The organism is Bacillus sp. FSL R5-0820, from assembly GCF_038593385.1.
Taxonomy (GTDB): domain Bacteria; phylum Bacillota; class Bacilli; order Bacillales; family Bacillaceae; genus Bacillus; species Bacillus altitudinis.
The window spans coordinates 935,674-1,166,359 of the sequence record NZ_CP151991.1 but is presented as its reverse complement, the minus strand read 5'-3'; the positions used below and the strand labels follow the sequence as shown (position 1 = coordinate 1,166,359).

The window sequence follows — 230,686 nt, the reverse complement described above, 5'->3', positions numbered from 1 at the left end:
GTGTGTGATCTGTATGGAAAAGGGATTTTTTGATTCTAAAAATACTGAGAAACAATTTAATGGATAAAGTTCGTTCCCAATTCGTCCCCAATCAAAAGAAACAGAACAAACATTTGTTACCGACAATCAAAAAACCCTTGCTAGGCAAGGGTTTCAACGATGATTCCGACTGGGCTCGAACTAGCGATCTCTACCCTGTCAAGGTAGATATGGAGAATCCTGTAATTATCACCGATATCCTCTATTCACTTATAAACCTTGATACATAAGCTTTCCTTATCCTTCTGTATCCTCTGGTGTTCCTTCGTATTTTTTAAGAACCGAAAAAAATGTTACCTTTTTTGTTACCTTTTTATACACCTGTTTTAAGCTTTATCACCATTAATATATTTCACCAACATAGCTGCTGCGTACATAAAGAATGCAGCGATTAAACCATTCACCATACTTCCAAAAACTACAATCAAAATCTGTCCTGCGTAATCTGTCCATGTCTTATCTGGAAATACAGCAATGTTCCATATACTCACCAGCATATAGAATCCAGTCACAACGATAAACGTCCAAACAACTAACTTTGATTTGAGCATTTATTGACAATCCCCCAGTATCCATTTTCTTCTATGATAACATGGGTTCTTTTCAAATTCTCAATCAGTACAAAGATTATTTCATCTAGATTGATGATTAATCCATTCCAACAAAAATTTCTTCGTCTGCGCTGCTGGATAATACCACTTGTTCCCTATCTTCCTTTTAGGAAAGTTCTCATCAAAGAAAAACTCTTTTTGCATTGTGTTCATACACATGCTCGTTTGACGTTCAAGTTCTTTCGTATTCCAAAATAGCAACTCATTGTCTAATTTTTTTAAATGTTTTTCTTACTCCTCTAAATAAATCTTTCTAACTTCTTCTTTGTCAATTTTAACCTCAATCACTGTCTTCTTTCCTTTCGATTTCAAATAATTCATCAAAAAGTATACGACAGAGATATTGAGGTTTCTATAGCCGTGATTAGCTTGGATTAAATTACAGTAACTTGGTTACATTTATCAAAAATTAATACTCTTCAGCTACTTGCTTGTATGAATTTATCTCTACTGTAATGATGTTTTCTTGTTATCCTTTCAAAACGTATATGAGCAATACACAGAATTGGTTTCTTCAAATAGCTTTAAATTCTCTATTTTTAAACAATCGAAAGTACCTATAGCAATTTTGAGTATAGCTTTACTTTTCATTACCATGTCATACTGAATAACCCGATCGTCCAAGCTTAAAATATCTTTCATAAACATTGCATGTAATTCGAATCTATTATCCTCATATCTAAAGCTAAGTATTTTCATTTTTAATCCCCCTAATTTTATTTCCTTAATTATACAGAGGATTTAGATAGAATGAAAAAAATACCGTAGCTTTAAGTTACACCCATCCTTCGTTCAGCACTTAATGGCAGCTTTCGCCTTTCAGATACATGTACAAATAGGAAAGCATAGTGGTATCCTATCCTCATTTACCATCGACTGAGTCACTACCCTTTTAAGTTTAACGTGTGTTAGCGCATTCCACGACAGTCTTATCCTTAAAAATGGCATCACTAAAGACAACACATTGATCCAGGAGTATAGACTGATTCTATTTAGTTAGGTGAGGTAAACTTTACTTGCCTCGTAAAATGCACGACCTATTGAATACAAACTAAATTAAGTTAGAATGGGCTGGTATCACAGAGCATACCAACCCATCAGATTAGATAGTGCGCCAACACTTTTCTAATCAGCTAGAAATGACGATCATGAGCAGTAGGAATAGCCCTAATGTGCTCATGATTGTTACAAATAGTAACTCATCTATTAACCTTACATCTAAAAAGAAATTGAATACAATATTATTGAATTCATTGATGATGTAAAGAATGAATTCAATCAAATAAATAAAAAATTAGATAGACAATAGCCACTCACATTGATGTGTAGATGGTTTTTTCATGCGTAAATATGCCCTTTTCAAGATGTAAGAAATTAGTAACACATCGAATTAAACAAAGACAAACAGCATGTGATTTAAAGCCCATTTATTCTAATTTATGTAAAATTAATTCCTTTCTGTGATATCCTCACTATTGAAAAATGATTAGAAAGGAAGTATTCCAATGAAAAAGTTTTTTGTTAAGATGTTGCTAGTTCTCATATCAGCAGCAGTTTTCATTCCCACAACAGCTACGTATGCAGCAGAAAAGATCGAACAGAAAGAAGATTTGGCAGTAACTTTCAATCCTACTGAGCTACAAAAACAACTTGCTTTAAGAGATTTACCATTAGAAAAACAAGAAGCCTTGCTTCAAGCATTTAAAGCTATTGAGAATGCTAACAATGATCCACTTGCTACTACAAATGGCCCTAAGGGTGCGGCTATTAAGGCAGCAATCAAAGTAATTAAAGGCTTAGTGAATAACGACTGGGCAAAATGGGTTTTACAGCAACGTTTTGGAAAGGAAGCTGTAAATGGTACTGTCAAAAATGCAAACAAGATCATTAAAGAATTAGAAAAAATTATTGATACTCCAAAAAATGCAGCTGGTAGGGCTCGAAAGGTTGTTTCTGCAGAGCTTAAAAAACATATAGACTCAGGTGTAGCTGATACAATCGGACTTGTTGTTGAATACATCGTTCTCACTGCTGATTTACTTATACTTTAGATAAAAGGATGGTGACTATATATGTCACAAAATCAATTCATTCAGTTCCAAAAAGCCAATGGTTTAGACGATGAAGACGTTCAATTCCTCATCACTCTCTCAGGAGCATTTTGCACCTGTGAAGAAGAAAACAAAAAGGCATATGATATAACAAGGACAGCGTTCATTAGACACTTCGGTGAAGAATTAAACCTTTCAGATATTGAAGGAAACACTAGAGAAGAATATGAAAAGATCATTGATCAATTTCTAAGCAAGAAGGATAAAAAAATCAATGTAGATGAACTTTTACAATCTTTTTATGCTGCGGATATGATGGATGGATTAAAAAAGAAATTCAATTAGAGGCCTTCATTTGAAGGTCTTTTTTATTGCCATCAATTACATATAGGCACCTCTCTTTAGAAATACTTGAACATAAAGGTGTTTATAGTGAATGAAAGAAAAAAGAAATTGGAACAGATTGAAGATTACAAAGTAGTTATTGATGATATTGGCCAAAAAGACAAATTAATTAATCTTGTTAATGAGGAAGATAAAAATTTCAACGAATACATTATAAAGTATAGATTATTATAGGCGATTCAAATGATTATTTTAGAAGGTAAGCAAAAGTTAGACGAAGCTGAGATCGTGAGATGTTGTTGTTAAGGGTAATACTACTGGAAAAAAGATCGCTCGATTTAAGACTGGTGGATCAGTTGGTAAAGTCCCAGCTCAAGGAGCATTAGCTGTAGTAGATACAAAAGCCACTCTCGATTATCTCAAGAATGGCTCTGTATCAACGTCTTTTTATATGATTCCGACTGGGCTCGAACCAGCGACCTCTACCCTGTCAAGGTAGCGCTCTCCCAGCTGAGCTACGGAATCGGGTTATGTATCAGTTCTGGGCTTTCTGTTACTGACAGTCTCTATTATATAACCATCATGATCAGTCGTCAATGGTTTTGTTCAAAAAAGGCAAAAAGCCGGTATCTGCACCGGCTTTTCACTAACTTTTATGATTGGTTCACAAGGACGGGCTTTAGTTGATCTAGTGCTTGTTTGAAGTCCCTTTTGAGATCTTCTCCGTTTTCTACGCCCACACTTAATCGAAGTAAACCATCCGTAATGCCTCTTTTTTCTCTTTCTTCTTTTGGCATAGCGGCATGGGACATTTTGGCCGGATAGGAAAGAATGGATTCGACTGCTCCGAGGCTGACGGCGAATACAGGTAATGTGACGCCATCGACCAATTCTTTGACAGCCGCTTGGTTTTCTAGTTCAAATGAAAGAACAGCACCTGCACCGCTCGCCTGTTTCCGCTGAATGTCTGCCCCTGGGTGATCATCTAATCCCGGGTAATATACTTTTTTGACCGCAGGATGTTCTTTGAGGAATGAAGCCAGTTCTAATGCGGTTTGACTGGCTTTTTCTAATCTGACTTGAAGGGTCTTTAATCCTCTCAGCACAAGCCAGCAATCCTGTACGCCAAGTACCGCCCCGAAGGAGTTTTGCAGCGAATAAAGTTCGTCTCCTAGCTTCTCATCTTTCACCACGGCTAAGCCTGACAGTACATCACTGTGGCCGCTTAAAAATTTCGTTGCGCTGTGCAGCACAACGTCAACACCTAGGTCCAGCGGACGCTGAAGCGCAGGCGTTAAAAACGTATTATCTAAGAAAGTCAGACAGTCATGTTCTTTCGCAATCTGTACGACACCTTCAATATCTGTAATACCGAGTGTAGGATTTGACGGTGTTTCCATGTAAATGACTTTTGTATTTGATTGAATGCCTTGTTTCACTTCATTCAAATTGGTCATGTCCACAAAGGTATGCTCAATCCCAAATCTTGAAAGAACTTGGGTGATCATTCGGAAAGTCCCGCCGTACACATCTCTTGTGACAAGGACATGATCTCCTTTTGATAATAGAAGAAAAGCGGTTGAAATGGCTGCCATACCTGACGCAAAGGCAAGCCCTCTCGTTCCTCCTTCTAGCGCTGCAATGGTATCCTCTAATGCCTGACGTGTAGGGGTGCCTGATCGGGAGTAGTCATATTGACCAAAGTCATCGAAGCTGCTTTGGTGAAACGTCGATGCATGTTGAATCGGCACACTGACTGCACCTGTGGAACGGTCTGTTTTAAACGCATTATGAACGAGTTGTGTTTCTAGTGTCCAATCATGTGTGGTCATTTCGTGTGTACCTCCTCTTTCACATTTGATAGTGCCTGTTTTAAGTCTGCTTTTAGGTCCTCCACATGCTCAATCCCAACAGAGAAACGGAGAAGCTTATTACACACACCGTTTGCGATGCGAATCTCTTCTGGAATATCCATGTGCGTTTGCGTTGCAGGATACGTAATGAAGCTTTCGACTCCGCCAAGGCTTTCAGCAAAACAAATCGTTTTCAGCTGCTTCAAAAATGGATTGACCCAGTCCTCTTTGGCTACTCGGAATGACAGCATGCCTCCCTTTCCTGGGTAAAGGACATCTTGAATTTCCGGCTGCTGCTTTAGAAAGTCAGCTAATTCCTTCGCATTTGCTTCGTGCTGGCGCATTCTCAGCGCCAATGTTTTCATTCCTCTCATTAAAAGCCATGAGTCAAATGGAGATAAAACCGCCCCAATGGCGTTTTGATGCTGGAACATGTCTTCCGATAGCTTCTCTCCTTTTGTGACGACAAGTCCAGCAAGAACATCGTTATGTCCGCCTAAATATTTGGTTGCACTATGAATGACAATGTCCGCTCCGAGTGTAATCGGTTTTTGCAAGACGGGCGTATAAAAGGTGTTATCCACAATGACCAATGCACCATACTCTTTAGCGATTTTCGCAACCTTTTGAATATCCGCTTCCTGCATGAGTGGATTTGTTGGCGTTTCAATAAAAACGGCTTTTGTATTTGGCGTCATTTTAGAGCGTAAACAGTCTTCATCTGAAAAATCATCATAAACAAAGCGCAGTCCGTACTTTTTCCATTCGTTTTCAAATAGACGGTATGTACCGCCATATAAATCTGATGAAACAATGAGTTCATCCCCGCTCTCAAACAACGCCATGATCGTTTGGATGGCAGCCATTCCCGAACTGAAGGCAAAACCGGCCGTTCCTTCTTCGAGTGAAGCAATCGCATCTTCTACAAGCTGCCTTGTTGGGTTTTTCGTCCGAATATAATCAAATCCTGTTGATTCCCCAATACCTCTATGTCTGTAAGCTGTTGAAAGATAAACGGGAGGACTGACAGTACCAGTCACCTCTTCGCTGCGGTTTCCAATTTGCGCTAACTTCGTTTCCACATGTTCTGTCATTTGACACCATCCTAAGTAAAAATCTAATTTCAAAACAGAAAAACCCCTTCTTCATAAGAAGAAGGGGTTTAATCGCTTCCTCTTATCTTCCAAGCAAAAAAGCTGCTTGCTGGATTTAGCACCTTGGTACATCACATGAAGTGATGCATACCGGTTGCTGAGGTTTCAAAGGGCCAGTCCCTCCACCTCTCACGATAAGAATGTGTTGTCTGTCTGTTCTAATTCTTAATACTGTAACGCATTAAACCTCATTTTTCAAGGGGAAATGTAACGATTAATTAAAATTTTCTGTATTTTGCAGCAGATTGGATGTCAGCCAATTTGATTGCATGTTAGCATATAGGAACAACGCTGTTTTTCATGTTACAATGAATGGAAACGTTTCACTTATGATGAATTTGGTTAGCTGGAGGAATGGATTATGGTGAAGAAAACAGGCATCATTCAAGAAGAAACCTTACAGTCAAAAGAACTTGGGGCAGATATGACCATTTTGATTTATTTGCCAGTCAATTACTCCCCCCTTTATACATATCATGTCATCATTGCACAAGATGGTCATGATTATTTCCGCTTAGGTAAAATAGGCAGACAAGCGGAAGAATTAATGCAAAACAAAGAAATGGAACGCTCGATTATCATTGGTGTCCCATATGAAAATGTGACTGAAAGGCGAAATACGTATCATCCAGACGGACCAAAGTTCGAGGCGTATAAACGCTTTTTGGCAAATGAACTCGTTCCGTATATTGATGAACACTATCCAACGTATCAAGTTGGATCAGGTCGTACATTTATTGGTGATTCATTAGGTGCTACGATCTCACTTATGACAGCCATTGATTATCCTTCGTTATTTGGCGGACTGATTTTGCAGTCTCCTTACGTGGATGAGTCGGTTCTGCAAGCAGTCAAACAGTCATCATCCCTTGCTCATTATGCCATTATCCATCAAATCGGGTTAGAAGAAACAGCTGTGAAAACGACAGATGGGCAAGTGCTAGACTTTATTCAGCCGAACGAAGAATTAAAGGTCCTTTTGGAGAAGTCCGGTGCGGATTATTTATTTGAGACATTCGAAGGCGATCATAAATGGACGTTTTGGCAACCGCTCATTTCACCTTCGTTAAAAAGAATGCTCCCATATTCGTTAATCAACTGAATTTTGTTATAATAAAAAATAATAAATACTTTCTTAATCAGGAGGGAACATGATGAAATACGGAGTTGTTTTATTTCCATCAAAAAAATTGCAAGACATTGCGAACTCTTATCGGAAACGTTATGATCCGAACTATGCACTCATACCACCTCATTTAACATTAAGAACACCTTTTGAATTAACGGATCTAGAAGCAGCTGAGGTCGTCTCCACCTTGCGAGAGTACGCAAAAAATGCTTCTCCTATTACGTTACGTATTAAAAAATTCAGTTCATTCGCTCCTGTAAACAACGTGATTTATATGAAAGTAGAACCGAACGAAGAATTAATGGCTCTCAATGAGAAGTTGTACACTGATCCGCTTGCTGGTACACCTGAATATGCGTTTGTTCCGCATGTGACAGTGGCTCAAAAGTTATCAGACGATGAGCATTCAGACGTTCTAGGCACATTGAAGCTGAGAAAAATTGACCACGAGGAAACGGTTGACCGCTTCCACCTTTTATATCAATTAGAGAACGGTTCTTGGACCGTTTATGAAACATTTATCTTAGGAGAAGAGGGTTAAAGACATTTGAATACAGTCATCGTAAAAGAACAAACACAACGAGAAGATGCTTATTATGTTCGAAAAGAAGTTTTCGTAAAAGAACAAGAAGTCCCGTTAGAGATCGAAATTGATGAACTTGAGGACGAAGCCATTCACTTTGTCATTTATAATGATGACAACAAACCACAAGCTGCTGCTAGACTGCGCATAATTGAAGGTCATAAGGCAAAGCTTGAACGAATTTGTGTATTAAAAGAGGCGCGCTCTTTCGGTCTTGGCCACCAGCTTTTAGAAGCACTTGAGTCTGAAGCGATGGCAAACGGGGCGAAAGAAGCTGTCATGCATGCACAAGTCCAAGCTCTTCCCTTCTACGAAAAGAAAGGCTACAAAGCCGTTTCAGAACCGTTTGAAGAAGCAGGGATTACACATGTCAAAATGACAAAAACACTATCCGTTTAACGAAAATAAAAAGCCAGGGCATCATGGATGCTCTGGCTTTTTATTGATTCCATCTCGTTCGCTCAGGAAGAAAGCGCAGTCATTTAGACGTAAGTATTGATATGAACGCCCTTGCCTTCTTCCATAAACATATCTCGTACAAAGCGTTCCCGCTTTTTTTGCTGTACTTTCGTTTCCGCTTCTGTCACTAAGTCCTCTTTTTTCTCCAGCTCTCTGTATACCTTGTCATGAAAGGTGCGGGTGACCTTCGTCACTTTCGCATAGTCTTCTTTATCCTGAGGAGCAGGACGATTGATATATTGAAAATACAGATCCGGCTGAATCGGGGCTATATATCCCATCAAGAACGCCTCCTTTGCTTCTCTTCTACTCTACTATTCCCTAATTATGACTGTTTGAAACACGCCTCATTTGATATGATTAGATGTGTTTCTTTTTAACATTGATTGACTATTGGAGGACTAGCTTTGAAATGCGCACGACGACATGATCGAACGATCTCACTACATACATATTCGAGAGAACACTATCAATTCCTCCATGATGAGGGGAAAAAAGGGCATTTATCTTGCCCATATTGCGGACAACCCGTCTTTTTTAGATTAAATATACATGAAGAACCTGCCTTTATCCATAAGCAAATATCTCAGCAAGAGATTTGCGAAAAAAGAGAACAACAAGAGGAAAAGAAACCGGCTGAACGAGAGGTACATGCATCCTACAAAGAACTTGGCGGCTTTCGCTTTCCAACCGGCAAACAGATCATCTCACAAACAGAAGAATCGGATGACTGGCAGGAACCACGGTCCATTCAATTTGGCGAAACCTTTCATTTAGAAAAGAATGAAGAAGTGCATACCATTGACCTCTTTCCACACATCACCTTTAGCGCACCGCAGCTTCAAGCTGTCACACACAAAGACGGTCCGATGCTTGTGCTGGCTGGCGCCGGCAGCGGTAAAACAAGGGTACTGACAGCAAGAGCTGCTTATCTGATGTCGCACCATCAAATCCCTGCTCACCATATCCTGCTCGTGACCTTCACCACAAAAGCAAGCAGTGAAATGAAAGAAAGATTGCGTATGCAGTATCAGCTTCATCCATCACAGGCGAGCCAAGTTGTGACAGGCACATTCCACAGTCTATTTTATAAAATGCTGCTTCACGATGATCGGGGCAAATGGAACGGACAGCATTTGATTAAATTCGACTGGCAAAAAGAGCAGTATATTCGAAAAGCAATCATGCATGAAGGACTTGATGAAAAAGACTATCCAACCGATCAAGTGCTGCAATCAATCGGCTATTGGAAAAATGCTTTTTTGCCAGACGAACTTCCTGAGCTGAAAGATGAAAAAGAAAAGCAAATGTGGACAATCTATCAGTCATACGAACAGCAAAAGCGTGAAAATCAACAATTTGACTTTGATGACATGGCGATTGCCTGCTTACACATGCTGACTAAGCAGCCTGAATTGCTCAAACAATATCAAGAACGATTCAAGTATATTTTAGTAGATGAATTTCAAGATATTAATCCCGTACAATATCAATTAATCCAGCTTTTAGCTGGAGAATCCGAGCAGCTATTTTGTGTAGGCGATGATGATCAAGCCATCTATGCATTTAGAGGAAGCAATCCTGCTTTTATTCTTGACTTCAAACAGGACTATCCTTCGGCCGAGATCGTCCATTTACATGCAAATTACCGCTCTCATCATACGATTGTCGCAAGTGCAGACGCCATTATTAAGAAGAACCAGCATCGTTACGAGAAAACGTTAAAAGCCGTTCGCGTGGAGAAAATTCCGCCGACTCTTTTTTATCCATATGACGAGGAAGAGGAAGCGACCATGATCGTAGCAGATATTCAGGAGAAAATTAAAAACGGTGCAAAACCGAATGACTTTTGCGTGCTGTTTAGAACGAATACAGGAGGCCGTGCGATTTATGAACGTCTTCATCAATCGGCGATTCCGTATCAAACCGATGCTGGCGTAAAAGCCTTTTATAGCAGAAGAATTGTTCGGGTGCTGCTCGCTTTTCTTTCGCTCAGTCAGGATGCAGATGATGTCGCCGCAATGAAGCTGCTGCTGCCCGTTTTCTTTTTAAAGCAGCAAACACTGAATACCCTGAAGGCACTGACCATTACGGAAGATTGTTCTATGGTAGAGGCACTTGGAAAGCTAACAGACATTCAGCCGTTTCAGCGCAAAAAACTGCAATCGATCGTTCCCCTGTTTCGAACGTTAAAATCGTTAAAGCCATCTGAAGCTGTAGCGTTTATTGAACAAAGGATGGGACTTGGTGATTATTTAAAAAAACGTGTGAATGATACGAATGTGCTTGAAAAAGGAACAGATGATGTACGAGATGTGAAAACAGCGGCGAAACGTTTTGAAACAATTGAAGCCTTCCTCGCTCATGCCGAACATATGAAATCTGCTGAAAAGGAAAAATCAGATGAACCAGGCGTTCAGCTCATGACGATCCACCGTGCGAAGGGACTAGAATTCCAAACAGTGTACATCACGAGCGTGGTTGATGGGGCGCTCCCTCATGACTTTGCACTTGATGAGCTGAGAAGCGGTGATGAAGAAGCCATCGAAGAGGAGCGGCGCTTATTATACGTTGCCATGACGAGAGCAGAACAATCCCTTTATCTATCCGTTCCATCATATAGAAGAGGAAAAACGGCTCACCGCTCCCGCTTTTTGTACCCTCTTTTAAAGAAAAATCGTGAATTATTCACACAAAAACAACAGGCCCCCCTTTAAATGGAGAGCCTGTTGTTTATTTTTTGTTGTTCATCATTTTAGCGATTGTATTAAAATCAAGCTTTTCTTTTCCACTTGTAATCGATTGAACGATTTTGTCTTCCATTTCTTTAGGTACACGTTTGTTTGCAAGCTGCGCCACTTTTTTAATGACACCTCGAACGGTATTCTCATCTTTAAAGTTCGCGTTTTGCAAAGAACCTGCAAGCTTAAAGACATCATTCATATTTACACCTGTTTTATTTTCCACACTTTTAAAGAACTTATTATCCATTCCTTTGCCTCCTCTTTGTGGAGTAATCACCTTACTATATGAAAATAGGCGAGATATGTGCCTATCCTGCTGCCTTGTTAGCAAAGAGAAAGGAAAGCAAAAGGCTTCCCTATTGCTTCCCTCACCTTCTTACTGTTTAGTTAAAGAAAGAAGCACCAACGATGATTAGAAGGATGAAAAGCACGACGACAAGAACAAAAGTTGAACCATAACCGCCGCCGTAGCCGCCACCATAACCTCCGCAATAACCGCCACCGTAACCGTAACAACTCATATTTAAGCACCTCCTCTTCTCCCTTACAAAATATGAAAAATACATGAAATGGTTTGGACGATCACATAAAAAAGTGCGGAATTTTTATTTCTGCTGTTTAAAGACGTAATCTGCCTCTCCATGACGGATCATGAATGCTTCTGTTTCTTTCGCAAAAGTATCCATTTTCTCGCCAAATGCTTTTAAGTGCTCTTCAAGATCCTTCGCTTTATTCGCTAGATCCATTTCAGCTTTTTCGTGCGCTTGCTCTTTCCCATCATGGGGTTTAGTGAACAAGGAACCGATTAATTGTTCGAATGCATCCATTCTGGTCACCCCTTCTCTCTTACATATGCATCACCCAAAAAAAGGGCAACAAAAAACCGGATAAATCCGGCTTTTGTTTTTCCCTATTGAGGTTTCTTTTTCTTCCCGCAGCCGCAGCCAGTCTTCTTGATTTTCTTCGTATATACAGATTGTTGATTTGACTGCGCTGGATACCCTTGAAGCATATGTGACGGTGTTTCAGTTGGTTTCATCGCAACCCTTCCTTTCCTATTCCATGTTAGTATATGCATTTTCTTTAAGCGTGTCTGATCAGAATGCCTGTTTATTTCACAAGCTTTGACACGACTGCTTCAATCAAGCCTGCTGCGGCGGCAATCGCTAATAGTAAATTAAGCCACATGCTGATGACAGGAAAAAATATGTATATCGCAAGTAAAGCAGCAGTGCACCACATACCCGTACACCAATAACAGCTTAACAGCTCTCCTATCCAAGATCGCAGTCCCTTCCCCTTAATGACGATATAGGTCTCGACTTCACCTTGTTCGTTTACCTCTTCTTGCTCTTCATGAAATAGACGGCGAAAGGGGGCTGTAATCGTATCAAACACGATCAATCTCGTCAGCCTAAAGGATGCGAGGGCAAATATAGCAAATGACAAAGCGCCGCTCATGGAACCTCCACCTCCTTCATTCTTCTTTTTCCGTCCTTTCTTTATATATGCAAAAAGAAAGACCGCCATGATGAATCGGGTGTAAATAAAATTGGGTTGTACTTTTTCATGCTTTCCGATTCCACCTTGAGCCTCTGCTGCATTAAATAATGTATAGATAAGAAAGGAGTGAAAGTATTGTCTATTGAAGAAAGTGCTGATTTATTATACACACAACTGTTAAACGAATTAATCAGCAATTATGATGATTTCATCGAGATCAAGGATTCCGAAAATGTCACGATTCATAAAACAGATGTAACAGCCGCACTCTCCCTTCAAGCGACCGTAACGACAATCATTACTCTTTTAATTCAAATTCTTGTACCAGATGATGAATTGGCTGCAGACATCACAGAACAGCTTTTAGCTGCACAACAAGTGACAGTTCAAAAGAAAACAGTGATTCAAATCATCAATTGTTATAACGTCACGATTACATTATCTGATGCATCCATTATGAACTCCGTCCAAATTCTCACTCAAACACTGAATGTACTTTTAGTTGAAGCCGGCATTCTTTGACCCTTTCTTTTTCTAACATCACGTATGAAAGAGGTGAAATAATCGTGGCTGAAGAGAACGAAAAAAAGGAGTTTCAAATCAACACTGATGTTGATCCATTAACAAGCCTTCTTGTGAGTGATATTTTAAACAAAAATAATGTCACAGATGATCAGAAAGCAAACCTTTCAGAAGATCAAAGAAGAATGATTTTGAAGCTGGTTCAGGATTTACAAAAGAAAGCAGATGATTTCGTACAGCAGCAGCAAGAGAAAAAGCGTCAGGCAGAGGCAGCAAAACATGCAGAAGAGGTCGAGCCTGAACCACAAGTGCGCCCTAAACGAAATTCACTTCGAGAACGTATCCAGCAGCGCCGTCAAGCGCAGCAAAATAACGATTAAATAAAAATGGGTTGCCTGCTAGGATAAATGCCCGAGACAAAACCAATCATTCCAGCATTTAATAAAGTAAACGGAAGGAGGAAAAGAAATGGATTCTAAACCATACTCTTGGGTCGCTCTAGATCGCAACTGTACACACCACGGCGATTACCATCATAACTACGAAAGAAAAGCAGTTTGTGACGGCCACTATTATGATGATGAAGATGTTTTACAAGACTTTGATCAAGTGAGTGTCACAAAGCAGACATCTGAGGAAGTCATTATCGTTAGAGATTCTTGTGACATTAACGTCTCTTCTGTTGATGCACAGGTTGCAGCATCTATCCAAGCAGCTGTTCAAACAGCGATCATCACCATTACAAACATCTCAATCGCTGATGGTGACCTAGCTGACCGCGTCACGCAAGATCTATTGCAAGCAGCTAGCCACAAACAAACAAATCGCCAGAAACTTGTCATCGAAAACTCTAGAAACGTTACAGTCTCTACAATCGATGCGGACATCTCTATTGCCATCCAAACGCTTACACAGACACTTGTTGCGACGATCGTTGCAATTGGTATCCTCTAATGTACAAAAGCAGAGCGAAAAGCTCTGCTTTTCCTTTTTCTAAAAATACAACAAAGATAAATAGTCATTTACCCACACCAACTAGAGGGCGCATACATATGTTGTTAAGGACTAAAGTCAAATACCTTGTTAAAGGAGCTGAAATCCATGAGCTGCGGAAAACACCATGGCCGACATGATGAAAACTGTGTATGCGATGCGGTTGATAAGATTTTAGCAGAGCAGGAAGCTGTAGAAGATAAATGTCCTACGAGCTGCTACAGTAATTTATTAAGCCCGACAGTTTCTGGAAAAGATACGATTCCGTTTTTACTTTTTGATAAAAAGGGCGGATTGTTCTCTACTTTCGGAAACATTGGAGGATTTGTTGACGATTGCCAATGCTTCGAATCCATTTTCTTCCGGGTTGAAAAATTGCATGACTGCTGTGCCACATTATCTGTATTAAGACCTGTTGATGTACACGGACATACGCTAAGCGTTTGTCACCCTTGCGATCCTGACTTCTTTGGTTTAGAAAAAGCGGACTTTTGTATCGAAGTTGATTTGAACTGTTTCTGCGCGATCCAATGTTTAAATCCAGAACTTGTCGACAGAGTCATGCCGGCAAAAGATAAAAAGCATCATCACCACGGCTAAACCAATCGCCCGCTCATCTATCTTGTCATAAGTCAAAGCATCCCCTTCCTCACGAATGACAACCAATCATGCGGAGCAGTCAGCAAAAGGCGGCCGCTTCCGCATTGATTGACATTAGATGCATCAACCGGCGAGACACGTAATAAAGCTTATAGATGATGATGACAGTGCTCAAACACTCAAACAAATTTCCTTGTATAGGAGGGTTGAATATGAGCCGCAAACATTCATGGAACTGTGTAGCAGAGGCTGTTGAAAACATAAACGACTTACAAAATGCCGTCGAAGAGGATTGCCCGACCAGCTGTTACAGCAATCTCCTTTCTCCATCACATTCATTAGGTGACACTGTCCCGTTTGTTCTATTTACCTCAAAATCAAAACCATTCGTCGCATTCGGAAACGTCGGAGAAGTAGATGCTGGCCCTTGCTTCAGCACTGCATTTTTCAGAGTCGAACACATCTCTGATCACTGCGCAACACTCAGCTTGCTTATTGCATTTGACAAAGATCGTCATATTTTAGATTTTACAGATAAAGATTCCGTATGTGATGTGTTCCGTTTAGAAAAATCAAAATATTGCATTGAAGTAGACCTTGACTGCTTCTGCGCAATCGAGTGCTTAAATCCAAGACTCATCAACCGTAGCTGCTAACAAAAAAAGTCCCGTTATGGGACTTTTTTTATGTTCATTAAAAACCAAGTGGATGAATAGAAGAAATATCATCAATCGCTAATTCCACTGGATTACCGCCGCCTGCTGTGCGGATGACGACCATATTGTCTTTTCTCTCCATGATGATCCCTCTATATGTTTTTCCATCGGCTTCAATGAGGCAAAGCGCTCTTGGCATATTATGCGGCAGACTTGTAAGAAAATCGACTTTCTCCTCGATATTCATTTGGCTTAACGGCTTCTTCACTCGTTTTCTTCTTGGTTCTTCTTTTGTTTCATGAAATACGCCTTCTGGTTGTTTTTCTTGTTCTTGTACTGGCTCTCGATTTTGTGAATCATCTTTTTCTTGATTGATCTCCTGCTCTTGCTGTAGCGCAGGCGGCTCTTCTTTTTTCTGCTTTACTTCCTGTGATACAGGTTCTTGCACGCTCTCTTCGATTGCATCCTCTTTGGCGCTTTTTTTGGTTTCTGAAGGTTTTTCTGACTTCTTGCGCTTTCTCACAATATTTTGCATGGCCGGCGCTGATTCATCATAGCTCGGCTGAACAATATACATAAGCGGCTTTTGATTCTCATCACCTTTATTTGACATACTAATCCCTCCCGAATGATTCATTCCTTATATATATGAGAGGACACCCCAAATCAGAAGAAAAATAAAAAACAGCATACCAGTGATTGGTATGCTGCAAATCAATTATTCGTTTAGCGGGCAATGATATGGAAGCCAGAATCAACATGAAGATTCTCACCTGTCATGCCGCGGGATAAATCACTGAATAAGAATAGTGCTGTATCGCCAACTTCTTCAGGAGTCGTTGTACGGCGAAGCGGTGCACGCTCTTCAATATCCTTCAAGATTGTATTAAAGCCGCTGATTCCTTTTGCAGATAACGTACGAATTGGACCAGCAGAAATGCTGTTCACACGGATGCCTTCCGCTCCAAGATCAGCTGCTAAGTATTTCACACTTGCTTCAAGGGCTGCTTTTGCTACACCCATGACATTGTAGTTAGAGACAACGCGCTCTCCGCCTAGGTAAGTAAGTGTGACAATGCTTCCGCCTTCTGTCATGAGCGGACGTGCTGCTTTTGCTACAGCTGTTAGTGAATAGGCACTAATGTTGTGCGCTAAAAGGAAACCTTCACGGTTCGTGTTCAAATATTCACCGACCAGCTCTTCTTTGTTCGCAAATGCAATCGCATGTGCAACACCATGGATGACTTGTACTTTTTCTTTAATCGTTGCAAAACATTTTTCGATTTCTTCATCACTTGTCACATCACAAGGAAGAATAATGGAATCATCACGCTCTAGCGTGCTTGCTAGCTCTTTCACTGATTCTGCCAGACGATCTCCAACATAAGTAAAAATCAAACGAGCTCCTGCTTCGTGAAGTGAACGAGCGATTCCCCAAGCGATGCTTCGTTTATTGGCAACACCCATCACCACAATATTACGGCCTTCTAAAGAAAAGTTCATATGTATTAAAGCCTCCTATTTTTTCAAGACATAGTATTAGTACCTGATCATAATCTTATCACAAATCATGAGATATTGACAATTTCCGTTGAAAGAAAGTTTTTATTTCAGAAAAAAGACTGCCCTCACAAGTGAAGACAGTCTTCTTTTTATGCTTTGACTCTGTTTTGCTGATAAGCAAAGTGGTTAGTCGGTCCGTGCCCAGCACCAATATTCAGAGGAAATTTGATCGCCTCATGGACAAAGGTTTCTGCCGTTTCAAAGGCTTCCTTCATGGAACGACCTTTTGCTATTTCTGCCGTTAATGCCGCTGCAAATGTACAGCCTGTTCCGTGTGTATGTGGTGTATCAATATGTTCGTTCGTGAGTTCAAAAAAGCTTTTTCCATCGTACAAAAGGTCTGTAATGAGGCCGTCTGAAGGACTATGACCTCCTTTGATCACAACATAGGACGTGCCAAGCTCATAAAGTCGTTCTGCTGCTCTATGGCGATCGTCTTTTGTCTGAATGCGCATGCCTATCAGCACTTCTGCCTCAGGGAGATTCGGTGTGACTGCATAACTGACAGGCAGTAACTGTGTTTTCATAGCAGAGACCGCATCTTCATTTAATAAAGAAGCGCCGCCTTTGGCAATCATGACTGGATCGACAATTAGTTTCAAGTCATATTGCTTCGTCTTTTCAGCAACGACACTGATCATGTCGGCACTCCACAGCATCCCTGTTTTAGCGGCATCTGGCAACAAGTCTTCTGCTACTGCATCAATTTGACTTTCGAGCGCCTCGATAGACAGAGGATAAATACCGTGAACGCCAAGTGTGTTTTGCGCTGTAATGGCCGTAATGGCGGACATTCCGTACACACCAAGCTCCTGAAAGGTTTTCAAGTCTGCTTGAATACCTGCTCCACCACCAGAATCAGTACCTGCGATGGTTAATGCTTTTTTAATCGTCATGTCATCTCACCCTCTCATTAGCCAATCCATTGATGATAAATCGTTCTCGCTTTCGCAATATCATTTGTCCCATGTACAAGCGCTCTGCCATCTTTGAATAAAACAAGCTTGTACTCATCCTTCTGACACGAAAGCAAATAAGGATTTTCCAACACATCCATTCCTGCTTTCTTTAGCTGACGGGCTACTTCATGCAGCGCAGGGGGTGCCCCTAGTGCACTGCGAATTTGTACGGTATTTCGTCCACATAATACATCTGCTTTTGCTCTTTGATCATATGAGAGAAATGGATATGTCTTAAGACCGCAGCTTGGACATTTTTTCTTTTTTAAAGACGTAACGGATCGAATATCAGATCGCTCGTTTGTCCATAAATCAAACGATCTTAATACCGGTGTGATGTGGTGTCCTGTTAAAAGCTTCAGTGCATCCGCCACTTGATAGGCCGCAACCTGCTGCACTACTGGACTAATAATTCCTGCTGTATCACATGTCATGCCTTGTGCAGGCAAATGCTCAAGCAGGCAGTGTAAACATGGTGTTTCACCAGGAATCACTGTGAATTGAATACCATAGCTTGCTACACAGGCCCCGTAAAGGAACGGAATTTGATGTTTGACGGCCGCATCGTTCGCAATCATTCTCACCTCAAAATTATCCGCTGCATCCACGATGATGGATGCCCCGCTGACGTACTCATCAATATTTTGAGCGGTCACGTCAATGACGATGCCTCTCACATGAACGTCACTGTTCACCTGCTTGAGTCTTTTCTCAGCAGCCACAGCCTTTGGCAGCCGATCAAGAACATCTTGTTCTGTGTAAAGCTGCTGACGCTGCAGGTTGCTCCATTCAATATAATCTCTATCCAAAATGGTGACAGATCCTACGCCGGCACGGACGAGCATTTCAGCACTCGCTGTTCCAAGTGCCCCAGCCCCAATAATGACGGCATTTGAGGCATTTAGCCGTTTTTGTCCTTCTGTACCGATCGGCCTAAAAAGCTCTTGGCGTGAATAACGTGTGCTCAAAATGCTGGCATTCCTTCTTGCGGACTGCTGGCTGTTCCATAGTTTTTGAGTGGAATACGGCCTGCCTCGAAACCGAGTCTTCCAGATTCAATCGCCAGCTTCATCGCTTTAGCCATTTTCACAGGGTCCTTTGCGCCAGACACGGCTGTATTCAGTAATACAGCATCAGCGCCCAATTCCATCGCATAAGCAGCATCCTTCGGCGAACCTACACCCGCATCAATAATAACTGGCACCTTTGCCTGTTCGATAATAAACGATAGATTCAGAGGGTTTAAAAGCCCTTGACCTGAACCGATTGGAGAAGCACCTGGCATAATGGCATGAACACCAAGTTCTTCTAATTTCCTTGCCAGCACCACATCATCTGACGTATATGGCAACACGATAAAGCCTTCTTCTAATAGCATTTCAGATGCTTTTAACGTTTCGACTGGATCTGGCAGAAGAGATCTTAAACAGCCAATGACTTCTACTTTGATCATGTCACACAGTCCAGAAGCTTTCGCTAAACGAGCAATCCGCACCGCTTCTTCCGCTGTACTTGCCCCTGCAGTATTTGGCAGCAATGTATAGGCTGATAAATCAAGCTGCTCTAAAAAATTGGGCTGTGATGGTTCAAATATGTTCATTCTTCGCACAGCAAAGGTCAAAATTTCAGCTTCTGATACGTTGACCGCCTCTTTTTGAACTTCAAATGATGGATACTTTCCTGTCCCTAGTAATAGTCTTGATGTAAATGTTTTTCCGCCAATGCGCAGCATGGTGTCATCCTCCTCCTACAAAGTGAACGATTTCAATCGTGTCATTTGGTTGAATTTTTACCTGTTGAAAGGCTTCTTTATCTATAATTTCTTGATTTTTTTCAACGATCACCACTCGGTTTTCAAGTTGATAGGCTGACAGCAGATCAAAAATCGTGCCATTTTCCTTATCGAAATCAACCATTCTTCCATTCAATTGAATTTTCATACGAACAATGCCTCCTTTCGCCCAATACGAAACGCATGAAGCCATTCCTTGTGAACAGACTCGCCTACTATCAAGCCGCGAATGATTTCCCCCGTAATTGGCGCAAGTAAGATGCCATTTCGGTAATGTCCCGTTGCAAAAAGAATACGCTCGTCTTCTGGATGTTTTCCGATATAGGGGTGCCGGTCGCTTGTCGCTGGCCGAAGACCTGCCCAGCATTGATCAATCGGCATCTCTCGAATAGAAGGCATGAGCTGAGATGCTTTGTGAATAACTGCTTCAATACCGCCAAGTGTCGGAATGGCCTGCCAGTCATTCGGCTTCATCGTTGCACCAATCACTAGCTTACCGCTATCCCTTTGAACGATATAACAATGATCATGATAGATGGTGTGTGCAAGCGCTGGACCGTTATTCCAAACAGACACGCATTCTCCTTTTACGGGATAGAGAGAATGTGATAAACCCAGTTCTTCTAAAAAACGGCCTGACCATACACCACTTGCTACAGTCAGATGATCACATGTGAAGATGCCTTTAGCTGTACTGACTGTCAATGTTTCTTTTCCCCTCTTCACATCGATAACGGGGGTAAACTCCTTCACATCCGCTCCGTGCCGAACAGCCGCCTGCCAAAAAGCCCTGCATACCGCATATGGCTCGACATGTACATCATCTGCTATCAAGCCTGCTCCTAAGATGTCATCTGCAATTTGAGGCAAACGTTCTTTTACGCTGCTTGCTTCAAGCCATTCAAATGTGGGCAAATGCTGCATCCGGCAAAGCGCACGCTTTTCTTGTTCTGTAAAAGCCACCTTCATAATCCCACCCACTGATGTCCGAATATCAACGCCCGATTCATGCTGAAGGTCGACCGTTAATTTTTCATATAAAGCCTGACTTTGTCTGCCTACTTGAAAGAAAATATCTTCATCACCTTCTCCTTCAGCATGTGCACCCAGCATGCCAGCAGCCGCACTCGTCGTTTGCTTCCCGATCTCATTTGCCTCAAATAAGACAATCTGCTTTCCTGCTTTTGCAAGGTGATAAGCGATCGACATCCCTATGATTCCACCACCAATGATTGCCACATCATAATGCTTGTTCATAAGGATTCTCCTTTCGCTTTTTAGAAAATGTTTGCGCCATTTTGCGCGGCTGAGGATGAGCAAAAATCCCCGACATGATGGCTATTCCCTTTAAATCAACATGCATCAATTCTGGCAATCGTTCTGGTGTGATTCCACCAATGACAACGACTGGAATGGACAGCTCAGAAGTCATTTCCTCCACAACCTTTATGCCTCTCGCCTGTAATCCGGGTTTGCATGCGGTATCATACACGTGCCCAAACATGACATACTCTGCCCCGTTCTTCTCTGCTGCTTTGGCTTCTTCTATCGAATGAACCGATACCCCCGCATGGAGGTGAGGAAATTTTTGTCTTAATTCCTTTGGCGAAAAGCTGTGTCCTGGAAGATGAACCCGGTGAATATTGGTCAGCAGCGCAACGTCAACTCGGTCATTGATAATCAGCTTTTCTTTCGGAACACCTTCTGCTAGGAGTTGTTTCACGAGGTGAACCAGCTCACCTGCTGCCTTCGATCGTTCACGAATATGAATAAAGTCTACTTCAGACGCAATGTCTTTTATTTGCTTGATGAGCTCCCTGACAGGAAGCGTATCATTTGTCACTGCATGGAGTTCCATTTGCACCAACCCCATCTAAGCATGCTGTCTGCCACATTTCTTTTTCATACGCCATCTCCCAGAAATGGTATTCGTAATAGCTCGAAATCACGAAATTTTCTTTCATATTAGCCCGCACATGTTCTGGCGCTTTTTCTGCAAGTTCATTAAAACGGTTCACCTGTTCAAAAACAAGCTCTTTAAACCAATCTCCGCCATATGTCAAAATCCATTCTTGATAAATCGGATGGTCAGGTGTTGTTTGTTTCAGTTTTTCTCCTACCTCATAATAAAGCCAGTAGCACGGCAATAATGCGGCTAAAATTTCTTCAAAACGACCGCTTTTCACAGATCGGTACATATGCGAGGTATATGCATATGCAGTTGGAGAAGGTTTAAAGTTTGCCAGCGCTTCATCAGAGATCTGGAGCAGTTCTGTGAACTTTCTATGCAGTGATAGCTCTGCTTCATACGTACCCTGCGCATGATATGCCATTCTGCCTGTCGTATGTAAGTCCTCACTAATGGCAGCTCCATACGACTGTACTTTTGCAAAATGAGTTAAATAGTACGAATCCTGCATCACATAATAAGTGAAACGATCGAGTGAAAGTGTGCCATCACCAATCCCTTTCACAAAAGGGTGTGTAAAGCTCCCATTCCACCATCTAGCTGCTGCTTCTTTACATTCGTTCGAAAATGTCATGTTCCTCTCCTCCTGTTTTTCCATATAAAAAAACCACTTTCCGCGTGGAAAGTGGTTTGGAATTTGTAAAAAGCATAGTCAAACACCGCACCACTTCCCTACGCAGGTATGAACCTGTTCAGGTAATGAGGGTCTAAAAGTCTATACTTTTATCTCAGCCCTTTTAAAGGACTCCCCTAGTGGATCAAACATATATTGTTGTACCTCTATCTTAATCAGGATTTGTTCATCGGTCAAGGGTTCATTGCAACTCTAATTGGGCTCTTAGTCCTGCCACATACTCCCGGGAGCCAGACACAAGCACGCGGTCACCGCTTCTAAGCGTCGTATCCCCATGCGGTACTAAGCTGTCAATTCCTCTAAAAATACGGACAAACACCAAATCGCCGGTAAAAGGAAATTCCCTCAGCATGACGTTATGATACCGATGATTGTTCATTTGAATTTGATACAAAGAAGAATCCTCATTTGTTAACAAGCGAATCGCATCAGGTGCTTCAATCAATGCCCTCAGCACCGTTTTAGATGATAAGAAGTTAGAAAAGGTATCGATCCCTGCTTCCTTTAAAGTCAGCTCGGCTTCCGCTTTGTTGACACTTGCAATGACTTGTTTAGACCCTTCTTCTTTTGCAAATAAAGCAATTTCCTTATTTTTCGTTTCACTGCCTGTAGCCACAACGAGCACATCCTCTTGCCCGATGCCAGCCTGCCTGAGCGTATCATCGTCATATTGTTCAATCGCTTCAACTTCAAAGATGGAGTCAGCAAGCAAGGCTTCTTTATTTTCCTGAAAGACGTGTAAAATACGGATGTCATATTCATCCTGATGCAAATCAAGCGTCACAGGTAACGTCAGCTGATTCGCTCCAATAAACGTCACACGCTTTTTATGATTGGTTTCACGTTCTTGTTTAAATAATGCCTTAAACCAAACAGGCGTTAAAACACTCGTGAGCACAGCGACTAGAATAAGGGCTCCTGACATTTTATGATCAATGACACCAAGCCGCTCACCAATCGTTGCAGCAGCAATGACAAGGGATAACGTCGAGGTTAATAAAAAACCCGAACCGATGACTTTTTTCATGTCATACCATTTTTTTAAATAAAGAATCGGAACGAGTTTACTAAGCAATAATGCAATAAACAGTAGCGGAATCATGATCATGATGGTTGGATCTTTAAAGAGTGACCATATATTCAGGTCCACACCGACCATCACAAAAAAGATCGGAATTAAAAATCCATAGCCAAATGAGTCCAGCTGCTGTACGAGCTCTTTATTAGGCGAGAGAAGAGACACAAGCACACCTGCTAAAAAAGCCCCAAGAATATTTTCAGCACCGAGTGATTCAGATAAGGCAACTAAGACTATAATGAGAGTAAAGATGGCTCTTGTCCCAATTTGCACCGTTCCTTTTGACATGGACTGAAAAATGGACTTTGTCTTAAATACCCGGCCAAATAAATAAAGAAGAATACCTGCCGCAAATAATAATAAGAGCAACCACATGTTCCCTGTTCCATCGCCATAAATGGAGGAAAACACAGCAAGTAAAATCATTGTCACCAAATCAGCAATAACGGCTACAAGCAAAATGATTTGACCAATATTCGTTTGCATCAACTTTTCCTCTTTTAAGGTAGGAACTACCACACCCAATGAGATGGTGGAAATAATAAGCGTCATTAAAAAGGCATTTTGAATAAACCCTGCAAGAACAAACGCATAAGACAGGATAAAGGACATACAAAATACGCCAACAAAAATAATGGTCGCTGTTTTAAATGTATTCGGTTCTTTTAAACCATTTGGCAGTTCTCGCGCTTTCTTCTTTGATTCAAAAGAAGAAAAATCTATTTCAAGTCCACTTAAAAACATAAGAAAAATAAAACCTAGCATGGATAACGTATCTAGCCATGCGTCGTGTTCAACAACTAGTTGAAGACCGCTTTTTCCAATGATGAGCCCCATGATGATTTCAGCGACAACGACCGGGATGGTCAGCTTAAATCGGTGCAATAAAATGGGGGTGAAAAAGGCTACAATAATAACGACAACGAGTGATGAAACAGATGTATGCTCCATTGGCTAAAGCCTCCTAACATTCATGTTTAATTTTTAAGTTTTACGTTAAAGCATTGATTCTAACAATTGCCCAAATGAAATGAAAGCCATTCGTTATATTTTCTAAAATTCAAACTTCTTTATATCCGATAAATGGAGGAAAAAATCAGGAGGAACCTTTATGAAATTCGATATCATCGGCGATATCCACGGCTGCTACGAAGAGCTGCTTACCCTCATACACAAACTAGGATACGAACTCAAACACGGACTACCTGTCCACCCTGATAAGAGAACACTGGCCCTTGTTGGTGATTTAACAGACCGCGGCCCTCGATCAGTTGCCGTGATGCAATTTGTCATACACGCCTATTCTAAGGGTGCCATCCGCTATGTGCCTGGCAACCATTGTTTTAAGCTGTATCGCTATTTGAAAGGAAATCCCGTAAAATTACTGCACGGTATTGAAACAACGGTGAACGAAATCAAAAACCTGCCGCATGATGAACAAACCATTTTATCACGTGAATTTAAACATTTATTTGAAAAGGCACCGCTTTATGATGTACTGATTCCGAATGAACTGATCATTGCACACGCAGCAATGAAGGAAAAGGATATTGGCAAAAAACCGAACAAACAGATGAGGTCTTATCTATTATTTGGAGCAGTCACCGGAGAAACATGGCCAGACGGTCGACCTGTCAGGAAGGACTGGGCAAAGGAATATCACGGAAAACCATGGATTGTGTACGGGCATACACCCGTAAAAGAACCAAGATTTATCGGTAGAACGGTTAACATTGATACAGGCTGCGTCTTTGGCCACAAGCTCTCTGCCCTTAGATATCCAGAGCTTGAGACAGTATCTGTTCCTTCATCTATGCCATATGATGATTCAAGATTTCAGCATTTCACGCAATAAAAAACCCGGTCCACCATGACAGGTGACCGGGTTTACTTGTTTACTGAAGCAATAATGTCATATCATCCGGCAAAGGAGCCGAAAAGGTCATGGACTCCCCTGTTATCGGATGCGGAAAAACAAGGGTTTCACTATGAAGTGCCTGCCTGCCTATTCTCTCGCTTGTTCCACCATATAGCGTATCTCCAACAAGCGGATGACCAAGGAATTGCATGTGAACACGAATTTGATGAGTTCTTCCCGTTTCAAGGATAAGGGACACATCAGACATATCTAAATGAGTATGTACCGCCCGCACCGTATAATGTGTTACGGCTTCCTGACCAGATTCATTCACCATTCGTTCAATAATGCTGTCCCCTTTTCGAGCAATTTTTGCTCTAATTGTTCCTTCCTTTTGCGTGATCATGCCATGTGTCATGGCTCTATACGTTCGCTTGACTTCCCCTTTTTTCTGCGCCTTTGATAAAAGGCTGTGTGCAAAGCGATGTTTAGCGACTAACATGACACCAGAAGTATCACGATCAAGACGGTTCACCAAGTGGACAGTCAGTCGAACGGACTGCTTAGCATAATGGTGAAGCAACCCATTTGCAATACTATGCTCAGGGTGCTCTCGAGAAGGAATCGATGGGATATATGGCTTTTTATTCAGCACAAGCACGTGCTCGTCCTCAAATAAAATATCAAGCGGAATGGCCGCAGGTTTTAGCCCTTCACTCACTTTTTCCTCGGGAAATAAAATGGTGAGCCTGTCTCCCTCGCGCAGCTCATATCTCACGGTCACATGCTCTCCATTAATCAGAAGGTCACCGCCATCAAATTTAATATCTGTCAGCATTCGTTTTGAAATGCCAAGATCGATTAAGTAGTCCTTCAGCAGCCTGCCTTCTTCTTTGGCTGATATGGTTTTGTTTATCTTAAAGTATTCCAGCGAGAACAACCTCTTTCTTATTCTCCTTTGCCGATAAAGGAATCTTGCACCCTTTTCCAAAACGGAAATGGTCTAAATCGGGCAAACCGGACATTCTCGTCTGCCACTCGGCATTGAATGGATTTCACATCTTTATGCAGCAGCGACAAATGATCTATCGTCACCTGAAAATCCACATCATTAATCGGTTTGATCACACACGTATGGTGGTCCGGCAAAATGAGCGGCGAACCGACCGTTCTAAACACTCTGTTGTTGATTGAAGCCATTTCTGCCAGCTGGATCGCCCTAATGGATGGGTGAATAATAGCCCCGCCAAGTGCCTTATTATAGGCTGTACTGCCAGATGGTGTAGACAAACAAAGACCATCTCCTCTGAATGTTTCAAAAAGCTGACCCCTAATCTCAACATCTGCCACAAGTGTACCTTCCATACTTTTAATCGTACATTCATTCATTGCTAAATATTTTTCTTCCCGGCCGCCATCGTTGTACCTGACGATGACTTCAAGAATCGGATATTCCACAATATGATAAGGCGTTTTGGCAATGGCTAACACAAGCTTTTCAATTTCACTCGGGACCCAGTCCGCATAAAAACCAAGATGGCCTGTATGTACGCCGACAAAAGCGGTTTCGTTCAGACGGTTGCTATACCGGTGAAAAGCGTATAAAAGGGTTCCGTCTCCGCCAACGGTAATGACGAGATCGGGTTCCTCTTCATTTAATTCCATTCCAAAATCCAATAAGTAGGTCTGTATTTTATTTTTAAGTGTGTCAGATACAGAATTCCCTTTCGAAGAAACTGCAAATTTCATGAATTCTTCTCCTTTTCCACCTTGCTGCGACGAGAAAGCAGCATCATATTTGATCAAGCTTAGGCTCAGCTATCGTTTTTCTTTTTCCGGGAAAATGCCACTTGCGCTTCTTGAATTTCCCCTCTGATTTCAGACATCTCATCATCAAGAAGAGATGCTGCCTCAGAAGCTCTTTGAAGGCGCTGCTTGACCTTCTCCGGGATATTCCCGCTATATTTATAATTCAGAGAATGCTCAATGGTCGCCCAAAAATTCATAGCTAATGTACGGATTTGGATTTCGACGAGGAGCTGCTTCTCTCCATTGATCGTTTGCAGCGGATATAACACAACAAGGTGGTACGAGCGGTATCCGCTTTCTTTATGTTCTGCAATATAGTCGCGTTTATCTACAACCACGAAATCTTTTCGTGACTGAAGCATTTTCTTGACGACTTGTATATCTTCTACAAATTGGCACATAATGCGAAGCCCTGCAATATCCTGCATCGTTTCAATCTCATGCATCGGGATGTTTTTACGCTTTGCCTTTTCCAATATGCTGGCAACGGGTTTCACTCGGCCAGTGACAAATTCTACTGGTGAATGGTCATCCTCAAATTCATACAGTTTTCGGATGCCTTTTAGTTTCACTTTTAATTCTTCGACTGCTTGCTTATATGGTGCGAGGAATTGATCCCATTGTTTTTTGTCCATGAAACTTCCCCCAATTCCAAATACCTAATTATTTCAGAGGAATGTGCTCTTCACTTTCTCTTCCATATCTCCGTAATTGGCATTGTCTTTAATATTGTCGATTAAATAGTTTAATTCCTGATGAAGTTGAATGAGTTCTAGCGTTTGCTCTTCCGCCGCCAAATAGACAGGGATTTCACGATTCATTGCTTCTTTTAATGGAGCCCATGTATGTTCTCCTAAAATAAGATACGTAAAAGACTCCTCAGTCTCAAGTATGTAAACGAACGCAAAGTGATCAGAATCAACAAGCATTTGTCCTGATGCTTTTGCTTTTTGAATTTGCTCATCTGACTGGACCGTCAAGATCAGCCTGTCTTCTTTTAAAGTTGCTTCTGTGATTTCAATTCTGTTTTGCATCATGATCTCCTTTACAACAAAGTACAGCTTTATTTTATCATATCAAGTTCAATATTGATAAACCGAACTTTTTGAGAAAATTTGATTTCTCCATTTCGTTGTTCATTTTGCCTCATTTAGCATCTATATACGTTTCTTTTTAAGGAATAAATAAGAAAAAAAGAAGCTTTTCATGTACAATAATCATATTTCCTCTAAATGAAAGGTTGATGTCAAAATGGCACAGGAAATTGAGATAGAACTAAAACAATTATTAATGAAAAAAGAATTTGAACAGCTAAAAGAATATTTTCAATTAAAGGACGAGGACTTCCTCACTCAAACCAACTATTATTTTGATACACCTCAATTTGATATAAAATCCAAATTTGCTGCATTACGAATGAGAGAAAAAGGTGGGCAGTGGGTCCTCACATTAAAGGAACCTCATGAGATCGGCCTTCTGGAAACCCACCAAACGATCGATCCTCCCGCTAGTCTTGAACATTTCCAACTGCCAGAAGGTGAAGTGGCAGACAGATTAGTACACCTTCACATTCAAAAGGATCAAATCGTGTATTTTGGTTCACTGGAAACGTCAAGAGCAGAAAAAATGATCAAAGAAGGCTTAATTGTTTTGGATCACAGCCGATATTTAACAGTAGAGGACTATGAACTTGAATTTGAAGTGAGTGATTTAGACATTGGACAAGCTGCTTTCACAGCATTGCTTCAGCAATTTCAGATCCCACCAAGACACACGAAAAACAAAGTCGTACGTTTTTATGAAGAAAAAATGAAAACAAAAGAATAGATGAATTCCTTGAAGGAGGAACATGATGAACGTCAATCAACTTCAATCCTTTATGCAGCTTCAAGCACTCAAAACGTTACAATCTGATAATGGACAAACACAACTCACAGCTGGACAAGAATCAAGCGCTGAGACTTCATTCCAGTCGCTGTTGCAAGATTTTTTAGGCGGATCAGAATTATCTCGTCTCCCGCTTTCCATTTCTGCGTTCATGGGATCGGACCCATCAACGTCTCCGAACACGCAATATGCACGCATGAATCCATATTTATCTGCGATAGCGGGCAGTGAACAGCTTCAATCTCAGTCTCTTTATGCAAATGACAGCCAATTGAATACCGCAAATGGTATTGGAAACGTCTTAAATAACAGCTACACACCGCCTCTTCAAAAAGCTGTTTCAGGCTCTTCATCAAAAGAGATTAATCAAATCGTCTCACAAATGGCTCAAAAGCACGGAGTTCCAGAAAAGCTGATCCACGCAGTGATCAAGCAAGAATCCGGTTATCGCACGAATGCTGTCAGCCATGCAGGTGCACTTGGACTGATGCAGCTAATGCCGTCTACTGCTAAATCACTTGGCGTGAACAATGCCTTTGATGCAGCCCAAAACATTGAAGGCGGAACGAAGTATTTAAAACAAATGCTTCAAAAATATAATGGAAATGTCTCACTCGCCTTAGCCGCTTATAACGCAGGCTCAGGGAATGTAGATAAGTACGGAGGCATTCCTCCATTTAAAGAAACACAAAATTATGTAAAGAAAATCACAGCTCAATATTTCGCCTAAACCGAAGAGAATAACCTCTTCGGTTTTTTGTATGTCGCTTTTCACCCTTTTTTGACTGAATGTGTTATGATATGGTCAATTGAACACGGAACCTGTCTCCCTCACTTTTCCCAAAGGGCCAAAGCGGTTTGTTTGTGGAATTGAGTAGAGGTTGTTAAAATAAGTATACAATAATAGAAACAACAAAATAGAACAAACTGAATATCACTTTTGAAATACATGAAATTCGCAATAGGGTGAGCCATCCTATTAGCTACGAGTTAAAGGAGTAGTCAACATGGTACAATCGTTTAACGCACCTTACGAAGCGGTTGGAGAGGAACTTCTATCGCAACTTGTTGATACTTTTTATGAAAATGTAAAGTGTCATCCTTTGCTTCATCCTATTTTCCCGGATGACTTAAAAGAAACAGCAAGAAAACAAAAACAGTTCTTAACTCAATATTTAGGCGGACCGCCGCTTTATACTGAGGAGCATGGTCACCCAATGCTACGGGCGAGACATCTCCCTTTTCCGATTACTGAGGAGCGAGCGGACGCATGGCTTGAATGCATGGAGGATGCAATGGATCAAGTAGGACTAACCGGCGATATTCGTGACTTTTTATTTGAGCGACTGTCTTTGACGGCTCGTCACATGGTCAACCAAATACCTGAAAAGGACGGACAATCTTGAGCTGCAATCCGCATGAGCAATATTTCTCACATTGTCACGGACATCCTCAAAAGCCGATTGAAATCTATGTATTCATTGATCCTCTCAGCCCGGACTGCTGGTTATTAGAGCCATCAATTAAAAAGTTGAAAATGAAATATGGCCGTTTCTTCACTTTACGAACGGTTACAAGTTCTAGTATTAATGCTTTGAACCGGAAACGAAAAAAACATTTACTAACCGAAGCGTGGGGGAAATTTGCCACGAAAACTCAGACCAAAAAAGAACAAATGCTGTCTGAACAAATTGTGACATCACCTTATCTCGCCTCTCTTGCATTAAAAGCAGCTGAACTTCAGGGCAGAAAATGCGGAATGAAATTTTTACGACTCATTCAAGAATCGCTTTTTTGCCATCAGCAGGACGTCACCAGTGAACAAGTCTTGCTAGAAAATGCAAAAACGGCTGGACTGGACATTGAAGAGTTCCAGCGAGATATCCATTCTCAAAGTGCTGTCAAAGCGCTCCAATGTGATATGAAAATCGCAGCTGAAATGGATGTGTCTGAGCTTCCCACTTTCGCCTTTTTTAATACGATAAATGGTGAAGAAGGATTAAAGATTTCAGGTGCATATTCTTACGATATTTACGAGGAAATTCTCTTTGAAATGATTGGCGAAAAACCAACACCTTCAGAACGACCGCCAATTGAATGGTTTATCGCTTACTTTCAATTTGCATCAGCAAAAGAAATTGCCGTTGTATATGACCTGACACTTGAAGAAGTTGAACGCGAGATGAAAAAGCTCGCATTCGCTAAAAAGGTAGAACGTGTACAAGTACATCAAGAAATGTTTTGGCGTTATACAGAAGGAGACAATCATTCAGATCTTGACGTTTACCGCTGTGAGAATGAACATGGGTGCTGACCCATGTTTTTTCTTTACTCCCAAAAAGAACACTTGTTCTATTTGGGAGTACGAAGAAACCGCGCCGGGATAAGCGCGGTTTCACTATGTCTTAACGACAACAAAGGGGATGGGAGAAATTTTTCACGGTCAAACAAAGGGGTAATGTTTGTATGTGATTAATTTCACATCTGTAGTATATCAAATTTTGTCGACTTATGACAACCGATATACTATATGTTCATATTTTTGTCACAAAACATAAGAGGACTGTCACTTTCATATAGTGAAAGTAACAAAAAAATGGGGGGATCTGCATGCGCAGCACAACCATTGGACTTGTTGCCATTGGCTTATGTTTCTGTTTAAATATATTAGGTTTAATGAAGATGCTGCCTCTTTACCTGACTTCTCCACTCCTATTCGCTTCCATTCTCTTTACACTCTATCGAATGAATCACCGGAAAACCTTCAAAGGTTTTAAAGCGTAATCATTGAATGTACAAACCTCGTTCATATAGACGAGGTCTAGTGTGTAGGCAACCCTCGCATTCGGTGTCAGTCCTGCGTGCTAGTGCTCACGAATGTCAAATTCGCTCCGCGCGAGTAACTCGGCCTTCCTAGCCTGCAAAGGTTTTCTATCACGCTAAAAAGAAGTCAAAGGGCTTAAATCAAGTTCATTTTAGCCCTTTGTCAACAATCTGGTCTTTTTTATTTCAAGAAAAAACTCCTGCCAAAAGGTGAGTTTGCACTCACACATCTGACAGAAGTCTTCTCGTTACTCACCAGTCTTTGAGATGAGCTCTTCCATTTCCTTTAATTTTTCTTCAAACAATTGACATGCTGCCTCAATTGGTTCTTTCGATGCCATATCTACACCAGCTTTTTTCAGCACGTTGATTGGATAGTCAGAGCTTCCTGCTTTAAGGAAGTCTGTATAGCGCTCCACCGCAGGTTTCCCTTCTTCTAAAATTTGTTTACTTAATGCCTGAGCCGCACTATAGCCTGTTGCATATTGATACACATAATAGTTGTAATAGAAATGCGGAATTCGCGTCCATTCTAATCCGATTTCCTTATCCACAACCATACCGTCGCCAAAATACTTCTTATTCAGGTCGTAATACAGGTTCGTCATAAACTCTGGCGTTAATGCCTCCCCTTCTTGCGCTTTCACATGAATGAGATGCTCGAACTCTGCAAACATCGTTTGTCTGAATACCGTCCCTCTAAATCCTTCTAACAAGTGATTGAGCACATACAAGCGCTGCTTTTTGTCCTCTAAATGATTGAGTAAGTATTCACCTAGTAATGCTTCGTTTGTTGTAGAAGCTACTTCCGCTACAAAAATGCTGTAGTTTCCGTAAGGATATGGCTGATGCTTTCTTGTATAGTAGCTATGAACAGAGTGACCAAATTCATGAGCCAGCGTAAATAAATTATCAATATTATTTTGCCAGTTCATTAAGATATAAGGATTCGTGCCATAGCTTCCAGAAGAATATGCGCCGCTTCGTTTCCCTTTATTCTCATAAACGTCTACCCAGCGATTTTCGAGTCCCTCTTTTAATACCGAAACATATTCTTCTCCTAATGGCGCTAACCCTTTCAGCATATAATCCTTTGCTTCATCATAGGTCAGCTTCATGCCAGCATCTTTTACTAATGGTGTATACAAGTCATAATTGTGCACTTCATCAAGCTTTAATACCTTTTTACGCAATTCAATGTAGCGATGTAATAACGGTAAATATTGATGAACTGTATCAATTAGATTGTCATACACTTCTTCAGGAATACTATTTCGTGATAACGCTGCTTCTCTTGCCGATTTGTAATGACGTACTTTCGCATAAAAATTATCCTTTTTAATCGAGCCGCTGAGTGTAGACGCCAAAGTATTCTTATACTGATCATACGTTTTATAAACGGCTTTAAAAGCATTCTTTCTCACTTCACGATCATCACTGTTTAAAAAGGTAATGAAGTTGCCATGAGTAATTTTCTTTTCTTCTCCATTTTCATCCTTAACAGAAGGAAACGAAATATCTGCATTATTAAACATACTAAACGTAGTGGATGATGTTGATAAAGGTTCAGAGGCTTCAGCTAATAAAGCTTCTTGCTCCTCACTTAAAATATGCGGACGCTCTTTGTTAATTTCTTCGAGAGCGTGAGAATAAAGTTTTAATTCTTCTTTTTCCAAAATAAATTGCTGCAGCTTATCTTCTTGAATAGATAAAATTTCCGGAACAATATAGGCAGATGTACTAGACAGCTGTGTAAATAAATTGGATGCTTTATCATTTAAAGCCTGAAATGATGAATTTGTTGTATCTTCATCGTATTTCATGTGCGCATATGTATAAAGCTTGCCAAGCTTTTCAGAAAGTAGATCCTGAAATGTTAGGGCTTCATACAAGACATCAGCAGAATGGGCCAGCTTGCCTTTAAATTGGGCGAGCTTCGGAATTTCTTTTTTTACAGCTTCGAATTCCTTATTCCATGAATCGACACTTTCAAAAATATCTTCAAGGCGCCATTTGTTTTCTTCTTTTACTTCGCTTCTGTCTGGTAAATGATTGTTGCTATTTTGTGAAGTCATATGAATCCCCCTTGCATGAGTTGTGTTGAACCAACCTTTCGGAAAGTGAAAGAAATTGGTGTTGTATTTATCTTCTTTGTTTTGAACTATATTTGTCAAATCATATGCAGAAATAAATACCAAACAAACTAAAAAAATCAGAAAAAAGCGTTTCTTTCTATTCAATAGCAGCACCACCTTTTTCTTATCATGATCAAAGTGGGCATGAAACATGCTAATGAAATAAGAAAGCATCTCGTTTTATCGCTTCATCTGCTGTTCGTATAGGCTTTTGATTCGACGTTACTTGATAATTACCCTCTTTCGTCATGTATAAAAACCCTAGATTCACAAGCGCCCGTACATATGAAATGATCACCTCTTTGATTTCTTCTATTGTGACATCGGCATATCGGAGCTTCACTTCTTTATGCTGGACACATCGCTCAATTTCTTTTAAAAGAAGATGAATGGTCACTTGTTCTTTTCCCTTTCGAACCATCCAATCATAAAGACATCCTTGCCACACATAAACAGGGCTTGAAAAGATATATGCTTCTGTCAGGGGGATAAATAATTCTGTCGGTAGAAATGGCCATGCTGTTTGATGATGCTCATAAAAAATGGTTCTTAAACGCTTGCTTTCATTTGCTAAAATGCGGGGTGGCCGCTCCCTAAATTGCCGAATACACTTGAGCCACTCTTTATACAATTGATGATTGCTCGAGGAAACAGATAAGAGTGCTGGTAGTTGGCGATAAGCTGAAGGCGGTCTAACGGTCATTGAGGCACATATTTTCGTTGGCTGAAACACGAGAAGTTGATCCAGGTGGATGAATCTATTTTGGATCGGACAATAAAAAATGAGTTTCCTATTCTTTGACTGCCTTAAAATTCCCCAATGAATGGAGGAGAATGAAAAGAGCTGGCCACCCATTCGTTTTAAACGATTCGCCCCTATGACCCATATAGGATAGAGCCCCGCAGCACGGAGACCTTCCGTTCGTTTATGCAGCTCTTTCCACGAAATATTTGCGCATTGAAATTCGATGGCATAGCTTTTATTTTCTATAGCAACGGTCACATCAGGGCGCTGCTGAATGTTTGAAACATATTTCTCTAGTAACGGCTCATATCCAAGCTGCGTGAGCCAATCCTTAAGAGCCATTTTCCCTGCCTGATGATAAGCTGTTTCACCGGTGGACGCTAATGGACATGCCGAGAGCTGTTTATGTGCAAAATGATGGACACGATGCTCACCTAGCTTTAATAGAACCTCCTGCCTACATTCAGGACAGTAAAATTTGCACGTAGCTCTTACATGCTCTAGCCGCCTTTTAGTCAGATGTTGTGTGATGCGAATCAGCTTGCCATTCTCCATGATCGCTGCATTCATATATTTCGCCCCTTGCTCTTTGATGACCGTATTATAGCTTTTTCTCTCATCAGGAAGCGAATATCGATAATGAACTTTTATCGTATCAAAACGCGATTTTAAACTACTTTCCCTTAGTAAAATAAAAAATCCCCCTTTTAGAAAAGGGGGAAAATACAATTTTTATAAAAGAGGTGATAATAATCTTGCTGTTGATTCAAACAGCCTCACCCTCAAAGGTCTCTTCGCAAATTCTTCTGGAACAATTTCATGTGACTGCTCTAAATCACCTAAGAAGTCGTTGACCAGCTTCTCTGTGCTTTTTGTTTTATAGAGGAAAGCATTCACTTCAAAGTTCAGATGAAAACTTCTCATATCCATATTTGCTGTACCAATTGATGCTAGCTCACTATCCACAATGATAAACTTACTATGCATAAAGCCTTGATCATATTCGTATACCTTCGCACCTGCTTCTAAAAGTTCGGGGAAGTATGAACGGGACGCATGAAATACGATGCGTTTATCTGGATTTTTCGGCGCAATGATTCGAACATCGACTCCGCTCAAAGCAGCAATTTTCAGTGCGGACAAAATATCATCATCTGGTACAAAATAAGGTGAAGCAATCCAAATTGATTTTTTGGCGGAGATAATCATGGAGAAAAAGAGATTTTTAATGACTTCCCACTGTTTATCAGGACCACCCGCAATCATTTGTACGCCTTCTGCTCTACTCTCCATATGGCTGAAATCTTTAAAATAATCCACACCCGAGCATCTTTCATTGGTCATGTAATACCAATCCTGCATAAAAATCTGCTGCAAATCACGAACGGCCTCACCTTTAATCATCAGGTGGGTATCACGCCAAAATCCATATTGTCTGCTTCTGCCCATATATTCGTCCCCAATGTTAAGTCCGCCGACAAATCCTACTTCTCCATCAATCACCACGATTTTCCGGTGATTTCGGAAATTGATTTTATTATTTAATAAGGGCAGTCTCACTGGTAAAAACGGAACGATCTGCACGCCAGCCTTTTCTAAGTCAGCAATATATTGACGGGAGAGTTTTAGGCTGCCTACATCATCATATAAAAAGCGGACAATCACACCACTTTTTGCTTTCTCGATTAAAATGTCCTTTAATTCTTGTCCCAGATCATCATGACGGAGAATATAATATTCTAGGTGAATGTGATGTGTTGCTTTTTTGATTTCTTCAAAAATATGAGAGAACGTTTCTTCTCCATTGGTCAGAACTTTAGAGGATGTGCGATACGTAATAGGGGTATGTCCAAGTCTGTGGGCCAGCTTAAATAAGAGCTGCTGATGGTCACCCATATGAGTCATTTTTTCAATCGCTTCTCTGTGGATACGTTCATCTTCCTGGACAAGCTGTTCGTCTAGTACCGCTTTCTTTTCAAAAAGTCTGCGCTTTTTAATATTGCGTCCAAAGAAAATATAAAACAAAAACCCGAAAAGCGGAAAGCTCCCAAGCAGCACAAGCCACGTAATCGTTTGAGAGGGATTTCTGTTTTCTAAGAAAATGACAAACCCGATGAAGATAATCGATAAAGTGAATAGAACACTGACGGAACTTAATACACTTACCGCTAGATCACCGGCAAAAATTTGGATAATCAAATAAGCACCTATCGTAATGATAAGAAAAAATAGAACTTTGACTACATTTCTCATTTCATTTTCTCCTTGCCGATCACTTTATTTACTTTTTCATTCAGATAAAAAAGTCGATTCCTCTATAGAAATCGACTTTTGGTTGTTACGAGAAGTGCTGTTGAATCGTTTCAAGCGCATTCTCTTTGACAATCAGCTGACCGTATTCTTGCAGTCTGTAGATGCTGACCACTGATTCATGAGCATATTCAAGCAGAATACTAAGCTTATTCTCCACCTGCTCATCTGACAAATCCTCGTGGAAGTCAACATATAGATAATAACGGTTTTCAAACGAATATAAACTTGTCGTAAAATCCTGCATATTTAATTGAGAAAGTGCAATCAAATCTTCAAAGTCATCCATTTTCAATACGAACTGAAGTTGAAGTTTTTTGTCCTTCTCATTATGATCTTCTTGATCTTGCTCTTCTTTATGAAAATCATCAAGCAGAGCATCTAAACTTTCTTCATCTGTTTGATCTTTTTTATCTTCTGGAATCGGCAATTCGAGCTTTTGTCCATCTTTAGAAAGTTGGGCTTTTGTCACGACAATTTCAAGACCTTTATCAAGTGCCTGTACTTGAATCCAAAGTGGTCCCTCTACTGCAAATTCTTCTTCTTCGTGCACTTCGTCCATCACTTCCCAGAACAGCTCTTCACTGCGCTCACGATTATACCAAATCTCTTCACGGTCAAAACCGCGATCTTCAATATCACCGTAGGAAATATAAAATTTGACTGTATGTTCATTTATTCTTTCGATTTCCATTTTGCCAACCTTCCCTTCTATATAAGATGTTGAAGGGACATACAAGCTCCCAATTAATAGTACTTTACTACACTTTACCCGTTCCGTCTACATGTTAACCATTTAAAGAAATGAGGTATTGCTGTGTACTGTCTATTTTATGATAAAAGATGAATAAAAGAAATAAAAACGCATTTTTTGCAGAGAAAACTTGCAGAAACATATATTTGAATCGTCTTCATATATTGGTTGTACGAGCTATTTTAGTGAAATGAGGTGAACTGGATGGAAACAGAGTGGATCGTATCCTTACTGATGATTATTGGCATAGACCTCATATTAGGCGGAGATAATGCATTAATCATTGCGATGGCCAGTCGAAGCTTATCAAATGAAAAACGAAACAAAGCCATATGGATCGGCACACTTTTGGCAGTGCTGATGAGAATTACCATGACTGGTGCTGCCGTTTATTTATTGACCATCCCCTATTTGCAATTTATCGGCGGTCTCTTTCTCCTTTATATCGGATACAATTTGCTAATTGAACAAAAGAAAGAATCCATTCGGATTAAAAGCAGCGGCTCGCTTTGGCGTGCTGTTCAGACCATCGTGATTGCAGATCTTTTTATGTCACTTGATAATGTGATCGCTGTTGCAGGGGCAGCTAAAGGGAACATGGTGCTCACTGCCTTTGGCTTAATGATTTCAGTTCCGATTATTATTTGGGGGAGTAAGCTGATTCATGCAGCACTAACCAAGTTTCCGATTCTTTTATACGGAGGGAGTGCCCTTTTAGCTTTTACTGGCGGAGAAATGATTGTCCGTGATGTAAAACTGAATGAATTTATGGCGCAGCATACAACACTTGAATTGTTGCTTCCTTTTTTAACCGTCGCAACCGTTATTTTGGCCAGTCTCTTTTACGAACAAACGGCTGAAAATAAATAAAAAAAGCTGCCAAATGATCGGCAGCTTTTCGTGTTGTCTATTAGTTAGCAAGTCGCTGAGCTTCTCGAAGTTGGAATGTACGAACCGTTCTAGGAAGGAAACGTCTAATTTCATCTTCGTTGTACCCAACTTGCAGTCTTTTTTCATCCAAAATAATTGGACGTCTTAGAAGACCAGGATGCTCATTGATTAGTTTATACAATTGTTGAAGCGGCATTGTCTCAACATTTACATTTAGTTTTTGGAATACTTTAGAACGTGTTGAGATAATTTCATCTGTACCATCTTCCGTCATACGAAGAATCTCTTTGATTTCATCGATTGAAAGAGGCTCAGAAAAGATATTTCTCTCTTGGTATGGAATATTGTGCTCTTCTAACCACGCTCTTGCTTTTCTACATGATGTACAGCTTGGTGATGTGTATAATGTTACCATAAATCTTCACTCCTCAATTTGTAGAATGAATATTGATCTGTATTCTTAAATTAAAATTGTTCTAAATAAGTAATCTTTATAGTGATTATACTATAAAAAAGTAAGTGTGAACAGATTTTCTTGCAATTTTTGTGACAAAAACTAGACAATTTCATTCTTTTTGTGCTGATGTTTGAAGTCTGAACATTCTCATTTAGTCGAAGTGATCGAAAATATTTTTTTGTTTTTTATTTTCAATGACCTTCAGCACATCGTCAACATCCTCATACGATTGTCCATACCATTCTTCGTCTTTATACGTATGGATTCTTTCGTACGTCTTTCTCATGGCCTCCATCATTTCTTCCTCATTATCTGTACGAGGCGACCAATAAAGAATTTCCATGCGGTTCACTTCATTTGTTGCAAGTGACCTGCGTTTATAACCAATTGATTCAGCATGCTTGAAGTGCTCTCTCTGATAAAACTTTAGGCGTTTTGCAGTATCTGCATCATCTTCATCTACAGGCTCGACCTCAAGCAAGATCGGTTTTCTTTTTTCCTTCAGCTTATGAATGAGCTTTGAGCCGAGGCCTTCACCTCTTGCATCCTTGGAAACAAATAAATAATCAATAAAGATGAAAGAATCAAATTCAGCGTACATCATCACATGATGAGGCCCTTCTTCTTTATGATAAATATCACTTCTTTCCTTTAATAAAGCTTCCATATGCTCTTTTGACTTCATTTCTTCTATCGGGAAGTATTCACTGAGCTTTTCATACCAATTCATGGATCCGCTCCTTATGATGTAGTTAAGAACCACTTCCTTATCTATTCCCGATTTCCTGCTATTTAAACGCCTGTACTAGTAAGACGCAGCAATGCCATTGGTGGTTTCACTTTTTTTCAAGAGAAAGCAAAAAAGTTTTATATCGAACGATTCATGAGCATTTGAAAGCAAGCAAACAAAAGAAGTGTCATGGCGATCTGAAACATGATGAAATAAAGGTACTTCATACGCCGGACTTCTTCCTTCTGTTTATTCGTGCGCCGATACACAGCAAATTCAACCGAAAACGAAATGATGCAAATGAGCACTAAAAATGCGATCATCCACTTTCCTCCGTTTGGTTCCGTTAAAAAAGATATTGAAAAAAGCATCGTGACGATAAAAAAGTGAAGACATGAATAGCGAAACGTCTTCCATAACAACATTTGATTTCCTCCTGGTTTACTCATTTTACATAAAAATTACCATCAACTTGTTTTTTTGTAAAATAAAAAAAGAAGCACTGATATCGCAGTGCTTCTTCTCTGTTCTTATTGTTTTGCTTTGATCTCTTTGAATTCTTCCTCAGTACAGCTGACAAAGTGACCTGGCTTAACTTCACGAAATTCCGTATTTGTTCCTTTATGAACAGATGGATCGTATTTAATCCGTTTGCGGTTACGCTCATAATCAGGATCTGGAAGCGGAATCGCAGATAGTAATGATTTTGTATATGGATGAAGCGGGTTTTCATATAATTCATTCGCTGGTGCCAGCTCAACCAATTTCCCAAAATACATCACGCCGATACGATCGCTGATATATTTCACCATGGAAAGGTCATGGGCAATGAATAAATACGTTAAGCCCTTTTCTTCTTGCAGCTCTTTCATTAAGTTGACGACCTGCGCTTGGATCGACACATCTAGTGCAGAGATTGGCTCATCGGCAATGATGAAATCCGGCTCAACAGCTAACGCACGAGCAATCCCAATACGCTGCCTTTGACCGCCTGAAAATTCATGCGGGTATCTATTCGCATGCTCTTTATTCAAACCAACCGTTTCAAGCAATTGATATACTCGCTCTTTACGTGCTTGCTTTGTTTTCGCAAGGCCATGAATGTCAATACCTTCTGCAATGATATCAAGAACTGTCATTCTAGGGTTAAGTGAAGCATATGGATCTTGGAAAATCATCTGCATTTGGCGGTTAAATTCAAGCATTTTTTGTCTTGATTTCTTTCCGTGAACGCTTTCTCCCTTATAGAGAACTTCGCCATCTGTCGCATCATAAAGTCTTATGATCGAACGGCCAGTTGTCGACTTTCCACATCCAGATTCACCTACAAGTCCAAGTGTTTCACCTTTATAAATATCAAATGAGACACCATCAACTGCTTTTACAGTCCCTCTTGCTGTATGGAAATGCTGTTTTAAATTTTTAATTTCTAACAGTTTTTCTGCCATGCTATTCACCCTCTTTTACTAATACAGGTTTTTCGTAGCTACCTTCTAGTTCACGCATTCTCGCCTTTACGGAAGCAGGCGGTTCAACTTTAGGGGCATTCGGATGAAGTAGCCATGATTTCACATAATGCGTATCTGATACTTTGAACATTGGTGGTTCTTGTTCAAAGTCAATTTTCATTGCATAATCGCTCCGGAGTGCAAATGCATCTCCTTTCGGCGGGTTTGTTAAATCTGGTGGTGTTCCTGGAATCGCCGTTAGTTTCCCTTCAGCTCCTCCATCTGTGTCTAGGCTTGGCATAGATGCTAAAAGTCCCCATGTATATGGATGTTTCGGATTGTAGAAAATTTCATCAACAGTCCCTGTCTCCACAATCTGTCCAGCATACATAACGGCTACACGATCAGCAACATTGGCTACAACACCTAGATCATGGGTAATAAAGATAATAGATGTTTCGACTTTTTGCTGAATTTCTTTCATTAATTCTAAAATTTGCGCCTGAATGGTTACATCAAGTGCAGTCGTTGGCTCATCAGCAATCAATAGCTTTGGATCAGCTGCAAGTGCCATCGCGATGACAACCCTTTGTCTCATCCCGCCACTAAATTCATGCGGATATTGTTTGATTCTTTTTTCAGGCATTGGAATCCCAACAAGCTCTAAAAGTTCAATGGCTCTTTTTTCAGCCGCTTCTTTTGAGATTTGTTCGTGCTTGAAAAGTACTTCTGTAATTTGTTTCCCGACCTTCATGGTTGGGTTCAAAGAAGTCATCGGATCTTGGAAGATCATCGAAATGTCTTTTCCTCGAATGGTTTGCATTTGCTTTTCCGTTTTCTTGACAATATCTTGCCCATCAAATAAAATCTCTCCGCGCTTGAAATAACCTGGCGGCATCGGGATTAATCGCATGATGGCCTGTGATGTTACACTTTTACCAGAACCAGATTCACCTACAATAGCAAGTGTCTCGCCTTTATTTAAGTGGAAGTTCACACCACGAATGGCTTGAACCTCTCCACCATATGTTTTAAATGAGATTGCAAGGTCTTTCACCTCTAGAATACGTTCACGTTCCATCCTAATCACTCCTTATTTACGCAACTTCGGATCTAAAGCGTCTCTTAGTCCGTCTCCAACCACGTTAAAACCAAACATTGTAATACAGATAAATGCGGCTGGGAACCATAATCTCCATGGATAATACGTCATGGCCGGAATTCCGTCAGAAGCCATTGTTCCCCAGCTAGCTAATGGAGCCGGTACACCAAGCCCTAGATAGCTTAAGAATGCTTCTGTGAAAATAGCAGAAGGAATCGTTAATGTCATTGTGACAAGAATCGGTCCCATTGAGTTTGGAATCAAGTGTTTAAATAAAAGTCTAGATGTTTTTGCACCTAATGTTTGTGCTGCAAGAACGTATTCTTGGCTCTTCAATTGTAAAACTTGCCCTCGAACGATACGTGCCATGTTAATCCAGCCTACGACTGTCATAGCAAGGATAATCGTTAATAATCCTTTTGGCAGAACAACCATCATTAAAATAACCATTAATAGTGTTGGAATTGCCCATAAAACGTCTGCGATACGCATCATGACTTCATCTGTACGGCCGCCTTTGAACGCAGCAATACTTCCCCAGATGATCCCAATGATCACGTCAAGAACTGCTGCAGCAAGACCGATGAAGATCGAAATTCTTGCCCCTACCCATGTACGAACAAACATGTCTCGGCCTAAATCATCTGTACCAAACCAATGCTCTTTTGATGGCGGCTGATCTGCATTAAGCAAATCTGTCGTTGAATAATCATATTTCGAGAACACTGGAACGAAAATGGCCAGAATCACAATAATGAAAATGATTGCAAGTCCAACCATTGCAAGTTTATTTGCACGGAAGCGAAGCATGGCATCCTTCCATAAAGATAGACTAGGTTTAGAAATTTTTTCAGATTCTGCTGCGTCAGCTGTCGCAGGCACAAATAAATCTTTTCTCATCTCTTCCATGTGTTAGACCCCTTTCTTCGCCTTCGTCAGTTTAATTCTAGGATCAATAATTCCGTAGAGGACGTCAACAACTAGAATACTGACTAATAGAATAATACTGTAGAAGACTGTGACACCCATGATGACGGTGTAATCACGGTTTGTAATGCTTGTAACAAAGTGAGAGCCTAGACCAGGGATACCAAAAATCTTCTCCACGACAAAACTACCTGTCAACACTGAAGCTGCCATTGGTCCCATGTAAGTGATAACAGGTAACAATGCGTTTCGAATGGCGTGTTTGATCGTCACAGCTGATTTTGTTAATCCTTTTGCTCTAGCCGTTCTAATGTAGTCACTATTTAATACTTCAAGCATACTTGACCGTGCAAGTCTAGCGATAAATGCCATTGGCATGAAGGAAAGTGCAATAGAAGGTAGTACGGTGCTTGCCCAAGACTCCCATCCTGCAACTGGGAAGATCGCTAAAAAGCTTGCCTCAGATGCAAATACATATTGTAATAGCGCCGCTAAGATGAAACTTGGAACTGAGATTCCAAAGATCGTTAAAATGGCAATCGTATAGTCTTGCCACTTGTTATGATAGAGCGCTGCAAGGACCCCAAACAATACACCAAATGCTAATGCGAGGAGAATTGCCTCAATTCCGAGGGTAAAGGAAACGGGGAATCCAGAACTGATTAAATCATTAACAGTTTGTCCTTTATATTTAAATGAGGGACCAAAATCTAATTTCGCAACGGAACCTAGGTAGCTCACGTATTGAACAAATAAGGGTTTGTCCAACCCGTAGTGCTCGTTTAGGTTTGCTTCAATTTCAGCAGGAAGTTTCTTCTCTCCAGAGAATGGACCACCAGGTGCTGCCTGCATGAGAAAGAAAGTTGCAGTTACAATAACAAACAGTGTGATTAAAATATATATTAATCGCTTACCGATATATTTAAGCAACGGAATTGCACCTCCATGATTTTACAACAATTTCTCTAATCAGCAAGAAAGGTATATGGAGAGACATCCTCCATATACCTTAAGATCCTTGCCGTAGATCTCTTACACTATAACTCTTACTTTTCGAAATGTGCCCATTTGTATTGAACATCACCAAGTCCAGATACAACCACACCTTTAAGTTTTGGATCTTGTACCCAAAGTTGAGTGTAGAAGTAAATAGGCGCTACAGGCATATCGTCGATGATGATTTTTTCTGCTTTTTTCAGCATTTCTTCACGCTTTGTTTTGTCTGTTTCTTTTGCAGAATCATTCAATAATTGTTTGTACTCTTTGCTTTCCCATCCAGTGTCATTGTTTCCACCGTCTTTATCTTTGTAAAGCTCAAGGAAGTTCACTGGATCGTTGAAGTCACCTAACCAGCCCATACGTCCGATTTGGTAGTCTCCACTGTGGATTTTATCGATGTATACGTTCCACTCAGAGTTATCAAGTTCAACGTTAACACCTAAATCTTTTTTCCACATTTCTTGAATTGCTTGTGCAATCTTTTGGTGGCCTTCATCTGTGTTGTAAGACAATTTCAATGTTGGAAGATCAGAAACTGACTTATAACCTAATTCTTTCGCACCTTTTTCAAGAAGTTCTTTAGCAGTCGCTACATCATGATCTTTGAAGTAACCAGTTTTGTTATCCGTGAATCCTTCCATTGTTGGAGGAACGATTGCCATCGCTGGAACTTGTTCACCTTGCGTAATTTTGTCAACGATCGCTTGACGGTTGATTGAGTATGCAAGGGCTTTACGGATGTTCGCATTGTTTAAAGGTTTTACTTTTGTATTGAATTTGTAGTTATAGATACCAGCGATCGTTTGAATTTCAAGACCGCCTTCTTTTTTCAACGTTTTTAAAGACTCAGTTGGAAGGCTTCCAGTTGGAGAACCAGCCCAGTCAAGTTCGCCTTTTTTGAACATGCTAAGTTCAGTGTTTGTATCTTTGATCATAGACATGTTAATCTTTTTCAATTTCACAGTGTCTTTATCCCAGTATTCATTGTTCTTTTCAAGTGTGATAGAACCGCCATGCTTCCATTTAGAAAGAACGAATGGTCCGTTAGATACATAGTTTTCACCAGCATTTGTGTACCAGTTTTTATTCTTTTCAGCCACTTTTTTGTTGACTGGCATATACGTATAGAATGCAGTTAGTTCAGTAAAGAACGGTGTTGGGTTCTCTAGCTCAACTACAAGCGTTTTGTCGTCTTTTGCTTTAATGCCAACATCAGAAACTTTTGCTTCCCCTTTGTTAGCAGCTTCAGCACCTTTAATATAATAAAGCTGGTAAGCATATTGAGATTCATTTTTAGGATCTAATGCCCATTTCCAAGCATATTCGAAGTCTTGTGCTGTGACAGGGTCACCATTAGACCATTTTGCATCACGAAGTGTGAATGTATAAGTTTTACCATCATCACTTGTTTTGATATCAGAAGCCATTGCGTTTTCTGGCTTACCTTCAGCGTTAATTCTTGTTAATCCCTCAAAAGTCTGACGGATGACACTTCCTGAAGTTGAATCATTTGCCAATCCCGGATGTAGAGAAAAAGGCTCAGTGGAGATATTCACATTTAATGTTGTTTTAGCCTCTCCAGAACTGCTCGTGCTGTCGCCTGATTTGTTTCCGCTGAAACCACAAGCGCTTAATACAAGTGTGAAAATAAGCATTAAAGTAACAACAGACCAACGCTTTTTCAACTGTATTCCCCCTTATAATATGTTTTTAGTTCAAAGGTCTCGATAGAAGATGAGATTCAGATTTAAGAAATAGCGTAAAAAAGTCCCTGAATAGCTTACTTTCTATTTCTTTTGTTTTTTCTGAATTTTCACTATGTAAAGAGCCTAGCACAAACGTGTGAACAAATTCATTATAATGAATAGAATAATTTATTGCAATATCAATTTCACATATTTTTAAAAAACGTAAATGGGGATAAAGATTGATTTTTATAAACTAAAGTCTCAATCACTTCAACAAATTAAAGCGTAAATTGATTAAAATAATTTAACAAATTCAGCAGGAATAATGTTTTATACATATAATTAATCATCCTTTTTTAAAAAATTCTGACAGATAGTTACTATTTTATCTAAAATTTTAAGTGTCAAACGACATGATGAGAAGGTCACAAATAGGCTTCGTGACATTTTCATGGTCATCCTTTATAATAGATAGACATACTGTTGCAATGAAAAAGAAGAGTACATATATTCACCATTTACAGAGAGTCTGCGGTTGGTGCAAGCAGATAATGGCATGTATGGAATGGGCTTTGGAGCAGCTAACCGAACACTTGACAGAGTTAGTAGGCTTAGACGGAGCAGTCTCCGATATCAACGTCTTGAGTGATTTCGTATTGAAATAACAAGGGTGGTACCACGGTTCATTCGTCCCTTTTCTGTTGAAAAGTGACGGGTGGGCCTTTTTATATTGAAGAAAAGAGGTTTTAGTATGACAAAAAAGACGATTTTCTCAGGCATTCAGCCTAGCGGTTCTGTGACATTGGGGAACTACATTGGAGCGATGAAGCAATTTGTCGATCTTCAGCATGATTACAACGGCTACTTTTGTGTGGTCGATCAGCATGCCATTACGGTGAGTCAGGATCGTATAGCCCTTCGACAAAATATTAGAAGCTTAGCCGCTCTTTATTTGGCAGTGGGACTTGATCCAGAGAAGGCAACATTGTTTATCCAATCAGAGGTACCTGCCCACGCCCAGGCAGGATGGATGCTACAATGTGTCGCTTATATTGGGGAATTAGAAAGAATGACTCAATTTAAGGACAAATCTGCTGGTAAGGAAGCGGTCGTTTCAGGACTATTAACGTATCCGCCATTAATGGCTGGCGATATTTTGTTATACGGTACGGACTTAGTTCCTGTAGGAGAAGATCAAAAGCAGCATCTTGAATTAACGAGAACGCTTGCTGAACGCTTTAACCGAAAGTACAATGACATCTTCACTGTACCTGAAGTCAAAATTCCAAAAGAAGGCGCTCGGATTATGTCTTTAACTGACCCAACGAAAAAGATGAGCAAATCTGACCCGAACCAAAAATCCTTCATTACCTTATTAGATGAGCCAAAACAGCTTGAAAAGAAAATCAAAAGTGCTGTGACTGATTCAGAAGGCATCGTCAAATATGACAAAGAAAACAAACCTGGAATTGCCAACTTGCTGACGATTTATTCTGTATTAGGGAACGTATCGATTGCAGAGCTTGAACAAAAATACGAAGGCAAAGGTTATGGTGAATTTAAGGGAGATCTTGCGAACGTTGCCGTGGATGCTTTAAAACCGATTCAAGATCGCTATTATGAACTCATTGAGTCAGATGAGCTTGACCGCATTTTAGATGAAGGTGCTGAAAAGGCTAACCGTGCGGCAAACAAAATGCTGAAAAAAATGGAGAATGCGATGGGTCTTGGCCGGAAACGCAAATAAAACAAGCTTGCAGCATATTCAGCTGCAAGCTTTTTCTAATTGACTTTCGATTCGTTTTCCATTTCCCAAAGTTTTTCAAAAAATGGCTGTCCTTTAATCATTTTTTCACAAAAGGCTAAATGGTTTTCTGACCATCCATCAATGGTTTCGTTATAAAGCATGTTCCAAATTTCCTCGAAAGACATTCGTTTGATCTGGTTGTACATGCGCGGATTCCATTCTGTATACCAATAGGCAATTTCTGCCCGATTTTGAAGCCCCTTTAGTTGATCTAGCGCCATAAACATCAGCTGCTTCAGCTGTCTTTCTTTTCTCGTTAATCCGCTGATATGCTGCGGTGGTAATGATAGGATGTGATATTCTTTCGTCGATTCAAGGCTATCTGTTGTGAATTCATACTCCTCTGCCTTCACATCTTTCACCATTTCATACACCAATTGCTCCTGTCTTGGAATCAATCGGCTCTTTCTCACAGGGATGGAATAACCAATCGTATCCACAGCAATGATTCTAATCCCGTCCGTGACCACAAAGCAATACTCTAATTTACGGCGTTCATGATTTTTTCGAATATATGATTTCTCAAATACAGACTCTAGCAGCGTCTTCGGCAGCTCTGATAGATCATTCTCTATGTAATCAAACAAAGGACTCTGCACCTTGAGTAAAGGTACTTGATCTAACAGCTCCACGCTGTCCTCCTTGCGCCACTCATGAAAATGGCACACATTATAGCCATTCTCTTCCCCTTCAAACCAATTCACCCATACGTCATGAAGAAATAACATAACCAATCCCTCACTTTTTAAAAACTGTTGTCCACAGTATGGGCAAGGGATAGAGAAATTATTCCAACTTTATTAAAACTTCTCCCTGACGGAAGGACGGCTTTATTTCCTGGGAAAAGGAGAACGTCTCGCAGAGTCCTTTCACGATTTTCTATAAGAAGAACCTTATTTTAGCTTTTTAGGATCAAGGGCATCTCTCAGTCCATCACCTAAGAAGTTAAAGCATAAAACGGTAAGTAGAATCAGTAAACCTGGGAACAGTGGATACCACCATGCTTGCACCATAATGGAGAAATTTTGTGCATCTTGAAGCATGTTTCCCCAGCTCGCCGTTGGAGGCTGGATGCCGAACCCTAGATAGCTAAGTGTCGACTCAGCTAAAATAACAGAACCGACTTTTAATGTAGCAGACACAATAATAGGGCCGATACAGTTCGGTAAAATATGCGAAAAGATGATGACATGGTTTTTCGTTCCGATCGTTCTTGCTGCGAGTACGAATTCTCTTGTGCGAAGTGACAAGAATTCACTGCGGATCAGCCTGGCGGTTGTTGTCCAGCCAGTCAGCGCAAAGATTAAAATCAATTTATCAATACCCGGTTTAAAAATTGTCACTAGCGTGATCAAGAGAAAAATATCTGGAATAGACAATACCACATCCACCATTCTCATGAGCACAGAATCGACAAAGCCTTTAAAGTATCCCGCTACCGCCCCAATGACGGTACCAATGGTGATGGCTCCGACTACTGAGACAAAGCCAACTAATAGAGACACCCTCGCTCCGTATAGCACCCTTGAAAAAATATCTCGGCCAAACTTGTCGGTTCCCATAAAATGCTCTGCACTTGGAGGCTGTAGCCGTTTCAATAAGTCTTGCTGTTCCGGTGCGTAAGGTGCGATCACCGGGGCGAAAATAGCAGAAAAGATAATGACCAATAAAATAGCGGAGCCGGCAACCGCCAATTTATTTTTGAAAAATTTCTCGCAAAATAAACGAAGCATCGTCTCTGGTTTTGGCGGAAGGCCTTCTTTTAATTTGAGATCAACAGGAGGTGTTCCCATATTAGGTTGTGCCAATTGTGCTTCAGCTCCCTTCTAATATTCAATACGCGGATCAACGATCGCATAGAGAATATCCGCTATTAAGTTTCCAACGACCACGAGCACAGCAGAAATAACAGTCATCGCCATAATGACGGGATAATCTCTTGAAAAAGCAGAATCGATAAACAGCTTCCCAAGCCCTGGCCATGTGAAGATTTGTTCCACCACGACTGCGCCGCCAATAAAGGATGGAATCATGAGTCCAAAGATCGTAATAACAGGCATCAGACCGTTTCTCAATCCATGTTTGAAGATGACTTTGTTCTCTCTAAAACCTTTCGCTCGCGCCGTACGAATGTAATCCTGCCGCATCACATCGAGCATACTTGACCTTGTATAACGTGTAAGGCCGGCCATATCAGCCGTTGCTAAAACAAAGGCAGGTAAAATAATATGATGAAGCCGGTCAAATAGATTAAAATCTGCATTTAAGGTAGAGACACCCCCGGTCGGAAACCATCCTAAATTCACTGATAACACCATTATAAGGATCAAGCCAAACCAGAAATTCGGAATAGCCAGTCCGATAAATGATGTAACCGTAATACCATAGTCAAGTTTTGTATACGGACGTTTTGCTGAAAGAACACCAAATGGGATGGCAATGATCAGGGCAACTAATGTAGAAAAGATCATGAGGATGAGGGTATTTGGCAGCCGGGCAAAAATCAAATCAGCCACGGGCGTTCCTTTTTTTACAATGGATGTGCCAAAGTCACCTTGAAGCATATTACCGAGCCATTTCATATATTGCACATATTCAGGATCGTTCAAGCCGTACTTATCAATAAAGGCTTCCCGGTCTGCGGCACTAATGGTCGGGTCCATCATGAGTGACATCGGATCGCCTGGTGCTGCTTTCATAATCGCAAAGGACAAAATCGTAATACCAAACAAAATCGGGATGGAAAGCAATGTCCTTCTAATGATATATGTAACCATGTGCACAACTCCTTTTTCATCGGATGGCCATACTATGATGAAAAAAGGGGAGACACCTCCCCTTCTTCACTTGCAGACTACTGTTCAATCCACCATTTTTCGATTTTGTAATATTCATCTTTCGGGTGGTAAGAGTAGCCTTGTAGATTAGATGGCATCGCGCGATGTGAGTTGGCATAATAAAGGAACGTATACGGCTGGTCTTCTGCAATCAGCTCATAAATTTTTTCATACGCCTTTGAATACTCTTTTCGATCACTCAAGTTTTTGGCATCAACTAGCAGTTTATCGACTTCTTCATTTTTATACCAAATGTTATTTAAGCCTTTTTCAGACTGACTTGAATGGAAAATGCTGTATTGGTCAGGGAATGTCGCTAAGCTCCAGCCGAGTAATAACGCATCATAATCCCATTTTGGCGGAGTTGTTTGTTCGATTAATGCACTGAACTCCACAATTTGCGGTTTTGCTTCAATGCCAATTTCTTTGAGCTGCTGCTGGACAACGACAGCAATATCTTCACGGACTTTGTTTCCTTGGTTCGTCTTCAAAACGAAGGAGAACTTCTTACCGTCTTTATCAAGATAACCGTCTCCATCTGTATCCTCCCAGCCCTCTTCTTTCAGCATCTTTTTCGCTTTTTCTTGATCAAATTCAAATATTGGGACATTTTCATTTTTAGGGTAGTTCCATGACAGCGGGCTTTCTGGGATGTTGGCTACTTTCCCGTCTCCATTTAACACTTGATCGACAATCGTTTGACGATCAATAGCATGGGTAAGAGCTTGACGGACTTTTTTGCTTTTGAACAGTTCGTTTTTCTGATTCCAGCCAATATATGAATAATTAAGCCCTAGATCAGATTCGATTTTGATGTTACTTACTTTTTCAGCTGTTTGCAGTTCTGCTCCAGGCACTGCAAAGAAATCAATATCACCTGCGGATAGCTGAGCCATGGCTGCATTTTGATCAGGAATCGTTTTAATGGTGACTGTATCAAGGTATGGCCGTCCATCCCAATAGTCATCAAATGCTTCGAGTTTGACATAGTCTCCTTCTTTCCACTCGGCAAATTTAAATGGGCCAGAGCCGATTGGATTTTTTCGGTTAAATTCATTTTCGCCAAGATCCTTTATAGGGACATCACCTAAAATATGCTTTGGTAAAATGCCATAGCTTCCTAGCGTGACGTTATAAAAATATGGATCTTTTTTATTCAGCTTAAATTCGACCGAATAGTCCCCTGTTTTTTTGACAGACTCTAATACTTCAAAGCCTGATCCACGCTCACCATTGTAATCCTTATTGATCGGAATGCTGTATGTAAACACAACATCATCAGCAGTCAGTTCTTCTCCATCATGAAACTTCACGCCTTTTCTAATGGTCACATCAAACTGTTTGCCGTCATCGGATTCTTTAATATCTTCTGCCAACGCCAGCTGTGGGTTAAGCTTTCCATCTGTTTGCAGTAAAAAGCTATAGATTCTCTCTTCAATATCAGAACTTGCCACGTCTGTTGAGTAAAGTGAGTTAAATAATGTAGGCTCTGCAATCGAACCAATGACAAGATCGCCACCTTGTACAGGTTTACCTGTGGATTTCTTTTCACTGTCTCCAGACGTTTTATTTCCACCAGAACAAGCAGCAAGGATCAATGTAAAGATCAGCAGCAAACTGACCAAAATGGACTTTCTCTTTCTATCTTTCATAGACAATTCCCCCTATCTTTTTTAAAAAATGATGACAGAAGCCCGTTTCATCCCCCCTCTCAAAGATGAGATCATACAAGCGTAATCAAGCGTCGTAGAGGTGGCAGGCCACAAAGTGGTTCGTTTTTAATTCTTGAAATTCTGGTACTTTTTCTTTACAGACTTCTTTCGCGTGTGGGCATCTTGTATGAAACACACAGCCTTTTGGCGGATTTGCAGGGCTTGGTAAATCCCCTTGCAGCATAATCCGTTCCCTTTTCACCTGACCTTTTTTACGGGTGACTGGAACGGAAGATAAAAGCGCCTGTGTATACGGATGAAGCGGATCATCGTACAGGCTGTGCTTATCCGCAAGTTCCATCATTTTGCCAAGATACATGACGCCCACTCGATCACTAATGTGGCGGACCACACTGAGATCGTGAGAGATAAATAGATAGGTGAGGTCAAACTCTTCTTGAAGCTCTTCCATCAAATTGATGACCTGCGCCTGAATGGAGACGTCAAGCGCTGAAACAGGTTCATCTGCTATGATCATTTCAGGATTCATGGCAAGTGCACGAGCGATACCGATCCGCTGCCTTTGTCCGCCAGAGAATTCGTGCGGGTATCGATTCGCAAAACTTGGGTGAAGGCCGACTTTGGATAAAAGCTGTTCTACTTTTTCATTTCTTTCTTTTAAGGAATATAAGTGATGTGTTTTGTAGGGTTCTTTGATGATACTTCGAAGTGTTTTTCTAGGGTTGAGTGATGCAAAGGGATCTTGAAAAACCATTTGGATGTTTTTCCTTGTTGATTGTCTTAGTTTTGATTCAGATACATGAGAGATATCTTGCCCTTTAAATAGAATTTGTCCTTCTGTTGGTTCATATAAACGAATCATCGTCCGTCCTAATGTGGATTTACCGCATCCAGACTCTCCAACGATGCCTAACGTTTCGCCTTTATAAATGTTTAAGTCGATGCCGTCAACCGCTTTGACTGCTCCTACTTTCTTTTGCAGCACGCCAGCTTTAATCGGAAAGTGTTTTCGTATATTTTTTAATTCCAGTATGGTTTCTTTCTCAGATCGATCTGTCATGTATGGTTGATTTTCAGCAAGTGTCATGTTTGGCTTGCCTCCTCATATAAGAAACACCTGACGCTTCTACCATTTTCAAAGGTTGTCAGTTTGGGCAATTCACCTATGCATCGTTCCATGGCTTTCGGGCATCTAGGCGCAAAACGGCATCCTGCGGGAAGCTGATCTGGCGCAGGGACATTTCCTTTTATCGCTGTTAATGGCTGAATGTCTCCGTCAATGACCGGAATGGATTCAAGCAGTCCTTCTGTGTATGGGTGAAGCGGCTGATCAAACAACTCTTCAACGGTTCCATTTTCAACAACCTGTCCGCAGTACATGACAATGACGCGGTCTGCTACTTCCGACACAACACCTAAATCGTGCGTAATGAGAAGTATAGATGTACCAAAGGTCGAACATAAATCTTTCATTAAGGTCAGCACCTGGGCTTGTATGGTCACATCGAGAGCAGTAGTCGGCTCATCCGCAATGAGGAGCTTCGGATCACAGCTTAGCGCAATGGCAATCATGACTCGTTGACGCATACCGCCGGATAAACGGTGCGGGTAATCTTTGATGATTTGTTCTGGCCTAGAAAAGCCTACAAGCTTTAGCAAGTCAATCGCTTTTTTGGTCGCTTCTTTTTTTGAAAGTTTTTTGTGGTAAATGAGGATTTCTGTTATTTGTTCCCCGATGGTTAAGACGGGATTAAGTGAGGTCATGGGTTCCTGAAAGATCATGGATACATCATTACCGCGAATACTGCACAATTCCTTTTCACTATATGTAACAAGGTCTTTTCCATCAAGCATAATGGAACCATCCATAATCTTCCCACCAGTCCCATTAATCAGACCCATGATGGATAAAGACGTAATACTTTTACCAGACCCAGACTCACCGACTAATGCGACTGTTTCCCCTTTTTTGATACTAAAATCAACGCCATCAACAGCAGGTATTGGTTCCTTTTTTCGAAAAAAATAGGTTTTTAAGTTTTGCACTTCAAGCAATGTGCTCATGCATTCGCCCCTTTCTCCATAGATCAAATGAACCGAATCAAAAAAATTCCGTCTTTTTAGAATAAAAAGAATTATCAAAATTTATATTTGTATATTATTACATCAGCATGACGAAATCAAGAAGTATTTAGTAAAATTGTAATATGTCACTTTTTTTGTGAATGATTGTCTTTATGATTCTATCGCCTTTAAAAACGTTTCCGCTGGCTCCGCAATCATAGACTCCTCGCTGATTCGGTGCTCATCGAAATACTTTTTCACGATATAAAATCCAGTGGCATAGCCAAGCATTTTGGGGTAGTTCCCTTTTCCATAAAGGAGATTCTGTATCAGCCTTTCGTCGTCCTGCACTTTCTGATAAAGGTGACTGGATACCCATTTCTTGTACATGCGCTGCAGCTGCGATTCGTCATATAAAGTCGTCCACTTTGCTGTATAGCTTTCTCCATATCTATGATACACAGCATATTCAGCGAGCCCCTCCATCATGATTGTATCAAGGAATGTAAAATCTTTTTCTTCTTTCGTGAGAAAATGCAACCTGCATACATGGTGATATTCATGCGTCAGCAACGTACCGATTCGCTCCTTCGGTGTATGCGGGGATAAAAAAAGAAAGATTTTGTCATCAAATGCCATGCCGGATTGAAAGTAAAATTGTTCTCTGATCTCTTTGCTGCTCTCATTAACAGGCAAAATAAAGACAGGGACATCAGGACCTCCCCACTTTTTTTGCAGCGCTTTGTATTCTTTCATCACAAGCTTGAAATACCCTTTTTCTTTGAGCTTGTCGATCATTTCCTGGCAGGCGTTCCATGATCGAACCATTCCGTGATGTTGTAAATGGGCGAGAATAGATGATCCTTCTTTTTTCTCCGCTCCTTTAAAATAAGGGACAAAACGTGCCGCCAGCTCCTGAAATGATGATGATTGCTCAATGAGATATTGTGTATTGATCAGACCCATACCGCTGAACACCTCCATTTTCATCATATGCAAAAAGGCGGCGATCTGTTTATAGATCGCCGCCTTCTTAAGACATATTACGCTTCGTATTTTTTGAAGATAATTGTCGCATTGTGCCCGCCAAAACCAAGTGAGTTGCTCAAAGCAACTTGTACTTCTTTTGAACGTGCTTCATTTGCTACATAATCAAGATCACATTCTTCATCTGGTGTTTCAAGGTTAATCGTTGGCGGAATGACGCTGTCTTTAATCGCCAGAACAGAGAAAATCGCTTCTACTCCGCCTGCTGCGCCAAGTAAATGACCTGTCATTGATTTTGTCGAGCTGATCGCAAGCTGATTCGCATGCTCTCCAAACACTTCTTTAATCGCCATTGTTTCAAACTTATCATTATACGGTGTGCTTGTTCCGTGGGCATTGATATAATCAATTTCTTCCACTGTTAAACCTGCATCACGAATGGCTTCTTTCATTGCACGTACGCCGCCTTCTCCGTTTGGAGCAGGTGCTGTGATATGGTATGCATCTCCAGTTGAACCGTAGCCAACGATTTCTGCATAAATGGTCGCACCACGTTTTAACGCATGCTCTAATTCTTCAAGAACAACAATTCCCGCTCCCTCACCCATAACAAATCCGTCACGGTTTTTATCAAATGGACGACTTGCTGTATCTGGATCAGGATTTGTCGAAAGGGCTTTGTTTGCACAGAAACCAGCAAACGACATTTTCGTTAATGGTGCTTCTGTACCACCTGTAATCATCGCATCTGCATCTCCGCGCTGAATGACTTTAAAGGCATCACCAATGGAGTTTGTTCCTGTCGCACATGCTGTTACAGTACAAGAGTTAACCCCTTTTGCGCCAAGTGCAATTGAAATTTGGCCTGTTGCCATGTCTGGAATCATCATTGGAACGAAGAACGGGCTTACGCGTCTTGCTCCTTTATTCGAATACACTTCGAATTGCTCTTCGAATGTTTCAAGTCCGCCAATACCAGATCCAACCCATACCCCAACACGAGGTGCGTTTTCATCTGTAATTTCGAGGCGTGAATCTTCTAAAGCCTTTTGAGCAGCAACGACTGCATATTGTGTGAAGCGTGCCATCTTTCTCGCTTCTTTTTTCTCCATGTAATCTTCGATGTTAAAATCTTTTAGTTCTGCTGCTACTTTTGCTGTATATTCACTTGAATCAACACGTGTGATCGGGCCAACACCTGATACACCTGCTACAGCATTTTTCCATGTTGTCTCTACATCGTTGCCAAGAGGTGTCAAAGCACCTAATCCTGTAACAACTACTCGTTTCTTATCCATTAATTTGTGCACCCCACTCTTTTATCGGCCCCATCGCATAGCGATTGCGCCCCACGTTAATCCGCCACCAAAACCAACCATTACAATCACATCGCCGTCATGAATTTTTCCGGCTTCGATTTCTTCACATAGTGAAATTGGAATGGATGCTGCTGATGTGTTTCCATATTTATGGACTGTTTTCGACATTTTTTCAACTGGCAGCTCTAAGCGTTCGCGTGCTGCTTCCATAATGCGAATGTTTGCTTGATGCGGAATCAAAAAGTCTACGTCTTCTTTTGATAGTCCAGCTTTTTCTATCACGTTTACGCTTGACTCGCCCATTTGTCTCACAGCAAATTTAAATACTTCTCTTCCATTCATGATTGTATGATCTTTTTCATCTAAGTACAAGTGCTTCCCGCCGCTTCCATCGGCTCCAAGCTCAAATGATAGAATTCCCTTGCCTTCGCTGACTGTTCCTAGTACAGCAGCCCCTGCTCCATCTCCAAACAAAACAGCTGTGTTGCGGTCATCCCAGTCGGTAATGCGAGAAAGCTTTTCTACACCAACGACAAGCACGTGTTTGTAAGTGCCTGATTCGATAAATTGTTTTCCAGTAACAAGCCCATACATAAAGCCAGCGCAGGCAGCGCTAATATCCATTGCACATGCTTTATGTGCACCGAGCTGCTCTTGAATCATACAAGCGACTGTCGGAAATGCTTGATCTGGCGTAACTGTCGCTACAAGAATCATATCAATATCTTCTGCAGCCACATCTGCGTCAGCTAATGCTTTTTTTGCAGCAGCAAGCGCCATATGAGATGTATTGACATCATCAGATGCAATTCTTCTTTCTTCTATACCTGTTCTAGTACGAATCCACTCGTCAGAAGTTTCAACCATTTTTTCTAAATCACGATTTGTTAATACTTTTTCAGGTATATAGCGGCCAAGGCCAATAATTCCAGCATTCATTGAATAAGACTCCTTTTACTCATACGAGCATGTGATATTGTGATCTTATATTAGTATCTGGTACTAATTTTACCTTATTTTTTTCTCCTTGGCAATACAAACGTCTAACCTTTCCTCTCACTTTTTTCATAGATTAATGATATACCAATAGTAGAAAGGAACATGTGATATGGCGCAAAAGGATATTTTCTCAGCAATGATGTTTGGTCAGCCGCTTGAAAAGGAGAAAAGCAAGACAGAAAAAAAGGAGGAGCGTGCAGAGACTTCTTCAAGTGATGACTCCATTGACTACATGCATGTCATGAATCAAATTGGAAACATTATGAACTCCATCGATGAGCTGAAGCCTGTGTTTAAAGATGTCGGCCCTATGATCAGTGCCTTTAAGAAAAAATTATCATAAAAAAAAGCCACTATTCTGTGGCTTTTTCTGATGCTGCATCTGCTTTTCCAAGCTCATATGCCTCTTGCATGACAGATGTAAACAAAGAGAGAAGCGGCTGAAGTGCTTGTGGATCAAGCTGAATCCCTGCTTTATCTAATTCTTCTTTTGCTTGTGGAAAATACTTCATCGCAATTTGTAAAAACTCCATCGATTTTTCGTGCTGCATGTTCAACGTCCTCACTTTTCATTTGGCAGTTTGCCTGTTTTTTTGTAATTCGCAATATCCTTCTCAATGTCTTTCACAAAAGCGCGGTCTATGGTTGAGCTAAATTTCCCCATTTCGATCACTCCTTCTTTAAAGTCAAAGGAGTACTCACCTTGTTCGTTTAGCTTGCCTTCATTAAACTTCTTCGCAATGATACTGTACGCTTTATCGACATGCTGGACTGTGCTAGTTAACACCGTATGGCTTCCAAGGTTGGATTGATCAGTGACATATCCGATCGCAGATAAATTGTCGTTTTTGATTTGTTCAATGACAGGGATATTATAACCATCACCTGCTGGATACACAACATCTACACCTTGTTTTTTCAATTTTTGATAGAGGTTCACCGCTTTGTCAGCATCATCCCAGTTTTCGACAAATTCCGCTAGGACTTGCACATGTTCGTCCTGATATTTTGCACCTTTGATAAAACCGTCTACTTCACTTTGCCAATCATATGTAGCCAGAATACCAATCTTTTTTGTTTTGGACATATGTGCTGCTGTCATGCCTCCGAAAAAGCCCATTGCTTCTCCTTTAAACGTGACATTTGTGACATTATCAGCTTGAGGCTTGCCTCCATTGACCGTGATAAATTGTGTTTTCGGATAATCTTCACTGATCAAGTTGAAAATTTCGCTGTATTCATTGCCATGGCCAATAATCAAATTGACTCCTTTTTTATGAAATTCTTCAATGGCATCAACGATTTTCTCCTTGTCGACCATCCCTTCCTTATAATAAACATCTACACCAAATGTTGATTGGATATTTAATAAGCCTTTATAACCTTTCGTTCCCCAAACTTGATCATTAATCGTATCGGGGACGAGTAAACCCACCTTCTCAATATGTCCTTTTAACGGCGCCTGCGAGCAGGCAGATAGCATAAGAAGAAGGAACGAAAAGATCATGACAAGCCGCTGGTACTTCATGCCATGTTCAACTCCCTTTGCAACACGCAGGCATGAACCTGTATGTTAAATATAGGTTTATTTTATACTGAAAAAAGATAAGATGGAAGATCATTCTTGCTTTTTGTCGAAAAATGTTGAGTTTTGTCTTTTCCATTCTGCTATGATTTCTTCTGCTTGTTTGTCACCTGTTTGTCTTTCTACCTTTAATTGATGGATCATTTCCTGCCTTTGATCGGTGCGTGCCCACTTTAAAAGCTCCTTTGCGACATCTTCTACAAAAAATGTGTGATCATCCTTTATTCGTCTCTCTTCATGGAGTGTCCACGGACCAAACATGCGTGGAAGGATAACAGCCGGAACGCTTCGTTCATGCGAATGGCTTTCGGGTTCTTCGTAAAACAAGTGGTATATGCCATGCTTCGCTTCGAGATCTGTCTCTCTGTTCATTGAATCATCTGATTGAAAAAAGACTAGGTCATATGCCTCTTTCCTATCTTGACCATCAATAAAGCGGACAAGATCATTGCGGCCGAGCCACATCATCCGCTCTTCTAATAACATTTTTTGCTCCTCTGACTGCTCCTTAGGATATGTGATATCCACTTGTATGCCCTCTTTCATCATATATTCACAAAGTGTCAGGCCAAAAAATTCATCTGCACCTATGATCAGTCCTGTTTCCATGTTCATGTCCCCTTTTTTAGCATATCGAATAAAAAGAAGAGCCCTTTCCATGAAGGGCTGTTATCATCCTATTCATTACAATTCTCTTTCATGCGATTTATAAAACTTGTGAATGGACTGAAAGATTCTTCTTGGATGATCAAACATATGCAAGGTAAGGTCCATCTGACAATGGTCTGGATTCATCATATGCTGATCAATAAAAGGCTTTGCGTGTAGTTCATAGGCATACGGTGCGCCGTTTAGTCTCTGCCATATATGAATCGGTACATGAGCTGAATGAACGGGGCAAGAAGGAAGTGGATACGTTTCAGCTTCCTTTGCAGAGCACCCATAGCTCTGTGCGAGTTCTTTCATGAACTGTTTGTAGAAGAATTTGTGTTCCTTTTCTCTTTCTCTTTGTGCTTGCAGGTGTAAACATGGATTCATCATGGCTATAGACCTTAGCACTTCTGGCATTTCTTCGGCAAGACTCATGGCGACAAGTGCTCCCATTCCCTCTGCCAGCACATGAATTTCCCGGTTTAATATTTCTTGTTTTAATGTGTGATGAACAAGCTGTTTCGCACTAAAAACAGCATCTTCACATCCCCAGTGATTCCCATGAAGATGACTATTAAACAATGTATATCCTTCATCCTTTAAAGCAGTTAAAAGCTGGTTTCTTCCGTAATGCTGAAGCCAGAATGATGTATTTTCCTGCACAAAGTGATTTCGGTCACCGAGGATTAGAATGCCAAAGCCATTTGGTTTTTGAGGAAGGTGAATGACGTTCCACTGGGAACCAAGCTGGAAAAAACGTTCGCTTACACCCATATGGCCAGCCTCCTTTCAGTGATTCTGCTTTCTATGATATGAACAACAACTCTTGTAGGAATAAGGAAATACCCTAAAGACAGAAGAATTCTTTTTATTTTTATAGTAGAAGGTCTCAAAATGGTCACATAAAGGCGGAAAACAGTCTTTTCTCTGAACTCGTATCTATGGTATGATAGTCAATAGATTGTTACATAAAGGACGGTGGAATAATGCATTACATTATCACCCTCATTTGGACTTTTCTGCTGACACATATGGCTGGTTACATCGTTGCATCTATGAATGGAGCTGCTTATGATTTTACGTTAACTTCCATTCTTGCCATAGTGTTTACGGTTATTTTATTCATCTTTGCTGAAGTAAGTCCAATGAAAGAAACAGAAAGTTCAACAGAACATTCTTAATATTGCTGAAAAAGAGCTAATGATTTGAGGTTAGCTCTTTTTCTTTTTTTCAGAATGATGACCAGAAGTTGAGAGCGCACGCTAAAACCCCCTGCCGTCAATTACAGGGGGTTTTTGAGTTACACCTCAACCGTTTCGGACTTCTGTTTGTCTGCTGACAAATGGCTTTTCGCAAGCCCTGTGAACAGGAAGATCGCAATGCCCGATAAAATTTCAAGCACACCACCCCCCGCAATGACAGGTCCTGCTCCAAAGCGTTCTGCCAGGACGCCCGATATGACGGCTGCAAGCGGGAGAAAGACATTTGATGACGCATTGATCACGGCATATACTTGCGGCTGATCTTCTTGGTCAACAGACGTTTGAATAATGACCATCTCTGGGACATTGATTGCACTGACGGCTGCACCAAAAATAAAGGAAGCTAGAAGAACGACTGGAAGCCATGTACTCATTCCAGTGATAAAGAATGCAGCTCCTTCAATCATGCCTGCGACAATAAAGAACAAGCCAAACCTTTTGATTTTCACCTTCGCCAGTGCAAAGCCCATCATAAACGCACCGACTGCGGCGACACCTCTTAAAATGGAATACACCATTGAATCACTTTGCAGCGCTTCTGCTACATATACAGCGGATAATGCCTGCCACGGAGCTGCGGCGACATTCATTAAAATACAATAAAGGGTCAGTGCAAATAAAATATGATGATTTTTAACGACTAGAAAGCCTCTTTTTAAGTTATACAGATATGTATTCTTTGCTTGTTTAATGCCTGCTGCTCTTTCTTCGTCAGACTTCTTCAGTTTAACGCCAATAATAAACATGCCCGATATGATGAATAAAGCAGTGGTGATCAGGAGCGTATCTGCAGGTCCAATTAATTTGACCAAAAGACCAGCGACCATCACCGCAGCAAGTGCGACAATTTCAAAAGATGATTGCAGGATCGCATTTGCTTTTTGAATGAGATGCTTTGGAACAATCTGCGGCAGGATGGCCACAGAAGCCGGGTTATATGCTGCACCTGTTGCCGATTGAATAACCATTAATGAGATCAATAACCATAGAGGCAATATGTGCGAAAAATGCAGTAGTGGAATAATGAGTACAATGGTTGCTCGAATGACATCTGAAGCAAACATCCATTTAGATAAATGATGTCTTTTCATAAGAGGTCCTAGTATTGGGGCCAACAATGATGAAGGAAGAACTGTCACTGCTAGAAGAAGTCCGGTACCGAGCGCTCCATCCCCTCTTAAAATCAATAACCAAAGAACGGATGTAAAAGCAAAACTTTCTCCTGTATTTTTTATGAGTCTTGATATGAACAATGAGGTGAAGCGTTTATTCCAAACACTTTCACTGAGATTCATCTTTTCCATCACACAAATCCTTTCAACCTTATACTATTTTTACATATTTTACCTTAATCTTTCTTTTTTTCATACTATTTATTTGAAAATTGGAACTTAATTGTTTTTTATTATAAAGAAAAAAGAGGCATGACACATGCCTCTAAAGACTTATTCATATGGACTCTTAGTCAATTGCTTACGGCTTTCTTTGATAAGTCCAAACGCGGTTATGGTTCGAGTTATCCGGAAAGACGTCTCCTGCTTTAAGCTTTATCTTTAAAGGATCTTTCACCATACTACCGGTCTCACCGATTTCGATATAAACACCATTATTAGGTGCCTTATTACCAGATTTAAACTGATGCTGTTGACCCATTTTCATCCTCCTTTCTCGATTGATGTTATTATGTCCCGTCCATTGCCTCTCCAATCCAATATGTAAAAAGTCCCTGATCAGTCGAGACAGGGACACTTGTGATTTATTTAGGTTGTTGATACATGAGCTCTTTGATTAACGCTTTTTGCACATGCAGGCGATTTTCTGCCTGCTGGAATACTTTAGAGTGTGGTCCATCAATGATATCAGCCGTCACTTCTTCTCCGCGGTGTGCCGGCAGACAATGAAGGAAGATATAATCTGCTGCTGCATGTTGCATGAGTTCCTCATTGACTTGATATTCTTTAAATTCAGCTAGACGTTTCTCTGTTTCAGCTTCCTGCCCCATGCTTGTAAATACGTCTGAATAAATGACATCTGCATCCTGAACAGCAGCTACTGCATCTGTTGTGACGATGACTTCTGCGCCTGATTGTTTTGCAAACTCCCGGGCAGTGTCTGTCACCTCTTGAAGAGGTTCATAGCCTTTTGGTGATGCAACGGCAATGTCACAGCCTAACTGCGCGCAGCCGACCATTAAGGAATGAGCCACATTATTCCCATCACCGATGTACGCCACTTTCACACCTTTTAGTGTGCCTTTTGCTTCTTTAATCGTCAGTAAATCAGCCAGTGCCTGACATGGATGAGAGTAGTCCGTTAGTCCGTTGATCACTGGAATAGTGGCGTATTTTGCAAGTTCTTCTACCTTCTCATGTTCAAAGGTTCGAATCATAATGCCATCTACATACCCAGACAGCACCTGCGCTGTATCACCAATCGTTTCTCCTCTGCCAATTTGCAGATCATTTGAGCTGAGGAAGAGCGCATGTCCGCCTAGCTGCGTCATGCCCGCTTCAAACGAGACACGGGTTCTAGTTGAAGATTTTTCAAAGATCATCGCTAATGTTTTTCCTTTGAATAAATCTTGATATGGATGTTGTTTCATTTCTTCTGCTTTTTCAATTAAGTACGCAATGTCATTGATCGAAAAGTCTTTTAACGATAAAAAGTCTTTTCCGTATAATGCCGGTTGCACGTCGACTTGGCTCATGCCGTCACTTCCTTTTTATATAATTCATGGAGAGATACTGGTGATACATCTCCATCTTTTCCTTGCAGGAACGCTTGCGCTGTTTCATATTCGGTTAGAACTTGAACACCATGTGTGAGTGCTTTTACACGCTGTTCTTTTGCCTCTTCATCATCACCTAAATGAATGTGAAGCGATTTATCGTCTTGTTGCAGCCACGATTCAAAGCTGCCAGTCCAGACGTTAAAGCCTGCTCGTGTAGCTTCATCTATGAGTAATTCACTGCCATGAATATAGAGGCTCCCTTTTTGTTGCCAGATCGGCGCAAACACTTTTTTCAAGGCGCTTTCGACGTTCTTTCCAACACACATTCCTTCACCCGTCGCTTTCATTTCAGGTGTCAGCTTTAAATCGATATCTTGAATGGCATGTGAGGAGAAGACTGGGAATTTAACAGCTGTGCCCCCCTTATTCTTCGTTACAGGATTCAATTCTTCAAGCGTTGCACCAGCTAACAGCTGAGTCGCCATTGGGATCATGTCAACACCCATGACTTTACTTACAACTGGAACAGTCCGGCTTGCCCGAGGATTCACCTCTAATACGAGCGCCTGGTTCCCTTTCATCACAAATTGAATATTCATGATGCCTTTAAAAGCTAATTTCTTTGCGATTTGTTCAGAAGCGTTATACACCTGCTCTTTGATGTCTTCACTAATAGAGACACTTGGCAAGATGGCAAAGCTGTCACCTGAGTGTACGCCCGCTTTTTCAATATGCTCAACGATTGTTGGAATGAATGTCGTTTGTCCGTCTGAAATGAGATCCACTTCCACTTCTTTTCCAGTGACGTACTCATCAATTAAGATCGGATAAGGTAAATGATCTGGCTGATCAAGTATTGCTGCCAATTGAGCTTCTGTATGGACAACGATCATGCCCATTCCCCCAATGACATATGATGGACGAATAAGAACAGGGTACCCAATGCTTGCAGCATGCCCCAGTGCTTCTTCTTTTGAATGAGCTGTATCTCCTTTTGCATGAGGAAGATTCAGTTCATCAAGAAGCTGATAGAATAAATCGCGATCTTCTAATGCATCTAGTGTGTCAAAGGACGTGCCTAACAAGGTAACGCCGGCTTTTTCTAAACCTTCCGCCACATTGATTGCCGTCTGCCCGCCAAATTGAACGATGACAAAATCAATTTGCTCCGCTTCAACTACGTTTAAAATATGTTCTAACGTGATCGGCTCAAAGTATAAACGATCTGCAATCTCATAATCGGTACTAACCGTTTCTGGATTGTTGTTCATCATGATGGTTTCAAATCCAAGCTTTTGTAGAGTAAGAACGCCGTGAACGGCACTATAATCAAACTCGACTCCCTGCCCAATTCGAATCGGACCGGAGCCAATGATGAGTGCACGCTGCTTTGTTTTCTCTTGATGCTCTCCATCACTTTTGCCAAAGTACGTAGAATAGAAGTAATTCGTTTTTGCATCGAATTCAGCCGCACATGTATCGACAATTTTAAATGAAGCGGAAATGCCATACTCTTGGCGAAGCTGTCTGATATCTTGTTCACTGCGATCCGTCAGAGAAGCGATTGTTTCATCAAGGAAACCTTTTTCTTTTACCTTTCTTAAGGTGTCTTTGGATAGCGTCCCCTGATGGTTCTTCAATTCTTGTTCGAGTGTGATCATATTCTTGAAAACATGTAAGAAAAACAGATCAATCTTCGTCGTTTCATGAATCGTTTCAACGGTTTCTTGTCTGAAAAGAAGCTCCATGACTGCGAAGAAACGGCGATCGTCCGGTGTTTTGATTAATTCAAATAACTGTTCAGTCGTATGTTCTTTCAGTTCAGGCAAGTGGAAGCCCTTTGTTTTGATTTCAAGTGATGCGACGGCTTTTTGTATGGCAGATTCTAAATTACGGTCAATCGCCATGACTTCACCAGTCGCCTTCATTTTTGTGCCTAATTTCCGGTCTGCCTGTTTAAATTTATCGAACGGCCAGCGCGGGAATTTCACCACGACATAATCGAGTGCCGGCTCAAAGCTAGCATACGTTGTTCCTGTAAGCGGATTTTTCAATTCATCTAGTGTATAACCGACCGCAAGTTTTGCCGCCATTTTGGCAATCGGATAGCCTGTTGCTTTCGATGCAAGAGCAGAAGACCGGCTGACCCGAGGGTTGACCTCAATGACAAAGTATTCTTTGCTAAGTGGATCAAGAGCGAACTGGATATTACAGCCGCCAACGACATCAAGCGCTGAAATAATTTTTAAGCTTGCTGAGCGGAGCATTTGATAATCCTGATCCGTTAATGTCTGTGACGGTGCAACGACAATCGAGTCACCTGTATGCACACCAACTGGATCGATATTTTCCATGTTACATACAGTGATACACGTATTTTGACGATCTCTCATGACCTCATACTCGACTTCTTTAAAGCCAGCAATGCTTTTTTCAACTAAGCACTGATGAATCGGACTCGCTAGAAGAGCACCTTCAATCAGCGGTTTAAAAGCCTCTTCAGTTAAAGCGATGCCTCCCCCTTTACCACCAAGTGTGTAGGCTGGTCGAAGAATGACGGGAAAGCCCACTTCTTTTGCAAATTGAAGGGCGTCTTTCGCATTATCCACAATTTCACTTTCTGGTACAGGTTCATTCAAATGCTTCATGAGAGCACGGAATTTCTCACGATCTTCACCGTTTTCAATTGTTTCAACTGACGTTCCGAGCAGTTTTACCCCATGCTTTTTCAGCACACCGGCTTTTTCCAGCTCGACAGCAAGGTTTAAAGCCGTCTGTCCGCCAAGATTGGCTAAAAGACCATCTGGTTTCTCTTTTTCAATGATTCTTGTCACTGAATCAACTGAAAGCGGTTCAAAATAAATTTCATCAGCAAATGACTCGTCTGTCATAATGGTTGCTGGGTTGTTATTCACTAAGATGACGTTGTAGCCTTCTTCTTTTAAGGCCATACAACCTTGTGTTCCTGAGTAATCAAATTCTGCTGCCTGACCAATGATGATTGGACCAGACCCGATGACTAGAATGGTTTGTATGCTTTGATCTTTAGGCATGTGCGACTTCTCTCCTTGCTTGTTTCACTTTCTCAATAAAATCATCGAATACCCATTCACTTTCTGCAGGGCCTGGATGTGCTTCTGGATGAAATTGAACGGACATAATCAGCTTCTCTTTATGAATGAATCCTTCAACAGATCCGTCATTCACGTGGAGGAATTTGACGTCCACTTCTTTGTCATTCATGCTTTTTTCATTGACCACATAGCTATGATTTTGGCTTGTCATAAAGACACGTTTTGATTCTGTATCTTGTACAGGATGATTCGCCCCGCGGTGGCCAAAAGGAAGCTTATACGTATCCCCGCCAAGCGCAAGAGCAATTAATTGATGACCTAAGCAAATGCCTAGTGTCGGGAAGGTCATCATGATGTCATGAATGGTTTTTAAATATGGCTTCATTGTTTTTGGATCTCCAGGTCCATTTGACAAAAGGATCGCATCTGGCTTGATATCAAATACCTTTTCCATTTGTTTGTACGGAATCACTGTGACTTTACAGCCGCGCGCTTCGAGTGAGTCCGCAATTGATTTTTTAAAGCCAAAATCAATGAGCGCTACATGATCCTCGCCGCTGCCTTGTGTGTATACTTCATCTTCTGTGACCTGCTCAACCACATTGTCTTGCTTCATTGCAGGTGGCGTTTCATTTTCGTCTAAACTAAGCACTGCATTCATCGTCCCATTTGCTCGAATGTTCTGCACGACTGCGCGAGTATCTGTATGTGTAAGAAGCGGAATGTTCCACTTCTGTAAATAATCTTTTAAGCTTACGGCTGCAAGGTGATGAGAAAAATGCTCAGCTGCCTCATAGACAACGACCGCTTTTACTTGTGGTTTTTTGCTCTCAAAGTCTTCATGATTGATCCCGTAGTTTCCGATGAGTGGATATGTGAAAACAATGATTTGTCCTTTATAAGAAGGATCTGTGAGCACCTCTTGATAACCTGTCATCCCTGTAAAAAAGACCACTTCACCTGTTATGCCAGCTTCTCCTGTCAGATCTCCTTCAAAAGAGGCTCCATCTTCTAAATTTAAATAACCTTTCATGCTTGTGTCACCCCGTATTGAATAATTAATAATATAAATGCATGTTTATACGTTTTGATGCAAAAAAATTTAGACCGTTACTGTTTCATTTGCTAACACTTGAATGACCACTTCTATTGCTTGATCCAATTCAACTTTTTTGACATTCAGTGGAGGTAATAAACGAATGACATTCGGACCAGCTGGAAGCACCAGCAAACCTTGCTCTCGAAGGGCTGTGATGTAATCACCTACTGGCTGGTGACACTCAATCCCTGCCATTAATCCTTTGCCCCGTACTTCTTTCACGATATTCAGCTGTTTGACTTCTTGCAGTCTCTTTAAGAGATACGCACCCTTTTCTTTCACTTCTGAAAGAAAGTCCTCTTTGAATATTACATCAAGGGTTGCGTTCACAGCTGACATAGCGAGCATATTGCCACCAAATGTTGTGCCATGAGAGCCTGGAGAAAATGCATCCCCTAAAGCTTTTTTCCCTATCACTGCACCGACTGGAAACCCATTTCCTAAACCTTTTGCGGCTGAAATAATATCAGGATCAAGTCCCGATTGCTCATAGGCAAATGCTGTCCCTGTGCGCCCAATACCCGTTTGGATTTCATCTACAATCAGCAGCGCTTGATGTTTTTTGCAAAACGTTTGAACGGCTTCTAGAAATTCAGCTGTAGCTGGATTCACTCCACCTTCACCTTGCACCACTTCCAGCATGACCGCTGCGACATCATCGATTTCACACGCTGTGATCGCTTCAGGGTCATTAAACGGTACATAATGAAAGCCTTCCAGCATCGGTCCAAAACCAGTTTTGATTTTATCTTGACCTGTGGCAGCCATACCAGCATACGTGCGCCCATGGAAAGAGTGCAAAAACGTCACAATATTTGTTTTCCCTGTTGCTTTTCGGGCCAATTTGATAGCCCCTTCATTCGCTTCAGCCCCGCTGTTGCAGAAAAATACGAGATCTCCTGAACTGTTTGCTGCCAGCTTTTCCGCTGCTTTTTCTTGCAGTCCATTTTCAAATAGATTTGATACGTGCCAGACCTCATCAAGCTGCTTCTTGATGGCTTGATTGACCTTTGGATGATTGTGACCTAAATTCGTGACCGCAATGCCTTGTATAAAGTCTAAATATTTTTTCCCAGTTGTATCAACTGCCCAAGAACCTTCTGCCTCTTTAATTTCAACATTCCACCGTCCGTATGTTTGAAAAAGATGACTCACAGGACCGCCTCCTTTTGTTTTACAATTCGAGTTCCTTTAAAGGTATCTCCTGTAAAAATACTGCCTTTTCCATTCACAATCATGACTTCATCCACATCTCCTGATAAAGCACTGAGCGCGGATTGTACTTTTGGAATCATTCCCCCGGAAATAATGCCTTCATCGATGAGCTTGAGAGCTTCTTGTTCGGTGACAACGTCTAACAGCTCTCCATTTTTTAAAATTCCTTCCACATCTGTGACAAACATGAGCTTATCAGCTTTCATAGCTCCTGCGACTGCTGATGCTGCAAGATCAGCATTTACATTTAACGTTTGGCATTCTTCGGTCATAGATAGCGGCGCAATGACGGGAATGAATTGTTTCTCCATTAGTGCTTCTGCCATCTCTGGATTGACTTCTTTGATTTCGCCAACGTACCCATATACATCTTGATCGAGAAAATCGGCGACAAGCATCTGTCCATCTTTACCAGATACACCGACAGATGATATATCATGCTTTGCCAGCTCTGAAACAAAGTATTTATTCACCGTTCCTGAAAGGACCATTTCGGCTACCTCTAACACCGGCTTTGTTGTTTTGCGCTGTCCATCTACAAATTCCGTTTTCACTTCTAATTTTTGCAGCATGCTCGTGATTTCAGGACCCCCGCCATGTACGATAGCCAGTTTAAATCCAGCAGCTTGAAGTGAGCGGACATTTTCATAAAAGGTATCGGAAAGTTCTCGAATGACACTGCCTCCACACTTGAACACGATCGTTTTATCCATGTCTATCTCCTTCATTATGTGCGATAGCTCGCGTTAATTTTCACATAATCATAGGTAAGGTCACAGCCCCATGCGGCCGCTTCACCATTTCCTTCATTCATTTGAATGAAAATCGTAATCTCATCCTGCTCTAGATACGCTTTTGCTTCCTCTTCTGAGAAAGACTGAGGTTCATTATGTTTAAACAGACATTGCCCGCCTAAGTAAACTTCAACCTCTTCTGGCGTGACAGAAGCTGCGCTATGACCGATTGCTCCGACAATCCGTCCCCAGTTGGCGTCCGTACCGTATACGGCTGTTTTCACAAGACTTGAACCTACGATTTTTTTTGCAATAATACCAGCTTCTAAGTTGTTTTTTGCACCAACAACTTTCGCTTCGATTAATTTAGTTGCGCCTTCTCCGTCTCTTGCAATCTCTTTTGCTAGGTCTTCACAGGCTAGTTTTAATCCTTCTTTAAACAATGGCCATTCTGGATGTTCTTCATTCAGTGCCTGGTTTTCTGCCATTCCATTTGCCATCACAAGCACCATATCGTTAGTTGATGTTTCTCCATCGACGGTAATTTGATTAAACGTCACATCTGTGATGTCACGAAGAGCATTTTGCAAAGCTTCTTGTTCGACATTTGCATCGGTTGTGACAAACCCGAGCATTGTTGCCATGTTCGGATGAATCATACCAGAGCCTTTTGCTGCACCAGAAATGAGAATCTCTTTCCCGTCTATCGTCAAGGAGTATGTCGTATTTTTAATGACTGTATCTGTTGTTAGAATCGCTTCTTCAAAGTGGCCATTTCCTGCTTTTGCTTCTTTTAGCTGAGCGATGCCTGTTTTGATTTTATCCATATCCAGACACTCTCCAATGACACCAGTAGAAGAAACAGCAATGTAATCAGGCTCTGTCCCTAACATGTCTGCACAGGCTGCCTGCATGTCGTATGCATCTTTTAATCCCTGCTCACCTGTACATGCGTTGGCGATCGCACTATTGACAATGACACCTTTTAGTTTGCCCGTCTTTTTCAAGCTTTTTTGTGTGACTTGAAGAGGCGCAGCTTGAAAGTGACTTTGAGTGTATACCGCTGCACTCGCTGCTGGTACTTCACTGATGATCAAGCCAAGGTCTTTTTTTGAATAGCGTAATCCTATATGAATCCCCTTTGCTTCAAAACCTTTTGGTGATGATACGTCCCCGTCTATTTTGACAATACTTTTTTCATTCAATTCGATCATGTTTGTTGTCTCCCCTGTTCTTATGGATAGAGAGGTGTCATTGTGAGGCCCGCCTCTTCATGTAAGCCTTTGATGATATTGAAGTTTTGAACCGCTTGGCCGGCTGCGCCTTTCATGAGATTATCTATGACAGATACAATCGTCAGTCTGCCTGTTCGCTCATCTAAATGAAAACCAATGTCACAGAAGTTACTGCCGTATACTTCTTTTGTTTGCGGATATATCCCATGATCTCTCACTCTTACAAAATAGGAATCTTCATAAAAGTCCTTCATCCGTTTCATTAATTCTACTTTTGTGACATCTGCTTTCAATTGTGTATACATCGTCGCCATAATCCCTCTTGTCATCGGGACAAGATGTGTTGAAAATGTGATGTTCGCCGTTTGCGGGTTCCATTCTCTAAGTACTTGTTCTATTTCAGGTGTGTGCTGATGTTCATTCACCTTATAAATTTTAAAGTTATCGTTCAGCTCTGAAAAATGTGTGCCAAGTGAGGCTGATCGTCCTGCACCGGACACCCCGGTTTTTGCATCTATTATGATCATAGATTCATCGATTAAATTCTGTTTCATCAGCGGTGCTAATCCTAGAAGAACTGCAGTAGGAAAGCAGCCTGGGTTTGCAATGACTTCCGCTTGCTTAATGGTTTCACGATTCAATTCAGATAATCCGTATACAGCTTGTTGAACCGATGCTTCATCCGCTGCCCTTCGTTTATACCACGCTTCATAAACAGTTCCATCTTGAATGCGCAAGTCACCTGATAAATCAATAATTGGCACCCCTTGATTCATGAGCTTCGGTGTGAGTTCACTTGAAACGCCTGCTGGTGTCGCTAAAAACACAGCATCTGTTTCTTGCACAATGGTAGCCGGATCAATGGCTTTTAATGTTTGGTCAGTAATCGTTGTCAGATGCGGATAAGATTGACTGTATAATTGCCCATCACCACTTGATGAATACAATATACATTCCTCCACATGTGGATGCTGCTTAAAGATACGAACTAATTCCGCACCACCGTACCCTGTAGCACCTATAATACCTATTTTCAACGTCAATACACCCTCTTGATCTTTGTGAAATTATTTAACATTATAACATGTATAAAAATTAATTCAATTGTATATTTAATATTTGTTTTCATTTTTTTTCATAAAAAAATCCACATATCTTCGTGAGACATGCGGATTTTATCTATTGTTCTTCATATTGAGAACCAAAAGCGCACTGCATAAATATAATAGGGAACTTGCATAAAAAATCAAATGAATGGTGAAAAAATCAGCAAACAGGCCGCCAAGCATAATGGCGATAGATGAAAAAAGCGCTGTCCAAAAATGATAGTGCCCAACTTCTTTCATTCGCTTCTTCTCATTTGTGAGTTCGGTGACGAGCAGTTTCTCTCCGTGCTTCTGAACACCACCTAGCACACCTAAGGCAATCTGAATCATATAAACTTGCTCTACTTCTGTGATATGTGGAAAAAGGAGAAGAAGAAACGCCATACCAAACGAATGAATGATTAAAAAGAGACGCCTGTCGGTCGTTTCAGGAAGTTTTCCTAATAATAAATGAATGAACGCACCGCTCAAACCAAACAGACCATAAGCAAGACCAAATTGAGAATAGCTCGACCCAACATTTTTAATAAAAAGAATATAAAAAGGGAAAATGAGACTACTGGCGAAAAACAGTAGACTTTGTGAATAGACGAACCATTTCATTGCTTTAGCATTCATTGTGTATTGTACCTTTCATAAAAGTAGTTGATAAATCTGCCATCTGGATCTGCTTGCTTTTTCTTTTGAAAGAATAGATCGGTTTTTGGATACGCTTGTTTCATTTGTGCTTTCGTTTGATAAGGCATGTATGGTAAGTAATAGCTTCCATGGTGCCGCAAGGTGATATCTGTCATTTGCCGGATGACCCGCTCTGCTTCTGCCTTCTCTTCTTTCTCAAAACCATAATTCACTAACAAAACAAGTGCAAACATATCTTCTTTCGCATATGAGAGATCCGCTTTTTCATTTTTTTGTACGTAGCGGATCGTGATGTTCATTAAATTCAATTCTTCCTGTTGTAAAAAGCTTCTCATGTCATCGATATACGCACGAAAACGATCAACTGGAACAAAGTATTCTTGAAGCACATCGGTATCTGACTCATTTTCATATTCTAAAAAAGCAGAATCAGACCGCATCACGTTATTTCTTGTGATCAGCTGGTCATTTTGACTTTGAAAATACTTCTTTTGCAAGTTCCATAGCAAATCTTTCCCCATATCAAATCTTCTCGAAAGGCCGAGCATAAATTTTAAAGGGATGACGAGCTGATCTTCTTTGAGCTCGCGGTATGGATCGATCTGTTGATCAGAAGTAAGTGAATAATTCGTCACATACATCTCTTTCAAAAAATTTGTTTTCGCTGTAGAGATTCTTGCGAGATGCATGCGCACTTCTTTATTGTTCTTTACATGCTTTTGAAAATAATCAGTGTATTCATCGAAGTGTAGAGAGGTTGTCTCCATTTTATATAATTCATCCTTTGTTAAGGAAAGCTCAACATCTAAAATGACACCGAATAAGCCGTATCCTCCAATCACGGCAGTAAATAAATCATCGCTAGGCTTTACTGTGATGATCTCTCCATCTGCTTTTAACAGTGTGAAAGAGCGCACAGTGTCAATAAGTGAGCCGTAGCGAATGTCACGTCCATGTGCATTTGCACTTAACGAGCCACCAATCGTAAAGATGTTTTGAGATTGCATCACCTTTACTGCAAGACCATATGGGTTCACATATGTTTGAATATCATCCCATGTGGCGCCGCTCTGGACCCGAATGGTCTTCTTTTTTTCATTAAATGATACGATTCGGCGAAATTTCGTCATGTCTAGTACAATGCCATTTTCATAATACGTGTGGCCGCCCATACTATGCTGCTTTCCGGCGATTGAAATGGGCAGATTCTTCTCTTTTGCTTCTTCTAATACTTCTTTTAAAGATTCTATTTCTTTTCCTTGCACGACTTTTTTTATTTTGACCGGCATGAGGTGACTCACATCTGTAAACGCCTCAAGTCCTTGTCTTTTGTGTGCTTGATCTTCACGTATAGAGACTGATGCAAAAAAGGCAGCACCATATCCCATCAAAAGGACGATCCATATCCACTTTCGTTTCATTATAGGTACTCCGTTCTATAAAATTACATCCATTATATCAAGCCATACTCCTCCTCTACCTTAATTTTTCATAAAAAAACCTGGTACGAGTTCTACTCATACCAGGTCGTATTTACTTATTGAATACCAAGCGCAATTTTAGCGTATCTTGACATTTTGTCACGTGTCCAAGGTGGATTCCATACGATGTGAACTTCAGTTTCCTTCACTTCAGGCAAGTCGCTCAATGCTTTTTTCACTTCATCAACGATAACTGGTGCAAGGGGACACCCCATTGATGTTAAAGTCATCGTGATATCCGCTTTTCCATTCTCATCAAGATCGACATCATAGACAAGTCCAAGGTTGACGATGTCTACGTTTAACTCAGGGTCAATCACCTGTTCTAGGGCGCCTAAAATATTTTCTTTCAATGCTTCATCCATGATATCCACTCCTTTTTCAACTAGTATAACGTACTTTTCCTTTTGGCTAAACGTTTGTGCTTTTCAGATGTGTCACAAACCAGTCAATGGTTTCAAACATCGCTTGTCTTGTGACTTTGTGACCCGCCTGCTTATCTGTAATAAACCGAAGGAGGTCCTGATCTTGCTTATATTGGGTTGCCGCTAGCTCGTCATATAACGCTTTTGCATGGCGATATGGGACAACTGGATCGTTTTCTGCATGCCAGAATAACAGCGGTCTTTTGTTTAATCGATCTGTTTGTAGCGTTAAATCATAAGGACGCAGCGCGTCTAATTGCTGATGAACCTCTTCATCTGTAATCTCTTTCATCAACCCTTTGTGCCGCATGTCCATAATTTGTGCTTGTAGGAATGTCGTATATTTCGGACTGCCCATCAAGCTGACTGCCGCTTTAATCCAATCATGTTTTGCGAGTGCACCAAAGGTCGTGATGCCTCCCATGGAAGTACCTGCAACGCCTATTAGGTCGGCTTCAATCAATTGTTTTTCTTGAAAATGTGTCTTAAGTATATCGATTTCACGGATTTCGTTCAGGACGATTTCCCAAAACTTTGATGCCAGTTCCTCTAAGCTGAGGTTTTCTGATCTTACACCATGATAAGCACAGTCAGGCAAAATGACTCTCATGCCTTTTTCCGCCAAATGAAAGGCGAAGTGTAAGTTGTGCTCGCGTGCACTTGTAAATCCATGTATAAAAAATACAAGTGGCAGTGGTTTATCTTTATTTTCAGCTTTTACGATATGTAAAAATGGAATATCGTGCGTCATTTGCTCATCAATGGTGATCACAGCCTATGAATCCTCCTTTATCATTCCCGTCTTTGTTTATTTTAACATGTAGACAACGAAGATGTGATAAAGATACACTATAGGTGGAGGCACCCGCACCAGCTGCCTCCTATTACTTACAGATCAAAGGAGATTTTATGGAGACTAAACCTTATCTAATCGCACTTGACCTGGATGGCACGTTATTAAAAGACGATAAAACGATTTCAGCACACACACTTGATGTCATTCAAAAAGTGAAAGACAGCGGGCATCATGTCTGTATTTCAACTGGCCGGCCATTTCGTTCCAGCTCTCCTTATTATCAGCAATTGCAGCTCGATTCTCCGATTGTGAACTTTAATGGAGCGTTTGTCCATCATCCTCTTGATGAAAAATGGGGCAGATTTCACACATCACTTGATCTTCAAGTCGTAAAACAGCTTGTGGATATTAGTGAGGAATATAAAGTACACAATGTGTTAGCTGAAGTGCTAGACGATTTGTATTTCCATTATCATGATGAAAAGCTCATTGATATATTTAATATGAATGCAAACAAAGTGACCGTTGGAGATCTTCGGAACAATCTTGGAGAGAATGTCACAAGCGTCTTAATTCACGCAAAAGAAGAAGACGTCGGAGCGATTCGGAGCTATTTGACAGATGTTCATGCAGAAGTGATTGACCACAGACGCTGGGCTGCTCCGTGGCATGTCATTGAAATCATTAAAACAGGTATGAACAAAGCCGTTGGACTGCAAAAGATCAGTGATTATTACGGGGTACCTCAGGAGCGGATTGTGGCATTCGGAGATGAAGACAATGATTTAGAGATGCTTGAATTTGCTGGATGCGGGGTTGCAATGGGCAACGGGATTGATGCAGTGAAACGCGTCTCTAATGAAGTGACAGATACGAATGAACAAGATGGGATTGCAAAATTCCTAACGAATTACTTCTCGCTTTAATTTTTCCATTCATACATAGCAGGTCGAAGCGGGCATACTACCGTTAGACAGGTTGTCCTGTCAGCTTGTGTAAAGGGGCGGATTCCGAATGGGTAAAAGAAGCAAATCGAAACGCTTTATACAACAAGGTAAAGATTCAGTCAGTCTGCATGACGCACGTTTTCCGTATCGTTCCACACTTGAAGAAGCTGCGGAGGACAGGGGAAATATGAAGACTGATGCTTCTGGAGGTTCATTGTGAGAAACGAACTTTTTGATCAAGCCAAATCATTTACTGAAGAAGCCCTTACTTCTTCATTTCCATCTGGTTTAGAGCGTCAACAAGCAGTTCAGCGAGCTAAAAACGCCGTATCATCTGCATTTGCTAATTCGACAGATGCAGAAAGAAACCAGCTGCATACGTTCCAAGACCTGCTTGATGATCTTTAACGAAAAAAGCTGTCCGCTTTGTGGACAGCTTTTCTTATGCTTATTTCACTTGGAACGTTTTCTTCTCAGTGATTTGCTTTAGCCCTTCTGCTTTTCCTTTAAATGTGACGACCGCTTCATACGTTCCCGGCTCCACACCGTTTGACCACGTATCTTGGAAGTCATATGTTTCATCTGCTTTCAGCACAAAGGATTGGATGGCTTGTGTGAACATACGGTCTTTCGAGTAACGGTATTTTTCATTTCCGTCTTCATCGTACACACTCAATTCGAATTTTTGGCTTGTGTTAAACGTGAATTCAATATCTCGATCTGATTCATTTTTGAGTGACATATGAAATTGAACCGAAGAACCTTTTTGGACGGGGTCTACTGTGAGTACAACGGTTTTTTCTCCCATTTGACCGGATACCTCCTTGTCTGGTTCATCCTTTTTTTGTTGTCCACAAGCTGTTAAAACCAATAGAACGAGAAAAAGCACTAACCCTTTTTTCATCTTCTACCCACCTTTTAATCTCGTCTGAAAAATCCAAGAATATTGGTTGTTTGAACAATATTTGTAAAGGCTTTTGGATCGACTTCCTTTATAATTTGTTCAAGTTCATACAGCTCATACCTTGTAATGACAATGACCATCATTTCTTTTTGTTCATTGGTAAATGCCCCTTTTGCCGGAACAGTCGTAATCCCTCTGACCATTTTTCCATAAATGGCTTCTTTGATTTCATCTGCTTTCTTTGTCACAATCATGGCAGTCAGCTTTTCATGTCTCGTATGGATAGCATCAATTACCCTAGTCGTCACATATAATGTGACAAGGGTATATAAAGCTTTCTCCCAACCTTGTAACAATCCTGCTGTAAAAATGATAATTCCGTTTAAAATGAAGAAATACGTGCCCACTGGTTTGTCTTTCCATTTCGCTAAAATCATCGCAATAATGTCAAGGCCGCCTGTAGATGCCCCATATTTCAGTGTAATCCCAATGCCAAGTGCAGAAATGACTCCGCCAAATACAGCATTTAATAAAATATCTTCAGAAACACTTGTCTCTGGTAAAATGCCGAGGAAAATCGTTGTCAGTGCCACACTAATAATGCTATACAAAGTAAAGGAACGACCAACCTTCATCCAGCCTAAAATGCCGACCGGAATGTTTAAAATAAATAATAGGATTCCTGTTGATAAATAAAACGGTGCATATTGATCGATTAAACTAGATAATAGCTGGGCAACCCCTGTAAAACCACTTGCATATACGTCAGCAGGGATTAAAAATAAATTCAGCCCAATCGCATTGAGTAAGGCACCAATGACGACGACGATGAATTTTTTTGCTTCTCCAATGAACATGTTGTCATTCCTCCACTTACCATTCTCTCTATGGTTTTCCCTAAAATTTAGAATTTGAACACGAAAAAATGATTTTCTATGATATAGTTAGGCTAAAAAGATGTAAAATATGGTTGATTTTTTTAGAAAGAAGGGATTTTGATGACTGTTCATATCATAGCAGACAGTGCTGCTGATCTGCCTCTTTCTTATTATGATGAACAAAACATGACACTCATTCCGCTTCGTGTATTACTCGGCGAGCAGGAATTTGAGGATTTGATCACCATTGAACCAAAACAAGTATTTGATGCGATGAGACAAGGCGCAAGTCCAAAAACATCACAAGCTTCACCGAACCGGATCAAAGAAGCCTTTGTTTCTGCAGCCCAAACCCATACATCCGCTATCTATGTTGCCTTTTCATCAGAGCTTTCAGGTACATACCAAACCGCTGTGATGATGGCAAACGAAGTGAAGGAAGAATACCCTGATTTCGATTTACGAATCATTGATTCTAAATGTGCTTCACTTGGTTATGGACTAGCTGTCAAACACGCTCAATCACTTGCCATTGACGGAAATACAATACAAGAAATTGAAACGTCTGTAAAGCATTTTTGTGAATCTTTACAACATATTTTTACTGTAGACGATTTATCGTATTTAGCAAGAGGCGGAAGAATCAGCAAAGCGTCCGCATTTGTTGGCGGATTGTTAAGTATTAAACCCATTTTACACGTTGAGGATGGTAAACTGATACCCCTTGAAAAAATTCGTGGCCGTAAAAAATTGTTGAAACGCATTATCGAGCTGATGAAAGAACGCGGATCTGACTGGTCTAGTCAAACTGTTGGCATTAGTCATGGAGATGACCCTGCACTTGCAGAAGAAATGAGACAATTAATCGAAGCCGAATTTCATCCAAAAGAAATCGACATCCAGGTCATCGGCGCGGCTGTTGGGTCCCACTCAGGCCCTAGCACACTTGCCATCTTCTTTACAGGCAGCCCATCATAAAAAGCACCCTTCCCTGAAACATCACGGGAAGGGTGCTTTTCTTATGATAGCTTAAATCGGTGAACGGTTTCGTTTAACCTTGCTGTCATACTCATCAGTTCTTCTACTTGTTTGTTCATTTGATGGAAAGATTGCAGTTGTTCGTTTGCCGAGGCAGAAATTTCTTCGCTGCCCGCTGCCGTTTCTTCTACAACGGCACTAATATTTTCAATCGAGTGCAGCACTTGTCCGCCAAGCTCTGTTGATTGAATAATTTGGTCATTTAAGACCGCCATTTCTTGCTTAATATGTTGTGCTTTTGTTTCTATATCTTCAAAGGAGTGTGAGGTTTTGTCCATTGCATCTTGCTGCTGAAGTGATAGCTTGACCCCTTCTTGTACAGTTTGGCTAATGGATTGAATGCCTTTTTCAATATGACTCACCATGTCAAAAATTTGTCTTGTTGCACGAGACGATTCATCTGCCAGCTTACGAATTTCGTCCGCTACAACGGCAAACCCTTTTCCAGCTTCTCCTGCTCTTGCCGCTTCAATCGCCGCATTGAGTGAGAGGAGGTTTGTCTGGTCCGCAATATCAGAAACCGTTTTGGCCATTGCGGAGATTCCGCTTGCGTACTGAGTGAATTCTCCTGCAGACTCTTCAATTTGTCTCGTCGCACGTGTATTTTTTTCAATGGCTGCTTTTGTTTCTGTTAACGTGTGCTTTCCGCTTTCTACCGCTTCAATGGCATCCTCTGTACTACGGATGACTGTATGTGATCTTTCGGAATTCTTACGGCCATGTGAATCCATTCTCTCAATCAAACTAACGCCATGCTGAAGGTCTTCTGAAATCGCTTGTGAACCATTCGCCATTTCGTCTGTCGATACAGACACTTGATTGGCCGATTCCATAAGCTTTTTGTTTTCATCATCTAACTGAACCGAGAATGATTCTACTTGGCTTGATACATGGCTGATTTCTTGAATCAAGCTAATCAGCTGATCCGTCATTTGATTGAACGACTCATTTAAGCCACCGATTTCATCTTTCCGCTTGATGTTCATCCGCTCCACAGCGAGGTTTCCTTCGGCAATCTGTTTTGCCCGGTAAGAAAGGGATTTGATTGGTGTCACAATGGATCTCGTTAAACCAATATTTAAAAAGACGGCGATGACAATCAGCGTGAGGGCTGCGACAGATGCACTTGTGATGATCCTTTGCACATTGTCTGCCGCCTCCTCTAAATGGTATTCATACGCTTCTTGTGCTCTTTTATTCATCGTATGCACGTCGTTTAAAACACCGTCAATTCTGGCAGCCACTCGTCTGGCATCAGAGGCATTTTTTTCACCAATGGCATTGTTTGCTTCTTGCGTCCATGTGTCAAACTTTGAATTTAACCGTGTGAGGGCTTCTTTGTTCATATTTCCTGCGTTTTTGTTTAACGTTTGCAGCTGTTTTTTCGCTGTCGATATATCGGTTTGAACGACCTCTAGCTGTTCATCTGAAAGGGTCATGGAATAATTGGTCATGGCTTGTTCGACACTTTCAAAGCTGGCCTTTGTTTTTTGTACGTTCAGCAAGGTTTGAACTTCTTCTTCGCTTGATGACTGAATCTTTGTCATGCTCACAATAATAAAGGCAATTACACCAACCGCTAAAAGAAGTGAAATGAGTGAGTTGAGCAAAATTTTGATGCGTAAGCTCATGATGCTGCCCCCTCTTCTTTCAGAAGTGTCTGCTTCAGTCCATTTAATTTCTTGGTCAATTTCTCAGCATCTTTGAGCACCCGGATTCTCGCCATATCGATTCCGTCATTGCTTAAGTCATAAACGATATGCCCGCTTTTGATGTTGCTGCTTTTGACGAGCTGTTCGCTGAATTGATAAACGACTTCATCTACGTTTTTGACCATAGACGAAATAACGGCTTTTTCAGCTGTATAATACTGATCGCTGTCCACGCCGATTGCGTATTTGCCTTGCGTTTGCGCTTCTTTTAATACACCAACACCCGTATAACCGGCTGCGGCATATAAAACATCTGCTTTCTTTTTGATCATGTCTTTCGCTATTTTACTGCCTTTGCCTGCATCACTAAATGTACCAGCATACGTGGATACGACCTTAATTTTCGGATTCACTGATTTTGCGCCTTTTTGATAGCCTTGTTCAAATCGATGGATCACCTCTGCATCGACTCCGCCCACAAAACCAATGACATCGCTTTTTGTTGTCATGGCAGCAAGTGCTCCCGCTAAATAGCTGCCCTGCTCTTCTTTAAAAGTCACTGATGTGACATTTTTCAGTTCAGACACAGCATCAATGAGTAAAAATTGCTTTTTCGGATATTTTTTCGCTACCTTTTCTAAGTCTTCTTGCATACTGAAACCTACACCGATGATCAGGTCATTTCCATCTTTCACAAGCTCGGTCAGCCCTTTTTCATATGTATCGGTTTCTGCAATTTCTCTATAATCGAATTCAATGCCAAGCTCATCACGTGCTTTTTCTAATCCTTTAAATGATGAATCGTTAAATGATTGATCACCAAGACCATCATCCGTCAGCATGACACCAATATGCTTCGCATTTGATATCGGTGGTCCTCCCTGCTGATTGCTGCATGAGGCGAGTACCATGATCATAGCTGCCATCAGAAGTAATGAAATCTTCACTTTCATCCAAAAACACACTCCTTTTATCATCCTTACCCCTTATTTATCGGATTTGAGAGTCATTGTTTCAATGATAAAGTGAAGGATTTTCAGCTTTTTTCATGACTTTTTTCACTGAAAAAAACCATTATTTATGACAAAAATAAAAAAAGTGAGCAAATGCTCACTTCAGATTGTTGACAAAGGGCTAAAATGAACTTGATTTTAGCCCTTTGTCTTCTTTTCAGCGTGATAGAAAACCTTTGCAGTCTAGGAAGTACAGCTACTTTTACGGAGCGAATTTGACATTCGTGAGTACCAGCGCGCAGGACTGACAAAGAATGCGAGGGTTTGTCTACACGCTGAAAGTGAGCAAATGCTCACTTTTTCTCGTATGTCCACCCTTCTTTTTGGTAAACAAGATCATTTTTCATCAGATGACCTAATGCTCGTTTGAAGGCTGCTTTACTCATTTGAAATCTTTCCCGGATATCTTCTGGATCACTTTTATCCCCGTAAGGCATTGCACCGTTTCTCGTTCTCATATAAGTTAAGATTTCTTCTGCATCGACTGATAACGCATCCTGCTTTCTCGGAAGCAGTGACACATTGACAGTTCCATCCTCTTTCACTGCAATCACGCGTCCAGTCACGGTCGATCCGAGTCTTGGTTCTTCTTTTCGCTCAGTACGATGGATAAATCCTCTAATCCCTGTATCTGTCAGCATAAAAGAACCTGTCGCAATTAAGCGATAAATCGTTCCCGTAATTTCTTTGTTCATTAACGTTTCTGGCGCCTCAGTAAATAATTCACTGATCACATCTTCAGTGGCTGGTTTTGCGAACATTCTCCCGTAACTTGTCACTTTGAGCATACAGTATAGTTTGTCGCCTTTTTTCGGCCACGCTTCCTCAAAAGGCGGGAGGTGTTCAGTTGCAACAAGTGCATCCTTTGACAAACCTATATCGACAAAAGCACCCATATCTTCTACAACGTCTACGACTTCTACCCAGTCGTATGTATGTGCATTGATTTTAGGAATTTTCATCGTCGCTGCCAGTCTTTCCTCATGATCTACATATAAGTAGACCTCTACTTCATCACGATCTCCAATATCCTCTGTCATCTCACTGCGATGTAGGAGAACAGAATCTTCGCCATCTGTTAAAAAGTAGCCGTATTCCATCTCGTTATCTATTTGCAAGGTCAGTTGCTCACCTGGTCTCATGTTCTCTTCCTTCCTATCTGCCCTTAAAAGAGCGTTCGTTCATCTTTTGATTCACTTTATTCTACTATACTTCTGTCATCATGAACATCTCTAGTTCTGTTAGCTAAAGTGGACAAACTGTACTTGAATTATACCGCATACATCTGAACTCTCTTCGATAAAGTTTCTTCTTCCCCTATGGGCATGATAAAATAGACGCAATATCTATAGTTGGAGGTCATATGTGATGGCAAAAGAAAGTTCATTTGATATTGTATCGAAGGTGGAGCTGCCAGAGGTGCAAAACGCCATTCAAGCAGCACTGAAAGAAATTAAAAACCGTTATGATTTTAAAGGAAGTAAAAGTGATATTTCACTAGAAAAAGAAGAACTCGTTCTCATTTCTGATGATGACTTCAAGCTGGAGCAGCTAAAGGATGTCCTTGTGACAAAACTGATTAAACGAAACGTACCGACTAAAAACATTGACTACGGAAAAACAGAGCATGCCCTAGGTGGAACCGTTCGCCAGCGTGCAAAGCTGATAAGCGGGATTGATAAGGACAATGCCAAAAAGATCAATGCCTTGATCAAACAATCTGGTATAAAGGTAAAGTCGCAATTTCAAGATGACCAAGTGCGTGTGACAGGAAAAAATAAAGATGATTTACAAGAAGTGATGGCGCTCATGCGCAAGGCAGATTTACCGATTGACGTCCAATTTATAAATTTTCGATAAATTTCAAATTTTCCATTGATTATTTCCGATTTTTTCGATACAGTTGATGGAAGTTCAATTCATTGACATGTTCATATCGCTTTCTTATCAAGAGAGGCAGAGGGACTGGCCCTGTGAAGCCTCAGCAACCGGTGTAGTAGAAATCTATTTTCTATGACCAAGGTGCTAAATCCAGCAAGCAACTGCTTGGAAGATAAGGAGAAGAATTTCCATACAGCCAAAAAGTCTTCTTCTTATCAGAAGGCTTTTTTTGTTACATAGAAATAAGGAGGAAACCAATGGGCCTATTACAAGACTTACAAAATCGCGTACTGATTGCTGATGGAGCAATGGGAACACTTTTATACTCTTATGGCATTGACCGTTGCTTTGAAGAATTAAATTTATCAAAAGAAGATGAAGTCAAAAGAGTGCACGAAGCATATGTGCAAGCTGGAGCGGACATTATTCAAACGAACACATACGGTGCGAATTATATTAAACTATCCCGCTACGGTTTAGAAGAAGAAACAAAACGCATTAACACAAAAGCTGTACAAATTGCCAAAGCAGCCGCTGGCTCAGCTTATGTCCTCGGAACGATCGGCGGCATTCGAACATTTAACAAAAATGCCTACTCTTTAGACGAGATTAAACGGAGCTTTAGAGAACAGCTCTATATCCTTTTAAATGAAGAGCCTGATGGATTACTGCTTGAAACATATTACGATATTGAAGAAGCAAAAGCCGTTCTTGAGATTGCTCGCAAAGAAACAGCGCTTCCGATTGTCATGAACGTCTCCATGCATGAGCAAGGTGTATTGCAGGACGGTACACCGCTAAAAGACGGTTTATCTGAATTATCCTCACTTGGCGCTGATGTCGTCGGCATTAACTGCCGATTAGGCCCTTATCATATGATTCAGGCACTTGAAGGTGTTCCACTTTTGGAAAATTCTCATTTATCTGTCTATCCAAACAGCAGTCTCCCCTCCCTTGAAGAAGGCAGACTCGTCTATGATACAGATAATGATTATTTCCGAAAAAGTGCAATTGAGTTTAGAAATCAGGGCGCACGAATCATTGGAGGCTGCTGCGGAACAACCCCTCAGCATATTAGTGCTATGGCTGAGGCGGTCAAAGGTTTAGCACCTATTACCGAAAAAGAAGTGAAAGTATTAAAAGAAGAAATCATTTCCATCCAAGATCAACGGACAGAACCAGGTCTTGACGAGCTGGCTGTGAAAAAACGTTCAATTATCGTCGAGCTGGATCCACCGAAGAAGCTGAACTTTGAAAAATTCCTCGTCGCAGCGAACGAATTAAAAAGTGCAGGCATTGATGCCCTCACGCTGGCCGATAACTCTCTAGCTACCCCGCGTATTAGCAATGTGGCATGCGGCGCTTTATTAAAACAGCAGCTTGATATGCGTTCACTTGTCCATATCACATGTCGTGATCGCAATTTGATTGGACTCCAATCCCACTTAATGGGGCTGGACACACTTGGACTAACCGATATTTTAGCCATCACAGGCGATCCGTCTAAAATTGGAGACTTCCCAGGTGCGACATCTGTGTATGATTTAACCTCCTTTGATTTGATCCGTCTGATCAAACAATTTAACGAGGGACTATCTTTCTCCGGGAAGCCGCTCGGGAAAAAGACCAATTTTTCAGTGGCTGGCGCGTTTAATCCAAATGTCCGTCATATTGATAAAGCGGTCAAACGCCTCGAAAAGAAAATCGAATACGGTGCCGATTATTTTATTTCACAACCTGTATACTCTGAGGAACAGCTTGTGAAGATTCATGAAGAAAGCAGACATTTGGATAAACCGATTTACATCGGTATTATGCCGCTAACAAGCAGCCGAAACGCAGAGTTTATTCATCATGAAATTCCCGGCATTAAATTGTCTGACTCGATTCGTGAGATTATGGCCAAGGCAGGCGAAGATAAAGAAAAGCAGCGGACAGAAGGGTTAGCGATTGCCCGCTCTTTATTAGATACAGCTTGCGAATTGTTTAATGGTATCTATTTAATTACCCCTTTCCTTCGATCAGATTTAACAGCAGAACTGACAACTTACATCCATCAGAAAGAAAAGGAGCCAAACATCCATGCCAACTATCACTGAACAGCTCAAAAAACGCATCCTCGTCCTTGACGGTGCAATGGGCACAATGATTCAAAACGCCGATCTCACAGCAGAGGATTTCGGTGGAGAAGAGTATGAGGGCTGTAACGAATATTTAAACGTCACAGCCCCTCACATTATCTCCACGATTCACCGGCAATACCTAGAGGCAAGTGCTGACCTCATTGAAACAAATACATTCGGTGCGACGAAGCTCGTTCTCGATGAATATGGACTTGGCCACCTCGCCTATGAATTGAACGTAAAAGCAGCTCAGCTGGCAAAGCGTGAAGCAGACCGTTTGTCGACACCAGAATGGCCCCGCTTTGTAGTAGGCGCAATGGGGCCCACTACAAAAACATTATCCGTAACAGGCGGCACAACTTTTGAAGAGCTCGTTGCAAATTATGAAGAACAAGCCCGCGCCCTGATTGATGGGAAATGTGATGCTCTTCTTTTAGAAACGAGTCAAGACATGCTGAATGTCAAAGCTGGATTTAAAGGCATTCAAGAAGCCTTTCACGCAACCGGTATTGAGCTACCACTGATGGTGTCAGGGACGATCGAACCAATGGGCACCACCCTTGCCGGTCAAGATATTGAAGCCTTTTATATCTCACTTGAGCATATGAAACCAATCAGCGTCGGACTAAACTGTGCAACTGGTCCAGAATTTATGACAGACCATATCCGTACACTTTCCTCCATCTCAAAGTCGGCTGTCAGCTGCTATCCAAACGCTGGTCTTCCTGATGAAGAAGGACAATATCACGAATCCCCTGCTTCGCTTGCTAAAAAAATCGCCGCTTTTGCAAAAGAAGGCTGGTTAAATATCGTTGGCGGCTGCTGCGGTACAACGCCTGCACATATTCAGGCATTATCAGATGAAGTACGTCCGCTTCAGCCCCGCAGCATGTCGCATGAGTCATCACCGCATACCGTATCAGGAATCGAGCCCCTCATTTATGAAGAAGCGATGCGCCCCCTCTTTGTTGGTGAGCGCACAAATGTCATTGGTTCACGCAAATTCAAACGGCTCATCGCAGAACAAAAGTTTGAAGAGGCAGCAGAAATTGCCCGTGCTCAAGTGAAAAATGGCGCTCACGTCATTGATGTGTGTTTAGCAGACCCTGATCGTGATGAGATAGCAGACATGGAAGGCTTTTTAAAAGAAGCCATGAAAAAAGTGAAAGCTCCTTTTGTCATTGATTCAACCGATAAACATGTCATCGAAAAAGCACTCATGTATTCTCAAGGAAAAGCCATTATTAATTCTATTAATTTAGAGGATGGAGAAGAGCGCTTTGAAGAGATTCTTCCGCTTGTCAAGCTATATGGCGGCGCACTTGTTGTTGGAACAATCGATGAAACAGGGATGGCCGTCACAGCAGATCGAAAACTTGAAATTGCCGTAAGATCCCATGACCTGCTCACGAAAAAATATGGAATCCCTGCGAGTGATATCATTTTTGACCCGCTTGTCTTTCCAGTAGGTACTGGAGACGAACAGTATATTGGTGCTGCTGAAGAGACGATTAAAGGCATTGAGCGAATCAAAGCAGTACTGCCTGAATGTCTCACCATTTTAGGCATTAGTAACGTGTCTTTCGGACTCCCGCCAGTTGGTAGAGAAATATTGAATGCCGTTTATTTGTATCACTGCGTCAAAGCAGGGCTTGATTATGCGATCGTGAATACTGAAAAGCTTGAACGCTTCGCTTCAATTCCAAAGGAAGAAATCAAGCTGGCTGAAACTTTACTTTATGAAACAAATGATCAAACCCTTGCTGAGTTCACACAATTTTATCGCGGGAAAAAGAAAACAGAGAAGAAACCAAAGATCTCCTTATCGCTTGATGAAAGACTGGCACTCTATGTCGTCGAAGGGACGAAAGAAGGCCTGATTGATGACCTTGCCCTTGCTTTGGAGAAATTTGAATCACCTCTTCATATCATCAATGGACCATTAATGCAGGGAATGTCAGAGGTTGGGCGCCTTTTTAATCAAAACGAATTGATTGTAGCTGAAGTGCTTCAATCCGCTGAGGTCATGAAAGCATCTGTTTCATACCTTGAGCAATTTATGGAGAAAAAGGACGCAAGCGGCAAAGGGAAGATTCTCCTCGCCACCGTCAAAGGAGATGTCCATGATATAGGGAAAAACCTGGTCGACATCATTTTGAGCAATAATGGCTTTCAAGTCGTCGATCTCGGAATCAAAGTAACCCCACAAACATTGATTGAAGCGGTGCAAAAAGAAAAGCCAGATATGATTGGACTATCAGGTTTACTTGTCAAATCAGCACAGCAAATGGTCTTGACCGCTCAAGATTTACAAAAAGCAAACATCTCTGTTCCCATTTTGGTGGGCGGCGCGGCGCTTTCACGGAAGTTTACGAAGATGAAAATTTCGCCTCAATATGATGGCCCCGTCCTTTACGCCAAAGATGCAATGGACGGTCTGTCTTTAGCGAATGAATTAAGAACGAACCCTCTTCAATTTCAAACAAAACCCTTAGAGGATCAAGAAACGCTCCATAAGGAAAAAGAAACAACGCAGCCAAAAGCTGTGATTGAATTACTAGAAAAACGCGCGACACTTCCGGAGGCAGCGATATTCACGCCAGAAAATACGAAACGCCATTATGTACGGGATATTGATTTGCACCACATAATGCCCTATGTCAATGAGCAAATGCTGATCGGCCATCACCTCGGTTTAAAAGGAAAGGTCAAAAAGCTCTTGGCTGAACAGCATCCAAAAGCATTGGAGTTAAAACAGCTGATCACAGATCTTCTTCAAGAAGGCAGAGAGAAAAACTGGTTTGCACCTGCATTCGTCTATCAATTCTTCCCTGCCAATTCAAATGGGAATGACCTGCATATCTATGATCCAGAAGCGCCTGACCGCGTCATTGAGACATTCCAATTTCCAAGACAGGAAAAACTTCCGTACCGGTCTATTTCTGATTATGTGCGGAAAACCGGAGAGAACGAGAAAGATTATATCGCCTTATTTGCAGTGACGGCTGGTGCCCGCATACGAGAAGTTGCGCAGCAATTTAAACAAGAGGGTGACTATTTAAAAATGCATGCGGTCCAAGCTTTAGCACTTGAGCTTGCAGAAGGCTTGGCTGAACGAACGCATCAAGTAATTCGTGATAAATGGGGATTCCCAGACCCAGTCGATTTCACGATGGAGAAACGGTTCCAAGCCAAATATCAAGGTCAGCGCTATTCCTTTGGCTATCCAGCGTGCCCTAATCTAGAAGACCAAGAAAAACTATTTCACCTGCTGCAGCCAGAAAAAATCGGGATTCATCTCACAGAAGGGTTTATGATGGAGCCTGAAGCATCCGTTTCAGCCATTGTCGTTTCTCATCCTGAAGCTCGATATTTTAACGTTCACTAAAAAAACCTCCTGAATTGGAGGTTCTTTTTATAAATAAAAATGGAATATATATGAAAAAATACGTTTATTTACCGATATTATAAATGAAAGTTATTTACTTAAAAGGAGATGTTTGTCATATTCAAAAAGAAGATCGGGGTTTTATTGCTTACAGGCCTCTTTATCGCTAGCCCTCTTTTCCAATCACCTGCTCAAGCAAGTGAAACGTCTACGAAACAAACAAAATATTATACAGAAGAATTGGAGCATCTGTATCCAGACAGTGATTATGCAAACAATGATACGATGGACAAAGCTCAATTCTTACAGCACTCTCTTCATCTAAACAAGACCTATTTATATCACGAAGGCAGTATCTCTTCTATGAATGACATTGATTTTTACCGGTTCACCAGCTCTAAATTTGATGGAGCAGATGGCCGCTTTTCTATCAAACTCGTCAATGTGAAAGCTGGATATGATTTCGATCTTTATCTTTACAATCAGAGCGGGTCACTCGTGTCTTCCTCTGTGCGGACAAACAACCAAAATGAAATCATCCATATGCCGAAAATTGCCGCCAGTACTGACTACTATTTAGCCGTCAAACCAAAGCAATTATTAAATGAAGAGGACAACATGTATCGTATTGTCTTTGATAAAAGTATTGAAAAAGGCACAACGAAACGATATGGATCACCTGCCACATTGAATAGTTTCAATGAAGCCGGATCTCCCAATTCTTCTTTTGATTTAAGCAGCTTGCCGCAGGATGCCGTTGTCACTGGCTTGTCATTAGAAGCTGAAAAAGGTAGTACAAATGCATATAATTATGTATTCACCGTCTCTTCCTTAAAAGGCGGAACAGTGAACGTACCTTGGAACGGTCAAAAAGTTGACATCTCTTCTTATAAAACAAGTCAAGTGCCAGCAAAAGACCGCTTTTTTGTTTCTTTTAATGCAACCGAGGTTCCTCAATTGATCGGTGGACGGTTAATCAAAGTAGGCGTTGTCTCAATTAAGAACTTACAGCTCACCTTTGAATATGAATACAACCGTGACCTCAATTATTAAACTAGACAAAAGGAAAAGGTATCCCCTTTTCCTTTTTCTTATGCGTTCTTATGGTACGATACATAGAGAGAAATCAGCTAAGAAGGAGTTGCGTGTATTGCCAAACGTTATTCAACGATCTTTAACCCTTGATGACATACCAGACCTTGTCGCATTGTCAAAAGAGGTCGATTGGCCTGATTACAATGCGGAAGAGCTCACATCTCTTTTAACAAATGGACATTTTACCGGTTTTACAACAACTGAAGGACAAGTCATTTCATGCGCTGGACTTTTTCAGTATGACAGTGTGGCATCAATTGGAGCGGTCATTGTATCTGAGACACATCGAGGCCTCGGTCTTGCCCGTCAAATGATTGACACACTGCTTCGTCATAGTGATCCAAGTGTCCCTGTCGTTTTAACGGCTACTGTACAAGGACAGCCAGTCTATGAAAAAATCGGCTTTCAGACAGCCGGTTATATTCATACATACAAAGCACAAAAAACAAACCCTAGTGCGCTTCATCCGTCACATCAGATTCATCTTTTTCCCGCTGATGAAACGCACCTCCCGTCTATTGAAAGACTGGATGAAAAAGGCGCAGGAACCAATCGATCAAACTTCTTAATAAAACGAATGGAGCGAGCAGCATTTAAACTGATCGCAAAGGATGAACACCACGAAATCACCGGCTTCGCGTTTGGTGTGGAAACACCAGCTAATCTGATGATTGGCCCGCTTGCAGCAAACGATGAACAAACGGCGCTATTACTCATTCAATCACTTCTCACGTCTTATTCTGGCGCCTTTCGTTTAGATATGCAGGAAGAAACAGCTGAACGCCTGCATGCATCACTTGTAGAAGCAGGATTTACGAAAACAAACGTCGCACATTTTATGATGATTCGCGGGAACGAAAAGCAGAACGATCCTGCGCTTCTCTATTTCCTGGCCTCACAAGCATTTTCTTAAAAAATCAAAAAGCTGTAGACAGATGTTGTCTACAGCTTTTCTTATTTACTTTTCGCCTACGGATGAGAGGACTTGAGCGAGTGCATTTGTGACCTTGCCATGCTCTGATGCATGCGGCCGGTCATCTCCATCTCCATAGCCATAATCAATCATGCGATTACGGTTTAAGCAAAGCTTTGTCAGCTGAGGCTGGAATAGATCAAATAAAGCAAAACGATCTTTTAGTTGTGGAAATTGCTTTTGATACTGCTGAATTTCTTCTGCAAGCAAGCGCCAAAGCGTCGTTTCATCTAACAGATTGTGATTGTCTAACACGTTTGACACGTAACGAAGATTGCAAATAAACAGGCCCGTAAAAATAAATTGTACAAGACCCTCAGGCGGCTCACTACGCAGCACTTCCTTTAGATCTTCTTCTAATGAAGCCAATTCAGGCAGCGGTTGATCACTAATGTTCACATCATCAACAAAATCTTTGATCGCCAAACGATGCGGCTTATGATCTTTTAATACAAGAATTGTATTTTGTCCGTGCGGTGAAAACACCGTGCCATATTGATACATAAAGTGCAGAAGCGGCGGCATGACAACATGGAAGAATGACGCCATCCATTCTTTTGCTGACAGACCCGATTTTTCAATGAGCTGCTTCAGATAAGGCTCGCCTTCATGATCTTCATACGTCAGTGCCGCCAGCGTAACAGGGCTCTCCCCTTCATCTAAATACGTATAAATGCTTTCTCTAAAAATGACTCCAAGCATTTCAAGGTATTGATATGGCGCACCAGGTAGCTTGCTGTAATAAGGATGATCAACATTGATACTCGCATTCTCACCTGGTAAAATGACGCGGCATACATCGGACAAAAAGACGTCTTGATCGGCGATGCCTTTAATATGCGCTGTAATACGAGGAGCAATCACCGTACGTTCTGATGGGAGCCCCCGGTACACTAGCGTATTTAAAATACTCATTGGCAATTTAATATGATGCTTGCCTTTATTTGAGATGTTCGTAAAGGTTCTGATCGATTGCTGTGGAATATATTGATCCAGCCCTTCTCCTAAATACACAATACGGCGCATCGCTAAATCTTCGGGGAAATGTTGGATGATCATATGTGTCCACTGCCATTTATGAACAGGCATCATATAATAATCAGCCGCATTCAGCCCTTCATCCTTTAACACACGTTGGAATTGACGAATCGTGACTTCGTCTAATTCCTTGGCAATGATGTGCTCATAGTTCTCATGATCGACCGCATGGAAAGTCGCAAGCTCTCGGTGAACAGCAATCCAAGACAGCTGCACACATTCCTGCCTTTCAGGTGCATAGGCTAAGTAATCCTCGTAGCTGAACCCAATACGCCCTTTGTTATAGACGATCCACGGATGACCAGTCATCTCGCCTTCAATCCATGCGTAATCTGTATCCGTCAGCTCATCTGCACGAAGTGCTTTTTTCGACAGCAAATGAACATCAGCTAACAAGGTATGGTGAAGCTCTTTGATCAGATGGCCAGTTGTTTCAGAAGACATTGGGATGATCGGCTGAATGTCTAGTAAAAACACAATGGCACTAACATCCTTTGTCCACGTTCCGTCTTGACAGCACTCGATCGATTCAGCAATCGTATCAAAACTATCAAACAAACGAGGTTTTGCGAGATAACGATATTTCTTCTGTTCGTGAATGATTAATTCATATTGGGCGATGCCATCCTGATGATTTAGCTGAACGGGATGAAGCATATCCTCATACATATATTCGGACAGCATTTTTGCCACCATTCGCTGGTTTGCTTTTTTCCAAGCAGCAGGATTGACCGCTTTTTTCATTTCATCTTGTATACTCATCGGTTCATCCTCCTTACCCTTTGATTTCTTCAAATGTATTTGCGTGTTTATGTGTACCGAATGTCTGGAAAACATGCTTTTGATAAAGTGGATACACAGGTCGACGAGCCAGTTCATTGATAATGACACTGTTTCGGTACGCCCCTAGCCCTAAATCTGGTGCGCCTACTCCATGTGTATGAAGCTCTGCATTTTGTACAAAAATATCATTTTCACCTAATGTATTTGTTTTCAATCGATATTCACGTTCAACCTGGAAGCGTCCTTGATGATCCCACTGAATATGATGGGAAATCGGATCAATAAATGGCGGTAATACAGATTGATAGCCCGTTGCCAAGACGACAATGTCTGTCTCATGCGTAAAGGATTCCTCTTTGACCCATTGATTGCATGAAAGCGATAAGCCGTCCCTCGTTTCCTCAATCAAATTGACCTCCGTCATCGCCTGCAGCACGGTGTTCAGCTGCTCTCCGCAAGCAGAACGTTCATAAAGCAAGTGATAAATATCTCGGATCATCGCTGAGCTGATGCCTTTATACAGCAAATCTTGCTGCTTTAATAGCGCATCTTTTTTAGGTTGCGGAAGCTCATAAAAGAAATCAATATAGTCTGGAGAGAAATACTCAAGACCCAAATTTGAATATTCCATTGGGAAAAACCCTTTAGAGCGTGTAAACCAATGAATATCCTTCGCCTCATCGTCTGATAAAATGTCATAGAATACTTCTGCCGCACTTTGACCAGAACCGATGACCGTCACGGATTTTCCTTTAAAACAGCCTTCTTTCTTTCGTTTCAAGTAATCAGCAGAATGAAACACCCGATCCCCTAAAGCTGGCTGAATAGGTGCTGGTACCGCAGGCTGTGTGCCGATACCTAAAACAAGATGCTTACTTTCAAACACCTCTACCGTTTGATCTTTCACATGACGGACATGCACTTCATATCGTTTTTCTCCAGCTTTTTCAACGATGGAGACAGATTCGACATTCATGCCAAATCGGCAAGAATCTAATTGATCCGCGACCCAGCGGCAATAATGACTATATTCCTTGCGCGGGATATGGAAGTCTTCTAGAAAGTAAAATGAATACAAACGGTTTTGTTCCTGCAAATAGTTGAGAAAGCTATATTTGCTTTTCACATCCGCCATACTGACAAGATCCGCTAAAAAGGGGACTTGAAGTGTAGTCCCTTCAATGAGCATACCTGGATGCCAGTGGAACGCTTCACTTCTTTCAAAAAACAAAGCGTCAATTTCGTTTACTTCTTCAGATAATGCAGCAAGCCCTAGGTTAAATGGTCCAATGCCAATCCCAATGACATCCACTACATTATTTTGCTTGTTGAACCGCGTCATGGTTATACTTCCTTTCAAATCGATCTCGATGACAAAACATCAAAAGACCTGTTTTATCTGGTAAAGTGACTGGTTTCACACGTTCGAATCCACACTTTTCAAAGACATGAATCATTTTTTCGTTCCGAATATCTGGCTCAGCCACGATTTTTTCTGTTCGTTTGTTCTGCTCAAACTGAAATGCTGTCATGGCTTGAAGCAGCGGAGCCGCAAATCCTTTCCCTACATAATCTGGCTCTCCAATTAACAGGTGAATGCCTTGATCATGCGGAGAAGGCTCATAGTACGATTCAATGATATCCCCTTTCACATTGTATGCTTCAAAATAGCTCATCGGCGTTCCATCAATGGTTCCTAAATAAAGGGTTTGATGCGGATCATGAATGGCCTGATAAAAGTGCTTTTCAAAAGCAGGAAATGGAATATTCAAATGCCAAAATGGGTGGACATACTCTTCTTGCATCCACTTGTGGACAAGCTGGACGTCCCGTTCATATTCAGCGCGAATGAACCCAATTCGATGCCTCATCCAATCAGCGCCTCCTTATGTAAAAAGAGCGGATTCAATACAGACGTGTACCTGGATTGAGTTTCTAAAGAACCGGTCAGCTCATCCATATCTTCAAATCGCGTGAGTAAGTTCGCTTTTGAAGGCAGTTCCTGTGACCGGAGAAGACTGTTCGTCAGCTCAGATGCACCATATGTCTCTTCATGCGCAATCAGTGTGTCTCTAATCAGGGCTAATAAATCTTCTTCTTTTGCAAGCCCCTCTGTACCAAAACCATTCACAAGACCAAACAAATGATTAAAGAAGAAATAGTAACGCAGTCTCTCAACCGCTACATCGTCTGCACAAATGGTTTCACTTCTGACGCTTAAGTTTTGAACAAGCTTCGCAAGCTGATCCTTTTTCGATTCGCTATAATAGTAGCCTTGGTTGTCACGATAATAGAATGTGTGCGGATATCCATTCTTTAGCTGTACGACAGCATTTTGCTGATGGGCTTCAAGGGCAAGTCCATACGTTTCAAACAGCCAAAGCATCGGCTCTAACGCAATCGATAAATATTGTGTGAACCAATCACGGCTGACATCTTCTGTTGATCTGCCTTCAGCGTCTGCTAATTCATGGATAATGCCTGAAAGCCTTGATTTTCCTCCGTATGCATGATCCTGACATAGCCCTGCAATTAAGCTTGCCCCTTTTTCATGATGCAAAAATGGATTTTGACGAATGACGACTTCAAAGCCAGATTCCGCCTCATCCCCTTGAATAGATAGATACGCAGGATCTTCAATCACACGGAATCCAGAGAATTTGTCATATAAAGAAACGCCTAATTCTGTTTTTAAGATACGTGACATCTCAACTCCACGATCAAGTTCCTTTTGTTTGTTAACGCGTAAAGAGTTTGTGATCTTTACAGGGACAGAGAATTTAAGCATGTACGCAGAGTCTTTTTGATAGACCGTTCTAAAGGAAGATGTCGCTGTGTATTCAGATCCTAGCGGCCCTAAATACGTCAGCATCCCGTCCTCTATATAACGCTTGACGAACGCTTTCTCCATGACCACTTGGACTTGTAGCGGATGAATCGGAATCAGGACATATTCACCGCCTTCTGTTAACGTCGTCAGTCTCTCTTTTTCTTCTGGCATCTGGCGCATGAGCTCCTCAAACATGAGACTTGCCGCAGATTGTGAAAGAGAAGAATCCTGAAGCACAATTGACGGATGTGCTTTAAAGTAATGAAGCTGGAAAGAGCCTTTCAGCTCAGGAGAATAAATCGCTTCCTCCTCTTCTGTCATTCCTTGTCTGCTTTTTGGTGTAGGATGCGTTAAATGCCCAAGAAGAAGTGACTGCTCCGCTTCGATATATTCAAAATCAGCTGAAGAAAGAGCTGCTCGATCACTTTCTCTCTCTCTGATGAATCGTTCAATATTCCGGCAGCTTAAAATGATGCGAAGCATGAACTCATCCTCTGCATCTGTGCGGCCGTATTCAATGAGAAGTTCCTTTGAACATAAAGCAACAAGTGTGGTGTAATCGACGATCGTTCCCTGTTGCTCACTGCCTTGCGGGCGAAAGCGAACGGGAAAATCAAAGAGATGACGGCCTACAGGCGAAAAATATCGAATCGGAATGACAAGCTCAAGATCTTGTTTTGCTAATGCTGCTACAAATACAAGTGAGCCGTCTGCTTTTGTCTCTTTCTTTGCAGATCGATCAATTCCTGTTTCACGTAAAAAACAGTTTAAAAAACTTTGCATCGTTGCATTTTCAGCCATTTGTTTATATTGACTCAACGTAGTACCCTCCCGGATTGAATATGAGCGATCCCGATATCAACAATGTCAGAAAGGATTTCCTCAATATGTGTAATAGTCGTTCTCGGATTTAACAAAGTGAATTTTAAGCATGTTTGACCATTGGCCACTGTTTTTGCTACGACAGCCGTTCCTGTTTGGAAAAGTGTGCGATGAATGATTTTATTGATGTCATCTGCTTGATGATCATCCATAAAACGGAACACGACTGCATTGATTTCTGGATCAGGATTGATCACCTCAAGATGCTCATTTTTCTCAATCAACGTAGTCACATCTTTCGCAAAATGGATGGTATGGTCAATGATACTTGCAAATCCTTCTTCTCCAATCATACGCAGAGAGAGAAGGAGTTTTAGCGCATCAAACCGGCGCGTCGTCTGAACAGATTTATTAACGAGATGCAGAATGCCTTCCAGTTCATCTTCCTTTGGATTGAGATAATCTGCATGGTAATCAATCAAACCAAAATGTCTTTTATCCTTTAGTAGAAATGCCCCGCAGGAGATCGGCTGATAAAATTGCTTATGAAAGTCGATCGTGATCGAATCAGCCAGCTCGATGCCATCTAATTTTCCTCGGAAGGTTTTGCTTAATACAAGCGCTCCTCCATAGGCAGCATCTGCATGAATCCACAAACCGAAAGGCTTCACCATGTCATATATGTCACGTACAGGATCAATACTGCCAAAATCAGTTGTCCCGCAAGTCGCCACGACTGCAAATGGAAGCAAATCCTGCTCCTTAAGCTCCATAAGCTTCTTCTGCAAATCATGCAGGTCCATTCGGTGATGTTCGTCTGTCTCAACTAACACAACAGCCTGCTCACCTAAACCTAGCTGAGATGCTGATTTTTTCACAGTGAAGTGGGCATTCTTGGAGCAAAGTATCCGCATACGGTTTGCCTCACTCGGCAACCCTTTCTGCTGTACATTCCATTGCCAAGTGTTTTCGCAAAATGCATCTCTTGCTAAAAGCAGTCCCATGTAGTTAGATTGGGTTCCACCGCTCGTAAAGGTCCCATCTGCTCGTTCTCCATAAGAAAACTTTTCACATAACCACTTGAGGATTTCCTCCTCAACCAAAGATGCAATGCCGCTTTGATCAAAGGAATCCATTGATTGGTTAAAGGAACTTACGATCACCTCTGCTGCCAGAGCAGGGATAAGAGGTGGGCAATGCAAATGTGCCAGGCATTTAGGATGTGACACATCAACCAAATGCGGTAAAAGGTGATTTTTTATATCTTGAAAAACAGACTCAATGGATTCACCAGCCGGTTGAATCTGGAATAACGATTCGACATGAGTCGCTAATTTCCCAGGCAATATTCCGCTATACGGTCCTCTGCTTGTTTGCCACTCTGCCAGTAAGCTGTCGATGGATGTGTAGAGAGCCGCTTGGAAGGACTCCCTCCCAAGCTGGCTTTGTTGAATAAATAATGAATCGACAGATGGTTTAGTTGACTGCATCGTAAACTGCCTCTTTAAAAATCGTGATGACTTTTTCAAGCTGTTCTTCTGTCATGGTCAAAGGCGGTAAGAATCGAATCACACTTCCAAAACGGCCTCCTGTCTCCACAATTAAGCCTTTATCAAAACAATTCTTTTGAATGAGACTGGCTAGCTCTGGATTTGCTGGATAACTGCCGTCCACATCCTGTTTCTCATCTGGATTCACAACTTCAACACCAATCATTAATCCTCTTCCTCGCACATCACCGAGAGCAGGCACTTGTTTTTGAATGTCTTTTAGATTGGCCTGCATACGCTGACCAAGCGCTTCTACATGATCAAGCAGATTGGTTTCTTTTATATATTTAAGCGTAGCAGTTCCAGCTGCCATCGCCATTTGATTTCCTCTAAACGTGCCAATGTGTGCACCTGGATTCCATTGATCTAAGTCTTTGTCATAAATCACAACGGATAGCGGAAGGCTTCCCCCAATTGCTTTTGATAACACAATGACATCTGGCACAATACCAGCATGTTCAAAGGCAAACATCTTACCAGTTCGGCCGATGCCTGATTGAACCTCATCAATAATAAGTGGAATTCCTTTTTCTTTTGTGATTCGTCTCATTTCTTGTATCCATTCAATTGATGCCGGGATGGAGCCGCCCTCCCCTTGCACCGCTTCAAAGATCATGCCTGCTGGCGGGAGAATTCCACTCTCAGGATCATTTAATACACGCTCAATATAAGAACTGGAAATGCGATGTGAGTCTTTACCGCCGATTCCAAATGGGCAGCGGTATTCATATGGATAAGGCAGGAAGTGAACATCTGGCATTAATCCTTGTACTTTTTCCTTTGGCGATAAGTTGCCGCTTAATGACATCGTGCCATGCGTAGCACCATGATATGCTCCGTGGAATGATAGAATGGAACGATTTCCCGTCGCTGTCTTGACTAATTTAATTGCTGCTTCTATAGCATCACCACCAGTTGGTCCACAAAATTGAATTTTTGCTCTTTTTGCAAACTCTTCTGGCAAGTGAGAAAAAATCTCATTCACAAATTCTTCTTTAATCTCTGAAGTGATGTCCAGCGTATGCAACGGTCTTTTTTCATGAAGCATACGTTCAATAGCATCTATAACAACCGGGTGATTGTGACCAAGGGCAAGTGTTCCTGCACCTGCTAGGCAGTCATAAAATTCTCTACCATCTGCATCTGTCACGATCATACCTTCGGCTTTTTGCATGGCTAATGGGAACCGTCTCGGGTAAGACCTTGCATTAGATTCTCTTTGACTTTGTTGCTCTAAAAATTGCTGATTTTTAGAAACGGTTTTGATGGACATAATAAAACACTCCTCCAATTGATAAAGATTATCATTTTCATTTACTAGCCTAGAGGATGTAAGATACGAAAGTCAATTGTATTCAAAAAGATGATTCTAAAAGCATATGAATGCTATATTCTCTTTTTAACGAGTAATTTCGTGTATTTTTTACAAACATCTACAGCCATAAGGGCGATGTAACGTTTGATGATGAAAAATGTTGAAAAAAATTACAAATCAATTCTCCTGGTTCTTTTGCTCTATGCGTTGTAGCTCCCTTGTTTGATATGGGACGGCCGAATGAAATGAATGTAGTAAAACAAAAAATGAACGTTATTTTATCTTGATATAAATGGTTATGATGGTATAATTTCTCTGAAACGAAAGGGAATCGAGGGAGATCTGATGATTTTAACGAAGCATGACCTTCACCACTACTTGGCACAAGATCAGAAAGCACTTGCCATCAATCGAAAAAGACCAAAGTGGCTTGGGGATGATATTTGGAAATATCAAAGATATTTACGAAAATATGAGTACTATACGAATAGCGGTGCTACGTTACGCAAATGGTTTTATCGTTACTTACATAAAAAGAAAGGCATGCAGCTTGGCTTTGATATCCCAATTGGTGTATTTGGACCTGGGCTCAGAATCAACCATACTGGGCTGTTGATTGTGAACAAGCACGCCAAAATCGGAGCGTTTTGTGATATTCATCAAGGCGTGAATATCGGTCAAAACCATCATGAAAAAGATGTGCCCGTCATCGGAGATCATGTATGGATCGGCCCTGGCGCTAAACTGTTTGGAAACATTTATATTGCGAATCATATTTCCATCGGAGCAAATGCAGTAGTGAATCGCTCCTTTCATGAAGAGCGGATTGTCATTGCAGGTGTCCCTGCTCAAAAAATAAAAGAAAAAAGCCCTTCTTTATGAAGGACTTACTTGACCAAAGCAGTGAGCCACATGAGATAAAATAAGATGGATAAACATGAGGATCATCATGCCGAGCCCAACACCTTTTATCCTTATGATGCTTGGCGCCATCAAACCATCAATCGGTAGCAACTTGAAGTAAAACAAATCGCCACAGCCGTACTCTCTAATTTGCGTTGGAGTACCCGAAGACCAGCATGAGAAAGTACAAGACAAAGACGAGGATGGCAATCGCATAGATGAAAATGGACACAATCAGTACTGTCCAGCCCAACCCTTTTCTTCCTGTTTGAATGAGATATATTCCAAGTGTGAAGAGCCCGAGTAAAAGGCCTAAGATGGCCCATAACCATTTATTTTTCCCGTGTTTTGGTGCATCAACGAATAGGTAGATTGCGACTAAGATGGATACAAACCAACCTGTAATCCATTTCACATTCATCCGCCACCCTTCTTTTTCAATTTATTGAATCTTACTATACTTTTTTCCTAATCTTAAAAACAACTATTCAAATGAATGGTGCGGAAGGCTTTGCCATTCTTCTCTCAGCATCCCATACCGCATCGAATCATAATACGCCCCTTGATAGTAACGAACCTTACGCAGTCTTCCCTCAAGGATAAACCCGCATTTCTCTGCGCAACGCATCATGCGTTCATTTCCAGACCAGGTGGTCAGACCGATGCGTGGGATATCAATGTGTGAAAAGAGTTCATCGATCCATAGACGCAATGCCTTTGTTCCAACGCCCCCATTCCAAAAGCGTGAGTCATAAATAAGAATCCCACACTCCAGCCAACGTGTGCGCTCATTCTCCCAATAATAAGAAACTGTGCCCTTTAATTCACCTCCGACATCAATGCCAAATAGTTTTGGCAGGACAGAATCATCCTGTAAATAGCGTTTTTTAAATGCAGCAAGCGATATGTCATGTTCAATAAAATACGGTGCATTCCACTTTCGATAGGCCTGGTCTGGGGCTTTAAACCTTAAATGCCATACCACTTCTAAATCGGTTTCGTCTAATGGACGTATGCTCACAATCTCTTCTTTTTTTCCTTTCATCTGTTCACGTTCCTTTACTTTGTCGTTCTTTTAGCAAGATGACGATACTCGATAGGCGTCATGCCTTCATTTTGCCGAAACAGCTTTGAAAAATAAGTAGGGTCATCAATGCCTACATGTTCTGCAATGAGAGCTATTTTTTCATTCGTTGAAGCAAGTAGGCTTTTGGCTTTTTCGATTTTGAGTCGATTGATGTACTGGCTCGGCGTCAGTCCGTACACGGTCTGCATGCACCTTGTCATGTAATCAGGATGATAATGAAGAATCTCTGCCAGCTTCTCCATCTTTAATTTTTGCGTAAAATGACGTTCAAGATAGTAAACCACTTCTGAAGCGACAGTCTCCTTTGCACTTGGAATATGAAATGCTTCTTTTTGTAAATGGATGAGCATTTCCTCAAATTGAAGCTGCTTTTTGAGCTGAAGTTCAGACGCATCATCATTTAAAGCGCGCATCGCTAAAAGATGCTTCTGTAGCACGCTTCCCCCTTTCACTTTTCCTTTTCGGGGCAGACGAAATTCATAGCTTGCTGCTTTTTCAAAAGTGGCTTGATTTTGCTTCATGTCAAACCAGTGTTCTCTCGGCCGATCTGTAAACTCAAATGGATCAATTGAAAAATGCAGCCACTCATAAAGTGTTTCTTCTTTGCATGGCAGATGTCCACCATGGGCAAGTCCCGGTGATAAGATGATATATTCTCCCTCTTTTACGTGATGAGGCACCTCGTCTTCTGTGATCCATAGTTCCCCTTTCGTGACATAAAGAAGATCAAATACGGTGAAAATTCTGGAGATATGTCGTTCTCCTGGATGGAATACACCTTTGCCTGAAGCAATATAGACTGGAAATGGCGGTACAGTAAATGTAATAAACGGACCCATATTCATCCCCTTATGAAGTCGGATTTCTCCAATAAGTTTCGGTTTCATCTCTTCTTATTATAGTCGATGCAAGGTACACTATAAATCGGATTTATACGAAAGAAGGTGATGTGATGAAACCACAAGCACTCACAATACAAAAGGTTCAAGCCAAAAGTGAAAAATCCCACCCTTCATTATTTGCATTAACTTGGCCTATTTTTATCGAAATCTCTTTATATATGCTGATGGGGAGCGCAGATACACTGATGCTCAGCCAGTATTCTGACAATAGTGTTGCCGCAGTAGGGGTTAGTAATCAGCTATTAAATCTATTGATTGTGATGTTCAGCTTCATTACGACTGGGACGACGATTGTCATTGCGCAGCTTTTAGGAGCGGGCCGCAAGCAGGAAGCGACCCAAGTTGCCTATGTATCACTAGGCACCAACTTCCTCATTAGCTTTGTGATCAGTCTTCTTATGTTTGTGTTAGCTGTGCCCATCCTGCATATGATGGGATTATCAAGCGAGCTAATGCCAGATGCAACCGTCTTTTTACAGATTGTCGGCCTGCTTTCTTTTATACAGGCGCTCATTATGACCTATAGTGCTATTTTAAAAAGCTATGGATTCACGAGAGATACGATGTATGTCACCATCGGTATGAATCTGTTAAACGTTGCTGGTAATTATTTGGTCATCTTTGGACCATTTGGCTTCCCTGTATTAGGTGTCATGGGTGTTGCTCTTTCCACATCATTTGCACGGTTGATCGGTCTAACAGCCATGATTCTCATTGTTCGACACCGCATTGGATTGCGTTTTTCATTCAAGCGAATGTTTTACATCCAGCGAACGCATTTAAAAAAACTGCTAAAAATCGGCATTCCTTCTGCTGGAGAACAGCTTTCTTATAATGGCTCTCAAATGATTATTACGCTGTTTATCACATTTATGGGCACGCAAGCACTGGCAGCAAAAGTCTATACCCAGAATTTGATGATGTTCATTATGTTATTTGGTGCCGCCATTAGCCAAGGAACGCAAATCTTAATTGGGCGCCTGATCGGGGCGAAAGAATTTGATGCGGCCTATCGAAGATGCATGAAAAGCTTATACTGGGCCATTGCCATCTCACTTCTTTCTTCTACTGCTTTATCTTTATCATCGACGCATTTACTTACTTTTTTCACTAGCAACAGTGAGATCATTCAAATCGCGAGCCTTCTCCTCATATTGACGATTATTTTAGAGCCTGGACGTTCTTTTAATATGGTCATCATCAACTCCTTGAGGGCAGCTGGTGACGCGAAGTTTCCAGTCTATATGGCGATGATTTCAATGTGGGGCATCGGCCTTCCGATCGCTTATTTATTAGGCATTCAACTTGAGATGGGCCTGATCGGGGTTTGGATTTCTTTTATCGTGGATGAATGGGTAAGAGGCATCTTTATGTATAGGCGGTGGCGTTCAAGGGTGTGGACGGAGTATCGGTTTACTTCCACATAAAAAGGACTGCGGGTGCAGTCCTTTCAGATTGTTGACAAAGGGCTAAAACGAACGAACTCTATTTTACCTTTTGTCTTCTTTTCATTACGTAATATCTTCTAAAATAAGTGCTTTTTCTTGTGTTGAAATATATGACCGCTTCGTAAAGACGCGGTATTCGTTTTCTCTAGTTTTATCTAAAATAGCCTTATAAAAGTGAGCAGCTGCTTTCACCGGTATCCTTGAATAAAGTGGGAATTCATGTAGATGGTCAAAAAATTCCTCATAGTACGCCTCTGCCTCAAACGCAATATATTCCCATACGTGCTGGAAGGCTTGATTGACGATCCCTTCTTGTAATTCTTGCTCTGTATACCCAAATTGATCCATGACTTGTTTTGGCAAATAAATGCGGTTCCTTTCCGCCTTATCCTCACCAATGTCTCGAAGAATATTGGTCAACTGCATGCCAATCCCAAGGGAAATCGCGGCTTCTTTTAGCTGTTCTTTTTTACGCGGTGCAATGATCGGAAGCAGCATTAATCCAACTGTACTTGCGACATGATAGGAATAGATGAGCAGTTCATCTAACGTTTCATACCGGTGCTGCTCTAAATCCATCTCCTGTCCTCGCAGCAGGTCACGGAATGGGGATTCATCCATACGAAACTGTTGAAATGTATACTCCAGCGCCACCCACATTGGATCATCACGATCTACTTCTCCTTGCAAGAAACGTTCAAATGCCTCCTGAAAAGACGCCAGTTCTTCCTTTGGTGAAGGAGACTCATCTACAATGTCATCCGCTCTCCTACAAAAAGAATAAACAGCCCAAACAGCCTGTCTTTTCTTTTTAGGCAGCATGGAAAAGGCACGATAAAACGTTTTTGAATGGGTTTGAATGGTCTCTTCACATATTTTCAATGCTGTTTGCACATCAACCACTTAGCTTCACTTCCTTTCTGTTGTTCAGATCTTTAAGCAGTACAGAAGCCATGAGCTTTGCACTTTGCATCACGATCGGTACCCCGCCGCCGGGATGGATGGAAGCACCTACCGCATATAGATTGTCTACATCTGCAACCTTTACTTGCGGGCGAAACACACCTGATTGAAACAAATTAGGAGCGAGTCCAAAGCTGCCGCCTTCAAACAATCCTTCTCGCATTGAATCATTCGGTGTTCTCACCTTATGCCAGACAACCGCCTCTCGCAGTTGCGGAAAGCCTCTTTTCTCAAGACGCTCCACCATTTTATCCACAAAGTCTGTCTCTTGTTCCCAATTGATGTGATCTCCTGATGGAACAGGAATGAGCATATATAGGACACTGCTGCCTTCTGGGGCAAGGGATGGATCGATGGTCGATGGATTAAACGTATAAAATGATGGATCTTGAGGTATCGTTTTCGTTTGGAACACCTCTCTCATATGCTGATCAAAATGTTCTCCCATGAAAAATTGATGAACAGGTGCTTCATCGTATACTTTGTTTAACCCTAGATACACCATCACGCAGCCGGAGGATGGAACGTATTTACGCCAGTCTTGTTCACCTAAACCAAGCTGTTTTAACGCCGCTGGATAATCTCCGTTCATCACAAATGCATCAGCTGCTATGTGCTCATCATTTATTTTTGCCTTGACCACACGTTTCCCCTCAAACTCAAATTGTGCGACTTCTTCACTTTTTCTTATGTGTACACCCGTCTTTAAGAGCTGTCTCTCCAATATATCTACTAAACTCGCATATCCGCCTTTTAAATAGTAAATTCCGTGTGCGTGCTCACTATATGAAACAAGCGAATAAATGGCAGATGCTTCATACGGATTTCCTCCGACATAGAGGGTTTGAAGTGCATATGCATCTCGGAGACGCTCATCTGAAAAATATTTTTTGAGAGAACTTTGAACGGTTCGATATGCTTTTAATTTCATTAGAATCTTCATGTTCGCTTTTGTAAAAAAGGTTCGTTTTTCATGAAATGATTTTTCTAGAAAAGCTTCCTGCCCTTCTTGAAACCGATCCGTCATTTCTTGCATAAATGTTAAATATCCCTGTTCTTCCTTTGGAAATACACGTTTGATTTCTTCTAGTTGTCGCAGTGTATCAGAGTATTTCGTATAGGAGGTTCCATCTTGATAGTGGATCGTATACAGCGGATCGAGCTGCAAGAGATCAAGAGATGTTTCATCAATGCCTACGTCATGTAAAATGCCTTTTAACATATCAGGAAGTAGGACAATGGTCGGACCTTCATCTACTTTATATCCTTTCTCACGTACAAAAGCAAGTCTCCCGCCGAGCCGTTCATTTTTTTCAACAAGGGTGACATCATGTCCAGCTTTTTTTAAATAGAGGGCTGAGATCATTCCGCCAATACCGCCGCCAGCAATCAATATATGTTTTTTCATGAGGCGCTCCCCTTTTCTTGATGTGGCACTCTTTTGTGCGTATGTTTCTCTTTTGCCAGAATCGCATTTGTCGTGATACGCGCTGATTCTAAAATGGTTGGCAATCCACTGCCTGGGTGGGTTCCTCCACCAACGAGCCAGCAGTGTTTCAACTCATCAAATTCATTATGCGGCCTGAGTACCATCATCTGCGTCAACTGGTGACCAAGGTTAAATGTAGCTCCTTCATACACGTACAGCTCTTCTTCCCAATGCTTCGGCGTGATCATCCGCTCGACTTCGATATGCTGCCTGATATTCTTAAAGCCTGTTTTCCGCTCCAGCGTATCCAGCACAAGCTCTCTAAATTCTTCTTGATACGCTTCCCAGTCAATACCGCTTTGATTATTGGCAACGGGTGCTAACACATAAAGAGCGGACTTGCCTTTTGGCGCAAGCGAATCATCTGTCACACTTGCATTTTGAATATAAATGGACGGATCATCCGGCAGCTCAAAGGTTTTCGTAATCTCTTTGACGAACTTCGCATAGTCATCGGAAAAAACGATGGTATGATGCGGCTCATCATATATCGTATCTAAACCTAGGTACAGCATAAAGGTGGAGCATGAGAATTTTTTCTTTTTCAGTTTCTTCTCGCTATATTTCTTTAAAAGACCCGGCTCTACAAGCTTTGTCATCACGTGTGCAAAATCACCATTTACGACGACCTCATCTGCCTGTATTTCTTCACCGGTTTCTAAGCGAATGCCCTTCACTTTCCTGCCTTCCGTCAGCAACTTCTCAACTCCAGTTGATAGATGAAGGGTAGCCCCAGATTCAACAGCTGCCTTTGCCATCGCTTCTGACAGCTGATTCACTCCGCCTTTCGGATGATAAACGCCTGTGTCATGCTCCATAAAGGAAAGAATTGAGAACGCTCCTGGGCATTCCCAAGGTGACATCCCTAAATATTTTGATTGGAATGTAAAGGCATATTTCACTGATTCATTTGAGAAATAATCCGACAGCACATCATATAAGCTTTTATTTAATGAGAGCTGAGGAAGTGCTTTGATGACCTTTGGACGCAAATAATGATGGAAACGATCCATTTTACTTTGTAGAATCGGCGTTAGGCGGTCCATTTTTCGTTTTGTATCATTCATAAAATGTACATACCCTTCGCCCTCACCAGGTGCAAAGGCTTCTAGCCGTTTGTACATTTCGTCTCGATCTCGAATCATATCAAGCTTCTCATCTTGAAAGATTAATCTATACATTTCTTTTAATTCAATCACATCTATATAATCATAGAGATTTTTACCGGCAAAGGTGAACAGTTCCTCTGCAATATGAATCATACTGAGAAAAGTAGGACCTGTATCAAACGTGAAATCACCAAGTTGAAACTTAGAGTTACGTCCGCCAACAAAGGACTGTTTTTCATATATATGAACATCATGTCCTTTGCTTTGCAACATCATAGCTGCTGCAAGTCCCCCTGGTCCTGCTCCGATCACAATGATTTTCATTATCCTTTTTCCTCCAAATTAATTCACTTTAAGTTAATTATACAAGTTGAAACGGTTAGATCAACTTTTGATGTGCTCTAAAAGTCTCATGTTATGTATCAAAAAAGCCGACTTCCTTTCAACAAGTGCAAGAAAGCCGACCCTTTGTTATGCTTCTATATCAATTCGATATGTTTCAAACCAATGATGAATCTGTGCCAAATGGGCAATGAGCTGTGGGCCTTTCATTAACTGACCATACCAAGGAACCTGGAAAGAAGCCCCTTCTGTTTCAATCAGCTGTTTTAATTGATGTGGATCTAAAAATTCATGAAGCACAGAATCCTTTTGCGCGAGACAATCTGTTAACATCTCTTTTACCGCCTGAGTATAAGCAGGATGATGTGTTTTCGGATAAGGGCTCTTCTTGCGATAAAGCACTTCATTCGGTAAAATTCCCTCTAATGCTTTTCTCAAAACCCCTTTTTCTCGATTTCCATACATTTTCATTTCCCAAGGAATATTCCATACATACTCAACAAGACGATGATCTGCGAATGGTACACGTACCTCAAGGCTCGCCCCCATGCTCATACGATCTTTCCGATCCAGCAGTGTTGTCATAAACCAAATCATATTTAAGTAAAAAAGTTCTCTTCGGGCTTTATCTACTCCAGTTTCCCCATCTAAAAGAGGGGTTTCTGCCACGGTTTCTTCATATTTGCTTTGCGCATATTCCTTCAGTGATAATTTCTTTTGCCATGAGTCTTGAAGAAGCTGAATGCGTGCTTCCGTTGATCTCATCCAAGGGAACCCATTGGTTTCACTTGCCATGTGAAACCATGGGTAACCTCCAAAAATTTCATCTGCACATTCACCTGATAAACCAACAACAAAATCCTTTTTAATTTCTCGGCAGAACCATAGTAAGGAAGAATCAATATCTGCCATCCCCGGCAAATCTCGCACTTCAACCGCTTCTTTCAAATAAGAAGCCAGCTCTTTTTGCCCAATGATACAGCTGTGATGATTCGTTTGAAACGCTTTGGTCATTCGATCAATCCACGGCCCGTCAGCATTCGGCTGAAATTGACTTGCTTCAAAGAATTGATCATTTCCGTCGTAATCAACGGAATACGTATGCAGCGGGGCTTTCCCTATTTTCTCAAAGTGCTTGGCGGCAATGGCCGTAATGGCACTAGAATCCACACCGCCCGATAAAAACGTACATACAGGCACATCAGAGACGAGCTGTCTTGTAACAGCATCCGTAAAGAGTTCCTTCACGTGCTGAGCGGTGTCATCAAGCGAATCTGTATGCTGCTTGCTTTTGACATTCCAGTACCTCCACACACGCAAACCATCTTTTGAGAAGGTTAAGGCATGAGCAGGTCTCAGCTCTTTCACCCCTTTAAATACGCCTTGCCCTGGTGTTCTAGACGGCCCTAAACCAAAGATTTCTGATAACCCTTCATGATCCACTTTGGCTTTCATTTCAGGATGAGCTAGAAGTGCTTTGATTTCTGAGCCAAACAAAAAGGAATGATGACGTTCTGTATAGAAAAATGGCTTGACACCGAGCCGGTCTCTCGCTGCAAATAATAATTCACGTTCACTATCCCAAATGACAAATGCAAAAATTCCATTAAAATGGGTCACACACTCTTCCTTCCATTCTGTATAGGCGTGAAGAAGAACCTCTGTATCAGAATGCCCAAGAAAGCGGTGCCCCCTTTTGAATAATTCTTTTCGTATATCCTCCGTGTTATAGAGTTCTCCATTGTATACCACCGTATAATCATGGTGTTGATGGGTATATGTCATCGGCTGCTTTCCGCCTTCAACATCGACAACGGCTAACCGTTTATGGCCGAAAAGAACGTGCTCACTTTTCCACGTATTTGTATCATCCGGCCCTCGTTTAGATAATGTATCTGTCATTTGATTGATTACATGATCCTGTTGGATGAGCTGCTTTTTAAAGTCTGCCCAGCCTGTTATTCCACACATCATCATCAGCTCCCATCCGTTTTTCATCAAGTGTTCTCATTTAGCCTTTCTTAGTTTATGCATCGTCTCCTTGATAGTTGATTTGTCCTTTTTTGCTCCTGTGTATAGGACAAGCTTCATTTGGTAAGAAAAGAAAGAGGAAAGGAGGTTTTGCGAATGGAGAACCGCATGACATTTCTTCAGCAAAACCACCCAAAATGGTGTAACGGGTACTTACTGATAGAAAACGGTCATTGTCTGATTGAAGACGAAGAAGGAGACATCATGCTGCCTGAAAGCCTTCAAAGTTCTATGATCTGTTTGAAAGAAAAGGATCGATGGACAAAAGGAGAATTGCTCGGGTCTGTCGTTCTTTGTGAGAATGGGAAGTTGATGGAGGTAAAAGGCGGTGAACGCATTCAATATACAGCGTCTCTTTCTAAAGGGTGGCTTGATTTGCTCATGTTCGTACCGGAAAGCGTCTTTTATCAGATCATTGACTATGTAGAACAGCTTGGCTTTTCCGTCTATGATTGTGTCTTCTCTTCCTTCCATCCTTCTCATCGCGTGTCTTTTTTTCAGTTTTCAGGAGACATGCAATCACTTGCCCTTCAATGCCACCATCATTCGGACACAAATCAAGTTCACTTGGAATGGACGACGTCTGACGGTCACAGGCTGATGTCTCAGTTTGATCTCACATAAAAAGGGCACTGCTTTTGATAAGCAATGCCCTTTTTATCTTAAAAGATATGGAAACCGATCGGCAGACGTAAGCCGAGAAGAATGGTCACAATAGCAACCACGATAAAACCAATGAATACACCCGTCACCGATTTTCCTTTTTTCTTGCGTACAAGGACCATTTCCATGAAACCAATCACAAGAATACCAAGTATCATTTTTCCAACATACTCGCCCCCGTAACCCGGGATTTTCATTCCTGTGCGAACATACAGCTCTACACCCGTTGCAATAATAATCAAGTAAAATAGGCGTACGATCATATGCACAATTTTAGCGCCTTTATCGTTTTTACCTGCTAATGCAAAGGCAACGAAAAATAGAATAATACCTAGCACCCACGCTGTAATATGTAAATGTGTTCCCATTTGTGATTTCCCCCTTTATCAGAACAATTACCTTCTCATCGTACCACGAAATAAGTCGAACACAAAGCGACAATCCTGTGTCAACACGCCTTTATTTGACGCGATTTGATAACGTCCCAATTGGTTCAATTGTTACTTCAACCTGATCGCCTGAGGCTAAAAATTTTGGCGGTTCAAAACCTTTGCCGACTCCAGAAGGTGTACCTGTTGCAATGATGTCTCCCGCTTCCAGCGTCATCCCTTTTGAAAGAGTTGACACAATGTCTTCAATTGGGAAGATCATTAATTCCGTACTGGCAGACTGACGAACCTCTCCGTTTACCTTTGTTTCCACATGGAGTGCTCCATGATCCTCGATCACTGACTTGTGAACGATATAAGGTCCCATTGGACAAGTTGTATCTAAGCTTTTTCCGATGAAAAATTGTTTGTGTTTTTTCTGCAAATCTCTTGCCGTTATATCATTTAAAATGGTGTAACCGAAAATGTAATCTTGGACCTCTTCAGGAGCAATATTCTTTCCTGTTTTGCCAATGACAATGGCAAGCTCCCCTTCGTAATCCAATTCACTTGTCACATCTTCATGGAGAAGAATGTCCGCTTCATGCCCTACAACAGAGGTAGGCGCCTTTGTAAAGATCATCACGTCTTTAGGAATATCTGCCGCACTTCCCATTTCCATGACGTGATCTTGATAGTTTTTCCCAACACACATGATGTTTTTCGTTGGTTTTGGAATCGGTGCATGGAGTGTCACGTCCGAAAGCGGATAGACATAAGAGCCGCGGTCTTCTTCTTTTTTCTCCGCCCAATCAAGAAGCTGTTTGACGTGTTCGACAAACTTGTCCCCCATGTTGATGCATTCAGATAAAGAGTTTGGCAATGTTTCTAGCTCAAATAGTTTTGCTTCTGCCTTTTTGACGTCCATCACCCATTCATCATCAATGACGACCCCGATAAACAATCTGTTATGTATCTCACCTGTAAAAAACTTCATGTCTTCCCCTCACAATCTTCATTTCAATACATTATGATGTCTCATTTTTATTTCTCTACGAAATAAAAAAAACCCTTTTTTATCATACTCTCTTTTAAAAAGGGTTTCAAAAATGAAGACCTGACATTTAGCGGTAGCGTCGATACTCCCACATATTCCCTTGATCCCATTTACGATCAACATTTCCTTGATGGCGGGAATGATGTTTTTTCTTCCCGCATCTTCGGCAAGAGTGACTCCGTTTGTGATGAGAACGTTTAGATCGATGGCTACGGTGTGATTTGCGGCAGCTTTTCTTATGATGTGATCTGTGTTTGCTGCGGCATGATTTTTTTGGTTCACTCTTTTTGCTACGGCAAGACTTTTTGCTTTTATGTGACTTTTTACTTTTACATGGTTTCTCGCTCTTTACACTTTTCTTTGAGCAGCGACTTTTTTTAGAGCGATAGCTTTTTTTAGAACGATAGCTTTTATGGCTTTTTTTGCTGCGATGTGACTTACGGCAGCCGCCTCCACCAAAGAACCAGTGACGGCGATTTGAATGACGAGAACGAGATGATTTGTGCGAATGTCCCGATTCTGGTTCACGATCTAAGTGTTGATCACGCCCCTCACTTCGAAGTGAATCAACTGCATGTTCAATATGCGAATGATCAAATGTGCTCACGAACAATTCCCCTCCCAATCTGTGCTCTGACAAAACAAACAGACGAAGCTGTTTATCTTCTCTGCTTTATGTTACGAGACTCGATAGACAAGTGTTCTTGGCGAATGCCTCTTTCTTAGAAAACTCCATGAATACCTACCAGCAGGTACAGGACATTCCTTCATTTTCATATAGTGGAGGAGATATAGGAGGGTGATGAACGCATGGACACAGAACCTTTAAAACAACTGGATATCTGGATTCATCCAAAAGATCTCATGGAATTAAAAAAGGACGTATGGAACGATGAACCCGTCGAGGCCATTCTGAAAACCGGCCAAACGAAGTCACATATTTATGCCTCATACCGAGGATCACACATCCGAAAGCTCAAGAAAAAATCCTATCAAATTGAATATCGAAAACCAAAGCAAAGACAGGGCGAATCCCTTTTTCACTTAAATGCAGAGTACAATGATCCTTCTTTCATTCGCAACAGGCTGTCTTTTTATTTCTTTGAACAAATGGGTGTGTTCAGCCCGTCCGCTTCTCATGTGTTTCTGACCATTAATGGAAGAAAAGAAGGCATTTATTTAAAAATAGAATCTGTAGATGAGCTGTTCCTCCAAAAACGACAGCTGCATGGAGGCGGCATTTATTATGCTGTAGATGATGACGCCAATTTCTCTCTTTTAAGTTCATTTGATAAAAAGCCTAAAAAACATCTTCTTCTCGGTTATGAGAAAAAAACAGGAACACCTGAACACGACAAGCAGCTGAGTGAATTTATTTACTTTTTGAACACCGCAAGGGACGACACGTTTGCAAATAAGATTGAGCAGTATCTTGATGTGACACAATATTTCCGCTGGCTCATTGGTGTCGTGTGTACCCAAAATTTTGATGGCTTTGTTCATAACTATGCCCTTTATGTGAATGATCAAGGAAGGTTTCAAGTAATGCCTTGGGATTATGATGCGACTTGGGGGCGTGATATTCACGGAGAAGAAATGGCGTTTGATTATATTCCAGTCAGCGGTTTCAATACATTAACCGCTAGATTACTAGACATCCCTGCATTTAAAAGAGACTATTATGCCCTTTTCCAGCACGTACTAGATACACATTTTTTAGAAAAACGACTTCTCCCCATCATTGAGACATGGCATGCTTCGATTGAGCAGCGAATTGGAGATGATCCATATACGAAAAACCGACAAGACATGCTGCGTTCAGAGCGAGAATTAATCCGACAGTATATCAACAAAAGACGACGTTATTTACAAACTGAGATTAAAAAAGAGACATCGCACCTGTAAAGACACTTTCGAATTTTGTCACTTTAGTTCTCATATTGACGAAAGAGCTTTTTTTATAGAAAAATAGGGTATACTAACCATATCCTTCTATTTGATAAAAAATGTGAGAGTTGGCGTCCGTTATGATCAATTATGAAATTGAACAAAAAAGATTACATTTAATTGAGACCGCAAAAAAATTCGGAATGAATGCCGAAGAAACCATCAGGTGCAGTCAAGAGCTTGACACACTCTTAAATAAAGGCATCAAAACCACCTCTAAAGAATGCTCGAATAAAGGGTAAACCATACACTTCATTCCTCTCATCAAAGTTCTTCAAAAAGACAATCACATATTAAAAGACCCATCATAAGCTATGGTGAAACGCCCAAAAACGAAGTGCCCTATTTTTCTAAAGGATGTGCACCGCTATGCCGGCTATTGTTGGAGCCTTTAAAGTAAATGCCGTCGGAACGAGCGGAGTCGTTCATGTTGGAGATTGCATCACCATTTCTCCAAATAGTCAGGTTAAAACGTTTGCCGGCGCAGGCAGTTTTAACACTGGTGATCAATTACGCATTAGCAACTATAAAAGTGTGACAAATACGTATGATAGTGATGTCATTGATCAACCGCTTGTTGGTAACTTGTAAGGAGTGAGAATCCATTGAACTTCTATATTAATCAAGCGATACAAATTAATTACTTACGTGTGGAGTCTGTGAGTAACTCATCCGTTCTTCAAATCGGCAGTGCTGGATCAATCAAAGCACTCTCCAATCTGTATAACACTGGTAGCTACGTAGAAGCAGCACCTGCCGCAGCAGGCACACAAGGAATTGAAGAGTCTCAGGGCGCAAGCACGGCACCTTTTGTACCGCTTCAGTCACCAACAACATAAGTTCATCTGCAATCCCCGGAGGTGTATGCATATGTATGACTATCAAAACAGCGCTTCACAAATGTATGGCATCATTCAAAAGCAAACACAGCAAATCATGATGCTTGAAAAAAGGCTTAACGAGCTTCAGCAGGAAATGCAAATGATCAAAGATAAACCGACAACAACGATTGAACGGATTGATTATCAATTTGATCAACTGAAAATCGAGCGGCTGGAAGGCACATTAAATATCGGCCTCAATCCATCTGATCCAAATAGTGTTCAAAATTTTGAAGTGGGCCAAACAACAACCCCGGGAATTGGAATGATGCAGCAAGAAATGGCTGATCAATTTTTCAATCAAACACGCCAGCTTGTCGATGCATTCTTAAATGAAGAAGCACCGCAGCTTCTTGAAGAACTAGAGCAGCGATACGAAGGCTCGCTTGATGAAAGCAACAAACACCATATCATTGAGGACATTCGAAAACAAATAGACAGCAGAATCAAATATTATGCGGGGCAGCTGCCACAAAGGGAAGATATGACCCCGCTTCAACGTTCCGAGCAAATTGCTGAATACGTGAAACATGATGTCAAACGGGCAATCGAACACTTTTTAGCCCATATTCCAAATGAAACGAAAGGAGAGGAAAACGGATGAATTTCACAGTCGTCAACCGCAACATCGAAACCGGAAGCATTAAAGTAGTTGGGGTATCGTCCTCTTCCCTATTTATTATCGGGGACACGGATCACGTACAACTGTCATCGATTTTCGATACACCGCCAGAATCATTAATTATTGGCCCGTTTGTTCCTCTAGCCCCTCGATAATGATCAAGCGCACATCTCAAGTAAAGTTCTCGAAGGTGAATTCTGTCGGGATTGCGAGTGTTGTTCAAATTGGTGATACACAAGAGCTATGCCCGAACGTGAAGGTGTTAGCTGTTCAGCGAACCATTAGTTTGTTTTATGGAAATGAAGCTGAAAACCTAGATGCAAAAGAATTTGAAGTGTATTATGAGCCGATCCCATTGATGCTGCCAGAACGAGCGGTTAGAACGGCCTTTTATCATGAAAAGCCTCTCATTAAAGTGTCGTCCATTCATGTAGAAGGGGTCTCTTCCTCCTCTATCTATCAAATTGGCTCTACGTGCGGAATAAATGCCGTTGCGCGAGTGAAGCATATTCGAGAGTTATTTAGCAACAATGACGAACATCCGCCAAACTCACAATTGGACCTACCTTCGCATATGATGGTGATATGACTTCGAATAAAGGATGTCGATTATGCCAGCAATTGTCGGACCCATTTACATTAACTCGATTTCTGGGGGCGTCGTAAACGTCGGTGACTCATTTTATCTTTCGCCTAAAAGTTCTTCAAAATCTGCTTTAGGCTCTGGAGCGGGGAATACCGGAGATTTCTTGATTTTAAATAATGGCATTAGCGCCACCAACTATGTGGATCCTGACTTAAATGATCAGAATATGGTAGGCAATGCATAAAGCGGCTCCTCTACACTCATTTCATTTAGAGGAGCGCTTTTTTATGCTCATTTCTTTCTGCGTTGTCTTGATTTCTTTGTTTTGACCAGCTTGCTTGCCGGCTGCTTTCGAATCCATTTGATGTACGGAACAAGCTTTTCATCTTGTCTTAGTGCATCCAGCGTATTCAAACGTGCGGCAAGCTCCTGGTTTGTATAAAGAGCATGTACTTGTTTATGGCAAGGGATACACAGGAAGGCAGTCGGTAGAAAGGCCCCGCCCTCTTCTTTTGGGGTCAAGTGATGTTCCGTAAGGACGACCTCTTGTCTTCCGCACAGCTCACATAATCCAATCGTTTGCTTTGCCATCCTGAGATCACCTCACTTTACATTAATTCCATCGAGACTGTTGTTCCTTTCCCGCTTGGATCTGCTGGGTGGACAATCAGTTTCTTTGGCAGTCTCATCTTTAATTCTTCCACATGGCTGATCACACCAACAGCTAAATTTTGAGACTGCAGCTTCTCTAATGCTGTAATCACCGTATCTAACAAGTCTTGATCGAGTGTACCAAATCCTTCATCTAAGAAGAAGAATTGCAGCGGGAACTCACCTCTCAGCTGAATTTGTGCAGACAGAGCAAGAGCAAGTGCTAAAGACGTCAGGAAAGTTTCTCCCCCAGACAAGCTGGATACCGGACGTCTGACACCTCCATTGGCATCATCCCGCATCACAAAACCGCCCTCTGAATCGACTTCAATGGCATATCTTTGTCTTGTCAAAATCCCAAGACGATGAGAAGCATCACGGCTGACACTTTCTAGCTGTTCTTCTGCTAGGAACTCAACAAATGTATTCCCTTTAAACACAGTTTGAAGCTTATCCAGCCGGTCAATTTCTTGCTGCAGTTCTTCAAGACGTTCATGAATGCTTGCAAAGCGTTGATGGTTTGCTTCAATCACTCGCAGATGCTCTTGTGCAGATCCACTCAGCGCTGTCGCTTCTTCAAGCGCTTTTTCCGCCGCTTCTTTTTTTAGTTGAATATCTGTCCACTCGTCTTCATCCAGCGACTCACCTTTTAACAGTTCCGAAATTCGCTTTAAGTTTGCTGCACATTGCTTTCTTTTATCCTCAAATTCATCAATTTCCTGTTTGACTGTAAGACGTACAGATCGATCCATTAAAGCAGGTGCTATCTCCTGAGGATGAGCAAAAGGAGTAGATGCTGTTTCTTTTTGCCACGCTTTCTCAGCTTCTTGTTTTCGCCGCTTAGCCTCTTGGAGCTGACGTTCACTGCTTGAGAAATGGCTTTGCGCCTCACTAAATAATTGCTGTGCATGCTTAAATTGCTCGTACGATTGCTGTTCTTTTTCATTTAGATGAACAAGAGATTGTTGAACTTCGTCCAGTTCATCAGAAAGAGAAGCGGCTTTTAAAGGATATCGCTGTAAATCTGTTTCATATTGATCGATCAGGTGTTGCTGGCTTCCCAGCTGATGCGCCAGCTTATCGAGTTCCTTCTCTAGATCGTATATGGCTGTTTGCAGATGCTCTTTTGCCTGCTGTTTTTCCTCTAGAAAAGAAATACTCTTCTCAATACGCTCTTGATAACCTTCCGCTTGTTGATCCTTTTCGTCAATTTGTTGCTGCATTTCCTGCACTTGGTTGATTGTCAGGTGAGGAAAGGTCTGTTCAAATTGCGTCAGTTGTTCGGAAAGCTCAGATCGAAGCTCCTTGATCAGCATGTCTAGTTCTTGTATGCGCTGCTGCTCAAATGTCAGTTGATCTTTGACTTTGCTCATTTCTGCCGCTTGATCATAAGTAACGTCCATTAAACGAGCTCGTTTGCTTTCGATTGCTTGAATATCTTGTTTTACGCCTTTCCATTCTTGAATCAGCTGTTGCAAAGACTGCGGATTCTGTACTACTTCTACTGCTGCAGCTACTTCCGAATCGGGGGCTTTTTGAGATAAAAAGGAGAACTGTTTAACTAATTGATTGGCATGCGTTTCAAGCAGCTGCTTTGCAGCAAACATGTCTCTAGCATATTCCTCTGCCAGCTTGAGCTCTTTATCCATTTTTACAATCCATTCATCAATTTGGGCAACCGTTTCTTCATGGACATTGTCTATCACAGCCTTTGGATCATGATGAATCGATCCACAAACAGGACATGGTTCACCGTCTACTAGCTCTGCCGCTAATTCTTTTCTTAATTCTGCCGATCTGACAACATCGCGCTGTTTTAATTTTTCTTGTTTTTTGTCCTGCTCTTTATGACTCCATTCTGTAAGACCTCGTTCAAATTCACATACATAAAAATACAATTGTTCTATCGCTTGAAACGATTGATTTATTTTTTCATGATGATCTTTTTGCTGTTTTTGAAGCTTTTCATACGATTGTGTCGCCTGTGCTGAACGCTGTCTTAGCTCCTCAATCTTTTGTTCTTCCTTTTGAATGCTCACATTCATTCTTTGAACATTTTCACTGAAACGAAGTGCGTCTTGTACAAGTTTTCGCTCTTTGACAGAGACTTGTAATTGTTCCAGCTCATGCTTCAACTGTGTTTGTTTCGCAAGCGCACGCTCTAATAAAGATTGCACGTTTTCGGCTTCCGCTTTTTTTTGAGTCAATTGCTGCGCTTTTTCATGGTTTTGCTGCTCTAGTACGGTCTTTTCCTGAAGAGCTGTTTCTTTTTTTCGTTCAATTTCTTTTAATTGAATCAGCTGCTCTTTCTTTTGAAGAAGCTCTGGCTCATTTTCCATTTTCTTTTGCCGCGTTTGCTCATACTCCTGCGTCATTTGATCATAGATCGTTCGTTGATGAAGTAAATGTTTTTCTGCTTCCTGCTTCTCTTTTGATGCTTGAGAGAGCTGCTTTTCAGCCTTTGTTAATGCATCCGCATAAGGCTTTAATGTCTCTGCCTGCTCTGCAATGTGAAGTTGATTCTTTTTCTCTTCCATCGTAGATGCCAGCAGATTGAGGTTGTGTTGTTCCTTCTCGTACGCTTCTTGTTCCTGTTGATACTGCCAGATGGCTTGCGCTTTTGTAAAAGCAGTGAACGCTTCGTCCCGCGTTTGTTTTTTCTCAAGAAAAATAGCTTGCGCCTGCGCAGCTGCTTCTTTAGCTTTCGCTAATGCCTCTGGACCAGCTTCTCCTAATCCAGTCAGTTCAGCCAGCAGTTCGTTTTTCTGTCCATAGTGATTTTGAGCCTTTGCGCGTAAACGTTTGACAAGCTGATCACCATATTTCTCCAAATTAAACAAACGCTGCAGCATTTGGCGTCTGTCGGCTCCTTTCAATGAAAGGAATTCCGCAAACTTTCCTTGGGGTAAAACAACCGCTCTCGTAAAATCGTCAATGGTTAAACCAAGTAATTCTTCTATTTTACGATTGACCTCACTTGCTTTATCTGCAAGAACTGTCTGCGTATCACCAATTTCAATCAATCGGCATAACGTCGTTCTAACCTTCATTTCATCTGCCCTTTTAAAGGCACGTTCCACTTTATAAGAAATATGGTGTTCCCTTTGCAAAGCGAACGTAAAGGAGACAGACAGCTTTTCTTCAGCTTGGTTCAAAATACCATGCGTATTATTGAGTGCACGTTCGACCTTGCCATAGAGTGCTAGTGTCATGGCATCTAATATGGACGATTTTCCGCTTCCAGTCGGTCCAAAAATACCAAACACACCTGCATCACATAAGGAGCTAAAGTCAATGGTTTGCTCTTCTCTGAAGCTATGAAGTCCTTTAATGGTTAGCGTGATCGGCTTCAATTCGCTTCCTCCTCTTGCATGTCATTGGCAAGCTCTAAAAATAGCTTGACGGTTTTTTCATCAGGTAGACCTCCACCTGTCTGACGCTCATAAAATTTCACGAACCGCTCTTCAATCGAGAGCTTTTCCACTTGTTTTTGTTCTTCTTTTTGCTGTAACTCTTTAAACTTTGGTCTAATATGGACAAATCCACTATGCTGTTTTCTAAGCTGATGAATTTGTTCGATCGACAGCTGATCTGTTAAGTGAATCTCTAAATCAATCCAGGCTTGAAGATCCCGCTTTTCATCCAGCCAACTGTGTACTTGGCTCAGCCCTTCAGTCGCCTTCCACTTCATAAGTGGTTTACCGCTTGATAAAAACACTTCTTTCCAGCTTGCTGTTTCATTCGGTTTTGCATCCACAATGGTGACTGATTTGGCGTAGCCTGCTTCAGAAAAGCTGTATGCAAGTGGAGATCCAGAATAGCGGGCAATCGTTTTGGCACGTTTAATGGTTTGGGGGCGATGCAAATGCCCCAGTGCGACATAACAAGCCGCCTCAGGCAGACTTTCGGCCGCAACGGTATATGCGCCTCCCACTTCAATCGGCCTTTCCGAATCCGTTTGACTGCCACCTGCCACATAAATATGACTTGTTGCGATATTGACCGTATCCGCCTGAAATTGGTTGCTTAAATGTTGAAACATTTGTTGTATTTTTAAATTGTACTGATCACGAAGCAGTTTCTCTTCAAATGTTTCAGCCAGCACCTCGTTTAGCCTTGCTTCGGACGGGTAAGCGAGTGCGGCAATAGATAGACGTTCACTTGCAGAAGGAACATCGACATGAATTAAATCATTAGTCGGATATCCAATTAAATGAATCCCCTGCTCATTCGTTAAAGGAGATGCGGCTGATAAACGGTCTGGGTTATCATGGTTGCCAGAGATCACAACCACCTGACGCTTTCCTTTATCAGATAATGCAGACAGACTTTCATAAAAAAGCTGTTCTGCGCGAGCAGGAGGGTTCACTGTATCAAAGGCATCGCCTGCCATCACAATGACATCAATGTGTTCATCCTTGACGATTTGATTTAATTCATCTAAAAACTCCGCTTGCTCCTCAAGCCGGCTTCGGCCTTCTAGGGTTTTCCCTAGATGCCAATCCGCTGTATGCAGAATCCTCATGTGATTCACCTCTCATTCATTCCACCTATAAAGAAATTTCTAGATTTCCATCAAAGAAATAAAGGATTTTTTCCTCTAATGTTCTGTTTGTTAAACGTTCTACCGCTGCTGTATACAACGATATTTGCGTTTCATAGCGTTTTTTTAACATCGCTTCAGCTTCCTCTAATCCACCTGAGAATCTGCCAGTCACTCGATCTGTTTTATAATCAAGTAAATAGAGCTTGCCATCTGCTTCAAATAAACAATCAATCATTCCTTGAATGAGCACAGGTTCACCTTCTGCATCAATATGGCTGTATACCTCTTTAACCGGTAAAACCATACTAAACGATACTTCTCGTTTCACCCAGTCCGCTTTCCGCAGTTTTTGACCAATAGCAGTAGAAAAGAAGGCCACAATTCCTTCTCGATTGATGGACTGGATTTGTTCATCTGTTAGTAAGTCTTTCTCTTTTAAAGAATGGAGCAGCTCTTCTACACGAGATTCATCATATGGTTCATTTGAAGGAAGAGGGATATGCTGCATAACTGTATGCATGGCCGTCCCTTGTTCTGCGGCTGTGAGTGTTTTTTTCTTCATAAAAGCCGGTCGTTCGTAAAGTGTCGCATGAGCTTTTCGAATGGAAGAAGGCACACTGTATTCATCCTGTATTTCTTTCATTCTTTTGATCTCAGAAACTGACTGCTTTGTCCCTACTTGGGAGGCCGCTAAATATGGATAACGCCATGTAAGTCTTTCTTTTACTTCCTCCTCGTAATCGCCATATCCTTGAACAGGCACACCTTCCATTAATGCTTGTACCACTTCGTCTTGTTTTTGTTTTTCAAGTGACATGTCTTCTTGTAGAAGATCGGACGCTTGATGAAAGGTGATAGAAAATGATGATGGATGAGAGAGAACGACTTCTCTCGATTCTTCTAAAAGAGAAGACATCGCTTGATGACGGATAAGAGCAGGGCCAATAAAATCTAAGTATGTTCTCGCTTGATAACGTTCAAAATCAGGGAGAAGCCAGTCGTCTCCGTTTGCGGCATTTTGCCACTTGCTTAAAGCTTTCACTTGATTTTTGACAGAACCGACTAAAAATAATTTTTCTTTCGCCCTTGTGAGCGCCACATATAGAACCCTCAGTTCTTCAGATAATAGTTCTTTTCTCATCTTTTTTTTCATCGCGATCAGCGGTAATGTTGCATAACTAATTCTCAGCTCAGGATGAATATATTTGCTGCCAAAACCTAATTCTTTATCGAGCAAATAGGACTGGTTTAAATCCATCATATTAAAGTTCCTGCCAAGTCCTGCAGTAAACACAACAGGGAATTCGAGTCCTTTACTGCTATGAATGGTCATCATGCGGACAACATCCTCTGTTTCACTGAACGTTTTTGCTGCTCCAAGATCATCTCCACGCTCTTGCATTCTTTCAATAAATCGAAGAAATCGAAACAGCCCTCTAAATGCAGCCTTTTCATACTGTTTCGCTCGATCATATAAAGCCCGAAGGTTTGCCTGTCTTTGCTTACCTCCTGGCATCCCGCCGACATAATCTAGATATTGTGTATCTCGGTACACTTCCCAAATCAGTTCTGCTACCGAATGCTGAATAGAAAAATCACGCCATTTGCGTAATTGAAGGAAGAAACGCTCCAGCTTTCTGCATGTCGGATGATCAGAGTTTGTCACACTCATAAATGCCTTCACAGCGTCATAATAAGTGCCTTTTTTATCACTTGTTCTAATCAGTGCCATCTCATTTTCGTCTAAATGAACAAGAGGTGACCTTAAAACAGCAGCGAGCGGAATATCTTGATATGGATTATCAATCACTTTTAACAAAGAAAGAATGACAGATACTTCTGTAGCTTCAAAATAACCTGAGGAAAGATTCGCATAAACAGGGATTCCCTGCTTCTTCAACTCTTCCATCATTTGCGGAGCCCACGGCATTGAGCGAAGCAAGATCACAATGTCTCGATACTGCAAGTTGCGGGTCAGCTGCTGTTTTGCATCGTACACTTGAAAAGGCTGTTCTACCAATTCTTTTATTTTCTTTGCAATCACTCTCGCCTCAAATTGAACCGTCTCTAGCTCTTCTCGTTCTTCATCGCTTTCTGTGTCGTGCTGATCTAAATGAACAAGAAGCATTTCTGTCGACGTGTCTTCGCTTTGCGGATAACTCGCTCCAAGCTTTAATTCAGCTTGTTCATCATATTCAATTTCTCCAACCGTTTCTCCCATCAGCTGTTTGAACAGAAAGTTGGTACTGTCTAAAACATCAGCCCGGCTGCGGAAGTTTTTATTTAGATCAATTCTTTTACCTGTTTCATTGCTGTCTTCTTTAAATTGTTTATATTTATTTAAAAAGAGCATCGGCTCTGCAAGTCTAAAGCGATAAATGGACTGCTTCACATCACCAACCATAAAGCGGTTGCCTTCGGCAGGATGTTTTCCTTTAGACACGAGCTTTAAAATCGTTTCTTGGACAAGGTTTGTATCCTGGTATTCATCCACGAGTACTTCTTCAAATTGCTGTTGATAGTACTTAGCCGCTTCTGTTTCAATGAGATTTCCTTCTGCGTCCTGCTTCGCTAAAATGCGCAAACAATAATGTTCTAGATCAGAAAAGTCTACGATTGATTTTTCTTGTTTTGCTCTCTCGAAACGCTCTCCATATTGAATCACAAGCTCTACAAGTGTTTCTACAACTGGCTTCATTTCAGCCAAGCTTTTTAAATGCTGATCGGGACTGCGCATAAAGTATTCATCTTTTAGCTTTTCTAATTGTTTTTTGGCTTGATTGCGTGCATCTGTTGCTTTTTCTAACAGAGCCGGGTCATAGTCATCCCCTTTGCAAGTCTTTAACCTTTTAAAATTGATGTTTGGCAAAAGCTCATAAAGTGTTCCAAAATCATCTTGATGCCTTATTAATTCATTTACTTGCTCTAAATCATCTATAAAATTCTCTGCTCTCGGTGCTGGACCGCCCGGCTCTTTTGATAAAGTGAGCGCTTGTTCCAGCAGTTCCTGACAGTTTCTTAAAACGAGAGAAAGGTCCTCTTTGATATATGGATAAAAGGGTAACTCTTCTACCTTTGTCTGTGTATCCACATCATAAAGAGAAAGGAATGCCCGCATCCATTGTTCGGGCGCTGGATGTGACCTAGAAAACTCATAAATTCTTTTGACAAGCCATTGAAGATCTAAATCATGCCGATCAGATGTGTAACGATCAACGAGTTCAAAGAATGACGGCTTTCCAGCCTTATACTCATCCTCAAACAGTTCATCTAACACTTCATCTCCTAATAATTCTCCTTCTGTTTGATCAGCCAAACGAAAACCTGGATCAAGGTCAATCTCATAATAAAAGGTACGGAGAACTTGCAAACAAAAGGAGTGCAAGGTAGAAATATTGGCACGATTCATAAGTGACAGTTGTCTCCGCATATGAAGGGAACCAGGGTTTTTAGATAGTTCTTTTTCAAGTGCTTCAGTGATCCGGTGCTTCATTTCTGCTGCTGAAGCATTGGTAAAAGTCACTACGAGCAGCCTGTCCACATCAACTGGCTGCTCCGGCCGAGTCATTTTTCGAATGAGCCGTTCAACCAAGACCGCTGTTTTCCCTGACCCTGCCGCCGCAGCAACAAGAATATCTTGTCCTTCTGAAACGATGGCGTTCCATTGGTCATCTGTCCAAGTACTGTTATTCGGTTTTGGTATTTGCATACTGATCCCCTTCTTTTTTGATCCGGTCTAACATGACATCATCCTTCTCAGAGGTGAGCACCCTAAATTCATTATCTTCTATTGATTCATCAAATTGGCAAATAGACTTAAAGGAGCAAAAACGGCAAGGGGTTTGATCCTTTAATTTATATGGGTTTATCTCTACCTCACCGCTTGTAATTCTTTCTCCTGCCTCTTCAAAGGTTCGCCGAACGTGTTTTGTGAGAATGTGAAAATGATCTTCACTTAATACCGCAGAGTCAGATCGGAAAGAACCATCCTTTTTCAAACCAGCTTGGATGACTTGTGATCTTCCTGATTCGAGTGTTTGATCCATCAACTTCACTGCTTCCACATCTTCGAGCAATAGACCCTTCATTTTAAATTTCTTCAATATTTCCTGCTCAATCGCATCTTCTGCGAGCGGAATAGGCGCTTGAATCAGCGGGTCATGAATATGGAAGTATAAAATTCCTGCCGGTGTCGCTTCCATGCCAAGCCATTCTTTAGAATACGTAATGGTCAGGTCTAAATAAGTGAGCATTTGCAAGGCTAAACCGTAGTAAACTTCTGCTAGATCAAGCCCCTTCTCACTGGACTTATAGTCGACAATTCTTAAAAGAAGTCCTTTTGATCCTTCTGCTTTATCCACTCGGTCAATCCTTCCAACAAGCTCCATCGTGCAGCCGTTTTTTAATTGAAAAGTAAACGGCGGCAGAGGTCCTTGACCTCCAAAACCTAACTCAAGTCCAACCGGAGAGAATCCGCTCACTTTTGCATGTTCGCTTAATATAGAAGACACCCTGATGAGGATTTTTTGAAGCTTTTCTTTTATATAAGCATGCCGATTAGAGCTTAATAAAATTTCTTTTTGTAGACGTGGAGCTAGCTGTTCAATTGCATGCCTTGAGTAGGTCACACAATCTTCCTTCGTTAAGTTTTTCCAATCCTTTTTTTGTTCAACAAGCGTATCTGAAATCAGTTTTAAAGCCGAGTGAAAGAGCTGGCCGATATCAGGTGCTTCTAATTTGTAAAATTGTCGATCTTTTAGTTTTAACCCGTGGGAAGCAAAATGAGAAAATGCACATGCATTGAATTTCTCCATTCTTGAAACACTCCCCTGAATATGGTCACCGTAAAGTTCTTTTGTGACATTCGGATTTAAACGTTTCGCTCTATTTGTAAAGAACAAGCTGGACATGATTTTTTTTGATACGTCGCGGTTGGACGAGGTCATCAAATGATTATATACACTCCACCATACGCCGCTGATCCGATATTGATTGAGCCATTGTTGCAGCTGCGAAACGGTATAGGATAACGAGACATGCTCGTTTGTTACAAATTTTAATTGCTCCTGATCTTCCAACTGCTCTGGATCTAACACATAGAGGGCTTGCTGATGGTTTGGCATCAGTTCCTCACAATACTTGATGAGGGTCGAAGGCAAAAGAGACCGCCCTTCCGTATCTGAAGCTGAATAGGATACATACAGGTAGTGCGATGGACTGGACAGCGCTTGATATATCAAAAATTGTTCATCCAGCAGCCGTTCCTTCCCTGTCTCTGCCAGCTCTGCTCCTGCCCGTTTTAACCATTCCCGGTCGTCTTCAGACAATACACTTTCATCAGAGGGTCGTGCAGGTATAACCCCATCATTTACTCCAATGACAAACGTACACTTTACTTGATACATTCTGGATAAATCCATACTTCCGATAAACACTTGATCAAGTGAAGGGGGAATCAAAGCGAACTTGAGAGAGGACAGTCCTGTATCTATCATCTGTTGAAATAATGGAAATGAGAGCTCCTCCTCGCCCAGCATTTCAACAAATTCATCCATCAATTGAATGACAGCATCCCACACTTGCCCATGCTGCATCGCTTCAGCTAACCTGCCTGCTTCTTCTGCCTCAATCCTTGCCTTTTCAAGCTTTTCTGGCACTTGGGCTTCCTCTAGAAAGACATACACTGCCTCCACCATGTCTCTTAGCTTTTGCGCTTTTTTCAATCTTTTTTGCAATTGAAAGAGAGGCGGAACAATCCATTCTTTTACATCATTCAGCATTTGCTCCATTTCTATTTCTTGATCGGTTTGTCCAAAATCTTCATCTAATGATTGAAAGCGGCGATAATGAAAGCGTGAACCATTCGTCCAGCGTTCACCTTTTACACCGTAAGCAATACAATAGTTTTCAAGCTGATCCGCCTGTTCTCTTGCTTTGTTTTTAGCGAGTTCAAGCGGAAATAAGAACTCCGTTTTCACACAGCGAAACACCGCCTCATACCGCCAGTTCCCTTTTATGACATCGAGGCTCGAACGAATGAACTCAATGAGCGGATGATACTGCATCGATTCATTTCCATCAATAAAGAAAGGAATATCGTAATCTCGAAACACCTCTTTTAACGTATCTTTATAGTCGTCTACATGTCTTGCAACAATTGAGATGTCTCGTAACCTAAGACCTTCACCTCTTACTAAATCAAGAATATCTCTCGCTACTCCCTCAATTTCAGCTCGTTTATTTGCACTTTTCGATACGGTAAGGTGAGGCGTTTCTTCTTGATATGGCTGCAAAGGTCTCTGTTCATATTGATTTTCTAAATAAGCTAGATCTGGGGTATGAAGATGCCGTTTATTTCTCTCCAAAATGTTCTCAGAAATAGCCGCTCCGCACTCTTTGGCCAACTGATAAAGCTGGGAATATGTCTTACCTGTCATGCGAAATAAATCAAGTTCATTTGGCTGCGTGTCATGATAGGAACGATCCACTGTGAATGCAGCTGTTATTTTTTCGGCATGTAGCAAAAGCTGTTCAATGACAAGAAGCTGCTGGGGGGTAAACTGATAAAAACCATCTATATAAATGTGTGCCCCTCTCAATTCTTCTGATAAAGGAATTTGCTGAGCCAGAAGTGTCAAGTAATCCTCTGAGTGCACATACTCATCTTGCAGATGCTGCTCCATCTGCTGATAAAGAACATGAAGATCATGCAATTTTTCCGCCGCACGTCTTTCTTCTGTATACTCTGAATGCATGCTGGATGCCGAGATTTTTTCAATATCCTCCGGCATCATACAGTACCTTTTGAATTCAGCCATCGTCTTTTCTATTTGCTCAACAAATCCCGGTTTATCACTCGCCTTTTTGAATACCTTAAACTTGTCTTTCTGTTCTTCTATTACTTTTCTTAAGAGCATTTGAATCCCTGTGCTTGTGACAAATTGACGGTTCGCACCGCCAGTCTGCTGTAATATAGACCAGGCAAGCCGAGTAAAACTAAAGACTTTGGCCCTGATCATTCCACCAGCTTCAGACGTTTTTGCAAGCTCATATTCCATTAAAAATGTCATTTGATCCGGGACTAAAAAAATGATTGGCGGACCCAGCGGATCAAGCCGCAGTTGTTCTTTGATTTCTTCTAGAATTGCAGTCGTTTTTCCACTCCCCGATCTGCCTGCTAAAAACTGAATCTCCACGTTCCACAACACCTTTCTTATGTACTCATATTCTAGCGAAAATAAAGGTAAATAGCTATTTTCCTATCACCTTCCCTTTCTCCTCCGATTGAAAAGAAAATAGGCACCTTTCCCGACTCTTTTCATATCATAAACCATCATGATCTAAAAGGAGGCTGGCAATATCATGTATTACGGTTATTATGACTACTCGCCATATGACATGCGCCAAAACACAAGGATCATTGCAGACCTTGAAAAGGCCATCAATGGCGAATATTCTGCGATCCAATGCTATGAAAAACTTGCACAAAAAGCAAAAAATCCTGAAGCGAAAAAAATCATTCAAGAAATACGTCAGGATGAAGTCAGACATTATCAGCTATTTACAAAGCTATACTATTCTTTGACTAGTAAAAACCACAAACCAAGCATAACAGAGCCTTGTCCAGACCAATTTAGGGAAGGTCTCTTATTTGCCTTTAAAGACGAACAAAAAACAGTCGATTTTTACTTAACGGTATCAGACTATGTCCGTGATCAAGGAACAAAGGAATTAATGAAGCGTATTGCTCAAGATGAACAGCAGCATGCTGTCTGGTTTCTATATCTTTTAACGCACCATGTTTCTTAGTTACCCCTATTTTAATAGGAGATCGTATGTTCCGTCAAAAAATGAAATTGCTTTTTTGCTCATTCAATATGTGAAATAAAGGGCTGTCATCATCAAAACGACTCTTCGCTTTTCCTTTTTTAATGATAAAACGACCTTTTGACCATAAAAAAACTCCTCTGCTACAAATCGCAGAAGGAGTTTTTTGTTATTTAATGAAATTTTGCTTCATTGCTTTGTTGCTGTTGTTTTAACAATCCATCAATCGAAAGCATCTTGCTGCCACTAAGTGTCAAGTAAAGCGCCATGACCATTAAAGAAAGTTCAAATTCATAACCGCCCACAAATCCTCTTGCAAAACCAACTGTGATAATGGCTACAGCCATAATTGGTACAAATAAAGCTGCGAAAAGACGTGTGCCTAAACCTAGAATCAGGGCAATTCCACCAACCAGTTCAATTGTTTTGACAATATAGGCCATAAATTCAGGGACACCAATTTGACCAAAAAATGCCGCAGTACCTCCTAGTCCACCTTGATATGCTTGAAGCCCATGTAAAAAGAAAATAATGCCTAAGATGACGCGAACAAAAAGTGTTCCTATTTCTTGATTTGTTTTCATATAGTGATTTCCTCCCATTTTTACACTACATCATGTAATGTTCATTCGTAAAAAAAATTAGTAATTTAAGTTGAGCATAATCATTAAGACCAACATGAGGATGGTTGATGTCACAATTGGGATAAGTGGTACATTGAACGGTATGTTGTATGTTGGGTTTAAGATTTTTTGGATTCTTAAATTTAATGCTCGGTCTCCAAAGGACACGGCAAATTTCGTTTGTTTTTGAAACTGGGTTCTATTTTTAATGAGTTTCAAAAGGGCTTGCCCTACTCCAAGCTCAGTCCCTGTCTGCTGAATGGCATAGTCATCTGCAATGACTTCACGAAAAACGGAGTAACTTTGTCTCATATGCTTTAACACAGGAATGTACCAAATCACTTTTGTGAGCATAGAGAAAGCGAAAGTCTTTAAAGGATCGTAGCTGTATTTGTGATGTAATTCGTGATAGACAACCGCATCGATTTCCCCTTCATCCAGCATGTCTATAAGCGCTGTTGAGAGATACACTTTTGGCCGAAGCATCCCCATTGCGAAAGCAAGCGGTTCATGGCAATGAAACACAATGATCTCATTTCTATACTTGTCTGATAGAGTTTGCGTTGAATGTTGATCGACTGCCATCAGCATATTTCTTTTGAAATGAAGATACTTTCTGACCTGCTTTGTCATATAGAAAACGGCAAAACCAAGCGTATACAAGACGAACGCATCCAGAAAATACTTTAAAGGAGTGAATCCATAAAATTCGAGAACAGATTGACATACGTGGATCAGGTTATATGCTTGATTCCAGCCAAAAAAGCTTGAGAGTACATAATAGCCCATCTGGTAAAAGATCACTAAGCCAATCAATATACCGCCTAAAAACAGCAGACTCGACTTCATTTTAATCATGTCGTTTCTCCTCTTTTTTGGATGCAAGCCTTGCTTCGAGTACCTTCAGTAATTCAGGATCAGCACTTTCAATTGCGTCCACCATATGATTGACTGCAAGGGGGCCGAAATCATCCATCAGTCCTTGAGTAATCCATTTCGTTTGCTCATTTAGAAATTCTTCTTTTGTTAAAACAGGGTTATAGATAGATGAACGCCCTTTTGTTTTCTTTTCCACAATTCCTTTTTCGGTTAATCGATTGAGTACCGTCATGACCGTGTTGAAATTAATCGGCTTTTCATCTGACAGCTTCTGCTGTACCTCTTTAATCGGCATATCCTCACCTTGATAAAGGATCTCCATAATCCTTCCTTCTAAAGGACCGAAAAAGCGGTTCAATCCCTTTTCGTTATATTTAAAAGAAGGAATTTTCATGTCATCACCTCACACTAAGCATTGTAGTGTAATTGAAAATGATAGTCAACAGATAACAAAAATAGGGGAAAATCGTTGTATATTGTATTTGTTTTTGACAAAAATTATATGTCATTTATATCAAAAACAATCTTTTTTCTAACAGAGTTAACCATAAGATAATCTTATGAAAATACTAAAAAAATTCGTATTTTATTTATAGAGACTTTTGTATTATAGTGAAGATAACAACATTTCACTTACTGAACAAATATACAGGAAGAAGGTTTATACGTGATGAAGCAAGGAAACAGCCTTCGAACCGATCTCATTTTGATTGCGGTAAGCGGTTTAGGTGGATTCCTTTTGTCTCTAACAGGGATGTCTATCGGCTGGATGATTGGCACATTAATGACAGCTGCATTTATTGCCATGCGCCGCCCCGCCCTGTTTCAGCGTAAAGGAAAGAATACCTTACGTATTCACAGCAGATGGCTACTCCTTGGTCAATTCATTCTCGGAATCGAACTAGGACAAAAAATGAACATGAAAGTCCTTCACATTTTCGCTGAAAATTGGCTTCCCGTGAGTTTCATGCTCGTCTTTTCTATTTTATTAGCCATGCTCTCCGGGTTTGTCTTATGGAAGCTGAGTAAAACAGATATGCTGACCAGCTTTGTCGGCACTGCCCCCGGCGGTCTTTCCGCTATGCCGGGCATCGCCCAAGAGGTTGGAGCAAATACAGCTGTAGTGAGTCTTGTACAAACGATACGTGTGTTAATGGTCGTACTGACCATTCCATTTACGGTATTTTATTTAAATACAAAAAGCCAATCAGATGTGGTAGTCGCCCAAGGCAGCGCCTTCTCATCAGGCGTTTTCACAATATCAAACATTTCTTGGACTGCTGCACTCATTTTAGGGGCATGGCTGATGTCTCGCCTAGCCGTGCGTCTTCACTTTCCCGCCCCTTGGCTCATCGGCAGTATGTTAGGTGTGGCAGCTCTCCAAGTAGGGGCAGGCGCCTTGACAGGTCATGATTTGATTCCTTACTGGCCAGCCCAAGCAAACATTGCGTCACAGGTATTTCTAGGGGCAACCATCGGGTCAAAAATGAATAAACAAATGTTTGTCGGGTTAAAAAATACCTTGATTGTGGCAGTCGTCAGCTCAGCCGGATTGATTGCTGCGACCGTTCTCAGTTCAATTGCCATTGCAGAAATAACAGGTATTTCTGTCATTACAGCCATTCTTGCTTTTTCGCCTGGCGGTATTGCAGAAATGGCCACAACAGCTGTTACACTTCATGAGGATTCCACCTTTGTTGTGGCTGTACAAGTCGTTAGAATTATTTTGGTCATCGCCATGTTACCACCGTTTTTTCGATTCTTACATCATGTCTGGGCAAAAAGACAGACTGATTATAAAACCGCTAAATAGAAAGAGCCGCTCTACTTATCCAGAGCGGCTCTTTTTTATTCATCATGATTCCTTTTTACACCGACTACTTGATCCTTTGAGATCGTTCCAAAATGCCGGCTGTCAAAGCTATGTATTCGATTATCTCCGATCACGAAGTAATGATTGTTTTGTATGTTCTGACGACCGGTGATGGCTTTCAGCTGAAAATCACCTGTTAGGACGTTGCCCATTTTATGTTTTTTCTGCTCTTTTAAATACGGCTCTTTCCACTTTACACCATCAACAAACAGTTGATCATCTTCATATTTGATTGTTTCTCCTGGAAGCCCAATGACCCGTTTGATCAAGATTTGATTTTTAGGGCCATGAAATAATACATAGTCAAACCGGCTAATTTTCGTGAGTTTTGGCGAGAACTTGTTAATTAATAATTCTGTTCCATCTGTAAATGTCGGGTCCATACTAACCCCTTCTACTTTGTACGTGACAAACATGAAATTCTTTACTTGGAACAACAAGACGATGCATGTAATAATCATGAACCATAGCAATGGCTTCTTTTTCATTAAGAGCCTCCTTTGTCCTCACGCTGACTCATCCGAATATTCAACCTATTTTCTACTCTCTTTCCAACATACCATAATAAAGCAATGACTAGAACCGCAAAAATACTTCTTAACGGATTCTTTACTAAAGCTGAAATGTCATAGCCGATAAAACTAATAATAAAGAGCATGACACACTTCCCTGATAAAGCAGCTAATGAGAACTGCCAGACGCTGATTCTTGATAGACCTGCTACGACATTAACGGCAGCAGACGGTGTAAAAGGAAAGCAGAGTAAAATAAACAACGGACCAAATCCCCGCTTTTCAACCCAAAGCATTAGCTTTTGAATAGAAGGGTGTCTGCTAATAAAGTTCAACATCCTCATCTGTCCAAATTTTCTGATCAGTAAAAAGACAAGGATAGACCCTGCACTTGCACCAATCCAGGTCAATAAAAAGCCTTCCCATAGCCCAAAAGCATTTGCATTGGCCACCGCAAATGCCACGAGAGGTAAAAACGGTAGAAATGCTTCTATTAAAGGGAGTAATATAGCCACAATGGGTCCAAAAGCCTTGTAGCTTTCAAAAAATGATGTGATATTTTCATGAGTAAATATAGAAAGAAATAATGGCAACTTGTTTGACTCCTTCAAGGTTTGTCTATCTTTCATTTTACATGGAAAACATAAAAATATACAAATGAATCCCTCTCAGCCCCCCCCTTGAGATTTTTTAACTCATCCGATATAATAAATAAGAACAAATGTTCTATAAATAAAGAAAGCAGGCATGGACATGACGAGATTATCAAGCGTACAACTTCAGATGATGGAACAAGCCATCTTTCTTCCAATGGTCATCTCCATCCTCAATCGTGATTTGACGCACCTTAAAAAACATCAAACATTCAAACTAAATGAACCATATATTCAGCTAGTCACCTCTTCATTAAAAGAAGCACAAAAAGCCCTTTATCAACTGAAACAACAGTTACGTAAAGAAAAAATGAACGTACAGCAAATTGAACACGATGAAGGATTTACGACATATTTATTTCTGATCAATGGCTATGAAGAAAAGCATAAATATTTTAATCCCCGTATACGTCATCGTGTAGAGGAAATGCTCACCCATTATTTCCTCCATTCAGGAAAATAATATGGTTATATTTTACATTTATAGAAGGAACTCTTCACTTTTTGGCGAATTGATTATTATACCAAAAATTAGGAGGTTTCAACTCATGTTCAAAAAAATAACAGCACTTACCTTAGCAGCAGGATTACTTGTGCCAAGCACAGTGTCAGCATTAGAACCACTGCAAACAGGAAAACAAGCCCCAGCAGCATCTACACAAATAACAAGTGTAGCCTATACAACGGTTTCTATCGTTGGAAAACGAGTAAAGTTTGAAGTGAAAGCACTCGAAAATCCTTTCAACATGAATTACTATAATCGAATTGCTTGGACGAGTACGGACGAAGAGCCAAGTGTATTCAATGACAATATTCTATCGGTCATTGTCGCTAAAAAAACCGGACAGTCTTATCAAGTCTTTTCATACGAAGCGCTCACTTCGGTAAAGGACAAGATTGAATCAGGTCAAAAGGTGTATGGCTGGGCGCTTGCTTTAAATGGTGTGTGGTACCCAACGATGCCTGCAACCCTCTATTATTAAAAAAAGCCTGCCACAGCGGCAGGCTCTTTCTCCATTATGATAATTCGAGCTGTTTTCTCAGCTCTTGTCTCACTTCTTCTAATCCTGGTCCATCTAACTCAAAGTAATACACATTCCCAGGCTGGTAATCGTGCCCTTTTAACTGGATGGTATCCACTGATTTTAATGAACTCAGTAAAGGGAATAGACCGATCAACTGTTTCATGGATAAATTGGTGGAGACGTTATCTCCAAGTGTATCAATGATGTTGTCATAAGACGGTATGGACGAAATGGATTTGGATTTTTCAAAGATGGCTTGAAGTGCTTCCATTTGGCGCTTTCCGCGCATGAGATCACTATCTGCCTTTCTCGTTCTCACAAACGCTAATGCTTCTTCACCACTGAGCGTATGCGTGCCTGTTTCCACATGAACTTTTCCTTTTGAATCCTTCTCCATTTGTTTTGCAATGCCTTCATCTTCAATCGTTACGTCAATTCCATTTAGCTCATCGACAATGTCTTGAAACGCCTTAAAGTTTCCTGCAATCACATAGTCTACCGGGATGTTTAACAAATTCTCTACCGTTTTGACTGATAAATCTGCACTCCCAAACGCATGGGCGTGAGCAATTTTATCATATCCTCTCCCCGGTATATCAACATAAGAATCACGAGGAATACTTAGGAGCTTGATCGTTTTGTCTGTTCGATTCACCGTCGCCAGTAAGACCGCATCACTTCTTGCTTCGTCTACCGTTTCACCTGGACGGCTGTCAATCCCTAAGAGCAGCACCGAAAAACTATCCTTTCCTGGATCAAAAGCTTTCACACGCTTTTGCGAGGTCTCTCCTCTTTCTAAAGATACTTGCGCTTTATTCGACGCTTTTGAAATTTTATAGTATGCGTATCCTGTGACAGATACTGCCATGATCATGACAAATGCCATGATAAACAGCACGACTTTCACCCAAGGTCTTAGCCTTCTTTTTGATCTTGTTTTCTCCTTCATCCTTTCCGAACCCTCACTCTATCTTAGTCTCACAATGTAGGTTCCACTATAACATATTTTGATGAAAGTTTCCTGCACGCAACATATTTTTATGTATCCACAATAAAAAAGCTGCTCGATAGGAGCAGCTTTTCATCCATTACTTTTGTTCAATTCCTTTTTTCACTTCATCAATCATCGCATTCAATGATTCAAGGCCGCCGCCTGCTAAATACCACATGTCAGAGTTTAAATACACCACATGATTGTTTTTAACCGCTTTGACTGATTTCACATAATCATTTTCAACAAGCTGTTTCGCAGACGTTTCTTCTCCAATTGCCGCGCCGCGATCCACGACAAATAAGTAATCTGGGTTCGTTTTGACCATATACTCATACGAAATGCTTTGTCCATGTTTATCAGATGGCTCTAGCTTTTGATCTGCTGGTGTGATGCCAAATACATCATGAATCAGACCATATCTTGACTTAGGACCAAATGCCGTCATTTTGCTGTCGTTCGCCATAATGACGAGTCCATTTTTCTTTAACTCTTTGGCTTGTTTCTTTAATGAAGCCACTTTTTGGTCAATGGCAGAAAGTTCTTTTTTGACTTTGTCTTCCTTATCAAAAATCTTTCCTAATGTTTCAGCATTCTTTTTAAATGATTCCATATAGTTTGCGTTATCTACATCCATATAAATCGTCGGAGCAAATTTAGAAAATTCATCAAATGCATCTGCTTGACGGTGCTGAATAATGATCAAGTCAGGCTTCATCTCTGCAATTTTCTCAAAGTTTGGCTCTTTTAACCCGCCGACATTCTCATATTTGTCACTTTCATATTTAGATAAATAGTGAGGAATCACTTGTTTTGGTAAGGCTGTCACGTTGACACCAAGCTTATCAAGTGTATCGAGACTTCCCATATCAAAGACGACGACTTTTTTCGGGTTTTTCTTGATTTTCACACCGTCTTTATTCAACATATCCTTTACTGTTACGGTTTCCTCATTCGTTCCCGCTGTTTTTCCTTGGTTACCACAGGCAGCAAGGACAGCAATCGCTGTTAATACTGTTATCATCCAAATCCATTTTTTCATGATTGATCACCTCTTCATTTTTTCAAGAAAAATATAAGCAAATACGCTCACCACGAATGACTTCGATCGGTATGCGCATGTCATAAATGTGTTCAAGTGCTTCTGTTTGAATCACTTCATCAACGCTTCCTTCTTTGATCACCTGACCCTCTTTTAAGGCGACGATGTGATCTGAATAGACAGATGCAAAGTTAATATCATGGAGAACAACAACAATCGTTTTTCCAAGATCTTTCACGAGTTGCTGAAACAGCTTCATCATTTCAACTGAATGGTTCATATCTAAATTATTTAAAGGCTCATCTAAGAAAATATAATCCGTATCCTGAGCCAGCACCATGGCAATAAAGGCTCTCTGCCTTTGTCCGCCGCTTAGTTCATCTAAATATTGATGCTGGATTTCGACGAGTCTCATGTATTGAAGCGACACATCAATCATGTTCTCATCTTCTTTTGTCAAGCGGCCTTGAGAGTAAGGAAAGCGGCCAAAGCTGACAAGCTCACGAACGGTCAGACGCACACTCATGTGGTTCGACTGCTTCAAGATGCTCATTTTTTTCGCAAGCTCCTGAGGAGAGTAGGCACGATAAGGTTTGTCCTCTAAATAAGCTTCCCCAGTATCAGGTTGAATCAGGCGGCTCATGATGGACAAAAGCGTACTTTTGCCTGCGCCATTTGGACCAATGAGAGAGGTCAGCTGTCCTTTTTTTACACTGACAGTTGTTTCGTGAAGCACTGTATTTCCGTTATATGTCTTACTGACTCCCTTCATCACGACCATGAACGACTCTCCTTTAAAAGTAGATAAATAAAATACAGTCCGCCGACTAAATCAATTAGCACACTAAGCGGTGTTTGAAACGTAAATACCTTTTCCACAAGAAATTCCCCGCCTACAAGCGCAATGACACTAATGAAAAACGAGCCTAATAGCAAGTACGTGTGCCGATATGTACGAAACAGCTCTCTTGCCACATTCACAACGAGTAAGCCAAGAAACGTAATTGGGCCGACGAGGGCCGTCGCAATAGAAACAAGGACGGCAATGACGATCAGCATCTTTTTTGTGATCCTGTCATAGTCAATCCCGAGATTCACAGCCTGTTCCTTTCCTAACGACATGACATCTAATTTCGCGCGGAAGGTCCATATATAAAGACAAAGTGCCGCAAATAAAAGAGAAGCGAAGAGTAAAATATCTGTGTTCATGTGATTAAAGCTGGCAAAGGACTTGTCCTGTACGACTTGGTATTCATTCGGGTCAATGAGCATTTCCATAAAGGAAGAAAGACTTTTGAACAATGTTCCAAACACAATCCCGACAAGCAGGAGTAAGAAAATATGCTTGTTTTTGCGCTTGAACATCACCGTATAGAGCAGCACAGAAAAAAGAATCATCAATCCAACGCAGAGAAAGAAATTCAGGTTCTTATTCGCGATCATCAAATTGGTCGATCCAAAAAGATAAATAATTGCCGTTTGCAAAAACAAGTAAAGCGCGTCTAACCCTAAAATGCTTGGCGTTAAGATTCGGTTATTGGTCAATGTTTGAAACACAACAGAGGAAAAGGCAATCGCGCCTCCTGTCAAAGTCATGGCAAGCACCTTTTTTAAACGGCTCGGCACTGTGTACTCCCAGTACCCCATTTGAAAGGTGACGAAGATGACAACGAATACGGCTGCAATGGCTGCAATGAGAAATAATGTTCGTTTCTTATGCATAGCGCTTCCTCCTTAATAACATGTACAGGAAGATCGCACTTCCAATGATGCCGACCATAAGCCCGACAGATATTTCATATGGATAAATGATCACTCGTCCGAGCACGTCACATATGAGCACAAAAATGGCCCCTAATAAAGCCGTATGCGGAAGGCTCTTTTTCAAGTGATCCCCTCGGTAGATCGATACAATATTCGGAATGATTAAGCCGAGGAAAGGTAGCATGCCAACAGTCAAAATCGTTACAGAAGTAATCATCGAAACAATCACCAAACCAACTGCCATGACACGTTTATACGTTAAACCTAAATTGACGGCAAAGCTCTCACCCATACCAGCCACTGTAAAGCGGTCAGCATATAAATACGCGATGATCAATAGAGGAACACTTACATAGAGCAGTTCATAACGCCCCTGAACAATAAGAGAAAAATCCCCTTGCAGCCATGCGGATACGTTTTGGATCAAATCATATTTATAGGCTATAAACGTGGAAATTGAACTAACAATTCCGCCAAACATTAAGCCGACTAACGGTACGTAGATCGTATCGTTCACCTTAATATGGCGTAGAATTTTTAAGAATAATAGATTGCCAGCTAACGTAAATAAAAACGCAATCGCCATTTTCATCAGCGGGCTTGCCTGTGTAAAAACAAGCATAGCGGTTAAAATACCCAGCTTGGCCCAATCCATTGTTCCTGCAGTCGTTGGAGAGACAAATTTATTTCTCGTCATGCTTTGCATGATAAAACCGCATAAGCTCAGGCTCATGCCAGCAAGCACAATACTCATCAGCCGCGGGATGCGACTTGAAAATAAGGTGTTCATTTGTTCATCTGATAGATGAAACAACTGTAAAAGAGACAGGTCCTGTACTCCGACAAACAGCGACGCACATGCCAAACACACAAACAACAAACTTAATTGGTACAACTTCATACAGGGTTCACACTTTCTATCAAGCTCTCTGCCACAAATGATTATCATTATCAATTAACGGCAGTTCATATATTATCATATTTAGTGAAATATTCAATAGTAGAATGAGAAAGGGTGAAAACCGCATAAAAAAACAGCTTTTAGGATCAGCTGCTTTTTTACGCTTCAATATTCAATTGAAACTGCCCTTGCAATTCCTCTTCAGCCTCTTGAAATAACTGCCGCAAATTCTCTGCATAATCACCAAGCTCGTCTTTGCTTGCTTGATAATGAATCCATGTAAGCTCTACAGGCAAGCTCACTTCTCCTGTTAAACAGTCCCAAAGGGCATCAAGATTTTTCCCGTAATGATCAGGAAGTTGTAACACTGTTTTTAGTTGATCATGAAGCTCCTCTTGTGATCTGCACATCGCACCATTTAGCTGTACTTTTTTCATTTCCCTCCCCCTCTTCTGTCTTTATTTTAAACGAATTGGAGAGGAAAGAGAAAGAATCCATTTCACTTTTGCCTCTCTCTGAAACTTAAACTAAACAAGATCAGACAGGCTGCCAGCACGAGCATGAAAAAGAGCGTTAACACTGTCTGAGTACCGTACATATCAGCAAAGAGACCAACGAACACACTTGGTATGCCAAGACCTAGATACGCAAACAAGTAATATCCAGCAACGGCTCTAGCCGCTTCCTTCTTCCCTTTCTCAACAATCAGCTGGAGACCGCCTAAGTAAGTAAATCCATAGCAAGCTGTGCCCGCTAAAAGAGTTCCAGCAAGGACAAGGAATATAGACCCGCTATTAGCACCGAATAACAGCAGGCCATATCCGCACGGAAGACAAATAAAACCGATACGAAGCGCTGCACTGCTATTCATCTTTCGGACAAAAGGCTGCATCAGAACACCTGCCATATTAATAAAAAACAGCGCCGGGCCTACCCACAATTCATAGCCATTTAATTTAAGCTGTGCTGGCAAAATCGAAATGACAAGACCGCACACAGACCATGCGATAGCAATGGCTATGTTCGCAGGCATTGTCCCTTTTGGAAACCTCGGCATGTTCATTAGCGGTTTACTTGCATCCCCTTGTACAGGCGGCACCAAAAAGAATACAGCAACAATCGTCAACATGATCAAGACCAACACAATCCAATAGCTAAGAGGCGTCAGTGACACTCGCTCAAAAGAAAGAATCGCTGTAAAAAGAGCACCTCCTCCAAATCCAATTGAACTGCATAATGCGATAAACGTTGGGATCCAGCCCGATTTCTCTGGATATAAAGCAATCAAGTAGGCAGTACATGTGCCAACACTTAACCCAAGTCCCACTCCTTGCAGCAGCCGGGCGACAAAGAGCATTTGTATGGTCGGCTGCACGATCATGAGCAGGGTGGCACATAATGAAAAGCAAAGAGCGATCAATAAAATCGGTTTTCGTCCAGCCCGGTCAGACATGCCGCCAAGTAACAATAATACTGGAATCAGTCCGAAAACATACGCAGCAAACACAAGGGCTGTTGACGCCTTTCCGTATCCTGCCTGCTCTGCATATTCCGTATAAAGAGGGACTTGCAGGTTCACTGCTGTTGTAATCATAAAAAGGCTAAATAAAACGAACACAAACGGAATCATAGATAGCTGTGCTGTTTCTTCTTTTGATGCAGGAATCATGGGACTCTCTCCTCTGTGTAAATGATATGAACCAGTGTACACATCATTTGGATTTCTTCCCACATCCAAAAATGAAGCTATTGACCAGTCCATAATTCCATGTCATCATCAATGATGACATGACAAAGGAAAGAAGGTGCACTGTGTACATTCATTTAGACCGTTCCAGCTCTACCCCGCTCTGGCAGCAAATCGTCAATGGCATCATTCAAAAAATTCATACAAACACACTGAATCCTGATGATCAGTTGACTCCGACAAGAGTATTAGCACAAGAGCTCAACGTATCTCGATCCACCGTACAGCTTGCCTATGATGAACTGCTAGCAAGAGGCTATGTCAGCACCTCTAGAAGAGGCGGGACAAAGGTCATTTCAAGTAATCACTATGCTGCTTCTCCCCCACATCAAAACGAACCGCCTTTTGCACTTCCGACAAGACCTCACTTTGACGAGGCTGAAAAACAAATGGATCACTGGCTCTCGGCCAATCAATTTCATGACACACTTGAGATTGATTTCCGCCATCAAGAACCAGCCATCGACGACCATTTTCAAAACATATGGAAACGCTCGCTTCTAAAAGCACTACAGCGCTTAAATATGAAGGATTGGGGCTATTCTTCTCCGCATGGATTATGGGAAGTGCGTTCAGAAATTCGCCAATACTTATCGGTTGAACGCGGCATTGATATAGAAGAAGACCAAATGGTGTTAACAGGGGGCACACAGCAAGCCATTGACTTAATTTCACAAGTCATGCTCAAAAAAGGAGATACAGTCGCTGTTGAAGATCCTGGTTTTCCTGGAGCTAGGTTGTCCTTTTTACATCGCGAAATGACTATTTACCCCGCACCAGTCGATGAAGAAGGAATGATGGTGAATACATTGCCAGAACGTACAAAGCTGATCGCTGTAACGCCCTCTCATCAGCGGCCAACCGGTGTCTGTATGAGCGTCAATAGAAGACGGGAGCTGTTGCAGTTTGCTGCGAAGGCTCAATCTTACATATTAGAAGATGATTTTGATGGGGATTATCGTTATCATGGCGGACCGCTTCCTTCTTTATTTTCAGAAGCACCCGATCATGTGATCTATATTGTCAGTTTTTCCAAGGTACTTGCTCCAGGCATCCGCCTTGCTGCCATCATCGGCTCCAAAGCAGTCATCAAAGAAATCGCTGCACTGCAATCACTTATTCAAAGACAGCTGCCGATCATGGAGCAAATCACTCTTGCCTCTTTTTTCAGAGAAGGAGAGTTTACGCGATATGTCAGGCGGATGAGACAGGTGTATAAAAAACGGCAGGCAGCGATGATGGATGCTCTTTTGACACATCACTTTGACAAACACTTCCGTTTATATGGAACCGATACAGGCCTTCACGTCTTTTTGGAAGGAACATCAGACTTTGATGAACAAGGCACGATTGAGGCCGCAAAAGCGGCAGGTGTCGGCATTTATCCATTAAGCCCCTATTGTTATGAAAGCAAAAGGAAAGGGTTGCTGCTTGGCTTTGCCTGTACGGATGAAGCCATGATTCAAGAAGGTGTACGCCGATTAAAGCAAACACTGCACATCTAAAAAAGCCTGGAAGTCTCTCTTCCAGGCTTTTCATTGTGATTGCTGAACGTTTCCCACTTCTTCAATGAAAGAGGCTGTCTCTTGCAATCCATCTTGAAAATGTTGAGTTGCTGACATAAACAGCTTTTCTTGATCAGGACGCTTCAACAGCTGCTCTACCTTGCTCATTCCTTTTTCAAATGAAGCAAGACCTGTCTTTAATTGTTTGTCTGCCTTTTGATACACAGCTGGCACTTCTTGATGAGTAAGCCCTTTTTGAATGACACGGTCGAATGCTTTCGTCGCTTTTGTCAATTTTTCATTTACTTGAATTTTTCCATGTCCATCCGAAATAAATTGATCGGTCATGTTTTCATATGCTTCATTTAACTCATCCATATAACGCTGAACCCATTGTTCATACGCAGCTTCTTTTGTGTTTTGTTTTGAAGGCGGCTGACCTGCTTGATTGCAGGCTGTGAGTAGTGTCACTGTCACGGTAAATAGCAGCATCAAATGCCATCGTTTTTTCATACAGGGCCCCCATTTCTCTTTCCCATTTGTTCATATCGGTCAAATATGATCAACTTTTACCTCATACGAACACATTGCAAGAAATGACTTGTTTTTATTGTAACAGACCGCATGTATCACTTCTGTGATTTATGCGGAAATGAATGAAAATCCTTCTAATGGTTCACATTTCCCTGCCATTTCATGATGATACAGTCAATAGACGATGAGAAAGGCACATTTGGTTTCAATCTATTTCATCTTCGTCATTTTTCTCAAATAAAAAAGACCCCTTTCGGCGCCTTTTCCTTAGATGTATGGATTTCAAAATGATGATCTTTCTTAGAATGGAAGCTGCCTTATATTCTGCTCTGCATAGCGGCAACACCCTCTATGACCCTACCAATTTATTGCAGCTTTCCTTTACAAGCAATCTCCAGCTTTTCTACCACTTCATCATCTTGAATGAGGTATGCTTTTTCATGAAGATTCACAGCAGGACAGATGTGATTCGGAATAATTTGCACCTTCTCACCGATCTGTACACTTTGACGAAAGCCTTCATGATAGATAATGGCATGCTCGTCAAATACGCTTGAAACAAATACATCATCATATTCTTTCACTTTGCCTAAGCCCTCTGTTTTCGTCAGCCCTTTTGTACGTGTTTGTGCCGTCAGCCCCTTGGCCCCTACATCTGTAATCACCCGGCGCTCTGTCGGTTTACTAATGACCGTCGTCAGCACAGATGCTGCACAATGTGAATATGTGCCGATTACATTGGACTGGGAAGCATCCATCAAGATGTATGTGCCTGGCCGTATTTCTGTGACTCCTTTTGGAATATCAAATTGAAATAAAAATGGCGGTGTTGATCCAATACTGACGACCTCTAGCGGCATACCAGCTTCTTCTGCAATCTGCGCAAAACGGAGTGTTCGATTTACAGCCTCCTTGTATAATGTCCGGCAATGTGCTTTACTTTCCGCTTGATACGTATGACCATCATGAGAAAAAATCCCCTTTAAATGAACGGCATCACTTGTTTGAATCGCCTCTAATATGTGGCAGAAATCACGTTCTTCAATGACACCAGACCTTCCCTCTCCAACCTCTATCTCAATTAAAACCTCCGCTTTTTTCTCTGATTCACAAAAGACTTGCTCAATCTGCTTCACATGCTCAACACAATCTATACCGAATGAAATCTGTATCGACTCTGCCAGTTTACGAATCCGCTTGAGTTTAGTCTCACCTACAATTTGATTGGCGATAAAAATATCCTTGAGCCCATGGGCTGCCATTACTTCAGCCTCTCCTACTTTCGCCACCGTAATGCCAGATGCACCTTTCTCTTCCTGCAGCTTGGCAAGTGCAGGCGTTTTATGCGTTTTCGTATGAGGGCGCAATTTGACATGCTGACGGTCTGCGTATTGCTGCATCGCCGCTACATTCTCCATCATCACCCGTTTATCAATGAGTAGTGCCGGCGTATCCAGCTCTTCATACATCATCCCCATGACCCCTTTCATTGTATAAAAAATTATACGATATAGATAAATTATATATTTTTTTATACGATAATCAATGGTTTTTTCTGCAAAAAAGTGATGGCGATGAGTAAGCAGTCCAGCGGCTGTCTGCCGCTGGTCTCTCACTAATAACGATTACGAAGTTCTCTTAAGATAAAATCATACACAAGGTTGAGCTGCTGTTCCTTTGGATACAGCATAAATTCTTGTTTCTTAGGAAGACCTCCATCTAGTCGGTCTTGAAATTTCGTTCGAAGATACGCTGTTCGGTGTACCTGACTCTCAAATGACTTATATGAGACATCTAGTTTGACCGATTGCTCATTTGTAAAAGTAACAACCGTGTCTCCGAGGGATGATTCCTGAAAGATATGAATGTATTTGTGGGAGATCCATCCGCATTGAGGGCGGTTGGATGAATAGGTTGGGAAGAAATACAGATGATTGGATGAGTCAATCACGATGGGAGGCTTATGGGAAATTCCTGTTACTTCGTATGTTCCCGCTTTTCTGCCTGCATAGCTTGAGCCAAAGAACCTGCAACTGCGTTCTATAATTTGCAGCGGCTTTAATTCAACGTAAAAGCTTGTCTCTCTTTCGATCACTTTTGAATATACTCGTTTTCCTTCTTCAACCGGAAGGACCGCCATTGTTGTTTGATTAATGACGTATGAATCTAATGGTGTTTCACTAATTCCTGACACTTCATTTCCTCCTGTGTTAATTTTTGGTTATTTTAGATACTATTAATCTATCACCAACGTATAAGAAACGACAGGATTTTTTCAATATTTATTTAAAATCATCTTTTTATCATATTTTTTAGTACATTCGATCTATCTAAAAGCCATTTTTAAAGATATATCGTATCTTGTCGACTGGACAAGGGGTGTCGATATGGCTCAAAAATAAATTGTCTAAAAATTATAAATTCTTGTTGATTTTTTCTCCGCCAATCCATATACTATAAAAAAGGCATCGGGGGGATTCTTTATGAAAGAGAAAAAAACGTATGCTGAGCTCATGAAGTCCCGCAACACCCAAAAAACCGAAGAGAATGGCGTTACTATTTTAGACATTTATATTCAAATGGTTTTAGATGAGGCGCTTTATAAACAGCGCTTAACCTTCCTTAGAGAAGAGATTGACAAGGCGCTAGATCAGCGTGATGAAAAGCGTTTTAATGACCTGTCAGCTCAATATGCAGAACATTGCTTACATCAATCATGATGATTTTACTTGCGGCAGAGAGACAAAAGCTTGTCTCTTTACCGCAAGTTTTTTGTTTTTATCCATTTAATATGGTTCCGCCATTCACATGAATCATTTGTCCATTCATATAAGAAGAGTCTTCGCTCGCTAAAAATAAATAACTCGGCGCTAACTCTACTGGCTCACCAGGCCGCTCCATTGGGACATCTCCACCAAATTCAGACACTTCCTTTTCCGTAAATGTGGATGGAATCAGCGGTGTCCAAATCGGTCCAGGCGCTACCCCATTTACCCGAATCCCTTGTTTGATAAGAGATAGAGATAATGATCTTGTAAACGTTACAACCGCCCCTTTTGTCGATGAATAATCAATTAAGGTTTCATGACCTTTATAAGCAGTGACCGATGCTGTATTAATAATACTGCTTCCTTTCTTTAAATGAGGGAGCACCGCTTTTGTTAAATAGAACATGGCAAATATATTCGTTTGAAATGTCCGAAGAAGCTGGTGAGAGGTAATCTGTTCAATGCTTTTTTGCGGATGCTGTTCACCTGCGTTGTTGACCAAAATATCAATCGAACCGAAAGCATCTTTTGTTTTTTTGACGACCTCGTTTGAAAAAGCTTCATCCCCTAGGTCACCTGCTATTAAAATGACGCGTCCTCCCATCTTTTCAATATAGTCCTTCGTTTCTTCCGCATCGCGATGTTCATTCAAATAAACAATTGCTACATTGGCTCCTTCTTTCGCAAATAAGACAGATACTGCTCGTCCAATCCCGCTGTCTCCACCTGTGACAATCGCCGTTTTCCCTGTCAGCTTTTTGCCTTGCACCTCTCGATCAAAGATAGGTCTAGGGTTCATTTTATATTCAAGTCCTGGACGTTCGTTCTGATGCTGAGGCGGTAACGTTTTCTTTGGCTGCTTTGTTGACACGTCAGTCCACTCCTTCCTTTTTATCTCGTTTATTTTTATGTGTTGCTCATTTTTTTATGTATTTCGCTCTTGTTTCCAATAAAATGTATGATTTTCAGCATCGTGGAAAAATTATACACAACAAGTGACTGGAGGCGACAACATGGAACAAGAACATAAAGGATCGGAGCAAGCAAAGTCGTTATGGCTAGCTGATAGTGAGAAGCCCTCTTTTCCTACTGTCAGCGAAGATCTTACAGCAGATGTCATCATTGTCGGTGCCGGTATTACAGGTATCGCTACTGCATTTGAGATGATAGAACGCGGGCTGGATGTCATCATCATAGATGCTGATCAAGTATTGCAAGGAACCACTGGACATACGACAGCGAAAATTACCTCCCAGCATGATGTTTACTATCATGAGCTGATTCAGCATATTGGTATGCCGAAAGCCCGTTTATATGTAGAAGCAAATGAAAAAGCAAAGGAGCTCATCCAAGCACGTGTGAAAGAGTATGACATTGATTGTCAGCTTGAGGTAAAAGATGCTTACCTTTATACAACAGAAGAAAACGGCGTCAAAAAGTTAAAGAAGGAATTAGATGCGTATAAACAGCTCGGTATCGATCGCGAATGGAAAACAGAGCTCCCGTTTGATGCTGGCATCAAGGCAGCCCTCGCCATGACGCAGCAAGCACAATTTCATCCTCTTCATTATCTTCATGCACTGATCGATCAGCTCATTGACCGAGGCGTGCGCATATTTGAACAGACAACGGCAGTCGATGTAAAAGAAGGAAAACACCCTGCTGTCATCACAAAAAGTGGCCATCATCTGATGGGGCGCTCTATCATTTCATGCTCACACTTTCCTTTTTACGATGGCAAAGGACTGTATTTCACTCGAATCCATCCTGAGCAATCTTATGTCGTCGCAGCCAAAACAAAAAAACCGCTCCCAGACGGCATGTACTTAGGAATTGATCAGCCTGCCCATTCATTAAGAACGGCGAGATTCCATGGAGAAGATGTCGTGCTCATCGGTGGACAAGGTCATAAAACCGGACAAGGCGGAGATGAATCCGCACACTATGAAGCACTAGAAAAGTTTGGTGAAGCCACCCTTGGTATAACGGAAGTCCTTTACCGCTGGTCCACTCATGATATGGTCACAATGGATCAAATCCCTTACATTGGCCGCCTGACATCACATCATTCGAATATTTTTGTGGCAACAGGCTTTAGAAAATGGGGCATGACCACAAGCCACGTAGCAGCGACACTGATCGGAGATTTGATCGAAGGAAAATCGAATCCTTACGAATCCCTCTTTACTCCATCAAGACTCGTGTCAGACGCATTCGTAAAAGACTTTATCAAAGAAAACACCAATGTTGCAGCAAAGCTGATCAGCGGTAAATTAAAGCGAGCTGATCAAACAATTGATGATTTAAAACCGGGTGAAGGCGGCATTGTATCTTATGAGCACAAAAAATGTGGCGCTTTTAAGTCAGAGGACGGCGATCTCTTTCTTGTCGATACAACCTGTACTCACTTAGGCTGCGAAGTCGCGTGGAATAATAGTGACCGCACGTGGGACTGTCCTTGTCACGGGTCTCGTTTCTCCATTACGGGAGAAGTAGTAGAAGGTCCGGCGAAAAAACCACTAAAAAGGTCATATAAAGAACAGTAAAATTTCACTGTTTCCCCTTTAAAAAATCCAATATTATCCGATAAAAAACATAAAGTCTGATATTTTTGATGATCATGGGGGGACAAACACATTGTTATTTAAAAAAGAGAGTAAAAAGAAAAACACTGCTTTTTTCACACAGCAGGATGATGGGATAAAACGAATCAATTTTCCGGAGAATACGGACATTGCCAAACAAATTAAAATGATTGATTTGACGCAGCAAGACCTTTTTATCTTGAAACAGCTGAATCCAATCGTTCAAGATGAAATTGAACATATCGTCGATAAATTTTATAAAAACCTAGAAGTCGAGTCTTCCTTGATGCACATCATTCAAGATAACAGCTCAGTCGAGCGTCTAAAGAAAACACTACGCATTCATATTAGTGAAATGTTTGCCGGTGTGATTGACGAATCTTATGTGGCCAAAAGAATTAAAATTGCACAAGTTCATTTAAGAATTGGACTTCAACCTAAATGGTATATGGCAGCCTTCCAAGACCTATTGCTATCCATAATGGATTTATTTGCCCAGCATATCCAAGATTTCAAAGAATATCAGACGGCAGTGAAGGCGACGACGAAAATTTTAAATCTAGAGCAACAGCTTGTCCTAGATACGTTCCAAAATGAATACTCTAAAGTTCGTGATGAAGCAGAACTACAGCAAAAAGAGCTTCATACAAAAATTACAGAAACATCTAATTCACTTGCTTCTCTCTTCTCAAACACAACAAATGCAGTGGACAAACTTGTATCAAAATCTGATGAGATGGCGGATATGTCACAGGCTGGCACAAAGATCTCAGCACAAGTTGAAGAGAAATCAATTGGCGGTAAAAAAGAGTTAGAAATTCAGCAGACGCAAATGAACCAAATTGACGGCAGTATGACAAAGATTGAAACAGAAATTAAACGCTTAGAAGAAATTGCGAAACAAATTGAACAAATTTTTGGGATCGTCACAGGTATTGCGGAGCAAACGAATTTACTATCTTTAAACGCTTCAATCGAATCAGCTCGAGCAGGTGAACATGGCAAAGGCTTTGCTGTCGTTGCAAACGAGGTTCGCAAATTATCAGAGGATACAAAGAAAACGGTTTCAACTGTATCTGAGCTCGTCAACAACACAAATTCACAAATCGCCATTGTGTCACAGCATATTGCTGATGTGAATTTACTTGTGACAGACAGTAAAGAAAAAATGACCCAAATCAACTCGCTATTCGATGATATCGTCAGCAGCATGAACTTAAGCAAAAACCAAAACGGAAAAATTGAAATAGATTTGCAAACATTCCTAAACGAATTGAAAGAAGTCAAACAAACAGTGTCCCAAGTGGCAAGTTCGGTCGAGTCCTTAACGAGTCTGACAAATCACTGATCCAGTCATTCTTCTTCAGTTTTAGTATAATAGAGGAAAAGATAGAAAAGGCGGGATTTGATTGACAGCAATTTGCCTAGTCAGACACGGAGAAACCGATTGGAATGCAGCAAAACGAATTCAAGGACGAACAGATATCCCTTTAAATGACACTGGTAAATGGCAAGCGGAACAAACCGGTCTTTACTTAAAAGATGCCCACTGGGATGTTGTCATTTCCAGTCCGCTATCAAGGGCAAAAGAAACAGCTCATTTGATTTTACAGCATGTACATGCACCGCTCGTGATCATGGACGATTTTATTGAACGTGACTATGGCGACGCTGAAGGCATGTCATTTGAGGAACGTCAGAAACTGTTTCCAAATAAACAGTATCCAAATATGGAACCACTATCGGCACTTCAAGATCGAATGCTAGAAGGTATCGAAAAAGTGAGAGCAACCTACCCAGATCAACGGGTACTAATCGTAGCACATGGTGCTGCCATCCATGCCTTACTCACCTCACTAGCTGACGAACATATGGGTATTAAGGATACAAGACTTGAGAATGCCTGCTTAAATTATGTGGAATGGACAGATGGTCAATGGAAGGTGAACGATTACAACGTGGTCAACCACTTAACACAATCTGCTCCTTCTTAAAGAACCTGTTTTCATAACAGGTTCTTTTTCATGTCAAAAACAATGATAAAATAATATTTTTTTATATCGAAATTCGAAATAGATGATAGCCTTTTCTACCTATTTTATGGCATTTCGGGTATCGAATGTTTATCCTCAAATGGATCATGAGAAAAAAAGCACGATTCCTTTTTAATAGAAAACCGTTAGAAATATAAAATAAACATATTTTACCATCAATTCCAAGCGACTTAATTCCCTATTTTTCGCTAGGACTTCCACAAAAATTCAGGTCTACTCTTATTTGCCTATCTCTATTAAACTGAAAATACAGAATAATCAAACGGATCATTCTAATAGACTACGGATGATTATTCTGAAATAAGAAAAAGGGATGTGGAATGTGCGTGAAAAAGAAAAATGTGATGACAAGTGTTTTATTGGCTGTCCCTCTTCTGTTTTCAGCAGGGTTTGGAGGCTCGATAGCAAATGCCGAGACTGCCTCAAAGTCAGAAAGCGAAAAAAGCTATATCGTTGGCTTTAAAGCTTCTGCCACCACAAACAGCTCTAAGAAACAAGCAGTGACACAAAATGGTGGGAAATTAGAAAAACAATACCGCCTCATTAATGCTGCACAAGTGAAGATGTCTGAACAAGCCGCAAAAAAACTTGAACACGACCCTAGCATTGCTTATGTAGAAGAAGACCACAAAGCAGAAGCATATGCCCAAACCGTCCCTTATGGTATCCCTCAAATCAAAGCTCCAGCCGTACACGCTCAAGGTTATAAAGGTGCTAACGTCAAAGTAGCTGTCCTTGATACTGGAATCCACGCCGCACACCCTGACTTAAATGTTGCAGGCGGTGCTAGCTTCGTCCCTTCAGAGCCAAATGCCACACAAGACTTTCAATCACACGGAACTCACGTAGCCGGAACCATTGCTGCCCTTGATAACACGATTGGTGTTCTTGGGGTTGCGCCAAGCGCCTCCTTGTATGCCGTTAAAGTATTAGATCGTTACGGCGATGGACAATACAGCTGGATTATCAGCGGTATTGAATGGGCTGTTGCCAATAACATGGATGTCATCAATATGAGCTTAGGCGGACCAAACGGCTCCACAGCGCTTAAAAATGCTGTAGACACAGCGAATAACCGCGGAGTAGTTGTCGTTGCCGCAGCAGGGAATTCAGGTTCAACTGGCTCTACTAGCACCGTTGGCTATCCTGCAAAATACGACTCTACAATTGCTGTTGCCAACGTGAACAGCAACAATGTCAGAAACTCGTCTTCTAGCGCAGGTCCTGAATTAGATGTTTCTGCACCTGGTACATCGATTTTAAGTACAGTACCAAGCAGTGGATATACGTCTTATACGGGAACATCAATGGCATCTCCTCATGTAGCAGGAGCAGCAGCGCTTATCCTTTCTAAGTATCCGAATCTATCAACGTCTCAGGTTCGTCAGCGCTTAGAAAATACGGCAACACCGCTTGGTAATTCGTTCTATTATGGAAAAGGATTAATTAACGTTCAAGCGGCTTCTAACTAAAATAAGTGTGACAAAAAAATCCGGCGAACTGAGCCGGATTTTTTATTTATTGCTTTTTCGATGTTTCCTCTTTTTTTGCGGCTTTTTCCATATCGAAGATTCTCTCCATCATCGTCGGGTGTCCATAGCGGAAGATTTTCACTAAAAGTGGCGGATTGACTTGGGAAAGCCCTGATTTTGCAAGCTTTTGAAATGACGTCACCCCCGCCTCTCCATCTTTCGTCAAGTTCACGGCGTATTCATCAGCTGCACGTTCTTGATGCCTTGACACAGCATTTGTAAAAGGAGAAGCAACAAATGACAGCATAGATACAATGATCAACAGAAGCGGAAGAGCAGCAACGTCATGTGGTGCCTTCAGACGAAATGGAGAAGCGCCTTTTTGGTAAAGGTAAAAATAAAGACGGTCAATGGCAAAAAATCCAACCAGAGACAGCACTAAATATCCTGCTAAACCGATATACACATGCTTCATCACGTAATGTCCCATCTCATGCGCCATGATAAATAAGATTTCACGGTCTTTCAGCTTTTGAAGTGTCGTATCCCACAAAACAATACGCTTATTTTCACCAATTCCTGTGACGTAAGCATTCATCGTGTTTGTTTTCTCTGACATGTTGACTTCATATACATGATCTGCTGGAATGTGTGCTTTCTCTGCAAGAGTTAATATCTTTTTCTCAAGCGCTTGATCCTTCAATGGGTAAAAATCATTGTAGAGTGGATCAATAACGACCGGCTGTATAAAGAAGAGAAATAGAGTAACTGGAACGGTTAAACACCAAGCATACAGCCACCAATACTTCCTTTTCTTTTGAATGAGCCAAAAGAACACAATCGCGCATAGAACAAGCAGTGGATATTGAATCCAAAAATCAAGCGTTTGGTCTTTTAGCCAACTTGCCGTGCTTTGTGCTGAAACACCGTAGTTCAAGGACAACTGGTAGCTCACCCACTTGACCGGCAATGTGATCAGCATCGTCAAAAATGACAGCACAAACACATACACAAGTTTGCTCAAAAGGTCAAAACGAGCTGCTGCCAAGCTCCAATCTGCTAATTTCCTTGAAAACCCTGAAATGAGCAAAAGGAAAAAGACATACCAATCTAAAGGAATTGTCATAAAGTACAACAGGTTACGAATGTTCGAGTAATTTCCACTGATCAAAAGCTCATGGCTTGTCATAAATGTATGCGGGTCTGCACTTGTCCCTTTCACACTGTCAGGGACAGATGAATCCCCCATTAGAAATAAGTAAGAATAAATAAAAAGACCGTACAATATGTATGCTACCGTTGCAAGAGCTACCCATTTGCGTACTCGCACTGGTCAGCCTCCTTTCCATTTCTCTCTCTATTGTAATCACGCACGTTTTTGTTTAGAACCTGTCTCATGTGGCTCCATCATAGCATGCCCTATCTGAAAAAGCTTGAGTGAAAAAAATGATTATGCTGTTCAAAAATCGGAGAAACTAACCATAAAAAAGTGAGTTGGAGGTTCATCATGAAGAAAATCCTTGCAGGAATTGTGATCTTTGGGCTTTTACTGATTACCTTCTTTTATGTGTTCAGCCGGACAAGTGACATCTTCGATGAAAATCGAGCAGAGAAATTATTGCTTTCACCGACGAACCAGTCTATTTCTTATGAAATAGATGATAAAGATACAACTGAGGATCTAATTGAACAATTAAACAAAGGGAAACAAACAAGCAGCCATCTCAAAAAGAATGTAAAGAAGCCAGATTATATCGCCAAGGTCATGTTCGGACGGACAAATGGCACTTCTTTTCAGCTATGGACCAACCGCTCTCAAGTTGTTTTTTTAGTAGATGGCACCTATTATGAATTAAATCAAAAACAGTCAAATTCCTTTCGAAAACAGGTACAAGAAGCGATTCAAAAAGGAGACTCTTCATAGGAGACTCCCCAGCGTGTAGACAAACCCTCGCATTCTTTGTCAGTCCTGCGTGCTGGTGCTCACGAATGTGAAATTCGCTCCGCGCCAGTACTCGTCCTTCCTAAACTTCAAAGGTTTTCTATCACACTGAAAAGAAGACAAAGGGCTAAAATAAACAACATTTTAGCCCTTTGTCAACAATCTGAGGAGCCTCTTCAAGAGGCTCCCTTTTTATTTACTTGTTTCTGCTTGGTACTTGTCTTTTAGCGCTCTTCTTAAAATTTTACCAGTCGTGTTTTTTGGAATATCATCAATGAAATGGATCGTTTGGGGCTGCTTATATTTCGCCAAATAGCGTGAACAATGTGTGATGATGTCTTCTTGATTGATGTGAGCATGTTTCTTAGGGGAAATGTAACAGACAACAGCCTCTCCTGTGTTTGGATCTGGCACACCGATGACAACGGCTTCTGCTACAGCTTCATGTTGATAAAGCACTTCTTCTACTTCTCTTGGATAGACATTATACCCACCAACGAGAATCATATCCTTTTTTCGATCGACGATATAAATATATCCGTCTTCATCTCTTCTCGCCAAATCTCCTGTGTACAGCCAGCCGTCTTTCAGGGCCGCCTCTGTGTCTTCTGGCATTTGATAATAGCCTTTCATAATGTTTGGCCCTTTTGCGATGAGTTCTCCGACTTCGTTTGGTCCAACTTCCTCTCCAAGTTCATTCACAATCTTATTTTTCACATTCATAATATCAGTGCCGACCGAGCCTGGTTTTCTTTTTCCATCAAGGGGATTGAATGCCGTCACTGGGGAAGCCTCTGATAATCCGTAACCCTCTAGCACCGTGACACCGAACTTTTCTTCAAAACCGTGAAGTAAAGCAACAGGCATGGACGCACCGCCTGATATACAAATCCTCACCGACTTCATCGCTTCCTCATGACCGTCCTGGCGGTATAAATAGTTATACATGGTTGGAACACCAACAAATAACGTTGGTTTTTCTTTCTCCATCATTCGTAAAAGCTCTGATGGGCTGAAATGCGGCAGGACATAGATGGTCGCTCCATGAATCAAGGGGGCATTCATACAGACGGTCAAACAAAACACATGGAACATCGGCAAAGCAGCAATCACCTTGTCCTTCTCATCAATTGACAGGTACTCCGCAATGTCTCTTGCATTTGAATAAAGGTTAACATGAGTGAGCATTGCCCCTTTTGGTTTTCCTGTTGTGCCAGATGTAAATAAAATAACAGCCGTATCGTCAGGTTGTATGGAAGGATGCTCAGCTTCTGGTGCACCTCCAGATACAAGCTTTCCGAAGAAAACAAGACGATCAGATACTTCTTTTAAACTTGACCTGCACGCAGATTCATTTTGAGCACAAATAATGACTCGTTCAATCGCTGGAAGCTGTTCATACACCTGCTCGTATATCGGCAGAAGCTGATCCGGTGCAACAATCCCTTTTACATCACCAGTGACCAGCATGTAGCCGATTTCACTTGGCGTATATGTTGGATTGACAGGTACAACAACAAGTCCTGCCTTTAATGCACCAAAAAATGAAATCACAAAATGCGGTGAATTTCCTAAAATCAGCGCGATATGATCTCCCGCTTGAAACCCTTCGCTCACTAAACCATCTGCAAAACGTTCGATACTTGTCATCAGTTCTTGATAGGTCCACTTGTTCCCTTCAAAGATCAGTGCGACGTTCTCTCCCTTGGTCATCGCAGTCTGCTCAAGATTTTTGATCAAATCCATTCTCCCACCCCTTATACTTCATCAATGAATGAATAGCCATTCATTTTATGACCAAACATTCCTCCTTTCTATTATAATAGACAATCGAAAAAATTCACAAGATCAAATGTAAACCGCTTTCATCTCTTTCATTAGAAAAAGCACCGCTATCTCTAGCCGTGCTTGTCCTTGCTTAATAAATCAAATCCAGAAAATCTTCTTTTGATACGTTCCCAAAATAATGGCGCATATCCATGTCTTCTAATACATCACTAATGGTTTTGCGATCATATTGCTGCCCAATGAGTCGTTTCTCAATATCAGCAATATCTCCTACACCGAAGAAGTCACCAAAAATTTTGCAGTCTTGAATGATGCCTTTTTTCACTTCTAATCGAAGATCAATCGATCCAGCTGGAAAACGCTTAGAGTGCTGCAAGTTAAACTTAGGTGAACGGCCGTAGTTCCATTCCCATTTTTGGTATCGATCACGAGAAATCTCATGAATCTTCTCCCAATCTTTTTCTGTCAGCTTATACTCAGGCACGTCTCCGTTCGTGTCAAAAATATAGCTTAAAAGAATTTTTCTAAATTCTTCTGTTGTCATTTTTTGATCCATCAGTTCACTAATATTCGCAACCCTGCTTCTAATGGATTTGATGCCTTTTGATTCGATCTTTTCTTTCTTCACATTTAATGCCGAGACAACATGTTCGATTTCTGAATCAAATAATAGGGTGCCATGACTGAAGATACGTCCTCGTGTAGCAAATTGAGCATTCCCAGAAATTTTACGCCCATCTGCCATGATGTCATTTCTGCCGCTTAATTCCGCTTTGACGCCAAGCTTTTCAAGCGCTTTGATGACTGGCTCGGTGAATTTTTTAAAGTTATGAAAGCTGTCCCCATCGTCTTTTGTAATAAAACTGAAGTTCAAGTTTCCTTTGTCATGGTAAACCGCACCACCGCCAGATAACCTGCGAACGACTTTGATGCCATTGTCTTCCACATATTTTGTATTGATTTCTTCTATTGTATTTTGGTTTTTTCCAATAATAATGGACGGCTGGTTGATGTAAAACAGCAAATACGTTTCTTCTGGATCTAAATATTTTAAGCAATACTCTTCAATGGCTAAATTAATCATTGGGTCATAATGTTGCTCGTTATCGATAAACAGCATCTCTATCTTCCTTCCTTGTTCCATCTAAGCCCTGATTGGGCAAGCTGTATATTGCCAGTATATAACGCCTGTGCTTCATTGACTAGGTCTTTATGCCGGCCGAAATGAGGGAGATGGGTGATGATGAGCTCTCCAACATTTGCTTCACTTGCCAGCTTCCCTACTTCAGTGCTGTTCATATGTCCTGCACCCGATCCGTCTTGTCCGGCGTAAAAGTTGCTTTCGGCAATAAGTAAGTCTGCATCCTTGCTAAAAGGGATAAATGCATCTTGATAGCTGGAATCAGCTGTATACACCACCACAGCCTCATTTGCCTGAATTTTCATCGCATAGCATTCTGCCGGATGAACCGTTTTCAAAAAATCAATTTGAAATGGTCCGATTTGAATGCCCTCTTCCGGCTGATAAGGTTTTGCCTTTGTATGTACATCATCAGAGAGCCGCTGAAATGCTGCTTGATCCCCGGTATGTCCGTAGATCGTCAGCGGACCACTGCTTTTTCCTAAATGATAACCCACTAGCTTCGCATATTGGAGAGGTCCGATATCTGCAATATGATCGTGATGATAATGAGAAAGGAGTACAGCATCTAGTTCTTCTATATCAATGTATTGCTGAAGCTTTGACAGAACTCCGCTCCCGCAGTCGACAAGCAGACGAAAACCATCTGATTCAAAAAGATAACCTGATGTGGCTTCACCAGCTGCTGGAAATCCTCCGTAGCAGCCAATCACGGTTAATTTCATCGTCATATTTCCTCCTTTTCAAAAAATCCCCTTCTTACAATATACCCATTTTTCATAAAAAAAGCATTCTTCTTGCCTATTGTTACAAAACAGATTGACAATTATTAATCTGTTATAATACAATGATAGCAATAAAACGTATTGGAGGATGACAAATGCTAGGAAAAATCACTGAGTTTTTTAGAAATTTGCCTTCAAAAAAATGCACAAAATGTGGAAATGATTTAATGGAACAGCACGAGTGTTACGGTAATGAATGTGAGGAATGCTCACAAGTAAGTTATCTTAAATAAGGTAATAAATAGAATAAAAAAGCACTTTTTTCCTCCTTCGTCAGTTGGAGTCAAAAGTGCTTTTTATTTTTTCTGAAAAATAGGTAAAAAGGTAAAACCCTTGGTACAAAAGGGTTTTTTAGTATTTTCATATGATGACTTTTAGTTCGGAAGGCACTTTTTATTGACTTAAAACAACGAAGGGGGTTCAAAGTGTCCATTTTTTCAAATAATTTTGTATTTTCTTAATATAATTTAATCGTGGACGAACCTCTTTAATTTTAGTTATACTTTAATTCATATATTAAAACTTAATATAATGGGAATATTCCTTTAATGAATAAGTTAGGGAGGAAATCTATGAAAAAATTAAAATTTGGATTAGCTACTCAAATCCTAATCGGTCTTATTCTCGGTGTCGTGGTTGGTGCGATCTTTTTCGGTAACCCTGGTGTTGAGACATATTTAAAACCAATTGGAGACTTCTTCTTACGACTCATTAAGATGATTGTCATTCCGATTGTCGTATCTAGCTTAATTTTAGGTGTTGCAGGTGCGGGTGATGGTAAAAAAGTAGGGAAGCTTGGTTTTAGAACCATTCTTTATTTTGAAATTATCACAACGTTTGCGATCATCCTTGGTCTTGTGCTTGCGAACTTTGTTCAACCAGGTGCAGGCGTTGACTTTGGACATACAGAAAAACAGGATATTAGCCAGTATGTTGAAACGGAAAAAGAACAAAGCAGTAAATCAGTTGCTGATACGTTCCTTCATATCGTTCCGACGAACTTCTTCCAATCATTGGCGGAAGGTGATTTGCTTGCGATTATTTTCTTCACTGTATTATTCGCACTTGGCGTTTCAGCGATTGGTGAACGCGGCAAACCAGTGCTCGCCTTCTTTGAAGGTGTGTCACATGCGATGTTCCATGTCGTCAATGTTGTGATGAAAGCTGCACCATTTGGTGTGTTCGCGCTCATTGGTGTGACAGTATCAAAATTTGGTCTTGAATCTCTCGTTTCATTAGGTAAGCTCGTAGGTCTTGTTTATTTTGCGCTCGCTCTCTTCCTTATCGTTGTATTCGGAATTATTGGAAAGATGATTGGCGTCAATATTTTCAGATTTCTTGCTTACATGAAAGACGAAATGCTTCTCGCCTTTAGTACATCCAGCTCTGAAACAGTTTTACCGAGAGTCATGGATAAAATGGAGCGCATCGGGTGTCCAAAAGGAATTGTTTCTTTTGTTATCCCAATTGGTTATACGTTTAATCTAGACGGCTCCGTCTTGTATCAAGCCATTGCGGCGCTTTTCTTAGCGCAGGTATATGGCATTGACCTCACAATCGTACAGCAGCTCACACTGATTCTTGTACTGATGGTGACATCAAAAGGAATGGCTGCCGTTCCTGGTACATCCTTTGTTGTATTACTTGCAACACTTGGAACGATCGGTGTTCCTGCTGAAGGTCTAGCCTTTATTGCAGGTGTTGATCGTATCATGGATATGGCAAGAACCGTTGTCAACTTAACTGGTAATGCACTTGCAGCTGTCGTGATGTCTAAATGGGAAGGGCAATATGACCCTGAAAAAGGACACCGCGTGATGACTGGACAAGATGTACCTGAGCCAACACAACTTTCAAGCTAATCAAAAAGAACCCCGATCATGGGGTTCTTTTTTTATACTGTGATTAATTTGCTTTGAACATAGTGGTACAGAAGATTGGCTGTATGAATCAAGGAGTCTTCATGGGTTCTTTCAAAGGCATGCGAAGAGTCAATGCCAGGTCCAATCAGTCCATGAATGATATCATGCCCTGCTCGAATCGCTGCCGACGCATCTGAGCCATAATAAGGGTAAATATCAAGGCGGTAATCGATTTTATTTGCCTCAGCTAATGCTGCTAAATGTTTGCGCAGACCATAGTGATAAGGACCGCTAGAATCCTTCACACATATTGACACACTGTATTCATCGGTTGATTGACCATCACCGATGGCTCCCATATCAACAGCTAAATATTCCACCGTTTCTTCCGGGATATTCGAGTTCCCACCGTATCCGATTTCTTCATTATTTGAAATTAAGAAATGTGTCGTATGCGGCAATGTGATGTTCTCTGTTTGAATGCGGTGAATCAATCTCAGCAACAAAGCCACACTTGCCTTATCATCAAGGTGTCTTGATTTAATAAAACCTGAAGATGTCACTTCCACTCTAGGATCAAATGAGATAAAGTCTCCTACTTGAATGCCAAGTGCTTGCACATCGTCTGCATTTTTCACTTTTTCATCTAAGCGAATCTCCATATTTTCTTGATTTCGCTTCGCTTTTCCAGCATCCTCATATACGTGAACGGACGTTTGATGCATCAGAATGGTACCTGTGTATGTACGGCCTGTTACTGTTTCAATTTCACAATACTCGCCTTCTATCGAGTTATATTGAAAGCCTCCAATGAGTGCAAGACGCAGCCGGCCATTTGATTTAATTTCTTTGACCATCGCACCAAGCGTATCGACATGTGCTGTCAGCATGCGGTGTTCCTTGTCATCTGTTCCTTTTAGGGTGGCAATTAATCCGCCTTTTCGATTTCGCTTCGTTTCAATATGTAAATATTGTAAAAAACGTTCGACAAAGCCAATCACTTTCTCAGTATTTCCTGATGGACTTGGGATTGACACAAGCTTTTGAATAAGCTGAACCGTTTCATTTACTTCCGTTGTCATTCGGCATATCCTCCTTCATCTAAAAGAAATTCTTTCCAAGCATGCCTTTTTTCAGCATCCTTCTTAAAATATATCGCTTCGGGTTCCTGATGTCTAATTTCTAATCAAAAAACCATTCTCATGGAAGAGAAAGGTTTTTTTGATTAAGCTTCTTCTTGTTTCATTTTTCTTATGTTCCAAGCAAAGTATGCTGTTGTTGCAGCCATCATGATGATGGCTACTGTTCCAAGAATCGCTGCTTGGTGCCATAAATAACTGTTATCACCGCTTGCAATGATCGTTCTAAATCCGTTGATGGTATACGTCATTGGAAGCAGACTGTGAATGACTTGGAAGAATTTTGGTACAAGCTCAAGCGGGAATGTACCCGCACTTGCTGCAAGCTGAAGAACCAAGATAATGACGGCAATGAAGCGTCCTGGATTCCCCATCGTCGTCGCAAGAAGTTGAATGATCGCTAGGAATGTCAGACTGACGATGATTGCAAAGAGATAGAAGCGCCAGAGGCTTTCCACTTCAAGTCCAAGCCCAAAGATCAGCATGGTGCTTGCAATCACTGCCTGCAAGATACCGACTAAGAGAAGCACACTATATTTGCTGACAAACCATTCAAACGCATTTCTAGGGCGTCCTGCAGGATCTTTCATTGGGAATACAACAGTCAGCATAAGAGCTCCAACAAAGAGTCCCATTGATAAAATATATGGTGTGAGCCCTGTTCCATAGTTATCAATTTTTTTCGCTGTATCATTCTCTGTTTTGACTGGGCTTGCAATCATATTGTAGTTGTCCTGCCCCGCATCAATGTCTCCTGTTTCATCTGCAGCGCTTTTTAGCTTATCAGAAAGCTTTCCAGTCCCACTTTTTAAGTCACCTAATCCTTTATCAAGGGATTTTGACCCTTCAGCTAGTTTAGAAGAGTTGCTTTGGATACTCGCTGATCCACTTTCTAGTTTATTCAATGCTGCACTAAGCTGACTTGATCCGTTTGCCAGTTTATCCGCACCACTTTTCGCTGTATCAAGCTTTCCATTTGCTGTTTGCAGGCCATCTTGTAATTTCCCTTGGCCCGTTTGAAGCTTCAGTGCACCTTGATACAATTTATTCGTACCGGATGTCATTTGATCAATCGCATTTTGTATGGCGACTGTCGATGTATACAGCTGTTCTGTTTTCTCTGGCAGCTGCTTGACTTGCTGTAGCTGTGCTTTTGCAGATGCAACCGCAGACTGAACTTCACTTGCGTCAGGCAGTTCCTGCAGCGCCGCTAAGCTTTGCTCAAGACCAGACAAATCAGGCAGTTCGATTGTAGGCAGACTGTCTAGCTGATCCATTGCCGCCTTTTTCTCTTCATCTGTCATCGAGCTGTTTTGAATGATACTTTTTACTTTTGCATCTCGATTAGATAATGCTTCTTTTAAAGAAGCAAGTTTGGTACTAAACGTTTTTGCATCTTTTTTCACCTGATCAATCTTAGGCGCCATCTTTTCAAGATTCGCTAATTCAGGTGAAGACAATACTTTCTCCACAGCAGCGATTTTTTCTGAAAATGACTGTGCTTTATTGTTCAGCTGCTCAATGCCTGCTGTGAATTGCGGCATTTTAGAAGAAAGCTGCTCATGTCCTTCACGGCTTGTGTTTAACCCTTCGGTCAATGTATCAATCCCTGTACCAAGTTCACCAAATTTCTGATCAATCGTTTGATAGCCTGTTAAGAGCTGACCAAGACCGCTATCAAGAGATTGAATTCCAGTGTTCAGTTCACCCATTTTTCCTGCAAACTGATGAACACCTTCGCTATACGTTAACGTTCCTTCTGCCAATTTCGCCAGATTGTCTTTTAACTTTTGGCTACCGTCTTTTGCGCTTTTTGTTCCGTCATCAATTTTCTTCGCTCCATCGCTTGCTTGATCTAATCCTTTTGCAATCGTTTTGAAGTTATCAAAGATGACCTCTGCATAATTTTCTGTGACTTCCTTTGAAACCGAATCTTTTAATTTGATAATGGCGTTATTCGCAATTTGAGACGCAGCATAGTTTGCGCCTGGATTCGTATAATATTTCAGATTCGATTTTTTCGGATGTTTGTCTAGTACTGTACTCGCATTTTTCGAGAAATCTTTCGGAATCTCGACGACGAGATAATAGTCTTCGTTATTTAACCCTTTGATGGCCTTTTCTTCACTATCAACAAAATGCCATTTAAAACTATCGTTTTTCTTCAATTCCTTCACTAAATCATCGCCCACTTGAAGGGTTTTGCCGTCATAATGACTGCCTTCATCCAAGTTGACAACCGCTACAGGTAATTGATCAACTGTACCATATGGATCCCAGTAAGCTTTTAAAAATACACCACTATAAATCAGTGGAATAAATAAGACAGCTAAAATCGGGATCAGTAGTTTTTTGCTCGTCACAATGTCTTTCCATTGATTCCGAATTACATTCATTGCTGTTTTCCTCCCATTGATGAATGACTATGACTAAATTAAGAATTCGGTCATTTGAACTCAAAAAAAATTATGTTGTTGCAGACAGTCCTTTTAGTACATAAAGCTCGAGCGATTCAGCGACCTCTTCTTTTGTTAAAGGCTCATATCGCTTTTCCCAGTCGAAAATAAGTGCAATATATAGTTTCACCATCACAAATGCCGTCAATTCAGGATCACAGGGCTTAATGTCGCCTTTTTCAATCGCTTCTTTTACTTTTGTTTTAATATAGCGAATGATCATCTGCTCCATTTTTTCAATCATTTCTTTCACTGCTGACGTGCCAAGCTCCGCATTTTCCTGAAAGATTTTAATTGTAAGCTGGTGGTTTTTTCGAAATTCTAATATTGCAAAGAGTGCTAAATGAAGGTTTTCTGAGAAACTATTCTTCTCATCTATTGCTTCATCTGCAATTTTCTTCATCTCCATTAACAGTGATGTGAAAATTTCATCGAACAGCTCTTCTTTGTTTTTGAAAAAGGTATAAATCGTTCCTTTTCCGACGTTGGCAAGCTTTGCTACAAGGTCCATTGTCGTGGCTTTATACCCGAACTGGGTAAATGCCTTTGTTGCTCCATCTAAAATCATTTGTCTCCTATCAACACTCATGATCTCACTCCCAAAATGACTATTTGAACGTTTCGGTCATTAAGTACAGAAAGTAATATACCACATCCTTTTCCTCAGATGCAACAACTTTGTTCAATTTTATTATTCACCACTCTTTTCTAAACATACGAACATGAAAAACTCCCTTTCCATGACAGAAAAGGGAGTTTGTTTTTTATGAAAATAGATAAGATACAGCTTCTGAGATGGCAGCTTTTCCTTGATCAATACAATCAGGAATTCCAACACCTTCAAATGCAGCACCCGTGATATAAATACCAGGATATGATTGCTTAAACGTTTCTCTCATCGTCGAAATCTGTTTTTGATGACCCACATGATATTGCGGCATGCTTGTTTTCCAGCGAGTCACTGTCGTCAGCTCTGGATCTGCTTTAATATCCATGATTTTCTTCAAATCCTCCAGCACGATGCTCACGATTTGATGATCAGACTGTTCGACAATTGATTCATCGCCAGCTTTCCCAACGTATGCACGGAGCAATGTTTTTCCTTTAGGTGCAGTGTGAGGCCATTTCTTATTTGTCCACGTACATGCTGTAATGGAGAAATCACTATTTCTTGAGATGACAAAACCAGTACCATCATATTCATTGTGAACATCCTCTTCTTTAAATCCGAGTGCAACTGTTGCAACAGAAGTCGATGTCATGTCATGCAAGTACTCAAGCCCTGCTTCTTTTGGAAACATGGAATAGATCGATTGGTGAGGAGTTGTCACAATGGCAGAATCTGCAAAAAGCGTTTGACCGCTGTCTAATTGAACGCCATAGCCTCCCTCGGCTTTTTCGATCTGGGTCACTTTTGTCCCTTTGTAAATCTTCGTCAGCTTGAGTTTACTTTCGACCGCTTCAACAAGTGCTTGCAGCCCTTGATTGATTGTCTGGAACTGTCCTTGCTTTTTCGCTGTCACTTGTTGCGCTTTTGCATGCTGCTGTGATTTTTTCATCCCAAGAATCAAACTGCGATGCTTCTGTTCTGTTTGATAGAACTGCGGGAAGGTAGACATTAAGCTCAGGCGATCAATGTCACCAGCATAAATGCCTGATAGTAGCGGTTCAATTAAATTCTCCACCACTTCATCACCCACACGTCTTCTAAAAAATTCCCCAAGAGATTGATCTTCTGTCTGTTTGCTTTTTGGCAAAACGAAATCCATCGCTGCACGTGCTTTTCCGGCAACTGAAAAAAGCCCAGTTGTAATGAAAGGACTGATTTGAGTTGGAATGCCCATGACAGCGCCCTTTGGCATCGGATGAAGGGTTTCATTGACTAATACATACGCTTGCCCTGTTTCATTATTGACGAGCTGATCAGATAGCCCAACATCTTTTGCCAGCTGGGGTCCACTGACCTTTCTTTCTAAAAATGAATCGGGTCCACGTTCAATGATATAACCGTCTTTATATAATGTTTGAATTTTTCCACCTAGCCTAGGACTCGCTTCAATAAGAGATATTTGGATAGGAAGGCCTTTTTCTTCAATTTCCTTTTCCAAATAGAAGGCGGCGGCCAAACCCGTGATGCCACCGCCAATGATGACAAGGTGTTTTTGATTGTCATGCATAGGATCGCCTTCTTTTATATGATTACTTGCTTTCATTCAGTTTCTTTAATACGACTGCTGCCAGTGCATCAATAAATGCTGGTTTCGCATTTGGCATTTCTGGACGATAGTAGGCTGCGCCAATTTCATCCGTGACGACTTTACATTCATAATCATTGTCGTATAACACTTCAAGGTGATCAGCGACAAATCCAACAGGCACGTATACAAATGTTTTATAGCCTTTTTGTTCAAATAGGTCACGTGTGAGATCCTGTACGTCTGGTCCGAGCCACGGATCAGGCGTATTGCCTTCACTTTGCCAGCCAATTTCATAATGCTCAATTCCTGCACCTTCAGCAATCATTTTTGCAGATTGTGCAAGCTGATCAGGGTATGGGTCCCCTGCTGCAATAATTTTTTCAGGAAGACTGTGCGCAGACACAATCAGTACTGCTGAATCTCTTTCTTCCTGACTCATGGATGCATACGTCTCTTTCACTTGTTTCACCCAATAGTCCACAAACTTCGGCTCATCATACCAGCTTTCAACAGAAGTGATATTTAACTGGCCAAGCTTTTCTGCTTCATCTTGTGCACGTTTGTTATACGATTTCACACTAAATGTGGAGAAGTGCGGTGCTAGGACAATACTCACCGCTTCTGTGATGCCATCTCGGTGCATATCAGCGACCGCATCTTCAATGAAAGGCTCGATGTGTTTTAACCCAATGTATACATGAAATTCAATCTCGTCTTGGATCTCATTCAAATGTTCACACAAGCCATTTGCCTGCTGTTCTGTAATTTTTGATAAAGGAGAAATGCCGCCAATTGCCTTGTAGCGGTCCTTTAAATCTTGCAGCATCTCCGGCTCTGGCTTTCTGCCTCTACGAATATGTGTATAGTAACGTTCAATGTCTTCTTCTTTATATGGGGTGCCATATGCCATGACAAGTAGCCCCATTTTCTTTTTCTCCACAACCAACACTCCTTCAGATCATTTGAAATCATTTAGATGGATGTCTTTTTATGTTTAGCTGAATAATCGTGAATAAAATCTGTCAGCTTCTTTAACGTGTCTGGTGAGACATCAGGAAATACCCCGTGACCTAAGTTAAAGATGAATTGATCTGATTTCATCCCTTGATCTAAAATCGCTGTTGCTCTTTCTTCAATCACTTCCCAAGGAGAAAGTAATATCGTTGGATCAAGGTTTCCTTGTAACGTTTTTGTTAAGCCTTCTTTTCGCGCTTCGTCTATACTCATACGCCAATCCAGTCCAACGACATCAAGCGGCAAGTCATGCCAATCTATCGCCAGATGGCTCGCACCGACACCATACATAATCATTGGTACGTTTTCAGACTTCAGCTCTGTGAAAATACGCTGCATGACAGGCTTAATGAAGGTCCGGTAATCTGCTGCATTTAAAGCGCCAACCCAAGAGTCGAAGATTTGAAATGCTCGGACGCCTGCTTTTACCTGAGCGCGTATGTATGTGATCGTCATATCGGCTAATTTATTCATCAAAAGCATCCATGTCTCTGGCTCACTGTACATGAGCGCCTTTGTTTTATGATAATTTTTAGATGGACCGCCTTCGATCATATAGCTTGCCATCGTAAAAGGTGCACCTGCGAAACCAATCAGCGGAACATTCAACTGCTCCTCTGTTAACAGCTTGATCGTATCAAGCACATACGGCAGGTCTTCTTCAGGATGAAGCTCTCCAAGACGCTGGATATCTGCCTTTGTCCGAATAGGCGAGTCAATCACTGGTCCAATTCCATTTTTAATTTCAACGTCCACTCCAATAGCTGGAAGCGGAGTCATAATATCTTTATATAAAATAGCGGCATCTACACCATATTGTTCTACAGGAAGTCTTGTTACGTAAGCACATAGCTCTGGCTGATGCGTAATTTCAAATAGCCCGTATTTTTCTTTAAGGGCACGATATTCAGGCTGCGAGCGTCCTGCCTGTCTCATATACCAAACCGGTACATGGTCTGTTTTTTCCCCTTTGCACGCCTTTAAGAACGTGTCATTAAAAGCCTTCGTTTTTCCCATTACCTTTCATTCCACCTTTCGCCTCACACTCTCTTTGTATAAGGCTCAAACACTGCTTTTACTATACCGCTTTTTCAGGGCTCGGTATACTAAAGCGGCTCAATGTTCAAAAAATCGCCGAATATTAACGTCCAAAAGCCTCTGGCTTGATATAAGCACTACCTTCGCCTTCTTCTTGTGTTTGAGTATTGTATGGAACAACCTTATACTGCGCATCTGAAAACACATTTGCATACGGCATTGTGTAGCTGTTTGTTCCTGTTACAGAATCGATCAGGGTCTCGCTTCCATTTCTCTTTTCATAAATACGATATTCAACGCGTTTGTCTTCCTGTTCATCCCATGACAGCTCCAATGTAAAGAGCCCTTTGATTTTAAATGCATAACGTGCTTCAAAGCCTGACAGTCCTTCTAAATGGATTGGCGATTGAAGTTCTTTAATTCCCTCTGGTTTTTGGAATGTTTCATTGGTTATTTGGGCTGTCGTTAAAATATCTTTCATTAACTGCACTGGATACTGACTGCCGCCAGTTAAATAATGACTGTTATCCGTTTTGTCATACCCCATCCAGATTGCCCCTGTTGTACTAGGCGTGTAGCCAGCAAACCAAGCATCTTTCGTTGCCCCTTTGACACCGGAATACGTAGTTGTGCCTGTTTTACCAGCCAAATCTCCAGCGTATGATCCGCTCTGAGCGGTTCCGCCTTTGACGACCTGTTGAAGCATTCTTGTCATATTCCAAGCATTTTGTACGCTAAACACTCGTTCTTCTTTGTTTCGATTTTTTTCAACGGTTTCACCATCATCATTCGTGATTTTCTGAATGAAGAACGGCTTTTTATAGACGCCTTCATTTGCAAATGTATGAAATGCTCCAGCTATCTGCAACGGAGAAACCCCTTTTTCTAAACCGCCAAGCGCTATGGCAAGTCCTTTATCCGAAATATCCATTCCCATTTTCTCAAGATAGGATTTAGACGTATCGATGCCAAGCTGGCTTAACGTCCATACGGCAGATGTATTTTTACTTTTCATGAGAGCCTCTACCATCGTGACCCTGCCTTCGTACTGTCCATCGTAGTTCTTTGGAGAATAGCCGTCATAGCTTTTTTCCTTGTCCTCAAGCAGTGAATACGGTCTGAATTTTTTCTCCTGCATCGCTGGACCATATACTGCGATCGGCTTAAAGACAGAACCAGGCTGTCTAACAGCTGTGACTCTGTTATAGCCTCTTGCCTGATATTCTCGTCCGCCTATTGCTGCTTTTACACCACCAGATGCGTTGTCAATAAACACAGCGCTGCCTTCAGGTGACCCGCTTTTTCCCGGGAAATAACGATTGTTTTTCATCGCATCATAGGCAACTTTTTGCAAATTCATATCGATTGGTACGGTAATAGTATAGCCGCCTTGAAGCAATTGTTCATGCGAAATCGAATACTGTGATTCTGCTTCTTTAATCATGAGATCTACATAACTGTCCACCCAAGGGGTTTCTGATTTCTTTTTTAAATGAATACCAAGTGTTCTTCCTTTTGCTTCAACTGTTTCTGTAGAAGACAAATATCCTTGTTCATTCATTAAATTCAGGATGGTATCCCGTCTTTGTTTATTTTTATCTGGGTGTAGAACAGGGGAATACGTTGAAGGTGCCTTTGGCATGGCAGCAAGTGTAGCTCCTTCACTGACAGTGAGATCTTTTACATCTTTACTAAAATAGTAATTGGCCGCTGCTTGGATCCCATAGACGCCATGACCAAAGTAAAGCTGATTTAAATACATTTCAAGCAGCTTGTCCTTTGAATAATCTCTTTCTAAATTGATCGCAATAATGACTTCTTTTGTTTTTCGAAGAAACGTTTTATCATTTGTGAGAAAGATATTTTTGGCGAGCTGCTGGGTGATGGTACTGCCGCCTTCTACCTTTCCACCTGCTAATATATCTCGATAAACCGCCCTTGAAATCGATTGTGCATCAATTCCGTGGTGCTCATAAAAGCGCTTGTCCTCTACAGCAACAAAAGCTTTCGCCACTTTATCTGGGACCTCTTTTAATGACACAGGGTCCCGATTTTCTGAATACATGCTTGTGAGTTCTTTTCCATTCTGATCAATGATTTTCGAGGAAGCGTGAAAAACGAGCTTCTTCTCATCTATGACATAATGTCCTAAAAATAAAATGGTCAGATAGCCAATAAATGAAAGCACGATTGTACTTCCTGCAATGACTAATGGAATGATTATCTTCTTTTTCTTCAAATTAGGTCACCTCATTCCTTTATACGGATAGTATGGGATGTATTGCTTCATAATATGTTTTATGGATTGACTACCAAAGAATTATATATCATTCTTTTGTTATACTATCAAGCAGGAGGCGGTTTAGATGAATTTCTATATTACATATGGAACAGCAGACTTTTTGCAAAAAATCGCAAAAAAACATCATCTTGAAAATCTGCTTTATACGGTCGGTAAGGAACAAGCGGCTCTTTTTCATGAAACGGAGGGTGAGACAGTCTTTAAAGCACCCCATGCCTATGATGTGATTTATACAAAAGGTGAGCTCGTCCAATCTGGCTTTGTCACGCTGAATCATATCCCTGTAAAGCTCGAAAGCAGAGCACTTTTTGAATCCACCTTTCAGAAAAAAACAAACATGTCAGAACACCAGCGCGGCTTTCAGGCGCTTCGTGTGTTAAGACCAAAAAAGGATGAAGAGGTGTACTTGATTTTGACACTTTGGGAATCTGAAGACTTATTTCAAGACTTTCAAGAGTCAGAAGCGTTCTTTCAGCCGCACGAGGATACTGGCTCCATCTTCTCTCGTCCTGCCTATCTGACATCCTATCATGCCGTCATAGACCATTAAGGAAGTGCTGCTTTTCGCACTTCTTTTTTTATAAAAAAAAGCCCTTCTGCTGGGCTTTCAACGCTTATCTCTAAGCTCGTACCGATGAATGATTGGCTGAAGTACATAAAAATTCAGCAAGATCCATCCTAATAAGATGGGCCATTTGAGCATAGGTGAAGCACCTTTCATCTGAATAAGTAGTACCAACAGTGGAATCAAACAAATCATCAAAAAGCTCATCTTTGAAACGAACGTTTCTTTGATTTGATGCCGGCAGCTTGGACAAAGCATCATTCTCGTATGCGATAAATGAAATTTTTCGACGAAAGAAAATGCTTTTGAACAATTTGGACAGCTTCCCAATGCCACTCCCCCTTTTTCAAGCTTCATACTTAACCTTCGACTTTTATGTAAAATGACCTTTTCTGTCATTCTCGACATCCTCTTCTGTTGAAAGATTCTAACAATTACCATACAATCAGTAAAAGAGCCTAAAGGAGGTTTTCGGATCAATGACAGTATCCACTTTACACAAAAGGATCAATGAACGTCTTGATGAACATTATGAGGAAATGGTTGAAATTAGACGCCATCTCCATATGAATCCAGAACTTTCTTTTCAGGAAGAGGAAACAGCTGCTTACATCGCTCAATATTATGACAGATTACATATCCCAACACGTACACATGTAGGCGGACATGGTGTACTCGCTTTTATTGAAGGAGCTTCCCCTGGACCGACCATTGCACTGAGAGCTGATTTTGATGCACTTCCCATTCATGATGAAAAGGATGTACCTTACCGTTCAACAAAACCTGGCGTCATGCACGCATGCGGTCACGATGGCCACACAGCAACACTTCTCGTCTTAGCGAAGATCTTACATGAGCACCGAGATCAATTAAAAGGAAAAATCGTCCTCATTCATCAACACGCTGAAGAATATGCCCCCGGCGGTGCGAAACCAATGATTGAAGATGGCTGTTTAGACGGTGTTGACGTCATTTTCGGCACCCACCTTTGGTCCTCAGAGCCATGCGGCACTGTTCTTTATAAAAGCGGGAACTTTATGGCAGCCGCCGATCGTTTCTCTATTCAAGTGCAAGGGAAAGGCGGACATGGCGCACAGCCGCATCTGACGAAAGATGCCGTACTCATCGGTTCACAAATTGTAGCCAATCTTCAGCAGGTCGTGGCCCGAAAAGTCAACCCGATTGATTCTGCGGTGGTATCTGTAGGGGGATTTGTCGCTGAAAATGCCTTTAACGTCATTGCAGATTCGGCCGTGCTGACAGGTACTGCACGTTCCTTTGAAGAGAGTGCACGCCATATCATTGAACGTGAAATTGAACAGGTGGTGAAAGGTGTCTGCCACATGCACGATGCCTCTTATACTTATGAATATGTAAGAGGCTATCCTGCAGTCAAAAATCACCCTGCACCAACTGAATATATAGCAGAAATAGCCAAACAGACAGAAGGAGTCACAGAAGTAAAAGAAGCCGAAACCCAAATGGGCGGAGAAGACTTTGCTTACTACCTTCAGCATGTTCCTGGTACTTTCTTCTATACAGGCGCTATGCCAGAAAACAGCCAAGATGTGTATCCACATCACCATCCGAAATTTGATATTAACGAAAACGCAATGCCTGTCGCAGCAAAGGTAATCGCTCATGCCGTCCTTTCCTACGATGAATGAAAAAAAGCCGCTGCTGGGCAGCGGCTTTTCTATTTCGATTCTTTCAACACTCTCAAGTGAAACACATGGCGTGCGACTTCACCAAGCTGTCCAGTCAGCTGATGATTTGCCACCCCACCAACAGCGGCACCGACCACAGGCATTAATTGAAACAGCTTCACAAGGTCAATATAATCTCGATATTCCTGCTGAAAGCTATACCAATCCATTTCTTCCCGGGTTGTTTCCCATTCTTCAATGAGTTTCATCATTTTTTGACGATGTGCACTGCTTGAAAAGGCGAGTTGAAAAATACAAAGCAAAAAGAGCCTTTCCTCTTTTTGAGACAAATCAAATCCATATATACAGGCAAGCTCATAAAGACATTTCATCTTGATACTTAAAAGGAGAGGGAAATCCGCCATTCCGAGAAACAATCCACCCGCACCTGTGCCAATTCCTTCAATCGCAGCGGCCTTTTGATAATATGTCACCTTTTCCTTTGCCAGCTCATTTCGCTCTACAATAGACAATTGTTCATCAATGACTGTAAATGAAGTAAAATGGCTTCCTGATACGGTGGATTCAACCATTGTTTTCACCGCACTTGTGATGACTTGATGAAATCGAGCAGGGATTCGGCGATTCACTTGCTGCTGAACACCTTTTGAAAACCGCTCGATCTTGGATGGTTTTCTTAAAAAACGCATTTGAAAAAAAATGGCCTCTTCATACAGTTCCCGTTCAGCTGCATTCATCCCAGTTCCCTCCTTGGTGACATCATACACACGCTGTAAAAAATGCTTATCTCATCTTTTTTAATCTGCTTTGTACGTAAGGCTTGAATAGGACAAGCACAAATACCAATGAAATGAGAAGAGCAAGTCCGCTTCCCTTCCATCCACCTGCTGGGAAAACGGCGGAGCTCAGTACAATTGACTGGATGATGAGTACATTTCGTACGAGAACAAAAAAGCTTCGATCTTTTTCTTGCTGAGACACAGGATAAAGTGCCTGTAACGACAGATGAGCAAAGTGCTTTGTTAACGGAACAAGCTGTACACCTGTGATAAAGACTGTAAACAAGACAAGTAATGCCCCCACCCAGCCTGCTGCACCTGTATACAAGAGGATGAGCACAAACACGACCGTTAACCTAAACACAAGACCAAAATAGTCATTTGAACGTAAAAACGCCCTCACATACATATAAGAAAAAGCTTTACGCTGTTCATAAGGGACAAACTGCAAGACCCAGTCCATATACGCCCTTCTTTTCACTTGTTTCTTTAAATGAGGGACATCCGTAAATAAGTTTGCCAAGCGGTAAAAACGCTGTTTTCGTTTTAACTCATCAGAAATATGCAATTCCCATTGAAAAGGCTGTTTTTTTACTGCATTTGTTAGATAAATGAGATAGACAGCATATAAAAGATAAAAGACGATGGCAATGGCATAAGCTGCTTGTAAAACGGTATACATTAACATTGTATTGAGCAGAAAACGAATCACTGCATCAATCCATCTCACATGTTTCCCTTGAAAATAAGTGATTCTCCACTGAATCGCTGTATTCAGACCTTTTATTAAGATCATTTGCGCCAAAATGAGCACATATAGTATCAGATCGCCTGTGGAGACAGCCGAATATAGCGGAAGTGCAATAATGGACACGGCAATCAAAGGAAATAACTGAGAAATGAAGCTAAAGTTAAACGCTTGTTTTAAATAAGGGTCCATCTTAGCTTCCAAAGGAAGCATAAACACAAGATCTGCCTCTTTGATCAACGTTCGCACGTAAGAACTAGTCAGTACCAATGAGAAAACAACTGCCATCACCCAATAGGATGGGAAGTGAGCTGGAATATGCTTCAGCCAATTACTGTACCAGCTCGCCCCGCCTGCAAGGAAAAAAATGAGCACAATCACAAGATGATCGTTGAACATATATTTTAAATATTTTCTTGTTTCTTGCACGTGTTCTTCTAATCGTGATTTCCAAATGGTTTGCGTTGTTTTACTCATAGCTTTCTTCCTTTGTTAATTCCAAATAAAGATCATCGAGTGTCGCATCTCTCATGTTGAACTGCTCTCTTAGTTCTGTCAGTGTTCCTTTCGCTCTAATTTCCCCTTCATGCAAAATAATAAAGGAATCACAATAACGTTCCGCTGTGGCTAAAATATGCGTTGACATCAGAACACTTGCGCCATTTTGTTTCGCCGCATTCATACGTTCTAATAGTGCGTTGATCGCAAGCGGATCAAGCCCTAAAAACGGCTCATCGATAATATACAACTCTGGCTCCACAAGAAACGCACACATAATCATCACCTTCTGCTTCATCCCTTTAGAAAAATGAGCAGGGAACCATTTCAATCGCTTCTCCATTCGGAATTCCTTCAGCAAAGACGGCAGACGTTCTTCTAATTGTTCTTTTGAAAGGCCGTAAGCCATCGCTGTCAGCTCTAAATGCTCTTTTAACGTTAATTCTTCATATAAGACAGGTGTCTCTGGAATAAACGTAAATTGTGAACGATACGACTCTTGATCTTCTTGAAGGGTTCGTCCGTTCAGCTCAATGACCCCTTTATGAGGTTTCATTAATCCAATAATATGACGAATGGTTGTACTTTTTCCCGCCCCGTTTAAGCCAATGAGACCAACGATTTGGTTTCTTTCTAATTCAAATGAAATATTTTTCAGAACGGGATTCTTTGTATATCCACCCGTTACATCTTTTACAGTTAGAAGGGACATCAGTTCGTTCCTTTCTTTCTTTTTTCCTTTATAGTACCAAAAACGAAAGACAATTTGAAATGTTTACCTATAGACAACTCATGAATAAAACATCGGCATACTGGTCATCATAATGTATGTAGAAGAAATGAACTTGATGACCAATACGTAAATGAGGTGTTTGTTAAAGGCAATAACCGCATGACAAGTTGGTTTTTCATCTAAAAACCTTAGCTTCTGTTTTGCTTCACTGATTCTTGATTTTTGTGTCCTATACAAATATGTATACGACGAACCAAAACGTCAAATGAGGTGTTTACGGCAGAAATAGCAGGCATATGAATTCTTTATTTCAGTAAATAAAGAATTCAAAAGGCATATCAAATGAAAGCATCAGCATTTCTTCTGCAGGAGCAGGATGAGCGACCAAAGGAGTTCGCTTGTCCTGTTTTCTTTTTTGCTTCTTTTTGTGATACGATAAAGGAAAAATAATGAGGAGTGACATGGCGTGAGCGACTGTATTTTTTGCAAGATCATTGATGGAGACATTCCATGTGCAAAAGTATATGAAGACGAGCATGTATTGGCTTTTCTTGATATCAGCCAAGTAACAAAAGGACATACCCTTGTAATCCCGAAAATACATAAAGAAAACATTTATGACATGACACCAGAAGTGTCTAATCATTACTTCCAAGCGATTCCGAAAATCGCTAGAGCGATTAAGCAAGAATTTGAACCAATTGGTTTAAACCTTCTGAACAACAACGGTGAAAAAGCCGGACAATCTGTGTTCCATTACCATATGCACATCATTCCACGTTATGGTAAAGGCGACGGCTTTGGTGCCGTATGGAAACCTCACCAAGATCAATATACAGCAGAGGATTTAAAAGACATTTCTTCTGCCATCCATACGCGCCTTACCTCATCTTAATGGATGAGGTTTTTCTTTTTTTCACTTCTTTTCTGTGCTTATCCTCTGAATCGTAAGATATTTAGGACGATTCAAATTTTTTGTCCAAATGCTTCAAATTTGTGATAGGATGGTTTTATCTTTTGATCCATTAACGCGAGAAATAGGGAGAGATTGTGATGAAGCGAACGACGAATTTTAATGCTGGTCCGGCGGCGCTGCCGCTAGAAGTGCTTCAAAAAGCACAGGAAGAACTTGTTGATTTTAAACAAACCGGGATGTCTGTGATGGAACTTTCTCATCGCAGCGGTGAGTATGAAGAAGTCCACAATAAAGCGAAAGCACTCTTGGTAGAATTGATGGACATTCCAGAAGATTATGAGGTCCTCTTTTTACAAGGCGGGGCAAGTCTTCAATTTGCAATGATTCCGATGAACTTCTTACATGAAGGCGAAACGGCTCATTTCATCCAAACAGGTGCTTGGTCAGAGAAAGCCTTGTCAGAAGCAAAAGGGTTTGGTGAAACATCAGTGTTTGCCTCAAGTGAAGACGACAACTATTCGTATATTCCAGATGTAGATGCTTCCGTTTTAAATGACGGTGCTTACTTGCACATCACATCGAACAATACCATTTTCGGTACTCAGTGGAAAACGTTCCCGAACACGTCACTCCCGCTTATTGCCGACATGTCCAGTGATATTCTCAGCAAAAAAATAGACGTGTCTTCATTTGATTTCATTTATGCCGGGGCACAAAAAAATCTAGGGCCTTCTGGTATCACGATTGTGATCGCGCGCAAACGTTTATTAGAGAAAGAAAAAAGCGGCACACCTAAAATTTTAAAATATTCAACACATGCCAAAGCCAATTCTCTTTATCACACACCACCGACTTTTGCGATTTATATGCTGTCCCTTGTCCTGGAGCATGTGAAACAGGCGGGCGGCGTAGAAGCAGCAGAAAAACGCAATGAACAAAAAGCAGCGCTTCTGTATGATACGATTGATCAAAGCGGCGGTTTTTACAAAGGGCATGCACGTGCTGACAGCCGTTCGCATATGAATGTCACGTTTACCCTGCGTGATGATGCACTCACTGCGTCCTTTGTGGAGAAAGCAAAACAAGAACAAATGGTTGGACTCGCCGGCCACCGTTCTGTTGGTGGATGCAGAGCCTCGATTTACAACGCCGTTTCTATAGAGGACTGCCAAAAGCTTGCGGACTTTATGAAAAAGTTCCAGCAAGAAAATGAGTAAAAAGGCTTTTCTATCGTGAAATAAATTTGTTATAATAACGAGAAATATAAAGTCATGACTCTTGCAATAAATGATCAGCCATATTATTGGAGAGTCCTATAAGAGCTTAGCAGAGGAGAGCATAGAAATGAAAACAAAAGAATTAGTGATTATGTCATTGCTTGCAGCAATGGGAGCTGTTTTGCATACGATTTTTCCGCCCATCTTTTTCGGAATGAAACCTGATATGATGCTGGTCATGATGTTTTTAAGCATCATCCTTTTTCCGAAGGTACAGCATGTCGTTGTGATCGCCCTAGTCACTGGGGTCATTTCCGCTTTGACAACAGGTTTTCCAGGCGGACAAATTCCAAATATGATTGATAAACCGGTGACAGCCTTTATCTTCTTAGCCCTTTTCTTATCTTGCCAGAAGATCAAGAACAAAGTCGTTCTGACCGCTGTACTCACCGCTGTTGGGACCGTCGTATCAGGCGTGATTTTCCTATCTGCCGCTTTACTGATTACTGGACTGCCGGCTGCGTTACCAGCACTTCTTGTAGGTGTTGTCCTGCCAGCAACTGTGATCAATACGATAGCTATGGTATTTGTCTTCCCGATTGCTCAGTCCATATTAAAGCGCGCAAGAATGATTGAAGTCGCTTAACGAATAACTGAACCTCTTCATTAGATGAAGAGGTTTTTTTCATGCTTCTATAAAAGAAAAAGCGTAAGCAGCAAAATGGAGAGCGAAATCCCTGCACCTGCAGCACACACAATTGCTTTTTGTCTTAATACATGTTTTGGCGGATAAGACGCCGCATACCCAAGCTGCCTTACATAATGAATAGAACCACCTGCGAAAATCACACACATACACGTAAAAACGAACAGAAAGACAGACAACCTTCTCCCCTCCCTTTTCTTCAAAAGTATGCTAAAATAAAGCAAGCTATGTATGGAAGTTCAATGAAGCTGATCGTCAGCTCAGAGAGAACATGCGAATGTGTAAAATTTGACTAGAGGTGATTGGAATGGCTAGTGGACGTTCTTTATTAACAGGATTATTTGTAGGCGGTCTCCTCGGAGGTGCGGCAGTGCTCCTGACGACTCCCTCTTCTGGCAGAGATGTACGCGGAAAGATGAAAGACGGCTATGACAAATTCGAAGATACGCTGACAAGATTAAAAAGAGATGGACAAGCTTTAAAAGAGCAGATTGTTGAAACCGCAAAAGAAAGTGCTGAAGTCATTAAAGAGGTCGGAACTGAATTACAAACATCGATACAGCAATGGCGCGAGGAAATCAAACCTCATCAGCAGGACTTACAAAAGGAAATTCAGGAAATTGAGGAAAAGCTCAAACAACTGGAGAAAACCTTACAAAACTAATATACTCACAAAAAAATATTCGTTTACAAAAGTGTGCGGGGTGCGTATCCCGCACTTTTTTTGTTGAAAAAAGGTTATTTTGTCAATGTTTTTCATGACTTTTAAAAATTCTTGAATTTTCAGCTTTATTAATCTTTATTTTATTGGCATAATAGAATTACAAGAAAAAGAGAAGTAGGTGAAATGGATGAATCATTCGGAACAGCCTTTCGATGTAAAAGAAGCACTTTTATTCAGTCAAAGAATGGCCCAATTGAGCAAAGCTCTTTGGAAATCCATTGAAAAGGACTGGCAGCAGTGGATCAAACCGTATAACCTAAATATCAATGAACATCATATTTTGTGGATTGCGTATCAATTAAAAGGAGCTTCAATATCAGAAATTGCAAAGTTTGGCGTCATGCATGTATCAACGGCGTTTAACTTCTCTAAAAAATTAGAGGAAAGAGGATTTTTAAAATTTTCTAAAAAGTTAAACGATAAACGCAATACGTATATTGAACTAACGCCAAAAGGCGAAGAGACATTCCATAAACTACTCGAAGATTACGACCCGGCCCGAACTGGTATTGTCAAAGGCGCACAGCCGCTTCATGACATTTACGGAAAGTTCCCTGAAATTTTAGAAATGATGTGTATTATCCGAAACATTTATGGTGAGGATTTCATGGAGATTTTTGAGAAATCGTTTTCAAACATTGAGAAGGACTTTTTGAATGAACGTGGGAAAGTCACGAAAAAGCCTGAAGAACTTGAAGACTCAGCAGAGGAAAAAGCTTCTAAAGCAAATCAAATTGTTTAATGATCTTTATAAATTCATTCATTAACGGCTGAAACAGCCCTTGATCATGCAAAGCAAAAATCGTCTCATGAACATCCAGCTTTTCAATTAACTGTCCCGCAAACAGCGCAAGGAGATCGTCGAACATGACGTAGCCTTGTGCTTTTTGCTTGTCCATTTCATCTGAGAGCTCAGCACAAATACGCTCAATGTCCTTTGCCTCTTCTTTCGATACACGCTGCCGGATCAATAGCGCATAATATGGATAACGGCTCATATCTGTTGCCGTCAGTAACAGTTCCATATAATATTCGAGCTGGCTCATTCGTTCCTCAATACTCATGTACGTTCCCTCTTTCTCTTAGTCACTCTATTTTAGCCGAAATTACTCATTGACGAAAGAGACGAACCTCCCCCTTATGTCTTTTTTTCTTGAAAAACCCAAAGTTTCCTCTCTTTATTCCATATGAATGTAACAATTTATTTTTTTTCATGAAAACCATTGATTTTTATCCTCAGGAAGAGTAAATTATCTTGAGATATTCAATTAGTTTTTTTGAGATTGGAAGGATGAAAAATGAATTGTTGGAAGACCATTAATCTTGAAAAGGATTATGGTTATACGAGAATGATGATTTCAGCCATATGTCTTACTGTATTTTTTTTCATTATGGCATTTTTATGTTTTCAACTGACTCATCCTGAAACGAGACTCAGCAGTCACAATGCACCACTTTTTGTCGTGCTTTTACTTGCGACATTGCTTGTCCACCGCGTGGTTCACTTGATCCCAGTCATGAAACATAAGAAAAAAATGACGTTATTTAAACGAAATTGCTGGCAGCGCGTGCCTAAGAGAGTGATGCTTTTCTCACTGCTCAGCCCGTTTTGTGTCATCTCACCTGTTTACTTTGTTTTAGGAATGGCATTTCCAATGTACGCACACTATTTTATCATGATCGCAAGTATTCATGCAGGCTATTGTTTGCCTGACTTTTTATTTGCTTGGAAACTGCTAAAAGCGCCAAAATCATGCATCATTGATCAAGCCCAAGACGAGTTTGATATTTTAGTTGACCCAACTTCCTCATCATGAGGTTTTTAAAGCCAACTTCTATCTTTTTCATAAAAAATTTGGTAATGTAGTATGGGAATAGCATAGAGAGGGGGGATCTCCGATAGTTTTATTTTACTTCATCGTCTTTGCCGCGTTTATTGTGTATTCAATAAACAGGCTTACTAATACATTATGCCTTGTCAGAGAGATTCCTGAAGAACGGCAAGATAAGGTGTTTCGCTTTATCAATGTATCGATACTGATCTTACTGATCTCATCATTTGTTGAAATTACCATATCTATTTAAGATCAAAGCAAAAGCTGCCTGTTTGATGGCAGCTTTTTGTGTATGATGATCTATTAGCAAATCCACGATGCACCGATAATGATCAATAAGATGAATAACACGACGACTAGTGCAAAACCGCCAGCAAAGACTTCTCCTCCCATGTGAAAACACCTCCTGCCAGTTCTTCCTCTGTTCTAAGCTCAGTGTATGCAAAAAATTTTAAAACGTTTAGGCACCTGTCATCGTTTTAAAAAAGAACCGCCCGCACGCATGGCAGGACGGCTCCTTTCTGTTACAGCGATTTAATTAATAAAGATATGCTGCACCAACGATGATCAGCAAAATGAATAGCACGACCAATAAAGCAAACCCATTAGAATATCCTGCTCCCATATAATTCAGCCTCCTTTTTGTGATCAATATATGTGTATGTTGGTCGCAAAAATTTGACTAGACGAATGCCCTCCCATTTGCATTTCTTTTTACAGCATGTCACAATATGTTATGATACAAGCAATGATAAATAAATTGGAAAGATTAGGAGTGTTTTTTGAATGAAAAAAATGGCTTTAGCAGCTGTAACAGCAGTAAGTGTTTTAACTCTTGGCGCATGCAGTAGCGGTGACAAAGAAGTGATCGCAACAACAAAATCAGGAGATGTCACAAAAGAAGAGCTTTACACAACACTTAAGAAACAAGCAGGTGGAGATGCTTTAAACCTACTTGTTCAACAAAAGGTTCTTGCTGACAAATACAAAGTATCAGATAAAGAAATTGATAAGAAATTGGAAGAATATAAAAAGACACTTGGTGAAGATCGTTTAAAACAACTTCAAGATGAATTCGGAAAAGATTACATCAAAGATCAAGTAAAATATGAGCTGCTGACTCAAAAGGCTGCCAAAGCTAACATCAAAATCACTGACAAAGAAGTAAAAGCGTATTACGATGACCTAAAAGGGAAAATCCGCGCAAGCCACATTTTAGTTGCTGACAAGAAAACAGCAGATGAAGTAGAAAAGAAATTAGATAAAGGCGAAAAATGGGATGACCTTGTATCTGAATATTCAACTGACACTGCTTCAGCAGCACAAGGCGGCGATGTAGGCTGGTTCGCAAAAGATGGCCAAATGGATGAGAACTTCAGTAAAGCTGCCTTCAAACTAAAAGTAAATGAGATCAGCAAACCAGTAAAATCTCAATTTGGTTACCATATCATTAAAAAGACCGAAGAACGCGGTAAATACGATGACATGAAAGCAGACTTGAAAAAAGAACTGCTTGATCAAAAACAAGCAGATAACAATGAAATTCAAACGATCTTAAACAAATTGGTGAAAGATGCTGATGTGAAAGTAAAAGATAAAGAACTTGAAAATACATTCAAAGAAAAATCTGAGCAAACCACACAACAAACAACAAACCAATAATGAACGAAAAACCCCTCTACATGAACTTGTAGAGGGGTTTTTTTATTCTTATTGATTATGCAATCGAATGGTCCTCATGCTTCGCCGTTTCCTGGGATCGTTTCATTTGCTGTCCTTGACGTCTACGCTCTCTCTCCTGCTCCATTCGTTCAATAAAGATTTCTCCCTCTTTTTCAATAAAGGATTGATCAATCTCTTGCTCCTCTTTGGCTGTCGTCATTAATTTATAGGCACAAAAAATAATGCCAATGATACATGCATATACCCACCATGGAAAAAACAACATCGTCTTCGCCTCCTTTTTTAGGACAAACCTCTCTCCCTTTGTGTTACATGCTTATGCGAAAAGAAGACAAGTTATGAAAAAAAACGCCCGCATCAAACGGGCGTTTTATCATGATGATTCATTGTGAAAGGTTGGTTTATAAAACGAACGATTCTCTAGTGCAAAAATACGCTCTGTATATTCTCCTGGCTTCACATGCTCAAGCGCACGATCCATCATGTTCATTTTTGCATCTAAATTATCTATATAGTGGAGAATTTCCGCTTCCTTCACCATTGGTGGTTTAGGACTGCCCCACTCCCCTTTTCCATGATGACTCAGCACTAAATGCTGCAGAATCAGAATTTCCTCAGAATCAATGCCAAGCTCCTCTGCGGCTTTCGCAATTTCTGTCACCATAATAGAAATGTGGCCAATTAAGTTCCCTTCTACTGTATATGTGGTGGAGACAGGACCCGAAAGCTCTTTGACTTTCCCTAAATCATGTAGAATGATCCCTGAATATAAAAGATCTCGATCAAGTGATGGGTATAGATCAACAATGGATTTCGCTAAATGAAGCATCGATACCACGTGATAGGCAAGACCCGAAACAAACTCGTGATGGTTTTTCGTAGCTGCTGGGTAATCAGCGAATTCCTGTCCATATTTCTTCAGCAAATGTCTTGTGACACGCTGAATATTAGGGTTTTTCATATCAAAAATATATTGCATGATGGTATCCATCATATCGTGCTTTGGAATAGGAGCTGTTTCTAGAAAATCATCAATGCGGATTTGCTCGTTTTCAGCAACAGGACGTATATTCCTAAGCTTCAGCTGATTCCTTCCGCGATAATGATGAATATCACCTACTACCTTTACAATGGTTTGTGCGGCATATGTGAGTTCATCATTCTGCTTTGCATCCCATAGCTTCGCCTCAATATCTCCACTTTGATCTTGAAGAATTAACGTTAAAAATGGTTTGCCATTACTCGCAATCCCTTTAGTAGATGATTTAATTAATAAATGCAGGTCAACTTGTTCGCCGACGTCATAGGTCATGATCCCTTTAGCCATTCAATAAATGCTCCTTCCATGTTTCTGCTCATATAAGTATAACATAAGTCATAATTTGTCAATCATTCCACTGCTAAACTCGTAATCTGCCCGTTTTCCGCTGCTTGTTTCATATAATGATGACAAGTGTAATAAAACAGCTGTGTTTCAAAACGAGTGAGTTCATTCATCAGCTCCAGTACCCTTTCTAGACGGACATGATCAAAGTGAACGAAACTGTCATCCATCATAAATGGGAGCTGACAATCTTGCTGGTGGGACAAAGCAAGTGCAAAACGAATCGAGAGATAAATCTGCTCACATGTTGCTTGTGAAAGCTCCTCCGGGCGGAATAGGCGTCCATCCCTCCGTTTCACAATCAGCCGGTCATCTTCGGCAGAAAATAAAATCACTTCATATCGATCATTCGTTAACGGCTGAATAAATCGGGAAGCTGTTTGGAGGAGTGCTGGTAGCCTCGTTTCTTTATGCTCATTGATTTTCTCTCGAATGACGGAACGAACGAGCTGAATAGCCGCCCATTTTTTCGCTAGGTGCTTTGCCTGCTCCTGCTCTACAGCAAGCTGATGAGTCAAATCAGACACCGTACCTGATGCTTCTATTTGGCGTATTTCTACTGCTAATTCTGCCAAGCGCTTTTTCATATTCGTCACATTCTCTTGCATGTCATTCAGACGTCTTTTTGCTTGTGCACACTGCTCCTCAAGGGTGCGCAAACCTTTACGGACAATGACCTCTTCCTCATCTACATAACCGCTTCTGTGCAGCTCTTGGTTCAGCTGCTGCAAATTGTACAGTCGCTCCCGGTATTCTTTGGATAGATGAGACAGGACATGATAATCTTCTTTTGACGCTGCTTCTACTTTTTGAAAAAGCTCGTCCGTTTGTTTTTTATAATATTGAACTTCTCCTTCTAATGTTGTCAGCTGCTGCTCTACATGTTGAATGGATACGTGCAATGTCTGACGTTCTTTTTCTCTTTTTTCCTCATCTTTCAATATCTCTTGAAAGGCTGAGATATTCTCTTGAATGGTCCCTTCTTTTCTTTGAAGGAGACTCATGAGCGCTGAAACTCTTTGCTCGTAGGTCGATTGCTGCTGTGTGAGCATCTCTATTTCCTTGTTAAGCGCCTCATATGCCGCTGTATTCGCTTTTAATTGTTTCAAGATATGGAAAGCTTCCACAAGGAATGAGAGCTCTGAGGACAAACCTAGCTGCCTTCTCATATCTTCTACTTGCTGCTGTACAGGTTCCAGTTCCCGCTCCCAGTCTTCATATTGCTGTATCATTCTTTCGTATAAAAGCTCCTTTTGCTTCACTAGCGTTTCAGCTGAAGCTGTTTGAACTTGAAAGGAATGATAGGCGTTACTGTCGTTTGCTTCTTTCAGCTGAGTCTGTTTAAGCACTGGATAAATAGCGATCAAGATAAATACGGAAAATCCTGCAAACAGTAACGTCACCCAGCTCTCTGCTAAAATGAATAAGACCGTGAGAATGACAGCACATAGCACGAACATCAGCGGGAATAACCACACTCTGGAATAATTCTGTTTCACTGTAGCCCTTGTGCCCCTGACATCTTCTGCATCTTGCTGATTAACGGGCTGCTCCTTTAATCCTTTTAGAGCGGTTTCCGCTTCTTCCAGCTCATGTCTTGCATGATCAAACCGGTCATCGAGCTGTGTTTTCCTATCCATTAAACGAACGTATTGGCTCACAGCCTCTTTTAATTCCCACTCAAAGTCAAGTGAATCATCCAGCTGGTCAAGCTTGATTGGACGCTGCCACTTCAGCTTCGCTGATGCTTCTTCTATTTTTTGTTTCAAAGAATTCTGCTCTGTTTTCCCTTCTGCTAAGCGTTTCTTCACAAGTTCAGCATCAGATGATTCAGCTATGACCTGCTTCATCTCCAATACCGTATCCTTGTCATAGAGTGGCTGAACTTGCATGAGCGACGTTTGCAAATGATCTAATTTTTGTTTCAGTGCCGTCACTTGCGCCTTTTTTGGGTGAAGGTGTGATTCTAATTTATCAAGTTCATGCGCGGTTTCCGGTCTAAACCGTTTGACTCGTTCTGGATAACTAGCCAAATCTTTTTTTAACTCTAGCTTGTTTTCTATCATAGGATAAAGTCGAATATGTTCCGTCAAAAGCTGAATCTCTTCTTCAGTCTGTCTCATTTCATGCCGAAGCATTTCTACCTTTTCGGTTAATTCAGCTTGTTCTTTTTTCTTTGCGGTATAACGACTTTCTACCAATTTGGCCTGTTTCAACTTACCTGACAGCTCTTTTACATGATCAAGCTGCTGATTTAATTCAGGCTTACGTCCATTCGGTTTAAAAAGCTGCTCCTGCTGTTTTAGCAGCCTGCTGTCCATTTTGGATGCCGCATCTGAGCCAAACAAACTTGAAAAGAGTAGAAATTCCCCTATTTGATCTTGATTTAATGCTTGTACATTTTGCAGACCAAACACGTCAAAAGAATAGATCGATTGGTATAATCTGCGATCTGTTCCCTTTAACATCGCATGTAGAAACGCTTCATCTTTCACTTCACCATTTGGCAGCAACACCTGAGCTTGGCCGCCATGATCAGATGTTCTTTCAATATGAATCACACCTAATTCCTCATCTAAACACGTAAGAGAACCACCATAAAACGAGCCATGCTTTGGCTTATACATATGGCTTTTGGAAAAACCAAATAACATCGATTCAATAAACGCCTTCAATGTCGTTTTCCCCGATTCATTCAGGCCATAAACTAACTGAAAACCGTCATCAGAAAAGTGGAAGGTTTGATTGGAAAATTTCCCGAAATTCGCAATATGGAGTGAACGTATTTTCATCATGCCTCTCCTTTTCTCATAATTGCTTCAGCTGTTCTGCCAGCAGTCTTTGTGCCTCTTCGTTAATATCGATCTCGTCCTCTTTTGTAAAAGCTCTTCCTGACTTTCTATAAGTTGGATGACGCTTGATAGGTGAAAGCAGCTCATCATACGCATCAAACTCGGCAATTTCTGCTGTTAGTTCTGTCAAAAAAGAATCTTCTGGATAGACGGCATCTTCATGTGTCCGGCAGTCAATCGACATCACCCAAACGAACAAGTCTTCATCTTCCTCCTGTTCATGAAGAACAGCCATCAGCTCCTCAAGCACTTCAAGCTGCGTGAGCTCCATATAAGCAGGAGCATCGCCAGTTAGTACGATTTTCACAAAATGAGGAACACCTCTCTCTTTTAGTCCACTCATCTTTTTGTCCACAAGTGTCACAAGATCGGTCATATGAGCGGTATGTGTGATATCTATTGTCAATGTCTCAAAGATGACATCTGAACAGCTCATAAACTCCGCTCTTTGAGCATCTTCAGATAGGTAAACGACATAACAGCCTTTCTCTCCTGTTTCTTTTATATGTCTTCCTTGCACGTTTCCAGGATAGATCACCATTGGGTCTTCATGCAGAAGAGCCCGCTTATGAATATGTCCAAGCGCCCAATAATCAAAATCCCGCGCTAGAAGCTGCTGAAGCTGAAATGGTGCATACGCATCATGCCCTTCTTGACCTGCTAATGTGCCGTGAAGCATGGCAATATGATAGGGGGCATCTGTTGTTTTTTCATAATAAGGTGTCATATTTTCATGGACAGCCCGCTCTTTGTAGCTGAACCCGTAAATACTTGCCACAAGCTGACCTTCTCTATAAAAGGCTTGCTCACTTGGCGTACTGCTCAAAAAAACGTGAACATTCTCTGGCCATTCAATTGGTGTCCATTCACCACCTAAATGATCATGATTACCATAAATAATAAACACTTCAATCCCGTGTGATTGCAGCTGAAGAAACTGATTTCTTAAAAAAAGCTGTGCTTTTAGGCTGCGATTCGATTCGTCAAATAGATCTCCGCTAAGCAGCATAAAGTCTACTTCTCGATCAATCGCAAGTTCAAACATGTTCTTGGCACTTTGAAATGTACTTTCTTTCAACCTCTTAAAAATTCGGTTCGGTATATTGGACATTCCCGCAAACGGACTATCTAAATGAAGATCTGCGGCATGAATAAAAGTGAGCTTCGTCAAACGTCTATCTCCTTGTACGTTACTGTAGTTGTCCATATTTTATCACGCCGTTTTTACGAATGCACGTTCTATCGCTCTCATTCTAAAAAACACATTTTTAGGGGTGAAAAAAGAGGTTTTAACTTCCTCCTTGTATAATTCATTAAAAAACAAGAAGAAAGGGAAGATCAGAGATGGAGAAAACCTACTTTTTGACTGTATTTGATTCGTCAGGTGAAACCTTATTAAACGAAAAAATCACCACAGATAGTGATGAAAAAGCAAAGGAATTAGGACGTCATCGTTTAATCGAACAACAATACACAAAGCATTCTCACCGGCTCGTAAATGATGCAGGTAAACTGCTTTTATTTGAACGTTAAAAAAGCCGGCATCCGCCGGCCATTCATTCTTCTATTTAATGAAACACAGGACGTCTTTTTTCCAAAAACGCTTGAACACCCTCCTGATGATCACGGCTTTGTCTCAGTCTAGCTTGTGCAGCACGCTCTTTTTGAAGAACGGCTAACAGCTGTGATTCTGACTGCTGAAAATAAATCATCTTTGTTTCAACAAAGGCTTGAAGTGGCATATTCAAAAATGGCTTGACGCACGCTTTTTGATACGTATCCACCTCATCTTGAAACACACCGTCTGCAAGGCGAAGCTTGAGCGCTTCTTCAGCCGGCAGCTTTTGTCCGCTCCAAATCAATTGTTTAGCGGTTTGTTCACTAACTCTTTTGGTGAGGAAAAAATGCCCTCCACCATCTGGGATTAACCCGATTCCATTAAAGTTCATGGCAAGTTTAGTATCTTGATGCATAAACAAATAGTCACAGCTAAGGGCAAAGCTAAAAGCAAGACCAGCCGCTGCCCCGTGAACAAGTGCAATCGTCACTTTTTTCATACCGGCTAAAGAAAGTGTAATTCCCTCGATCAAATCCATCACGCGATGAAAATCTTCTTCACGATCTTGCTTTAGCATCATGCCAATATCTCCGCCTGCTGAAAACCCTTTGCCCATCCCCTTGAGTACAACAATTTTCGCACTGCTCTCACTCGCTGTATCACACGCTTCCTTCAATTCAGCAAACATGTCAACATGAAACGAATTATACGCTTCAGGCCTATTGAAAACGATTTCAAAAATATCCCCGTCTACCTGACAATTGATATATGTCATCATCCATTCCCCCTCTTTCTTTTCAAGCTCATGACTTACTTCAATTTCCATCAAGTAATTCCTTTTCCTCTACATAAAAAATTTCAAGATCAACTGATACTAAAATAAGCATAATTGTTGAAACGAGAAATATATTTTTATATAGTAAAATAAGAAATAAAACATCATATGAAAGGGGGAGAATGATTGATAAGAAGTTCCATATGTATATTGATTAGCTGCATCGTCATGTTTTCTCCCTTTTCAAATGTCGTTTTTGCTTCACAAGCAGAAGCGAGCACACCGAGCGTGATTTCTCCATCGATTTATGATGAAGAAATCAACGCTGTGAAGACACCTCCATTCTCAAAAAAACATGCCGCATCTCTTCTGTTAAAACAGAGGTTATCAATAGGCGTTTCAAAAGCTTTTCTTGTAAAGCTTGCACTAGCCACAGCGTTATCTATTGATTTATGTTTTTTAGAAATGAAGTGTGCAATCCCCATTATGTACCAATCAAATTACCTCGACTGATTCATTTTATTTCATCCGTACTCACTATATGAAAAACAAAACCTATCATATTCGGAGGGATAAAATGAACATTAAAGAAAATGATCTTCCTGGGATTGGAAAGAAATTTGAAATTGAAACGAGAAATAGAGAAAAGATGACGATTGTGATTCATGATGATGGCAGACGGGAGATTTATCGTTTCGACGATGAAGATCCAGATGAAGTACTGTCCACCATTTCTCTCGATGATGCTGAAGCCCGGCAAATTGCTGCCATTATTGGCGGTATGGTGTATAAGCCGCAAGCACTTGAAACGATTGAAATGGCGTTCAATGATTTGATCATTGAATGGTTTAAGGTAGAAAAAGACGCAAAAGCGGTTGGACATACACTCGGCGATTTAGATGTGAGACAAAATTATGAAGTCACCGTCATTGCGATCATTAAACATACAAATGAAAAATTACTCAACCCCGGTGCCGATTCGATTATTCAAGCAAATGATACGATGGTCATTTCAGGCGAAAGAAAACACTTGAAGCGATTGATACGTGATTTTCTTTCTAGAGGGGGAGAGTGATGAATGGATCATTTAGTCTTTGAAGTTGGAACGGCGCTTATTCTCATCGCCATTGCCAGCTTAATCGCCAATAAAATTAAATTTTCTATCATTCCTTTTCTCATTGTCCTCGGGATGGTTGTTGGTCCGCATGCACCAACCATCGGGATCATTGATTTGAAGTTTATCGAGAGCACCGAGATTATTTCGTTTTTTGGTAGAATGGGTGTCCTGTTCCTTCTATTCTACCTGGGGCTTGAGTTCTCTGTCGGCAAACTCATAAAATCGGGTAAATCCATTGCAGTCGGCGGATCTATTTATATTTTGATCAACTTTAGCTTAGGATTGCTTTATGGGTTTATCACAGGCTTTGGATTCCTCGAAGTTCTCATTATGGCAGGCGTTATCACCATTTCATCCAGCGCCATTGTCGCCAAAGTCCTTGTCGATTTAAAACGGACAGCGAACCCTGAAACAGAGTTAATTCTTGGGATTATTATGTTTGAGGATATTTTTCTCGCCGTTTATTTATCTGTCGTATCAGGTCTTGTCCTTGGAGATGCCACATCCGTTGGCGGTGCCTTATTATCTATTTTAATCGCTTTTGGTTACATGATGATTTTCTTTATCATCGCGCGTAAGCTGCCAAAACTATTAAACAAACTATTCGATATCCGTTCAAATGAAGTATTTATCATTGTCATTTTTGCCGCTTTGTTCTTCGTGGCTGGTTTTTCAGAGACGATTCATGTCGCAGAGGCCATTGGCGCTCTCTTACTCGGTCTTGTGTTTTCAGAAACAGAGCACTCAGACCGCATTGAACATCTCGTTGTTCCTTTTAGAGATTTCTTTGGCGCCATGTTCTTCTTCAGCTTTGGACTAAGTATTGATCCATTTACATTAGGAGATGCCTTCTGGCTTGCGATCGGTGCTGTCATTCTCACCTTGATCGGGAACTTCACCGCCGGGATGTTTGCTGGAAGAAGAGCCGGTTTCTCTCATAAAGCCTCTTCTAATATTGGATTAACCATCGTATCAAGAGGAGAGTTTTCCATCATTGTAGCCGAACTTGGGATTGCAGGCGGGCTTGCCGCTACATTGAAGCCATTTGCTGCATTATATGTATTAATCCTTGCGATTTTAGGACCGCTAGTGACGAAAGAATCAAAGCGTATCTATCAAATCCTAAACAAAATCTTCAAATGGAAAACTGAAAAACCAAAAGTAAAAAGAGAAACAACCATTTAATTGAAAAGGGCCCTGTGCAGGGGCCCTTTTTTATATCTATTCAAATTGCTGAAATGCTGTTTCTTGCTTCACTTGTTCTTTCGTATCCCCGCGAATGGTTCGGATGACTTTCTGATTGCGGTAGATCGATAGTTTTAAATTGGTCGCCGCTGTTCCATGAGAGTGATCGAGGTTCGTGAATGTAAAGAGATGATGAGACCGTTTGTCTTTAAACACAAGCCTGAAGTCGTCTGTCACTTTAAAATGCTCATCGCTTTCCCATTCAATCAATGGTTCATATGCGCTAAACCATTCCGGAATATTAGGCGTATATCCTGTAGCCAATACCACATGATCGACTGTGATTTTCTTTTCTTTCTTCAGCTGCCATTGTGTCAAATGCAGCTCTACCTGCTGCTCATCCTCCATATGTATCGCTTCAAGCTCAGTCATTGGCTGAATGAGTACAGATGGCTCTTCTCCTGAAACGGATCGATGGTACAATTCCTGATAAATGCGAGAAAGCGTCGATGCATCTATGCCATTCCTTAATCCTGCCAGTCTAGGCAATGTGTTCATCCGTTCTTCATAAGGAAGGGAATGAAAATATTCAACATACTTAGGTGTAAATAGCTCCTGACCAAGCTCCGCTGTCTCTAGTTCTCTAAATTCACTTGAACGTGTAAACCATGAAAGCTGCTGTCCTTTCTTCTGATGCTGAAGCAGGTCTAAGAAAATTTCAGCTGCACTCTGACCTGAACCAATCACCGCCACCGTTTCAGCTTCATGAAGTTCTTTTTGTTGATCTACATAACGGCTGCTATGGGTCACATGCGGCAACGCAGCTTCTGGCACATCGACAGGAATCATCGGTTTGCTTCCAGTACCAAGGACGACATGCTTTGCACGATATTCAGAAAGCGCCCCATCTTTCAACCGCCGAACTTTTACAAGATACCCGTCTTCACAGTCGGTCACTTCTTCCACCTTCATCCCGAACTGACAGCTATCTAATTCTCCTGCAACCCATGATAAATACTCATTGAATTCTCTCCGGGGGATATCAAATTGTTCAAATGTATAAAAGCGGTGAAGCCTGTTTGATTCATGTAAATAATTTAAAAATGTATACTTGCTCCTTGGATTAGCCATTGTCACAAGGTCCGCTAGAAAGGAAACTTGTAAGTCTGTTCCTTTGATGAGCATACCAGGATGCCAAGCAAATTCGGTTTCCTGTTCAAAAAAACAGCATGTCATATCTTCATACTCCTCTAATAAAGCGGCCAATCCTAAATTTGCTGGCCCAATCCCAATTCCGATCACATCCATCATATGTACACCTGCTTTACCTTTTTACCCCCTATATACCCTTTTACAAATGAAAAAAACACTGCGTCACCGCAGTGTTTACATGTGAGAAACAAATAATGACTCAAGAAACTGAATCTTCTCTTCCGTATAGTGCTCATAACGATCATTATAAGACTTTGGATCTTTTGGATTGGCATATTGCGTAATTTTTCCGGTTCGCGGATCAATGAATTTACTCGCAGCGCCGCATCCAATGCCAATGATCGTCTGCACCTCTTCCATAATGATAATATTATACAAACTTTCCTGCCCATCTAACGAATACCCGACATTTTCGAGATTCCCCAAAATGTTTTTTTGTCTGTATAAATAGTACGGATGATAGTCATGTGCTTTTGTCCAAGCAATCGCTTCATCCATCATACGTGTGATCTCTTCTCGGTCTGCCACTTGATACTTTTCCTTATTGCGGGTCATTTCAGACGCTCTCTTAAAGGAAAGTGTATGCACCGTTAAAGATTCAGGCTTCAGTTCTTCTGTTTGCTGCAAGGAATGTTGGAATTCCTTTAGCCCTTCTCCTGGCAGTCCAATGATTAAGTCCATGTTAATATTATTCATGCCATACTGCCTTGATAAATGATACTTTTCAATCGTTTCTTCCACACTATGGTGCCGGCCAATCGCTTTCAATGTTTCATTCTCATATGATTGCGGATTGATACTAATCCGGTCAATATGATAACGGTTGAGCACCTCCAGCTTATCAGGTGAAATCGTATCAGGTCGTCCCGCTTCTACAGTGACTTCCCGAATATGTTTCACATCTGGAAAAGAGCGATACATCTCCTCATACAGCAAATCCATTTCTTCTGCTGTAATACTTGTTGGAGTACCTCCGCCAAAATAAACAGTCGTCACTTTAATCCCATGTTCCTTTAACCATTCGCCCATTTTTTGCATCTCATAATGCAGCCCAAAAAGAAACGTTCCCACTCTTCCAGCTTGTCCTTGAATGGCATAAGCAGGGAACGTGCAATAAGCACATTTTGTTGGACAGAAAGGAATACCGATATAAATACTCACTTCCTCCTGTAGATCGTACAGATCTGGAATGGCTTTGATTTGACGATCAACAATCTCCTGCATCAAATTGATCTTTTCATCATGAATCAAGTAATCGCGCTTTAACGCTGCATGTGCTTCTTCCTTTGTCATGCCTTCTCTTAGCATCTTATGAAGTAATTTCGTAGGGCGTATCCCCGTAAGAATCCCCCATTTTTGCGTCATTCCTGTATATTCCTGAAGCAGATGTAAATAAACAGACAGCACAGTGTTTTTGATTTGCTTCCAGCGCTCTTTTTCATTCAAGCCCTCTGGCATCTCTCTTGTAAAACGACTCGTCATATCTGTTCCAACGATATGGCCAGAAGCCTCCACCCCACCATGGGTTTCTTTCCAATCAAACACCATCACTAGGCCATCATCCACTTCACCGGAATCAAACAGCACTTCACTATCTTCTTCAAATAAATTGGCTATATTGACAAGCGGTCGATGAAATCGTTCATCAGACAGCCCTTTAACTAAAATTCGCATCGTATCACCTTTATCTTCAAACTTGTTTCATTTTACAAAATTCATCTAGGAAAAGCAATGAAGAGAACAGACGAAGGCCCTGCCATTTCTTAATAGACAGGGCCTTCACTATACTATCGTTTAATATCAAATTGATGTAAAAAACCTTCCCTTTGCTGCATTCTAAAGTATTCTTTGATCATATAAGCAACACCCTGTTCATCATGAGAACGTGTCACCCAATCGGCTTTACGTTTGACCGAATGAGGTGCATTCCCCATCGCAACGCCTAAGCCAGCTAACTCAAGCATCGGGATGTCGTCTGTCCCGTGACCGATCACGACCGTATCTTCTAATGTAAAACCTAGTGCTGAAGTTAAAAGAGAAAGTCCTGCTTCTTTCGATACCCCTTTGCATACAATATTCATTTTCTCATCACTGATCTTAATCAGATCAACAGATGGGAATGCTTGTTGAATGGTTGTGTGGATTTCAGGCTGAAGTGCTGCCGTCGAATACACTTCAATGACAGGTGTGCTCACCGGTTCATCCATGAGCATATCACTTAATGATTCAACAAATTGAACGGGATAGAAAATTGGATCAGATGGATGAATCAACGTTTTTCCCATCAATTGAGACTGTGTTTTTTTCCGATTGCCGATTGAGAATTTTTCATGTAACAAGCGAACATTACAATCAAAGCTTTCAAGGATCTGCACAAGATTAAATGTTTTCTCTTCCGTTAATTTCTTCACATGGAGCGGCTCATCAAGCTTATCAGCGATAAATGCACCACTATGCGTCACAAGAGTTGAAGTTGGTATTTTCAACGCCTTGGCAATTTTTTGTGCAGATCGAAAATGACGGTTGGTGACAATCGTCACGTAAACCCCTTTTTTCTTAACATATTCCACAGCTTCTTTTGTAGCGGAATGGATTTTCCCATTGGAACGAAGCAACGTTCCATCTATATTGAGTGCAAGTAGCTTTTTTGACACTGAGGCATCCCCCTTCTTGATGACTGTACTTACGATGAGGATATGCCCTAGCTTAGCGCTTTAGAACATGCAGTTGAAGCAGCCCTTGTTTTATGCCTCAATCGCAAATAAAAAAAGCCTACCCCTAGGCTTTTTTTTATGTATGGTTTGGATGCGTAACAATGGCGTGATGAAGCTCCCCATGATCCCCTCATCTTTCACACACCAAAGCATTGCTTATATCATATCCCCTTATGCTTTGCTTTTCTCCCAGAAGCGCTTCTCTCTCATTTGACTCATCGTCGTAAATCCAAAGTGGAACGCACCCAATTCATCACGATAGCGCTTTTTGAAAGCACTTTCAATAAGTATTATCGCAGAATTTACGAGCTTCGACAACCCTTTTTTTAAAGATATACAAGCGGCGATATGAATGAAAAAAAGGGCGAATATGATCGCCCTTTCAATTAATTTTCTTCTGTATTTCCATAAAGCTCTTCAAGAGGCTTCATGATAATTTTATTTAATTCACCGATGAGAACACTTACGCGTTGTTCTGCTTCCATCAACTGAGAGATTTTATCGTGCTGCTGCACAAGTGCAACCGTTTTTTGCGCTTGCTCTACTTCTTCTTGTGTAATCTCTTGACCAGTCATTTGTTTTTGTTGAAGGTTTACTTGAATGTCACGGAAGTTCTCAAACATTCTTTTAGAGGACTCATCCCCGTTTACCTCATCATAAAGATTTCTTAACGCTGAATATTCTTCGCTATGACGCAGTGCTTTTTCAAGGTCATATGCAACATCATAAAGATTTACAGACATGTTATGTCTCCTTTCTATCCGTTATCACCGATATGGATCGGCGGACACCACTCCACTATAACAAACTATGGCTTTCGTTTCACATATATACAATAAATTCATCGAAATTTCTCGATCTTGCCTTAGAATAAGGTGACAAAAATCGCTTGGACAGCACCGATCAATCCACCTAAAAGACCGCCTAAAAATGTGATCATCTTCAGCTCCTTATTAGATATGCTGATCACAAGCTCTTCCATTTTTTCAAGCGGGAAAAGTTCAATTTGTTCACGAATAATTTCTTCAAATTGGAGCTTTGCGAGCAGTCCCTCAAGCGCATTAGATGCGGCTTCAATCCCTTTATCAATGAGAGATGGAGCAAACTTGGTCTTAAGATCATCCGCTACTGCACTGATGTAAACTCCTACTGGTCTATCTAACAGAACCTTTGTAGAAAAATGTGAAAGCAATTGCTTTTTCACACTAAATAGAAGCTCTTTCACATTCCATTTTTTATCAAGCTCATGTAAAGAAAATTGCTTTACCTTGTCCCATTCTTGAACAAGTAAATCTGATAAAAACCTTTTTGTCTCTGCATTCTTTAAGAACTTCATCATTTCAGGATGTACGCGATCAATTAAGCTTGAATTCCCTAAAAACATTTGGACCATACTGCCAAGCATTCCTCGTTCTTTTAAGAAATCATCTATCATATGACCGAGTCTTGCTTTTCCCTCATCACTTTCAAAGTAATGAATGCCTCTCTTTAAAATATAATCTGCGGCATCTGGAATTTTGGATGCAAGCTTATTTTCTACATCCTGTGGCAGCAGCTCAGACAACGTTTGCTGATCATACTTTTCAAGCAGTGAGTGGAGCTTATGATCAGTCCACTGATGAAGCCATGCGTCAGCTTTAACGTCAGCCTCTGAAAAACCGTATTTTTCTAACATAGAGAAAACCGTCATTTCCATATCAGCACCTTTATCAATATATCGGTGCACTGCCTGCAATATCTCTTGCTTTGCCTCTGATGATTCAAATCGTTTTTTAATACCCTCTGGCGTTAGTAAATGCTCCATCACCATGACGCCAACCTGCTTGGCTACTTCATCTCTTCTTTTAGGAATGAGACCCGGTGTAAAAGGGAGCTGCTTCCCAAATAAATAATATGGCTTATACGGACGAAAAAGCATTTTAATTGCGAGATGGTTTGTTGCTGCCCCTATCACTGCACCTATCACAATCATAAAGAGAAACGTTGTGAATATATCCAAAGTCGTCATCTACCTTTCAAACAACACCTGAAGTTTATTGTTTTTATCTATACGTATTATAGTTGTTGTCAAGAGTCCAAGCAAATGAAGCATTCAATGTGACATATGAGACAACGATCTGTCGTAATGATATAGGAACGCCAAGTTTATGTAAAATCAACAAAAAGTGTTTTTCAGATGTTAAAAAATGAATTTGAAAAGTAGGTGTTGTTTCATGATGTCAACGCTAGGCATTGTCACTCTTTCTCCGAAGCATGAAGAAGCATTCACACATCAGCTTGCCAAAGCAGCCTCTTCTTTTGAATTAGAAGTTGTTCGTTTTTCACCTCTAGATTTAAAGCCTGCTTCAAATGTCATTCACGGTCAAAAATTTAAGACTGGCAAAGGATTTGAAGCGTCAGAATTTCAGATTCCTGACTTGATTTATGATCGTTGTCTTTATCAGCATGACGCACAATCAAAAAAAGCAAAACCTATCATGAATTGGTTAAAAAAGTATCCAAAAACCGTTTTTTTGAATACTGGAATTTCAAATAAAATGCGGCTATTCGAGCAGCTCCGTCTCCTCCCTTCTTTACAACCATACTTACCTGTCTGCTCTCTATTGACAGAGCCTTCAGACCTTCTCAACTTGGTCAGAAAGGGCGGATATTGTAAAATACAGCCGCTTTCTCAACAGCACGCAGCACCCTCTTGCTTCATTTCTTTAAGAGACAAATCACTCATTACTGTGCAGCTAAACGCTAAGCAAATCATCACCTTTTCACATTCAGAAGAGGTTGAGCGTTGGTGCAAAAAGTATATCGGCCGATCTTTCCTTCAATTTTTTAACACGAATGATCAAAAAGACGTTATTTTCAATGAAATTAGGATTTTTCTTATAAAAAATTCACAAAACCAATGGAATAGCATGGGGATTCATACAAAACCATCAGTAGAAAACAGCCTTTTAAGCAATACACAAAATTCCATTCATGTGGTAGCCTTTGATCACTATTTAAACTCATTAAAGCCACACATCAAGGAGCTGCTGTTAGATGATATTGCCTCCATTCAGTCATCTCTTCCAGCGTTTATAGACAAAACTTTCTCACCGTGTATTGAATTCGCTATAGACTTGCTTCATACAAATGAAGGCAGACTTTTCATCTCAAATGTAAGATCAAAGCCAGGACGATCCTCTTTTTTAAAAGCTTACCCTGAGAGGGAGAATCAATTGATTCAGACCATACTTGAACATGCCAAATCGATGATGGCTGAAGAAAAGGAGGTTCCTTATGAAGAGAAAACGCTACATCATCGCTCCTCATTCAGCAAGTGAAAAAACAGTACATCTCCCTGCTCAGTTTAAAGAGCAGGAGGCAATTTTATCTATTGCTTTAGGTTCTTGTTTAGTAGATGATTTCACCATTTCCTATCATCATCAATCACAAAGGATTTTATTATCAGAAGACCTTTATCGCACTTTACTCATTCCATACAAAACGAAAGCTGATGTCATATTAGTTCAACATACACTCTATATAGGACCTCTCATCGGCATTTTCACTGCAGGATTCGAACAAAATACAGCACCTTTAGGCGCAAGATCTTCCTATTTTATAAAACTGCTGCAATCTTGCAGGCAGCATGCTGGTTTTGCATATCTTTTTGGTACTCATTCGATCGATTGGGATAAAGGAATAGTAGACGGTTTGCTTTACCAAGAGGAGCGCTGGGTAAAAAAGCAGATGCCCCTCCCATCCGTTGTTTATGACCGGCTGCCTAATAGAAAGGCTGCTCAGTCGGCATTCATTCAAGAAACAAAACGAAAACTCACTCAAGACTACGATATCCCTTGGTTCAACCCTTATTTTTTTAATAAATGGGACATTCATGAACAGCTATTAACAGATGAAAAAACAAGCTCTTTCTTACCACATTCCATACGATTAGATCCTGTTGATGCTTTAAATAAAATAGAAACACTCCTTCATCTGCATCATGTCATTTATTTAAAACCAACAAACGGCAGTCACGGAGACGGTATTTATCAGTTAAAGAAGACGGAAAACGGGATCACTGTCTGCTCAAATAAAGGGAAATGCACTTCATATCATTCCGTAGATCATTTCGTGAAAAAACTGCGGGAAGATTGTGCAATTCACGACTTGATTGCACAACAAGGCATTGAGCTTCTTCAAATAGACAATCAACCACTGGATTTTAGAATTCATACGAATAAAAATAAGTATGGTCATTGGACTGTTACAGCCGCTGCTGGAAAAGTTTCAGGAGATCACACTGTCACAACCCATCAACTGCATGGTGGTTCAGTAAAAACACTGTATGATATCTTTCCTGATGCAGAGAAACGTTTGAAGGTTTTGCAAGAGCTCTCTGATACTGCCCTCGCACTTAGTCGTGTGATAGATGAAAAAATGCCCGGTCTGATTGGCGAAATTGGTTTTGACTTAGGTATTGATCACTTAGGTGCTATCTGGATGTTTGAAGCCAATTCTCGTCCAGGCCGCGAGATTTTTCTACATGCACCATTGAAAAACTCAGAATGGCTGATTGGGAAAAGAATCGTTGAATACGCATCTTACCTAACACAAATGGCTCTTACTCCTATAGACCATGCAAACGCCTACTGATGATTTCTTTTCATGTCTCTGAAATCTGTGCTTTCCCTATGCTCTTTTCATCAGATGAGATACAATAAAACCAAGTTCAAGGTTGTTTCCGTATTGTCGTGTGTATTTATTGTTTCATCAATAAAAGCAAGGAGGCAATGATGATATGATTTCTCATTTTCAATGGAAACCTCTCTTTAAAAAAGCGCAATTACCTGGTTGGAAAATATCCTTTTTTCATAATGGTTCACACTATGAAGGCATTTATCACAAAACGGGTGATATTGAATGGGGCTCTCAGCTTCCGCCTCATGAAGTTGAACCAACCTTAAAAGAAGAAATCCACGAATTAATGCTATTCCATGTGTATGATTAAACTGTTTAAGGAGCCTCGCCATGTTAGAAAAGCTAAAACTTGTTTACGGACACCATATCATCAGTTCACCAACAAATGATAAACAAACTCTCTGGTATCAAACAGACGAAGGCGAAATATTCGGAGTAAACAAAACGGAGCTAACAGAAAGGGAAACGCTTCTTCTCAATTCATTCCTCACACCAATTGATGTACCTCATACGCAGGAAACGGAAGAAGAACAGAAATGGTACAGCTATCTCTTTGAAAACAAATCAATCACCATCGATCACTCCGTCCGTGTTCATTTTTTTAAAATGGATCACCAAGCAGAACAAAGGCAGCAAATAAAAGAGGCTGTGAACAGCAGCCTCGAACATATTCATTTCATATGGACAGGCACTGAAACAGCTATGCTCATTCAAACAAACGCTACATCAGAAAATGGTCAACTTGAACAGCTACATGATTTGTCTCAAGCCATCACAAGTGATTTTTTAACAGACGTTGTCTTCATGCAAGGACAGCTGCATTTGCCGAATGGAAATTTAAAAATGAGATTATTAAATGAACATCAGCTCTTTTTATGGCATCTGAAGCAAGGAAAACTTAGGTCAGGGGTTGCAACATTTTATCAATGTCTACCTGCTTTCATTCGCCATGATACAGACATGGTTTCTGCCGCTATTTCAGATGCATTTATAGAAACAATCTTTGATCGGGACGTTTACCGGACTCTCACGACCTATATGCAGTGTAATTTAAATGCATCGCAGGCAGCAAAAGCTTTATATGTTCATCGAAACAGCCTTCAGTATCGGATTGATAAATTTATTGAACGGACAGGACTAGATATACGGCATTTTCAAGAAGCGTCAGCTGCCTATTTCATGATGAATCTTCTCGATCTTTCTTAAATGATCCTATCATGAGCACCTTGCCTAAAAATGAAAATAAGATGTTGTGCACGTTGTCCATTTACAGACACCCTTCCTTTTTATACACTTCATTTATAAGTAAAGCGCTTTCAAAAAAAGGACTGGGAGGCTACCACCTATGGCTGAAATGATACTGAATCAAATTTATAAAGTGTATGATAACAAAGTAACAGCAGTAGATAACTTTAATCTACATATTGAGGATAAAGAATTTATTGTGTTTGTTGGTCCATCTGGGTGCGGAAAATCAACAACCCTCCGCATGATTGCAGGCCTTGAAGAAATTTCACAAGGGGATTTTCTATTAGACGGCAAGCGAATGAATGATGTGGCACCAAAAGATCGGGATATTGCGATGGTTTTCCAAAACTATGCCTTATACCCTCATATGAATGTGTACGATAATATGGCTTTTGGATTAAAGCTTCGAAAATTTCCTAAAGCAGAAATTGATGAGCGGGTACGAAACGCTGCGAAAATATTAGGGCTTGAACAATACTTAGATCGAAAACCTAAGGCATTGTCTGGAGGTCAAAGACAGCGTGTTGCACTTGGAAGGGCCATTGTGCGAGATGCAAAAGTCTTTCTTTTGGATGAACCTCTCTCTAATTTAGATGCTAAACTTCGTGTTCAGATGCGTGCCGAAATTTCTAAACTTCATCAGCGGCTGCAGACGACATTCATCTATGTCACACACGATCAAACAGAAGCCATGACAATGGCTACTCGGCTTGTTGTCATGAAAGATGGCTTTATTCAGCAGGTTGGCGCACCAAAGGATGTGTATGAAAACCCAGAGAATGTCTTTGTAGGAGGATTTATTGGCTCTCCAGCGATGAACTTTTTTACAGGAAAACTGTCTGACGGAGCCATTGCCATTGGGAATACGCACATTCGTGTACCAGAAGGAAAAATGAAAGTATTACGCAGTCAGGGCTATATCGGAAAAGATGTGATTCTAGGCATCAGACCAGAAGATTTCCATGATGAGCCTGTGTTTATAGAGGCTTCTGAAGGAACAAAAATTGAAGCAAACGTAGAAGTGGCTGAATTAATGGGAGCCGAAACGATGCTTTATTCTTCTCTCGCTGGTCAAACGTTTATTGCACGAGTTGATTCTCGCACAGATATTCAGGCAGGTCAGACGATCCCTCTTGCCATTGATATGAATAAAGCTCACTTCTTTGATACAGAGACTGAGCTGCGCATCCGCTCAGCTGAATAAGAAGACGTTCCACAAACCATCACCATTGGGTGGTGGTTTTTTGTATGTGAAAACAACATTTACCATGTTCTTTTTCCGTATGTTTTTTTCGTAGCGAACCATAATATTTAGTACAAAGCAGTTACCGCATTGGGTTTCGCCAAGTGGCAAATGACTTGGTCATTTCGCTGGTGCGACTCCAGCAAACCCAACCAAAAAAATCATATATAAAAAGGAGATTCACATCATGGCAAATTCTAATAGTTCAAATCAATTACTAGTTCCTGGAGCAGCGCAAGCAATCGATCAAATGAAATACGAAATCGCTTCTGAGTTTGGTGTAAACCTTGGAGCAGAAACAACAGCTCGTGCTAACGGTTCAGTTGGTGGAGAAATCACTAAACGTCTTGTATCTTACGCTCAGCAAAACCTTGGCGGAACAAAAGCTTAATTTCATATCTGGATCATAGAAGGCACCTCTTATGGTGTCTTCTTTTTTTGGTTTTATCCCTCACCGATTCCTTTTGAATTCATATGATGTATTAGAAAGGAGCGGATCTTCATGGACATTATTTCAGGTGTGAATTTTGAACTTCTACAATTTGTCGGTCTCTCTCTATTATGTGAATATGCTCATAGTATTCGGTCCTTTCATCTTTATAAAAAAAGCATGACATAAAACTGTACCATTTTAAGTTCTTTTCACTTATAGTATGTAGTGGAGGGATCGATCAGATGAAAATAGCTCTTTTCGGTGCTCATGGACGTGTAGGACAAGCATTTCTTCGTTTCGTAAAAGAAGATGATCGTTACATGGTTCGCTCGTTAATTCGGACAAACCGGGAAGAAATGCTTGCGGGTATGTTTCAAGTCACCGGCAATTCCAGAAATCAAGAGGATGTGCTTGAAACGATTAAAGGATCAGATATTGTCGTGAGCTGTCTATCAACAGATGGTGATGATACTTTATCTGTTTCAATGGAGCATATCGTACAAGCCATGAAGCAAACAGGAACATCAAGAATTATAACGATTGGCACTGCGGGGATTTTAAAAGCAAGGCAGCAGCCTGAGCTTTACCGCTTTGAAACAAATGAATCAAGGCGAACCACTTCCCGAGCTGCTAAAGAACATGCCAAAGCATTTGAAATTCTTCAATCAACTGAACTAGATTGGACAATCATTTGCCCAACCTATTTACCAGATGGAGAAGTGACACGGTCATATCGCTATGAAAAGAATTTTCTCCCTATAGATGGACAGAAAATTTCAGTTGAAGATACCGCACACTTTTTGTATCAGCAGTTAAACTCAAAGGAATTTGTGCATCAACGCGTCGGTATAGCTTATTGACCATTTAGTTCGTGTAAATGATATACAACCAGTAAAAGTCGAGATCATTTCATGAAGCCTCGACTTTTTTCATTGCCATGAAAAAAGCCTCTTTCAAATTGAAAGAGGCTTTTGCTGCTCATCCTATCAGCTGCTCGTCACAGCTCCCTTTTGTAATTCGTACATTTGCGCATACAGTCCGCCTTGCTCCATGAGCTCTTCGTGGCTGCCGCGCTCGACAATCTCACCCTTTTCTAACACCAAAATCATGTCAGCTTTCTTAATAGTAGATAATCGGTGTGCAATGACAAAAGTGGTTCGTCCTTCTTTGACGACATCTAGTGCCCGTTGAATGATGGCTTCTGTTTCTGTATCGATGTTAGCCGTCGCTTCATCTAGAATTAAGATCGCTGGATCGTATGCCAGTGCACGGGCAAATGAAATCAATTGACGCTCCCCAGAGGAAAGAGTACTCCCCTTTTCAACAACTGGTTCATCAAAACCTTCAGGCAAATGCTTTAATAGTTCTGCTGCGCCCACTTGCTTTAACGATGTTTCAATCGTTTCTCTTTTAATGTCTTCATTTCCTAAACTGACATTGGATGCGATCGTTCCAGAAAATAAATAAGGATCTTGAAGTACAATGCCCATTTGTTTACGCAACGTTTGGCGCGACTGATCATAGATGCTTTTTCCATCAATGAGGATATCCCCATGCTGAATATCATAAAAACGCAGTAGCAAATTCATGATCGAACTTTTCCCAGAACCGGTATGTCCAACGAGTGCCACCGTCTGACCTTTTTTCGCCTCAAAGGTGATGTTCTTTAATACATTTTTCCCTTCATTATACGCAAAGGTAACATCCTGAAATTGAACGTGCCCCTCGATTTTCTTCTGAACCGGTTCTTCCACTTCAGTACCAGGCTCATCTAATAATCGAAAGACCCGTTCAGATGAAACCCTTGCTAATTCTAATCTAGAAAATTGATTCACAATGCCTGTAATCGGCTGGAACAAACGATTTAAATAATCGACAAATGCATAGAGCACCCCAATCGATACAATGCCCGTGGCACTTAAGGACGCACCGCCAAAATACCAAATGAGTGCGACATATGCTAAGTTCCGAAGCAGATTCACCAAGTTATGTGAGAGTAGTGAATTTAAATGAAGCATCTTTCGCTGATATCGAAAGTGATTGTTATTCAGCTCATCAAATTCTTCTTTTGTTGCTTGTTCATGTCGAAATGCTTGAATAATCGTCATTCCTTGAATGGCTTCATTTAGCTTGGCATTAATTTCACTGATGATGGATCGAATGCGATGATTGTAAACCGACGCAAACTTTCTGTAAGTCATCGACCATAGGAAAATAATCGGAACAGCCACTAAACAAATGAGCGCCAGCTTCACATTTAATAAAAACATGGCGATATAAATGCCAATCATGTAAATGGCACTCGTGACGAAATTCGCTAGTACTGTGACATATAAATCACGAATGGTTTCTGTGTCATTGGTAATCCGCGCGACAACCTTTCCAGCCGGTAAATTATCAAAATACCGAATCGGAAGCGTTTGAATATGTTCAAATACGTCCACTCGCATTTTTTGAATAATGCGATTTGCAATACGCTGGAGTAAATAGTGCTGCCCATATTGAAAGAAAATCGCAATGACGAGCATCCCAAAATAAAATAGAACAAGCTGCACCAAACCACTGATTTCCGGCTGATAAAAAGCGAAGATTTCCTCTTTGGATAAACGCTGTACCTGATACGTCTCACGCTCGCTCCCATTTTCAATGGTGAGCTGATCCCCTTCTATTGTCCGGCTCCCGTCAAAGCGAATCGGTTCATTCACAAAATAGTACCCAAATCCGACTTGCACGACATTGATTTGCTTTCCATCTTCATTTTGATTCTGTAGCCGGTCACTTCTTATATAGTTATTTCCCTGGTAATAAACCGTTTTATCTGTTTTTTCATTTACCTCAACATACGGTTTTTCTACACCTAAAATATGATCATCAATCATTTTTTTCCCAATGAAAGGTCCTGTCAACTCAGCACCAACTGCAATGATCAGAAAGATCAAAGCAACAGACAATACTTTTTTATATAGGAGTGCATAGGCAAGAAGTCTTCTCCCTGTTGTCATGCCTCATCCCCTCCTTCCAGCTGATTTGTCAGCTGCTGACGCAGAAATTGCTCTTTATACCATCCATCTTGCTGAATAAGCGCTTGATGGGTTCCCTTTTGAACAATACGTCCTTCTTCCATGACAAGAATGAGATCCGCATGCTCTACAGCTGATAGACGGTGGGTTGTAATAAATGTCGTTTTTCCATGACGATTTTGTCTTAAATTCTCTAAAATAGCCGTTTCTGTTTTTGCATCAACTGCAGATAACGAGTCATCCAAAATCAAAATGTCTGGATCAATTAATAAAGCACGTGCAATGGAAATCCGCTGCTTCTGTCCTCCTGACAGCGCCACTCCCTTTTCTCCAACCATGGTTTCCAAGCCTTCTGGTAAAAGGCGTAAATCCTTTTCAAAGTAAGCATCTTTAATCGCTTGTGCTAATTCAGCTTCTCTCGCGTCTCTATGACCGAAACGCATATTCTCTTCTACACTTTTAGAGAAAAGGACATGATCTTGCGGAACATAGCCAATCCATTGGAACAGTTGATCCAATTCAATGTCCTCAATTGGAACACCTGAAAACAAGATCTTTCCATCACCTGTCGGATACTGACGAAGAAGCTGTTTGACAATCGTTGTTTTTCCGCTTCCCGTTTTTCCTGTAATACCAATCGTTTGCCCTTTTCGTACAGTAAAGGAGACATCCGTTAGATTATCTTTAGAGGAAGTTGGATACCTAAATGTCACATGTTCAAATCGAATATCGCCAGGCTCTTGTAATGTTTTTGGCTTGGCTACGTCAGTTACATCCGGTTGATAACTGAGTGTATGATTCAACCGGTCTAATGAGGCATTTCCTCTTTGCATGATATTAATCAATTCACCAATGGCAAACATTGGCCAGATCATCATCCCCAGATAGACGTTAAATGCAACAAGCTCACCAATGGTTAAATCACTTTGGAACACAAGATATGCGCCGTAACCGATACCGATTAAATAACTGATCCCCACAAGCAATTTCACCGTCGGCTCAAACAATGAATCAATGATCGCCACTCTCATATTTTTTTGAAAAACATCATCTGTCATTTCTCGAAAGCGATTCACATCTTGTTTTTCCTGTACAAAAGACCGAATCACCCGAACGCCGGCAACTGATTCTAATACACGATCATTCATATCACCAAATGCATCTTGAGCGACTGTAAAGCGTTCATGAATTTTACTGCCATAAAACGCTATCAAAATCGCCATCAGCGGCATCGGAATAATGGCCATTAAAGTTAATTTCCAGCTGATCGTCAGTCCCATCGTAAAAAAGATCATCAGCATGTAAGCAGTGGAATCGACTAATGTTAAAACGCCAAAGCCTGTTGTTAAAGCCACAGCATTCAAATCATTTGTACCTAACGCCATTAAATTTCCGGTTTTTTTCTTTTCATAAAAGGTGGGTGTCATCTTAAGTAAGTGGCGCATTAATTTTCCGCGCATCACACGTTCCATGACATTCGCGCCGCCAAATAACTGGTACATCCAAAAATAAGTGAGCGCATAGACACTGACACCAAGTAAGCAAAAAATGGTTACGTAAAACAGAATACTGGATGTTGTAAATTGACCAGACCGAATGTCATCAACTGCTTGACCTAGATACCTCGGTGGCAGCATTTCAAGTACATTCACAATGAGCAGCAGTGTAATGGCGATTGTATAGCGCCTCCACTCTTGTTTAAAGAACCAGCCTAATTTCACAAATACTGAAAACATGTTTGTCTCTCCTTTTAAAGCTAGCCGCTTTCTATATTTTCCTGATTGTCACCTTGTTTCGTTTTTTGAGCTTTTGTCATTTGTCTTGCCTTTGGCATGTTCACATGCTTTCACTCCTCTTCATTTAGTTGTTGATGCATTCCATTATTTCGAGATGCGAAATGTATACAACAAAAAAAGAGGCAACCAGCTGACTGGTACGCCTCTTTTATACATGATAAAAAGGCGCATGTTGACAAATACGCAACATACGCCTTGATTCATCCGATCAATTGGAACATACGAGTCCCTTTTCAATGACCAATGAAGGTGTAATTGTCACGTGAATCAACCCTTTCATGCAGTTTGATTTCATTCTTCCAATGATGTTGCACATGACATTTCCTCCTTTTGGCTCTTGAATCTTTTTTTATCTTATAGTGGCTGTCACTATTTTGTCAATAAATATTTTTCAATAAATGAAATTTTCTAACAAAAAGTTCACACCCTTTATGTGTATCTTTTTCAGATATCGGGTATACCATGAACGTATAGACTCCTTTTGAAAGGAATGAGGACATTGTTTCAAGCTGATCGGATGGTCGTTGCGTTTGATGGACATGAAGACAGTAAGAAAGCATTAAAGAAGGCAATCGCTTTAGCCAAAACTTTGCATGCCAAGCTGACCATTGCCTACGCTCATGATGGGAAATCCAGCAGACAGGTGTTTGATGCACCTCGCCCAATGACTGGCGGCGCTTATATCGGAGGCGGCATGGCAGACCTTCAAACACCCCCTGTGTATGTACCTCATGATGAACAGCAAAGTCCCTTGATTTTTGAAGACCATACAGAAGAGGTTGTTGCAGAAGCAAGAATGCTGTTAAATGAAGAGCAGTTTGAAGCTGCAATTGAAATTGTTGAAGGGGAGCCTGCAGAAGCGATTATCGAATACGCTGAAGAGATTTCAGCAGACCTCATCGTCATGGGAGCACGTGACCAAAGCAGATTGAAAAAAATGCTCTTTGGCAGTGTGAGTGAAAAGTTATCGTCCAAATCAGATATACCTGTACTGATCGTGAAATAAATGTCATCACAAAAGGCTAAAAGAACTTGATTTTAGCCCTTTGTCTTCTTTTCAGCGTGATAGAAAACCTTTGCAGCCCTAGGAAGGACGAGTACTGGCGCGGAGCGAATTTCACATTCGTGAGCACCAGCACGCAGGACTGACAAAGAATGCGAGGGTTTGTCTACACGCTGAAAGGCTGTAAACATTGGTTTACAGCCTTTTTCCTTTTACGAAGAAATAGATGCTTCGCTTTCATGCTTAATTTTTTTCTGGAACCCTTCCTGTACACGCTTCGTGATCTCCCCTGGAACACCTTCCCCAACTGGCTGACCATCTATCTCTACAATTGGAATCACTTCAGCTGTCGTTGAACTAATGAAAATTTCCTGCGCATGCAAAAGTTCGTCTTTACTCATGCGGGTTTCTTCCACACGACATCCTTCTTCCTGACAAACCTCTAGCAGCTTTCTACGTGTAATGCCGTTTAAAATCAGGTTATTTGCTGGGTGTGTACGAATGACACCGTCAATGACGGCATACACATTCGAGGACGTTCCCTCTGTCACAAAGCCGTCTCTTATTAAAATCGCTTCAAACGCACCAGCTTCAGACGCTTTCTGCTTTTCCATGACGTTATATAAAAGGTTTAAGCTTTTAATATCACATCTTAACCAGCGAAGATCTTCAGACAATAGAGCTTTCGCACCAGCTGTCTGCTCTTGAATAGGCTTTTTCACTTGAAATGTATATGCCGTAATCTGAGGGGTAAGTGCACCATATTGATGTTTACGAGGTGCGACGCCTCGCGTGACTTGAATATACACGCCACCATCAATCACTTGATTATCTGCGACTAGCTTCTTCAAATTCTCTTCCATATCGGATACTGTACCTTGCAGATGAATGCCGATTTCCTTTGCACTCTTGAATAGACGCTCAGTATGCTCTTTTAATGTAAACAAAGTTCCATTATATACGCGGATGACCTCATAGACTCCGTCGCCAAATTGATAGCCTCTGTCTTCAATATCAACATGTGCATCTTTTTTTTCAATAAAATCCCCATTGTACAATACTTTCATATGGAATCTCCCCTTCGCTTTGCTTAATGGTTGAATCTGATGCTATCTTAGCGGATAAATGTAAACGTTTCAATGATTATTCAGAATTATTTCATATCCATTTGACTGGATAACCTTCTATTGTAACAAATATAGATTCATAACCAAAAAGATTCCAATTTTTTAGCATCTTCTATATTCATAGGCTCTTTTTTCCTGTATACTTACTCCATATGAGTACGACAAAAAACAGCGAAAAAAGACAGAATCCACTACATGATTCGACACAAACTACTGATTTATTGGAGCGATTGTAATGCAACGGGTTACGAAAAAACAGACACCTTCAAACACGATGCTGCTCTCAAAGGCAATTGGTCTAGTCATTCTGACATTGATCCTTTTTTTCATTTGGGATATATCTAAAACCAATATGCAGGCAGCAGATCAACCGAATGAAGTGTCTGCGAGCAGTCCATTTCGAGACACAAGTACAAGTCTGAAAGCAAAAGATGATTCGCCAAAAACATTAGATGCACATTTTAAGATCAATCCAAACAAACATGTAACGGATCAAACGATCTTTTTGACCTTTGATGATGGCCCTTCTGCTACATCAAATCAGCTGTTAGATGTGCTAAAATCACAGCAAGTGAAGGCCACATTCTTTATGCTCGGGCCGCAAATCAAAGAACACCCAGCAGCTGTGAAAAGACTTCATCAAGAAGGTCATCAATTAGGACTTCATGGCATCACGCATGATGTGAAACGCTTTTATCAAAAAAGTGATTCTCCTGTAAATGAGATGAAAGAAGATCAACGTATATTGGCTTCTGTTACTGGTGAATATACACATCTTGTGAGAACACCTTATGGCAGTTCTCCAAACTTAACAGACCAGCAAAAAACACGTTTAAAACAAAAAGGCTTTGTATACTGGGACTGGACCATTGACAGTCTTGACTGGAAATATAAAAGCTCAAAATATGTACCAGAAGTATTAAATCAGCTGCAAGTGCTTGAAACCAAGTACCCGAAAAAGCCAAAAATCATCTTAATGCATGATCAACCAGCTACCGCAAAATACTTAAACAGTCTGATCACACAATTAAAGGCGAAGGGCTACACGTTTGAAGTCCTTGATGAAACAATGAAGCCACTACAGCAATAAAGAAAACCCGCACCTGTTGGATGCGGGTTTTTTATGATTTATAAAGCATTCACAAGCTCGCCAATTCGTTCGTGAAAGACAAGATCAAACAGCGGATCGAATTCCGTTTCACTTAAATTCATCATGACCTTAAAGATGGAAGGATGATGAGCAGCATCTTCTGGAATATATCGTGCTGGTGCCACTTCTAAGGAAGTTCCCATGACGAGCAGCATGTCCGTTTGCTGGAGCGATTTCTCCACTTGATCAAAGTGCTTCACCATGTCTCCAAAAAGGACAACATCTGTTTTGAGCACTCGCCCACACGCGCGGCCGTCTGATGAAATCCGCTCACAAACCGGCACCTCTTCTTGTAATAAATAAGGCAGTTCGTATGTTGACCCGCATGATGGACATGTAGCTGTTTGAATGGAACCATGCAGTTCATACACATGCTGGCTTCCCGCTTTTTTATGCAGACCATCGATATTTTGCGTAAAAATATCCACGCGTTTTCCTTGCTTTTCTAAATTGGCTAAAAAAGCATGTCCAGCGTTTGGCTCGTACTCTCCACTCATCTTCATTTGAAACAATTCTTTGAATTTCGGCCAAAATTGATGCGGATGTGATAAAAAGTAGGACCGGCTCATTGCCTCCATGCGAGAAGTATCTTCTGTCCATAGTCCACCCGTTGATCTAAAATCGGGAATTCCCGATTCTGTGCTCATCCCAGCACCTGAAAGGACCGTAATATGTGAGACCTTTGATAATCTCTCTCTTAGCGCTGCCACTTTTGTTTGATCCAACCACCATTCCTCCTTTATTCACCGAGCTGTTTCTCACCTTTTTGTTTCATATAAATGGTCTGTCCAGGGAAAGCAAATTCTACCCCTTCTTCATGGAAAATATCAATAATGCGATAGTTAATATCCTGCTTAATATCCAGGTTTTCAGACCAAGCCGTTGTGTTTGTATAAAAGTTAAAGAATAAGTTTAAATAGCTGTCTGCCAGCACATCGAAATTCACCATAATCGTTTCCTTATGAACCCCATCATGCTCATAAAGCATTTGCTTCAGACGTTTGATGCACTTATCAATGTTTTCTTTCGGTGTATTGTAAGATACGCGAACGGAGAACGTAATTTGACGTTTATTCATTCTCGTCCAATTTGTGATCGGCTCCTTTGAAAGGGTCGAATTTGGTACAGTCACCACCGCTTCAGCAGGTGTTCTAAATTTTGTGCTTCGGAAGGTAATGTCCTCTACAGTCCCAAGTACACTTGGAGTCTCTACAAAATCGCCCATTGTAAAAGGCTTCTCTGTAATAATCACAATTCCTCCAAAAAAGTTCGCCACTGTATCCTGCGCAGCGAGCGCAAAAGCAAGACCACCTAGACCAAGCCCAGCCACAAGTCCGTTCACATCATAATTAAACTCTTGTGCAATGACGCTAATACTCAGTGCAATAATAATAAAACGAAGAACCTTTGATAAAAATGGCGCTAAAATATCATCCATCTCTAATTCAAATTTTGAATTCACTTTTTGAAATAAGAAGGAAGAAGCTGCGGTTAGATTACAAAGTCCCCACGTCAGCATCAAAATAATAGAGGATCTATACAATTTGACAATGACATCCATATGGTGCTCAAAGTATGGGGCTTGTCTTAACGCAAAATATAAACCTAGCGCCACAAAAAACAGCCTCGCAGGTTTTTCAAACGCCACGACAATTTGATTAATGACTTCGGTTTTAGACCGGTTTGTCAGCTTAAAGAGCAGGTGAAACAAGTATTTCGTAAATACTTTTCGAAGTAATAAAAAAAGCAATAAAATACAAAGGCTAATGCCTATCTGGATCGCAATATCGACTGTAAAATATGTATCCATCCATTTTTGTGTAAACATCTCTGTCTCTCTCCTTTAAAACAATCCTCTCTAGTTTATAATATAACCTTCGTTTATGTCCTCTCTTAAATGTCTGACCTCTATATAAAAAGCCTCGGGACCTATCCCGAGGCATGATGTTCAATTATGAAATTTTGGCTTGAGACATATCGACGGGCAGCAAACTACTTTTTCTTCTGAGCCTGATCAAGGAGAGTCGCTTTAAACATTTCAGCATCCGTTTCGGCCTTAATACGTTCTTCCACTCTAATTCTCCCTTTACCCAATCATCTCGCCTCCTTTTCATCATTATAAAACATCAGAATTTTCAGTCAACATGACGAAAGCACTAATATTTTGACGAACGCTGACGATTTGGACAAAATTGATCGAAGAAAAATTGATGTAATTCAGGTTTACTCAATCAAAGCTTGCTCTATTCCTGTAACTTTTCAAAATGATACATCAAGCTTTTTCGGTACATGAGGTTCCATGATAATACGGCGCTCTTCTTCTCCATATAGTAAAGAAGGAAAACCACCAAAGCATTTGATATGATAAGACCAGAACTTATGTCAGGGAGCTGGAGCAAGTGTATATTATCGCACATAGAGGGTCATCAAGCGCCGCCCCAGAAAATACAATCGCTGCGTTTGATGTAGCTGTCGAGCAAGGAGCAGATTATATTGAATTAGATGTACAAATGACAATGGATCAGCACGTCGTCGTCATCCATGATGATACCGTTGATCGAACGACGAACGGAAACGGCTTAGTCAAAAGTTATACACTTGATCAGTTGAAAAAACTGGACGCAGGAAGCTGGTTTGACCAACAGTATACGAATGAACGAATTCCAACATTACAAGAAATTCTTGAAAGATACAGTCAGCGGATTGGGATATTGATCGAGATCAAACACCCAAAACGGCAGATAGGAATCGAAAAGGCAGTTGCCCGCATCATCAATCGGTTTTCCTATTCTCGTCATATCATCATTCAATCTTTTGATGTTCATGCACTGCAAAGAATCAAAGCATTCGCCCCTTCTCTTCGCACAGCTTTGATTATAAAGCCTGATGCATTTAAACTAACAAAACGAAAGTTAACGACATACAGCTCGTTTGCAAATGGTCTTAATATGAAGAAAACGATGATCAATAGATGGTGGATTGATCGTATTCATTCATTCGGAATGGAAGTATTCATATGGACTGTAAAAGATCAAAAAACAGCGGATCGAATCAAAAAATACCCAATTGATGGTGTGGTAACGGATAACCCGCTATTTTTTCAAAAGGAGAAATGATGCAGATGAAAACTTATTTCGCCGTTTTTATCGGTGGATTGATTGGTACACTTTGCAGATATGAACTAAGCCAAACCGTCATCAGCCAGACATTCCCCTATGCAACGATGATTGAAAACATTTCTGGCAGCCTGCTTCTTGGTTTTGCGACAGGATACTTTCTATTTCAGAAAGGAAAAAAAGATCTTGCAGCTTTGATTGGAACAGGGTTTTGCGGCGGGTTTACGACCATGTCCACCTTTTCTAAAGAGACAGTTCTTCTGTTACAGGCAGGGCAGTTCAATTTAAGTATGATGTACATCCTGCTCTCAGTCATTGCTGGAGTAGCCGCTGCTTTAGCTGGCCTGATCCTTGCTGAACGGCTCTTTCATCAAAATAAGCAGCAGAAAGGAAGCAGATAAATGATTCTTTTTTATACAGCTGTAGCTGGAGGGATCGGCAGTGCATGTCGTTTCTTCATCAGCCAAACAATCCAGAAAACTCCATCCCATGCCCTTTTCCCGTACAGTATTATTTTCATTAATTTATTAGGTGCAGCCGGTTTAGGTTTTCTCACAGGCGCTGTAACGTCCAATCATCCACTGCTAGTGATCATAGGAACCGGTTTTTTTGGCGGCTTTACCACATTCTCTACGTTTAGTGTAGAATCTGCGACGATGCTAATGCAGCGCCAAATAGGAAAGCTTGCTGCCTATTTACTTGTGACAATTATCGGCTCTTTATGCCTTTTTGCGGCGTTTTATCAAATAGGACAACTTCTGTTTTAAATATCTGTGATGGCAGCTAGGCTGATGAGCAGTTGATCCATCAGCTGGCGCTTCATTAAAAATAGTGTCTTCTCACTATAGCCGATTTCGATTGCACATTTTGCCATGCGCCAATCTCGAAAATACTTATAATCAATGAGCTGCTGCTCTATTTCATCCAATTCTTTTAAAGCCGTTTCAATACAAGCAACAATCAGTTCATACTGACTTTTCTGCTCTTCTAATTTTTGACGTGCCATATGATGATGTTGGAGAGAACTTCGCTTTTCAAGCTGTCTTTCAATATTTAAAATGGCCGCTTGATAGTTCTTGAAATTTTTTAAATGAAACTCAATACGTTTCATTGAGGTTTTTTTCTCCGTGATACTTGCTGTTTCATACCAGAGCATGTCCATCCCCCTTTTACGAACGTTTGTTCTTATTATATACGAACATACATTCTTAAAAAAGAGGCTAAATACCTAAAAAAACCTTGAGCTTATTTTTCGCTCAAGGTCATTTCATTTACTAACAGTGGCTCTTTTATATCAAGCCCTGTTCGTGTATTTTCTTTTTCTGATGATGTGACGCCTTTTTTCAGGTCGATCTTTTTCACATAGCGTCCATCCATCTCCAAGACCTTCATCCGAATATCATCAAGATAAATGGATTGTCCTTCTCGGATATCAATGTTCTCATTTAAGATTAGCCCGCCTATCGTATCAATTTCTTCATCATGATATGACATTTCGATCAAATCTTGAACTTCCTCTAATCTCACTTTTCCATCTAATATATAATGATGCTCCGCTCTCTTTTGAATGACAGGCTGCTCATCTTCATCGAATTCATCTCGAATGTCTCCAACAATCTCTTCTAAAATATCCTCCGTTGTGACAAGTCCAGATGTCCCGCCATATTCATCCGTTAAAATCGCCATATGCATTCGATCGCGCTGCATCTTGACGAGAAGCTCTTGAATTGGAATCGTGTCAATCACTTCAATCACTGGATAAATATAATCTTGAAGCTTCAGTTGATCTTTTTCTCCTTGATACACAATATCTGCAAAGAGCTGCTTTTTGTTGAGCATGCCAATGACATGGTCTTTATCCCCTGAAAAGACTGGGAAGCGTGTGTACTTTTCCTTTGTCATGATCGCCAGTATTTCGTCTAACGGCATATCTTCTGGAATCGCACAAATTTCTCTTCGCGGTATCATAATTTCTCTTGCGATTCGATTATCAAAATCGAATATCTTGTTCATATAATTATACTCTGATGAGTTGATTTCCCCATTTTTTAAGCTTTCAGATAATAAAATCTTTAATTCCTCTTCGGAATGGGAATGTTCTTTTTCAGACCCCATATCGATGCCCATCATTTTCGTTAGTACACGGGCTGACCCGTTCAACACATAAATAAAAGGGTACATAAGGATATAAAATGCATGCAGCGGTCCTGACAGCCAAAGCGTCATTTTTTCTGCCTTTTGTATGGCAAGTGTTTTTGGTGCAAGCTCGCCAACAACTACATGCAAAAAGGTAATAATAGAGAACGCAAGTGTTGCTGAGATCAGGCTGATTGCTGAATCAGGAATGTTTGTCAAACCAAAACCTCGAACTAAAAGTTCTTTTACTGCCGGTTTACCGATCCACCCTAAACCAAGGGATGTCACTGTAATACCGAGCTGGCAGGCTGACAAATATTCATCTAGCCTTGATGTCACCTTTTTCGCCATGATAGCCTTTTTGGACCCTTCGGCAACAAGCTGATTAATTCTTGAACTTCTCACCTTTACAATGGCAAATTCAGATGCAACAAAGAAAGCTGTTAAAGCAATCAAAACTCCGACTATACTCAGATTAACAATATCGTCCATTTAACCTTGCTCTTTCTTAGAAGAACAAGGAGTCACCTCCTGATTGATGATGTTGTCTTTTGCAAAACGGTTAACTGATTAAATAAGACTACTTTGAGGGCCCCACTTAACCACCTCCGGTTCACGTAAAATCCGTCTCTCTACATATATATGAAACGGTATTCATTTTATCTTACCATAAATAATCTGAAAATTCCTGTATCGCTACAGTATTTTAGAGATGACAACCCAAATTGATGGAAATGCCCTTTGTTTCTTCATATTGGCAGGAAATCTGAACAATTATCTTGTATTTCAGACTCGAATTATATTAAACTATTTTCATAAACTATAACGTGACGGTTAGGAGGAGATGTTCAGATGGGGCTGAGAAAAAGTATCGTATTGGTGAACTAGCACAGATTGCACAGGTGACGAAACGAACTGTAGATTATTATACGAATCTAGGGTTGCTTGCGCCTGTTAGATCTTGCTCTAATTATCGTTATTACGATGAACATGCTTTAAAACGATTACAATTAATCGTTCTTTGCAAACAGCAGAGATTGGCTCTTTCTGACATCAAATCCAGATTAGATGAACAATTCCCTTCTCAAAAGGAAGACCATGACGAACTTGTCCATTTAACCTCTGATATCGATCGGATGAATGAGCATATGGACCGCATTTTGGCACGTTGTAAGCAGCTTCAGCCAGAACAACGTGAAAAACTAAAAGAGCAGCTTACTCCTGAAAAAATGACGGCTGTCCAATCATTTTTACTGCTGTTAAGTTAAAATTTTTACTAAACAGGAGGTGTTACCTTCGTTCTCAAAGTCAGAACGAAGGCCTTAATTGGACATAGTGAATTTACTCATAGTTGCTTTGCTTATAGCTTTAACCGCATTTTTCGTTGCATCAGAGTTTGCGATCATTCGCTTAAGAAGCTCAAGAATTGATCAGTTAATCGCAGAAGGTAATAAAACAGCAGTTGCTGTCAAGCATGTCACGACTCACCTTGATGAGTATCTGTCGGCCTGTCAGCTCGGTATTACCATTACCGCCCTTGGGATCGGTTGGTTAGGGGAAGAAACAATTGCGCACATGCTTGCTCCACTATTTGTAGAGCTGTCCATTCCTCAATCAGCCAGTCATATTGTCACTTTTATTATTGCGTTTAGTATTATGACGTTTTTACACGTCGTGGTTGGAGAGCTTGCACCGAAAACACTCGCCATTCAAAAGGCTGAGCAAGTGTCCCTTCTATTTGCTAGACCGCTTATGATATTTTATAAAGTGATGTTTCCGTTCATTTGGGTGTTAAATGGATCTGCTCGTTTATTAACGAAAGCATTTGGTCTTCAACAAGTATCTGAGCATGACATGGCGCACTCTGAAGAAGAATTGCGGATTATTTTATCTGAGAGCTATAAGAGCGGCGAGATTAACCAGTCTGAATTCAAATATGTGAATAAAATTTTTGAATTTGATGACCGTCTGGCGAAAGAAATTATGATTCCTCGTACCGAAGTTGTCAGCTTCCCTCATGATATTACCATTGAGGAAATGCTGAAAGTGACCAAGGTCGAGAAATATACACGTTATCCAATTGAAGATGGCGATAAAGACAACATCATCGGTGTTGTGAATATTAAAGAAGTACTCACTGCATGTATTAGTGGTGAATGTTCCACAAGTGATACGATCGAACATTTTGTAAACCCAATTATTCATGTAATTGAAACGGTTCCTGTTCATGATCTACTGCTTAAAATGCAGCGTGAGCGTGTACACATGGCCATTTTATCAGATGAATATGGCGGTACAGCAGGACTTGTGACAGTTGAAGACATCCTTGAAGAAATCGTCGGTGAAATTCGTGATGAATTCGATATTGATGAAATCAACGAAGTGCGTAAACTGGGAGAAGACCACTATATCTTTGATGGAAAGGTTCTTGTGGATCAAGTCAACCTGCTACTAGGTATTCAGCTTGATAACGAAGAAGTCGACACAATCGGCGGCTGGTTCCTTACACAAAAATATGAAGTCGAGAAAAATGACGCGATTCGTGAACAAGGCTATGAATTTATCATTAATGAAGTCGATGGACACCATGTGGCATACATCGAAGTCAAAAAACTAAACGAACAACTATTAGAAGCAGCTGAAGAAGGCGCTTCTTAAGAAAAAAAACGACCCTTGCCTTAGCAAGTGGTCGTTTTCTTTATCCCTTTTCGATTAACTTAGCTTCAAGTTCTTTGATTCTTGTGTTTAATACTTCTGTCATCGCACCTAATCTTTCTTTTGGCGGCAGATGATCAAATTCAGACAGCTCAATCGGTTCACCAATAATTAAGCGCATTTTCCCCTTCTTAAAAAGGCTTTTTGCATTAGAAGGTCCTTTGTACGCTGCTGGAACGATTGGTGATTTGCCGAGCTGCGCAATCGTAACGGCCCCTCTTTTTAAAGGAACATCTTCTGTTGTACGTGTTCCGCTTGGAAAAATTCCAACGATTTTCCCCTCTTTTAATAATTTAATGGGCGTTTTAATACTGCTTGGCCCAGGATTCTCTCGATCAACTGGAAAAGCATGAATCTTCTTTAAAAATCCGCCGATCCATTTATTTGCAAACAATTCTTTTTTCGCCATGTAGTGGATCTCAAACGGAAGAATTCCTGCGCCTAATGCAAGAACATCCACAAAACCCTCATGCGTACAAGCAATGACAAACCCCCGGTCTGTTGGCAGATTCTCTTTTTGATATACTTTGATTCCGCCTCGGAGAGCAAAAAATGCTTTGACGGTATAGCCTGAAAATTTATACATAGTGCACTTCCTTTGTTTGAAGAATGAAGGATTTGTTTCTATTATAACAAATTTTTTATTACCTGGTACTAAAAATTTTCTCCTGCTGATAAAATAGAGACGGTTCACTAAAATCATCTTTTCACTTAAGATGACCGCTCCTTCTGTATTCAAGTATGTGTTTTTAGGAGAGAATAGAGGAAGAAATGTGTCCAAAATTGTCGTTTTTTGAGTTTTTTTCCTGATTTGTTCTATTGAAAACACTTTATAAATGATGCAAATTTCGCTATGATAAGGAGAAATGATTTTGATTCGGTGAAAGAGATGAGTAATGTACGGCCTATGAGAAGTTTCGTGCAACTTTATGCCTTTCTTATGCGTGTATAACATAGAGGGGAGAAAAATCAGTGACGATCGATGAAATTTATCAAATGTATATGAACGATGTTTACAGGTTTCTGCTCTCCATGACAAAAGACAAACATTTGGCAGAGGACTTATTGCAGGAAACCTTTATGCGTGCTTATATACATATTCATTCCTACGACCATAGCAAAGTGAAACCTTGGTTATTTCAGGTGGCACGAAATGCTTTTATTGATTATGTCAGGAAACATAAAAAAGAAGTGACCATATCGGATGATCTCATTGGCGGCCTTTTACAAACGTCTGTACAAAGTCCTGCTGAACAGATTGAAATAAAAGAAGTCCTCAACATGTATTTAGAGCAGCTTCCAGATAACTACAAGGAAGCGTTGACATTGTATTATTTAAAAGAACTGAATTACAAAGAAGCATCCAAGGTCATGAATATTACTGAAGCAAATTTTAAAAGTGTTTTATTTCGTGCAAGGCAGCGCCTAAAAGCACTATATAACAGAGGTGTTAATGATGAATGAAGAGTTTAATAAGCGATGGGAACAATATAATAATGGCGAGATGAACGAGGAAGAAATGATGGCGTTTGAAGAAGAGCTCGAAGAAAATGAAAAACGCTTAAGCCAAGAACTGAATGACTCAGATTGGACAGACTTCTCCATCAGTCCTGAAAAACAAAAAGCCATTTTACAATACGGAAAAAGAAAGTCCTATTTACGTATTTCTGTACTTGCTGTCATATCTACACTGATTATTTTACCGCTTTGTACACTAGGTAGTTATCTATACTACGGCGTTGGCGGAGCAGACAGTAAAGGCAATCATTTTATGGAAACGGCCGCTGTAACAGTCGCCCTAACAAAACCGAACGTCGCCATTGATATGAAGGATTTAAAAGGGCAGGTCAAACTGTTTGGTATGAACACAGAACTTAAGCTGCAAAAACAAATTGGCAATAAAACAGAAGCCATCGGTAGTGAACAAATCGAAATGTTTTTCGATAAATTAAAGCAGCCTACGATCTCTTATTATGGCGACAGCGCACGTAATACGGAGGATTTCTTTACGCACCCTTCGTCGCAGGCAGATACATCTAAAAAACAAACACTCACCACTTTAGACAAGTTACCTGAAGGAACAGTGAGTGAAGTGTATGTATCCTATGACAAAGCATACACACCGAAAGACGTGTATTCATTTTCTAAAAAATATGATATGAAAGTGCTTTGGAATGCGATAAAAACAGAAGATTCATTAAGTGGAAATCAGCGTCCAATCGGTTTTCCCGGGAAAGACTCTGAATTTTTAAAAGAGCTTCAGCACACATCAAAAACAGAGGTTGATCAGTTCAAAGATGCCCTCGCCTATGTCAACCAGCATCCATCCTGGGCAAAAACGATCTCTGGCAGACCTGAACTTGACCTCTCTAACCGAATACGCTACATCAATCAAAATGGTGTCACGGTTTACGGTTCTGTTGTCACAGGTCCTTCTAAAGAAATAGAGAAATTTGTGAAGACAAAACGCATTAAAACGGCCAAAGTGAGCGAGGTGGAATTATGGAATTGGTAAGAATTTTTAAAGAGCATAATGTGTTTGGCTGGATTTCGGTCGGCACCGCTATTTTATCGCTGCTCATGCTGAACCTCGCCATTATTAGCAATGTGACATTTTATTCGTTTCAAATGCTTCCTTTTGCAATGGCCGCAGTTCCATTCGGTGTGATTGAACTGTTCATTAAAAAAGGCCGCACTGGACCAGGTTTCCTAGGCGTCGTTCTGAATATTTTTGTCATCGTTTGTGTCTATGCGATCGTCTCCATTGATGTCGATCTTCAATTAGGTTTTTAATACTAAAAAGCCAGTCATACTTGACTGGCTTTCAGATTGTTGACAAAGGGCTAAAATGTTGTTTATTTTAGCCCTTTGTCTTCTTTTCAGCGTGACCTGAAAACCTTTGAAGTCTAGGAAGGACGAGTACTGGAGCGGAGCGAATTTGACATTCGTGAGCACCAGCACGCAGAACTGACAAAGAATGCGAAGGTTTGTCTACACGCTGAGCCAGTCATACTTGACTGGCTTTTTCTGTACACTCTTATTTTTTGTTTAATTCGGAGTGCTTTCTTGAATATAAGAAATAGACAACAAGCCCAATGGCAAGCCAGATTAAGAAACGAACAAATGTGATGGTGCCAAGCTTATAAATGAGCAGTCCGCAAGATAGAATAGCCAAGATTGGAATGAGCGGCACTGCGGGGCATCTGAATGCTCTCGGTAAATCAGGCTGTGTTTTTCTCATGACAATGACAGCAACTGAAATCAAAATGAAAGCTGAAAGTGTTCCGATGTTCACTAGACTTGCCAGCTCATCAAGCGGAATGAATCCACCCATTAATGCTGACAATGTTCCAAAGAAAAGAGTATTGATATAAGGTGTTTTATGTTTTGGATGAACCTTTGAAAGAACCTTTGGTACCAAGCCATCACGAGACATGGCAAACATGACACGTGTTTGGCCGTACAGCATGACAAGCATGACCGTGGTCATCCCTAAAATCGCCCCAACATCTACAATACCCGCCACCCAATTTTGACCGGCTACTTGTAAAACAAGAGACACTGGATGGGATACTCCCTCAAAGTTCATAAATGGAACAATGCCTGTCATGATCGCACTGACTACCACATACAACACGGTACAAATCAATAAGGAAGTGATGATTCCTCTTGGCAAGTTGCGGGATGGATTTTTTGTTTCCTCTGCCGCAGAAGCAACTGCATCAAATCCGATAAATGCAAAGAATACGAGAGCTGCTGCACTTAACACGCCTGAAGTTCCAAAAGGAACGAATGGTGTCCAGTTTTCAGGTTTTACATATTTCACAGCGACTAAAATAAAGAGCAGAATCACCGCAATTTTCATAATGACCATAATGTTGTTGACTCGTTTTGATTCTTTAATACCGAAGTACAGCAAGAAGGTGATGATCATTAAAATAATAAATGCAGGAAGATTAAAATATGTCACTTGACCCTTTAAACCACCTGGTGCTGCTGTTAATTCAACCGGTATATGAATCCCTATCCCATTTAAAAACGACACAAAGTAGCCTGACCAGCCTGCTGAAACGGCACTAGCGGCTAGCATATATTCTAATATCAAATCCCAGCCAATGATAAACGCTAAAAATTCTCCCATAGATGCGTACGTAAATGTATAAACAGATCCTGATACTGGCACTGTGGAAGCGAATTCCGCATATGACAATGCCGCAAATAAACATGCAAGACCTGCAATCACAAATGATAAAACAAGTCCTGGTCCTGCTGTGACGGCGCCTGTACCTGTCAGTACAAATATCCCTGTACCGATAATCGCTCCAATACCAAGCATCGTTAAGTCAAATGAACCTAATTCCTTTCTTAACGCTTTTTCCCCTTGTGTTGCCGCAATTAGCTCTGAAATGCTCTTCTTTCTAAACAACGAATTGCTCATACCATCACTCCCAAAACTTAGTATCCGTCTAAAGACGCCACCACTTCGTAATTCACTTTATTTTCTGAATATTTAGATTTAATTTAGCGCAATAAATTAGTGGCGTAAAATTATTATATATGAAAATTAAAAAATGAAAACACTTTTTTTCAAAATAGAGTGAAAATTCTTATTTATCAACAAAATATTTGTCAATCATCAGGGTAGATTTTCTTCAATCTTTATTCAAATCATAGCTTGGCTTCTTCTATTTATTATACAACATACAAAATTATACTTTTTTGATATAATTTTTATAAAGTGAAAATAAAATTATTCTTTTGATAACTTGTCTTCACTTTTGCTTATTTAAAAGCCTTTAGACTCATAGAGAGCTATGATAAAGGACTGATTTAGCTGCGCAAACGATATACAAAAAAAGAGACTGCCTAGTAAGCAGTCTCTTAAGATCCATTATTAGTTTACAAATGTCTTTGCGCCAAGGTAAATTGGCTTCCAATAGCTTGAAGTCATATCGCTGATCGTCACACCATCAGAAGCAGCGTGGATAAACTTGTTGTTCCCAAGGTAGACACCCATGTGAGATGGGCCAGATTTATAGGTTGTAAAGAAGACAAAATCTCCAACTTTAGGTGTTGAGACGCTTTTCATTGATCCCCAAAAACCTTCAGTTGTTTGTCTTGAAATCTTTGTTTGTTTGTTAATGATATACCACATAAAACCGCTGCAATCAAAGCCTTTCGGTGTCGTTCCACCCCATTTATATGGTGTACCGTTTTGTGCTTTCGCATCTGCTACGAGTTTAGACGTGTTTAAAGAAGAAGTAGCAACTGTTTTTTCTTTGACAGGTGCTGGTTTCACTTTGGATGTCTTTTTCACTTTCAGCTTTTGTCCAATTTTAATCAGATCTGTTTTGAGTTTATTTAACGATTTCAGCTCTTTCACTGTCATTCCATATTTTTTGCCGATTTTAGATAAAGTATCACCTTTGACAACTTTATGAGTGGCTGTCGCTGAAGACGCTTTTACTTTTGTTGTTGTTTTTGATGTTTTCGTTACCTTTTTTGAAGAAGTACCATTCACTTTTAAAGTTTGTCCAACATAAATCGTGTTAGATTTCAGTTTATTGTCTGATTTAATCTTACTCACGGTTGTTTTGTATTTTTTCGCTAGAACAGAAAGAGAGTCACCTTTTTGAACCTTTACTGATTGTGCTGAGGCAGCTCCGGCAAATAATGTCGTCCCAAGTAGAACTGCACTTGCAGCTGTGATCAATTGTTTTTTCATTTGTTCCTCCTGTATGTATCTATCGTGATCCGAATTTTTATCTACTTTCTATTATAAGGATCGAATACCAGAAGAAATAGTCTTGACTTCCTACGACATTATGCTTATTAATTCGGCAAAAATTATTTTTTTTTAGGGTTCTTTTTATTTCATTTTTATTACACAATCATGACAAAACAAATGCATCTTGTCATAGATAAATCATACATTCATTTCTCTTTTTGGTTCATTCTATGTAAAGTGGACCTTTACAATTTTAAAGTGAACTTTACGGTGTTGTCATTTGGAATCCACACTTCTGCTCTACCATTGTAAACGTAAGAGCGATACATAAACAATGAGGAGGCAAAATGAATGAGTGTGTTGAAAAGCTCGAAAACGAAAATAGCTGCAATCGCAGCTGCATCAATGTTATCGATTGGTATTTTTTCAGGAATTGAATTTGGACAGGCTGACAAAGCTGAGGCTAAAAAGAAACCAAAAAATGACGTACAAAATGTGATCGTGCTCATTGGAGATGGCATGGGAACACCTTACCTTTCAACTTACCGCTCATTTAAACATAACGGTGACCTTTCCAAGCAAACAGCGTTTGACCCTTACCTCACTGGCATGCATAAAACATACCCTGATGATTCTAAAAGTAACATTACTGATTCAGCAGCAGCTGGGACAGCCATGGCAACTGGTCAAAAGACATACAACAACGCCATTGGTGTAAACAAAAATGGCAAAAAACTAAAAACAGTATTAGAAGAAGCAAAACGCAAAGGAAAGTCTACTGGTCTCGTCGTCACATCTGAATTAACCAATGCGACACCTGCTGCGTATGCCGCCCACGATGTTTCTAGAAAAAACACAGCAGCCATTGCTGATGATTTCTTCGATGAGAAAATTGGAAAACAGCATACAGTCGATGTCATGCTTGGCGGAGGACTGATCGATTTTGTCCGCAAAGATCGTGATTTGACGAAAGAATTTCAAAAAGCAGGCTATCGTTACGTAACCAATAAAGCTGACTTACAAAAAAACAAACAGCAAAAATTGTTAGGCATTTTTGCTGACGGTGGTCTCGATAAAGCAATTGATCGTGATAAAACGACCCCTTCCTTGCAAGACATGACATCCTCAGCCATCAAACAGCTGTCTAAAAACAAAAAAGGATTTTTCCTCATGGTTGAAGGCAGTCAAATTGACTGGGCTGGACATGACCACGATATTGTCAGTGCGATGAGTGAGATGAAAGATTTTGAAAAAGCATTTGAAGAAGCCATTCGTTTCGCAAAAAAGGATAAAAACACGTTAGTCATCACGACAGCAGATCATTCAACTGGCGGCCTTTCCTTCGGGGCAGACGGTTCGGGCAGCTGGGATTATCAGCCTGTCAAAGCAGCAAAGAAGACACCTGATTTTATTGCAAATAAAATTGCAGGGGGTATGACGGTCGAGACTGCGCTCAAACAATACATCGACCTTGATTTCACAAAAGAGGAAATCGCCTCTATTCAAAAGGCAGCTGAAACAAAAGATCCTGTTCAAATTGATGATGCCATCGAAAAAGTCATCAATACAAGGTCTCATACAGGCTGGACCACATCAGGTCATACAGGGGATGAAGTACCATTTTATGCTTATGGACCAACAAGCGAACAGCTAAAAGGGCTCATGGAAAATACAGATCAAGCGAAACACATTTTCAAACTGCTGAAAAATCAATAAAGTGCTAATCACAAAAAAAGATGTCTAGTCGTAGACATCTTTTTTGATCATTAAGCGAGATACTTCCTATGAACCCCTTTTCCATCATATGAAAACATCACTTCTTTTCCTTCAAGAACTGACTCGATGTGCACACTTCTTCCCCATAGCTGATACAAATATGGAAGCACCTTTTCTAAGTATTTGAGATCAAGCTCAATGCCTTCATACCAATGTTTAATATAGAGTTCGTTGTTTTTTAAATAGTCGCCATCGATGACTGTCAAATACGGAAAGCCGCCATTGACCCTCATGCTGACTAGCTGATCACGGACTGCCTTCCATTCTTTATCAATGACTTTATAGTCTCTCCCCTGCTTTTGAAACAAGTACAAATCTTCCCTCATCACAAGGTCTTTCGTTAAGTAATTTCGAATAAAAGAAATGTCTGATTCAATTTCCCGCACTTCAAACATTTTGCTGCGACCGGACCCTTCCGTCACTCCTGCTTTTTTTAATTCCTCGCATGGATGATCGTAGCGCTCTTCAATATCTTCAAAAATCTTCAGCCCTAAATAGTAAGGATTGATTCCTGTCTTAGATGGCTGCACGACACCTGCATTTAATTTGGCAAATTCAATCGATTCACTTGAATCTAAATCAAGTTCACGCATAATCCGCTGGTGCCAATACGATGCCCAGCCTTCATTCATGATTTTCGTTTCTAGCTGTGGCCAAAAATAGAGCATTTCCTCTCTCAGCATCGTCAGCACATCCCGCTGCCAAGGCTCTAGCTCTCGGGAGTGTGCCTCGATAAAGAGCAAAATATCTTTTTCTGGCTTTGGGGGGAATTGCTTGATCGTTTTCTTTTTCTCACGTGTTTTCGGTTCATCCATTCCCCACAAATCATCATATGGCGTTTGACGTTTTGGTTTGTCCTCTTCATATTCATCTTCATCGTCGAGATTCCAGCTTAATTTTGAACGAACAAGCGACGGATCAATATGCTCCTGCAATGCCAATACAGCATCTAAAAAGGACTCGACTTCTTTTGTACCGTGGATATGTTCATATTCTTTGATTCGCTCTGCTGCCGCTGACATACTTTCCACCATATCTCGTTTTGTGTTTTGGAAACGGCAGTTGTTTTTAAAGAAATCGCAGTGTGCCAAGACATGAGCCACAATTAGTTTATTTTGAACAAGCGAATTGTTATCAAGGAGAAAGGCATAGCAAGGATTTGAATTAATCACCAGCTCATAAATTTTGCTTAATCCTAAATCATAATGAAGCTTCATTTTGTGAAATTGCTTTCCAAAGCTCCAGTGGCTAAATCGTGTTGGCATGCCATATGCACCGAATGTATAAATAATCTCCGCGGGACAGATTTCATACCTCATCGGATAAAAATCTAGACCAAATCCTTCTGCAATTTCTGTAATTTCATCAATGGCTCGTTGTAAAAGACGCTTTTCAGATACGCTCAAGGAAACCATCCCTCCTCATCGGACTTATCCCTACTATATGAGCGTACTTAATAAAACATGATGTTCAGCCAGTTGTTTAGACGACTTCCATCTCTTTCATGGACTGCCCGCCGAACGATTCATAATGGATATTCTCTTCCGGGATGTCCATCGCTTTTAAACTAAGGATCATCTCTTGTGTAAATGCTGGGGAACCGCAAACATAAAATTGGCCTTTCCCTTCACCAATGACTGATTGGAGGAATGGCTGGTGAATACGGGAAGGCGCCTTCTCAACCAGCTCACTCTTTCCACTCTTTCCACTCTTTTCAAACTGTTCGTTACAAAGGATAATACGCCCCTCTGGAGATGAATTGAGAACGTGTTCAAACTCTTGTTCGAAAGCGGTTACATCCTCTAGTCTGTCTGCATGAATCATCGTGAATGGCTGATTGTTATGCGACGCTGTTTTCACTAAACCAATCATTGGTGTGACACCAGAACCGGCACTAATCAAATAAACGGGTTCTTTGGTGTCATCTTGCAAGCAGAACATTCCCTGCGGCATACTCACTTGAAGAATATCGCCTTCTCTCATTTCATCATGCAGGAATGTGGAGACATGCCCATCTCGTTTCACTGTGATGCGGTAATAAGATGGGTGATATTGGTCCGATAAGCTGTATTGTCTGCTACATACATAAGCTTCACCCGGCATATTTGCTTGCACCGTAATGTATTGACCAGCTTCATACATTGGCAGCTCCGATTCATCCTCTGGTACTAAATAAAAGGAAATGAGTGATGGAGATTCTTGTTTCTTTTTCTTAATCATAAACGGTTTGACATCAGTCCATCCGCCAGGTTGTTTCACATTTTCAGCCATCATTTCTGCCTCAATGGTGATGAATATATTCGCAATGATGTCATATGCAGCCTTCCAAGCCGACAATGTGTCATCTTCCTCTGATAACCCAAATACCTCTTTCATTGCTTCAAGAAGGTGATATCCGACGATTGGGTACTGCTCTTTTTTCACCATGACACTGACATGCTTATGGGCAATTTGTTTCACAGCAGGAAGCAAGTCTGCCAAGCGATCAATGTGCAGTGCAGCTTGATAGAGTGTTGCGGCAAGCGCCTCTGGCTGACTTCCATTCATGAGATTTGTTTTATTAAACTGATTGAGTAGCTCTGGGTGCTGTCTAATCATATTTTGATAAAAAACAGTCACAAGTTTTGTTCCCTCAGCTTTTAGAAGAGGGGCTGATTGTTTAATGGCATTCATTTGATCTGTGGATAACATCGTTATTCCTTCTTTCAAAAGATGTATTTTAAATACATCTTTATCGTAATGGATGACAGCTTATAAAAGCAATATTTAAAATGCATGTTTTAAATGTTGTCACATTTAGTACTTTCTCGAACAGTTTTTGTCTAAAATGTGTTACGATGATACAAAACTCTATTAGGTTTAGAGGTCGTCCAAATGAAACTTACGAATTATACAGATTTCTCATTAAGGGTACTCATTTATTTAGCTTCGAGAGAAAACAATGAACTGTCAAATATTCAGCAGATTGCCGATATTTATGGCATTTCGAAAAATCACCTGACAAAGGTCATTTACCATCTTGGAAAACGTGGTTATGTAGAAACGATCCGCGGAAGAAATGGTGGGATTAGGCTGGGGAAAAGCCCAGAAAGCATTAATATTGGTGAGGTTGTCCGCTATACAGAGGATGATTTAGTCATGGTTGAATGCTTTGATCCGAAGAAAAACAGCTGTATTATCTCCCCGATTTGTTCATTAAAACACGTACTTCATGAAGCACTCACTGCTTATTTACGCGTTCTTGACCAATACACATTAAATGATTTAACACAAAACAAAGATGCTCTAAGAGAGCTTCTGCTCTAAGGCGAAAGAATTTATTTCTTTCGTCTTTTTCTTTACCTCCTTGTAATAATAATTTATTTAAAATTATTATAAATAAATATTGACTATCATGTTTGATTCAATATAATTAGGGTATATAGATTGCTAGAAACCATTTTTTGTTTACAGGAGGAGAAAAAGAATGACAAATTCTAATCATAAAAATTTGACAACGAATCAAGGCGTGCCAGTTGGCGATAATCAAAACTCAAGAACTGCTGGTCACAGGGGGCCTTCATTTCTTGATGATTACCATTTGATTGAAAAACTTGCACACTTTGACCGTGAACGTATTCCAGAGCGTGTCGTTCATGCAAGAGGCGCCGGCGCTTATGGTGTATTTGAAGTAGAAAATAGCATGGAGAAACATACAAGAGCAGCCTTCTTAAGTGAAGAAGGAAAACAAACAGACGTTTTTGTCCGTTTCTCAACGGTTATTCACCCTAAAGGTTCGCCTGAAACATTACGTGACCCTCGCGGCTTCGCTGTCAAATTTTATACAGAAGAAGGCAACTATGATCTAGTTGGGAACAACTTGCCGATCTTCTTCATTCGTGATGCACTTAAATTCCCTGACATGGTTCACTCTCTCAAGCCAGATCCTGTAACCAACATTCAAGATCCTGACCGTTATTGGGATTTTATGACGTTAACACCTGAATCTACTCACATGCTCACATGGCTCTTCTCTGACGAAGGTATTCCTGCGAACTACGCTGAAATGCGCGGTTCTGGTGTTCATACGTTTAGATGGGTAAACAAATACGGAGAAACAAAATATGTGAAATACCACTGGAGACCATCAGAAGGCATTCGCAATTTATCGATGGAAGAAGCTGCAGAAATTCAAGCAAACGACTTCCAGCATGCGACAAGAGACTTGTATGATCGTATTGAAAAAGGAAATTATCCAGCATGGGATCTTTACGTTCAGCTTATGCCGCTCAGTGATTATGATGAACTAGATTATGATCCATGTGATCCGACGAAGACGTGGAGCGAGGAAGATTATCCGCTGCAAAAAGTGGGCCGCATGACACTGAACCGCAATCCAGAAAATTTCTTTGCTGAAACAGAACAATCTGCTTTCACGCCAAGTGCTCTAGTACCAGGAATTGAAGCATCTGAAGACAAACTGCTTCAAGGTCGTCTGTTCTCTTATCCTGACACGCAGCGTCACCGCCTAGGTGCAAACTACATGCGCATCCCAGTGAACTGTCCTTATGCGCCTGTTCACAATAACCAACAGGATGGCTTTATGACAACAACTCGTCCAAGCGGTCATATTAACTATGAACCAAACCGTTATGACGATCAGCCAAAAGAAAACCCTCACTACAAAGAAAGTGAACCAGTTCTTCATGGTGACCGTATAGTGAGACAAAAAATTGAAAAACCAAATGATTTCAAACAAGCTGGAGAAAAATATCGAAGCTACTCTGAAGAAGAGAAACAAGCATTGATCAAGAACCTGACAGCTGACTTGAAAGACGTAAATGAAAAAACGAAATTACTTGCGATCTGTAACTTCTATCGTGCAGATGAAGATTACGGACAGC

At 40.9% G+C, this 230,686-nt stretch carries 233 protein-coding genes, 1 tRNA gene, 1 pseudogene, 3 riboswitches and 1 other annotated feature (1 of these 239 cut by a window edge); of the genes and pseudogenes, 88 read left to right on the top strand and 147 right to left on the bottom strand.

Annotated elements, in window-relative coordinates:
* Positions 1–365 precede the first annotated feature (365 nt).
* Together NST15_RS05910 and NST15_RS05905 are read right to left on the bottom strand one after the other, a co-directional pair.
* The gene (locus NST15_RS05910) at positions 366–590 is read right to left on the bottom strand and encodes a hypothetical protein (RefSeq protein WP_017359644.1); all 225 of its coding nucleotides are present in this window, start codon (positions 588–590) and stop codon (positions 366–368) included.
* 81 nt (positions 591–671) lie between these two features.
* Positions 672–938 (bottom strand): annotated as a pseudogene (locus NST15_RS05905) (group-specific protein).
* A gap of 1,217 nt (positions 939–2,155) precedes the next feature.
* On the opposite strand from NST15_RS05905, the gene NST15_RS05900 reads away from it, so the two are divergent.
* Both NST15_RS05900 and NST15_RS05895 read left to right on the top strand, forming a co-directional pair.
* Positions 2,156–2,701, top strand: a complete 546-nt coding sequence (locus NST15_RS05900; RefSeq protein ID WP_035700361.1) for a hypothetical protein — start codon at positions 2,156–2,158, stop codon at positions 2,699–2,701.
* Between the two features lie 21 nt (positions 2,702–2,722).
* On the top strand, positions 2,723–3,046 hold the full coding sequence (locus NST15_RS05895; RefSeq protein ID WP_045035237.1) for a hypothetical protein: 324 nt from the start codon (positions 2,723–2,725) through the stop codon (positions 3,044–3,046).
* A 452-nt stretch (positions 3,047–3,498) separates the two neighbouring features.
* Here the strand turns inward: NST15_RS05895 and NST15_RS05890 are convergent.
* From NST15_RS05890 to NST15_RS05880, 3 genes are all read right to left on the bottom strand, one after another.
* Positions 3,499–3,571 (bottom strand) — tRNA-Val (locus NST15_RS05890).
* Positions 3,572–3,699: 128 nt separating this feature from the next.
* The gene (gene metC, locus NST15_RS05885; RefSeq protein ID WP_017367031.1) at positions 3,700–4,878 is read right to left on the bottom strand and encodes a cystathionine beta-lyase; all 1,179 of its coding nucleotides are present in this window, start codon (positions 4,876–4,878) and stop codon (positions 3,700–3,702) included.
* Positions 4,875–5,993, bottom strand: coding sequence for a methionine biosynthesis PLP-dependent protein (locus NST15_RS05880; RefSeq protein WP_342498933.1), 1,119 nt, complete (start codon positions 5,991–5,993; stop codon positions 4,875–4,877). The genes metC and NST15_RS05880 overlap by 4 nt, the downstream gene beginning before the upstream one ends.
* Before the next feature lie 79 nt (positions 5,994–6,072).
* Positions 6,073–6,194, bottom strand: a riboswitch (SAM riboswitch).
* A 220-nt stretch (positions 6,195–6,414) separates the two neighbouring features.
* Between NST15_RS05880 and NST15_RS05875 the strand changes: the two genes are divergently transcribed.
* Genes NST15_RS05875 through NST15_RS05865 form a run of 3 tightly spaced genes read left to right on the top strand, consistent with a single transcriptional unit; the run spans position 6,415 to position 8,164 of the window.
* The gene (locus NST15_RS05875) at positions 6,415–7,155 is read left to right on the top strand and encodes an esterase family protein (RefSeq protein ID WP_019743058.1); all 741 of its coding nucleotides are present in this window, start codon (positions 6,415–6,417) and stop codon (positions 7,153–7,155) included.
* 52 nt (positions 7,156–7,207) lie between these two features.
* Positions 7,208–7,723 carry a YjcG family protein gene (locus tag NST15_RS05870; protein WP_017359656.1) on the top strand — a complete coding sequence of 172 codons (516 nt, stop codon included), beginning with the start codon at positions 7,208–7,210 and terminating at the stop codon, positions 7,721–7,723.
* A 6-nt stretch (positions 7,724–7,729) separates the two neighbouring features.
* Positions 7,730–8,164: a GNAT family N-acetyltransferase gene (locus tag NST15_RS05865; RefSeq protein ID WP_008348412.1), complete on the top strand. Its 435-nt coding sequence runs from the start codon at positions 7,730–7,732 to the stop codon at positions 8,162–8,164.
* Positions 8,165–8,247: 83 nt separating this feature from the next.
* Here NST15_RS05865 and NST15_RS05860 read toward each other — a convergent pair whose 3' ends face one another.
* Positions 8,248–8,505: a hypothetical protein gene (locus NST15_RS05860; RefSeq protein ID WP_008348414.1), complete on the bottom strand. Its 258-nt coding sequence runs from the start codon at positions 8,503–8,505 to the stop codon at positions 8,248–8,250.
* Positions 8,506–8,631: 126 nt separating this feature from the next.
* On the opposite strand from NST15_RS05860, the gene NST15_RS05855 reads away from it, so the two are divergent.
* The gene (locus NST15_RS05855; protein WP_167403912.1) at positions 8,632–10,941 is read left to right on the top strand and encodes an ATP-dependent helicase; all 2,310 of its coding nucleotides are present in this window, start codon (positions 8,632–8,634) and stop codon (positions 10,939–10,941) included.
* 16 nt (positions 10,942–10,957) lie between these two features.
* Here NST15_RS05855 and NST15_RS05850 read toward each other — a convergent pair whose 3' ends face one another.
* The 5 genes from NST15_RS05850 to NST15_RS05830 form a co-directional block, all read right to left on the bottom strand.
* Positions 10,958–11,215 carry a stage VI sporulation protein F gene (locus tag NST15_RS05850; protein ID WP_008348417.1) on the bottom strand — a complete coding sequence of 86 codons (258 nt, stop codon included), beginning with the start codon at positions 11,213–11,215 and terminating at the stop codon, positions 10,958–10,960.
* Between the two features lie 136 nt (positions 11,216–11,351).
* A complete protein-coding gene (locus tag NST15_RS05845; protein WP_008348419.1) occupies positions 11,352–11,489 on the bottom strand; it encodes a YjcZ family sporulation protein in 138 nt (45 codons plus the stop codon).
* Between the two features lie 84 nt (positions 11,490–11,573).
* Complete coding sequence (locus tag NST15_RS05840) at positions 11,574–11,795, bottom strand: hypothetical protein (RefSeq protein WP_008348420.1); 222 nt, start codon at positions 11,793–11,795, stop codon at positions 11,574–11,576.
* Between the two features lie 83 nt (positions 11,796–11,878).
* Positions 11,879–12,007: a hypothetical protein gene (locus tag NST15_RS05835; protein ID WP_008348422.1), complete on the bottom strand. Its 129-nt coding sequence runs from the start codon at positions 12,005–12,007 to the stop codon at positions 11,879–11,881.
* Positions 12,008–12,078: 71 nt separating this feature from the next.
* A complete protein-coding gene (locus NST15_RS05830) occupies positions 12,079–12,429 on the bottom strand; it encodes a DUF1360 domain-containing protein (RefSeq protein WP_019743061.1) in 351 nt (116 codons plus the stop codon).
* A gap of 177 nt (positions 12,430–12,606) precedes the next feature.
* Between NST15_RS05830 and NST15_RS05825 the strand changes: the two genes are divergently transcribed.
* The 5 genes from NST15_RS05825 (at position 12,607) to NST15_RS05805 (ending at position 15,242) form a co-directional block, all read left to right on the top strand.
* The gene (locus NST15_RS05825; protein ID WP_007498962.1) at positions 12,607–12,993 is read left to right on the top strand and encodes a spore coat protein; all 387 of its coding nucleotides are present in this window, start codon (positions 12,607–12,609) and stop codon (positions 12,991–12,993) included.
* 44 nt (positions 12,994–13,037) lie between these two features.
* Entirely contained in the window at positions 13,038–13,373 is a 336-nt protein-coding gene (locus NST15_RS05820; protein ID WP_035392394.1) for a hypothetical protein, read from the top strand.
* 88 nt (positions 13,374–13,461) lie between these two features.
* Positions 13,462–13,947: a spore coat protein gene (locus tag NST15_RS05815; protein WP_008348431.1), complete on the top strand. Its 486-nt coding sequence runs from the start codon at positions 13,462–13,464 to the stop codon at positions 13,945–13,947.
* 147 nt (positions 13,948–14,094) lie between these two features.
* Complete coding sequence (locus tag NST15_RS05810; RefSeq protein ID WP_025207165.1) at positions 14,095–14,586, top strand: CotY/CotZ family spore coat protein; 492 nt, start codon at positions 14,095–14,097, stop codon at positions 14,584–14,586.
* A 212-nt stretch (positions 14,587–14,798) separates the two neighbouring features.
* Complete coding sequence (locus NST15_RS05805) at positions 14,799–15,242, top strand: CotY/CotZ family spore coat protein (RefSeq protein WP_008348434.1); 444 nt, start codon at positions 14,799–14,801, stop codon at positions 15,240–15,242.
* A 37-nt stretch (positions 15,243–15,279) separates the two neighbouring features.
* On the opposite strand, the gene NST15_RS05800 is transcribed toward NST15_RS05805, so the two are convergent.
* The 10 genes from NST15_RS05800 to NST15_RS05755 form a co-directional block, all read right to left on the bottom strand.
* The gene (locus NST15_RS05800) at positions 15,280–15,855 is read right to left on the bottom strand and encodes a CotO family spore coat protein (protein WP_342498932.1); all 576 of its coding nucleotides are present in this window, start codon (positions 15,853–15,855) and stop codon (positions 15,280–15,282) included.
* A 113-nt stretch (positions 15,856–15,968) separates the two neighbouring features.
* Complete coding sequence (gene fabI, locus NST15_RS05795) at positions 15,969–16,745, bottom strand: enoyl-ACP reductase FabI (RefSeq protein ID WP_003211867.1); 777 nt, start codon at positions 16,743–16,745, stop codon at positions 15,969–15,971.
* Between the two features lie 149 nt (positions 16,746–16,894).
* Positions 16,895–17,701 (bottom strand): bifunctional hydroxymethylpyrimidine kinase/phosphomethylpyrimidine kinase, encoded by an 807-nt coding sequence (gene thiD, locus NST15_RS05790; protein ID WP_017359661.1) that lies wholly within the window; start codon positions 17,699–17,701, stop codon positions 16,895–16,897.
* Positions 17,702–17,718: 17 nt separating this feature from the next.
* Positions 17,719–18,732, bottom strand: a complete 1,014-nt coding sequence (locus NST15_RS05785; RefSeq protein WP_025207162.1) for a thiazole biosynthesis adenylyltransferase ThiF — start codon at positions 18,730–18,732, stop codon at positions 17,719–17,721.
* Positions 18,729–19,496 carry a thiazole synthase gene (locus NST15_RS05780; RefSeq protein ID WP_342498931.1) on the bottom strand — a complete coding sequence of 256 codons (768 nt, stop codon included), beginning with the start codon at positions 19,494–19,496 and terminating at the stop codon, positions 18,729–18,731. Before NST15_RS05780 ends, NST15_RS05785 begins: the two co-directional genes overlap by 4 nt.
* Positions 19,497–19,500: 4 nt before the next feature.
* A complete protein-coding gene (gene thiS, locus NST15_RS05775) occupies positions 19,501–19,704 on the bottom strand; it encodes a sulfur carrier protein ThiS (RefSeq protein ID WP_017367025.1) in 204 nt (67 codons plus the stop codon).
* Positions 19,701–20,813 (bottom strand): glycine oxidase ThiO, encoded by a 1,113-nt coding sequence (gene thiO, locus NST15_RS05770; protein WP_056705178.1) that lies wholly within the window; start codon positions 20,811–20,813, stop codon positions 19,701–19,703. The genes thiS and thiO overlap by 4 nt, the downstream gene beginning before the upstream one ends.
* Positions 20,797–21,414 carry a thiazole tautomerase TenI gene (tenI, locus tag NST15_RS05765; RefSeq protein ID WP_025207159.1) on the bottom strand — a complete coding sequence of 206 codons (618 nt, stop codon included), beginning with the start codon at positions 21,412–21,414 and terminating at the stop codon, positions 20,797–20,799. The genes thiO and tenI overlap by 17 nt, the downstream gene beginning before the upstream one ends.
* Positions 21,389–22,099, bottom strand: a complete 711-nt coding sequence (tenA, locus tag NST15_RS05760; protein ID WP_046527496.1) for a thiaminase II — start codon at positions 22,097–22,099, stop codon at positions 21,389–21,391. Before tenA ends, tenI begins: the two co-directional genes overlap by 26 nt.
* A gap of 78 nt (positions 22,100–22,177) precedes the next feature.
* A riboswitch (TPP riboswitch) is annotated at positions 22,178–22,287 on the bottom strand.
* A 53-nt stretch (positions 22,288–22,340) separates the two neighbouring features.
* Positions 22,341–24,188, bottom strand: a complete 1,848-nt coding sequence (locus NST15_RS05755; RefSeq protein WP_007498989.1) for a monovalent cation:proton antiporter family protein — start codon at positions 24,186–24,188, stop codon at positions 22,341–22,343.
* A 160-nt stretch (positions 24,189–24,348) separates the two neighbouring features.
* On the opposite strand from NST15_RS05755, the gene prpE reads away from it, so the two are divergent.
* Positions 24,349–25,092 (top strand): bis(5'-nucleosyl)-tetraphosphatase PrpE, encoded by a 744-nt coding sequence (gene prpE, locus NST15_RS05750; protein WP_017359667.1) that lies wholly within the window; start codon positions 24,349–24,351, stop codon positions 25,090–25,092.
* 40 nt (positions 25,093–25,132) lie between these two features.
* Here prpE and NST15_RS05745 read toward each other — a convergent pair whose 3' ends face one another.
* The 4 genes from NST15_RS05745 to NST15_RS05730 all read right to left on the bottom strand — a co-directional run bounded on the left by NST15_RS05745 (position 25,133) and on the right by NST15_RS05730 (position 27,938).
* Positions 25,133–26,026, bottom strand: a complete 894-nt coding sequence (locus NST15_RS05745) for an RluA family pseudouridine synthase (protein WP_035392659.1) — start codon at positions 26,024–26,026, stop codon at positions 25,133–25,135.
* Between the two features lie 17 nt (positions 26,027–26,043).
* The gene (locus NST15_RS05740) at positions 26,044–26,844 is read right to left on the bottom strand and encodes an NAD kinase (RefSeq protein WP_008355343.1); all 801 of its coding nucleotides are present in this window, start codon (positions 26,842–26,844) and stop codon (positions 26,044–26,046) included.
* Positions 26,845–26,909: 65 nt separating this feature from the next.
* A complete protein-coding gene (locus NST15_RS05735; RefSeq protein ID WP_008348457.1) occupies positions 26,910–27,539 on the bottom strand; it encodes a GTP pyrophosphokinase family protein in 630 nt (209 codons plus the stop codon).
* Positions 27,540–27,572: 33 nt separating this feature from the next.
* Positions 27,573–27,938 carry a hypothetical protein gene (locus NST15_RS05730; protein WP_008348459.1) on the bottom strand — a complete coding sequence of 122 codons (366 nt, stop codon included), beginning with the start codon at positions 27,936–27,938 and terminating at the stop codon, positions 27,573–27,575.
* A gap of 217 nt (positions 27,939–28,155) precedes the next feature.
* Between NST15_RS05730 and NST15_RS05725 the strand changes: the two genes are divergently transcribed.
* The 5 genes from NST15_RS05725 to NST15_RS05705 all read left to right on the top strand — a co-directional run bounded on the left by NST15_RS05725 (position 28,156) and on the right by NST15_RS05705 (position 31,575).
* Positions 28,156–28,731, top strand: coding sequence for a CYTH domain-containing protein (locus NST15_RS05725; protein ID WP_048001687.1), 576 nt, complete (start codon positions 28,156–28,158; stop codon positions 28,729–28,731).
* A gap of 25 nt (positions 28,732–28,756) precedes the next feature.
* Positions 28,757–29,521 (top strand): lytic transglycosylase domain-containing protein, encoded by a 765-nt coding sequence (locus NST15_RS05720; protein WP_008348461.1) that lies wholly within the window; start codon positions 28,757–28,759, stop codon positions 29,519–29,521.
* 277 nt (positions 29,522–29,798) lie between these two features.
* Positions 29,799–30,197 carry a thiol management oxidoreductase gene (locus NST15_RS05715; RefSeq protein ID WP_057079696.1) on the top strand — a complete coding sequence of 133 codons (399 nt, stop codon included), beginning with the start codon at positions 29,799–29,801 and terminating at the stop codon, positions 30,195–30,197.
* On the top strand, positions 30,194–31,105 hold the full coding sequence (locus NST15_RS05710) for a ClpXP adapter SpxH family protein (RefSeq protein WP_007499002.1): 912 nt from the start codon (positions 30,194–30,196) through the stop codon (positions 31,103–31,105). Before NST15_RS05715 ends, NST15_RS05710 begins: the two co-directional genes overlap by 4 nt.
* Before the next feature lie 296 nt (positions 31,106–31,401).
* Positions 31,402–31,575 carry a hypothetical protein gene (locus tag NST15_RS05705; RefSeq protein WP_008348466.1) on the top strand — a complete coding sequence of 58 codons (174 nt, stop codon included), beginning with the start codon at positions 31,402–31,404 and terminating at the stop codon, positions 31,573–31,575.
* Positions 31,576–31,862: 287 nt separating this feature from the next.
* On the opposite strand, the gene pepF is transcribed toward NST15_RS05705, so the two are convergent.
* The 4 genes from pepF to mecA all read right to left on the bottom strand — a co-directional run bounded on the left by pepF (position 31,863) and on the right by mecA (position 37,498).
* Positions 31,863–33,689 carry an oligoendopeptidase F gene (gene pepF / locus NST15_RS05700; protein ID WP_342498930.1) on the bottom strand — a complete coding sequence of 609 codons (1,827 nt, stop codon included), beginning with the start codon at positions 33,687–33,689 and terminating at the stop codon, positions 31,863–31,865.
* Positions 33,690–33,903: 214 nt separating this feature from the next.
* Positions 33,904–35,064, bottom strand: a complete 1,161-nt coding sequence (locus NST15_RS05695) for a competence protein CoiA family protein (protein WP_342498929.1) — start codon at positions 35,062–35,064, stop codon at positions 33,904–33,906.
* A gap of 162 nt (positions 35,065–35,226) precedes the next feature.
* Positions 35,227–36,747: a cardiolipin synthase gene (gene cls / locus NST15_RS05690; protein ID WP_008348473.1), complete on the bottom strand. Its 1,521-nt coding sequence runs from the start codon at positions 36,745–36,747 to the stop codon at positions 35,227–35,229.
* An 85-nt stretch (positions 36,748–36,832) separates the two neighbouring features.
* The gene (gene mecA, locus NST15_RS05685) at positions 36,833–37,498 is read right to left on the bottom strand and encodes an adaptor protein MecA (protein WP_008348474.1); all 666 of its coding nucleotides are present in this window, start codon (positions 37,496–37,498) and stop codon (positions 36,833–36,835) included.
* A gap of 264 nt (positions 37,499–37,762) precedes the next feature.
* On the opposite strand from mecA, the gene NST15_RS05680 reads away from it, so the two are divergent.
* Positions 37,763–38,428, top strand: a complete 666-nt coding sequence (locus NST15_RS05680; protein WP_007499010.1) for a TerC family protein — start codon at positions 37,763–37,765, stop codon at positions 38,426–38,428.
* A 40-nt stretch (positions 38,429–38,468) separates the two neighbouring features.
* On the opposite strand, the gene spxA is transcribed toward NST15_RS05680, so the two are convergent.
* The 8 genes from spxA to NST15_RS05640 form a co-directional block, all read right to left on the bottom strand.
* Positions 38,469–38,864 carry a transcriptional regulator SpxA gene (spxA, locus tag NST15_RS05675; protein ID WP_003211421.1) on the bottom strand — a complete coding sequence of 132 codons (396 nt, stop codon included), beginning with the start codon at positions 38,862–38,864 and terminating at the stop codon, positions 38,469–38,471.
* Between the two features lie 193 nt (positions 38,865–39,057).
* Complete coding sequence (locus NST15_RS05670) at positions 39,058–39,636, bottom strand: GNAT family N-acetyltransferase (RefSeq protein WP_057079699.1); 579 nt, start codon at positions 39,634–39,636, stop codon at positions 39,058–39,060.
* Between the two features lie 137 nt (positions 39,637–39,773).
* A complete protein-coding gene (locus NST15_RS05665) occupies positions 39,774–40,061 on the bottom strand; it encodes a hypothetical protein (protein ID WP_025207152.1) in 288 nt (95 codons plus the stop codon).
* 105 nt (positions 40,062–40,166) lie between these two features.
* Positions 40,167–41,084, bottom strand: coding sequence for an ATP-binding cassette domain-containing protein (locus tag NST15_RS05660; RefSeq protein ID WP_007499016.1), 918 nt, complete (start codon positions 41,082–41,084; stop codon positions 40,167–40,169).
* A 1-nt stretch (position 41,085) separates the two neighbouring features.
* On the bottom strand, positions 41,086–42,174 hold the full coding sequence (locus NST15_RS05655) for an ABC transporter ATP-binding protein (RefSeq protein ID WP_089374143.1): 1,089 nt from the start codon (positions 42,172–42,174) through the stop codon (positions 41,086–41,088).
* 3 nt (positions 42,175–42,177) lie between these two features.
* A complete protein-coding gene (locus tag NST15_RS05650; RefSeq protein ID WP_017360167.1) occupies positions 42,178–43,095 on the bottom strand; it encodes an ABC transporter permease in 918 nt (305 codons plus the stop codon).
* A 3-nt stretch (positions 43,096–43,098) separates the two neighbouring features.
* Positions 43,099–44,043 (bottom strand): ABC transporter permease, encoded by a 945-nt coding sequence (locus NST15_RS05645; RefSeq protein ID WP_007499022.1) that lies wholly within the window; start codon positions 44,041–44,043, stop codon positions 43,099–43,101.
* A 116-nt stretch (positions 44,044–44,159) separates the two neighbouring features.
* The gene (locus tag NST15_RS05640) at positions 44,160–45,797 is read right to left on the bottom strand and encodes a peptide ABC transporter substrate-binding protein (RefSeq protein ID WP_007499024.1); all 1,638 of its coding nucleotides are present in this window, start codon (positions 45,795–45,797) and stop codon (positions 44,160–44,162) included.
* 482 nt (positions 45,798–46,279) lie between these two features.
* Positions 46,280–46,498, top strand: a binding site (T-box leader).
* Between the two features lie 53 nt (positions 46,499–46,551).
* Here NST15_RS05640 and trpS point away from each other — a divergent pair.
* Positions 46,552–47,547, top strand: coding sequence for a tryptophan--tRNA ligase (trpS, locus tag NST15_RS05635; protein WP_342498928.1), 996 nt, complete (start codon positions 46,552–46,554; stop codon positions 47,545–47,547).
* Between the two features lie 35 nt (positions 47,548–47,582).
* Here trpS and NST15_RS05630 read toward each other — a convergent pair whose 3' ends face one another.
* From NST15_RS05630 to NST15_RS05590, 9 genes are all read right to left on the bottom strand, one after another.
* Positions 47,583–48,335 (bottom strand): YjbA family protein, encoded by a 753-nt coding sequence (locus NST15_RS05630; protein WP_008348490.1) that lies wholly within the window; start codon positions 48,333–48,335, stop codon positions 47,583–47,585.
* Between the two features lie 165 nt (positions 48,336–48,500).
* The gene (gene opp4C / locus NST15_RS05625; RefSeq protein ID WP_008348491.1) at positions 48,501–49,400 is read right to left on the bottom strand and encodes an oligopeptide ABC transporter permease; all 900 of its coding nucleotides are present in this window, start codon (positions 49,398–49,400) and stop codon (positions 48,501–48,503) included.
* 33 nt (positions 49,401–49,433) lie between these two features.
* Positions 49,434–50,384 carry an ABC transporter permease gene (locus NST15_RS05620; protein WP_007499031.1) on the bottom strand — a complete coding sequence of 317 codons (951 nt, stop codon included), beginning with the start codon at positions 50,382–50,384 and terminating at the stop codon, positions 49,434–49,436.
* A gap of 77 nt (positions 50,385–50,461) precedes the next feature.
* Complete coding sequence (locus NST15_RS05615) at positions 50,462–52,096, bottom strand: peptide-binding protein (protein ID WP_281201335.1); 1,635 nt, start codon at positions 52,094–52,096, stop codon at positions 50,462–50,464.
* 85 nt (positions 52,097–52,181) lie between these two features.
* Positions 52,182–53,177, bottom strand: coding sequence for a dipeptide ABC transporter ATP-binding protein (locus tag NST15_RS05610; protein WP_025207148.1), 996 nt, complete (start codon positions 53,175–53,177; stop codon positions 52,182–52,184).
* Between the two features lie 23 nt (positions 53,178–53,200).
* On the bottom strand, positions 53,201–54,181 hold the full coding sequence (locus tag NST15_RS05605) for an ABC transporter ATP-binding protein (RefSeq protein WP_216894896.1): 981 nt from the start codon (positions 54,179–54,181) through the stop codon (positions 53,201–53,203).
* Positions 54,182–54,352: 171 nt separating this feature from the next.
* A complete protein-coding gene (locus tag NST15_RS05600; RefSeq protein ID WP_017360172.1) occupies positions 54,353–55,147 on the bottom strand; it encodes a DUF2268 domain-containing protein in 795 nt (264 codons plus the stop codon).
* Positions 55,148–55,224: 77 nt separating this feature from the next.
* Entirely contained in the window at positions 55,225–56,466 is a 1,242-nt protein-coding gene (gene fabF / locus NST15_RS05595; RefSeq protein WP_008348501.1) for a beta-ketoacyl-ACP synthase II, read from the bottom strand.
* A gap of 21 nt (positions 56,467–56,487) precedes the next feature.
* Entirely contained in the window at positions 56,488–57,426 is a 939-nt protein-coding gene (locus NST15_RS05590) for a beta-ketoacyl-ACP synthase III (RefSeq protein ID WP_008348504.1), read from the bottom strand.
* Positions 57,427–57,595: 169 nt separating this feature from the next.
* Here NST15_RS05590 and NST15_RS05585 point away from each other — a divergent pair, with 169 nt between their 5' ends.
* Complete coding sequence (locus NST15_RS05585; RefSeq protein WP_008348506.1) at positions 57,596–57,829, top strand: hypothetical protein; 234 nt, start codon at positions 57,596–57,598, stop codon at positions 57,827–57,829.
* Between the two features lie 10 nt (positions 57,830–57,839).
* On the opposite strand, the gene NST15_RS05580 is transcribed toward NST15_RS05585, so the two are convergent.
* The 4 genes from NST15_RS05580 to NST15_RS05565 all read right to left on the bottom strand — a co-directional run bounded on the left by NST15_RS05580 (position 57,840) and on the right by NST15_RS05565 (position 60,496).
* Positions 57,840–58,037, bottom strand: coding sequence for a ComZ family protein (locus tag NST15_RS05580; protein ID WP_008348507.1), 198 nt, complete (start codon positions 58,035–58,037; stop codon positions 57,840–57,842).
* An 11-nt stretch (positions 58,038–58,048) separates the two neighbouring features.
* Positions 58,049–59,014 (bottom strand): BMP family ABC transporter substrate-binding protein, encoded by a 966-nt coding sequence (locus NST15_RS05575; RefSeq protein WP_008348509.1) that lies wholly within the window; start codon positions 59,012–59,014, stop codon positions 58,049–58,051.
* Positions 59,015–59,104: 90 nt separating this feature from the next.
* The gene (locus tag NST15_RS05570) at positions 59,105–59,680 is read right to left on the bottom strand and encodes a nad binding enzyme (protein ID WP_065460142.1); all 576 of its coding nucleotides are present in this window, start codon (positions 59,678–59,680) and stop codon (positions 59,105–59,107) included.
* Between the two features lie 75 nt (positions 59,681–59,755).
* On the bottom strand, positions 59,756–60,496 hold the full coding sequence (locus tag NST15_RS05565; RefSeq protein ID WP_007499048.1) for a hypothetical protein: 741 nt from the start codon (positions 60,494–60,496) through the stop codon (positions 59,756–59,758).
* A 212-nt stretch (positions 60,497–60,708) separates the two neighbouring features.
* Between NST15_RS05565 and NST15_RS05560 the strand changes: the two genes are divergently transcribed.
* The gene (locus NST15_RS05560) at positions 60,709–60,903 is read left to right on the top strand and encodes a YjzD family protein (protein ID WP_008348514.1); all 195 of its coding nucleotides are present in this window, start codon (positions 60,709–60,711) and stop codon (positions 60,901–60,903) included.
* Positions 60,904–61,022: 119 nt separating this feature from the next.
* Here NST15_RS05560 and NST15_RS05555 read toward each other — a convergent pair whose 3' ends face one another.
* The 13 genes from NST15_RS05555 to yjfP form a co-directional block, all read right to left on the bottom strand.
* Positions 61,023–62,288, bottom strand: coding sequence for an MFS transporter (locus NST15_RS05555; protein ID WP_065460140.1), 1,266 nt, complete (start codon positions 62,286–62,288; stop codon positions 61,023–61,025).
* Positions 62,289–62,457: 169 nt separating this feature from the next.
* Positions 62,458–62,637 carry a YjzC family protein gene (locus tag NST15_RS05550; RefSeq protein WP_008348517.1) on the bottom strand — a complete coding sequence of 60 codons (180 nt, stop codon included), beginning with the start codon at positions 62,635–62,637 and terminating at the stop codon, positions 62,458–62,460.
* Positions 62,638–62,740: 103 nt separating this feature from the next.
* Positions 62,741–63,691, bottom strand: coding sequence for an ornithine carbamoyltransferase (gene argF, locus NST15_RS05545; protein ID WP_060832236.1), 951 nt, complete (start codon positions 63,689–63,691; stop codon positions 62,741–62,743).
* Complete coding sequence (locus tag NST15_RS05540; RefSeq protein ID WP_342498927.1) at positions 63,688–66,768, bottom strand: carbamoyl phosphate synthase large subunit; 3,081 nt, start codon at positions 66,766–66,768, stop codon at positions 63,688–63,690. Before NST15_RS05540 ends, argF begins: the two co-directional genes overlap by 4 nt.
* The gene (locus NST15_RS05535; RefSeq protein WP_311754453.1) at positions 66,761–67,822 is read right to left on the bottom strand and encodes a carbamoyl phosphate synthase small subunit; all 1,062 of its coding nucleotides are present in this window, start codon (positions 67,820–67,822) and stop codon (positions 66,761–66,763) included. The genes NST15_RS05540 and NST15_RS05535 overlap by 8 nt, the downstream gene beginning before the upstream one ends.
* A gap of 69 nt (positions 67,823–67,891) precedes the next feature.
* A complete protein-coding gene (locus tag NST15_RS05530) occupies positions 67,892–69,043 on the bottom strand; it encodes an acetylornithine transaminase (protein ID WP_342498926.1) in 1,152 nt (383 codons plus the stop codon).
* Positions 69,040–69,816 carry an acetylglutamate kinase gene (gene argB, locus NST15_RS05525; RefSeq protein ID WP_017360181.1) on the bottom strand — a complete coding sequence of 259 codons (777 nt, stop codon included), beginning with the start codon at positions 69,814–69,816 and terminating at the stop codon, positions 69,040–69,042. Before argB ends, NST15_RS05530 begins: the two co-directional genes overlap by 4 nt.
* A 14-nt stretch (positions 69,817–69,830) precedes the next feature.
* Positions 69,831–71,051 carry a bifunctional ornithine acetyltransferase/N-acetylglutamate synthase gene (gene argJ / locus NST15_RS05520; RefSeq protein ID WP_007499060.1) on the bottom strand — a complete coding sequence of 407 codons (1,221 nt, stop codon included), beginning with the start codon at positions 71,049–71,051 and terminating at the stop codon, positions 69,831–69,833.
* 20 nt (positions 71,052–71,071) lie between these two features.
* Positions 71,072–72,109 (bottom strand): N-acetyl-gamma-glutamyl-phosphate reductase, encoded by a 1,038-nt coding sequence (argC, locus tag NST15_RS05515; protein WP_039963483.1) that lies wholly within the window; start codon positions 72,107–72,109, stop codon positions 71,072–71,074.
* 138 nt (positions 72,110–72,247) lie between these two features.
* On the bottom strand, positions 72,248–72,796 hold the full coding sequence (locus NST15_RS05510; RefSeq protein WP_048001695.1) for an MFS transporter: 549 nt from the start codon (positions 72,794–72,796) through the stop codon (positions 72,248–72,250).
* Positions 72,793–74,238, bottom strand: a complete 1,446-nt coding sequence (locus tag NST15_RS05505) for an FAD-binding oxidoreductase (protein WP_046527340.1) — start codon at positions 74,236–74,238, stop codon at positions 72,793–72,795. The genes NST15_RS05510 and NST15_RS05505 overlap by 4 nt, the downstream gene beginning before the upstream one ends.
* A 116-nt stretch (positions 74,239–74,354) precedes the next feature.
* Positions 74,355–74,663: a metal-sulfur cluster assembly factor gene (locus tag NST15_RS05500; protein ID WP_003211530.1), complete on the bottom strand. Its 309-nt coding sequence runs from the start codon at positions 74,661–74,663 to the stop codon at positions 74,355–74,357.
* Positions 74,664–74,709: 46 nt separating this feature from the next.
* On the bottom strand, positions 74,710–75,495 hold the full coding sequence (gene yjfP / locus NST15_RS05495; protein WP_138825528.1) for an esterase: 786 nt from the start codon (positions 75,493–75,495) through the stop codon (positions 74,710–74,712).
* 137 nt (positions 75,496–75,632) lie between these two features.
* Here yjfP and NST15_RS05490 point away from each other — a divergent pair, with 137 nt between their 5' ends.
* The 3 genes from NST15_RS05490 to NST15_RS05480 all read left to right on the top strand — a co-directional run bounded on the left by NST15_RS05490 (position 75,633) and on the right by NST15_RS05480 (position 76,874).
* Complete coding sequence (locus NST15_RS05490) at positions 75,633–76,445, top strand: Cof-type HAD-IIB family hydrolase (RefSeq protein ID WP_008348537.1); 813 nt, start codon at positions 75,633–75,635, stop codon at positions 76,443–76,445.
* 88 nt (positions 76,446–76,533) lie between these two features.
* The gene (locus NST15_RS05485) at positions 76,534–76,686 is read left to right on the top strand and encodes a hypothetical protein (RefSeq protein ID WP_008348539.1); all 153 of its coding nucleotides are present in this window, start codon (positions 76,534–76,536) and stop codon (positions 76,684–76,686) included.
* A complete protein-coding gene (locus NST15_RS05480; protein WP_008348541.1) occupies positions 76,683–76,874 on the top strand; it encodes a DUF3813 domain-containing protein in 192 nt (63 codons plus the stop codon). The genes NST15_RS05485 and NST15_RS05480 overlap by 4 nt, the downstream gene beginning before the upstream one ends.
* Before the next feature lie 40 nt (positions 76,875–76,914).
* Here NST15_RS05480 and NST15_RS05475 read toward each other — a convergent pair whose 3' ends face one another.
* Both NST15_RS05475 and NST15_RS05470 read right to left on the bottom strand, forming a co-directional pair.
* On the bottom strand, positions 76,915–77,370 hold the full coding sequence (locus NST15_RS05475) for a BsuPI-related putative proteinase inhibitor (RefSeq protein WP_008348542.1): 456 nt from the start codon (positions 77,368–77,370) through the stop codon (positions 76,915–76,917).
* Positions 77,371–77,384: 14 nt separating this feature from the next.
* Positions 77,385–78,227: a YitT family protein gene (locus tag NST15_RS05470; RefSeq protein WP_007499067.1), complete on the bottom strand. Its 843-nt coding sequence runs from the start codon at positions 78,225–78,227 to the stop codon at positions 77,385–77,387.
* 141 nt (positions 78,228–78,368) lie between these two features.
* Here NST15_RS05470 and NST15_RS05465 point away from each other — a divergent pair, with 141 nt between their 5' ends.
* Complete coding sequence (locus tag NST15_RS05465; protein WP_008348544.1) at positions 78,369–79,226, top strand: DegV family protein; 858 nt, start codon at positions 78,369–78,371, stop codon at positions 79,224–79,226.
* Between the two features lie 41 nt (positions 79,227–79,267).
* Here the strand turns inward: NST15_RS05465 and NST15_RS05460 are convergent, their stop codons facing one another.
* The 3 genes from NST15_RS05460 to NST15_RS05450 form a co-directional block, all read right to left on the bottom strand.
* Positions 79,268–80,917, bottom strand: coding sequence for a methyl-accepting chemotaxis protein (locus NST15_RS05460; RefSeq protein WP_342498925.1), 1,650 nt, complete (start codon positions 80,915–80,917; stop codon positions 79,268–79,270).
* Positions 80,914–81,891, bottom strand: coding sequence for a BMP family ABC transporter substrate-binding protein (locus tag NST15_RS05455; protein WP_342498924.1), 978 nt, complete (start codon positions 81,889–81,891; stop codon positions 80,914–80,916). The genes NST15_RS05460 and NST15_RS05455 overlap by 4 nt, the downstream gene beginning before the upstream one ends.
* A gap of 353 nt (positions 81,892–82,244) precedes the next feature.
* Positions 82,245–83,093, bottom strand: a complete 849-nt coding sequence (locus NST15_RS05450; protein WP_017366998.1) for a S1 RNA-binding domain-containing protein — start codon at positions 83,091–83,093, stop codon at positions 82,245–82,247.
* 226 nt (positions 83,094–83,319) lie between these two features.
* Between NST15_RS05450 and NST15_RS05445 the strand changes: the two genes are divergently transcribed.
* The 5 genes from NST15_RS05445 to NST15_RS05425 all read left to right on the top strand — a co-directional run bounded on the left by NST15_RS05445 (position 83,320) and on the right by NST15_RS05425 (position 91,351).
* Positions 83,320–83,811, top strand: a complete 492-nt coding sequence (locus NST15_RS05445) for a YajQ family cyclic di-GMP-binding protein (protein ID WP_076821901.1) — start codon at positions 83,320–83,322, stop codon at positions 83,809–83,811.
* 81 nt (positions 83,812–83,892) lie between these two features.
* Positions 83,893–84,011: riboswitch (SAM riboswitch) on the top strand.
* A 78-nt stretch (positions 84,012–84,089) separates the two neighbouring features.
* On the top strand, positions 84,090–85,931 hold the full coding sequence (locus NST15_RS05440; RefSeq protein ID WP_342498923.1) for a bifunctional homocysteine S-methyltransferase/methylenetetrahydrofolate reductase: 1,842 nt from the start codon (positions 84,090–84,092) through the stop codon (positions 85,929–85,931).
* Entirely contained in the window at positions 85,915–89,343 is a 3,429-nt protein-coding gene (metH, locus tag NST15_RS05435; RefSeq protein ID WP_282900486.1) for a methionine synthase, read from the top strand. Before NST15_RS05440 ends, metH begins: the two co-directional genes overlap by 17 nt.
* Positions 89,344–89,487: 144 nt before the next feature.
* Entirely contained in the window at positions 89,488–90,396 is a 909-nt protein-coding gene (locus NST15_RS05430) for an anti protein (RefSeq protein WP_342498922.1), read from the top strand.
* 97 nt (positions 90,397–90,493) lie between these two features.
* The gene (locus NST15_RS05425) at positions 90,494–91,351 is read left to right on the top strand and encodes a GNAT family N-acetyltransferase (RefSeq protein WP_035392462.1); all 858 of its coding nucleotides are present in this window, start codon (positions 90,494–90,496) and stop codon (positions 91,349–91,351) included.
* Positions 91,352–91,396: 45 nt separating this feature from the next.
* On the opposite strand, the gene NST15_RS05420 is transcribed toward NST15_RS05425, so the two are convergent.
* The 6 genes from NST15_RS05420 to NST15_RS05395 are packed head-to-tail and all read right to left on the bottom strand — an operon-like array spanning position 91,397 to position 99,707.
* Positions 91,397–93,211, bottom strand: coding sequence for an IucA/IucC family siderophore biosynthesis protein (locus NST15_RS05420; protein WP_017366993.1), 1,815 nt, complete (start codon positions 93,209–93,211; stop codon positions 91,397–91,399).
* 13 nt (positions 93,212–93,224) lie between these two features.
* The gene (locus NST15_RS05415) at positions 93,225–94,574 is read right to left on the bottom strand and encodes a lysine N(6)-hydroxylase/L-ornithine N(5)-oxygenase family protein (protein ID WP_342498921.1); all 1,350 of its coding nucleotides are present in this window, start codon (positions 94,572–94,574) and stop codon (positions 93,225–93,227) included.
* Positions 94,549–95,103, bottom strand: coding sequence for a GNAT family N-acetyltransferase (locus tag NST15_RS05410; protein WP_007499091.1), 555 nt, complete (start codon positions 95,101–95,103; stop codon positions 94,549–94,551). Before NST15_RS05410 ends, NST15_RS05415 begins: the two co-directional genes overlap by 26 nt.
* Positions 95,100–96,881 carry an IucA/IucC family protein gene (locus NST15_RS05405; RefSeq protein WP_342498920.1) on the bottom strand — a complete coding sequence of 594 codons (1,782 nt, stop codon included), beginning with the start codon at positions 96,879–96,881 and terminating at the stop codon, positions 95,100–95,102. The genes NST15_RS05410 and NST15_RS05405 overlap by 4 nt, the downstream gene beginning before the upstream one ends.
* On the bottom strand, positions 96,878–98,374 hold the full coding sequence (locus NST15_RS05400) for an aspartate aminotransferase family protein (RefSeq protein WP_046343150.1): 1,497 nt from the start codon (positions 98,372–98,374) through the stop codon (positions 96,878–96,880). The genes NST15_RS05405 and NST15_RS05400 overlap by 4 nt, the downstream gene beginning before the upstream one ends.
* Positions 98,361–99,707 carry an aspartate aminotransferase family protein gene (locus tag NST15_RS05395; RefSeq protein ID WP_035392469.1) on the bottom strand — a complete coding sequence of 449 codons (1,347 nt, stop codon included), beginning with the start codon at positions 99,705–99,707 and terminating at the stop codon, positions 98,361–98,363. Before NST15_RS05395 ends, NST15_RS05400 begins: the two co-directional genes overlap by 14 nt.
* Before the next feature lie 387 nt (positions 99,708–100,094).
* On the opposite strand from NST15_RS05395, the gene NST15_RS05390 reads away from it, so the two are divergent.
* A complete protein-coding gene (locus NST15_RS05390) occupies positions 100,095–100,631 on the top strand; it encodes a serine O-acetyltransferase (RefSeq protein WP_017360201.1) in 537 nt (178 codons plus the stop codon).
* Positions 100,632–100,797: 166 nt separating this feature from the next.
* Here NST15_RS05390 and NST15_RS05385 read toward each other — a convergent pair whose 3' ends face one another.
* From NST15_RS05385 to NST15_RS05375, 3 genes are all read right to left on the bottom strand, one after another.
* The gene (locus NST15_RS05385; protein WP_035392471.1) at positions 100,798–101,073 is read right to left on the bottom strand and encodes a hypothetical protein; all 276 of its coding nucleotides are present in this window, start codon (positions 101,071–101,073) and stop codon (positions 100,798–100,800) included.
* Positions 101,074–101,136: 63 nt separating this feature from the next.
* Positions 101,137–101,697 carry a GNAT family protein gene (locus tag NST15_RS05380; RefSeq protein WP_046343146.1) on the bottom strand — a complete coding sequence of 187 codons (561 nt, stop codon included), beginning with the start codon at positions 101,695–101,697 and terminating at the stop codon, positions 101,137–101,139.
* Positions 101,698–101,711: 14 nt separating this feature from the next.
* Positions 101,712–102,578 (bottom strand): AraC family transcriptional regulator, encoded by an 867-nt coding sequence (locus NST15_RS05375; protein ID WP_056705149.1) that lies wholly within the window; start codon positions 102,576–102,578, stop codon positions 101,712–101,714.
* Between the two features lie 113 nt (positions 102,579–102,691).
* Here NST15_RS05375 and NST15_RS05370 point away from each other — a divergent pair, with 113 nt between their 5' ends.
* Positions 102,692–104,068, top strand: a complete 1,377-nt coding sequence (locus NST15_RS05370; protein ID WP_007499101.1) for an MATE family efflux transporter — start codon at positions 102,692–102,694, stop codon at positions 104,066–104,068.
* 84 nt (positions 104,069–104,152) lie between these two features.
* Here NST15_RS05370 and NST15_RS05365 read toward each other — a convergent pair whose 3' ends face one another.
* The 4 genes from NST15_RS05365 to asnB all read right to left on the bottom strand — a co-directional run bounded on the left by NST15_RS05365 (position 104,153) and on the right by asnB (position 109,963).
* Entirely contained in the window at positions 104,153–104,992 is an 840-nt protein-coding gene (locus NST15_RS05365) for a phytoene/squalene synthase family protein (protein ID WP_024720032.1), read from the bottom strand.
* Positions 104,985–106,460, bottom strand: coding sequence for a phytoene desaturase family protein (gene crtI, locus NST15_RS05360; protein WP_342498919.1), 1,476 nt, complete (start codon positions 106,458–106,460; stop codon positions 104,985–104,987). Before crtI (NST15_RS05360) ends, NST15_RS05365 begins: the two co-directional genes overlap by 8 nt.
* Positions 106,457–107,974 carry a phytoene desaturase family protein gene (gene crtI / locus NST15_RS05355; RefSeq protein ID WP_342498918.1) on the bottom strand — a complete coding sequence of 506 codons (1,518 nt, stop codon included), beginning with the start codon at positions 107,972–107,974 and terminating at the stop codon, positions 106,457–106,459. The genes crtI (NST15_RS05360) and crtI (NST15_RS05355) overlap by 4 nt, the downstream gene beginning before the upstream one ends.
* A gap of 147 nt (positions 107,975–108,121) precedes the next feature.
* Positions 108,122–109,963: an asparagine synthase (glutamine-hydrolyzing) gene (gene asnB, locus NST15_RS05350; RefSeq protein WP_024720029.1), complete on the bottom strand. Its 1,842-nt coding sequence runs from the start codon at positions 109,961–109,963 to the stop codon at positions 108,122–108,124.
* 156 nt (positions 109,964–110,119) lie between these two features.
* Between asnB and NST15_RS05345 the strand changes: the two genes are divergently transcribed.
* Complete coding sequence (locus NST15_RS05345) at positions 110,120–110,647, top strand: DUF2777 family protein (RefSeq protein WP_065460105.1); 528 nt, start codon at positions 110,120–110,122, stop codon at positions 110,645–110,647.
* Between the two features lie 38 nt (positions 110,648–110,685).
* Here NST15_RS05345 and NST15_RS05340 read toward each other — a convergent pair whose 3' ends face one another.
* From NST15_RS05340 to NST15_RS05330, 3 genes are all read right to left on the bottom strand, one after another.
* Positions 110,686–111,054, bottom strand: a complete 369-nt coding sequence (locus NST15_RS05340; RefSeq protein ID WP_007499115.1) for a YisL family protein — start codon at positions 111,052–111,054, stop codon at positions 110,686–110,688.
* A 91-nt stretch (positions 111,055–111,145) separates the two neighbouring features.
* The gene (locus NST15_RS05335; protein ID WP_035700212.1) at positions 111,146–112,051 is read right to left on the bottom strand and encodes a fumarylacetoacetate hydrolase family protein; all 906 of its coding nucleotides are present in this window, start codon (positions 112,049–112,051) and stop codon (positions 111,146–111,148) included.
* An 18-nt stretch (positions 112,052–112,069) separates the two neighbouring features.
* Positions 112,070–112,393, bottom strand: a complete 324-nt coding sequence (locus NST15_RS05330) for a hypothetical protein (protein WP_113747615.1) — start codon at positions 112,391–112,393, stop codon at positions 112,070–112,072.
* Positions 112,394–112,921: 528 nt separating this feature from the next.
* On the opposite strand from NST15_RS05330, the gene NST15_RS05325 reads away from it, so the two are divergent.
* From NST15_RS05325 to NST15_RS05290, 8 genes are all read left to right on the top strand, one after another.
* Positions 112,922–114,016, top strand: coding sequence for a CotH kinase family protein (locus tag NST15_RS05325; RefSeq protein ID WP_007499119.1), 1,095 nt, complete (start codon positions 112,922–112,924; stop codon positions 114,014–114,016).
* Positions 114,017–114,138: 122 nt separating this feature from the next.
* Positions 114,139–114,300: an aspartyl-phosphate phosphatase Spo0E family protein gene (locus NST15_RS05320; RefSeq protein ID WP_008348605.1), complete on the top strand. Its 162-nt coding sequence runs from the start codon at positions 114,139–114,141 to the stop codon at positions 114,298–114,300.
* Positions 114,301–114,427: 127 nt separating this feature from the next.
* On the top strand, positions 114,428–114,649 hold the full coding sequence (locus tag NST15_RS05315; protein WP_003211745.1) for a spore germination protein: 222 nt from the start codon (positions 114,428–114,430) through the stop codon (positions 114,647–114,649).
* Between the two features lie 14 nt (positions 114,650–114,663).
* Entirely contained in the window at positions 114,664–114,897 is a 234-nt protein-coding gene (locus NST15_RS05310; RefSeq protein WP_003210877.1) for a spore germination protein GerPB, read from the top strand.
* Between the two features lie 31 nt (positions 114,898–114,928).
* The gene (locus NST15_RS05305) at positions 114,929–115,543 is read left to right on the top strand and encodes a spore germination protein GerPC (protein ID WP_008348607.1); all 615 of its coding nucleotides are present in this window, start codon (positions 114,929–114,931) and stop codon (positions 115,541–115,543) included.
* Positions 115,540–115,716 (top strand): germination protein GerPD, encoded by a 177-nt coding sequence (locus NST15_RS05300; RefSeq protein WP_003210893.1) that lies wholly within the window; start codon positions 115,540–115,542, stop codon positions 115,714–115,716. The genes NST15_RS05305 and NST15_RS05300 overlap by 4 nt, the downstream gene beginning before the upstream one ends.
* A complete protein-coding gene (locus tag NST15_RS05295) occupies positions 115,716–116,150 on the top strand; it encodes a spore germination protein GerPE (protein WP_065460098.1) in 435 nt (144 codons plus the stop codon). The genes NST15_RS05300 and NST15_RS05295 overlap by 1 nt, the downstream gene beginning before the upstream one ends.
* A 22-nt stretch (positions 116,151–116,172) precedes the next feature.
* Entirely contained in the window at positions 116,173–116,391 is a 219-nt protein-coding gene (locus tag NST15_RS05290; protein ID WP_003211468.1) for a spore germination protein, read from the top strand.
* Between the two features lie 47 nt (positions 116,392–116,438).
* Here the strand turns inward: NST15_RS05290 and NST15_RS05285 are convergent, their stop codons facing one another.
* Genes NST15_RS05285 through addB form a run of 5 tightly spaced genes read right to left on the bottom strand, consistent with a single transcriptional unit; the run spans position 116,439 to position 128,540 of the window.
* Positions 116,439–116,738, bottom strand: a complete 300-nt coding sequence (locus NST15_RS05285) for a hypothetical protein (RefSeq protein WP_025207111.1) — start codon at positions 116,736–116,738, stop codon at positions 116,439–116,441.
* 17 nt (positions 116,739–116,755) lie between these two features.
* On the bottom strand, positions 116,756–120,151 hold the full coding sequence (gene sbcC / locus NST15_RS05280; RefSeq protein ID WP_065460096.1) for an exonuclease subunit SbcC: 3,396 nt from the start codon (positions 120,149–120,151) through the stop codon (positions 116,756–116,758).
* Entirely contained in the window at positions 120,148–121,323 is a 1,176-nt protein-coding gene (gene sbcD, locus NST15_RS05275) for an exonuclease subunit SbcD (RefSeq protein ID WP_007499123.1), read from the bottom strand. Before sbcD ends, sbcC begins: the two co-directional genes overlap by 4 nt.
* A gap of 25 nt (positions 121,324–121,348) precedes the next feature.
* A complete protein-coding gene (gene addA, locus NST15_RS05270; protein WP_065460094.1) occupies positions 121,349–125,053 on the bottom strand; it encodes a helicase-exonuclease AddAB subunit AddA in 3,705 nt (1,234 codons plus the stop codon).
* Positions 125,031–128,540, bottom strand: a complete 3,510-nt coding sequence (gene addB / locus NST15_RS05265) for a helicase-exonuclease AddAB subunit AddB (RefSeq protein WP_058213984.1) — start codon at positions 128,538–128,540, stop codon at positions 125,031–125,033. Before addB ends, addA begins: the two co-directional genes overlap by 23 nt.
* A 166-nt stretch (positions 128,541–128,706) precedes the next feature.
* Between addB and NST15_RS05260 the strand changes: the two genes are divergently transcribed.
* Positions 128,707–129,153: a ferritin-like domain-containing protein gene (locus tag NST15_RS05260; RefSeq protein ID WP_058213983.1), complete on the top strand. Its 447-nt coding sequence runs from the start codon at positions 128,707–128,709 to the stop codon at positions 129,151–129,153.
* A 191-nt stretch (positions 129,154–129,344) separates the two neighbouring features.
* Here the strand turns inward: NST15_RS05260 and NST15_RS05255 are convergent, their stop codons facing one another.
* Genes NST15_RS05255 through NST15_RS05245 form a run of 3 tightly spaced genes read right to left on the bottom strand, consistent with a single transcriptional unit; the run spans position 129,345 to position 131,067 of the window.
* Positions 129,345–129,755, bottom strand: a complete 411-nt coding sequence (locus tag NST15_RS05255) for a DoxX family protein (protein ID WP_008348626.1) — start codon at positions 129,753–129,755, stop codon at positions 129,345–129,347.
* A gap of 57 nt (positions 129,756–129,812) precedes the next feature.
* Entirely contained in the window at positions 129,813–130,652 is an 840-nt protein-coding gene (locus NST15_RS05250; protein WP_035700187.1) for a M56 family metallopeptidase, read from the bottom strand.
* On the bottom strand, positions 130,645–131,067 hold the full coding sequence (locus tag NST15_RS05245) for a BlaI/MecI/CopY family transcriptional regulator (protein ID WP_007499135.1): 423 nt from the start codon (positions 131,065–131,067) through the stop codon (positions 130,645–130,647). Before NST15_RS05245 ends, NST15_RS05250 begins: the two co-directional genes overlap by 8 nt.
* Positions 131,068–131,343: 276 nt before the next feature.
* Between NST15_RS05245 and NST15_RS05240 the strand changes: the two genes are divergently transcribed.
* Complete coding sequence (locus NST15_RS05240; protein WP_017366972.1) at positions 131,344–132,486, top strand: AbrB family transcriptional regulator; 1,143 nt, start codon at positions 131,344–131,346, stop codon at positions 132,484–132,486.
* 35 nt (positions 132,487–132,521) lie between these two features.
* Here NST15_RS05240 and lepB read toward each other — a convergent pair whose 3' ends face one another.
* A complete protein-coding gene (gene lepB / locus NST15_RS05235; protein WP_007499139.1) occupies positions 132,522–133,034 on the bottom strand; it encodes a signal peptidase I in 513 nt (170 codons plus the stop codon).
* Positions 133,034–133,651, bottom strand: coding sequence for a TVP38/TMEM64 family protein (locus tag NST15_RS05230; protein ID WP_081298145.1), 618 nt, complete (start codon positions 133,649–133,651; stop codon positions 133,034–133,036). The genes lepB and NST15_RS05230 overlap by 1 nt, the downstream gene beginning before the upstream one ends.
* A 160-nt stretch (positions 133,652–133,811) precedes the next feature.
* On the opposite strand from NST15_RS05230, the gene NST15_RS05225 reads away from it, so the two are divergent.
* Together NST15_RS05225 and NST15_RS05220 are read left to right on the top strand one after the other, a co-directional pair.
* Positions 133,812–134,174, top strand: coding sequence for a hypothetical protein (locus NST15_RS05225; RefSeq protein WP_008348633.1), 363 nt, complete (start codon positions 133,812–133,814; stop codon positions 134,172–134,174).
* An 85-nt stretch (positions 134,175–134,259) separates the two neighbouring features.
* Positions 134,260–134,694 (top strand): hypothetical protein, encoded by a 435-nt coding sequence (locus NST15_RS05220; RefSeq protein WP_035700181.1) that lies wholly within the window; start codon positions 134,260–134,262, stop codon positions 134,692–134,694.
* 34 nt (positions 134,695–134,728) lie between these two features.
* Here NST15_RS05220 and NST15_RS05215 read toward each other — a convergent pair whose 3' ends face one another.
* The 7 genes from NST15_RS05215 to NST15_RS05185 form a co-directional block, all read right to left on the bottom strand.
* On the bottom strand, positions 134,729–135,685 hold the full coding sequence (locus NST15_RS05215; RefSeq protein ID WP_007499147.1) for an LCP family protein: 957 nt from the start codon (positions 135,683–135,685) through the stop codon (positions 134,729–134,731).
* 139 nt (positions 135,686–135,824) lie between these two features.
* Entirely contained in the window at positions 135,825–136,769 is a 945-nt protein-coding gene (locus NST15_RS05210) for a siderophore ABC transporter substrate-binding protein (RefSeq protein WP_058213981.1), read from the bottom strand.
* Positions 136,770–136,791: 22 nt separating this feature from the next.
* Complete coding sequence (locus NST15_RS05205) at positions 136,792–137,550, bottom strand: ATP-binding cassette domain-containing protein (RefSeq protein WP_056705126.1); 759 nt, start codon at positions 137,548–137,550, stop codon at positions 136,792–136,794.
* The gene (locus tag NST15_RS05200) at positions 137,541–138,491 is read right to left on the bottom strand and encodes an iron chelate uptake ABC transporter family permease subunit (protein ID WP_017366965.1); all 951 of its coding nucleotides are present in this window, start codon (positions 138,489–138,491) and stop codon (positions 137,541–137,543) included. The genes NST15_RS05205 and NST15_RS05200 overlap by 10 nt, the downstream gene beginning before the upstream one ends.
* Positions 138,484–139,434, bottom strand: a complete 951-nt coding sequence (locus tag NST15_RS05195) for an ABC transporter permease (protein WP_017366964.1) — start codon at positions 139,432–139,434, stop codon at positions 138,484–138,486. The genes NST15_RS05200 and NST15_RS05195 overlap by 8 nt, the downstream gene beginning before the upstream one ends.
* 158 nt (positions 139,435–139,592) lie before the next feature.
* Complete coding sequence (locus NST15_RS05190) at positions 139,593–139,871, bottom strand: barstar family protein (RefSeq protein ID WP_017360231.1); 279 nt, start codon at positions 139,869–139,871, stop codon at positions 139,593–139,595.
* A gap of 62 nt (positions 139,872–139,933) precedes the next feature.
* Complete coding sequence (locus NST15_RS05185) at positions 139,934–141,103, bottom strand: MFS transporter (RefSeq protein ID WP_025207100.1); 1,170 nt, start codon at positions 141,101–141,103, stop codon at positions 139,934–139,936.
* 143 nt (positions 141,104–141,246) lie between these two features.
* Between NST15_RS05185 and NST15_RS05180 the strand changes: the two genes are divergently transcribed.
* The gene (locus NST15_RS05180; RefSeq protein WP_025207099.1) at positions 141,247–142,686 is read left to right on the top strand and encodes a PLP-dependent aminotransferase family protein; all 1,440 of its coding nucleotides are present in this window, start codon (positions 141,247–141,249) and stop codon (positions 142,684–142,686) included.
* Positions 142,687–142,716: 30 nt separating this feature from the next.
* Here NST15_RS05180 and NST15_RS05175 read toward each other — a convergent pair whose 3' ends face one another.
* The 3 genes from NST15_RS05175 to NST15_RS05165 all read right to left on the bottom strand — a co-directional run bounded on the left by NST15_RS05175 (position 142,717) and on the right by NST15_RS05165 (position 145,414).
* A complete protein-coding gene (locus NST15_RS05175; protein WP_007499155.1) occupies positions 142,717–143,199 on the bottom strand; it encodes a hypothetical protein in 483 nt (160 codons plus the stop codon).
* Between the two features lie 386 nt (positions 143,200–143,585).
* On the bottom strand, positions 143,586–144,692 hold the full coding sequence (locus tag NST15_RS05170; RefSeq protein ID WP_342498917.1) for a D-TA family PLP-dependent enzyme: 1,107 nt from the start codon (positions 144,690–144,692) through the stop codon (positions 143,586–143,588).
* Between the two features lie 143 nt (positions 144,693–144,835).
* A complete protein-coding gene (locus NST15_RS05165) occupies positions 144,836–145,414 on the bottom strand; it encodes a competence protein ComK (RefSeq protein WP_017366958.1) in 579 nt (192 codons plus the stop codon).
* A 289-nt stretch (positions 145,415–145,703) separates the two neighbouring features.
* Between NST15_RS05165 and NST15_RS05160 the strand changes: the two genes are divergently transcribed.
* Positions 145,704–145,940 carry an IDEAL domain-containing protein gene (locus tag NST15_RS05160; protein WP_008348804.1) on the top strand — a complete coding sequence of 79 codons (237 nt, stop codon included), beginning with the start codon at positions 145,704–145,706 and terminating at the stop codon, positions 145,938–145,940.
* Positions 145,941–145,998: 58 nt separating this feature from the next.
* On the opposite strand, the gene NST15_RS05155 is transcribed toward NST15_RS05160, so the two are convergent.
* Complete coding sequence (locus tag NST15_RS05155) at positions 145,999–146,859, bottom strand: SDR family oxidoreductase (protein WP_050827114.1); 861 nt, start codon at positions 146,857–146,859, stop codon at positions 145,999–146,001.
* Positions 146,860–147,001: 142 nt separating this feature from the next.
* Here NST15_RS05155 and NST15_RS05150 point away from each other — a divergent pair, with 142 nt between their 5' ends.
* The 4 genes from NST15_RS05150 (at position 147,002) to NST15_RS05135 (ending at position 152,099) form a co-directional block, all read left to right on the top strand.
* Positions 147,002–148,534 carry an FAD-dependent oxidoreductase gene (locus NST15_RS05150; protein WP_065460080.1) on the top strand — a complete coding sequence of 511 codons (1,533 nt, stop codon included), beginning with the start codon at positions 147,002–147,004 and terminating at the stop codon, positions 148,532–148,534.
* Between the two features lie 91 nt (positions 148,535–148,625).
* A complete protein-coding gene (locus NST15_RS05145) occupies positions 148,626–149,921 on the top strand; it encodes a globin-coupled sensor protein (RefSeq protein ID WP_007497200.1) in 1,296 nt (431 codons plus the stop codon).
* A 61-nt stretch (positions 149,922–149,982) separates the two neighbouring features.
* On the top strand, positions 149,983–150,567 hold the full coding sequence (locus tag NST15_RS05140) for a histidine phosphatase family protein (protein WP_017360298.1): 585 nt from the start codon (positions 149,983–149,985) through the stop codon (positions 150,565–150,567).
* A gap of 386 nt (positions 150,568–150,953) precedes the next feature.
* Positions 150,954–152,099: a S8 family peptidase gene (locus tag NST15_RS05135; protein ID WP_026050071.1), complete on the top strand. Its 1,146-nt coding sequence runs from the start codon at positions 150,954–150,956 to the stop codon at positions 152,097–152,099.
* Positions 152,100–152,145: 46 nt separating this feature from the next.
* On the opposite strand, the gene NST15_RS05130 is transcribed toward NST15_RS05135, so the two are convergent.
* Positions 152,146–153,429, bottom strand: a complete 1,284-nt coding sequence (locus NST15_RS05130; RefSeq protein WP_025207046.1) for a M48 family metallopeptidase — start codon at positions 153,427–153,429, stop codon at positions 152,146–152,148.
* A 177-nt stretch (positions 153,430–153,606) separates the two neighbouring features.
* Here NST15_RS05130 and NST15_RS05125 point away from each other — a divergent pair, with 177 nt between their 5' ends.
* Positions 153,607–154,023, top strand: coding sequence for a hypothetical protein (locus NST15_RS05125; protein ID WP_008348821.1), 417 nt, complete (start codon positions 153,607–153,609; stop codon positions 154,021–154,023).
* Positions 154,024–154,233: 210 nt separating this feature from the next.
* Here NST15_RS05125 and NST15_RS05120 read toward each other — a convergent pair whose 3' ends face one another.
* The 3 genes from NST15_RS05120 to NST15_RS05110 form a co-directional block, all read right to left on the bottom strand.
* Positions 154,234–155,787 (bottom strand): fatty acid--CoA ligase family protein, encoded by a 1,554-nt coding sequence (locus NST15_RS05120; RefSeq protein ID WP_255233729.1) that lies wholly within the window; start codon positions 155,785–155,787, stop codon positions 154,234–154,236.
* Between the two features lie 172 nt (positions 155,788–155,959).
* Positions 155,960–156,949, bottom strand: a complete 990-nt coding sequence (gene lplJ, locus NST15_RS05115; protein ID WP_035392513.1) for a lipoate--protein ligase LplJ — start codon at positions 156,947–156,949, stop codon at positions 155,960–155,962.
* Positions 156,950–156,951: 2 nt separating this feature from the next.
* Positions 156,952–157,695: an MBL fold metallo-hydrolase gene (locus NST15_RS05110; RefSeq protein ID WP_048002572.1), complete on the bottom strand. Its 744-nt coding sequence runs from the start codon at positions 157,693–157,695 to the stop codon at positions 156,952–156,954.
* Between the two features lie 155 nt (positions 157,696–157,850).
* Between NST15_RS05110 and yhfH the strand changes: the two genes are divergently transcribed.
* Entirely contained in the window at positions 157,851–157,988 is a 138-nt protein-coding gene (gene yhfH, locus NST15_RS05105; protein ID WP_008359029.1) for a protein YhfH, read from the top strand.
* 339 nt (positions 157,989–158,327) lie between these two features.
* Positions 158,328–159,617, top strand: coding sequence for a cation:dicarboxylase symporter family transporter (locus NST15_RS05100; RefSeq protein ID WP_008348850.1), 1,290 nt, complete (start codon positions 158,328–158,330; stop codon positions 159,615–159,617).
* 32 nt (positions 159,618–159,649) lie between these two features.
* Here NST15_RS05100 and NST15_RS05095 read toward each other — a convergent pair whose 3' ends face one another.
* The 7 genes from NST15_RS05095 to NST15_RS05065 all read right to left on the bottom strand — a co-directional run bounded on the left by NST15_RS05095 (position 159,650) and on the right by NST15_RS05065 (position 169,701).
* The gene (locus NST15_RS05095; protein ID WP_342498916.1) at positions 159,650–160,699 is read right to left on the bottom strand and encodes a M42 family metallopeptidase; all 1,050 of its coding nucleotides are present in this window, start codon (positions 160,697–160,699) and stop codon (positions 159,650–159,652) included.
* Between the two features lie 143 nt (positions 160,700–160,842).
* Complete coding sequence (locus tag NST15_RS05090) at positions 160,843–163,152, bottom strand: YhgE/Pip domain-containing protein (RefSeq protein WP_048002573.1); 2,310 nt, start codon at positions 163,150–163,152, stop codon at positions 160,843–160,845.
* Between the two features lie 70 nt (positions 163,153–163,222).
* Positions 163,223–163,801, bottom strand: coding sequence for a TetR/AcrR family transcriptional regulator (locus NST15_RS05085; protein ID WP_026050070.1), 579 nt, complete (start codon positions 163,799–163,801; stop codon positions 163,223–163,225).
* Between the two features lie 175 nt (positions 163,802–163,976).
* Positions 163,977–165,389 (bottom strand): protoporphyrinogen oxidase, encoded by a 1,413-nt coding sequence (hemY, locus tag NST15_RS05080; RefSeq protein WP_008348859.1) that lies wholly within the window; start codon positions 165,387–165,389, stop codon positions 163,977–163,979.
* A gap of 22 nt (positions 165,390–165,411) precedes the next feature.
* Positions 165,412–166,350, bottom strand: coding sequence for a ferrochelatase (hemH, locus tag NST15_RS05075; protein ID WP_035703469.1), 939 nt, complete (start codon positions 166,348–166,350; stop codon positions 165,412–165,414).
* 32 nt (positions 166,351–166,382) lie between these two features.
* The gene (hemE, locus tag NST15_RS05070; RefSeq protein WP_342498915.1) at positions 166,383–167,441 is read right to left on the bottom strand and encodes a uroporphyrinogen decarboxylase; all 1,059 of its coding nucleotides are present in this window, start codon (positions 167,439–167,441) and stop codon (positions 166,383–166,385) included.
* A 124-nt stretch (positions 167,442–167,565) separates the two neighbouring features.
* Positions 167,566–169,701: a transglycosylase domain-containing protein gene (locus NST15_RS05065; RefSeq protein WP_017360307.1), complete on the bottom strand. Its 2,136-nt coding sequence runs from the start codon at positions 169,699–169,701 to the stop codon at positions 167,566–167,568.
* A 127-nt stretch (positions 169,702–169,828) separates the two neighbouring features.
* Between NST15_RS05065 and NST15_RS05060 the strand changes: the two genes are divergently transcribed.
* Positions 169,829–170,314 (top strand): antibiotic biosynthesis monooxygenase, encoded by a 486-nt coding sequence (locus NST15_RS05060; RefSeq protein WP_007497177.1) that lies wholly within the window; start codon positions 169,829–169,831, stop codon positions 170,312–170,314.
* A 57-nt stretch (positions 170,315–170,371) separates the two neighbouring features.
* On the opposite strand, the gene NST15_RS05055 is transcribed toward NST15_RS05060, so the two are convergent.
* Complete coding sequence (locus NST15_RS05055; protein ID WP_017360309.1) at positions 170,372–170,728, bottom strand: hypothetical protein; 357 nt, start codon at positions 170,726–170,728, stop codon at positions 170,372–170,374.
* Positions 170,729–170,808: 80 nt separating this feature from the next.
* Here NST15_RS05055 and NST15_RS05050 point away from each other — a divergent pair, with 80 nt between their 5' ends.
* Positions 170,809–171,996: a M20 family metallopeptidase gene (locus NST15_RS05050; protein WP_270108693.1), complete on the top strand. Its 1,188-nt coding sequence runs from the start codon at positions 170,809–170,811 to the stop codon at positions 171,994–171,996.
* Between the two features lie 29 nt (positions 171,997–172,025).
* Here the strand turns inward: NST15_RS05050 and NST15_RS05045 are convergent, their stop codons facing one another.
* The 3 genes from NST15_RS05045 to NST15_RS05035 are packed head-to-tail and all read right to left on the bottom strand — an operon-like array spanning position 172,026 to position 174,733.
* A complete protein-coding gene (locus tag NST15_RS05045; RefSeq protein WP_024719995.1) occupies positions 172,026–172,733 on the bottom strand; it encodes an EcsC family protein in 708 nt (235 codons plus the stop codon).
* 46 nt (positions 172,734–172,779) lie between these two features.
* Complete coding sequence (locus tag NST15_RS05040) at positions 172,780–174,000, bottom strand: ABC transporter permease (RefSeq protein ID WP_113747676.1); 1,221 nt, start codon at positions 173,998–174,000, stop codon at positions 172,780–172,782.
* Positions 173,993–174,733, bottom strand: a complete 741-nt coding sequence (locus NST15_RS05035) for an ABC transporter ATP-binding protein (RefSeq protein WP_074042126.1) — start codon at positions 174,731–174,733, stop codon at positions 173,993–173,995. The genes NST15_RS05040 and NST15_RS05035 overlap by 8 nt, the downstream gene beginning before the upstream one ends.
* A 487-nt stretch (positions 174,734–175,220) precedes the next feature.
* Between NST15_RS05035 and NST15_RS05030 the strand changes: the two genes are divergently transcribed.
* From NST15_RS05030 to NST15_RS05020, 3 genes are all read left to right on the top strand, one after another.
* A complete protein-coding gene (locus NST15_RS05030) occupies positions 175,221–175,649 on the top strand; it encodes an HIT family protein (RefSeq protein WP_076821952.1) in 429 nt (142 codons plus the stop codon).
* 158 nt (positions 175,650–175,807) lie between these two features.
* Positions 175,808–176,887, top strand: a complete 1,080-nt coding sequence (gene serC, locus NST15_RS05025) for a 3-phosphoserine/phosphohydroxythreonine transaminase (protein WP_007497164.1) — start codon at positions 175,808–175,810, stop codon at positions 176,885–176,887.
* A gap of 127 nt (positions 176,888–177,014) precedes the next feature.
* On the top strand, positions 177,015–177,533 hold the full coding sequence (locus tag NST15_RS05020) for a tryptophan transporter (protein WP_008348886.1): 519 nt from the start codon (positions 177,015–177,017) through the stop codon (positions 177,531–177,533).
* Between the two features lie 47 nt (positions 177,534–177,580).
* Here NST15_RS05020 and NST15_RS05015 read toward each other — a convergent pair whose 3' ends face one another.
* Positions 177,581–177,772, bottom strand: coding sequence for a hypothetical protein (locus NST15_RS05015; protein WP_048002575.1), 192 nt, complete (start codon positions 177,770–177,772; stop codon positions 177,581–177,583).
* A 128-nt stretch (positions 177,773–177,900) separates the two neighbouring features.
* Here NST15_RS05015 and NST15_RS05010 point away from each other — a divergent pair, with 128 nt between their 5' ends.
* A complete protein-coding gene (locus NST15_RS05010; RefSeq protein WP_007497160.1) occupies positions 177,901–178,257 on the top strand; it encodes a YtxH domain-containing protein in 357 nt (118 codons plus the stop codon).
* A gap of 187 nt (positions 178,258–178,444) precedes the next feature.
* A complete protein-coding gene (locus tag NST15_RS05005) occupies positions 178,445–179,059 on the top strand; it encodes an HTH-type transcriptional regulator Hpr (RefSeq protein ID WP_007497158.1) in 615 nt (204 codons plus the stop codon).
* Here NST15_RS05005 and NST15_RS05000 read toward each other — a convergent pair.
* Complete coding sequence (locus NST15_RS05000; protein WP_007497157.1) at positions 179,037–179,381, bottom strand: YhaI family protein; 345 nt, start codon at positions 179,379–179,381, stop codon at positions 179,037–179,039. The genes NST15_RS05005 and NST15_RS05000 overlap by 23 nt on opposite strands.
* A 234-nt stretch (positions 179,382–179,615) precedes the next feature.
* Between NST15_RS05000 and NST15_RS04995 the strand changes: the two genes are divergently transcribed.
* Together NST15_RS04995 and NST15_RS04990 are read left to right on the top strand one after the other, a co-directional pair.
* On the top strand, positions 179,616–180,134 hold the full coding sequence (locus NST15_RS04995) for a DUF3267 domain-containing protein (protein ID WP_007497155.1): 519 nt from the start codon (positions 179,616–179,618) through the stop codon (positions 180,132–180,134).
* An 82-nt stretch (positions 180,135–180,216) separates the two neighbouring features.
* Entirely contained in the window at positions 180,217–180,402 is a 186-nt protein-coding gene (locus tag NST15_RS04990) for a hypothetical protein (protein ID WP_072368131.1), read from the top strand.
* A 53-nt stretch (positions 180,403–180,455) separates the two neighbouring features.
* Here the strand turns inward: NST15_RS04990 and NST15_RS04985 are convergent, their stop codons facing one another.
* Both NST15_RS04985 and NST15_RS04980 read right to left on the bottom strand, forming a co-directional pair.
* On the bottom strand, positions 180,456–180,545 hold the full coding sequence (locus NST15_RS04985) for a YjcZ family sporulation protein (protein ID WP_017360317.1): 90 nt from the start codon (positions 180,543–180,545) through the stop codon (positions 180,456–180,458).
* Between the two features lie 145 nt (positions 180,546–180,690).
* Positions 180,691–180,777, bottom strand: a complete 87-nt coding sequence (locus NST15_RS04980) for a YjcZ family sporulation protein (protein ID WP_008361129.1) — start codon at positions 180,775–180,777, stop codon at positions 180,691–180,693.
* Positions 180,778–180,938: 161 nt separating this feature from the next.
* Between NST15_RS04980 and NST15_RS04975 the strand changes: the two genes are divergently transcribed.
* On the top strand, positions 180,939–181,814 hold the full coding sequence (locus tag NST15_RS04975; protein ID WP_007497153.1) for a peptidylprolyl isomerase: 876 nt from the start codon (positions 180,939–180,941) through the stop codon (positions 181,812–181,814).
* Between the two features lie 55 nt (positions 181,815–181,869).
* Here NST15_RS04975 and NST15_RS04970 read toward each other — a convergent pair whose 3' ends face one another.
* The 4 genes from NST15_RS04970 to NST15_RS04955 form a co-directional block, all read right to left on the bottom strand.
* Positions 181,870–182,100: a sporulation YhaL family protein gene (locus tag NST15_RS04970; RefSeq protein WP_017360318.1), complete on the bottom strand. Its 231-nt coding sequence runs from the start codon at positions 182,098–182,100 to the stop codon at positions 181,870–181,872.
* A gap of 108 nt (positions 182,101–182,208) precedes the next feature.
* Positions 182,209–183,162, bottom strand: a complete 954-nt coding sequence (yhaM, locus tag NST15_RS04965; RefSeq protein WP_007497151.1) for a 3'-5' exoribonuclease YhaM — start codon at positions 183,160–183,162, stop codon at positions 182,209–182,211.
* 62 nt (positions 183,163–183,224) lie between these two features.
* Positions 183,225–186,011, bottom strand: a complete 2,787-nt coding sequence (locus NST15_RS04960; protein WP_342498914.1) for an AAA family ATPase — start codon at positions 186,009–186,011, stop codon at positions 183,225–183,227.
* Between the two features lie 16 nt (positions 186,012–186,027).
* Positions 186,028–187,242, bottom strand: coding sequence for a DNA repair exonuclease (locus NST15_RS04955; protein ID WP_342498913.1), 1,215 nt, complete (start codon positions 187,240–187,242; stop codon positions 186,028–186,030).
* A gap of 173 nt (positions 187,243–187,415) precedes the next feature.
* On the opposite strand from NST15_RS04955, the gene NST15_RS04950 reads away from it, so the two are divergent.
* The gene (locus NST15_RS04950) at positions 187,416–187,604 is read left to right on the top strand and encodes a YhzD family protein (RefSeq protein ID WP_008348907.1); all 189 of its coding nucleotides are present in this window, start codon (positions 187,416–187,418) and stop codon (positions 187,602–187,604) included.
* A 35-nt stretch (positions 187,605–187,639) separates the two neighbouring features.
* Here the strand turns inward: NST15_RS04950 and NST15_RS04945 are convergent, their stop codons facing one another.
* The gene (locus NST15_RS04945) at positions 187,640–188,455 is read right to left on the bottom strand and encodes an enoyl-CoA hydratase (RefSeq protein WP_342498912.1); all 816 of its coding nucleotides are present in this window, start codon (positions 188,453–188,455) and stop codon (positions 187,640–187,642) included.
* A 135-nt stretch (positions 188,456–188,590) separates the two neighbouring features.
* Between NST15_RS04945 and NST15_RS04940 the strand changes: the two genes are divergently transcribed.
* From NST15_RS04940 to NST15_RS04930, 3 genes are all read left to right on the top strand, one after another.
* Positions 188,591–188,917, top strand: a complete 327-nt coding sequence (locus NST15_RS04940) for a potassium:proton antiporter (RefSeq protein ID WP_342498911.1) — start codon at positions 188,591–188,593, stop codon at positions 188,915–188,917.
* A 64-nt stretch (positions 188,918–188,981) separates the two neighbouring features.
* Positions 188,982–189,479: a cation:proton antiporter regulatory subunit gene (locus tag NST15_RS04935; protein WP_017366937.1), complete on the top strand. Its 498-nt coding sequence runs from the start codon at positions 188,982–188,984 to the stop codon at positions 189,477–189,479.
* Positions 189,480–189,482: 3 nt separating this feature from the next.
* Positions 189,483–190,706, top strand: a complete 1,224-nt coding sequence (locus tag NST15_RS04930) for a cation:proton antiporter (RefSeq protein WP_048001733.1) — start codon at positions 189,483–189,485, stop codon at positions 190,704–190,706.
* A 36-nt stretch (positions 190,707–190,742) separates the two neighbouring features.
* On the opposite strand, the gene NST15_RS04925 is transcribed toward NST15_RS04930, so the two are convergent.
* The 5 genes from NST15_RS04925 to NST15_RS04905 form a co-directional block, all read right to left on the bottom strand.
* Complete coding sequence (locus tag NST15_RS04925; protein ID WP_224559636.1) at positions 190,743–192,017, bottom strand: SidA/IucD/PvdA family monooxygenase; 1,275 nt, start codon at positions 192,015–192,017, stop codon at positions 190,743–190,745.
* A 75-nt stretch (positions 192,018–192,092) separates the two neighbouring features.
* Positions 192,093–193,592 carry a coproporphyrinogen III oxidase gene (locus tag NST15_RS04920; RefSeq protein ID WP_100325433.1) on the bottom strand — a complete coding sequence of 500 codons (1,500 nt, stop codon included), beginning with the start codon at positions 193,590–193,592 and terminating at the stop codon, positions 192,093–192,095.
* Positions 193,593–193,705: 113 nt separating this feature from the next.
* Positions 193,706–194,572, bottom strand: a complete 867-nt coding sequence (locus NST15_RS04915; RefSeq protein ID WP_008348923.1) for a Cof-type HAD-IIB family hydrolase — start codon at positions 194,570–194,572, stop codon at positions 193,706–193,708.
* Between the two features lie 446 nt (positions 194,573–195,018).
* Positions 195,019–195,375 (bottom strand): YlbF family regulator, encoded by a 357-nt coding sequence (locus tag NST15_RS04910; protein ID WP_008348927.1) that lies wholly within the window; start codon positions 195,373–195,375, stop codon positions 195,019–195,021.
* Positions 195,376–195,497: 122 nt separating this feature from the next.
* Positions 195,498–196,631, bottom strand: coding sequence for a DUF445 family protein (locus NST15_RS04905; RefSeq protein ID WP_060832210.1), 1,134 nt, complete (start codon positions 196,629–196,631; stop codon positions 195,498–195,500).
* Between the two features lie 214 nt (positions 196,632–196,845).
* On the opposite strand from NST15_RS04905, the gene NST15_RS04900 reads away from it, so the two are divergent.
* The 7 genes from NST15_RS04900 (at position 196,846) to NST15_RS04870 (ending at position 203,096) form a co-directional block, all read left to right on the top strand.
* The gene (locus tag NST15_RS04900; protein WP_035703445.1) at positions 196,846–197,952 is read left to right on the top strand and encodes a YheC/YheD family protein; all 1,107 of its coding nucleotides are present in this window, start codon (positions 196,846–196,848) and stop codon (positions 197,950–197,952) included.
* A complete protein-coding gene (locus NST15_RS04895) occupies positions 197,909–199,267 on the top strand; it encodes a YheC/YheD family protein (RefSeq protein WP_035703444.1) in 1,359 nt (452 codons plus the stop codon). Before NST15_RS04900 ends, NST15_RS04895 begins: the two co-directional genes overlap by 44 nt.
* 145 nt (positions 199,268–199,412) lie before the next feature.
* Positions 199,413–199,622 carry a YheE family protein gene (locus NST15_RS04890; RefSeq protein WP_008348933.1) on the top strand — a complete coding sequence of 70 codons (210 nt, stop codon included), beginning with the start codon at positions 199,413–199,415 and terminating at the stop codon, positions 199,620–199,622.
* A 20-nt stretch (positions 199,623–199,642) separates the two neighbouring features.
* Entirely contained in the window at positions 199,643–200,518 is an 876-nt protein-coding gene (locus tag NST15_RS04885) for a helix-turn-helix domain-containing protein (protein ID WP_008348935.1), read from the top strand.
* Between the two features lie 139 nt (positions 200,519–200,657).
* Entirely contained in the window at positions 200,658–201,764 is a 1,107-nt protein-coding gene (ugpC, locus tag NST15_RS04880) for a sn-glycerol-3-phosphate ABC transporter ATP-binding protein UgpC (protein WP_035703441.1), read from the top strand.
* Positions 201,765–201,990: 226 nt separating this feature from the next.
* Positions 201,991–202,194, top strand: coding sequence for an alpha/beta-type small acid-soluble spore protein (locus tag NST15_RS04875; RefSeq protein WP_008348940.1), 204 nt, complete (start codon positions 201,991–201,993; stop codon positions 202,192–202,194).
* Between the two features lie 284 nt (positions 202,195–202,478).
* Positions 202,479–203,096 (top strand): NAD(P)H-binding protein, encoded by a 618-nt coding sequence (locus NST15_RS04870; protein ID WP_008348943.1) that lies wholly within the window; start codon positions 202,479–202,481, stop codon positions 203,094–203,096.
* Positions 203,097–203,222: 126 nt separating this feature from the next.
* On the opposite strand, the gene NST15_RS04865 is transcribed toward NST15_RS04870, so the two are convergent.
* Both NST15_RS04865 and NST15_RS04860 read right to left on the bottom strand, forming a co-directional pair.
* Positions 203,223–205,238 carry an ABC transporter ATP-binding protein gene (locus NST15_RS04865; protein ID WP_035703438.1) on the bottom strand — a complete coding sequence of 672 codons (2,016 nt, stop codon included), beginning with the start codon at positions 205,236–205,238 and terminating at the stop codon, positions 203,223–203,225.
* A complete protein-coding gene (locus tag NST15_RS04860) occupies positions 205,235–206,992 on the bottom strand; it encodes an ABC transporter transmembrane domain-containing protein (RefSeq protein WP_035703435.1) in 1,758 nt (585 codons plus the stop codon). The genes NST15_RS04865 and NST15_RS04860 overlap by 4 nt, the downstream gene beginning before the upstream one ends.
* A 559-nt stretch (positions 206,993–207,551) precedes the next feature.
* Between NST15_RS04860 and NST15_RS04855 the strand changes: the two genes are divergently transcribed.
* Positions 207,552–208,058 (top strand): universal stress protein, encoded by a 507-nt coding sequence (locus NST15_RS04855; RefSeq protein WP_008348950.1) that lies wholly within the window; start codon positions 207,552–207,554, stop codon positions 208,056–208,058.
* 209 nt (positions 208,059–208,267) lie between these two features.
* On the opposite strand, the gene dat is transcribed toward NST15_RS04855, so the two are convergent.
* Positions 208,268–209,122, bottom strand: a complete 855-nt coding sequence (dat, locus tag NST15_RS04850) for a D-amino-acid transaminase (RefSeq protein WP_008348952.1) — start codon at positions 209,120–209,122, stop codon at positions 208,268–208,270.
* Positions 209,123–209,417: 295 nt separating this feature from the next.
* Between dat and NST15_RS04845 the strand changes: the two genes are divergently transcribed.
* Entirely contained in the window at positions 209,418–210,272 is an 855-nt protein-coding gene (locus tag NST15_RS04845) for a polysaccharide deacetylase family protein (RefSeq protein WP_058213967.1), read from the top strand.
* Positions 210,273–210,310: 38 nt separating this feature from the next.
* Here the strand turns inward: NST15_RS04845 and NST15_RS04840 are convergent, their stop codons facing one another.
* The 3 genes from NST15_RS04840 to NST15_RS04830 form a co-directional block, all read right to left on the bottom strand.
* A complete protein-coding gene (locus tag NST15_RS04840) occupies positions 210,311–211,057 on the bottom strand; it encodes an NAD-dependent protein deacylase (RefSeq protein WP_165378800.1) in 747 nt (248 codons plus the stop codon).
* Between the two features lie 14 nt (positions 211,058–211,071).
* Positions 211,072–212,160, bottom strand: coding sequence for a mechanosensitive ion channel family protein (locus tag NST15_RS04835; protein WP_017360337.1), 1,089 nt, complete (start codon positions 212,158–212,160; stop codon positions 211,072–211,074).
* A gap of 164 nt (positions 212,161–212,324) precedes the next feature.
* Complete coding sequence (locus NST15_RS04830) at positions 212,325–212,426, bottom strand: YhdX family protein (protein WP_017360338.1); 102 nt, start codon at positions 212,424–212,426, stop codon at positions 212,325–212,327.
* Positions 212,427–212,731: 305 nt separating this feature from the next.
* Between NST15_RS04830 and NST15_RS04825 the strand changes: the two genes are divergently transcribed.
* From NST15_RS04825 to NST15_RS04815, 3 genes are read left to right on the top strand one after another with little or no spacing between them, the layout of a single operon-like run.
* Positions 212,732–213,448: a glycerophosphodiester phosphodiesterase family protein gene (locus NST15_RS04825; RefSeq protein ID WP_342498910.1), complete on the top strand. Its 717-nt coding sequence runs from the start codon at positions 212,732–212,734 to the stop codon at positions 213,446–213,448.
* The gene (crcB, locus tag NST15_RS04820; protein ID WP_017366925.1) at positions 213,448–213,849 is read left to right on the top strand and encodes a fluoride efflux transporter CrcB; all 402 of its coding nucleotides are present in this window, start codon (positions 213,448–213,450) and stop codon (positions 213,847–213,849) included. Before NST15_RS04825 ends, crcB begins: the two co-directional genes overlap by 1 nt.
* A complete protein-coding gene (locus NST15_RS04815) occupies positions 213,850–214,215 on the top strand; it encodes a CrcB family protein (protein WP_058337531.1) in 366 nt (121 codons plus the stop codon).
* On the opposite strand, the gene NST15_RS04810 is transcribed toward NST15_RS04815, so the two are convergent.
* Both NST15_RS04810 and NST15_RS04805 read right to left on the bottom strand, forming a co-directional pair.
* Positions 214,212–214,604, bottom strand: coding sequence for a hypothetical protein (locus NST15_RS04810; protein ID WP_017360342.1), 393 nt, complete (start codon positions 214,602–214,604; stop codon positions 214,212–214,214). The genes NST15_RS04815 and NST15_RS04810 overlap by 4 nt on opposite strands.
* Before the next feature lie 89 nt (positions 214,605–214,693).
* Positions 214,694–216,076, bottom strand: coding sequence for a hemolysin family protein (locus NST15_RS04805; protein ID WP_017360343.1), 1,383 nt, complete (start codon positions 216,074–216,076; stop codon positions 214,694–214,696).
* Between the two features lie 335 nt (positions 216,077–216,411).
* On the opposite strand from NST15_RS04805, the gene NST15_RS04800 reads away from it, so the two are divergent.
* Both NST15_RS04800 and NST15_RS04795 read left to right on the top strand, forming a co-directional pair.
* Entirely contained in the window at positions 216,412–216,852 is a 441-nt protein-coding gene (locus tag NST15_RS04800; protein WP_081827002.1) for a MerR family transcriptional regulator, read from the top strand.
* 58 nt (positions 216,853–216,910) lie between these two features.
* Complete coding sequence (locus NST15_RS04795; RefSeq protein WP_007497105.1) at positions 216,911–218,242, top strand: hemolysin family protein; 1,332 nt, start codon at positions 216,911–216,913, stop codon at positions 218,240–218,242.
* 40 nt (positions 218,243–218,282) lie between these two features.
* On the opposite strand, the gene NST15_RS04790 is transcribed toward NST15_RS04795, so the two are convergent.
* Positions 218,283–218,885, bottom strand: coding sequence for a 1-acyl-sn-glycerol-3-phosphate acyltransferase (locus NST15_RS04790; RefSeq protein ID WP_017360344.1), 603 nt, complete (start codon positions 218,883–218,885; stop codon positions 218,283–218,285).
* Between the two features lie 386 nt (positions 218,886–219,271).
* Here NST15_RS04790 and NST15_RS04785 point away from each other — a divergent pair, with 386 nt between their 5' ends.
* From NST15_RS04785 to NST15_RS04775, 3 genes are read left to right on the top strand one after another with little or no spacing between them, the layout of a single operon-like run.
* The gene (locus NST15_RS04785; RefSeq protein WP_008348979.1) at positions 219,272–219,763 is read left to right on the top strand and encodes a sigma-70 family RNA polymerase sigma factor; all 492 of its coding nucleotides are present in this window, start codon (positions 219,272–219,274) and stop codon (positions 219,761–219,763) included.
* Positions 219,756–220,814 (top strand): anti-sigma factor, encoded by a 1,059-nt coding sequence (locus tag NST15_RS04780; RefSeq protein WP_017366923.1) that lies wholly within the window; start codon positions 219,756–219,758, stop codon positions 220,812–220,814. The genes NST15_RS04785 and NST15_RS04780 overlap by 8 nt, the downstream gene beginning before the upstream one ends.
* Positions 220,802–221,092: a hypothetical protein gene (locus tag NST15_RS04775; RefSeq protein WP_008348984.1), complete on the top strand. Its 291-nt coding sequence runs from the start codon at positions 220,802–220,804 to the stop codon at positions 221,090–221,092. The genes NST15_RS04780 and NST15_RS04775 overlap by 13 nt, the downstream gene beginning before the upstream one ends.
* 244 nt (positions 221,093–221,336) lie before the next feature.
* Here NST15_RS04775 and NST15_RS04770 read toward each other — a convergent pair whose 3' ends face one another.
* Both NST15_RS04770 and NST15_RS04765 read right to left on the bottom strand, forming a co-directional pair.
* Positions 221,337–222,737 carry an amino acid permease gene (locus NST15_RS04770; protein WP_008348986.1) on the bottom strand — a complete coding sequence of 467 codons (1,401 nt, stop codon included), beginning with the start codon at positions 222,735–222,737 and terminating at the stop codon, positions 221,337–221,339.
* A gap of 456 nt (positions 222,738–223,193) precedes the next feature.
* Positions 223,194–224,024 carry a LysM peptidoglycan-binding domain-containing protein gene (locus NST15_RS04765; RefSeq protein WP_342498909.1) on the bottom strand — a complete coding sequence of 277 codons (831 nt, stop codon included), beginning with the start codon at positions 224,022–224,024 and terminating at the stop codon, positions 223,194–223,196.
* Positions 224,025–224,378: 354 nt separating this feature from the next.
* Here NST15_RS04765 and NST15_RS04760 point away from each other — a divergent pair, with 354 nt between their 5' ends.
* Positions 224,379–225,743, top strand: coding sequence for an alkaline phosphatase (locus tag NST15_RS04760; protein WP_272511350.1), 1,365 nt, complete (start codon positions 224,379–224,381; stop codon positions 225,741–225,743).
* A 50-nt stretch (positions 225,744–225,793) separates the two neighbouring features.
* Here the strand turns inward: NST15_RS04760 and NST15_RS04755 are convergent, their stop codons facing one another.
* Positions 225,794–227,209, bottom strand: a complete 1,416-nt coding sequence (locus tag NST15_RS04755) for a SpoVR family protein (RefSeq protein ID WP_017360348.1) — start codon at positions 227,207–227,209, stop codon at positions 225,794–225,796.
* Positions 227,210–227,285: 76 nt separating this feature from the next.
* Entirely contained in the window at positions 227,286–228,494 is a 1,209-nt protein-coding gene (locus NST15_RS04750; protein WP_342498908.1) for a globin domain-containing protein, read from the bottom strand.
* A 183-nt stretch (positions 228,495–228,677) separates the two neighbouring features.
* Between NST15_RS04750 and NST15_RS04745 the strand changes: the two genes are divergently transcribed.
* Both NST15_RS04745 and NST15_RS04740 read left to right on the top strand, forming a co-directional pair.
* A complete protein-coding gene (locus NST15_RS04745) occupies positions 228,678–229,109 on the top strand; it encodes an Rrf2 family transcriptional regulator (protein ID WP_041507532.1) in 432 nt (143 codons plus the stop codon).
* A gap of 160 nt (positions 229,110–229,269) precedes the next feature.
* Positions 229,270–230,686, top strand: the 5' portion of a protein-coding gene (locus NST15_RS04740; protein ID WP_144684746.1) for a catalase. Its footprint extends 59 nt past the window's final position; only the first 1,417 of its 1,476 coding nucleotides appear in the window; its start codon is at positions 229,270–229,272; its stop codon lies off the right edge, out of view.

What these genes read in the sequence shown, in the direction of transcription:
- asnB (WP_024720029.1), bottom strand. Translation starts at nt 109,963, where the DNA reads ATGTGTGGAATAACAGGCTGGGCAGACTTTAAAAAGCAGCTCATCCAA.
- NST15_RS04845 (WP_058213967.1), top strand. Translation starts at nt 209,418, where the DNA reads ATGCAACGGGTTACGAAAAAACAGACACCTTCAAACACGATGCTGCTC.
- NST15_RS05835 (WP_008348422.1), bottom strand. Translation starts at nt 12,007, where the DNA reads ATGAAACCAACTGAAACACCGTCACATATGCTTCAAGGGTATCCAGCG.
- NST15_RS05460 (WP_342498925.1), bottom strand. Translation starts at nt 80,917, where the DNA reads ATGAGCTTACGCATCAAAATTTTGCTCAACTCACTCATTTCACTTCTT.
- NST15_RS05895 (WP_045035237.1), top strand. Translation starts at nt 2,723, where the DNA reads ATGTCACAAAATCAATTCATTCAGTTCCAAAAAGCCAATGGTTTAGAC.
- NST15_RS05205 (WP_056705126.1), bottom strand. Translation starts at nt 137,550, where the DNA reads ATGGTCGTGATGAAGGGAGTCAGTAAGACATATAACGGAAATACAGTG.
- NST15_RS05755 (WP_007498989.1), bottom strand. Translation starts at nt 24,188, where the DNA reads ATGGAGCATACATCTGTTTCATCACTCGTTGTCGTTATTATTGTAGCC.
- NST15_RS05210 (WP_058213981.1), bottom strand. Translation starts at nt 136,769, where the DNA reads ATGAAAAAATGGATTTGGATGATAACAGTATTAACAGCGATTGCTGTC.
- NST15_RS05200 (WP_017366965.1), bottom strand. Translation starts at nt 138,491, where the DNA reads ATGCATAAGAAACGAACATTATTTCTCATTGCAGCCATTGCAGCCGTA.
- NST15_RS04930 (WP_048001733.1), top strand. Translation starts at nt 189,483, where the DNA reads ATGGATCATTTAGTCTTTGAAGTTGGAACGGCGCTTATTCTCATCGCC.
- NST15_RS05585 (WP_008348506.1), top strand. Translation starts at nt 57,596, where the DNA reads ATGGCGCAAAAGGATATTTTCTCAGCAATGATGTTTGGTCAGCCGCTT.
- NST15_RS05570 (WP_065460142.1), bottom strand. Translation starts at nt 59,680, where the DNA reads ATGGAAACAGGACTGATCATAGGTGCAGATGAATTTTTTGGCCTGACA.
- NST15_RS04900 (WP_035703445.1), top strand. Translation starts at nt 196,846, where the DNA reads ATGATGTCAACGCTAGGCATTGTCACTCTTTCTCCGAAGCATGAAGAA.
- NST15_RS05415 (WP_342498921.1), bottom strand. Translation starts at nt 94,574, where the DNA reads ATGACGCGGTTCAACAAGCAAAATAATGTAGTGGATGTCATTGGGATT.
- NST15_RS05420 (WP_017366993.1), bottom strand. Translation starts at nt 93,211, where the DNA reads ATGAGTATACAAGATGAAATGAAAAAAGCGGTCAATCCTGCTGCTTGG.
- NST15_RS05475 (WP_008348542.1), bottom strand. Translation starts at nt 77,370, where the DNA reads ATGAAAAAAGGGTTAGTGCTTTTTCTCGTTCTATTGGTTTTAACAGCT.
- crtI (WP_342498918.1), bottom strand. Translation starts at nt 107,974, where the DNA reads ATGAAAATCATTGTGATCGGAGCAGGACCAGGGGGACTTGCAGCAGCT.
- argF (WP_060832236.1), bottom strand. Translation starts at nt 63,691, where the DNA reads ATGAGCCAAGTCGACGTGCAACCGGCATTATACGGAAAAGACTTTTTA.
- hemY (WP_008348859.1), bottom strand. Translation starts at nt 165,389, where the DNA reads ATGCATGACAATCAAAAACACCTTGTCATCATTGGCGGTGGCATCACG.
- NST15_RS05880 (WP_342498933.1), bottom strand. Translation starts at nt 5,993, where the DNA reads ATGACAGAACATGTGGAAACGAAGTTAGCGCAAATTGGAAACCGCAGC.
- NST15_RS05195 (WP_017366964.1), bottom strand. Translation starts at nt 139,434, where the DNA reads ATGAAGTTGTACCAATTAAGTTTGTTGTTTGTGTGTTTGGCATGTGCG.
- metC (WP_017367031.1), bottom strand. Translation starts at nt 4,878, where the DNA reads ATGACCACACATGATTGGACACTAGAAACACAACTCGTTCATAATGCG.
- NST15_RS05305 (WP_008348607.1), top strand. Translation starts at nt 114,929, where the DNA reads ATGTATGACTATCAAAACAGCGCTTCACAAATGTATGGCATCATTCAA.
- NST15_RS04960 (WP_342498914.1), bottom strand. Translation starts at nt 186,011, where the DNA reads ATGAAAATACGTTCACTCCATATTGCGAATTTCGGGAAATTTTCCAAT.
- NST15_RS04780 (WP_017366923.1), top strand. Translation starts at nt 219,756, where the DNA reads ATGAATGAAGAGTTTAATAAGCGATGGGAACAATATAATAATGGCGAG.
- NST15_RS04980 (WP_008361129.1), bottom strand. Translation starts at nt 180,777, where the DNA reads ATGGGAGCAGGATATTCTAATGGGTTTGCTTTATTGGTCGTGCTATTC.
- NST15_RS04875 (WP_008348940.1), top strand. Translation starts at nt 201,991, where the DNA reads ATGGCAAATTCTAATAGTTCAAATCAATTACTAGTTCCTGGAGCAGCG.
- NST15_RS04945 (WP_342498912.1), bottom strand. Translation starts at nt 188,455, where the DNA reads ATGGAAATTGAAGTAAGTCATGAGCTTGAAAAGAAAGAGGGGGAATGG.
- fabF (WP_008348501.1), bottom strand. Translation starts at nt 56,466, where the DNA reads ATGGATAAGAAACGAGTAGTTGTTACAGGATTAGGTGCTTTGACACCT.
- NST15_RS04860 (WP_035703435.1), bottom strand. Translation starts at nt 206,992, where the DNA reads ATGTTTTCAGTATTTGTGAAATTAGGCTGGTTCTTTAAACAAGAGTGG.
- NST15_RS04750 (WP_342498908.1), bottom strand. Translation starts at nt 228,494, where the DNA reads ATGTTATCCACAGATCAAATGAATGCCATTAAACAATCAGCCCCTCTT.
- NST15_RS05290 (WP_003211468.1), top strand. Translation starts at nt 116,173, where the DNA reads ATGCCAGCAATTGTCGGACCCATTTACATTAACTCGATTTCTGGGGGC.
- NST15_RS05665 (WP_025207152.1), bottom strand. Translation starts at nt 40,061, where the DNA reads ATGTTGTTATGGAAGACGTTTCGCTATTCATGTCTTCACTTTTTTATC.
- yhfH (WP_008359029.1), top strand. Translation starts at nt 157,851, where the DNA reads ATGCTAGGAAAAATCACTGAGTTTTTTAGAAATTTGCCTTCAAAAAAA.
- NST15_RS05440 (WP_342498923.1), top strand. Translation starts at nt 84,090, where the DNA reads ATGGGCCTATTACAAGACTTACAAAATCGCGTACTGATTGCTGATGGA.
- NST15_RS05680 (WP_007499010.1), top strand. Translation starts at nt 37,763, where the DNA reads ATGGAAACAGAGTGGATCGTATCCTTACTGATGATTATTGGCATAGAC.
- NST15_RS04770 (WP_008348986.1), bottom strand. Translation starts at nt 222,737, where the DNA reads ATGAGCAATTCGTTGTTTAGAAAGAAGAGCATTTCAGAGCTAATTGCG.
- NST15_RS05370 (WP_007499101.1), top strand. Translation starts at nt 102,692, where the DNA reads ATGAAACCACAAGCACTCACAATACAAAAGGTTCAAGCCAAAAGTGAA.
- NST15_RS05190 (WP_017360231.1), bottom strand. Translation starts at nt 139,871, where the DNA reads ATGAAAAAAGTACAGCTAAATGGTGCGATGTGCAGATCACAAGAGGAG.
- NST15_RS05060 (WP_007497177.1), top strand. Translation starts at nt 169,829, where the DNA reads ATGAATTTCTATATTACATATGGAACAGCAGACTTTTTGCAAAAAATC.
- NST15_RS05900 (WP_035700361.1), top strand. Translation starts at nt 2,156, where the DNA reads ATGAAAAAGTTTTTTGTTAAGATGTTGCTAGTTCTCATATCAGCAGCA.
- NST15_RS05380 (WP_046343146.1), bottom strand. Translation starts at nt 101,697, where the DNA reads ATGAAAGGAAAAAAAGAAGAGATTGTGAGCATACGTCCATTAGACGAA.
- NST15_RS05575 (WP_008348509.1), bottom strand. Translation starts at nt 59,014, where the DNA reads ATGAAGTACCAGCGGCTTGTCATGATCTTTTCGTTCCTTCTTCTTATG.
- lplJ (WP_035392513.1), bottom strand. Translation starts at nt 156,949, where the DNA reads ATGCTGTTTATCGATAACGAGCAACATTATGACCCAATGATTAATTTA.
- NST15_RS05510 (WP_048001695.1), bottom strand. Translation starts at nt 72,796, where the DNA reads ATGAATGCTAAAGCAATGAAATGGTTCGTCTATTCACAAAGTCTACTG.
- NST15_RS04815 (WP_058337531.1), top strand. Translation starts at nt 213,850, where the DNA reads ATGATTCTTTTTTATACAGCTGTAGCTGGAGGGATCGGCAGTGCATGT.
- dat (WP_008348952.1), bottom strand. Translation starts at nt 209,122, where the DNA reads ATGAAAGTATTGTACAATGGGGATTTTATTGAAAAAAAAGATGCACAT.
- NST15_RS05805 (WP_008348434.1), top strand. Translation starts at nt 14,799, where the DNA reads ATGAGCCGCAAACATTCATGGAACTGTGTAGCAGAGGCTGTTGAAAAC.
- NST15_RS05605 (WP_216894896.1), bottom strand. Translation starts at nt 54,181, where the DNA reads ATGAGCACATTGCTTGAAGTGCAAAACTTAAAAACCTATTTTTTTCGA.
- NST15_RS05540 (WP_342498927.1), bottom strand. Translation starts at nt 66,768, where the DNA reads ATGCCTAAAGATCAAAGCATACAAACCATTCTAGTCATCGGGTCTGGT.
- NST15_RS05250 (WP_035700187.1), bottom strand. Translation starts at nt 130,652, where the DNA reads ATGATTAAAATGAAGTCGAGTCTGCTGTTTTTAGGCGGTATATTGATT.
- NST15_RS05400 (WP_046343150.1), bottom strand. Translation starts at nt 98,374, where the DNA reads ATGCAGTCAACTAAACCATCTGTCGATTCATTATTTATTCAACAAAGC.
- NST15_RS05040 (WP_113747676.1), bottom strand. Translation starts at nt 174,000, where the DNA reads ATGAGTAAAACAACGCAAACCATTTGGAAATCACGATTAGAAGAACAC.
- addA (WP_065460094.1), bottom strand. Translation starts at nt 125,053, where the DNA reads ATGCAAATACCAAAACCGAATAACAGTACTTGGACAGATGACCAATGG.
- NST15_RS05160 (WP_008348804.1), top strand. Translation starts at nt 145,704, where the DNA reads ATGAAAGAGAAAAAAACGTATGCTGAGCTCATGAAGTCCCGCAACACC.
- NST15_RS05445 (WP_076821901.1), top strand. Translation starts at nt 83,320, where the DNA reads ATGGCAAAAGAAAGTTCATTTGATATTGTATCGAAGGTGGAGCTGCCA.
- NST15_RS05385 (WP_035392471.1), bottom strand. Translation starts at nt 101,073, where the DNA reads ATGAATGTGAAATGGATTACAGGTTGGTTTGTATCCATCTTAGTCGCA.
- NST15_RS05875 (WP_019743058.1), top strand. Translation starts at nt 6,415, where the DNA reads ATGGTGAAGAAAACAGGCATCATTCAAGAAGAAACCTTACAGTCAAAA.
- NST15_RS05455 (WP_342498924.1), bottom strand. Translation starts at nt 81,891, where the DNA reads ATGAAAGTGAAGATTTCATTACTTCTGATGGCAGCTATGATCATGGTA.
- NST15_RS05720 (WP_008348461.1), top strand. Translation starts at nt 28,757, where the DNA reads ATGAACGTCAATCAACTTCAATCCTTTATGCAGCTTCAAGCACTCAAA.
- NST15_RS05845 (WP_008348419.1), bottom strand. Translation starts at nt 11,489, where the DNA reads ATGAGTTGTTACGGTTACGGTGGCGGTTATTGCGGAGGTTATGGTGGC.
- NST15_RS05870 (WP_017359656.1), top strand. Translation starts at nt 7,208, where the DNA reads ATGAAATACGGAGTTGTTTTATTTCCATCAAAAAAATTGCAAGACATT.
- NST15_RS05715 (WP_057079696.1), top strand. Translation starts at nt 29,799, where the DNA reads ATGGTACAATCGTTTAACGCACCTTACGAAGCGGTTGGAGAGGAACTT.
- NST15_RS05120 (WP_255233729.1), bottom strand. Translation starts at nt 155,787, where the DNA reads ATGGATTTGATCAAAAATCTTGAGCAGACTGCGATGACCAAGGGAGAG.
- NST15_RS05800 (WP_342498932.1), bottom strand. Translation starts at nt 15,855, where the DNA reads ATGTCAAATAAAGGTGATGAGAATCAAAAGCCGCTTATGTATATTGTT.
- NST15_RS05840 (WP_008348420.1), bottom strand. Translation starts at nt 11,795, where the DNA reads ATGGATGCATTCGAACAATTAATCGGTTCCTTGTTCACTAAACCCCAT.
- NST15_RS04950 (WP_008348907.1), top strand. Translation starts at nt 187,416, where the DNA reads ATGGAGAAAACCTACTTTTTGACTGTATTTGATTCGTCAGGTGAAACC.
- NST15_RS05535 (WP_311754453.1), bottom strand. Translation starts at nt 67,822, where the DNA reads ATGAAAGGTTATTTAAATTTAGAAGATGGAGCCTCTTTTGAAGGAGAT.
- NST15_RS04765 (WP_342498909.1), bottom strand. Translation starts at nt 224,024, where the DNA reads ATGAAAAAACAATTGATCACAGCTGCAAGTGCAGTTCTACTTGGGACG.
- NST15_RS05590 (WP_008348504.1), bottom strand. Translation starts at nt 57,426, where the DNA reads ATGAATGCTGGAATTATTGGCCTTGGCCGCTATATACCTGAAAAAGTA.
- prpE (WP_017359667.1), top strand. Translation starts at nt 24,349, where the DNA reads ATGAAATTCGATATCATCGGCGATATCCACGGCTGCTACGAAGAGCTG.
- NST15_RS05725 (WP_048001687.1), top strand. Translation starts at nt 28,156, where the DNA reads ATGGCACAGGAAATTGAGATAGAACTAAAACAATTATTAATGAAAAAA.
- pepF (WP_342498930.1), bottom strand. Translation starts at nt 33,689, where the DNA reads ATGACTTCACAAAATAGCAACAATCATTTACCAGACAGAAGCGAAGTA.
- NST15_RS05315 (WP_003211745.1), top strand. Translation starts at nt 114,428, where the DNA reads ATGCCGGCTATTGTTGGAGCCTTTAAAGTAAATGCCGTCGGAACGAGC.
- NST15_RS05815 (WP_008348431.1), top strand. Translation starts at nt 13,462, where the DNA reads ATGGATTCTAAACCATACTCTTGGGTCGCTCTAGATCGCAACTGTACA.
- tenI (WP_025207159.1), bottom strand. Translation starts at nt 21,414, where the DNA reads ATGGAACTCCATGCAGTGACAAATGATACGCTTCCTGTCAGGGAGCTC.
- NST15_RS05255 (WP_008348626.1), bottom strand. Translation starts at nt 129,755, where the DNA reads ATGAAAACAAATCAAGAAATAGGAACACTTTTTGTTCGCGTCATCTTA.
- crtI (WP_342498919.1), bottom strand. Translation starts at nt 106,460, where the DNA reads ATGAAAAAACATATATTGATTGCTGGCGGCGGTATTGGCGGAATGATC.
- NST15_RS05670 (WP_057079699.1), bottom strand. Translation starts at nt 39,636, where the DNA reads ATGAATTGGTATGAAAAGCTCAGTGAATACTTCCCGATAGAAGAAATG.
- NST15_RS05780 (WP_342498931.1), bottom strand. Translation starts at nt 19,496, where the DNA reads ATGCTGCGCATTGGCGGAAAAACATTTACATCAAGACTATTACTAGGG.
- NST15_RS04805 (WP_017360343.1), bottom strand. Translation starts at nt 216,076, where the DNA reads ATGGACGATATTGTTAATCTGAGTATAGTCGGAGTTTTGATTGCTTTA.
- NST15_RS05335 (WP_035700212.1), bottom strand. Translation starts at nt 112,051, where the DNA reads ATGAAGTTTTTTACAGGTGAGATACATAACAGATTGTTTATCGGGGTC.
- NST15_RS05630 (WP_008348490.1), bottom strand. Translation starts at nt 48,335, where the DNA reads ATGTTATTTCTTCATGACGTATGGGTGAATTGGTTTGAAGGGGAAGAG.
- NST15_RS05390 (WP_017360201.1), top strand. Translation starts at nt 100,095, where the DNA reads ATGATTTTAACGAAGCATGACCTTCACCACTACTTGGCACAAGATCAG.
- NST15_RS05740 (WP_008355343.1), bottom strand. Translation starts at nt 26,844, where the DNA reads ATGAAATTTGCAGTTTCTTCGAAAGGGAATTCTGTATCTGACACACTT.
- NST15_RS04745 (WP_041507532.1), top strand. Translation starts at nt 228,678, where the DNA reads ATGAAACTTACGAATTATACAGATTTCTCATTAAGGGTACTCATTTAT.
- NST15_RS05695 (WP_342498929.1), bottom strand. Translation starts at nt 35,064, where the DNA reads ATGAATGCAGCGATCATGGAGAATGGCAAGCTGATTCGCATCACACAA.
- NST15_RS05260 (WP_058213983.1), top strand. Translation starts at nt 128,707, where the DNA reads ATGTATTACGGTTATTATGACTACTCGCCATATGACATGCGCCAAAAC.
- NST15_RS05600 (WP_017360172.1), bottom strand. Translation starts at nt 55,147, where the DNA reads ATGGGTCTGATCAATACACAATATCTCATTGAGCAATCATCATCATTT.
- NST15_RS05830 (WP_019743061.1), bottom strand. Translation starts at nt 12,429, where the DNA reads ATGAGCGGCGCTTTGTCATTTGCTATATTTGCCCTCGCATCCTTTAGG.
- NST15_RS04970 (WP_017360318.1), bottom strand. Translation starts at nt 182,100, where the DNA reads ATGTTGTTTTTTCCATGGTGGGTATATGCATGTATCATTGGCATTATT.
- NST15_RS05325 (WP_007499119.1), top strand. Translation starts at nt 112,922, where the DNA reads ATGGACACAGAACCTTTAAAACAACTGGATATCTGGATTCATCCAAAA.
- NST15_RS05240 (WP_017366972.1), top strand. Translation starts at nt 131,344, where the DNA reads ATGAAGCAAGGAAACAGCCTTCGAACCGATCTCATTTTGATTGCGGTA.
- NST15_RS05620 (WP_007499031.1), bottom strand. Translation starts at nt 50,384, where the DNA reads ATGGTTACATATATCATTAGAAGGACATTGCTTTCCATCCCGATTTTG.
- NST15_RS04910 (WP_008348927.1), bottom strand. Translation starts at nt 195,375, where the DNA reads ATGTCTGTAAATCTTTATGATGTTGCATATGACCTTGAAAAAGCACTG.
- thiO (WP_056705178.1), bottom strand. Translation starts at nt 20,813, where the DNA reads ATGAACAAGCATTATGATGTGGCAATCATTGGTGGTGGAATCATAGGG.
- NST15_RS05150 (WP_065460080.1), top strand. Translation starts at nt 147,002, where the DNA reads ATGGAACAAGAACATAAAGGATCGGAGCAAGCAAAGTCGTTATGGCTA.
- NST15_RS05610 (WP_025207148.1), bottom strand. Translation starts at nt 53,177, where the DNA reads ATGACAGATCGATCTGAGAAAGAAACCATACTGGAATTAAAAAATATA.
- NST15_RS05500 (WP_003211530.1), bottom strand. Translation starts at nt 74,663, where the DNA reads ATGGATGAAGCATTGAAAGAAAATATTTTAGGCGCCCTAGAACAGGTG.
- spxA (WP_003211421.1), bottom strand. Translation starts at nt 38,864, where the DNA reads ATGGTAACATTATACACATCACCAAGCTGTACATCATGTAGAAAAGCA.
- NST15_RS05450 (WP_017366998.1), bottom strand. Translation starts at nt 83,093, where the DNA reads ATGAGACCAGGTGAGCAACTGACCTTGCAAATAGATAACGAGATGGAA.
- NST15_RS04775 (WP_008348984.1), top strand. Translation starts at nt 220,802, where the DNA reads ATGGAATTGGTAAGAATTTTTAAAGAGCATAATGTGTTTGGCTGGATT.
- NST15_RS05125 (WP_008348821.1), top strand. Translation starts at nt 153,607, where the DNA reads ATGAAGAAAATCCTTGCAGGAATTGTGATCTTTGGGCTTTTACTGATT.
- NST15_RS05005 (WP_007497158.1), top strand. Translation starts at nt 178,445, where the DNA reads ATGAATCATTCGGAACAGCCTTTCGATGTAAAAGAAGCACTTTTATTC.
- NST15_RS05320 (WP_008348605.1), top strand. Translation starts at nt 114,139, where the DNA reads ATGATCAATTATGAAATTGAACAAAAAAGATTACATTTAATTGAGACC.
- NST15_RS05220 (WP_035700181.1), top strand. Translation starts at nt 134,260, where the DNA reads ATGTTCAAAAAAATAACAGCACTTACCTTAGCAGCAGGATTACTTGTG.
- NST15_RS05000 (WP_007497157.1), bottom strand. Translation starts at nt 179,381, where the DNA reads ATGAGTATTGAGGAACGAATGAGCCAGCTCGAATATTATATGGAACTG.
- NST15_RS04790 (WP_017360344.1), bottom strand. Translation starts at nt 218,885, where the DNA reads ATGTATAAATTTTCAGGCTATACCGTCAAAGCATTTTTTGCTCTCCGA.
- NST15_RS05470 (WP_007499067.1), bottom strand. Translation starts at nt 78,227, where the DNA reads ATGTTCATTGGAGAAGCAAAAAAATTCATCGTCGTCGTCATTGGTGCC.
- cls (WP_008348473.1), bottom strand. Translation starts at nt 36,747, where the DNA reads ATGAGAAATGTAGTCAAAGTTCTATTTTTTCTTATCATTACGATAGGT.
- NST15_RS05225 (WP_008348633.1), top strand. Translation starts at nt 133,812, where the DNA reads ATGACGAGATTATCAAGCGTACAACTTCAGATGATGGAACAAGCCATC.
- sbcD (WP_007499123.1), bottom strand. Translation starts at nt 121,323, where the DNA reads ATGAGGATTCTGCATACAGCGGATTGGCATCTAGGGAAAACCCTAGAA.
- NST15_RS05055 (WP_017360309.1), bottom strand. Translation starts at nt 170,728, where the DNA reads ATGACAGAAAAGGTCATTTTACATAAAAGTCGAAGGTTAAGTATGAAG.
- NST15_RS05090 (WP_048002573.1), bottom strand. Translation starts at nt 163,152, where the DNA reads ATGAATGTAATTCGGAATCAATGGAAAGACATTGTGACGAGCAAAAAA.
- serC (WP_007497164.1), top strand. Translation starts at nt 175,808, where the DNA reads ATGAAGCGAACGACGAATTTTAATGCTGGTCCGGCGGCGCTGCCGCTA.
- NST15_RS05300 (WP_003210893.1), top strand. Translation starts at nt 115,540, where the DNA reads ATGAATTTCACAGTCGTCAACCGCAACATCGAAACCGGAAGCATTAAA.
- NST15_RS05035 (WP_074042126.1), bottom strand. Translation starts at nt 174,733, where the DNA reads ATGTCCCTTCTAACTGTAAAAGATGTAACGGGTGGATATACAAAGAAT.
- NST15_RS04885 (WP_008348935.1), top strand. Translation starts at nt 199,643, where the DNA reads ATGTTAGAAAAGCTAAAACTTGTTTACGGACACCATATCATCAGTTCA.
- NST15_RS05910 (WP_017359644.1), bottom strand. Translation starts at nt 590, where the DNA reads ATGCTCAAATCAAAGTTAGTTGTTTGGACGTTTATCGTTGTGACTGGA.
- yhaM (WP_007497151.1), bottom strand. Translation starts at nt 183,162, where the DNA reads ATGGCTAAAGGGATCATGACCTATGACGTCGGCGAACAAGTTGACCTG.
- NST15_RS05660 (WP_007499016.1), bottom strand. Translation starts at nt 41,084, where the DNA reads ATGGCAGAAAAACTGTTAGAAATTAAAAATTTAAAACAGCATTTCCAT.
- NST15_RS05580 (WP_008348507.1), bottom strand. Translation starts at nt 58,037, where the DNA reads ATGCAGCACGAAAAATCGATGGAGTTTTTACAAATTGCGATGAAGTAT.
- NST15_RS05340 (WP_007499115.1), bottom strand. Translation starts at nt 111,054, where the DNA reads ATGGGAACACATTTACATATTACAGCGTGGGTGCTAGGTATTATTCTA.
- NST15_RS05555 (WP_065460140.1), bottom strand. Translation starts at nt 62,288, where the DNA reads ATGGAAAAGATGAATCTCAGTGAAAGTGTTTGGAATAAACGCTTCACC.
- NST15_RS05375 (WP_056705149.1), bottom strand. Translation starts at nt 102,578, where the DNA reads ATGGGTCCGTTTATTACATTTACTGTACCGCCATTTCCAGTCTATATT.
- NST15_RS05050 (WP_270108693.1), top strand. Translation starts at nt 170,809, where the DNA reads ATGACAGTATCCACTTTACACAAAAGGATCAATGAACGTCTTGATGAA.
- NST15_RS05045 (WP_024719995.1), bottom strand. Translation starts at nt 172,733, where the DNA reads ATGAATGCAGCTGAACGGGAACTGTATGAAGAGGCCATTTTTTTTCAA.
- NST15_RS04865 (WP_035703438.1), bottom strand. Translation starts at nt 205,238, where the DNA reads ATGACAACAGGGAGAAGACTTCTTGCCTATGCACTCCTATATAAAAAA.
- NST15_RS05245 (WP_007499135.1), bottom strand. Translation starts at nt 131,067, where the DNA reads ATGAAAATTCCTTCTTTTAAATATAACGAAAAGGGATTGAACCGCTTT.
- NST15_RS04810 (WP_017360342.1), bottom strand. Translation starts at nt 214,604, where the DNA reads ATGCTCTGGTATGAAACAGCAAGTATCACGGAGAAAAAAACCTCAATG.
- NST15_RS05100 (WP_008348850.1), top strand. Translation starts at nt 158,328, where the DNA reads ATGAAAAAATTAAAATTTGGATTAGCTACTCAAATCCTAATCGGTCTT.
- NST15_RS05170 (WP_342498917.1), bottom strand. Translation starts at nt 144,692, where the DNA reads ATGATGTATGAAGAGCTGGATACGCCGGCACTACTCATTGATAAACGG.
- NST15_RS05110 (WP_048002572.1), bottom strand. Translation starts at nt 157,695, where the DNA reads ATGAAATTAACCGTGATTGGCTGCTACGGAGGATTTCCAGCAGCTGGT.
- thiD (WP_017359661.1), bottom strand. Translation starts at nt 17,701, where the DNA reads ATGACGATTAAAAAAGCATTAACCATCGCAGGTACTGATTCTGGTGGT.
- NST15_RS04890 (WP_008348933.1), top strand. Translation starts at nt 199,413, where the DNA reads ATGATTTCTCATTTTCAATGGAAACCTCTCTTTAAAAAAGCGCAATTA.
- NST15_RS05410 (WP_007499091.1), bottom strand. Translation starts at nt 95,103, where the DNA reads ATGAGGCATCGAATTGGGTTCATTCGCGCTGAATATGAACGGGACGTC.
- NST15_RS04835 (WP_017360337.1), bottom strand. Translation starts at nt 212,160, where the DNA reads ATGTTTACACAAAAATGGATGGATACATATTTTACAGTCGATATTGCG.
- NST15_RS05860 (WP_008348414.1), bottom strand. Translation starts at nt 8,505, where the DNA reads ATGGGATATATAGCCCCGATTCAGCCGGATCTGTATTTTCAATATATC.
- NST15_RS04920 (WP_100325433.1), bottom strand. Translation starts at nt 193,592, where the DNA reads ATGCGAATTTTAGTTAAAGGGCTGTCTGATGAACGATTTCATCGACCG.
- crcB (WP_017366925.1), top strand. Translation starts at nt 213,448, where the DNA reads ATGCAGATGAAAACTTATTTCGCCGTTTTTATCGGTGGATTGATTGGT.
- NST15_RS05345 (WP_065460105.1), top strand. Translation starts at nt 110,120, where the DNA reads ATGGAGAACCGCATGACATTTCTTCAGCAAAACCACCCAAAATGGTGT.
- NST15_RS05560 (WP_008348514.1), top strand. Translation starts at nt 60,709, where the DNA reads ATGCATTACATTATCACCCTCATTTGGACTTTTCTGCTGACACATATG.
- lepB (WP_007499139.1), bottom strand. Translation starts at nt 133,034, where the DNA reads ATGAAAAAGAAGCCATTGCTATGGTTCATGATTATTACATGCATCGTC.
- NST15_RS04760 (WP_272511350.1), top strand. Translation starts at nt 224,379, where the DNA reads ATGAGTGTGTTGAAAAGCTCGAAAACGAAAATAGCTGCAATCGCAGCT.
- NST15_RS05490 (WP_008348537.1), top strand. Translation starts at nt 75,633, where the DNA reads ATGGAGACTAAACCTTATCTAATCGCACTTGACCTGGATGGCACGTTA.
- NST15_RS05010 (WP_007497160.1), top strand. Translation starts at nt 177,901, where the DNA reads ATGGCTAGTGGACGTTCTTTATTAACAGGATTATTTGTAGGCGGTCTC.
- NST15_RS05185 (WP_025207100.1), bottom strand. Translation starts at nt 141,103, where the DNA reads ATGATTCCTGCATCAAAAGAAGAAACAGCACAGCTATCTATGATTCCG.
- opp4C (WP_008348491.1), bottom strand. Translation starts at nt 49,400, where the DNA reads ATGGGAACACCTCCTGTTGATCTCAAATTAAAAGAAGGCCTTCCGCCA.
- NST15_RS04935 (WP_017366937.1), top strand. Translation starts at nt 188,982, where the DNA reads ATGAACATTAAAGAAAATGATCTTCCTGGGATTGGAAAGAAATTTGAA.
- NST15_RS05810 (WP_025207165.1), top strand. Translation starts at nt 14,095, where the DNA reads ATGAGCTGCGGAAAACACCATGGCCGACATGATGAAAACTGTGTATGC.
- NST15_RS05505 (WP_046527340.1), bottom strand. Translation starts at nt 74,238, where the DNA reads ATGAAACGAAAGTGGATATGGATCGTCCTTTTGATGGGATATGGTGCT.
- NST15_RS05650 (WP_017360167.1), bottom strand. Translation starts at nt 43,095, where the DNA reads ATGGAAGAGATGAGAAAAGATTTATTTGTGCCTGCGACAGCTGACGCA.
- mecA (WP_008348474.1), bottom strand. Translation starts at nt 37,498, where the DNA reads ATGGAAATCGAAAGAATAAATGAACATACAGTCAAATTTTATATTTCC.
- ugpC (WP_035703441.1), top strand. Translation starts at nt 200,658, where the DNA reads ATGGCTGAAATGATACTGAATCAAATTTATAAAGTGTATGATAACAAA.
- argB (WP_017360181.1), bottom strand. Translation starts at nt 69,816, where the DNA reads ATGGATAAAACGATCGTGTTCAAGTGTGGAGGCAGTGTCATTCGAGAA.
- hemE (WP_342498915.1), bottom strand. Translation starts at nt 167,441, where the DNA reads ATGGGAAAAACGAAGGCTTTTAATGACACGTTCTTAAAGGCGTGCAAA.
- NST15_RS05485 (WP_008348539.1), top strand. Translation starts at nt 76,534, where the DNA reads ATGGGTAAAAGAAGCAAATCGAAACGCTTTATACAACAAGGTAAAGAT.
- NST15_RS05730 (WP_008348459.1), bottom strand. Translation starts at nt 27,938, where the DNA reads ATGCAAAACAGAATTGAAATCACAGAAGCAACTTTAAAAGAAGACAGG.
- NST15_RS05020 (WP_008348886.1), top strand. Translation starts at nt 177,015, where the DNA reads ATGAAAACAAAAGAATTAGTGATTATGTCATTGCTTGCAGCAATGGGA.
- metH (WP_282900486.1), top strand. Translation starts at nt 85,915, where the DNA reads ATGCCAACTATCACTGAACAGCTCAAAAAACGCATCCTCGTCCTTGAC.
- NST15_RS05615 (WP_281201335.1), bottom strand. Translation starts at nt 52,096, where the DNA reads ATGAAAGATAGAAAGAGAAAGTCCATTTTGGTCAGTTTGCTGCTGATC.
- NST15_RS05735 (WP_008348457.1), bottom strand. Translation starts at nt 27,539, where the DNA reads ATGGACAAAAAACAATGGGATCAATTCCTCGCACCATATAAGCAAGCA.
- NST15_RS04995 (WP_007497155.1), top strand. Translation starts at nt 179,616, where the DNA reads ATGAATTGTTGGAAGACCATTAATCTTGAAAAGGATTATGGTTATACG.
- NST15_RS04985 (WP_017360317.1), bottom strand. Translation starts at nt 180,545, where the DNA reads ATGGGAGGAGAAGTCTTTGCTGGCGGTTTTGCACTAGTCGTCGTGTTA.
- thiS (WP_017367025.1), bottom strand. Translation starts at nt 19,704, where the DNA reads ATGAAAATTCAATTGAATGGAAGAATGGTTGATTTCGATAAGGAAAAT.
- NST15_RS05565 (WP_007499048.1), bottom strand. Translation starts at nt 60,496, where the DNA reads ATGGGTGTAAGCGAACGTTTTTTCCAGCTTGGTTCCCAGTGGAACGTC.
- tenA (WP_046527496.1), bottom strand. Translation starts at nt 22,099, where the DNA reads ATGACATTTTCGAACGAATGTAAAGAAGCAGCAGCTAGATGGTGGAAT.
- NST15_RS05850 (WP_008348417.1), bottom strand. Translation starts at nt 11,215, where the DNA reads ATGGATAATAAGTTCTTTAAAAGTGTGGAAAATAAAACAGGTGTAAAT.
- NST15_RS05705 (WP_008348466.1), top strand. Translation starts at nt 31,402, where the DNA reads ATGCGCAGCACAACCATTGGACTTGTTGCCATTGGCTTATGTTTCTGT.
- NST15_RS04975 (WP_007497153.1), top strand. Translation starts at nt 180,939, where the DNA reads ATGAAAAAAATGGCTTTAGCAGCTGTAACAGCAGTAAGTGTTTTAACT.
- NST15_RS04870 (WP_008348943.1), top strand. Translation starts at nt 202,479, where the DNA reads ATGAAAATAGCTCTTTTCGGTGCTCATGGACGTGTAGGACAAGCATTT.
- NST15_RS05285 (WP_025207111.1), bottom strand. Translation starts at nt 116,738, where the DNA reads ATGGCAAAGCAAACGATTGGATTATGTGAGCTGTGCGGAAGACAAGAG.
- NST15_RS05395 (WP_035392469.1), bottom strand. Translation starts at nt 99,707, where the DNA reads ATGTCCATCAAAACCGTTTCTAAAAATCAGCAATTTTTAGAGCAACAA.
- NST15_RS05465 (WP_008348544.1), top strand. Translation starts at nt 78,369, where the DNA reads ATGACTGTTCATATCATAGCAGACAGTGCTGCTGATCTGCCTCTTTCT.
- NST15_RS05215 (WP_007499147.1), bottom strand. Translation starts at nt 135,685, where the DNA reads ATGAAGGAGAAAACAAGATCAAAAAGAAGGCTAAGACCTTGGGTGAAA.
- NST15_RS04895 (WP_035703444.1), top strand. Translation starts at nt 197,909, where the DNA reads ATGAAGAGAAAACGCTACATCATCGCTCCTCATTCAGCAAGTGAAAAA.
- NST15_RS05175 (WP_007499155.1), bottom strand. Translation starts at nt 143,199, where the DNA reads ATGAAAAAACGATGGCATTTGATGCTGCTATTTACCGTGACAGTGACA.
- NST15_RS05085 (WP_026050070.1), bottom strand. Translation starts at nt 163,801, where the DNA reads ATGAGTGTTGATAGGAGACAAATGATTTTAGATGGAGCAACAAAGGCA.
- NST15_RS05095 (WP_342498916.1), bottom strand. Translation starts at nt 160,699, where the DNA reads ATGACAACGGAAGTAAATGAAACGGTTCAGCTTATTCAAAAGCTTGTG.
- argJ (WP_007499060.1), bottom strand. Translation starts at nt 71,051, where the DNA reads ATGATCGAATTGAATGAAAAAAGTATTGTCAAAATAGACGGGGACGTA.
- NST15_RS05295 (WP_065460098.1), top strand. Translation starts at nt 115,716, where the DNA reads ATGATCAAGCGCACATCTCAAGTAAAGTTCTCGAAGGTGAATTCTGTC.
- NST15_RS05550 (WP_008348517.1), bottom strand. Translation starts at nt 62,637, where the DNA reads ATGGGTCAACAGCATCAGTTTAAATCTGGTAATAAGGCACCTAATAAT.
- trpS (WP_342498928.1), top strand. Translation starts at nt 46,552, where the DNA reads ATGACAAAAAAGACGATTTTCTCAGGCATTCAGCCTAGCGGTTCTGTG.
- NST15_RS04925 (WP_224559636.1), bottom strand. Translation starts at nt 192,017, where the DNA reads ATGATGGATGTGATCGGAATTGGGATTGGGCCAGCAAATTTAGGATTG.
- fabI (WP_003211867.1), bottom strand. Translation starts at nt 16,745, where the DNA reads ATGAACTTTTCTTTAGAAGGCCGTAATATTGTGGTGATGGGTGTTGCC.